This window comes from Phenylobacterium sp. LjRoot219, assembly GCF_964252995.1.
In the GTDB taxonomy this organism is placed as follows: Bacteria; Pseudomonadota; Alphaproteobacteria; order Caulobacterales; family Caulobacteraceae; genus Phenylobacterium.
The window spans coordinates 1,136,032-1,361,034 of record NZ_CAXUQI020000002.1 but is presented as its reverse complement, the minus strand read 5'-3'; the positions used below and the strand labels follow the sequence as shown (position 1 = coordinate 1,361,034).

At 67.8% G+C, this 225,003-nt stretch carries 206 protein-coding genes and 6 pseudogenes (2 of these 212 cut by a window edge); 112 read left to right on the top strand and 100 right to left on the bottom strand.

What is annotated here, in order from left to right:
• Window positions 1-805: the 3' portion of an alkyl sulfatase dimerization domain-containing protein gene (locus ACSQ14_RS24345; protein ID WP_436017398.1), read on the top strand. It extends 455 nt beyond the left edge of the window; only the last 805 of its 1,260 coding nucleotides appear in the window; its start codon lies off the left edge, out of view; the stop codon is at window positions 803-805.
• A 7-nt stretch (window positions 806-812) separates the two neighbouring features.
• On the opposite strand, the gene ACSQ14_RS24340 is transcribed toward ACSQ14_RS24345, so the two are convergent.
• Entirely contained in the window at window positions 813-1,745 is a 933-nt protein-coding gene (locus ACSQ14_RS24340; RefSeq protein ID WP_436017396.1) for a helix-turn-helix domain-containing protein, read from the bottom strand.
• A gap of 100 nt (window positions 1,746-1,845) precedes the next feature.
• On the opposite strand from ACSQ14_RS24340, the gene ACSQ14_RS24335 reads away from it, so the two are divergent.
• Together ACSQ14_RS24335 and ACSQ14_RS24330 are read left to right on the top strand one after the other, a co-directional pair.
• The gene (locus ACSQ14_RS24335; protein ID WP_436017394.1) at window positions 1,846-4,761 is read left to right on the top strand and encodes a TonB-dependent receptor domain-containing protein; all 2,916 of its coding nucleotides are present in this window, start codon (window positions 1,846-1,848) and stop codon (window positions 4,759-4,761) included.
• An 80-nt stretch (window positions 4,762-4,841) separates the two neighbouring features.
• Window positions 4,842-6,956 carry a PKD domain-containing protein gene (locus tag ACSQ14_RS24330; protein WP_436017392.1) on the top strand — a complete coding sequence of 705 codons (2,115 nt, stop codon included), beginning with the start codon at window positions 4,842-4,844 and terminating at the stop codon, window positions 6,954-6,956.
• Window positions 6,957-6,987: 31 nt separating this feature from the next.
• Here ACSQ14_RS24330 and ACSQ14_RS24325 read toward each other — a convergent pair whose 3' ends face one another.
• Window positions 6,988-7,938, bottom strand: a complete 951-nt coding sequence (locus tag ACSQ14_RS24325) for a LysR family transcriptional regulator (RefSeq protein ID WP_436017390.1) — start codon at window positions 7,936-7,938, stop codon at window positions 6,988-6,990.
• Between the two features lie 102 nt (window positions 7,939-8,040).
• On the opposite strand from ACSQ14_RS24325, the gene ACSQ14_RS24320 reads away from it, so the two are divergent.
• From ACSQ14_RS24320 to ACSQ14_RS24300, 5 genes are read left to right on the top strand one after another with little or no spacing between them, the layout of a single operon-like run.
• Entirely contained in the window at window positions 8,041-10,167 is a 2,127-nt protein-coding gene (locus tag ACSQ14_RS24320; RefSeq protein WP_436017388.1) for an FAD-dependent oxidoreductase, read from the top strand.
• A 14-nt stretch (window positions 10,168-10,181) separates the two neighbouring features.
• Complete coding sequence (locus tag ACSQ14_RS24315; RefSeq protein ID WP_436017386.1) at window positions 10,182-10,994, top strand: SDR family NAD(P)-dependent oxidoreductase; 813 nt, start codon at window positions 10,182-10,184, stop codon at window positions 10,992-10,994.
• A gap of 4 nt (window positions 10,995-10,998) precedes the next feature.
• Entirely contained in the window at window positions 10,999-11,919 is a 921-nt protein-coding gene (locus tag ACSQ14_RS24310; protein ID WP_436017384.1) for a TIGR03619 family F420-dependent LLM class oxidoreductase, read from the top strand.
• 13 nt (window positions 11,920-11,932) lie between these two features.
• On the top strand, window positions 11,933-12,697 hold the full coding sequence (locus ACSQ14_RS24305) for an SDR family NAD(P)-dependent oxidoreductase (protein ID WP_436017382.1): 765 nt from the start codon (window positions 11,933-11,935) through the stop codon (window positions 12,695-12,697).
• 33 nt (window positions 12,698-12,730) lie between these two features.
• Window positions 12,731-13,183: a nuclear transport factor 2 family protein gene (locus ACSQ14_RS24300; RefSeq protein ID WP_436017380.1), complete on the top strand. Its 453-nt coding sequence runs from the start codon at window positions 12,731-12,733 to the stop codon at window positions 13,181-13,183.
• Between the two features lie 68 nt (window positions 13,184-13,251).
• Here ACSQ14_RS24300 and ACSQ14_RS24295 read toward each other — a convergent pair whose 3' ends face one another.
• The 3 genes from ACSQ14_RS24295 to ACSQ14_RS24285 form a co-directional block, all read right to left on the bottom strand.
• The gene (locus tag ACSQ14_RS24295) at window positions 13,252-14,853 is read right to left on the bottom strand and encodes a hypothetical protein (RefSeq protein WP_436017378.1); all 1,602 of its coding nucleotides are present in this window, start codon (window positions 14,851-14,853) and stop codon (window positions 13,252-13,254) included.
• A gap of 408 nt (window positions 14,854-15,261) precedes the next feature.
• Complete coding sequence (locus ACSQ14_RS24290) at window positions 15,262-15,807, bottom strand: hypothetical protein (RefSeq protein WP_436017376.1); 546 nt, start codon at window positions 15,805-15,807, stop codon at window positions 15,262-15,264.
• Between the two features lie 160 nt (window positions 15,808-15,967).
• Window positions 15,968-16,738, bottom strand: coding sequence for a phytanoyl-CoA dioxygenase family protein (locus tag ACSQ14_RS24285; RefSeq protein ID WP_436017374.1), 771 nt, complete (start codon window positions 16,736-16,738; stop codon window positions 15,968-15,970).
• Between the two features lie 947 nt (window positions 16,739-17,685).
• Here ACSQ14_RS24285 and ACSQ14_RS24280 point away from each other — a divergent pair.
• The 4 genes from ACSQ14_RS24280 to ACSQ14_RS24265 all read left to right on the top strand — a co-directional run bounded on the left by ACSQ14_RS24280 (window position 17,686) and on the right by ACSQ14_RS24265 (window position 19,279).
• The gene (locus ACSQ14_RS24280) at window positions 17,686-17,862 is read left to right on the top strand and encodes a hypothetical protein (protein WP_436017372.1); all 177 of its coding nucleotides are present in this window, start codon (window positions 17,686-17,688) and stop codon (window positions 17,860-17,862) included.
• Window positions 17,863-18,469: 607 nt separating this feature from the next.
• Window positions 18,470-18,733 (top strand): hypothetical protein, encoded by a 264-nt coding sequence (locus ACSQ14_RS24275; protein WP_436017370.1) that lies wholly within the window; start codon window positions 18,470-18,472, stop codon window positions 18,731-18,733.
• A gap of 104 nt (window positions 18,734-18,837) precedes the next feature.
• Window positions 18,838-18,987 (top strand): hypothetical protein, encoded by a 150-nt coding sequence (locus ACSQ14_RS24270; RefSeq protein WP_436017368.1) that lies wholly within the window; start codon window positions 18,838-18,840, stop codon window positions 18,985-18,987.
• Between the two features lie 73 nt (window positions 18,988-19,060).
• Window positions 19,061-19,279: a DUF4113 domain-containing protein gene (locus tag ACSQ14_RS24265; protein ID WP_436017366.1), complete on the top strand. Its 219-nt coding sequence runs from the start codon at window positions 19,061-19,063 to the stop codon at window positions 19,277-19,279.
• Window positions 19,280-19,473: 194 nt separating this feature from the next.
• Here the strand turns inward: ACSQ14_RS24265 and ACSQ14_RS24260 are convergent, their stop codons facing one another.
• A complete protein-coding gene (locus ACSQ14_RS24260; protein ID WP_436017365.1) occupies window positions 19,474-19,740 on the bottom strand; it encodes a trehalase-like domain-containing protein in 267 nt (88 codons plus the stop codon).
• A 176-nt stretch (window positions 19,741-19,916) separates the two neighbouring features.
• On the opposite strand from ACSQ14_RS24260, the gene tkt reads away from it, so the two are divergent.
• From tkt to ACSQ14_RS24240, 4 genes and pseudogenes are all read left to right on the top strand, one after another.
• Window positions 19,917-22,046, top strand: a complete 2,130-nt coding sequence (gene tkt, locus ACSQ14_RS24255; protein WP_436017363.1) for a transketolase — start codon at window positions 19,917-19,919, stop codon at window positions 22,044-22,046.
• Entirely contained in the window at window positions 22,043-23,191 is a 1,149-nt protein-coding gene (gene tal / locus ACSQ14_RS24250; protein ID WP_436017361.1) for a transaldolase, read from the top strand. Before tkt ends, tal begins: the two co-directional genes overlap by 4 nt.
• 10 nt (window positions 23,192-23,201) lie before the next feature.
• Window positions 23,202-23,378, top strand: a pseudogene (locus ACSQ14_RS24245) (NAD(P)-binding domain-containing protein); the annotation flags it as partial.
• Between the two features lie 103 nt (window positions 23,379-23,481).
• Window positions 23,482-24,162 carry an NADP-dependent phosphogluconate dehydrogenase gene (locus ACSQ14_RS24240; RefSeq protein ID WP_436017614.1) on the top strand — a complete coding sequence of 227 codons (681 nt, stop codon included), beginning with the start codon at window positions 23,482-23,484 and terminating at the stop codon, window positions 24,160-24,162.
• Between the two features lie 241 nt (window positions 24,163-24,403).
• Here the strand turns inward: ACSQ14_RS24240 and ACSQ14_RS24235 are convergent, their stop codons facing one another.
• From ACSQ14_RS24235 to ACSQ14_RS24225, 3 genes are all read right to left on the bottom strand, one after another.
• Entirely contained in the window at window positions 24,404-24,682 is a 279-nt protein-coding gene (locus ACSQ14_RS24235; RefSeq protein ID WP_436017359.1) for a hypothetical protein, read from the bottom strand.
• Between the two features lie 386 nt (window positions 24,683-25,068).
• The gene (locus ACSQ14_RS24230) at window positions 25,069-25,464 is read right to left on the bottom strand and encodes a type II toxin-antitoxin system VapC family toxin (protein WP_436017357.1); all 396 of its coding nucleotides are present in this window, start codon (window positions 25,462-25,464) and stop codon (window positions 25,069-25,071) included.
• Window positions 25,461-25,706: a type II toxin-antitoxin system Phd/YefM family antitoxin gene (locus tag ACSQ14_RS24225; RefSeq protein WP_436017355.1), complete on the bottom strand. Its 246-nt coding sequence runs from the start codon at window positions 25,704-25,706 to the stop codon at window positions 25,461-25,463. The genes ACSQ14_RS24230 and ACSQ14_RS24225 overlap by 4 nt, the downstream gene beginning before the upstream one ends.
• A 103-nt stretch (window positions 25,707-25,809) precedes the next feature.
• Here ACSQ14_RS24225 and vapB point away from each other — a divergent pair, with 103 nt between their 5' ends.
• Window positions 25,810-26,136 (top strand): type II toxin-antitoxin system VapB family antitoxin, encoded by a 327-nt coding sequence (gene vapB / locus ACSQ14_RS24220; protein WP_436017353.1) that lies wholly within the window; start codon window positions 25,810-25,812, stop codon window positions 26,134-26,136.
• A gap of 875 nt (window positions 26,137-27,011) precedes the next feature.
• A complete protein-coding gene (locus tag ACSQ14_RS24215; protein ID WP_436017351.1) occupies window positions 27,012-27,269 on the top strand; it encodes a hypothetical protein in 258 nt (85 codons plus the stop codon).
• Window positions 27,270-27,391: 122 nt separating this feature from the next.
• Here the strand turns inward: ACSQ14_RS24215 and ACSQ14_RS24210 are convergent, their stop codons facing one another.
• Window positions 27,392-27,853, bottom strand: coding sequence for a YbhB/YbcL family Raf kinase inhibitor-like protein (locus tag ACSQ14_RS24210; RefSeq protein WP_436017349.1), 462 nt, complete (start codon window positions 27,851-27,853; stop codon window positions 27,392-27,394).
• Between the two features lie 141 nt (window positions 27,854-27,994).
• Between ACSQ14_RS24210 and ACSQ14_RS24205 the strand changes: the two genes are divergently transcribed.
• On the top strand, window positions 27,995-28,933 hold the full coding sequence (locus tag ACSQ14_RS24205; protein WP_436017347.1) for a complex I NDUFA9 subunit family protein: 939 nt from the start codon (window positions 27,995-27,997) through the stop codon (window positions 28,931-28,933).
• A gap of 359 nt (window positions 28,934-29,292) precedes the next feature.
• On the opposite strand, the gene ACSQ14_RS24200 is transcribed toward ACSQ14_RS24205, so the two are convergent.
• Complete coding sequence (locus ACSQ14_RS24200; protein WP_436017345.1) at window positions 29,293-29,484, bottom strand: hypothetical protein; 192 nt, start codon at window positions 29,482-29,484, stop codon at window positions 29,293-29,295.
• Window positions 29,485-30,621: 1,137 nt separating this feature from the next.
• Between ACSQ14_RS24200 and ACSQ14_RS24195 the strand changes: the two genes are divergently transcribed.
• Window positions 30,622-30,885 carry a hypothetical protein gene (locus ACSQ14_RS24195; RefSeq protein WP_436017343.1) on the top strand — a complete coding sequence of 88 codons (264 nt, stop codon included), beginning with the start codon at window positions 30,622-30,624 and terminating at the stop codon, window positions 30,883-30,885.
• 174 nt (window positions 30,886-31,059) lie between these two features.
• The gene (locus tag ACSQ14_RS24190; RefSeq protein WP_436017341.1) at window positions 31,060-31,182 is read left to right on the top strand and encodes a hypothetical protein; all 123 of its coding nucleotides are present in this window, start codon (window positions 31,060-31,062) and stop codon (window positions 31,180-31,182) included.
• A gap of 277 nt (window positions 31,183-31,459) precedes the next feature.
• On the opposite strand, the gene ACSQ14_RS24185 is transcribed toward ACSQ14_RS24190, so the two are convergent.
• Window positions 31,460-32,005, bottom strand: coding sequence for a CinA family protein (locus ACSQ14_RS24185; RefSeq protein WP_436017339.1), 546 nt, complete (start codon window positions 32,003-32,005; stop codon window positions 31,460-31,462).
• Between the two features lie 823 nt (window positions 32,006-32,828).
• Window positions 32,829-33,824 carry an SDR family oxidoreductase gene (locus ACSQ14_RS24180; RefSeq protein ID WP_436017337.1) on the bottom strand — a complete coding sequence of 332 codons (996 nt, stop codon included), beginning with the start codon at window positions 33,822-33,824 and terminating at the stop codon, window positions 32,829-32,831.
• A gap of 615 nt (window positions 33,825-34,439) precedes the next feature.
• Between ACSQ14_RS24180 and ACSQ14_RS24175 the strand changes: the two genes are divergently transcribed.
• On the top strand, window positions 34,440-34,946 hold the full coding sequence (locus ACSQ14_RS24175) for a response regulator (RefSeq protein ID WP_436017335.1): 507 nt from the start codon (window positions 34,440-34,442) through the stop codon (window positions 34,944-34,946).
• A gap of 123 nt (window positions 34,947-35,069) precedes the next feature.
• Here the strand turns inward: ACSQ14_RS24175 and ACSQ14_RS24170 are convergent, their stop codons facing one another.
• The 4 genes and pseudogenes from ACSQ14_RS24170 to ACSQ14_RS24155 form a co-directional block, all read right to left on the bottom strand.
• Window positions 35,070-36,455 (bottom strand): PAS domain S-box protein, encoded by a 1,386-nt coding sequence (locus ACSQ14_RS24170; RefSeq protein WP_436017333.1) that lies wholly within the window; start codon window positions 36,453-36,455, stop codon window positions 35,070-35,072.
• A 531-nt stretch (window positions 36,456-36,986) separates the two neighbouring features.
• A complete protein-coding gene (locus ACSQ14_RS24165) occupies window positions 36,987-38,021 on the bottom strand; it encodes a PAS domain-containing protein (protein ID WP_436017331.1) in 1,035 nt (344 codons plus the stop codon).
• Window positions 38,022-38,169: 148 nt separating this feature from the next.
• Window positions 38,170-38,508: a TRCF domain-containing protein gene (locus tag ACSQ14_RS24160; RefSeq protein ID WP_436017329.1), complete on the bottom strand. Its 339-nt coding sequence runs from the start codon at window positions 38,506-38,508 to the stop codon at window positions 38,170-38,172.
• Window positions 38,509-38,854: 346 nt separating this feature from the next.
• Window positions 38,855-39,259 (bottom strand): annotated as a pseudogene (locus ACSQ14_RS24155) (helicase-related protein); the annotation flags it as partial.
• Between the two features lie 313 nt (window positions 39,260-39,572).
• On the opposite strand from ACSQ14_RS24155, the gene ACSQ14_RS24150 reads away from it, so the two are divergent.
• Entirely contained in the window at window positions 39,573-40,445 is an 873-nt protein-coding gene (locus ACSQ14_RS24150; RefSeq protein WP_436017327.1) for a hypothetical protein, read from the top strand.
• 58 nt (window positions 40,446-40,503) lie between these two features.
• On the opposite strand, the gene ACSQ14_RS24145 is transcribed toward ACSQ14_RS24150, so the two are convergent.
• Window positions 40,504-40,833 carry a response regulator transcription factor gene (locus ACSQ14_RS24145; protein WP_436017325.1) on the bottom strand — a complete coding sequence of 110 codons (330 nt, stop codon included), beginning with the start codon at window positions 40,831-40,833 and terminating at the stop codon, window positions 40,504-40,506.
• A 32-nt stretch (window positions 40,834-40,865) separates the two neighbouring features.
• Window positions 40,866-41,102: pseudogene (locus ACSQ14_RS24140) on the bottom strand (response regulator); the annotation flags it as partial.
• Between the two features lie 481 nt (window positions 41,103-41,583).
• On the opposite strand from ACSQ14_RS24140, the gene ACSQ14_RS24135 reads away from it, so the two are divergent.
• From ACSQ14_RS24135 to ACSQ14_RS24120, 4 genes are all read left to right on the top strand, one after another.
• Window positions 41,584-42,132 carry a thermonuclease family protein gene (locus ACSQ14_RS24135; protein ID WP_436017323.1) on the top strand — a complete coding sequence of 183 codons (549 nt, stop codon included), beginning with the start codon at window positions 41,584-41,586 and terminating at the stop codon, window positions 42,130-42,132.
• 284 nt (window positions 42,133-42,416) lie between these two features.
• Window positions 42,417-43,112: a response regulator transcription factor CtrA gene (ctrA, locus tag ACSQ14_RS24130; protein ID WP_436017321.1), complete on the top strand. Its 696-nt coding sequence runs from the start codon at window positions 42,417-42,419 to the stop codon at window positions 43,110-43,112.
• Window positions 43,113-44,491: 1,379 nt separating this feature from the next.
• Window positions 44,492-44,905, top strand: coding sequence for a phasin family protein (locus ACSQ14_RS24125; RefSeq protein WP_436017319.1), 414 nt, complete (start codon window positions 44,492-44,494; stop codon window positions 44,903-44,905).
• A 96-nt stretch (window positions 44,906-45,001) separates the two neighbouring features.
• Entirely contained in the window at window positions 45,002-45,181 is a 180-nt protein-coding gene (locus tag ACSQ14_RS24120) for a hypothetical protein (RefSeq protein WP_436017317.1), read from the top strand.
• A 149-nt stretch (window positions 45,182-45,330) separates the two neighbouring features.
• On the opposite strand, the gene ACSQ14_RS24115 is transcribed toward ACSQ14_RS24120, so the two are convergent.
• Window positions 45,331-46,056, bottom strand: coding sequence for a beta-ketoacyl-ACP reductase (locus tag ACSQ14_RS24115; RefSeq protein WP_436017315.1), 726 nt, complete (start codon window positions 46,054-46,056; stop codon window positions 45,331-45,333).
• 43 nt (window positions 46,057-46,099) lie between these two features.
• A complete protein-coding gene (locus ACSQ14_RS24110; RefSeq protein ID WP_436017313.1) occupies window positions 46,100-47,275 on the bottom strand; it encodes an acetyl-CoA C-acetyltransferase in 1,176 nt (391 codons plus the stop codon).
• A 344-nt stretch (window positions 47,276-47,619) separates the two neighbouring features.
• On the opposite strand from ACSQ14_RS24110, the gene ACSQ14_RS24105 reads away from it, so the two are divergent.
• The 15 genes from ACSQ14_RS24105 (at window position 47,620) to ACSQ14_RS24035 (ending at window position 61,528) form a co-directional block, all read left to right on the top strand.
• A complete protein-coding gene (locus tag ACSQ14_RS24105) occupies window positions 47,620-48,369 on the top strand; it encodes a helix-turn-helix transcriptional regulator (protein ID WP_436017311.1) in 750 nt (249 codons plus the stop codon).
• Between the two features lie 204 nt (window positions 48,370-48,573).
• The gene (locus ACSQ14_RS24100) at window positions 48,574-49,200 is read left to right on the top strand and encodes a lytic transglycosylase domain-containing protein (protein ID WP_436017612.1); all 627 of its coding nucleotides are present in this window, start codon (window positions 48,574-48,576) and stop codon (window positions 49,198-49,200) included.
• A gap of 14 nt (window positions 49,201-49,214) precedes the next feature.
• Window positions 49,215-49,538 carry a TrbC/VirB2 family protein gene (locus ACSQ14_RS24095; RefSeq protein ID WP_436017309.1) on the top strand — a complete coding sequence of 108 codons (324 nt, stop codon included), beginning with the start codon at window positions 49,215-49,217 and terminating at the stop codon, window positions 49,536-49,538.
• Window positions 49,539-49,565: 27 nt separating this feature from the next.
• Entirely contained in the window at window positions 49,566-49,898 is a 333-nt protein-coding gene (locus ACSQ14_RS24090; RefSeq protein ID WP_436017307.1) for a type IV secretion system protein VirB3, read from the top strand.
• Window positions 49,891-52,284, top strand: coding sequence for a VirB4 family type IV secretion/conjugal transfer ATPase (locus ACSQ14_RS24085; protein WP_436017305.1), 2,394 nt, complete (start codon window positions 49,891-49,893; stop codon window positions 52,282-52,284). The genes ACSQ14_RS24090 and ACSQ14_RS24085 overlap by 8 nt, the downstream gene beginning before the upstream one ends.
• Complete coding sequence (locus ACSQ14_RS24080) at window positions 52,281-53,000, top strand: type IV secretion system protein (protein WP_436017303.1); 720 nt, start codon at window positions 52,281-52,283, stop codon at window positions 52,998-53,000. The genes ACSQ14_RS24085 and ACSQ14_RS24080 overlap by 4 nt, the downstream gene beginning before the upstream one ends.
• Window positions 52,997-53,230, top strand: a complete 234-nt coding sequence (locus ACSQ14_RS24075; RefSeq protein ID WP_436017301.1) for an EexN family lipoprotein — start codon at window positions 52,997-52,999, stop codon at window positions 53,228-53,230. Before ACSQ14_RS24080 ends, ACSQ14_RS24075 begins: the two co-directional genes overlap by 4 nt.
• Window positions 53,231-53,239: 9 nt before the next feature.
• Complete coding sequence (locus ACSQ14_RS24070) at window positions 53,240-54,175, top strand: type IV secretion system protein (protein ID WP_436017299.1); 936 nt, start codon at window positions 53,240-53,242, stop codon at window positions 54,173-54,175.
• 243 nt (window positions 54,176-54,418) lie between these two features.
• Window positions 54,419-55,099 carry a virB8 family protein gene (locus tag ACSQ14_RS24065; RefSeq protein WP_436017297.1) on the top strand — a complete coding sequence of 227 codons (681 nt, stop codon included), beginning with the start codon at window positions 54,419-54,421 and terminating at the stop codon, window positions 55,097-55,099.
• Window positions 55,100-55,104: 5 nt separating this feature from the next.
• Window positions 55,105-55,941, top strand: coding sequence for a P-type conjugative transfer protein VirB9 (gene virB9 / locus ACSQ14_RS24060; RefSeq protein WP_436017610.1), 837 nt, complete (start codon window positions 55,105-55,107; stop codon window positions 55,939-55,941).
• A 10-nt stretch (window positions 55,942-55,951) separates the two neighbouring features.
• Window positions 55,952-57,097: a type IV secretion system protein VirB10 gene (virB10, locus tag ACSQ14_RS24055; RefSeq protein ID WP_436017295.1), complete on the top strand. Its 1,146-nt coding sequence runs from the start codon at window positions 55,952-55,954 to the stop codon at window positions 57,095-57,097.
• A gap of 4 nt (window positions 57,098-57,101) precedes the next feature.
• Window positions 57,102-58,100 (top strand): P-type DNA transfer ATPase VirB11, encoded by a 999-nt coding sequence (virB11, locus tag ACSQ14_RS24050; RefSeq protein WP_436017293.1) that lies wholly within the window; start codon window positions 57,102-57,104, stop codon window positions 58,098-58,100.
• Window positions 58,066-60,060: a type IV secretory system conjugative DNA transfer family protein gene (locus ACSQ14_RS24045; protein ID WP_436017291.1), complete on the top strand. Its 1,995-nt coding sequence runs from the start codon at window positions 58,066-58,068 to the stop codon at window positions 60,058-60,060. The genes virB11 and ACSQ14_RS24045 overlap by 35 nt, the downstream gene beginning before the upstream one ends.
• A gap of 20 nt (window positions 60,061-60,080) precedes the next feature.
• Window positions 60,081-61,280 carry an LPD7 domain-containing protein gene (locus tag ACSQ14_RS24040; protein ID WP_436017289.1) on the top strand — a complete coding sequence of 400 codons (1,200 nt, stop codon included), beginning with the start codon at window positions 60,081-60,083 and terminating at the stop codon, window positions 61,278-61,280.
• Between the two features lie 11 nt (window positions 61,281-61,291).
• Window positions 61,292-61,528 carry a hypothetical protein gene (locus tag ACSQ14_RS24035; protein WP_436017287.1) on the top strand — a complete coding sequence of 79 codons (237 nt, stop codon included), beginning with the start codon at window positions 61,292-61,294 and terminating at the stop codon, window positions 61,526-61,528.
• A 217-nt stretch (window positions 61,529-61,745) separates the two neighbouring features.
• Here the strand turns inward: ACSQ14_RS24035 and ACSQ14_RS24030 are convergent, their stop codons facing one another.
• Window positions 61,746-62,168, bottom strand: coding sequence for a MucR family transcriptional regulator (locus ACSQ14_RS24030; protein ID WP_436017285.1), 423 nt, complete (start codon window positions 62,166-62,168; stop codon window positions 61,746-61,748).
• A 261-nt stretch (window positions 62,169-62,429) separates the two neighbouring features.
• On the opposite strand from ACSQ14_RS24030, the gene ACSQ14_RS24025 reads away from it, so the two are divergent.
• Both ACSQ14_RS24025 and ACSQ14_RS24020 read left to right on the top strand, forming a co-directional pair.
• Window positions 62,430-62,645 carry a hypothetical protein gene (locus ACSQ14_RS24025; RefSeq protein WP_436017283.1) on the top strand — a complete coding sequence of 72 codons (216 nt, stop codon included), beginning with the start codon at window positions 62,430-62,432 and terminating at the stop codon, window positions 62,643-62,645.
• Between the two features lie 184 nt (window positions 62,646-62,829).
• A complete protein-coding gene (locus ACSQ14_RS24020; RefSeq protein ID WP_436017281.1) occupies window positions 62,830-63,087 on the top strand; it encodes a hypothetical protein in 258 nt (85 codons plus the stop codon).
• Here the strand turns inward: ACSQ14_RS24020 and dinB are convergent.
• From dinB to ACSQ14_RS24000, 4 genes are all read right to left on the bottom strand, one after another.
• Window positions 63,084-64,175, bottom strand: a complete 1,092-nt coding sequence (dinB, locus tag ACSQ14_RS24015; protein WP_436017279.1) for a DNA polymerase IV — start codon at window positions 64,173-64,175, stop codon at window positions 63,084-63,086. The two genes, ACSQ14_RS24020 and dinB, sit on opposite strands and share 4 nt — an antisense overlap.
• Window positions 64,176-64,334: 159 nt before the next feature.
• Window positions 64,335-65,966 carry a recombinase family protein gene (locus ACSQ14_RS24010; protein WP_436017277.1) on the bottom strand — a complete coding sequence of 544 codons (1,632 nt, stop codon included), beginning with the start codon at window positions 65,964-65,966 and terminating at the stop codon, window positions 64,335-64,337.
• Window positions 65,967-66,098: 132 nt separating this feature from the next.
• On the bottom strand, window positions 66,099-66,998 hold the full coding sequence (locus tag ACSQ14_RS24005; RefSeq protein WP_436017275.1) for a 3'-5' exonuclease: 900 nt from the start codon (window positions 66,996-66,998) through the stop codon (window positions 66,099-66,101).
• Window positions 66,999-67,258: 260 nt separating this feature from the next.
• Window positions 67,259-68,272, bottom strand: a complete 1,014-nt coding sequence (locus ACSQ14_RS24000; RefSeq protein WP_436017273.1) for a tetratricopeptide repeat protein — start codon at window positions 68,270-68,272, stop codon at window positions 67,259-67,261.
• A gap of 155 nt (window positions 68,273-68,427) precedes the next feature.
• On the opposite strand from ACSQ14_RS24000, the gene ACSQ14_RS23995 reads away from it, so the two are divergent.
• The 4 genes from ACSQ14_RS23995 to ACSQ14_RS23980 all read left to right on the top strand — a co-directional run bounded on the left by ACSQ14_RS23995 (window position 68,428) and on the right by ACSQ14_RS23980 (window position 71,576).
• Window positions 68,428-68,688 (top strand): DUF1778 domain-containing protein, encoded by a 261-nt coding sequence (locus ACSQ14_RS23995; protein WP_436017271.1) that lies wholly within the window; start codon window positions 68,428-68,430, stop codon window positions 68,686-68,688.
• Window positions 68,688-69,200, top strand: coding sequence for a GNAT family N-acetyltransferase (locus tag ACSQ14_RS23990; protein WP_436017269.1), 513 nt, complete (start codon window positions 68,688-68,690; stop codon window positions 69,198-69,200). The genes ACSQ14_RS23995 and ACSQ14_RS23990 overlap by 1 nt, the downstream gene beginning before the upstream one ends.
• A gap of 170 nt (window positions 69,201-69,370) precedes the next feature.
• Window positions 69,371-69,670: a hypothetical protein gene (locus ACSQ14_RS23985; protein WP_436017266.1), complete on the top strand. Its 300-nt coding sequence runs from the start codon at window positions 69,371-69,373 to the stop codon at window positions 69,668-69,670.
• 16 nt (window positions 69,671-69,686) lie between these two features.
• The gene (locus ACSQ14_RS23980; RefSeq protein ID WP_436017264.1) at window positions 69,687-71,576 is read left to right on the top strand and encodes an HWE histidine kinase domain-containing protein; all 1,890 of its coding nucleotides are present in this window, start codon (window positions 69,687-69,689) and stop codon (window positions 71,574-71,576) included.
• A gap of 312 nt (window positions 71,577-71,888) precedes the next feature.
• Here the strand turns inward: ACSQ14_RS23980 and ACSQ14_RS23975 are convergent, their stop codons facing one another.
• From ACSQ14_RS23975 to ACSQ14_RS23960, 4 genes are all read right to left on the bottom strand, one after another.
• Window positions 71,889-72,314, bottom strand: a complete 426-nt coding sequence (locus ACSQ14_RS23975; protein WP_436017262.1) for a CBS domain-containing protein — start codon at window positions 72,312-72,314, stop codon at window positions 71,889-71,891.
• A 645-nt stretch (window positions 72,315-72,959) separates the two neighbouring features.
• The gene (locus tag ACSQ14_RS23970) at window positions 72,960-73,349 is read right to left on the bottom strand and encodes a hypothetical protein (RefSeq protein WP_436017260.1); all 390 of its coding nucleotides are present in this window, start codon (window positions 73,347-73,349) and stop codon (window positions 72,960-72,962) included.
• A gap of 219 nt (window positions 73,350-73,568) precedes the next feature.
• Window positions 73,569-74,324, bottom strand: a complete 756-nt coding sequence (locus tag ACSQ14_RS23965) for a hypothetical protein (RefSeq protein ID WP_436017258.1) — start codon at window positions 74,322-74,324, stop codon at window positions 73,569-73,571.
• Between the two features lie 23 nt (window positions 74,325-74,347).
• A complete protein-coding gene (locus ACSQ14_RS23960; RefSeq protein WP_436017256.1) occupies window positions 74,348-74,779 on the bottom strand; it encodes a hypothetical protein in 432 nt (143 codons plus the stop codon).
• Between the two features lie 247 nt (window positions 74,780-75,026).
• On the opposite strand from ACSQ14_RS23960, the gene ACSQ14_RS23955 reads away from it, so the two are divergent.
• The 6 genes from ACSQ14_RS23955 to ACSQ14_RS23930 all read left to right on the top strand — a co-directional run bounded on the left by ACSQ14_RS23955 (window position 75,027) and on the right by ACSQ14_RS23930 (window position 80,323).
• Window positions 75,027-75,653, top strand: a complete 627-nt coding sequence (locus tag ACSQ14_RS23955) for a hypothetical protein (RefSeq protein ID WP_436017254.1) — start codon at window positions 75,027-75,029, stop codon at window positions 75,651-75,653.
• 3 nt (window positions 75,654-75,656) lie between these two features.
• The gene (locus tag ACSQ14_RS23950) at window positions 75,657-76,046 is read left to right on the top strand and encodes a phage holin family protein (RefSeq protein WP_436017252.1); all 390 of its coding nucleotides are present in this window, start codon (window positions 75,657-75,659) and stop codon (window positions 76,044-76,046) included.
• Window positions 76,043-76,882: a DUF3618 domain-containing protein gene (locus ACSQ14_RS23945; protein ID WP_436017250.1), complete on the top strand. Its 840-nt coding sequence runs from the start codon at window positions 76,043-76,045 to the stop codon at window positions 76,880-76,882. The genes ACSQ14_RS23950 and ACSQ14_RS23945 overlap by 4 nt, the downstream gene beginning before the upstream one ends.
• A gap of 143 nt (window positions 76,883-77,025) precedes the next feature.
• Window positions 77,026-77,622 (top strand): hemerythrin domain-containing protein, encoded by a 597-nt coding sequence (locus ACSQ14_RS23940; protein ID WP_436017248.1) that lies wholly within the window; start codon window positions 77,026-77,028, stop codon window positions 77,620-77,622.
• A gap of 10 nt (window positions 77,623-77,632) precedes the next feature.
• On the top strand, window positions 77,633-78,391 hold the full coding sequence (locus ACSQ14_RS23935; RefSeq protein WP_436017246.1) for a DUF2243 domain-containing protein: 759 nt from the start codon (window positions 77,633-77,635) through the stop codon (window positions 78,389-78,391).
• A 204-nt stretch (window positions 78,392-78,595) separates the two neighbouring features.
• On the top strand, window positions 78,596-80,323 hold the full coding sequence (locus tag ACSQ14_RS23930) for an SDR family oxidoreductase (protein WP_436017245.1): 1,728 nt from the start codon (window positions 78,596-78,598) through the stop codon (window positions 80,321-80,323).
• A 627-nt stretch (window positions 80,324-80,950) separates the two neighbouring features.
• Here the strand turns inward: ACSQ14_RS23930 and ACSQ14_RS23925 are convergent.
• Complete coding sequence (locus tag ACSQ14_RS23925; protein WP_436017243.1) at window positions 80,951-81,646, bottom strand: phasin family protein; 696 nt, start codon at window positions 81,644-81,646, stop codon at window positions 80,951-80,953.
• A 175-nt stretch (window positions 81,647-81,821) separates the two neighbouring features.
• Window positions 81,822-82,712 carry an alpha/beta fold hydrolase gene (locus ACSQ14_RS23920; RefSeq protein ID WP_436017241.1) on the bottom strand — a complete coding sequence of 297 codons (891 nt, stop codon included), beginning with the start codon at window positions 82,710-82,712 and terminating at the stop codon, window positions 81,822-81,824.
• A 352-nt stretch (window positions 82,713-83,064) separates the two neighbouring features.
• Between ACSQ14_RS23920 and ACSQ14_RS23915 the strand changes: the two genes are divergently transcribed.
• Window positions 83,065-83,940, top strand: a complete 876-nt coding sequence (locus ACSQ14_RS23915; RefSeq protein WP_436017239.1) for a Ku protein — start codon at window positions 83,065-83,067, stop codon at window positions 83,938-83,940.
• A 114-nt stretch (window positions 83,941-84,054) separates the two neighbouring features.
• Here ACSQ14_RS23915 and ACSQ14_RS23910 read toward each other — a convergent pair whose 3' ends face one another.
• Window positions 84,055-84,684, bottom strand: coding sequence for an Hsp20/alpha crystallin family protein (locus ACSQ14_RS23910; protein WP_436017608.1), 630 nt, complete (start codon window positions 84,682-84,684; stop codon window positions 84,055-84,057).
• Window positions 84,685-85,152: 468 nt separating this feature from the next.
• Here ACSQ14_RS23910 and ACSQ14_RS23905 point away from each other — a divergent pair, with 468 nt between their 5' ends.
• Together ACSQ14_RS23905 and ACSQ14_RS23900 are read left to right on the top strand one after the other, a co-directional pair.
• Entirely contained in the window at window positions 85,153-85,560 is a 408-nt protein-coding gene (locus ACSQ14_RS23905; protein ID WP_436017237.1) for a hypothetical protein, read from the top strand.
• 109 nt (window positions 85,561-85,669) lie between these two features.
• Window positions 85,670-86,821 (top strand): sensor histidine kinase, encoded by a 1,152-nt coding sequence (locus ACSQ14_RS23900; protein WP_436017235.1) that lies wholly within the window; start codon window positions 85,670-85,672, stop codon window positions 86,819-86,821.
• Window positions 86,822-86,867: 46 nt separating this feature from the next.
• On the opposite strand, the gene ACSQ14_RS23895 is transcribed toward ACSQ14_RS23900, so the two are convergent.
• Window positions 86,868-87,407, bottom strand: a complete 540-nt coding sequence (locus ACSQ14_RS23895) for a DUF1003 domain-containing protein (protein ID WP_436017233.1) — start codon at window positions 87,405-87,407, stop codon at window positions 86,868-86,870.
• Window positions 87,408-87,551: 144 nt separating this feature from the next.
• A complete protein-coding gene (locus ACSQ14_RS23890) occupies window positions 87,552-88,196 on the bottom strand; it encodes a 3'-5' exonuclease (protein ID WP_436017231.1) in 645 nt (214 codons plus the stop codon).
• Window positions 88,197-88,369: 173 nt separating this feature from the next.
• On the opposite strand from ACSQ14_RS23890, the gene ACSQ14_RS23885 reads away from it, so the two are divergent.
• A complete protein-coding gene (locus ACSQ14_RS23885) occupies window positions 88,370-88,522 on the top strand; it encodes a hypothetical protein (RefSeq protein WP_436017229.1) in 153 nt (50 codons plus the stop codon).
• 350 nt (window positions 88,523-88,872) lie between these two features.
• Complete coding sequence (locus tag ACSQ14_RS23880) at window positions 88,873-90,249, top strand: sensor histidine kinase (RefSeq protein WP_436017227.1); 1,377 nt, start codon at window positions 88,873-88,875, stop codon at window positions 90,247-90,249.
• Window positions 90,250-90,651: 402 nt separating this feature from the next.
• On the opposite strand, the gene ACSQ14_RS23875 is transcribed toward ACSQ14_RS23880, so the two are convergent.
• Genes ACSQ14_RS23875 through ACSQ14_RS23865 form a run of 3 tightly spaced genes read right to left on the bottom strand, consistent with a single transcriptional unit; the run spans window position 90,652 to window position 92,368 of the window.
• Complete coding sequence (locus tag ACSQ14_RS23875) at window positions 90,652-91,287, bottom strand: DUF1190 domain-containing protein (RefSeq protein WP_436017225.1); 636 nt, start codon at window positions 91,285-91,287, stop codon at window positions 90,652-90,654.
• 8 nt (window positions 91,288-91,295) lie between these two features.
• Window positions 91,296-91,709 (bottom strand): DUF350 domain-containing protein, encoded by a 414-nt coding sequence (locus tag ACSQ14_RS23870; RefSeq protein ID WP_436017223.1) that lies wholly within the window; start codon window positions 91,707-91,709, stop codon window positions 91,296-91,298.
• A gap of 14 nt (window positions 91,710-91,723) precedes the next feature.
• Window positions 91,724-92,368: a DUF2491 family protein gene (locus ACSQ14_RS23865; RefSeq protein WP_436017221.1), complete on the bottom strand. Its 645-nt coding sequence runs from the start codon at window positions 92,366-92,368 to the stop codon at window positions 91,724-91,726.
• A gap of 136 nt (window positions 92,369-92,504) precedes the next feature.
• Between ACSQ14_RS23865 and ACSQ14_RS23860 the strand changes: the two genes are divergently transcribed.
• The 4 genes from ACSQ14_RS23860 to ACSQ14_RS23845 all read left to right on the top strand — a co-directional run bounded on the left by ACSQ14_RS23860 (window position 92,505) and on the right by ACSQ14_RS23845 (window position 96,593).
• Window positions 92,505-93,173: a YjfI family protein gene (locus tag ACSQ14_RS23860; RefSeq protein ID WP_436017606.1), complete on the top strand. Its 669-nt coding sequence runs from the start codon at window positions 92,505-92,507 to the stop codon at window positions 93,171-93,173.
• Window positions 93,174-93,186: 13 nt separating this feature from the next.
• Window positions 93,187-93,954, top strand: a complete 768-nt coding sequence (locus ACSQ14_RS23855) for a PspA/IM30 family protein (RefSeq protein WP_436017219.1) — start codon at window positions 93,187-93,189, stop codon at window positions 93,952-93,954.
• On the top strand, window positions 93,954-95,114 hold the full coding sequence (locus tag ACSQ14_RS23850; protein ID WP_436017217.1) for a glutathionylspermidine synthase family protein: 1,161 nt from the start codon (window positions 93,954-93,956) through the stop codon (window positions 95,112-95,114). Before ACSQ14_RS23855 ends, ACSQ14_RS23850 begins: the two co-directional genes overlap by 1 nt.
• A gap of 246 nt (window positions 95,115-95,360) precedes the next feature.
• Complete coding sequence (locus ACSQ14_RS23845) at window positions 95,361-96,593, top strand: amidohydrolase family protein (protein WP_436017215.1); 1,233 nt, start codon at window positions 95,361-95,363, stop codon at window positions 96,591-96,593.
• Between the two features lie 847 nt (window positions 96,594-97,440).
• Here ACSQ14_RS23845 and ACSQ14_RS23840 read toward each other — a convergent pair.
• The 6 genes from ACSQ14_RS23840 to ACSQ14_RS23815 form a co-directional block, all read right to left on the bottom strand.
• Complete coding sequence (locus tag ACSQ14_RS23840; protein WP_436017213.1) at window positions 97,441-98,196, bottom strand: Crp/Fnr family transcriptional regulator; 756 nt, start codon at window positions 98,194-98,196, stop codon at window positions 97,441-97,443.
• A 244-nt stretch (window positions 98,197-98,440) separates the two neighbouring features.
• Window positions 98,441-100,138: a hypothetical protein gene (locus ACSQ14_RS23835; RefSeq protein ID WP_436017211.1), complete on the bottom strand. Its 1,698-nt coding sequence runs from the start codon at window positions 100,136-100,138 to the stop codon at window positions 98,441-98,443.
• 1 nt (window position 100,139) lies between these two features.
• Complete coding sequence (locus ACSQ14_RS23830; RefSeq protein ID WP_436017209.1) at window positions 100,140-100,658, bottom strand: protein-tyrosine phosphatase family protein; 519 nt, start codon at window positions 100,656-100,658, stop codon at window positions 100,140-100,142.
• A 3-nt stretch (window positions 100,659-100,661) separates the two neighbouring features.
• Window positions 100,662-101,573, bottom strand: a complete 912-nt coding sequence (locus ACSQ14_RS23825) for a beta-xylosidase (RefSeq protein ID WP_436017207.1) — start codon at window positions 101,571-101,573, stop codon at window positions 100,662-100,664.
• Between the two features lie 20 nt (window positions 101,574-101,593).
• Window positions 101,594-102,364 carry a TIGR04290 family methyltransferase gene (locus ACSQ14_RS23820; protein ID WP_436017205.1) on the bottom strand — a complete coding sequence of 257 codons (771 nt, stop codon included), beginning with the start codon at window positions 102,362-102,364 and terminating at the stop codon, window positions 101,594-101,596.
• A complete protein-coding gene (locus ACSQ14_RS23815) occupies window positions 102,361-103,464 on the bottom strand; it encodes an inositol-3-phosphate synthase (protein WP_436017203.1) in 1,104 nt (367 codons plus the stop codon). The genes ACSQ14_RS23820 and ACSQ14_RS23815 overlap by 4 nt, the downstream gene beginning before the upstream one ends.
• Window positions 103,465-103,837: 373 nt before the next feature.
• On the opposite strand from ACSQ14_RS23815, the gene ACSQ14_RS23810 reads away from it, so the two are divergent.
• Genes ACSQ14_RS23810 through ACSQ14_RS23770 form a run of 9 tightly spaced genes read left to right on the top strand, consistent with a single transcriptional unit; the run spans window position 103,838 to window position 113,354 of the window.
• The gene (locus tag ACSQ14_RS23810; RefSeq protein WP_436017201.1) at window positions 103,838-104,950 is read left to right on the top strand and encodes an NAD-dependent epimerase/dehydratase family protein; all 1,113 of its coding nucleotides are present in this window, start codon (window positions 103,838-103,840) and stop codon (window positions 104,948-104,950) included.
• On the top strand, window positions 104,947-105,981 hold the full coding sequence (locus ACSQ14_RS23805) for an SDR family NAD(P)-dependent oxidoreductase (RefSeq protein ID WP_436017199.1): 1,035 nt from the start codon (window positions 104,947-104,949) through the stop codon (window positions 105,979-105,981). The genes ACSQ14_RS23810 and ACSQ14_RS23805 overlap by 4 nt, the downstream gene beginning before the upstream one ends.
• Window positions 105,981-107,075: a glycosyltransferase family 4 protein gene (locus ACSQ14_RS23800; RefSeq protein WP_436017197.1), complete on the top strand. Its 1,095-nt coding sequence runs from the start codon at window positions 105,981-105,983 to the stop codon at window positions 107,073-107,075. Before ACSQ14_RS23805 ends, ACSQ14_RS23800 begins: the two co-directional genes overlap by 1 nt.
• The gene (locus ACSQ14_RS23795; RefSeq protein ID WP_436017195.1) at window positions 107,072-108,181 is read left to right on the top strand and encodes a CgeB family protein; all 1,110 of its coding nucleotides are present in this window, start codon (window positions 107,072-107,074) and stop codon (window positions 108,179-108,181) included. Before ACSQ14_RS23800 ends, ACSQ14_RS23795 begins: the two co-directional genes overlap by 4 nt.
• Window positions 108,178-109,272, top strand: coding sequence for a CgeB family protein (locus tag ACSQ14_RS23790; protein WP_436017193.1), 1,095 nt, complete (start codon window positions 108,178-108,180; stop codon window positions 109,270-109,272). The genes ACSQ14_RS23795 and ACSQ14_RS23790 overlap by 4 nt, the downstream gene beginning before the upstream one ends.
• The gene (locus tag ACSQ14_RS23785) at window positions 109,269-110,378 is read left to right on the top strand and encodes a CgeB family protein (protein ID WP_436017191.1); all 1,110 of its coding nucleotides are present in this window, start codon (window positions 109,269-109,271) and stop codon (window positions 110,376-110,378) included. Before ACSQ14_RS23790 ends, ACSQ14_RS23785 begins: the two co-directional genes overlap by 4 nt.
• Window positions 110,375-111,382 carry a UDP-glucuronic acid decarboxylase family protein gene (locus ACSQ14_RS23780; protein WP_436017189.1) on the top strand — a complete coding sequence of 336 codons (1,008 nt, stop codon included), beginning with the start codon at window positions 110,375-110,377 and terminating at the stop codon, window positions 111,380-111,382. Before ACSQ14_RS23785 ends, ACSQ14_RS23780 begins: the two co-directional genes overlap by 4 nt.
• Complete coding sequence (locus ACSQ14_RS23775) at window positions 111,382-112,338, top strand: MDR/zinc-dependent alcohol dehydrogenase-like family protein (protein ID WP_436017187.1); 957 nt, start codon at window positions 111,382-111,384, stop codon at window positions 112,336-112,338. Before ACSQ14_RS23780 ends, ACSQ14_RS23775 begins: the two co-directional genes overlap by 1 nt.
• Window positions 112,335-113,354: a Gfo/Idh/MocA family protein gene (locus ACSQ14_RS23770; protein WP_436017185.1), complete on the top strand. Its 1,020-nt coding sequence runs from the start codon at window positions 112,335-112,337 to the stop codon at window positions 113,352-113,354. The genes ACSQ14_RS23775 and ACSQ14_RS23770 overlap by 4 nt, the downstream gene beginning before the upstream one ends.
• Here the strand turns inward: ACSQ14_RS23770 and ACSQ14_RS23765 are convergent.
• Window positions 113,342-113,695, bottom strand: coding sequence for an iron chaperone (locus tag ACSQ14_RS23765; protein ID WP_436017183.1), 354 nt, complete (start codon window positions 113,693-113,695; stop codon window positions 113,342-113,344). The two genes, ACSQ14_RS23770 and ACSQ14_RS23765, sit on opposite strands and share 13 nt — an antisense overlap.
• A gap of 170 nt (window positions 113,696-113,865) precedes the next feature.
• Here ACSQ14_RS23765 and ACSQ14_RS23760 point away from each other — a divergent pair, with 170 nt between their 5' ends.
• Together ACSQ14_RS23760 and ACSQ14_RS23755 are read left to right on the top strand one after the other, a co-directional pair.
• On the top strand, window positions 113,866-114,948 hold the full coding sequence (locus ACSQ14_RS23760; RefSeq protein ID WP_436017181.1) for a polysaccharide pyruvyl transferase family protein: 1,083 nt from the start codon (window positions 113,866-113,868) through the stop codon (window positions 114,946-114,948).
• Between the two features lie 76 nt (window positions 114,949-115,024).
• Complete coding sequence (locus tag ACSQ14_RS23755) at window positions 115,025-116,305, top strand: Coenzyme F420 hydrogenase/dehydrogenase, beta subunit C-terminal domain (protein WP_436017179.1); 1,281 nt, start codon at window positions 115,025-115,027, stop codon at window positions 116,303-116,305.
• A gap of 13 nt (window positions 116,306-116,318) precedes the next feature.
• Here the strand turns inward: ACSQ14_RS23755 and ACSQ14_RS23750 are convergent, their stop codons facing one another.
• From ACSQ14_RS23750 to ACSQ14_RS23740, 3 genes are all read right to left on the bottom strand, one after another.
• On the bottom strand, window positions 116,319-117,494 hold the full coding sequence (locus ACSQ14_RS23750; RefSeq protein ID WP_436017177.1) for a zinc-dependent alcohol dehydrogenase: 1,176 nt from the start codon (window positions 117,492-117,494) through the stop codon (window positions 116,319-116,321).
• A gap of 15 nt (window positions 117,495-117,509) precedes the next feature.
• Window positions 117,510-118,076 (bottom strand): hypothetical protein, encoded by a 567-nt coding sequence (locus ACSQ14_RS23745; protein ID WP_436017175.1) that lies wholly within the window; start codon window positions 118,074-118,076, stop codon window positions 117,510-117,512.
• A 688-nt stretch (window positions 118,077-118,764) separates the two neighbouring features.
• Window positions 118,765-119,808, bottom strand: a complete 1,044-nt coding sequence (locus ACSQ14_RS23740; RefSeq protein ID WP_436017173.1) for an alpha/beta hydrolase family protein — start codon at window positions 119,806-119,808, stop codon at window positions 118,765-118,767.
• A gap of 410 nt (window positions 119,809-120,218) precedes the next feature.
• Between ACSQ14_RS23740 and ACSQ14_RS23735 the strand changes: the two are divergent.
• Window positions 120,219-120,731: pseudogene (locus tag ACSQ14_RS23735) on the top strand (glycosyltransferase); the annotation flags it as partial.
• Between the two features lie 252 nt (window positions 120,732-120,983).
• On the opposite strand, the gene ACSQ14_RS23730 reads toward ACSQ14_RS23735, so the two are convergent.
• Window positions 120,984-121,313, bottom strand: coding sequence for a winged helix-turn-helix transcriptional regulator (locus ACSQ14_RS23730; protein WP_436017171.1), 330 nt, complete (start codon window positions 121,311-121,313; stop codon window positions 120,984-120,986).
• Window positions 121,314-121,431: 118 nt separating this feature from the next.
• On the opposite strand from ACSQ14_RS23730, the gene ACSQ14_RS23725 reads away from it, so the two are divergent.
• The 4 genes from ACSQ14_RS23725 (at window position 121,432) to ACSQ14_RS23710 (ending at window position 124,644) form a co-directional block, all read left to right on the top strand.
• Window positions 121,432-122,541, top strand: coding sequence for an oxidoreductase (locus ACSQ14_RS23725; RefSeq protein ID WP_436017169.1), 1,110 nt, complete (start codon window positions 121,432-121,434; stop codon window positions 122,539-122,541).
• Window positions 122,542-122,615: 74 nt separating this feature from the next.
• Window positions 122,616-123,431 (top strand): uroporphyrinogen-III synthase, encoded by an 816-nt coding sequence (locus ACSQ14_RS23720; protein WP_436017167.1) that lies wholly within the window; start codon window positions 122,616-122,618, stop codon window positions 123,429-123,431.
• A gap of 231 nt (window positions 123,432-123,662) precedes the next feature.
• Window positions 123,663-124,289: a glutathione S-transferase family protein gene (locus tag ACSQ14_RS23715; RefSeq protein ID WP_436017165.1), complete on the top strand. Its 627-nt coding sequence runs from the start codon at window positions 123,663-123,665 to the stop codon at window positions 124,287-124,289.
• Between the two features lie 166 nt (window positions 124,290-124,455).
• The gene (locus ACSQ14_RS23710; RefSeq protein ID WP_436017163.1) at window positions 124,456-124,644 is read left to right on the top strand and encodes a DUF3606 domain-containing protein; all 189 of its coding nucleotides are present in this window, start codon (window positions 124,456-124,458) and stop codon (window positions 124,642-124,644) included.
• Window positions 124,645-124,721: 77 nt separating this feature from the next.
• Here ACSQ14_RS23710 and ACSQ14_RS23705 read toward each other — a convergent pair whose 3' ends face one another.
• From ACSQ14_RS23705 to ACSQ14_RS23695, 3 genes and pseudogenes are all read right to left on the bottom strand, one after another.
• Window positions 124,722-126,419 (bottom strand): FAD-binding protein, encoded by a 1,698-nt coding sequence (locus tag ACSQ14_RS23705; RefSeq protein WP_436017161.1) that lies wholly within the window; start codon window positions 126,417-126,419, stop codon window positions 124,722-124,724.
• A 315-nt stretch (window positions 126,420-126,734) separates the two neighbouring features.
• Window positions 126,735-126,986: a type II toxin-antitoxin system prevent-host-death family antitoxin gene (locus ACSQ14_RS23700; RefSeq protein ID WP_436017159.1), complete on the bottom strand. Its 252-nt coding sequence runs from the start codon at window positions 126,984-126,986 to the stop codon at window positions 126,735-126,737.
• A 263-nt stretch (window positions 126,987-127,249) separates the two neighbouring features.
• Window positions 127,250-127,372, bottom strand: a pseudogene (locus ACSQ14_RS23695) (integrase); the annotation flags it as partial.
• A gap of 317 nt (window positions 127,373-127,689) precedes the next feature.
• Here ACSQ14_RS23695 and ACSQ14_RS23690 point away from each other — a divergent pair.
• A complete protein-coding gene (locus tag ACSQ14_RS23690) occupies window positions 127,690-127,950 on the top strand; it encodes a DUF1778 domain-containing protein (protein WP_436017157.1) in 261 nt (86 codons plus the stop codon).
• Window positions 127,951-128,463, top strand: a complete 513-nt coding sequence (locus ACSQ14_RS23685; RefSeq protein ID WP_436017155.1) for a GNAT family N-acetyltransferase — start codon at window positions 127,951-127,953, stop codon at window positions 128,461-128,463. It begins immediately after the preceding gene.
• A gap of 50 nt (window positions 128,464-128,513) precedes the next feature.
• On the opposite strand, the gene ACSQ14_RS23680 is transcribed toward ACSQ14_RS23685, so the two are convergent.
• The 3 genes and pseudogenes from ACSQ14_RS23680 to ACSQ14_RS23670 form a co-directional block, all read right to left on the bottom strand.
• The gene (locus ACSQ14_RS23680) at window positions 128,514-129,083 is read right to left on the bottom strand and encodes a tyrosine-type recombinase/integrase (RefSeq protein WP_436017153.1); all 570 of its coding nucleotides are present in this window, start codon (window positions 129,081-129,083) and stop codon (window positions 128,514-128,516) included.
• A gap of 65 nt (window positions 129,084-129,148) precedes the next feature.
• Window positions 129,149-129,775, bottom strand: coding sequence for a tyrosine-type recombinase/integrase (locus ACSQ14_RS23675; RefSeq protein ID WP_436017151.1), 627 nt, complete (start codon window positions 129,773-129,775; stop codon window positions 129,149-129,151).
• Window positions 129,776-129,979: 204 nt separating this feature from the next.
• Window positions 129,980-130,290, bottom strand: a pseudogene (locus ACSQ14_RS23670) (transposase); the annotation flags it as partial.
• A gap of 506 nt (window positions 130,291-130,796) precedes the next feature.
• Here ACSQ14_RS23670 and ACSQ14_RS23665 point away from each other — a divergent pair.
• Together ACSQ14_RS23665 and ACSQ14_RS23660 are read left to right on the top strand one after the other, a co-directional pair.
• Complete coding sequence (locus ACSQ14_RS23665; RefSeq protein WP_436017149.1) at window positions 130,797-131,183, top strand: hypothetical protein; 387 nt, start codon at window positions 130,797-130,799, stop codon at window positions 131,181-131,183.
• 89 nt (window positions 131,184-131,272) lie between these two features.
• Window positions 131,273-131,998: an enoyl-CoA hydratase/isomerase family protein gene (locus ACSQ14_RS23660; RefSeq protein ID WP_436017147.1), complete on the top strand. Its 726-nt coding sequence runs from the start codon at window positions 131,273-131,275 to the stop codon at window positions 131,996-131,998.
• Window positions 131,999-132,053: 55 nt separating this feature from the next.
• Here ACSQ14_RS23660 and ACSQ14_RS23655 read toward each other — a convergent pair whose 3' ends face one another.
• Window positions 132,054-133,541: an ABC transporter substrate-binding protein gene (locus ACSQ14_RS23655; protein ID WP_436017145.1), complete on the bottom strand. Its 1,488-nt coding sequence runs from the start codon at window positions 133,539-133,541 to the stop codon at window positions 132,054-132,056.
• Between the two features lie 841 nt (window positions 133,542-134,382).
• Here ACSQ14_RS23655 and ACSQ14_RS23650 point away from each other — a divergent pair.
• Entirely contained in the window at window positions 134,383-135,606 is a 1,224-nt protein-coding gene (locus tag ACSQ14_RS23650; RefSeq protein WP_436017143.1) for a ferritin-like domain-containing protein, read from the top strand.
• A 615-nt stretch (window positions 135,607-136,221) separates the two neighbouring features.
• Here the strand turns inward: ACSQ14_RS23650 and ACSQ14_RS23645 are convergent.
• From ACSQ14_RS23645 to ACSQ14_RS23600, 10 genes are all read right to left on the bottom strand, one after another.
• Entirely contained in the window at window positions 136,222-136,830 is a 609-nt protein-coding gene (locus ACSQ14_RS23645) for a nitroreductase family protein (RefSeq protein WP_436017141.1), read from the bottom strand.
• Window positions 136,820-138,211, bottom strand: coding sequence for an FAD/NAD(P)-binding protein (locus ACSQ14_RS23640; protein ID WP_436017139.1), 1,392 nt, complete (start codon window positions 138,209-138,211; stop codon window positions 136,820-136,822). The genes ACSQ14_RS23645 and ACSQ14_RS23640 overlap by 11 nt, the downstream gene beginning before the upstream one ends.
• Window positions 138,208-139,068 (bottom strand): ABC transporter ATP-binding protein, encoded by an 861-nt coding sequence (locus ACSQ14_RS23635; RefSeq protein ID WP_436017137.1) that lies wholly within the window; start codon window positions 139,066-139,068, stop codon window positions 138,208-138,210. The genes ACSQ14_RS23640 and ACSQ14_RS23635 overlap by 4 nt, the downstream gene beginning before the upstream one ends.
• Entirely contained in the window at window positions 139,065-139,892 is an 828-nt protein-coding gene (locus ACSQ14_RS23630; RefSeq protein WP_436017135.1) for an ABC transporter permease, read from the bottom strand. The genes ACSQ14_RS23635 and ACSQ14_RS23630 overlap by 4 nt, the downstream gene beginning before the upstream one ends.
• On the bottom strand, window positions 139,889-140,644 hold the full coding sequence (locus tag ACSQ14_RS23625; protein WP_436017133.1) for an ABC transporter permease: 756 nt from the start codon (window positions 140,642-140,644) through the stop codon (window positions 139,889-139,891). Before ACSQ14_RS23625 ends, ACSQ14_RS23630 begins: the two co-directional genes overlap by 4 nt.
• Window positions 140,637-141,827: an MFS transporter gene (locus ACSQ14_RS23620; protein WP_436017131.1), complete on the bottom strand. Its 1,191-nt coding sequence runs from the start codon at window positions 141,825-141,827 to the stop codon at window positions 140,637-140,639. The genes ACSQ14_RS23625 and ACSQ14_RS23620 overlap by 8 nt, the downstream gene beginning before the upstream one ends.
• Complete coding sequence (locus tag ACSQ14_RS23615) at window positions 141,824-142,909, bottom strand: ABC transporter substrate-binding protein (RefSeq protein ID WP_436017129.1); 1,086 nt, start codon at window positions 142,907-142,909, stop codon at window positions 141,824-141,826. Before ACSQ14_RS23615 ends, ACSQ14_RS23620 begins: the two co-directional genes overlap by 4 nt.
• A 142-nt stretch (window positions 142,910-143,051) precedes the next feature.
• The gene (locus tag ACSQ14_RS23610; protein WP_436017127.1) at window positions 143,052-143,717 is read right to left on the bottom strand and encodes a class II aldolase/adducin family protein; all 666 of its coding nucleotides are present in this window, start codon (window positions 143,715-143,717) and stop codon (window positions 143,052-143,054) included.
• Entirely contained in the window at window positions 143,714-144,784 is a 1,071-nt protein-coding gene (locus ACSQ14_RS23605; RefSeq protein WP_436017125.1) for an ABC transporter substrate-binding protein, read from the bottom strand. Before ACSQ14_RS23605 ends, ACSQ14_RS23610 begins: the two co-directional genes overlap by 4 nt.
• A gap of 10 nt (window positions 144,785-144,794) precedes the next feature.
• Window positions 144,795-145,988, bottom strand: a complete 1,194-nt coding sequence (locus ACSQ14_RS23600; protein WP_436017123.1) for an LLM class flavin-dependent oxidoreductase — start codon at window positions 145,986-145,988, stop codon at window positions 144,795-144,797.
• Between the two features lie 194 nt (window positions 145,989-146,182).
• Between ACSQ14_RS23600 and ACSQ14_RS23595 the strand changes: the two genes are divergently transcribed.
• The 3 genes from ACSQ14_RS23595 (at window position 146,183) to ACSQ14_RS23585 (ending at window position 149,470) form a co-directional block, all read left to right on the top strand.
• Complete coding sequence (locus ACSQ14_RS23595) at window positions 146,183-146,611, top strand: MarR family winged helix-turn-helix transcriptional regulator (protein WP_436017121.1); 429 nt, start codon at window positions 146,183-146,185, stop codon at window positions 146,609-146,611.
• 429 nt (window positions 146,612-147,040) lie between these two features.
• A complete protein-coding gene (locus ACSQ14_RS23590; protein ID WP_436017119.1) occupies window positions 147,041-148,495 on the top strand; it encodes a sigma-54-dependent transcriptional regulator in 1,455 nt (484 codons plus the stop codon).
• 108 nt (window positions 148,496-148,603) lie between these two features.
• Window positions 148,604-149,470: a dienelactone hydrolase family protein gene (locus tag ACSQ14_RS23585; protein ID WP_436017117.1), complete on the top strand. Its 867-nt coding sequence runs from the start codon at window positions 148,604-148,606 to the stop codon at window positions 149,468-149,470.
• An 87-nt stretch (window positions 149,471-149,557) separates the two neighbouring features.
• Here ACSQ14_RS23585 and ACSQ14_RS23580 read toward each other — a convergent pair whose 3' ends face one another.
• Window positions 149,558-150,658, bottom strand: coding sequence for an ABC transporter substrate-binding protein (locus tag ACSQ14_RS23580; protein ID WP_436017115.1), 1,101 nt, complete (start codon window positions 150,656-150,658; stop codon window positions 149,558-149,560).
• A 320-nt stretch (window positions 150,659-150,978) separates the two neighbouring features.
• Complete coding sequence (locus ACSQ14_RS23575; protein WP_436017113.1) at window positions 150,979-151,923, bottom strand: LysR substrate-binding domain-containing protein; 945 nt, start codon at window positions 151,921-151,923, stop codon at window positions 150,979-150,981.
• 558 nt (window positions 151,924-152,481) lie between these two features.
• Between ACSQ14_RS23575 and ACSQ14_RS23570 the strand changes: the two genes are divergently transcribed.
• The 6 genes from ACSQ14_RS23570 to ACSQ14_RS23545 are packed head-to-tail and all read left to right on the top strand — an operon-like array spanning window position 152,482 to window position 160,222.
• A complete protein-coding gene (locus ACSQ14_RS23570; protein ID WP_436017111.1) occupies window positions 152,482-153,834 on the top strand; it encodes an LLM class flavin-dependent oxidoreductase in 1,353 nt (450 codons plus the stop codon).
• 44 nt (window positions 153,835-153,878) lie between these two features.
• Window positions 153,879-154,541, top strand: a complete 663-nt coding sequence (locus ACSQ14_RS23565) for a class II aldolase/adducin family protein (protein WP_436017109.1) — start codon at window positions 153,879-153,881, stop codon at window positions 154,539-154,541.
• A 30-nt stretch (window positions 154,542-154,571) separates the two neighbouring features.
• Window positions 154,572-155,633: a microcin C ABC transporter permease YejB gene (locus ACSQ14_RS23560; protein WP_436017107.1), complete on the top strand. Its 1,062-nt coding sequence runs from the start codon at window positions 154,572-154,574 to the stop codon at window positions 155,631-155,633.
• A gap of 1 nt (window position 155,634) precedes the next feature.
• The gene (locus ACSQ14_RS23555) at window positions 155,635-156,789 is read left to right on the top strand and encodes an ABC transporter permease (protein WP_436017105.1); all 1,155 of its coding nucleotides are present in this window, start codon (window positions 155,635-155,637) and stop codon (window positions 156,787-156,789) included.
• Window positions 156,790-156,800: 11 nt separating this feature from the next.
• Window positions 156,801-158,417, top strand: coding sequence for an ABC transporter ATP-binding protein (locus tag ACSQ14_RS23550; protein WP_436017103.1), 1,617 nt, complete (start codon window positions 156,801-156,803; stop codon window positions 158,415-158,417).
• Entirely contained in the window at window positions 158,414-160,222 is a 1,809-nt protein-coding gene (locus ACSQ14_RS23545) for an extracellular solute-binding protein (protein WP_436017101.1), read from the top strand. The genes ACSQ14_RS23550 and ACSQ14_RS23545 overlap by 4 nt, the downstream gene beginning before the upstream one ends.
• Window positions 160,223-160,465: 243 nt before the next feature.
• Here ACSQ14_RS23545 and ACSQ14_RS23540 read toward each other — a convergent pair whose 3' ends face one another.
• The 7 genes from ACSQ14_RS23540 to ACSQ14_RS23510 form a co-directional block, all read right to left on the bottom strand.
• Window positions 160,466-161,512 carry an ABC transporter substrate-binding protein gene (locus tag ACSQ14_RS23540; RefSeq protein ID WP_436017099.1) on the bottom strand — a complete coding sequence of 349 codons (1,047 nt, stop codon included), beginning with the start codon at window positions 161,510-161,512 and terminating at the stop codon, window positions 160,466-160,468.
• Window positions 161,513-161,533: 21 nt separating this feature from the next.
• Entirely contained in the window at window positions 161,534-162,598 is a 1,065-nt protein-coding gene (locus ACSQ14_RS23535; protein WP_436017097.1) for an ABC transporter substrate-binding protein, read from the bottom strand.
• Window positions 162,599-162,632: 34 nt separating this feature from the next.
• Window positions 162,633-165,062, bottom strand: a complete 2,430-nt coding sequence (locus ACSQ14_RS23530; protein ID WP_436017095.1) for a TonB-dependent receptor — start codon at window positions 165,060-165,062, stop codon at window positions 162,633-162,635.
• A 261-nt stretch (window positions 165,063-165,323) separates the two neighbouring features.
• Window positions 165,324-167,138: an ABC transporter ATP-binding protein gene (locus tag ACSQ14_RS23525; RefSeq protein ID WP_436017093.1), complete on the bottom strand. Its 1,815-nt coding sequence runs from the start codon at window positions 167,136-167,138 to the stop codon at window positions 165,324-165,326.
• Window positions 167,135-168,997: an ABC transporter ATP-binding protein gene (locus tag ACSQ14_RS23520; protein ID WP_436017091.1), complete on the bottom strand. Its 1,863-nt coding sequence runs from the start codon at window positions 168,995-168,997 to the stop codon at window positions 167,135-167,137. Before ACSQ14_RS23520 ends, ACSQ14_RS23525 begins: the two co-directional genes overlap by 4 nt.
• 254 nt (window positions 168,998-169,251) lie before the next feature.
• Window positions 169,252-170,130, bottom strand: a complete 879-nt coding sequence (locus ACSQ14_RS23515; RefSeq protein ID WP_436017089.1) for a hypothetical protein — start codon at window positions 170,128-170,130, stop codon at window positions 169,252-169,254.
• Window positions 170,131-170,222: 92 nt separating this feature from the next.
• Window positions 170,223-171,662, bottom strand: a complete 1,440-nt coding sequence (locus tag ACSQ14_RS23510; RefSeq protein ID WP_436017087.1) for an SEC-C metal-binding domain-containing protein — start codon at window positions 171,660-171,662, stop codon at window positions 170,223-170,225.
• 103 nt (window positions 171,663-171,765) lie between these two features.
• On the opposite strand from ACSQ14_RS23510, the gene ACSQ14_RS23505 reads away from it, so the two are divergent.
• From ACSQ14_RS23505 to ACSQ14_RS23490, 4 genes are all read left to right on the top strand, one after another.
• The gene (locus ACSQ14_RS23505; protein WP_436017085.1) at window positions 171,766-174,717 is read left to right on the top strand and encodes a TrlF family AAA-like ATPase; all 2,952 of its coding nucleotides are present in this window, start codon (window positions 171,766-171,768) and stop codon (window positions 174,715-174,717) included.
• 4 nt (window positions 174,718-174,721) lie between these two features.
• A complete protein-coding gene (locus ACSQ14_RS23500) occupies window positions 174,722-175,327 on the top strand; it encodes a hypothetical protein (RefSeq protein ID WP_436017083.1) in 606 nt (201 codons plus the stop codon).
• Between the two features lie 769 nt (window positions 175,328-176,096).
• A complete protein-coding gene (locus tag ACSQ14_RS23495) occupies window positions 176,097-177,329 on the top strand; it encodes a calcium-binding protein (RefSeq protein WP_436017081.1) in 1,233 nt (410 codons plus the stop codon).
• A gap of 483 nt (window positions 177,330-177,812) precedes the next feature.
• A complete protein-coding gene (locus ACSQ14_RS23490; RefSeq protein ID WP_436017079.1) occupies window positions 177,813-178,205 on the top strand; it encodes an IS30 family transposase in 393 nt (130 codons plus the stop codon).
• Here the strand turns inward: ACSQ14_RS23490 and ACSQ14_RS23485 are convergent.
• Window positions 178,194-178,682: a hypothetical protein gene (locus ACSQ14_RS23485; RefSeq protein ID WP_436017077.1), complete on the bottom strand. Its 489-nt coding sequence runs from the start codon at window positions 178,680-178,682 to the stop codon at window positions 178,194-178,196. The genes ACSQ14_RS23490 and ACSQ14_RS23485 overlap by 12 nt on opposite strands.
• A 375-nt stretch (window positions 178,683-179,057) precedes the next feature.
• Here ACSQ14_RS23485 and ACSQ14_RS23480 point away from each other — a divergent pair, with 375 nt between their 5' ends.
• Together ACSQ14_RS23480 and ACSQ14_RS23475 are read left to right on the top strand one after the other, a co-directional pair.
• Window positions 179,058-179,300 carry a hypothetical protein gene (locus tag ACSQ14_RS23480; RefSeq protein WP_436017075.1) on the top strand — a complete coding sequence of 81 codons (243 nt, stop codon included), beginning with the start codon at window positions 179,058-179,060 and terminating at the stop codon, window positions 179,298-179,300.
• A 65-nt stretch (window positions 179,301-179,365) separates the two neighbouring features.
• Window positions 179,366-179,707, top strand: a complete 342-nt coding sequence (locus ACSQ14_RS23475; RefSeq protein ID WP_436017073.1) for a TetR/AcrR family transcriptional regulator — start codon at window positions 179,366-179,368, stop codon at window positions 179,705-179,707.
• A 259-nt stretch (window positions 179,708-179,966) separates the two neighbouring features.
• Here the strand turns inward: ACSQ14_RS23475 and ACSQ14_RS23470 are convergent, their stop codons facing one another.
• Both ACSQ14_RS23470 and ACSQ14_RS23465 read right to left on the bottom strand, forming a co-directional pair.
• Window positions 179,967-180,686, bottom strand: coding sequence for an AraC family transcriptional regulator (locus tag ACSQ14_RS23470; RefSeq protein WP_436017071.1), 720 nt, complete (start codon window positions 180,684-180,686; stop codon window positions 179,967-179,969).
• A gap of 27 nt (window positions 180,687-180,713) precedes the next feature.
• Entirely contained in the window at window positions 180,714-181,130 is a 417-nt protein-coding gene (locus tag ACSQ14_RS23465) for a VOC family protein (RefSeq protein ID WP_436017069.1), read from the bottom strand.
• A gap of 480 nt (window positions 181,131-181,610) precedes the next feature.
• Here ACSQ14_RS23465 and ACSQ14_RS23460 point away from each other — a divergent pair, with 480 nt between their 5' ends.
• The 6 genes from ACSQ14_RS23460 to ACSQ14_RS23435 all read left to right on the top strand — a co-directional run bounded on the left by ACSQ14_RS23460 (window position 181,611) and on the right by ACSQ14_RS23435 (window position 189,599).
• Window positions 181,611-183,875 carry a GumC family protein gene (locus tag ACSQ14_RS23460; RefSeq protein ID WP_436017067.1) on the top strand — a complete coding sequence of 755 codons (2,265 nt, stop codon included), beginning with the start codon at window positions 181,611-181,613 and terminating at the stop codon, window positions 183,873-183,875.
• Between the two features lie 352 nt (window positions 183,876-184,227).
• Entirely contained in the window at window positions 184,228-184,926 is a 699-nt protein-coding gene (locus ACSQ14_RS23455) for a sugar transferase (protein ID WP_436017065.1), read from the top strand.
• A gap of 11 nt (window positions 184,927-184,937) precedes the next feature.
• Complete coding sequence (locus ACSQ14_RS23450; RefSeq protein WP_436017063.1) at window positions 184,938-186,182, top strand: glycosyltransferase; 1,245 nt, start codon at window positions 184,938-184,940, stop codon at window positions 186,180-186,182.
• Between the two features lie 62 nt (window positions 186,183-186,244).
• Window positions 186,245-187,597 (top strand): lipopolysaccharide biosynthesis protein, encoded by a 1,353-nt coding sequence (locus ACSQ14_RS23445; protein ID WP_436017061.1) that lies wholly within the window; start codon window positions 186,245-186,247, stop codon window positions 187,595-187,597.
• Window positions 187,594-188,229 carry an acyltransferase gene (locus ACSQ14_RS23440; protein WP_436017059.1) on the top strand — a complete coding sequence of 212 codons (636 nt, stop codon included), beginning with the start codon at window positions 187,594-187,596 and terminating at the stop codon, window positions 188,227-188,229. Before ACSQ14_RS23445 ends, ACSQ14_RS23440 begins: the two co-directional genes overlap by 4 nt.
• Before the next feature lie 5 nt (window positions 188,230-188,234).
• Window positions 188,235-189,599: an O-antigen polymerase gene (locus ACSQ14_RS23435; protein WP_436017057.1), complete on the top strand. Its 1,365-nt coding sequence runs from the start codon at window positions 188,235-188,237 to the stop codon at window positions 189,597-189,599.
• Window positions 189,600-189,621: 22 nt separating this feature from the next.
• Here ACSQ14_RS23435 and ACSQ14_RS23430 read toward each other — a convergent pair whose 3' ends face one another.
• Window positions 189,622-191,340, bottom strand: a complete 1,719-nt coding sequence (locus ACSQ14_RS23430; RefSeq protein ID WP_436017055.1) for a right-handed parallel beta-helix repeat-containing protein — start codon at window positions 191,338-191,340, stop codon at window positions 189,622-189,624.
• Between the two features lie 573 nt (window positions 191,341-191,913).
• Here ACSQ14_RS23430 and ACSQ14_RS23425 point away from each other — a divergent pair.
• Window positions 191,914-193,629 (top strand): hypothetical protein, encoded by a 1,716-nt coding sequence (locus ACSQ14_RS23425; protein ID WP_436017053.1) that lies wholly within the window; start codon window positions 191,914-191,916, stop codon window positions 193,627-193,629.
• 31 nt (window positions 193,630-193,660) lie between these two features.
• Here ACSQ14_RS23425 and ACSQ14_RS23420 read toward each other — a convergent pair whose 3' ends face one another.
• A complete protein-coding gene (locus ACSQ14_RS23420) occupies window positions 193,661-194,971 on the bottom strand; it encodes a UDP-glucose dehydrogenase family protein (RefSeq protein WP_436017051.1) in 1,311 nt (436 codons plus the stop codon).
• A 239-nt stretch (window positions 194,972-195,210) separates the two neighbouring features.
• Here ACSQ14_RS23420 and ACSQ14_RS23415 point away from each other — a divergent pair, with 239 nt between their 5' ends.
• Window positions 195,211-196,224 (top strand): NAD-dependent epimerase, encoded by a 1,014-nt coding sequence (locus ACSQ14_RS23415; RefSeq protein ID WP_436017049.1) that lies wholly within the window; start codon window positions 195,211-195,213, stop codon window positions 196,222-196,224.
• Window positions 196,225-196,241: 17 nt separating this feature from the next.
• Here ACSQ14_RS23415 and ACSQ14_RS23410 read toward each other — a convergent pair whose 3' ends face one another.
• The 6 genes from ACSQ14_RS23410 to ACSQ14_RS23385 are packed head-to-tail and all read right to left on the bottom strand — an operon-like array spanning window position 196,242 to window position 202,407.
• Window positions 196,242-196,994, bottom strand: coding sequence for an SDR family NAD(P)-dependent oxidoreductase (locus ACSQ14_RS23410; protein ID WP_436017047.1), 753 nt, complete (start codon window positions 196,992-196,994; stop codon window positions 196,242-196,244).
• Entirely contained in the window at window positions 196,994-198,133 is a 1,140-nt protein-coding gene (locus ACSQ14_RS23405) for a fumarylacetoacetate hydrolase family protein (RefSeq protein WP_436017045.1), read from the bottom strand. The genes ACSQ14_RS23410 and ACSQ14_RS23405 overlap by 1 nt, the downstream gene beginning before the upstream one ends.
• Before the next feature lie 55 nt (window positions 198,134-198,188).
• A complete protein-coding gene (locus ACSQ14_RS23400; RefSeq protein WP_436017043.1) occupies window positions 198,189-199,310 on the bottom strand; it encodes a ThuA domain-containing protein in 1,122 nt (373 codons plus the stop codon).
• Window positions 199,311-199,326: 16 nt separating this feature from the next.
• Window positions 199,327-200,025, bottom strand: coding sequence for a TetR/AcrR family transcriptional regulator (locus tag ACSQ14_RS23395; protein WP_436017041.1), 699 nt, complete (start codon window positions 200,023-200,025; stop codon window positions 199,327-199,329).
• Window positions 200,026-200,038: 13 nt separating this feature from the next.
• Window positions 200,039-201,724 (bottom strand): GMC oxidoreductase, encoded by a 1,686-nt coding sequence (locus tag ACSQ14_RS23390; protein ID WP_436017039.1) that lies wholly within the window; start codon window positions 201,722-201,724, stop codon window positions 200,039-200,041.
• Window positions 201,725-201,732: 8 nt separating this feature from the next.
• Window positions 201,733-202,407 (bottom strand): gluconate 2-dehydrogenase subunit 3 family protein, encoded by a 675-nt coding sequence (locus ACSQ14_RS23385; protein ID WP_436017037.1) that lies wholly within the window; start codon window positions 202,405-202,407, stop codon window positions 201,733-201,735.
• A 235-nt stretch (window positions 202,408-202,642) separates the two neighbouring features.
• On the opposite strand from ACSQ14_RS23385, the gene ACSQ14_RS23380 reads away from it, so the two are divergent.
• Complete coding sequence (locus tag ACSQ14_RS23380; protein ID WP_436017035.1) at window positions 202,643-203,545, top strand: sugar phosphate isomerase/epimerase family protein; 903 nt, start codon at window positions 202,643-202,645, stop codon at window positions 203,543-203,545.
• Between the two features lie 6 nt (window positions 203,546-203,551).
• Here the strand turns inward: ACSQ14_RS23380 and ACSQ14_RS23375 are convergent, their stop codons facing one another.
• The 13 genes from ACSQ14_RS23375 to ACSQ14_RS23315 form a co-directional block, all read right to left on the bottom strand.
• The gene (locus tag ACSQ14_RS23375; RefSeq protein WP_436017033.1) at window positions 203,552-204,409 is read right to left on the bottom strand and encodes a sugar phosphate isomerase/epimerase family protein; all 858 of its coding nucleotides are present in this window, start codon (window positions 204,407-204,409) and stop codon (window positions 203,552-203,554) included.
• A 4-nt stretch (window positions 204,410-204,413) separates the two neighbouring features.
• Window positions 204,414-205,700, bottom strand: a complete 1,287-nt coding sequence (locus ACSQ14_RS23370; protein ID WP_436017031.1) for an MFS transporter — start codon at window positions 205,698-205,700, stop codon at window positions 204,414-204,416.
• 26 nt (window positions 205,701-205,726) lie between these two features.
• Window positions 205,727-206,779 (bottom strand): sugar phosphate isomerase/epimerase family protein, encoded by a 1,053-nt coding sequence (locus ACSQ14_RS23365; RefSeq protein ID WP_436017029.1) that lies wholly within the window; start codon window positions 206,777-206,779, stop codon window positions 205,727-205,729.
• A gap of 17 nt (window positions 206,780-206,796) precedes the next feature.
• Window positions 206,797-207,948 (bottom strand): Gfo/Idh/MocA family protein, encoded by a 1,152-nt coding sequence (locus ACSQ14_RS23360; RefSeq protein WP_436017027.1) that lies wholly within the window; start codon window positions 207,946-207,948, stop codon window positions 206,797-206,799.
• A gap of 59 nt (window positions 207,949-208,007) precedes the next feature.
• Window positions 208,008-208,388 (bottom strand): c-type cytochrome, encoded by a 381-nt coding sequence (locus ACSQ14_RS23355; RefSeq protein ID WP_436017025.1) that lies wholly within the window; start codon window positions 208,386-208,388, stop codon window positions 208,008-208,010.
• Between the two features lie 141 nt (window positions 208,389-208,529).
• Window positions 208,530-209,285, bottom strand: a complete 756-nt coding sequence (locus tag ACSQ14_RS23350; RefSeq protein WP_436017023.1) for a 3-keto-disaccharide hydrolase — start codon at window positions 209,283-209,285, stop codon at window positions 208,530-208,532.
• Between the two features lie 125 nt (window positions 209,286-209,410).
• A complete protein-coding gene (locus tag ACSQ14_RS23345) occupies window positions 209,411-210,160 on the bottom strand; it encodes an alpha/beta fold hydrolase (protein WP_436017021.1) in 750 nt (249 codons plus the stop codon).
• A gap of 10 nt (window positions 210,161-210,170) precedes the next feature.
• Window positions 210,171-211,667, bottom strand: coding sequence for an acyl-CoA reductase (locus ACSQ14_RS23340; RefSeq protein ID WP_436017019.1), 1,497 nt, complete (start codon window positions 211,665-211,667; stop codon window positions 210,171-210,173).
• A complete protein-coding gene (locus ACSQ14_RS23335; RefSeq protein WP_436017017.1) occupies window positions 211,667-213,055 on the bottom strand; it encodes a hypothetical protein in 1,389 nt (462 codons plus the stop codon). Before ACSQ14_RS23335 ends, ACSQ14_RS23340 begins: the two co-directional genes overlap by 1 nt.
• Window positions 213,056-213,167: 112 nt before the next feature.
• Complete coding sequence (locus ACSQ14_RS23330; RefSeq protein WP_436017015.1) at window positions 213,168-213,935, bottom strand: SDR family NAD(P)-dependent oxidoreductase; 768 nt, start codon at window positions 213,933-213,935, stop codon at window positions 213,168-213,170.
• A 102-nt stretch (window positions 213,936-214,037) separates the two neighbouring features.
• On the bottom strand, window positions 214,038-214,823 hold the full coding sequence (locus tag ACSQ14_RS23325) for a DeoR/GlpR family DNA-binding transcription regulator (RefSeq protein ID WP_436017013.1): 786 nt from the start codon (window positions 214,821-214,823) through the stop codon (window positions 214,038-214,040).
• A gap of 106 nt (window positions 214,824-214,929) precedes the next feature.
• A complete protein-coding gene (gene lldD, locus ACSQ14_RS23320; RefSeq protein ID WP_436017011.1) occupies window positions 214,930-216,075 on the bottom strand; it encodes an FMN-dependent L-lactate dehydrogenase LldD in 1,146 nt (381 codons plus the stop codon).
• Window positions 216,072-217,490, bottom strand: a complete 1,419-nt coding sequence (locus tag ACSQ14_RS23315; protein WP_436017009.1) for an FGGY-family carbohydrate kinase — start codon at window positions 217,488-217,490, stop codon at window positions 216,072-216,074. The genes lldD and ACSQ14_RS23315 overlap by 4 nt, the downstream gene beginning before the upstream one ends.
• Before the next feature lie 100 nt (window positions 217,491-217,590).
• Between ACSQ14_RS23315 and ACSQ14_RS23310 the strand changes: the two genes are divergently transcribed.
• The 3 genes from ACSQ14_RS23310 to ACSQ14_RS23300 all read left to right on the top strand — a co-directional run bounded on the left by ACSQ14_RS23310 (window position 217,591) and on the right by ACSQ14_RS23300 (window position 222,428).
• Entirely contained in the window at window positions 217,591-219,702 is a 2,112-nt protein-coding gene (locus ACSQ14_RS23310; RefSeq protein WP_436017007.1) for a bifunctional rhamnulose-1-phosphate aldolase/short-chain dehydrogenase, read from the top strand.
• Window positions 219,703-219,744: 42 nt separating this feature from the next.
• Window positions 219,745-221,040 (top strand): L-rhamnose catabolism isomerase, encoded by a 1,296-nt coding sequence (gene rhaI / locus ACSQ14_RS23305; protein ID WP_436017005.1) that lies wholly within the window; start codon window positions 219,745-219,747, stop codon window positions 221,038-221,040.
• Window positions 221,041-221,165: 125 nt separating this feature from the next.
• Window positions 221,166-222,428 carry a sugar MFS transporter gene (locus ACSQ14_RS23300; protein ID WP_436017003.1) on the top strand — a complete coding sequence of 421 codons (1,263 nt, stop codon included), beginning with the start codon at window positions 221,166-221,168 and terminating at the stop codon, window positions 222,426-222,428.
• Here the strand turns inward: ACSQ14_RS23300 and ACSQ14_RS23295 are convergent.
• Entirely contained in the window at window positions 222,425-223,612 is a 1,188-nt protein-coding gene (locus tag ACSQ14_RS23295; protein ID WP_436017001.1) for an NAD(P)/FAD-dependent oxidoreductase, read from the bottom strand. The genes ACSQ14_RS23300 and ACSQ14_RS23295 overlap by 4 nt on opposite strands.
• 175 nt (window positions 223,613-223,787) lie before the next feature.
• Between ACSQ14_RS23295 and ACSQ14_RS23290 the strand changes: the two genes are divergently transcribed.
• Window positions 223,788-225,003, top strand: partial view of a molybdopterin-containing oxidoreductase family protein gene (locus ACSQ14_RS23290; RefSeq protein WP_436016999.1) — the 5' portion only. Its footprint extends 980 nt past the window's final position; the window shows 1,216 of its 2,196 coding nt (coding positions 1-1,216); the start codon lies at window positions 223,788-223,790; its stop codon lies off the right edge, out of view.

Sequence of the window (225,003 nt, the reverse complement as noted above, 5' to 3'; positions counted from 1 at the left end):
GCTGATCGGCGACGAGGGCTACGCCTTCGAACTCGGCGGCCGGCGCTTCGAGATCATCCACACGCCGGGCGGCGAGACCCGTTCGGCGGTGATCGTCTGGCTGCCGGACGAGAAGATCGCCGTCGTCGGCAATCTGTTCGGCCCGCTGTTCGGCAACCAGCCGAACCTCAACACCCTGCGCGGCGACAAGCCCCGCTGGGCGCTGCAGTTCATCGACTCGATCAAGACGCTGCGCGCGCTGCAGCCCGAGCAGATCCTCACCGGCCACGAGGACATCCGCGGGGCCGAGCACATCCATCGCGAGACCACCCGGATCATCGACTCGGTGCAGTGGGTGCACGCCCGCTCCGTCGAGGGGATGAACGCCGGCAAGGACCTGCGCACCTTGATGGCCGAGGTCGTCCCGCCGCCGGAGCTCACGCTCACCGAGGAGTACGGCAAGGTCGCCTGGAACGTGCGGGCGATCTGGCACGAGTACACCGGCTGGCACGACCCGGCGCGCGGCCTAACCGATCTCTATGGCGTGGCGGCGTCCAGCGTCGCGCCGGCGATCGCCGAGCTGGCCGGCGGCGCGGACAGGCTGGCCGCGCGGGCCCGCGGCTTCGTCGCCGAGGGCAAGCCGCTGGAGGCGCTGCACCTGCTGGACATCGCGCTGGCCGCCGAGCCGGGCTCCAAGCTCAGCCGCGAGGTGAAGCGCGCGGCGCTGGAGTTGCTCAACCAGCAGACCGGCGGCGCGAACCTCTGGGAGCGGATGTCGATCGCCGCGGAGATCCGCGAGCTGGACCAGGCGACCGCTCGCGACTGAACGCTGGTTAGGCGGGCGGGGTCCGGCTCTCGACGGCGCGCAGGATCCGTTGACGGAAGTCCCGCGGCGTCACCCCGGCCGCCCGGCGGAAGGCGTAGGTGAACGTGGATTGCGAGGCGAAGCCCAGGGAAGTCGCGATGGACTTGATGCTCTCGTCGGTCGCTAGCCGCCTTTTCGCGGTCTCGATGCGGTTCTGGGCCAGGTAATCCCCGATCGAACAGCCGCGGCTGGTCCGAAATCCGCGGGTTAGTTGGCGGACCGAGATGTCACAGAGGCTCGCCAGCTCCGCGAGCGTGGGCAGTTCCCCTGGTTCGGCCAGCCGCTTGTCGATCACCCGCAATCGCCACGCGGCGAGCCCGCCTTGATCCATCGGTTCGGCGACCGCGATCAGATAGCGGGCGATCTCGATCGAGAGCTCCAGCACGAGGGCTTCGCTCAATGTCGCGCTCGCCACGCCCGGGTGCCGCATCTCCTGGAACAGTCTGAGCATCAGCCCGCGGACGATCGAGCTCGAGATGTCGAGGCAGGCTTCCAGTCGCCGATCCGTCCACTCGAAGTCTTCCGGAAGCCAGCGGTGGACGGCGTCGGCTTGCAAGGCGCAGAGCACGGAGATGTGGCGTCCGCCCCCATGCTTCAGATGCAGGTTGAAGCGCGGCGGCAGCGCGATGATGGAGCCCATGCTGCCGAACCGGTGCGGCCCCCAGCGATCGACAAAGCGGGCGCGGGCGTCCGGGCGGCGCGGCGTCAGGCACAGGTCCACCCAGTAGACGTCCTTGCGGGCGAACATGTGCTCGTTGGGCGTCGCGTGGTTGAGCCGCGCGATGACCACCTGAGCGGACGGCAGTTGCAGCTCCGCCTCGATCTTCAGCGGCAGCGGCGACGCTTCGCCGTCTATCGCGGTCATGGGCGACGCGCCTCGTTTAAAGCCCTGCCGATTCACCGCGAAGCCCCTCGTTGTGGTGCTGCCATGCTCCTAACGAACACAGGAGAGCATAGCAGGCCTTTCGTTTCGCGGGCCATTTTGTGTTTCACCAGCCAAGATGCCACCCCTGGCTTCGGCGGCTAAAGCTGGTCACCTTGTCAAACCAATCCCCTGGCGTAGCCACGTTATCAGCGAAAACAAGCGCGCACCTGCCGAACCAAACGGGGCGCGACGACCAGGGGGAAACGAAGTGCTGGAGATGCATGCCTTCGGGCTGCGCGGCTGGACCCGCGCACTGTGCTGTGGAGCCGCTGTCGCGGCCCTTCTGACCGGGCCCGCGCTGGCTCAGACCGCGCCATCCTCGACGTCGCGAGACACCGCCGACGAGGCGGATGGAGCGATCGTCGGCGAAGTGGTGGTGACCGGCACCCTGGTGCGGGGCATCGCTCCTCCCGGCACCGCAGTCATCGGGGTCACGAGCGAGGCGATTCAGGAGACCGGCGCGACCACGACGGCGCAACTCCTTGAGACCATTCCGCAGTTCGGCTCGTTCAACACCCTGAATTTCCCGGTCGGCGCCGGCAATACGGTGACCACGAACCGTCCGAACCTGCGCAGCCTGCCGGGCTTCAACAACTCCGGCGGATCGACCACGCTCGTTCTGATGGACGGACGACGCATCGTCGGCGCGGGCGTCACCTCGACCAGCCCCGACCCGGATGTGATCCCGCCTGGAGTGATGGATCGCGTGGAGATCGTGCCGGACGGCGGCTCGGCGGTCTACGGCTCGGACGCCGTCGCCGGCGTCCTCAACTTCCAGACCCTCAAGCAGTTCGACGGGCTCAAGATGGGCGCCCGCTACGGCGTCGCGGACGACTACCACCAGACCGACGTAAACGTCACTGCTGGCCGCTCCTGGGCCGGTGGCGGCAGTTACCTGTCATACAATTATGCCGAGCACGGGAGGATCCTCGGCCGCGATCGCGATTTCATCCGCGAATTTCCGATTCAGACCATCAGCGGCCTGCCGCTGACCACGATCCAGTGCAGCCCGGGCAATGTCGTGCAGGGCGGCCGGATCTTCGCCTTGCCGTTCACGACGGCGAGCGCCGTGGCCGGCACCGCCAACCAATGCGACTCGAGCGATGCCGCGACGCTGTACCCGAAGGAGAACCGGCACTCGGTCCTGGGCGGCGTGAGGCAGGAGTTCAGCGACGCCGTCGATGCGGAGCTGAAGGGCTTCTACACGCGGCGCGAAATCGAGCTGAACCTCGGCCCGTACCGGTACACGCAATCGGTGGCCAGCGCCGCCTCGAGCCCGTTCTTCGCCACGCACAATGTCGGCGCCAACCAGAACGTCTCGGGCGCGTTCGGGGCCGACGACGCGCAGCGGCAGAACATCGACCTGGAGACCTGGGGCCTGCTCCCAACTTTCACCGTCGATCTCGGCCGCACCTGGCAGATGCGCCTGCTGGGCAGCTACAGCGAAAGCACGACGACGTCGCGCGCCGATGGCTTCAATGCGACCGCGTTGGGCCGCGCCACGACGGCGGGCCTGTTCAATCCGTACGATCCGGGTTTGAGCGATCCGGCGACGCTCGCCGCCATCACCAACTACGAGGTGTACGGCCGCACGGAGCAGCGCCTCGCCGACGCCAAGGTGGTGTTCGACGGCGATCTGTTCACCCTGCCCGGCGGAGCGGTCAAGCTGGCCGTCGGCGGCGAGGTCTACGACGAGCGGTTTATCACCCGAAAGGGCGAAGCCGTGCCGGGCTTTGAGCGGACCGGCTACGCCGGGCTTTCGATCGGCGGAACCGCGATCGTGCCGGCGATTGCGCCCACGGCTGAAGCGCGCCTGAACCGCACGGTGAAGGCGGTCTTCGGTGAAGTCGTCACGCCGATCTTCGGCGCCGACAACGCTCTCCCGGGCATCCGGGAACTGACGCTGTCGCTCGCCGGCCGCTACGACGACTACAGCGACTTCGGCGACACCTTCAATCCCAAGGTCGGCCTCACCTATCGGCCGCTCGACTGGGTCAAGCTCCGCGCCTCCTGGGGCAAGTCCTTCGTCGCGCCGAGCCTGGCGGATGCGCCCCAGGCCGAGCTTACGCAGATCCTTGTCGTGCCTGCGGCCGCCTTCGCGCCGCCGCCTGCCCTCGTCCAGAACGGGACCTATCCGGCGATCGCGCCCGGGCAGTTCGCCCTCGGCATTCGCGGCAACTCGCCGGATATCGAACCACAGAAAGCCGAGACGATCTCTTTTGGCATCGAAGTCGAGCCGCCGGTTGTCCCGGGGCTGACGGTCGACCTCGGCTACTACAACATCGACTTCAAGGGGGTGATCGGCCTGCCGCCGATCGGCGGGCCGGCGACGGCCACCCTCTACCGGGACTACCCCTTCGCGATCACGCCCGCGCCCACCGCGCAGCAAGTCAACGAGGTGGTCGCCTCGTCGAGCGTGCCGGTGTCGCTCTGCGCGCCGATCCCGAGCTGCGTGTACGCCATCCTCGACATCCGCAAGCGCAACCTGGGCGACTTCAAGCTGGACGGCCTGGACCTGAACGCCAGCTACCGGCGCGACACGGGGTTTGGGGCGCTGACCTTCGCCGTGAACGGAACCTACGAACTCAACCGGGAGCAAAGCGCGGCGCCCGGGCTGCCGTTCTCGGACCTGCTCGCGGCGAACGTCAGCCGGTTCCGGGTCCGGACCAGCGTCACGGCGGAGACCGGCGACCTGCTGGCGCAGGTCAGCTGGAACCACACCGCCGGGTTCGATCTGGATCCGTCGGCGGGGATCGTGACCCCGCTGCAGACGAAGGTCGGCGACTACAACGTCTTCAACCTCTTCATCCGCTATGACGTGAAGGGGCAAGGCATGCTCAGCGACCTCGCCCTCACCCTGAACGTCGACAACGTGTTCGACCAGGATCCGCCGGTGTTCCGCGGCGTGACGTCCGGGTCCGGGAACCGCGGCTTCACCAACGGAAACACCCTCGGACGCCTCGTCCAGGTGGGCGTCGAGAAGAGCTTCTAGAGACGCGCTGTCGCGAAGAGCGGCGCCTCCAGGGGAGGCGCCGCCATCACTGCGAAATCCTAGGCCTCAGGGGTCAGTTCATGCTCACGCGGCGCAAGTCGTTGTTCCTGTTCGGCGTTTCGGCGCTGGCGTTCGCCGGACCGGAAGCCGCTTTGGCGCAAGCCGCCAAGGCTCTGGCGCCCACCGGCGGCGTCGATCCCGTCTTCAACGAGCCCTACGTCGACGTCGACGAGTGGCGTAGCGAGCCCGTACGGCACCGCTATGTGCACGGCGGCTTCAAGGGCACCGACGCGCGGTTCGTCTTCCATTTCCCGGAAAAGGCGCAGTACCAGGGCCGCTTCTTCCACTACGTCTCGCCGGTGCCGGTGCCCGAGACCGAAGTGCTGCATGGCTTTGTCGGCAGCATCGTGCCGTTCTGCATCGACAGCGGAGCCTACGCGGTCGGCACCAACCAGGGCGGCGCAGGCGCGACGGCGCGGCCCGGCGAGCCGATCGATCCGACCATCGCCGCCTATCGGGTCAGCGCGGCGGCCGCCAACTACTCGCGCCGGTTGGCCGCGGAGATTTACGGCCCGCACCGGTCGTACGGCTACGTCTACGGCGGCAGCGGCGGGGCGTTCCGCACCATCGGCGGCTTCGAAAACACCGACGCCTGGGACGGCGCCGTGCCGTTCGTGATGGGCACGCCGATGCACATCCCCAACGTCTTCACGGTGCGCGCGTACGCGACCCGGATCCTGAGGAACAAGATCGACCAGATCGTCGATGCGCTCGAACCTGGCGGGAGCGGCGACATGTACGCCGGTCTCGACGCCGAAGAGCGCGCGGCTCTGCTGGAGGCCACCCGCATGGGCCTGCCGCCGCGGGCCTGGTGGTTCGAGCAGCAGGGCTACATGGGCCTGGGCGCGTTCACCCACCTGTTCAGGTCCGTGAAGCGCGCGGACCCGTCGTATTTCACGGACTTCTGGACCGTGCCCGGATACCTGGGCGCCGATCCGCCCCCGTCGCTTGCGCGCGATCGGGTCCAGCACACGACTAAGGTCGCGCGCGTCGTCATGTCGGACCAGGCGGCCGCCGCCGGGCTGCCGGTCACCGAGTACGGCCCGCAGGTCGACGCCGACACCGCCTGGCGGAGCCTGGAGCGTCAGATGGGCGGGGTCGTCCCCGTTGCGCTCGAACTGCAAGAGCCGCCGGCCGGCGGCGACCTTCGGCTCGCGGCCATCACCATCAAGAGCGGCGCGGCCGCGGGCAAGGAACTGCAGCTGAACGGCATGCACGGGCGCTTCGCCAAGCTGGGCGTCTCGCCGCTGTCGGGCGCGCCTTCGGCCGCCGGATCGCTCAAGCCCGGCGACGAGGTGCTGATCGACAACTCCGATTTCCTGGCGGCGCAGACCTTCCACCGTCATCAGGTCCCGGACCCCGACTACCATGCGTGGGATCAGTTCCGTCGGCCGGACGGGACGCCGATCTACCCCCAGCGCCCGCGCCTGATCGCGCCGAGCTTCAACAAGTCGGCCGCCGGCGTACTGCCCTCGGCGAAGTTCAAGGGCAAGATGATCGTCGTCGAGTGCCTGATCGACTTCGACGCCTTCCCCTGGGCCGCCGACTGGTACCGGCAGAAGGTGCGCGAGAACCTGGGGCCGAACTACGAAGATCAGTTCCGCGTCTGGTTCGTCGATCACGCTGTTCACGGCGATCCGCCCGTCAGCAGCACTCATGCGGTGGCCTACACGCCGGTACTGCAGCAGGCGCTGCGCGATGTCAGCGCCTGGGTCGAGAAGGGCGTCCCAGCGCCGGCGACGACCAGCTACAAGCTGGTCGACAGCCAGATCGTCGTTCCGCCGACGGCGGCGGAACGCAAGGGCGTCCAGCCGGTCCTCGCGTTGAAGGCCAACGGCGGCGTACGCGCCGAGGTTCGCGCCGGCGAGCCCATCACCTTCGAGGCCGTGGTCGAAGCGCCCCCGCGCACGGGCAAGATCGTGTCGGCGGAATGGGATTTCGAAGGCGCCGCCACCTTCCCGTTGAAGGCTCAGGTGAACCCCGCCGAACGGGTGACGCTGAAGACCACCTACGTCTTCGCCAAACCGGGAACCTATTTCCCGACGCTGCGCGTGACCTCTCAGCGCCAGGGCGACGCCGCAACCCCGTTCGCGCGGATCCCCAGCCTGCAGCGGGTCCGGGTGGTCGTGAGTTGATGCAGATCCGCCAAGCGCCTTCGTCCGCCGGTCACGATGGCTTGCGCTGAACGGGCTCATCGGCCGCTAGGCTGTTGTCGTAGGAAGCGTCCCGCGCGCCCTGCTGCAACTTTCTGATCTGCTGGCGAAAGGCCTGCTTGAGCTCGAGCGCAGCCGGCGAGTGCGCTCGGCGGTCCAACGAGTACATCATCACCGAAAAGGTCCGGGCTGGCATCCCGGGCGGCCATGCCAGCTGGCGAAGGCCGCCGGCCGCCAGCTCCGCCGCGACCGTGTAGGCCGAGGTCGCCCAGATGGCGTCCGTGGCCTGGGTGATGGCGGAGAGGGAGGCGAAGTCCTCGAAGACATGGACGTCGCCGCCGAAAATCTTCCGCAGCTCGGACAGGACCGTGGTGCTGCCGAGGGTCGGGGCCAGCAGGGGAAAGCCGGCCGTCTCAACGTTCCCGGCCAGCAGCGGATGGCCGGCGCGCACGATCAGGCTGATCGGGAATTCGCCGAGGGCTTCGATCCGCACCGGCAGCACATGGGGCATTTGCCATTCGGCGCTGACAAAGAACTCGATGTCGCGCGCCACGAGCTGATGCCAGAGCGCCTCGGTTTCGCGGACCATCACGTCGTGGACAAAGTCGGGCGCCGACCGGAGCCTTTGCGGGATCACCGCCGTCAGCAGGGTCGTCGCGATGATCGGCGTGATCCCGAAGCTGATCCGGCCTTCCGCCCGGCCCGAGGTCCGCAGCACCTGAAGCTCGAAGTCCTTGGCGGTCGCCAGCAGCGCCTCAGCCTTCTCAACGACCCTGCGGCCCTCCTCCGTTAGCGTCACGCCCGCCGGGTCCCGGTCGAACAGACGCAAGTTCATCTCCTTCTCGAGCGACTGGATCGCCCGGGTCAGCGCCGACTGCGAGATCCCGAGCTCCTCCGCCGCCCGCGAATAGCTGAGCCGCATGGCGAGGGTGACGAGATAGCGAAGGCGGCGAAGTTCGATCATGCGCTCAGGTCATAGCTTTCGCACTCCTCATTCATTGGACGCTTTCCCGCGTTCCTGCCACCCCTTTCGAGGCGCTGGAAACCTGCGACGGGAACGCTCCGAATGGCTCACTACCCGCACCTTCTATCCCCGGGACGCATCGGGACGCTCGAACTGAAGAACCGTCTGTTCCAGACGGCGATGGGCACCAACCTCGCCCACCACGACGGCACGATCAGCGAGGAAAGCATCGCCTTCTACGCCGCGCGAGCGGCCGGCGGCGCGGCGCTGGTGACCATGGGCGCCGTCGGCGTCGCCTATCCGCGCGGGCAGGTGCAGGCCGGTCAGGTCGGCATCTCCGACGACCGATTCCTGCCGGGCCTCAAGCGCATGACCGATGCGATCCACCGCAACGGCGGCCGCATCTCCGCCCAACTGCACCACGGCGGAACCTCCGCGGTCTGCGACATGGCCGCGGGCCGGCCGATCCCCGTGCCCTCCATGCCGCAGCCGCAGGCGAGCAGCGGCAAGAGCGTGAAGGACTCGATGTTCCCGGAGGAGAAGGCGCTTTCGCCCCTGCCGCATAGCTTCCCGCCGATCGTGTTCAAGGAAATGGACGACGGCGACATCGCCGACCTGATCGAGAACTTCGCCGACGCCGCGACGCGAGCAGTCGAAGCGGGCTTCGACGCCATCGAGCTGCACGCCGCGCACACCTACCTGCTGCACTCCTTCATCTCGCCGGCGGAGAACCGCCGGACCGACAAGTACGGCGGCTCAGCCGAGAACCGCGCGCGGCTGATGAAGGAGGTGATCGAGGCGATCCGCGCGCGGGTCGGGCGCGCCTTCCCGGTGCTCTGCAAGCTGAACGCGGCCGAGTTCTTCATCGACGGCGGGATCACGCTCGACGACGTGCGCATCACCGCGCGGATCGCCGAGGCCGCCGGGGCGGACGCGATCACGGTCAGCGCCCAGCACAATTACGGCGTCCCGCGCGCGCTCTTCAGCTCTTACCTGCCGCAGGAGCCCGGCAAGCTGATCCCGCTCGCCGCCGCGGTTAGAGAGGCTGTCTCGATCCCCGTCGTCACCGTCGGCCGCATCGACCCGGACGTCGCCGACCGCGCGATCGCCGAGGGCAAGTTCGACTTCATGGCGATGGGCCGCAAGCAGATCGCCGACGACCAGTTCACCAACCATCTGGCGAAGGGCGGCGCCAAGGCCGTGCGGCCCTGCATCTACTGCTACGCCTGCCTCAGCCAGGCGATGCTGCATCTGCCGCTGCGCTGCGCGGTCAACGCCGACGTCGGCTACGAGAAGGACATGCTCGCCCCGGCGGAGATCTCGCGTCGGGTGGTCGTCGTCGGCGGCGGCCCAGGCGGGATGGAGGCCGCGCGTCGGCTGACCCTGCGTGGCCATCGGGTGACCCTGCTGGAGGCCGCAGGCCAGCTGGGCGGCACGGCGCGGGTCGCCGCCATCGCCTACGCGCCGAACGGCGATTTTGTCGACTGGCTGAAAGCCCAGCTGGCCGAGCTCGGCGTCGACGTTCGCCTGAACATGCGCGCCACGCTCGAGGCGATCCGCGCCCTGGAGCCCGAAGCCGTCGTCGTCGCCACCGGCGCGATCCGCCGCGCCCCGCCGATCGAGGGCAAGGACCTGCCGCATGTCCACGATGGCGCCTCGCTGCGCGCCCTGCTGCTCGGCGAAGACGACAACGGCGAGGCCTCCAAGGCGCCGCTGAGCCAACGCCTGGCGATGGGGGCTGCGCGCACGCTGGGCCTGACCAACAGCCCGGACCTCGTCCGCAAGGCGAGCAAGCTGTGGATGCCGGTCGGCGACCGGGTCGTCATCATCGGCGGCGACCTGGTCGGCCTCGAACTCGCCGAATTCCTGCACGAGCGCGGCCGCCACGTGACGGTGGTGGACGAACCCAAGCAGTTCGGGCGCGGCCTGTCGCCGGCGCGGCGCTCGGTGATGCTCGACGAGCTGCCGATGGCCGGCGTGGTGCTGCATTCGGGCGCCAGCGCCATTCGCATCGGCGAGACGGCGGTCAGCTTCACGAGCGCCGACGGCGTGGCCTGCGAGGCGCCCGCCGACACGGTGATCATCGCCAAGGGCGCAGAGGCGAACACCGGGCTCTACGACGAACTCGTCGCCGCCGGCCTGGACGCGCACATGGTCGGGGACTGCGCCGACGTCGGCTACATCATCGGCGCCGTGCGCACCGCCGCCGACGTCGCCGCGAAGATCTGAAAACGGAGATGGAAATGACGGGGAAGGAACTGCCGAAGGGAGTCGCGGTCGTCACGGGCGCGGCAGGCGGCATGGGCTCGGCGACGGCGCAGCAGCTGCTCGCAGCCGGCTGGCGCCAGCTGCTGCTTTGCGACCTCGACGCCGGTCGGCTGGAGGCCGTGGCCGCGCCGCTGCGGGACGGCGGCGCGGAAGCGCAGATCCTGGCCGGCGACGTCGCCAATCCGGCCTTCCCGGCCCGGCTCCTCGAGGCGCTGGCCGGCCGCGCCCTTGGCGCCCTGGTCCACACCGCCGGCATCTCGCCGAACATGGGATCGGCCGAGCGCATCCTGGCGGTGAACCTCGACGCCACGGTGCGGCTGGTCGAGGCCGTCCGCCCGCGCATGGCCAAGGGAGCGGCCGCCGTGCTGTTCGCCTCGAACTCCGCCTATTTCCCGATGCCGACCGAGGCGGCCCAGGCGTTCACCCAGCCGCTGCCGCCGGAAGGCTCGGCGGCGCTGCTGCATCTCGCGCCGTCCCCGGAACTGGCCTACCCGCTCTCGAAGCTGGGCGTCCGCGCGCTGGTCAAGCGCGAAGCGAAGTCGTTCGGCGAGCGCGGCGCGCGGCTGGTCTCGATGTCGCCCGGCGCGATCGACACGCCCATGACGCGCGGCGAACTTCCCAACAGCGAGGTGGCGCGCCGCATGGTGGAGACCTCGGCGAGCGGCAGGATGGGCCGGGCCGAGGAGCTGGCGGCCGTCGCCGTGTTTCTCTGTTCGCCCGGGGCGAGCTTCGTCACGGCGGTCGACTGGCTAGTCGACGGCGGCCACACGGCGGCGATGGGGTTCTGAGCGCATGCAACTCGCATTCTCCATGCCGCACATGACGCGCCTGAAAGCGACCTGCCAACCGTGGGAAGCCGCCGTCACCGGCGCCGACCAGACGCGCCTGGCGAAGTGGGCCGAGAAGCTCGGCTACGCCATGATCAGCGTGCCCGAGCATCATGTGATCCCGAAGGACCACGTGGAGCTTTCGGGGCCGCACTACTTCAGCGCCTACCCGGCGATGGCCTACCTCGCCGGCGCGACGGAGGCGATCCGCGTCAACTCCTGCATCGCCATCCTGCCGCTGCAGCACCCGATCGTCACCGCCAAGGCGCTCGCGACGATGGACTGGCTGTCGAGCGGCCGGGTCACCATCACCTTTGCCGTCGGCTGGCTGGAAAGCGAGTTCGACGCGCTGGGCGTCCCGTTCCACGAACGCGGGGCGATGAGCGAGGAATACATCCAGGCGATACTGGCGCTCTGGACGCAGGAGGCGCCGGCGTTCGAGGGCAAGTACGTCTCGTTCCGCGATGTCGTTTTCGAGCCCAAGCCCTTTCAGAAGCCGCATCTGCCGGTTTGGTTCGGCGGCGACGCCGATGCGGTGCTGAAGCGGATCGCCCGCTACGCGTCCGGATGGTGGCCGTTCCTGACCAAGCCGGAACAGATCCCGGACAGAATCGACTTCATCAGGTCGCAGCCGGACTACAACGGCGACCTGACGGACATCTTCTACGGCTTCGCCACGACCCGCGTCGGCGAAGGCCACGTGGTTCAGGACGATCCCAAGGCCCGGCCCGGCATGACCAAGCAGGAGATCATCGACCGGCTCGGCTGGTTCAAAGAGCTCGGCGTGACCATGAGCGCGGTGCCGATCCCGATGGTCCAAAGCATCGAGGACTACTTCGACTACACCCAGTGGGTGGCCGAAGAGATCATGCCGGCGGTGGCCTGAAGGAGCCGTCGGAATGAACATCTCGCCCTTCTCGCTTTCCGGCAAGCTCGCGCTCGTCACCGGCGGCGCCAGCGGCATCGGGGCCGGTATCGCCGAGATGCTGGCCGAAGCCGGCGCGCTGGTCGTGATCGCCGACATCGATGCGGACGGCGCACGCGCCCGCGCCGACGCCCTCGCGGTGGCCGGCCTGGCCGCCGACGCCATCCGCATGGACCTGTCCGAGGAAGGTTCGGTCGTCGCCGCCTGCCGCGAGGTCGTGGCGCGGCACGGCGCACCCTGGGCGCTGGTCAACAACGCCGGCGTCCAGGATCGCCAGTACCTGCTGGAGGAGACCGCCAACGCCTGGGACCGCGTCCAGGCGGTGAACGCGCGCGGCGCCTTCCTCGTCACCCGCGAGATCGGCCGCGCCATGGCGGCCGCCGGCGCGGGTGGGCGGATCGTCAACATCGCCTCGGGCGTCCTGGCCGGCATGCTGGCCACGGGAACCGCCGCCTACGTCGCTTCGAAAGGCGCGCTCGCCGCCTTCTCCAGCATCACCGCGCTCGAGCTGGTGGAGCACGGCATCACCGTCAACACCGTGCTGCCAGGCGCCGTGCCGACCCCCGGGACGATCGGCGCCAAGGGCCCGCCGACCGCGGGGCCGGGCACGCGGCGGGCGCCGCTCGGCATGTGCGAGCCGCGCGACATCGGCGCGGCGGTGCTGTTTCTCGCCAGCCCCGCCGCCCGCTTCGTCACCAATCAGACGCTCGCGGTCGACGCGGGCTTCTCGCTGAGCTGAGCGCATCGCCACCAGGAACAGGAGCCCCACCCCATGGTCAGCAGCGAAGTCGAGATCGCCAACCTGGTTTACCGCTACGCCGAGTGCATCGACGGCGGTGACTTCGAGGCGGCGGCGGACCTCTTCGCGCACGCCCGTATCAAGACCGCGATCGGCGAGCTTGGCTCTGCCGAGGTGCTGACGATGTGGCGGGACAGCATCATCGTCTACGAGGACGGGACGCCGCGCACCAAGCACGTGATCACCAACCCGATCATCGAGGTGGATGAGACTGCCGGCCGCGGCGCTTGCCGGACCTACTACACGGTCATGCAGCAGGTCGGCGACGGGGCGCTCCAGCCGGTGATCTGCGGCCGGTATCATGACCGCTTCGAGCGCGTCGACGGTCACTGGCGGTTCGCCTACCGGGACTACAGCCTGCACGACCTGCCCGGCGACATGAGCCGCCACTCCCGGAACCGAGCGCCGCGCGCGGAGAGCCGCTGATCGCCGCTAGCGGCCCAAAATGACTCACGCCGAAGTTGCGTGCTCATGTCCTGCGTCTCGCAGCTGGATCACCGGCACGCCGGATTGCCGGCCTCAGGAACGGCCAGGTAGGTGATCGTCGCGGGCGCAAGGTCGAGGGCGCCCGCAGGGGTGCGGACCGCGTTTAAGGCAGGAAGCTCGTCGCTCGCCGTGAGCTCCAGGCCGCCGTCGTTGAGTTTCACCGACCGGCCCTCCAGAACATCCGCCGACAGCGTGTAGCGCTCCGCGGGCGACGCCAGCTTCAATTTGGCTGGGTCGGTCCGGCTGAGGTTGATCGCGATGAGCGCCACGCCGCCCGGACGCTCGCGCAGGCAATGGGCGTAGACGCGCGTTCCCGGCTGCTGCGCGCCGGCGTCCAGCACCACCTCGCCCATCAGGCGCCGCCACAGGAGCGCCGCCCAGTAGCTGGGTCGCGGACGCCAGGTCACATCGTCGATGAGGGCGTAGTCGCTGGCCGCCAGGGTGTTGTGGAACACGACGTCGACGCCGCCTTTGGCGAACCGGCCCAGCTGGTCGACATAGCGGAGGGTGTCGAGGAAGGTCGCCGACCAGGGATCGCCGCCGCAGGCGGTCTGGGCGGTCTCGGTGATCCAGATCGGGGCGCCCGGCGCGGCCCGATCACGCACGCCCGCATAGAAGCGCTGGGCCTGGTCGGCCCGGCCGAGCCACTCCTCCGAGAGGGCTTCAGCCGGGGAGGTCGTCACGTCCCTGCCGTCCCGGCTCAACGCCTTGCACCTTTGTGAGACGGCTCCGTAGAAATGCCAGGAGAAGACGTCGAACTTCGGTCGCGGCTCCCCGCTGAGCAGGTAGGCGGTGCTGGCCTCCTTCGGCGGGACGGCGGGGAACAGCTTGAAGCCGGCCTCTCCGGTCGAGCTCGGCCCCACGAGCTTGGTGCTCGGGCTTTCCGCCGCGAGCAGCTCGCGCAGCACCACATGGTCGCGGGCGTACTTGGCTGGCCCATAGGCGGGCCGCGCGACGTTCGGTTCGTTGGCGAGCTCGACGGCGTCGATCTGCCAGCCCAGCGCGCGCGTGTAGGCGAACAGCCGCCGTGCGCCCTCGGGATTCCAGGTCCCGTCGCCCGCGCGAGCTCCGGGGCTGACCGCGAAGGAGGTGAGAATCTTCGCGTCGACGGCCTTGCTGAAGTCGACGACGCCGGCCCACTGCGACCGGGTCAGCACCGCCTGGTAGCCCGCCGGCGCCTTGGCGAGCGGCGGGCCGTCGTCGTCCTGGAAGTAGACGCTGTTGGCCCAACTGCCGCTCACCCGCATGTACGCCGGCCCCAGCGCCTTGGCGAGCATGCGCAGCCGCTTGTTGTCCTGCAGGTCCAGCGGTTCGCGCCGCTGGTAAGCCCCGGTCGCGAACTCGGTGCCGTGTGGTCCCGCCACCGGCTTGGGAGGCGGCTCGCCGGGCTTCGGATACGGCGCCCAGAAATTGCCGCCGGTCACCTCGACGCTCTCGACATTGTAGGACTGGAACCGCTCGTCGACGCGGCTGATGGCTGGGAGGCGGGCTGGCGCGACAGTGACGACGGTACCGCCTGGCGCTGCCGCAGCCAGCGAGGGCACAGCAAGAAGCGCGCAGACCACCTGGCTCAGCACGACCGGTCGGCCGGCTTTCGCGACTTTCGACATCTCTGTACCTCCCCTCGCGCGGCCGTGCCTCCTTGAGGTCGAGCTCGCGTCCATTGCGCAGCCATTCGACCACGCAACACGCGCCCAGAGTCATGCGCCTGGGACTTGAGCGGTTCGGCGAGCTCAGCCGATCTTTTCAACATCTGCGCTCTCAGCAGGGGTTCAAAGCCGCGGATATACGTACGGCAGGCCATTTTGTCGGTCGCCAGCCGCCGGCGCCTTCGACCTCGCGACCGATCGACCCTGCTGCCTACACTGTGCCACGAGATTGTCCCGCAGAGCGCCAGGAGCGGACCTTCGTTGGTTTCCTGAAACTGGAACTGCGCGCCACGTTCGAGGGCAACGTAACTGGCCAGTTTAGCGGGGCGCGACGCTTCGGCGCGCTTCGCACGACGGCGTTCTTCGCTCTCAAGCGAGAGTTGGTGTTTCGAGGGGCTCGAGCAACACCTCGAAACCGACGAGGTCACGGCTGGCGATCTCGCAACGGGGCTCGGCCACCGCGTCGCCGAACACGTCGATCTCGGTGCCGACTTGGACGCCAGCTCGGGCCCGCGCCCGATCGATCACGATCTCAGGGTCGCGCGCGGCGAATTCGGCCGTAAGCACGCCAGGACCGAAGCCAGACAGCAGCTCCGCGAGATGCGCACTCGACGAGAGCGGTTGGCAGTACTCGAGCTCGAGTCCGCCAAGTCCGATGCGGAAGGCTTTCGCAAGCTTACCCCGGCGGATGGCGTACGGATTGCTGCGGCTGGCGGGGGCGATCAGCCTGACGAGGTTCTCGTGTACGGCTTCGAGGTCATTCACGACGAGCCTCAGCCGCAGCAGCTTCAGATTGCCATCCCCTGTCTTTTCGGCCGCGGGTGGACGAACCGTCTGCTCAGCGAAGCGCCGGAAATTGGACTCCATGAACTCGAGGTCGCCGACGGCGGTGGCGGTCGTCGACTGCGGCCTCACGCCCTATCTGAGCACGCATTAGCTGCTCGGCTCAAAGTCGCCGGGGCCAGCACGTGGCGCTTTGCACCAGCAACGGCTCGACCTCGCGCGATCCGTGACAGCGTTTGCCGCGGCGCATCCTCAACCCTGCCGCTCGGCATGGGGCCACCGGGCACTGAGCTCAGTCGTAGCGTCGTCCGACAGCCTGCTCAGGGTAGTAGTCGGCGGCGTTTTTCTGAGATGGTCCGTGGGTCATCCGCAAAATCTCCCGCTGGCGCGGCGACATCTGCTCCCACCGCTCCACCGATACATACTGAGCCGGATCCAGTTGGAACCGCATCCATGGGCCCACCCGATAGTGGCCAAAGACGGCGCGGCGGCGCTGCTCGCTTCTGTTTGCGCCGCCCCCATGCCAGCACTGACCGTTGAAGATCAAGACGCTGCCGGAGGGGCCGGTGGGCTCCACAATGTATGGCACGATGCGGTCTTCGGGCGGTGCGGGCTCCGGCGCCCGATGCGAGCCGGGAACCAGCCGGGTCGCGCCGTTCTCAAGCGTGAAACCGTCGATCATCCAGGCGATCTGCAGCATTACCGGCGGGCCGATGATCCGTCGGTGCACGGTCGGGATGTCGCTGTGTAGTCCCTGCGCGGGATCGCCTGGGCGGACGATTCGGGAGTTCATGCTGCCCAGCACGATGTCACGCCCGAGCACGGCCTCGATCACCGGCATGACGGTCGGATGATCGATGAGCGGCAGGAAATCCTGCGCGATCGCTGGAACGCAGGGCACGAGGCGGGCATTGGCGCCGTCGTAGACGTATTCCGTCCCGATCGCCTGGTCCGCCGCATCGAGCAACTCACCCAACCGCGCGGCCGCCGTGGTTTCTAGCACCGATGGAAGCACCGTGAAGCCGAACACCTCCAGTTCGAAGATGGCTTGCTCTGAGTTCACTGGCTCCTCCCGCGGCGATTTGCTGTTGACAACTGGCCGCCTCATCGCGGGCGCGCCTGGAGAACTATGGGATCTTCTGCTAGACGACCTCAAAGAACAACGGCATTCCGCCGAAGCTGCGTCGCTGTCTTACCGGCGCAGGCCAGCGGCCAGACCATGGGCCGCCTCTCGTGGCCGGCCAGCCTCCCACCGGGTGAGACCATGCCGCCCGCAAGCGAGGCAGCCGCCAGAATTTCGCAGATAATAGATTGGGCGTGAAACGTCCCTCCCCGACCTTGATTTGGGGTTCGCAAGGCACCGGCCTAGCCGTCGCTTAATCACGCCATGAAAGTGATCACTCCGCCCTTCCGCGGCGCTTCGGCTAGGGCCCCGGCGCAGCTAAGCTGCGGCTATGGATTTCATCGACGTCCTCGGCGCCTCTGGAGCCGCCTATCGCTTCCGCCGCTGGCCCGGCGCGGGCCGGCACTCGCCGATCGCCGGCAACTTCGTGCTCGTCATTGAGCGCGGCCGACGTAGCGGCTGGAGGTGGGGGAGGTTGCATACGACAACGCCGCCTGGATGCTGTCGGAGACCGCCGGCCGTACCCAACGTCCTCGCTATGCCGCCCTGCGGGCCCTAGCGCGCCGGGCCACATACAGGTTTGCTCCGCCGGAAGTTCGTGCGGTCCCCGTCGCGGTGGCGCACGATCTCCCGTCGAGTTCAGCTTGTGGGACCGGAAGAGCCGCTGTCGCGGCTGGGCTGCAGCGGGTACGTGGAGTTCCAGGCGAGAGCGCTGGGGATGAACTGGCACGAGCCGTTGCGACCGGAGTGGCCGGAGTAGGGACACACAGCCGCGCCGTACGGCTCACGTTGGGCTCAAAGGGGTTGAACGAGGGGGGCGCTGGCATAGTTAGGACCCTATGAAAAAGGCTTCCGAGTACCGCTTGCACGCAAAAGAGTGCCTCCAGTTGGCGGCCAAGATGGATGCGGCTGAACAGCGCGAGCAACTCATCCAGATGGCCAGCTACTGGGAAAAGATGGCGCAGGACCGCGCCTTGCTGATCAGCAAGCACCCCGAGCTGGCCATCGAAGGTGAGCCTGATGAGGAGAAGACCGCACGCCGTGGCGCGGAGTTCAGCCAGTAGCGCACGGCCTAACGCAGATGTCGGATAGTCGACGGTCCGCGCCCGATAGGCAAGTTCTGCAGCTTAGGTGCGCTTCAGGCGCTCCGCGTTCACACCCGCACCCAGGAAGTCGACCTCCGCTGAAGATGGACATGTGCGCGCTGACCAAGGCGAGGCTCAGGTCTCCACGTCGAAGATCGGCACGACCAAGCCGCTCTCGACGTTGAACTGCGTCGGCACGCGGCTATCTCCACCGAGACATGTGCTCTCACAAGCTGGTGGCCTTGAGCGGGCGATCCTCGCTGCTCCCCTACCAGAAGCGTGACCGATGCGTGCTGGGCGCATAAGAGGGCGCGGCCGAAGGTTGCCTCTCCGCGTGTGCGCCGGGCCATCCTGCGTCTCGTGCGCGCCTTGGCCGCGAAGGACGATCACAAGTCCAGCGGAGAACCCGGTCTCACCGACGAGAGGTGAACTCTCGCCCCTCTTGGTTGGGTCGTTGTCGGCATCTCTGCCAACAACTGCAACCCATGTCCATTTGGGGGGAACGCGCTCGGCAACTCCAGGTTTCGACAACTTGACGCCACAATCTGGACTCCATTACCCTTCCTGGAGGGACGGGGAGCGCACGATGACGCGGCAAGTTGGTTCGGCCCAGAAGCGGGCGTTGGTCGAACTCGCTGAGACCACTGACGGCATCGGAGAGGTCCCCTTCAAGCAAGCGCCGGGGCTCATGAACAAGGGGCTGGTGACGCGCCTTGGACGAGCGAACAGCAAACCCACGGCCCCTTACGTCTGCCAGCTCACCGAGGCGGGACGCGAGTTCGTGAGAGAACTGGGCGATAGGGCCGGGACGGGGGAAGTCCGCGCGTTCCTGCTCGCTCAGGCCGCCTGACGGATGTGCGGCGGAATGAGCTTCGGGAGGTCGCCGCCTGACCTGTGCCCTCTACAGTCCAACCTGCCGTGAGAGGCGGGCGCTCGACCCAGTCCGGGCGGTCGGTGAAGCGTCTGGTCTCCGACAATGGCCGGCTCGGTCTGATGATCGAGAACCCCGCCATGCCCGCCTTTGCGGTCGCGCCGATCGCCGACGTCGCGATCTGGGGCGTGGTGCGCTGGACCCTTCGGCGACATCCAGGCGCCAGCCGATGACGCGCGTGATCGCGCTGTCGGACGGCAACTGCTTCTACTGCTCCTGCGAACGCGTCTTCGAGCCGGCCCTGGAGTGCCGATCGACGAGGTGCAGATGAGCGCGTTCGTGGGCCGGAGCCTGGAGGGGTCCGAGCAGCTCATGAGCGCGGTCGACCAGCTGAATCGGAAATTTGGCCGGGGTTCGGTGTTCGTGGCCTCCGCTGGTGGGGCCAAGGCCGCAGCGCAGAAGTCGGCGTGGCGCTCGCCCCGATATCTTTCGCGCGTGGACGAGCTGCCGACCGCCCGAGCATAGCTGTGACGGATTGTAAGCAGAGGTTTCCTTCGAGCCGGAGTCGCTGATCTATTCATTCTGGGGAGCCGCTGAGTTCCTGAAACCCCGTCCTTCGGGGCGGCGGCGCGACGGCGGAATTGATAGCCACGCACGATTGGCCTCAACGCCGCTCGGACCACTGGCGGGTTGGCCGCCGAGCCTGAAAACCGCCACGGCTATCGCGCTGCGCTCGCCGCTTCCGATGGTGCTGCTCTGGGGCGAGGCCGGCGTGAACATCTACAACGACAGCTATGCGCAGCCACCGGCTCGTCGGCTGGCGCTATTCGCCAACGTCCGTGGGAGCGATCGCCCAGCAACGCGGCAAAGCAGGCGCCGCTGTCGAACCTCGGCCAGCACAGCCAGTCGATGGAGCCGTCGAGACTTACCAGCGCCGCGGTTTCGCAGTCGCCGATCAGACCATAGTCATCGATGCGAGCCGCCATGGGACTCCCTGGTCGCGCCGCCCGAACCCTCGCCGACGTATAGGGTCGAGCTTCCGCGCCGCGCGTACGGAACTGCCATCCCCGCCATTCGTTGCCCCGACGCCTCTCGACCGCGGCGCCGAACGCCGCCGGCTGCGGCCGATACTCCATCGCAGCGACCACCGGCGGGTGAGATCATGGACCTGAAGGCCACCAGCGGGGCTCGCGCCCCAGACCAGGCGTCGTCCGCGCCCGGTTTCGCCGAGATCGATCAGACAGCCATCAACACCATTCGCACCCTGACCATTGACGCGGTGGAGAAGGCCGCGTCCGGCCACGCGGGCTCGCCGATGGGCCAGGCGCCCGTGGCCTACACCCTGTGGACCCGGTTCCTGCGCTACGCGCCGGCCGCGCCGCACTGGCCGAACCGGGACCGCTTCGTGCTCTCCGCCGGCCATGGCTCGATGCTGCTGTACGCCCTCCTGCACCTGGCCGGCGTCGCCCGCCTCGACGCCGCGGGCCGACCGACCGGGCAGCCGGCGGTCAGCCTCGACGACATCAAGGCCTTCCGGCAGCTGGACAGCGTCTGCCCGGGCCATCCGGAGTACGGCCACACCACGGGCGTGGAGACGACCACCGGTCCGCTGGGCCAGGGCGCGGCCAACAGCGTCGGCATGGCGATGGGCGAATGCTGGCTGGCTGCGCGGTTCAACCGGTCGGGCCACACGATCTTCGATTACAGCGTCTATGCGATCTGCAGCGACGGGGACCTGATGGAGGGTATCTCGGGCGAGGCGGCGTCGCTCGCCGGGCACCTGAAGCTGTCCAACCTCTGCTGGATCTACGACGACAACAACGTCAGCATCGAGGGCGGCACGGAACTGGCGTTCAGCGAGGACGTGGGCACGCGATTCCACGGCTACGGCTGGGCCGTCGAGATGGTCGACGACGCCAATGATTGCGCCGCCTTCACCCGCGCCGTCTCGGCCTTCAAGTCGCGGCACGATCGCCCGACCCTGATCCGGATGAAGAGCGTCATCGGCTACGGCTCGCCGCACAGGCAGGGCACCGCCAAGATCCACTCCGATCCGCTGGGCGCGGAGGAGGTGAAGCTCACCAAGCAGGCCTACGGCTGGCCCGAGGAGCCGCCGTTCCTGGTGCCGGACGGCGTGCGCGAGCGGGTCGCCGCCACGCTCGGCGCCCGCGGTGAGCAGGCCTACGCCGACTGGCAAGCGGCGCTCGACGGCTACCGTCAGGCCTTCCCTGAGCTTGCCGCCGAACTCGACGGGCTGCTCGCCGGCAGGGCCCCCGACGGCTGGGACCGCGACCTGCCGACCTTCCCCGCCGATGCGAAAGGGATCGCCACGCGCGAGGCGTCGGGCAAGGCGCTGAACGCGATCGCGCCCCGCTTGCCCTGGCTGATCGGCGGCTCGGCGGACCTGTCGCCGTCGACCAAGACGCACCTGGACTTCGACGGCGCGGGCGAGTTCGAAGCGCCGAACTACGGCGGCCGCAACCTACACTTTGGCGTGCGCGAGCACGTAATGGGGGCGATCGCCAACGGCCTCGCCCTCTCCGGCCTGCGCCCGTACACGGGCACTTTCCTGATCTTCTCCGACTACATGCGCCCGCCGACCCGGCTGGCGGCGCTGATGAAGCAGCCGGTGGTGTTCGTGTTCAGCCACGACTCGATCGCGCTCGGCCAGGACGGCCCGACCCACCAGCCGATCGAACAGCTGGCCGCTCTGCGCGCCATCCCGGACATGATCGTGCTGCGTCCCGCCGACGCGAACGAGACGGCCGAGGCCTGGCGCACGATCCTGGCCCAGACCGACCGCCCCGCCTGCCTGGTGCTGTCGCGCCAGGCGGTCCCGACGCTGGACCGAACCGCCTATGCGCCGGCCGCGGGCCTCGCCCGCGGCGCCTACGTGCTGGCGGACAGCGCGAACGGCGTGCCGCAGGTGATCTTGATGGCCTCCGGCGCGGAGGTCGGGCTGTGCGTCGCGGCCCGCGAGACGCTGGAGGGCGAGGGGCTGCGCGTCCGCGTCGTCTCCATGCCGTCCTGGGACCTGTTCGAAGCGCAGCCGCCGGCCTATCGCGACGGGGTGCTGCCCCGCGCGGTGACCGCCCGGGTGGCGGTCGAGGCCGCCTCGCCGCTCGGCTGGGACCGCTACGTCGGACCCGACGGCGAGGCGCTGGCCATGCACGCCTTCGGCGCCTCCGCGCCCGGCGGCGACCTGATGCGCCGCTTCGGCTTCACCGCTGACAAGGTCTCCGAGGCCGCCCGGCGGCAGGTCGGCGCCGCGCGATTCCGGACAGACCTATGACCAATCCACTGCTGCAGCTGGCGCAGGCCGGCCAATCGATCTGGCTCGACTACCTCGATCGCGAAATCCTCGAGAGCGGCGAGCTCGACCGGCTGATCACCGAGGACGGGCTGAGGGGCGTCACCTCCAATCCGACGATCTTTAACAAGGCGATCACCGGCGGCGACGCCTACGACGCGCGCATCAAGGCGCTGCTGGCGAAGGGCGACGCTCAACCCGACGCGCTCTACGAGCAACTCGCGGTCGCCGACATCCAGGCGGCCGCCGACCACTTTCGACCCGCCTATGACCGGCTCGGCGGCGCCGACGGCTTCGCCAGCCTGGAGGTCAGCCCCAAGCTCGCCGACAACAGCGAAGGCACCATCGCCGAGGCCCGGCAGCTGTGGGGCGCGGTGAACCGGCCGAACCTGATGATCAAGGTCCCGGGCACGAAGGCGGGAACACCGGCCATCCGCCAGCTGGTCAGCGAGGGGATCAACGTCAACGTCACCCTGCTGTTCGGCCTCCAGGCCTACCTCGACGTCGCCGAGGTGCACATGGCGGGGCTGGAGGCCTATCAGGCGTCCGGCGGCGACGTCGCCAAGGTGCACGGCGTGGCGAGCTTCTTCGTCAGCCGCATCGACACGGCGATCGACAAGGCCATCGATGCGCGGGTCCAGGCGGGCGACGCGGAGGCGGCGGCGCTGAAGGCGCTGCGCGGCAAGGTGGCCATCGCCAACGCCAAGGTGGCCTACCAGCACTACCTCGACCTGGTGCGCGAGGACCGCTGGAAGGCGCTCGCCGCGAATGGGGCCGCGCCGCAACGGCTGCTGTGGGCCTCCACCGGCACGAAGGACCCGACCTATTTCGACGTGCTCTACGTCGACACCCTGATCGGACCGGACACGATCAACACCATGCCGCCTGCGACGATCGACGCCTTCCGCGATCACGGGACGGTGGCGCCGACGCTGCAGGCGGATCTCGACGGTGCGCGCCGGGTGCTGGCCGAGACCCAGCGCCTGGGCCTCGATCTCGACGGTGTCACCGATCAGCTGGTGGTCGACGGGGTGAAGCTGTTCGCCAAGTCACTCGACGAGTTGCTGACCGCGCTCGCCGCCAAGCGCCTGCAGTTGAAGGGCGAGACGCCCACCGCCCGCGCATAGGAGCGCCGCCATGCAAATCTGCGTCATCGGGCTGGGCCGAATGGGCGGCAACATCGCCCGCCGGCTCATGGAGGACGGCCACGAGTGCGTCGTCTACGACCGCGCCCCAGAAGCAGTCGCCGAGGTCGCCACGGTGGGCGCGACGCCTGCGACCAGCCTCGAAGCGGCGGTCGAGGCGCTTCAGCCGCCGCGCGTCTGCTGGGTGATGCTGCCGGCCGGGGCCCCGACGGAAGAGACCGTACAGGCGCTGGGCGAGCCGACGGCGGCACAACAGCTACTATCGCCACGACATCCGCCGCGCGAAGCAGCTCGCTGCCAAGGGCGTCGATTTCGTGGACGTCGGGACGTCAGGCGGCATCTGGGGCTTGAGCCGCGGCTACTGCCTCATGGTGGGCGGCCAGCGCGGGGCCTTCGAGCGCGTCGAGCCGATCCTGAAGAGCCTGGCCCCGGGCGCAGGCACGGTCCCCGGGATCAGGCGACCGGAAGGCTGTGACCCCACCGCCGAGCTCGGCTACATCCACGCAGGCCCGGTGGGCGCCGGCCACTTCGTAAAGATGGTCCACAACGGAATCGAGTACGGAATGATGCAGGCTTACGCCGAAGGCTTCGACATCCTGCGCAACAAGAACAAGGACACCCTGCCGGAGGCGGAGCGTTACGACTTCAACCTGCCGGACATCGCCGAGGTCTGGCGGCGCGGCAGCGTGATCTCCTCCTGGCTGCTCGACCTGACCGCCCAGGCGTTGGCCGGCGACCCGCTCCTGGAGCAGTTCACCGGCTCGGTGGCCGACAGCGGCGAAGGCCGCTGGACGATCGAGGCGGCGATCGAGGAAGCCGTGCCGGTCGACGTGCTGGCGTCGGCCCTGTTCGCCCGCTTCCGCAGCCGTCAGGACCACACCTTCGCCGAAAAGCTGCTGTCGGCGATGCGCCACGGCTTCGGCGGCCACGTCGAGGGCATGGCCAAGGCTTGAGAACCTTAAGCCGCCGGCTCCGCCTTGGAGGTGTGCAGCGCCTCGTAGGTCAGCAGGTCGGTGGGCAACGCAAAGCCCCCGGCTGTGTTGACCGGGGGCTCGGGCGTTTGTTCACCAGGCAAGGTGTTGCGCCCTGACGAGGCGGCGGAGGGGTCAAAGTGCCGCCGGCTCATCAACCAGCGAAACACCGCCCGGGTTCCTCCCGCAAATTCAAAGGGCTAGTCCTCTGGGATCCAGCGGATCACGCCGTCGCTCCAGTCCCAGACACCCAGGAATTCGACTTCTTCGCCGGCGCCGCGCGCCAACGCCGCCGTGGGATGATCAGCGAGACGAAGGCGCCGGTGTCAGCGATCGCGGTCCGGTCGTCGGGGACGTCGCTCAGCGTCGTGGCCTCGCTGCTGTCCGCCCGGGTGTAGACCGGCATCAGGCGAAACCGCTCCGGCCGCACTGCCGCCAGCAGCTCACCGGCATCCTGTGCGGGATCCAGCCAGCGCGACCACTCCTTCGGCTCGAGGATCACCGGCGGATCTACGACGATGAAAACAGCGGGCTTGCTTTCAATTCGCCGGAGAGCTGGTTCGTCGACGACGTCACCGTCACCCGCTTCCCTGCCTACTCCCGGACACGGTCCGTATGGTCGCTGTACGACGCCGTCAGCGCGATCACTGTTTCGAGACCTTCCTGACACGGAACTGGCCCGGCCTCTGGTTCAGGTCACCTTTGGCGTCGTCGTCATTTCGGCCCCGCTTGGAGGGGAATGTGCGCTTCTCAAATGCGACCCACGCGCCTGAAGATGGCGAGGGCGGTATGCAAGGGCCGAACACCCCGACTCATCGCGCAACCTTCTGGCCTCGCCGCTGGGCGACAGGTCGCCGGACCGCGCGCCGATGAAGGCGCGTCAGTTCCCTATACGATCTTCAGCGGGGCGGCGCCTTCGTAGAGCCGGAACTTGTGGTCGGTCGAGACCAGGGTCACGCCCTCGCTCGCGGCCTGGGCGATCATGATCCGATCGAACGGGTCCTTGTGGTCCTCAAAGACCGGCAGTTGGAGCACGGCTGCGCCATGCAGAGCCGTGATCGCCAACTCGACGTAGTCGTTGTCGATCAGGCTCCGCCGTAGGGTGCGAGGATCGGCGGTGAAGTTTGGCCTGCCGCGACCGCTCTTGATCGCAACCTCCCAGATCACCGCCGCGCTGAACATCAGCTCGTTGTCGGCGTTCTCAATCAGCTTCTCCGCTTCAGCCGGCAGTGGGTCGCCTCTCGCGGCCCAGAGCACAAGCTGAGTGTCGAGCAGGAGCTTCATTCGTCCCCTTCGAACAGCTTCACGATCTCATCCTGATCGAGCTCGTTGAAGTCGTCGGGAAGCTCGAACTGGCCCTTCATGAAGCCGATCCTGCGCTTGGGCTTCTCGGCCTGGTCGAGCGGAACGACCTTCACCATAGGCTTGCCGTCTTTGGCGATGACGAAAGACTCCCCGCTGGCGACGGTCTTGTTGACCAGCTTCGAGAGGTTGGTTTTCGCCTCGTGGATGTTGACGGTTTCCATTTGCCCGGCTCCTTAGCCAACCAACTTAGTCCACCCCCTGATGTGGTTCAAGGACGGGCTAGTGCGTACCCCGAGGCGCCAGCTGGTTGCCTCCTAATCTCCAATGCCAGAGATCCGAGGCGGTCGCGCACGCCTGCGCCATCAGCGAGGCCGGGATTTTTCGGGTACGGCTGGATCGCGTATACACAGGCGGGATATTCGCGAGCCTCCAAATGACCCAAGCGTCTTTCAATCCACCCGCTCACAAGCGGTGCGCCTTCCGAAGGAGGTCGCGTTTCCGGAAGGGGTGCGAGCGGTCGAGATCATCCGCGAGGGCAAGCGTCGGGTGATCGTTCCAGCTGATGCGGTGTGGGACGACTTCTTCGACGCACCGGGGATCGAGCTCCCGGATCGGGAGCAGCCGCGAGCTCAGAACCGCGATGAGTTTTGATGCTGCGCTATCAACCTGTGCATTCGCCTGCTCAGGACCGCCCACACGCCGTGCGCGAGCGATTTAACGTCGAAGCGGACGACCTCTGCACCTCCACCACGAACTCCTACATGGCGGGGCGAAGTCCGCGCGGCCAGCGCACAACCGCACCGAGGTGGAGCGCGGTTCGCAGCGCGGCTTGAGGTTCGGGCCGGCTATGACGTGCTGATCGCCGGACACGCTCGTAGCCGCGGCCTGTTCGTGGGTGACCGGTAATCTCGCTGATCGGCGTCGCTCTCGGATCGGCGGCGCGGCCACATGAGAAATTTCCGCTAAGTAGCTGAACAAGTTCGCGGGACCGTCGGGCCGTCAGCGCGCTTTGATGGCAAGCCTGAAGCCGTGTTGCGGCAGCCCTCGGCGAGCCGTGACTGCCCTTCCGCGTTGCTGGCCCTCTTTGCGCTCGTTTGGCTCGGCCACGTGGCTCTTCGCATAGCTCCGGCAGCCGCCATCGCCGGCGCTCGGCGATTGGTTGGTATGGGCATCGCTGCGAAGCGGACTGGAGAGAGCCGGGGGCTCTGGCGTGGGGCCAGCGGCGTGGGGGCTCGTTTCGCCGTCGCCCCTAGATAACGCCGTTATCCAATGAATAGTCCAATCCGACGCGTCGACGACAGTGTGAGCAAGCCTCCTGCCATACCGGCGTCAGACGACCAACCGGACAGATCTGAACAGTGAGGTCTAGTCGCCCGCCAATGCGCCGAGCGATCACCGCGATGGCGGAGATAGCCCACTTCTTGGGAACAGGCCCGTTCTCCTCGGGTCGGCGCGCCGCACATTGCGGCCGGATCACGCCGTCCGTCAGACGGTGGTGGAGGGGAACCCGTCGGCGGAGAGGGCGATTGACCGGCATGCGCAGGCGTCAATCACTCATTCTCATCCTGTCCTTTGTCGGTCTGGCAGCCGTCGGGGCCTACGTCACCTGGGCCGTTCACGCCGCCGCGAAGGTGGGTCTCGGTTGGGCCGGCCTGCGGTCTGCTTGGCCCTACCTGCTCGCGGGCGCCCTAACCGTCGAGGTGGTCATCGGCGCTTTCGTGTGGTTGGCATTCTTCTCCGAGCGCCGGGGCTACGACGATCGCGCGGGCTCGGACGAACGTTAGCAGTCAATCGCCGATCTCCTGGCGGCGCGGCCGCACAGCGCCTGGATGTCCTCGCCGATAAAGCGCGTTGGCGTACGAAACGGACGGCCATCATGCGCAAGCGCGCGCACGGAGGGACCGGCTCAGCTTCGTTCGAAGAGCCCCACCATCTCCGTCTCGTCGATCATGTGTAGACGCGCCGCTCGCCAGACCTCCGCGGCGGTGGCGTCATTAGCCACCTCAAGGTTCTCGACGCCGAGAGCCGCCAGCCGGAAGTGATAATGATGCACGCCATGGCCGCGCGGCGGCTGCGGTCCGTCATAGCGCGGCTTGCCGAAGTCGTTCACTGCCTGATGCACGCCCGGGCCCTGGGCGCCGAAGCCCTCGCGGATCTCCGTCTGGCTGGCGTCGATCCCATGAACGGCCCAGTGGTGGAAGACGCCCCCGGGCGCGTCGGGATCTTCGATCACCAGCACGAAGCTCTTCGCCTCGGCGGGCGCATCGGTCCAGTGCAGCGGCGGCGAGACGTTCTGGTCATCGCGCGCGTACTTCTCAGGTATCGCGCTGCCGTCCTCGAACGCCGGACTGTGTAGGGCGAAGGTCATGACCGTCTCCTAAGACCATCGCGCACCAACCTGTCCCGCGGCGCCGGGTTCCCGCCCCTGCGGCCCAAGCAACGCGCTCGGCTCAGCGGGGTTGATCCCACGGATGCGCCGGCCGCGGGCGGCCATCTCACAGGAGGCGTCATGGACCTTCCGATCGTCACGGTGTTCGGCGGCACGGGGTTCCTGGGCCGCCGCGTCGTGCGTCGCCTGAGCGAGCATGCATTCGTTGTCCGGGTGGCGACGCGGCGGCCGGCGCGCGGGCGGGAGCTGTTCGGCCTTGACGATCCGCACATCGAATCCGTGGCCGCCGACGTCCAAGACGATCAATCCGTCGCCGCGGCGGTGGCCGGCGCCTATGCCGCGGTGAACGCCGTTAGCCTTTACGTCGAGCGCGGCGGGACGAGCTTCCAGGGGATCCATGTGGCTGGCGCAAGGCGCGTGGCGGTCCAGGCACGGCTCGCCCAGGTTCGGCGCCTTGCGCATGTCTCAGGCATCGGCTCCAACCCGGCGTCCCCTTCGCTCTATGTTCGTAGGCGCGGCGAAGGCGAGTTGGCGGTTCGGAATGCGTTTCCCGCTGCGCTGATCATTCGCCCGGCGGTGATGTTCGGCCCGGATGACGCGTTTCTCTCGATCATCCTCAGGACGCTGAAGGTTCTTCCCATCTATCCGATGTTCGGCCTCGGCGAGACGCGCCTTCAGCCGGCCGATGTGGAAGATGTCGCCGAGGCGATCGTCAGAGCGTTGCAGCGCGAGGAATTGCGAGCCGTGACGTTCGATTGCGGCGGCCCCAGCGTCTATTCCTATAAGGAGCTGCTCACAACAATCGCCGCCGAGGCAGGTCGCAGGACCTTGCTCGTCCCGCTTCCGTTCGCGGCCTGGCGCACTTTGGCCTGGCTCTGCGAGCGACTCCCGAACCCGCCGATCACGACGAACCAGGTGGACTTGATGCGGTTCGACAATGTCGCATCCGGGCATGCTCCGGGATTTGCGGAACTCGGGATCACGCCGCATCCTCTGGAAGGCGTGTTGCCGGGGATGATCGCCCGGCGGGCGATGGAGCATCCAGCCGGAGCCATCTAGTGAGCGGGTTCAGCGCGGGTGAGGCCCTGTCGACGCGCTCATCCTGCGGCTCACCTCCCGCCGACATGAGGAGCCGCGCCGAGTGCTCCATGCCGGGCCTCAACAGCTAACGGCAGCGTCGTCGCCGACAGCGCGCCCGATCCCCGGCGCCAAGCTCGCTCGGTCTATTCTGCCCGCGGGTGAAGACTGGTTGCCCCTGCATCAACAGATAGAGGCCCTTCAGAGCCTGACGGCATTTCCATCCGCCCCTCGCGGAAATCGGACCCGGACGCCAGAGGCCGATCGAACAGTGTGCGCGGCGCCGAAGCGCCTGAGACCAGCGGCCTACGAAACGGACGCCTGTCGCATTGAGGCTCGCCTCAGTGAATCATGAGAACCGAAAGGCTCGGATTGTAGGCCTGCAGCTCCGGAAAAATCTCTCGCCACTCGCCCAGGACGAGGTCTAGCGCGAGTTCGAGGGCCACTTCGGGCGTTACTCGGAGCATCTCACTCATTTGCTTCAGCTGTTCAGCTCGCGCCGGGTCAAGCATGATCTTGAGGACCTGAGACATCACGGCCTCCTTTTGCTTCAGCCGAAGCTTGATCGGAATTGTGGCCTGGGCGAGGCGAGCGACGGACGGGCCGCAGCCGCCTCCCTAAGACGAGTTCCAGTTGTAGGAGGTGGCCGAGTACGACCGGCGAAGCCAGCAGATGAGAGGCTTGTTGGTCGGAAAGGGCGCCCCCGACCTGTCCAGGGGAGCGGGAGGAAAGGCCGGGGGAGACCAGGTGCGGCCTCAGCAAGCACGACGTTGGCAACGAACAAGCCTGGCCGTTGTTCTTTATCGGCCGCGGCAGTCCCTCCGCGGCAATTGGAGATTCAGCACCGCAGCGATGAACCGAACCTGACCTAGTGCAAAGCTGCTACGCGAAGAGGCTGGGACGAAGCCCGGCAGAAGTGACACATCCCTCCCCGCCCGAAGGCGGAAGTTCCGAGCGGCCTGGCCCCGCCGGCCGCCTCTGCCACTCCTCGCGAGCTCAGCGCGGCATAGCCAGAACGCGCTCCACAGCGTCGCACTCGCAACGCGGCTGGCCAAGTTGTGCGGACTCATTCTTCGCTTTCATGCCGCCAGCCTGACCGGGGGACTGGTTCGTCATCGGCTATCAGTCGGCGGGGCCGTGGTGGACGGCGCGCTTGTCGGCGCCGAGGTGGTGCCAGGGGCCGGCGCGCTGGCCTGGGCCGCAGCCTGGTCTGCGCTCTGTTGCAGCGTCTGGTCGCTGACCGCAGCCTCCGGCAGCTGGGTCTGGACTTCGGCCTCGGCGACTGGTGTCCTGGATTCTGCTTCTCTCGTCCTTTCGCCACAGCCCATGAGCGTAGCCGCCAGGACAACGCCGGCGGCGAACAGCATGCATCGCCTCATATGGCTTCTCCTTCTTGCCGGCAGGCGAACGCGAGTGCGCCTCGGCGGTTGCCGCCCAAGTTCAGGGCGGACCAGGGGCCGCTCTCGCTCTCGGTCGCTCTGCTGCTGGAGCAGCACGCGCATGGCCGGGATCTTGCCAAGTCCTTCCGAGCAGACGCGGTTCCGCCGCGAGCTGGCGCCCGTCGCCCCAGCCGCAGGGCAAGGTCGACGGCGCCGTGACTTCATTACTGAATTCGATCGGAGCTTTCCGGAGAGGGACGCGTTCCTCCGGAACTGAGCCCTGGAGATCAAATGCGCGCATTCACCCTTGCCCTTGTCCTCATCGCCGCCGTTTCGCTCGCCGCCTGCAGTGGGCCAGCTGAGGACGCCGCTCACCGGCAAGCGGACGCGGTCGATGCGGCAGGCGAACGCCAGGCTGTCGCACTCGAACGGCAAGCCGCCGCCACCAGCAACGAGGCCGAGGAGACAGCGCTCAATCGCAAGGCTGATGCGGTAGAGAACGCCGCCGACGGCCAGTCCGACGCCATGCATAGGCAAGTGGACAAGGACCACTAGCTTCACGGCCGTTCGAAGGAGCCGTTGCCGCCAGCAACGTCTGATCAGCCTCGCTGATCTCAGATGGTAGGAGTCGTCCGGGCCCAGGCTATCACCCTGCCATCTGCAGCAGCCGAGTCTCCACTCCCAACACCTCGGCAGCGGTTGCAGGTCGTAACCGCCGATCGGTTGACCTTGGCGCTCGAGCTGCGCGCGGAGGTCCGCCGCATGATCGGCGGCGGCCTGGTCGAAGGCCAAAACCTCCAGCCGCGCGGCGAACCGCTCCACCTCTCTGCGGTTGTGCGCTGGCCGCGCTGACTTCGCCGCGCCGTGCAGAAGTTGGTGAGCACGATGGTGGTGATGCATAAACCGTCCGCTTCGGCGTTGAACCGCTCGCGCACGGCTTGTGGCCGATTCCTGAGCACGCGAATGCACAGGTTCCCGAACGCTCCGGCGTTCGCAGAACAAGCGGCCCGCGCGTCCGCCATTCGAACTTCGGCTAAGGATCGGGAGTGCTCATTGGGGCCGCTCCAGAAACCTAACGTTCCGCTGGGCGGCCGCGAGACGACCCCGAATCTAAGCGGCATGGGCGCAACTAGTCGCGAAGCACGCTAAGCGCCAACTCGAGCGCGGCGCCTAGGCAACCTCGGCAGATTGGGGCGCGGCCAATGTCGCCAAATTGGGCTAACCGCGTCCAGGTCGGCTCGCCGCGTCGCACGCAACCAAACCACACCATGCCAGCCGCGTCCCGCAGTTCTGGGCCCTGCTCAAGCCAACCCGTGGTCGATAACGCGATGTCCGCGCCGGATCGTGCGAGCGCGGCTTCCGCCATTAATAGCGCGGCGGTCTCGGAAACCGGGCCGTCGGCGCGCAGCGACTCCAGCGGCAGGCCCAACAGGTCGTGCTTGGCCGCATCGGTGTCCACGATAAATCCACGTTCGAAAACTTCGCTTTGGTCGCCTGCATCCGAGAGCAGCGACGCCAACAAACCGCCGGTGCAACTCTCCGCGGTTGCGATCCGCAGGCTCGACCGGCCCGCAAGCGTCAGCACCCGGCCGGCCAACACCGCAATTCGCGTGGACGCGATGGGGGGCGGCCATTCTGGCGCTTCGCCCCGCTCTGGCGCTTTGCCAATGTACATCGCCTCAGCTCGCTACTCGGCGCAGCAGCTCATCCCGCGGCGCAGTCAAGCGGCAATGGGGGAAGGCCCGCAACTTCAGGATTTCGATCGTCGCCTCCTCTGCGGTCCAGGTGTGGACCTCCTTGCACGCTGTGCAGCGAAATGACCGCGTCGCGGTCATCGTTGCGAGGCTGTCAAAAGTAACGTCGCGACCAGGATACGGTTGCGAAATCACCCAGTATCCGTAGCACTGAGGAGCAGTGATAAGAGCATATAAACTTGGCGTTATGTTGTCATCCGGCATGGGTTCCTGTGGCGACCTTCGGCGTAGCTTTGCCATAATGCTCCACTCGTGTGCATGTGCGATAATGCACGGAGAGGTATATGGCCGAAAAGTACTCCTAACCTTCGTTCTGGTTGTATCCAGTCCCTTCCTGTCAATGGCGGAAATCGACAACTTGAGAGAGCGTGGATAGGTGGCCGATGAAAGCGATCTCTAAGACGGCATGAGCTGGGTCACGCCTGGCACCGCTAATCGCGTGAAAGTGTTTGTACTTAAGGTGCGCGCGCTTGCCACAGGACAGGTAACGAGCGAGAGATTGAGGTGACCTTGCCGGGCCGTGGCGAACCACGGGTTCGGAGCTTCAGCTTCTGGCGGGTGTCAGACCCCTGCCCGGATCCATCCGCCTGAATGATCCGCCACAAACGGGTCGCGCGATCTGCGGACACGCGTCGCGCTGTGCATTTCGTCCCCGTCGAAGTCCGCCGGTCACAGCGCAGACCGAGGCGGTGACGCCCAGAGAGACAGTCGAGCCGACCTGGACGCGCTAGATTGTGATCGCGCTTAGTAGCCGCCAACGATCGGCAGGATCTCGCCGGTGATGTAGCTGGAGGTCTGGGGCGAGGCGAGAAACACGAAGGCGGGCGCGATTTCCTCCGGCTGGGCGGGACGTCCCATCGGCGTGTGGCCGCCGAACTGCCGAAGCTTCTCGCCCTTCTTGTCCGCGGGATTCAACGGCGTCCAAACGGGCCCCGGCGCGACGGCGTTCACTCGGATGCCCCTCTTCAACACCGACCCCGCCAGCGACCGGGTGAAGGCGTGGATGCCCCCTTTGGTCATCGAATAATCGAGCAGCGACTTCTGACCATCGATGCCCGTCACCGAGCCGGTGTTGATGATCGCCGAGCCGGGTCGCATGTGCGGGACCGCTGCCTTTGACATATTGAAAAGGCCATAGAGGTTTGTCTTCAACGTTCTGTCGAAATGGTCCTCGCTAAGGTCTTCGATCGCTTCGACATGCTGCTGGAAGGCGGCGTTGTTGACGAGGATATCCAGGCGGCCGAGCTCCTCGAGGGTCTTCTCGACAGCGGCTCTGGCGTAGGCAGGATCCGCCGTGTCGCCGGGCAGCAGGATTGCCCGGCGCCCTTCCGCCTCCACCGCGCGCAGCGTGGCGAGCGCATCCTCTTCCTCTTCTAGATAGCCGATCGCGACGTCAGCGCCCTCGCGCGCGAACAGCACCGCCACGGCCCGGCCGATCCCCGAATCCGCGCCGGTGATCAGCGCGGCCTTTCCGTCCAGCTTGCCTGAGCCCTGGTAGTAGGGCGCGTCCCACATCGGCTGCAACTCGAGCTCGGCTTCGACACCCGGCTTCGTGAGATGCTGATCTGGCAGCGGCGGGAAGGGATATTCCCGGGCGCCTGTTTGCGGCGGCTTTTCACTCTCCCCATCCCTTGACGCAAAGGACCCCTGCCCCTTGGCTTCGGCGTGGGCTTGGATTTCTCGCTCGTCCCGAGCCACTTGCTTTGCGTCGTGCGCGAAACCGCGTTCTTCCGAGGGCATCGGTAATTCTCCTCGCCAGGCTTGCGAAGCGCCGCGTGGGTCTGAGGGTTCCCGGTCGATCTCCTCCCTGCGCGCGGTCAATTGTGAAGCGATCCGGGACGCGCTGGCGCGTTGCCTGTCGCGAATTCCTTGGGGACGCGAGAGATGGATTGAGCAAGGTTCTTCGCGACTGCTCGGCTCTCGTTAGACTCCGAGGCGCGGATGAGCGCGACCACCAGAAACGCCAAAGCCCCCGGGGCGTGTCCGGGGGCCCGGGCGTTTGTTCACCAGGCAAGGTGTTGCGCCCTGAAGCGGCGGCTCGGAGGGGTCAGGTGAGCCGCCTCCATCATAAACCGGCGAGCCGACCTGTAAATTCAAGGCGTTATCAATCTATTTTGGCGGCCATTTATGCACCTGCGCAGCCGTTCGGACACGGTTTCTGGGTCTGGGTTGCGCCCTCGCGGCGCGAACTTGGCTCTTGATATTCTTCGAGACTTGGCAATCAGGCTCAATGCTCGCTCTGTCGGCTGGTCGACACACGCAGATGCAAAGCATCGCCTTCGGAACGCACCCGAATGGGCGACCCTTTCCTTTCTGCGGCGAAGCTGATGACGGGGTTGGGGACTTGAAGCAGCCATGATCGACGCGCCCCACGTCGTCGTCTTGGAGGTCGGTCTTCCACTTCTCAACGGCATCGCCGTCACGCGGCAGCTCAGGAGGCAGCGCCCGCAGACAAGCGTGCTCATGTTCACCGCACACGATGACGACGAAAGCATCAACGCCGGGCTGGCGGCAGGAGCGCGCGGCTTTGTTCTCAAGTCTGACGCCGCCGACGTTTTGGAACCCGCGATCTCAGCGCTGGGGGCGGGCCGCACCTACTTTTCAGCTTGCGTGACCGAACTTCTGTTAGCGCCCTGGAGCGCCCGCGCGCCTGCTCCCCTAGAACAATGGGAACTCCAGGTGGCGCAGCTGATGGCCGAGGCCTGCTCAAGCAAGCAGATCGCGCGGGCCAGCCGGCCGGTCGAGGTCCGGCCAAGCAGGATCGCGGCAGAGCCCTACCGCACCACTCGCCTGGATGGACGCGAGGCATTCTCGCCTACATCAGCAAATCGTCCGAGGGCCCCATGCGCGTCTGCACGATGATCCATAACCTGCTGATCGGCGGACGCCGATGCCTTGCGGGAGCGGACGTTCAGTGCATAGGCGTTCACCAGGTCGCTCTTGGCGGTCCTGCGGCTTGGGGCGAACGCCAGTTCACGCTCCGGCCTACGTCCCCAAACGTTCGCGAGCGACAGACAGATGAATTGCCAGACCCTCGGGTTTCCAATCCTGCGCGATTGACCCGCCGAGCTGGCCTTGGACGGCGGACCGCGCGAGCAGGCTGCCGAACCCCTCGCCATCGTCCCGGCGGTCGATGCGGGGACCGCCGCGCTCCTCCCAGCTCATGTGGAACGCCTGGTCGTCATTCGAGCAGAGGATGCTCAGATGGCCCTCGGGCACCGATAGGGCGCCATACTTGGCCGCGTTGGTCGCGAACTCATGCAACAGCAAGGCAAAGCTCGTCACGACTCCGCCAGACAGTGTGATGTCCGGGCCCGCGATGATGAGCCTGCCACCGACCTGGTCGGCGTCGCTGCCGTAGGGCGAGACAATAGTCCTGATCAGCGCGTGAAGCGTTGTCGGTTGCTCGGAACGGACCTCGGGGCCGGCCGGCTTCGTCAGGGTAAGCGCATGAGCCCGCGCGAGCGCGCCGAGACGTTCGCGAACATCCCTCGCCAGTTGCTCCGCCGAGGTGGCCGACCTGGCGCTCAGGCTGACAACGCCGCTGGCGAGCGTGAACAAGTTTTTGATCCGGTGATCCATCTCCTGCAGGAGAAGGTTCTGCCGTTCCTGCGCCCGCAGCCGCTCCGTGATGTCGCGAGCGATCTTGGAGGCGCCGACGATTTCCCCCGCCTGGTTCCTCACCGGCGACACGGTGATGGAAATTTCAATGAAGCTTCCGTCCTTGCGCTGCCGGACCGTCTCGTAATGGTCGATCCGCTCACCCGCCCGGATGCGCGCAAGGATCGTGGGCTCCTCGTTCTGCCGTTCCTCCGGAATGAGCATGGTCATCGGCTGGCCAATGGCTTCGGCCGCCGTGTAGCCAAAGAGGCGCTCCGCGCCCTCGTTCCAGCTCCTGATGACGCCGTCGAGGTCCTTGCTGATGATAGCGTCGTCGGAAGAGGCCACGATCGCAGCCATCCTTTGCGTAAGCTCCTCGGCGCGTTTGCGGTCGGTGATGTCGACCAGCATGTTCACGGCCCCGATGAGGGCGCCGGAGCTCGCGAATAGCGGCGTCGGATACGGGATGAACGGCACCCGCACGCCATCCGGGCGCTCGGCAACGGCTTCGACGCCGCGAATGGGTCGCTTTTGCTTGATGGCGAGCGCCATTGGGCAATCGCCATGCGGCAGCGGATCGCCGTTCGGCCAGAAGAGCTTCCACGAGCCGCACCACTCGCTCTTGCCGAGTTCGGGACGCACGCCCCACAGCTCGGCCGCAGCCTCGTTGTAATAAATGATCCGGCCGGCCGCATCGGTGGTGTAGATGGCGGCCGGAAGCTCATCCAGAATTGTCCGGAAATAATCGTCTGCGCCCCGCGGCTCGCCCAACGTGCGCCGCGCTGCTGAGGTTATGACTGATCCGGAGGGGGCGCCCCGAAGGTAATCAGACATGACGCGTCACGGATGGTGGAACGGCACCTTGCTGCAGCATGGAGCCATAATAGCTCAACTACCACCATTCAGAGCTCAACTTATTCAATTCCAAGGCCGCCTGCCCCCACAGAAGCGGAGTTGGCCCTTTAATGGTTTCCCCAATTTCGCATCAGCCGATGCCTCTTCCCTGGCTCAATAGGCGGGCGGTTCGCGCATTTTCAGCCGAGACTCACAGCACCCTGATGCCGCACCCGCCCTGTGGCGCCAGCGCCATTTGGGGCGCCGGCGCGTTCTCGGAAGAAGGGCGATGTCGCGCACCTCGACGCCTGTCGCCGCCAGTCCCATGGCGAGGCGCTCGTAGCAGCGCTTCCACACGTGGAGGATGTCTGAAGGGACCCTGGCTGGCGGCGCCGCTTACCCGACACGCTCGGTCGCGCCGTCCGGGTTCAGCTTGGGCACATAAGACTGAAGCCGCAACGCGATTGGCTAGGAAGAACGCCTCGGAACGGACATCGAGAAACTTAGCCCTTCCGGCGACCAGTCCCACTCTGCCCGGCCCCTGAGCTGCTTCTCGACCATGCCCTTGATGATCGTGGATCCAAACCCGGCCCGACGCTCAAGAGCCGGCGCAGGACCGTCCCGTTCGATCCAAAGGAGCTTCACATCATGATGGAGGGCTGCGTCCTCCCAACAGACTTGAACCCTTCCCTGCGGCCGCGACAGGGCTCCATGGACCGCCGCGTTCACGGCGAGTTCGTGCAACACAAGCGCCAGGGGTTGAACGATCCGAGCTTCGACACTGACGTCCGGGCCCACAACTTCCACTCGGCCAGCCGCATAAGGCACGATCTGCTGTTGGATGATCGCCGCGAGCGAGATCGCTTCCCAATGCTGTTCAGCGAGCAGGTGATGGGCCCGCGCCAGGGCCCGAACCCGGTCCTGTACGGATGCGGCATAGAGCGCAGGATCGTCAGAACGCGACAGGCGGACAATCCCGTTGACGATCGCCAAGACGTTGAGCGCGCGATGATCCACTTCCCGCAGAAGGCGATGCTCCGACGCCTCCAGGCTCTGCACTCTGCGAAGCTCCGTTACGTCTACTTGGGAGGCGAAGAAGTATAGAAGCTGTCCCTCGTCGTCGTGGATAGGGCTGATGTGTAGCTGGTTCCAAAAGGCAGAACCATCTTTCCGATAATTGAGGATCTCGACGCTCGCCTCGTGCGCGGCTTGAACAGCCGAGCGGATTTCGGCGACCGCAGCGGGCGAAGTGCCTGGACCTTGCAGAAATCGGCAATTTCGACCGATCACCTCTTCGGCGGAATAACCGCTAAGACGAATAAACGCGGCGTTGGCTAAGACAATAGGATTATCGTGGTGCCGAGCATCTGCAATTAGCATCGGCATGCGGGTGCGTTCGACTGCAATCGCCGCCAGAGCGCTCCGATCCTTTAGCGCTTGTGCCGCCACAGCGGCGGGTTCATCTCCATGAAGTATCGGCGAAAGCTTTTGTTTTCCAGACAATTCATCGCCCTACGGTAGCTTGGCCCGCGTTCAACGCGGGCGGCAGAGCGAGGTTCAAGGGAATAGAGGCGCCTTGTCCGAATTTCGTGCGATGTGGCGCACGGTCCATTCCACCGGGGGACGGGACCGGAGCGGGTGCCCACCTTGCTCAGGCGCTCAGGGCTTCCAGGAGCGCCCGGACCTCATCGATCCGGGCGCTGACATCCTCAGCCGGAGTTCGTAGCACCAGTCGTCCGCCTGAAACTTCAAGCCCGTCAGGAAGTGTCGCCGGCGCATCGGCGATCGGCGTGAGCGCAATTCCCTTGGGCCCGGCGTCCACCCGCGCCACGCCGGCCGCGCGCGCCAACGCCTGAAGCCGCACGAGGGCGAGCAGCCCGGCGCACTCTTCCGGCGGCGGTCCGAAGCGGTCTTCCAATTCCTCTGCGAAGCGCTCCGCCTCTTCGAACTCGGTAATCCGCGCCAAGCGCGCGTAGAGGTTGATACGCATCGTCGCGTCGGGGACGTAGCTTTCCGGGGACGGCGCCGGTCAGCCCGACCGCGATTTCGGGCTTCAGGTCGGGTTCACCGCCCTCGCCCTTCGCCTCGAGCACCGCCCGGGTCAGCAGCTTCTGATAAAGCGCGGTCCCGATCAGCTTCACATGTCCGGCCTGCTCGTCGCCGATCAGGTCGCCGGCGCCGCGCAACTCCAGGTCCCGGGCGCTGATCGCCAAGCCCGAGCCTAGGCGGTCGAACGCTTCGAGGGTCGAGAGCCGCGCGCGGGTGGCTTCCGGCAGATCCTGGTCGCGGTCGTGCAGCAGATAGGCGACTCCCTGCGTGCGCCCGCGACCGACCCGACCTCGCAGCCGATGAAGCTGCGCCAGACCGAAGAGGTCGGCGCGCCAGACGAGCATGGTGTTCGCGCGAGGTACGTCGAGGCCGCTCTCGATGATGTTGGTGGCCAGCAGCACGTCGCCATTGCCCGAGGCGAACCCCACCATCACCTCGTCGACTTCCTCCGATGGCAGTTCGCCGTGCGAGACGAGGGTGGCGAGCTCAGGCGCGAGCCGGGAGAGCTCCGCCTGGATGGATTCGATCTCCTCGATGCGCGGAACCACGACGAAGCTCTGGCCCCCGCGGCGCCGCTCGCGCAGTAAGGCGGTGCGAACAGTCGCTGCATCCCAAGGCGCCACGAAGGTGCGGATCGGCCGCCGCCGGGCCGGCGGCGTGGCGATCACGCTCACGTCCTCCACCCCGACCATCGCCAGTTGCAGGGTCCGCGGGAAGCGGCAGCGCGCCCCAACGGCTCCGTCGTCGCCTCGGGGTGAGTGGCTGGCGAAAGCGTCAGCTCCTGGGAGAAGCGGCCTTTGCATCGCCTACCGGCGCGCTGCGCGTCGCGCGAATGTCGGGGCGGAACCATTGTGGCCAAACCCCGTTGAGCGGTCGCTCACGCGAAGAAATCGCGGGTTCGGCGCGGGAGAAGGCGCATGAACAGTATCATCTATCTTGTGGGTCTCATCGTCATCGTTCTCTTCATACTGTCCTTCTTTGGCCTACGTTGAGCGGGCGCCCACAATGTCTCTGAACGAGCTCTCGCGAGAAAGCGATGCGAGCGCGGCCGGACTTTCCTACGTGCAGTGGGGAGGCATATTCGCTGGCGGGTTGATCGCCGCGGCCGTTTCGCTTGTGCTTTTGTCATTCGGATCGGCAATCGGCCTGGCCGTGACGCCTCTGACGCCTTCATGGCGAACCCCTACGGTGCTTCTGGGAGGATTGTCCGGCATCTGGATGTTGGTGATCGCCGTCGGCTCTATGTCCGCCGGCGGCTATGTCGCTGGCCGTATGCGTTCAACATGGCATGTCACCCATACTGACGAAGTCGAGTTCCGCGACGGCGCGCACGGGCTCATCGCATGGGCGGTCGCGGTTACGTTCGGAGCAATTCTTAGCGGCGTCGCCGCTACGGCGTTGCTCGCAGGTGCTGCTACCGGCGCGGCCGGAGACAGAGACCTGCCCCCCGGAGCGCCTGTTCCAATGGCGTATGAAGTGGATCGGCTTTTCCGATCCAACCAAGGTCCTGTCGTAGCGCCTCTCGAGGTGCGGGAGGAGGCCGGTCGATTGCTGGTGGCCGCGACGAGAGAGCCCAATTTCAGCGCCAATGATCGCGCCCAACTGATTGGACTAGTTGTAGCCACCGCCCGCGTGCCGCCGGAGGCAGCGCAGGCGCGGGTCAATCAGTCAATCACGTCCATACGGGACAAAATCGCCGCGGCTCGCCGCGCTGCTGTTATCCTGGCCTTCGTGACAGCTGCATCCTTGATGGCGGGCGCGGCGGCGGCTTGGCAGGCGGCCTGCATTGGCGGTCGTCATCGCGATAGCGCCGCTCCACCTTCGTTGACCTGGAGGGTAGCCAGGGCCAAGCACGCCGCGGACGTCGCGAAAAGCTGAATGAGTTTAGGAGCCGACGAGGCTCCGCGAATCATCAGGCCTAACGCTGAGACGCGGATCAGTCATCGCCCTGGATCAGCCTGTGCTTGAACGCGAACCGCACCAGTTCGGCGGCTGAGTGGCAATTGGCCTTCTGCATCACCGAGCACCGGTGGCTCTCCACCGTTTTCAGGCTGACGCATATCCGACGGGCGATCTCTTTGTTCGAACACCCGTCGGCCACCATTTGCGCAACCTGAAGTTCTCGGGGCGTGAACCGGCTAACACCCAGGCGGCTCGTCGCCTGAGCAAGCAGCATTTCGGATATGGAGGGCGAAAAGTAGGTGCGATTGCCGCCGACCGCGAGCACCGCCTCTTTGAGTTCCTGCGCGCCTTCGCTCTTAAGCACATAGCCCCGGACACCTGCGGCGAGGCCGCGACGGTGTCCTCGTCCTCACACAGGGAGTACAGAAGCACCTTCACGCCAGCGCGCGCCTCGCGCAGACGCCGCGCTACGCCCAATCCGCTTAGGCGAGGCATGGAAATGTCGAGGACGGCGACGTCAGGCGTTTCCGTCATCGCTAGTGCGAGGGCTGCTTCCCCGTCGCCCGCTTCACCGCAGACCTGCAACCCCATACCTTCGAGAAGACCTCGTGTCGCCATCCGCACGATGGAATGATCGTCGGCGACTGGGACGCGAACATGTCAATCCACTCCCCGAAGTTGGGGCGAGTTTGACTGAGCTGGCGCCGTAACGACTTAACCCTAGATTGGCAAATGATGGACAAGATTCCAAAGTAACGGCGGTAGCTCAACAATCGATCCTGGGGAGCCCGATGCGGTTCTCGTGCCTCGTGACCGAGGCGGACGGCTCGACGCCCACCCTGCCGGCGCGCCGCGCGGCGGATCAAGCTGAACAGCAAGGCATTCACGCTTGAGGTCCCCCGGTAAGGGCGTGTTAGCTCCACTTTGCGAGCTTCTGCGAAACAGTAGTCCCGGGGTGAGAGTGCCGCGTCCAATTTCACTAGTCGCCAGCTTGGCCATTCTCACTGTGTCGGCCGTCTAGTCTGTGCGCGCGCTCCTCACCGGCGCGGCGTTCGCGCTCTTTCCGCTTGTCGCCATGGCTGACCCTTGCACGGCCATTCCTGACCAGGGCCCCATGCCGGCCTATCTTCATCCCGACGCGACCTTTTCGGGGCCTGTGGTCCATGTGATCGACGGCGACGGCCTCTGCGTCGCCGTCGGGCCGGGACACAGCAACTGGGTGGAGGTGCGCCTGGCGGATTTCTTTGCGCCGGAGTCTAGCGACGTCGGCGGCCCAGCCGCCAAGGCGGCTCTGGAGCGCGTCGCGCTGGGCAAAAAAGTGTCCTGCCTCGCCGACAGGCGGACATATGACCGGATCGCCGCCCGGTGTTCGATTGATGGCCGGCCCGTTGGTGAGAGCCTCAGAAGGGCGGGTATCGCTGAGGGCGGCCGGGGGCTTGAGGTGTCCGAAGCGCCGTTCAAGCCGGTGGGACGCTCAACGACGAACGCGTGGCCAGCGCCGGCCCAGCCGTCAGCGAGGCGCGCCGGCGGCGCTAAGTTCTATTCCTGCCGCGACGCGCGGGCGGCTGGAGCCGCGCCGATGCACCGAGGGGAACCCGGCTACAACCCGAACCTCGACGGCGACGCCGACGGGATCGCGTGCGAGCCATACCGAGGTCGGTGACCGAGTCGGCTGACTTGGGGCCTTTCCGCTTCCGGGAGGCGATCTGGCCAGCGCTAACGACCCTTAGCGTAGTGTGACGGCACAATTCTGGAGCCTGCGATTGAGCGGTGTCGAACCGGCCTTATGCCTGCCGAGCGCGCTCGGACGTCGCCCTAGCCAAAAATCAAGCCGTGGTCATTTGTCGGGGCCGGATGTTCATTAACCAGTGCGAAAGCAACTTCAGCCAACGCTAAGCGGTCAACCTCTGCCGAAATCCGGGCGAGGCCCACGGATTAGGAAGGCTGATGCGCGTACTCTTGATCGAGGACGACAGCGCGACGGCGCAGAGCATCGAACTGATGCTTAAGTCCGAGGGTTTTAACGTCTACACCACGGATCTGGGTGAAGAAGGCGTCGATCTGGGCAAGATCTACGACTACGACCTGATCCTGCTGGATCTGAACCTTCCTGACATGAGCGGCATGGACGTGCTGCGCACGCTGCGCGTCAGTAAGATCAATACGCCGATCGTGATCCTGTCGGGCACGGCCGAGATCGAGACGAAGGTGAAGACTTTCTCCGGCGGCGCCGACGACTACATGACCAAGCCGTTCCACAAGGACGAGCTGGTCGCCCGCATCCACGCCGTGGTTCGCCGCTCGAAGGGCCACGCGCAATCGGTTATCCGCACCGGGGACATCGTCGTCAACCTGGACGCCAAGACCGTCGAGGTGAACGGCATCCGCGTGCATCTGACCGGCAAGGAATACCAGATGCTCGAGCTGCTCTCCCTGCGGAAGGGCACCACGCTGACCAAGGAGATGTTCCTCAACCATCTCTACGGCGGCATCGACGAGCCCGAGCTGAAGATCATCGACGTCTTCATCTGCAAGCTGCGCAAGAAGCTGGCGACCGCCGCCGACGGCATGCACCACATCGAAACCGTCTGGGGCCGCGGCTATGTGCTGCGCGACCCGCACGCGGCCGAAGTCGCGGCCTGAGCCGCGGCGCTTCAGCTTCAGCTGGACCTCGTGATCGAGGACGACATCGTCCTGTCGGCGCGGAGACCGTCCGGTTCTGCGTCCCGATCTCTGAGCCGTCAGGCGTGACCCCGGCCTAACAGCCCGCCGAGGTCGATGAGAACCGGTAGCTCAGAAACGGCGCCCGGCGTGTGCTCCTCAGACGAGCGGCTTGTCACCGGACTGTGCTCGCCACGTGTACGCCAGACATCTTGGGAGGATGTCCGCATCCGGCGGTCAATCGAGGGGGAGGTTCGGTGCGGCCGTCGATCGTGGCGCGGTGTGGGTTTACGGGTTTCAGCACGCCCGACGGGAAACAGCCGACCCTACGCGCGGCCTATGGAGGTGGCGCCAAGTGGTACCTCAGCAAGAGACGCGCCCCAGCCCCGCGCCTCGGCTCATTCAGAACTAAGTCCCCCTTTTTGAGCATGCCGCGCATGACGCTGCAGCAGGTGGGCATCCTGTGGTTGGGACCGGGATAACCGCCCACGAGTCGATGGAGCTGCCCGCTTGAAACGTCGACGAATGACTCGCCTCGCTCACGGGCGGCTTGCAGGAGAGCCTCCAGAGCGGCTCTGAACTCTCCGCCACTTAGCATAGTGGCTCCGGGCGGCTCCACCGCGGCTAACCGGGCTTCAAAGTCGGGAGCGCTCGGCGCGCGAAGGTCTCCAACTTCGGGCTTGATCTCACTTCGCGCCCCGCGCTTCGGCGCTGCGAGCCCATAGAGGCCAATGCCGAGGAGTCCTAAGCCTACAGCACCCAGTATGAAGCGCATGATTTCCGCGTCCGTTTGCCGTCTGAGCTAGCCCTCACAAAGTGAACTCGGAATGCCCGAGTTCCGTGTTTTGGCGGAGCCGCCAAACGGCTTCACGGCCTAGCACCAGCACATTGGCGCGGCCCCAAGCCAGACCGAGCCCGCCCTTCGTCGGCAGGCCACGGAGCCATCACACAGTCGGCTGCGCGTCCACAGAACATCGGTCTGTCTTGCATTGGACAGACCTCACGCCAAAGCTCGTTATTCATTGTGCGGCGCAACATGCGAGACTCACAATGGCCGAGGCCGCGCTAGCCGCCACCCCGCTCGATGCATCAGGTGAGGTTCGCATCGAGCGCGCGCGCGCGAGGCCGGCGTCACGCACGCGACGCGACGTAGCATCCGTCATCGCGACGGAGGCGCTGATCAGCAGCCAAGCAGGCGAGCCAGCCCGCCTTGGACCCGCTCGCTTCAGCTTTGGCCGAGCCTGCTGGACACGGCGCCGCGCTCCATCGCCGAACCGGCCACCTTCGCTACGTCGAGGACGCCCCGGGCTCGTACGTCCTGGTGCGCGCCTGACCTCAGGGTTCCGTTTGCAACTCCCTAGATGAAGGAAGATTCCTTGACCGCAAAACAGACCGCCGCCGCCTGGGCGGAGCCGCTGACGGCGCTCGCCGCCGGAATGAATCACGCCATGTCGTCGCTGGGTGGAGGCGACGCAGCACAGATGAAGGGCCTGGAGGCGATCTCCGCCTCATTCACGGCCGCGCTCTCCAGCGCAGAGACGACCCGCGCTCATCTGGCCTCGGCCAGCGCTCGCGCCATCCAGGGCCAGATCGCTGCGACAACCGCTTTCGCCAGCGTGAAGACGCCTCAAGAGGCCTTCGAACTTCAGGCGCAGTTCGCGCGTAAGGCCCTGGACGCCTACACCGCGGACGTGACCGCGCTGGGCGGGCTGATGATCGCGGCCTTCGAGGCAAGCCTCAAACCGCTGACAGAGCGCGCCGACAAACCCGCGTAGGCCGACACCCCCGGGCAACGCGAATGGCGGAGGTTGCGACAACCTCCGCCTCACGCGGCTGAATCTTCCTGGCTAGACGGTTCTCAGGAGCAAGCGATGCTCAACCACGACGAACTCATTCATCAGGCCGAGGCCGCCGAACGGCTCGCGGACCTCGTCAGCTATCGCGCGGACAAGGATCGCCTGCTCGATCAGGCGGCCACGCTGCGCCGACGCGCGGCTATTCTACGCCCGCCGCGAACCTTCCTGAGCGATGACGAGCTGGGCGACACGTGAGCGCTGGAGGCGCAGCTACTAGCCTGCAGAGCGCGACCGGTGCGCCTGTCCAACGACCAGTGCTGACGTACTAGAGATCGCGGAGCGATCGGCCCCGATCGCCCCGGTTATGCGGCCCGACCGGGTCTGAACCGGTCGGGCCTGCACGATCAAGCGGCCAGGTACTGACCTCCGTTAAGGCTCAACGTGGCCCCAGTCACATAGCCCGCGCGTTCGCCCGCAAGATAAGAGACAACGTCGGCGATCTCATCGCCACGCCCGAGCCGACCAACGGGGATCTGGTCGATGATGCTCTGCAGCACGTTTTCCGGGACAGCCTGAACCATTTCGGTGTCGATGTAGCCGGGAGCGATGGCGTTCACCGTCACGCCCTTCTTGGCGTTTTCCAGCGCCAGGGCCTTGGTGAAGCCGATCATGCCGGCCTTCGCGGCGGAATAGTTGGTCTGGCCGATCTGGCCCTTCTGGCCGTTGATCGACGAGATGTTGACGATCCGACCCCAGCCGCGCTCGCGCATGCCTTCGATCACCTCGCGCGTCATGTTGTAGACGCTGTCCATGTTCACCCGGATCACCTCGCCCCATTGCTCCGGGGTCATCTTGTGGAACACCCCGTCGCGGGTGATCCCGGCGTTGTTGACCAGCACGTCGATGGGACCTAGCTGCGCCTCGACCTGCTCGACCGCGCGTTTGCAGTCGTCGAAGACGCCAACATTGCCCTTCACCACCATCACCCCGAGCGTATTGGCGCACGCGTCGGCGGCCTTCTCGTTCCCGGAGTAGCCGGCGGCCACCTTGAAGCCGTCGGCCTTCAGCCGCTCGGTAATGGCCAAGCCGATGCCGCGAGTTCCACCTGTGACGAAAGCCACTCTCACCATCAAATCTTCTCCGTTAAAACTGGCGCCTGAAAGCAGCGCAGCGTCAGATCCGCTCGACGCAAAGTGCGACGCCCATGCCGCCGCCGACGCACAGGGTCGCGAGCCCCTTGTCCGCGGCCGACCGCCTCATCTCGTGCAGCAGGGTGGTCAGGATCCGCGCGCCCGAGGCGCCGATCGGGTGGCCGATGGCGATGGCGCCGCCGTTGACGTTCACCTTCGCCGGGTCGAGCCCAAGCTCGCGCACGACGCAGAGCGCCTGGGCGGCGAAGGCTTCATTGGACTCGATCAGGTCGATGTCGGCGACCGACCAACCGGCCCGCTCCAGCGCCTTGCGGCTGGCCGGGATCGGCCCGGTGCCCATGACCTCCGGGTCGACGCCGGCGTGCGCCCAGGAGGCGATGCGGGCGATCGGCTTCAATCCCCGCGCGTCGGCGTCCCTGGCGCTCATCAGCACGAGGGCCGCCGCGCCGTCGTTGAGGCCCGAGGCGTTGCCGGCGGTGACCGAGCCATCCGTGGTGAAGGCCGGCTTCAGACCGGCGATGCTCGCCAGCGTCACCCCATGGCGGATGTACTCGTCCTGGTCGACCACCACGTCGCCCTTGCGGGTCTTGATGACCACCGGCGCGATCTCGTCGGCGAACCGGCCGGCCTTCTGGGCGGTCTCGGCGCGGTTCTGCGAGCTGACGGCGAAGCCGTCCTGGTCCTCGCGGGTGATCTGCCAGCGGGCGGCGATGTTCTCGGCGGTCTGGCCCATGTGATAGCCGTGGAAGGCGTCCCACAGACCGTCCTTGATCATGGTGTCGACCATGCCGAAGTCGCCCATCTTGACGCCGTTGCGCAGCTGGGCGGCGTGCGGCGACTGGCTCATGCTCTCCTGACCGCCGGCGACGACGATCTTCGACGAGCCGTCCTGGATCTGCTGGGCGCCCAGCGCCACGGCGCGCAGGCCCGAGCCGCAGAGCTGGTTCAGCGACCAGCCCGGCGAGGTGATCGGCACGCCGGCCTTCACCGCCGCCTGGCGGGCCGGACCCTGGCCGGCGCCGGCCTGCAGCACCTGGCCCAGGATCACCTCCTCGACCTCGGCGGCGGAGATGCCGGCCCGCTCCACCGCCGCCTTGATCGCCACCGCGCCGAGCTCGTGCGCAGGGAGGCTGGAAAGGGCTCCGTTGAAGGATCCGACCGGAGTTCGGGCAGCGGATACGATGACGACGTCGGTCATGTGGCAGCTCCTGCAGCGCAGGACGCCTTCAGCAGCTCCCGCATGCGACAAGAAACCGCAGATCACACCGGTGTGTCTGTCCATCGGAAGACAGTGTCGACTTCGCACGCCCAGCCGGCGAGCGGCGCGAGGCGCCTGATCTTGTCAGTGCGAGCGATGAACTGGGGTTGTCGTAGGCCTGATGGCCCCCGCGCATTCCTAGCGTCGCCACGAACCACAACCCAGACGGGCATTTTTCTTGCAACCCGCTCGCAAATCGGCATCCATGAGCACGGGCTGGATCGTTAGCCGGGCTGTCAGGGGAGCAGACGCCGGCGCATGCGGAGCATGGAGCGTGCGACGTGATGTTCAACCGCGAGCTGGCGAATGGGGCCTTCGAGGCCGCCATCGAAGCGCAGAAAGCTCAGACATTAGAGCACCTGAACTCAGCCTTGGCCCCGGCCATCGAGCGGCTCGGCTTTCGGCACTTCGTCGCCGTCGATGTCCTCGGCGGCGGCGAGCAACGCCGCGTCAGAATCCTGCACGGCGAAGCGCACCGCGCCTGGGAGCAGCACTACAACGTATGCGACTACGCCAAGTGTGACGCCGCCATCGCGGAGATCGCCGCCAGCACCGAGCCGTTTTTCCGGTCAGAGCTCGCAAAGCGACGCGGCGGCCTGACGCGCCTGGACGCGCAGATCGCCGAGGAAGCGCGCTCCTTCGGCGTGCGCGACAGCCTGTTCGTGCCGCAGCACCATATCGACGGGGCCCTCAGCTCCGTCGTCTTCACGACGACGGAAGAGCTCGATCGCACGCCGTGCCTGCGCACCGCCGCGCACCTTCTCGCCGTTCACTACGGACTGCAGACCCGGCGATTACTGCGGAGCCACCCGCGGCGGACGTCCGGCCGCGGCGCCCCTGCGCTGTCACGCCGGCAACTCGAGTGTCTCAAGTGGGTGCGCGCCGGCAAGACTTCCGCGGAGATCGGCAAGATCCTCAACCTCTCTGCACGAACCGTGGACGCCTATCTCGCGGCCGCCTGCGAAAGGCTCGGCGTGCGAACCCGGGCGCAAGCAATGTCCCGGGCTCAAGCGGAAGGGGTCCTCCCCGCCTGATACTGTAGATCTACAGTATGGACCACCTGAGCGCGAACGTGTGAATCTGCCCTCGGCATCAACTTCAAAGACGTTTCCGCGTCAATGATCAGTCCTCAGAAACTCACGCACCAACAACCCCGCGCGGCGAGATCCTCTCGCGCAGGAAGTTGTTGGTTTCATCCACGCGTCGAGGGCTGACGCATGTCGCTGACATTGGCGGCGATGCTCGTTCTTGCGCAGGACTGCGCGCCCGCGGTCGCACCGGAAACCCTGCTGTCGGTCGCCAAGGTTGAAAGCCGGTTCGATCCCCTGGCGATCGGCGTCAACGGCCGCTCGCCCCGCTCCATTCGCCCGTCGAGCAAGTCAGACACCGTACGGCAAGCGGCTGACCTCATCGCCTCGGGCGCCAGCGTCGACCTCGGCCTGGCCCAGATCAACAGCCGGAACCTGGAGTGGCTGGGGCTTACGCTGGAAGACGCGTTCGATCCGTGTCGCAACCTCGAAGCGGCGTCCAAGGTGCTTGTCGCCAACTACAAGACGGCGGCTGCAGACCAACCGCCGCAGGCGGCGCTCCGGCGCGCCCTGTCGATGTACAACACGGGCAGCAAGACCCGCGGCTTCCATAATGGCTATGTCGGCAAGGTCGCCAAGGCGGCCGACTATGTCGTTCCGGCCCTGCAGGCTTCAGGAACCTCGCCGAACTCGGCCGGACACGAGCTGATGGACGCCACCGCCCACGCCCCGGAAACGCCGTCGTGGGACGTCTTTGGCCACCGGCGGGCCAGCCCCGCGATGGTCTTCTCATCACCCGCCAGGGCGAGTTCGGCCCCCGGACATCAACGCCCATAATCCAGGAGATCGTCATGACCAGTAATGCGCTCCTGCGCACCAGCGGAACCCTCGCCCTCGCCGCCATCTTCTCGGCGGCCCTATGCCACCCGGCCTTCGCCCAGTCGGTAGGCGGCGTCGGCGGCAACATCGAAGGGTTCCTGCAAAACGTGGTCGACCTGCTGACCGGCAACGTCGCCCGACTGCTCGCGGTGATCGCCGTGGTGCTGGTCGGGATCGCCTGGATGTTCGGCCAGATGGATCTGCGCCGGGCCGGCGTCGTGATCATCGGCATCATCCTGATCTTCGGGGCCGTGCAGATCGTCAGCATGATCACCGGCGGCGGCGGCAGCGTCTGATCGCGCGGGACGGGGAGGATGCTCGCCATGGACGATCGGCTCGTCGAAGACACGCTGTTCCTGGCCTGCACGCGGCCGGCGACGGTCGCCGGCGTGCCGATCGAGGCGATGGCCGTGAATATCATCCTCACCGGGATCGTCTTCCTGGCCGCCGGCGACCTCCTCTACCTGTTGATCGCCCCGGTCCTGCACCTGGTCTTCTGCGCGATCTGCAAGAACGACCACAACGCCTTCCGGCTGCTTTTCGCCTTTGTGGAGACCAAGGGACGCGCACGGAACGTCCGACTCTGGGGCGGCAGCTCGTGCACGCCCCTTCCGCTGCGCCGCCGCTTCAACCTCAAGGACGTCGCCCTTGCTTAGGTCGCTCGACGCTCCGGGACGAGGCGCTCGGACGGCGATCCGCCGCGAGCCCGACGTGCGCCCCTACCTGCCCTACGCGCGCCACGTCACCGATCGGGTCGTCGCCCTCGACACCGGGGCCCTGATGCTGAGCTTCCGCCTCGAGGGCGCCAGCTTCGAGACGGCGGACATCCAGGATCTCAACGACTGGCACGCCAAGCTCAACGGCGCCTGGCGCAACATCGCCTCCGACCATCTCGCCATCTGGCACCACATTGTCCGGCGCGAAGACGATCGCTATCCGACCGGGACCTTCCGCTCCCACTTCGCGCGCGACCTGGACGCGGCCTATCGCGCACGGGTGACGGCGCAGCGCCTGTACGTGAACGAGCTCTTCGTCACCCTGGTGCTCCACCCCGGTTGCGATGCGTCGGATCGGGCCGCGGCCCTCGTCGCGCGGATGCGAAGGAGCCCGGCAGGGCACGCGGATGTGGATCCAGAAGCGATCCGCGCCCTAGACGACGCCGGCCGCGATCTGGAGCAGCATCTCTCCCGATACGGTCCGCGGCCGCTGTCGCTCTATGAGCGCGACGGCCTCATCTTCTCCGAGCCCATGGAGATGCTGCGGCTCATCCTCACCGGCCGGCCCGAGCGCACCCCGCTCGTACGAGGACACCTCGGCGCGGCGCTCTACAACGCAAGGATCATCTTCGGCCGCGAGGCTCTCGAGATCCGTGACGCCGGCGACGAGCGGTTCGCCGGCGTGCTGGGGGTGAAGGAATACCCGGCGACCACGCGCCCGGGCATGTGGGACGACCTGCTCAGGGCCCGGTTCAGCTTCGTCGCCTCGCAGTCCTTCACCTTCCTCTCCAAGGCGTCCGCCCGGGCGATCATGGAGCGCAAACAGAACCAGATGCTGAGCGCCCGCGATCGCGCCGCCTCGCAGATCGACGGGCTCAGCGCTGCCCTCGACGATCTGGTCAGCAACCGGTTCGTCATGGGGGACCACCAGGCCTCGCTCCTCGTCTTCGGCGCCGATCCGCGGGAATTGGCAGACAACCTGTCGAAGGCGCGCGCCACGCTGGCGGATTCAGGCCTGGTCGCCGCCCGGGAGGATCTGGCGCTCGAGGCGGCGTTCTGGGCGCAGTTCCCGGGCAACTTCGCGCGGCGGGCACGGCCTGCAGCCATCAACTCGCGCAACTTCGCGGCACTGGCCCCCTTCCACACCTACCCCTCGGGTCGGCCGAGCGGAAACTTCTGGGGCGAGGCGGTCGCCCTGCTTCGAACATCGGCCGGCTCGCCCTTCTACTTCAACTTCCATGTCGGCGACCTCGGCCACACCTTCATCTGCGGGCCGTCGGGTTCAGGCAAGACAGTCGTCCAGAACTTCATGCTCGCGCAGCTGGAGAAGTTCGGGGCGCAGCAGGTCTTCATCGACAAGGATCGCGGGGCCGAGATCTTCGTGCGCGCCTGCGGCGGAACCTACCTGGTCCTGCGCAATGGCGAGTCCACCGGCTGCGCGCCGCTGAAGTCGCTCGAGCTCACCCCCGCCAGCAAGGTCTTCCTGGCTCAGCTGGTGAAGAAGATGGTCACGCCACCCGGAGGGGTTCTCTCGGTCCAGGAGGAGCGCCTGATCGAAGAGGGCCTGGAAGCCCTTGAGCCGATGCCCCTGGCGCAGCGCTCGTTCTCCGCGCTCCGGGCGCTTCTGGGGCAGCGGGATGCCGGCGGCGTCGGCGCGCGCCTTGAGAAGTGGTGTCGCGGCGGCCCGCTCGGCTGGGCGCTGGACAACGATATCGACGCCCTGAGCCTCGACGCCCGCTTCGTCGGGTTCGACATGACCCAGTTTCTGGACAACCCGGAGATCCGCACGCCGCTGGTGATGTACCTGTTCCATCGCCTGCAGGGGCTGGTCGACGGCCGCCGGCTGGTGGTCGACATCGACGAGTTCTGGAAGGCCCTTGGGGACGAGGCTTTCCGCGGCCTTGCCCAGGACGGCCTCAAGACCTACCGCAAGCAGAACGCCTTCATGGTGTTCGGCACCCAGAGCCCGGCCGACGTCCTGAGGTCCGACATCTCCCACACGATCGTGGAGATGTGCGCGACGAAGATCTTCCTGCCCAATCCCAATGACGCGGCGCGCGAATACGTCGAGGGGTTCGGCCTCACGCGCGAAGAGTTCCGGCTCATCCGGGAGGAGCTCTCGCCGGAGAGCCGACGCTTCCTGGTCAAGCAGGGCCAGAACTCCGTCGTCGTCGAGCTCAATCTCGATGGGCTCGACGACCAGCTCGCCGTGCTCTCCGGCCGCACTGAGACCGTCGAACTTCTGGATCGCCTTCGCGCCCGACACGGCGACGACCCCGCCGCCTGGATGCCCGCCTTCCTCGAAGAACGTCCGAGGCTCCCATGAAAGCCCGCCCCATCGTCCTCGCTGCAACGTTGGCCCTGCTCACCGATGCGGCCCCCGCGCACGCCCAGCTCGCCGTCTACGACGCGAGCTCCTACGCAAAGCTCCTCCAACAGGCCGAAACCGCACTCGGGCAGCTGGATCAACTCAAGAGGCAAGTCCAGCAGGGCCAGCGGCTGACCGACAGCCTCAACACCAATTCGAACGTCAACGCGATCGCCGCTCAGCTGAGCACGCCGCAACTGCGGCAGTTCCTCCCCGACATCACCAGGTTCATGGCTGCGGATCAGAGCCGCGACTTCGGCGGCCTTGGCGCCATGGGCGACCGTGCCCGCCAGATCCGCGCCGCGGAGCGGATCTACACCCCAGCCCACTCGCCAACCGACGGCTACGCCACCGAGGCGCTCGAGCGATCAGGCGACCGTATCGCCCGCGACATGGCGCTTGGCGAGAGCGTCAGCGCCGTCGGAGCTCAGCGGCTCCAGGGTCTCGAAGAGCTTCGCCAGTCCCTGGACACCGCCACGGACGCGCGCGCGGTGTTCGACATCCAGGCCCGCATCGCGGCGGAAAACGCCCTCATCCAGAACGACCAGATGCGCCTGCAGGGCATGGCCATGGTGCAGCAGGCGCAGGAGCGGGCGCAAGCTCAGCGGGACCGAGAAGAAGTCATGCGCGCAAGCCAAGAACGGCTTCAGCTTTACAGGCAGGGATTTCAATGAAGGGCACCCATACCGCAGCGCTTACAGCGAGCTTTGCGTTGCTTGCCTCGTGCAGTCCTGAGCCTCGCTCAGCATCCTACTTCGAGGCGCATCCCGGCGAGATCGCCAAGATTGTTTCTGCCTGCAGATCCGGGCTCCACGGTGGCGAAGAGTGTACGAACGCGCAAACGGCAGATGCAAAATTGCGGAGCGACGCACGCCTCGCCCTTTACAAGAGCGGATTCGAGTAGGAAGACGACGTGTCCTTCAAGATATTCGAGCCGGCATACACTTTCATTGACGATAGACTTGAAGTGTTTTTGCACGACCGTGCTTCCGACATTCTGAGCCAAGTTGAAGGCCCACTCAGAGTTGCGGTCGTACTCTACGTCGTCCTTTATGGCATTGCGATCATCCGCGGAGCAATTGCCGAGCCAATGATCGACTTCGCCATCCGCGGGATGAAGCTCGCAATCCTTTTTGCACTTGCGACAACCGTTGCCTACTCGAACTTCGTCACGGAACCGCTCTTCCGGGTCCTTCCTGAGACTTTGGCTCGGGCGATAAGCGGAAGCGACGTTCCGAATATCGGCGCCGCTTTTGACCAGTTCTTCAGTCGTGCAGCGTATCTCGGCGAAAAGGTCGGCCAACAAGCGACACCCGTAAATATCGCTCCCGTGATCGAGCAAGCCGCCGTCGTTCTAATCGGAGCAGTCGCGGCGGCCCTTGGCTTTGGTATAGTCACTGTCGCCAAGGTAGCACTTGCCCTTCTCGTTGCACTCGGACCGATCTTTGTCGGCTGCGCCCTATTCGAGACGACCCGCCGGTTTTTCTTCGGATGGCTGTCGCAGTGCGTAAACTACCTAGTCCTTTTCGCACTCATTATTACGCTTTTCCAATTGGTTCTGGCCCTCGTGACGAGTCAATGGGCCACAATCGATGGGCAAGACGCCATGGCTGGCGGGCTCTTGTTCATTGCCCTGTGCGTGCTCGGAGGCATCTTCTTCCTGCAAGTTCCTTCACTCGCGGCCGGCATTGCCGGCGGTGCCTCGACCGGCGTAGCTGACTTTTTCGCCGCAGCCAGTTTTGCTACTCGGCAATCGCGAGCAGCAAACGCTCAAGGGCCATCAGCCGGCGCTAGCCGTCCAGACTCCCAACGCGGGGGAACGATCAGGACTGCGAGAACGTCGGCATGATTTCGGGAAAGCGTTCACTCGCGCTCATGCTGCCTTTTGCACTCGCAGCATGCGCCAGCACAGATTTCGGGAAGCCCCGGACTTGCGACGGTCGGCACCGCCGACCGGTGAACATCCACGGCTCCGTGCTCGGCGAAATCCCACGCAGGGCGACCGCGCCTGAACCCCCGCCTGCGTCGAAACCCCTAAACCTTTCCGCCGCCCCGGCCGGCGGGATGTCGCCAACCAGTTGCTGAGGCTCCGATGTCGGGTGTGACCGCCGCTGACCTGAAGGCTTACTTCCAGGAGGCCAGGAGCTGGGACGCAGATCGGCTCGCCGCCGCCGAACGCTCCAAGCGGTTGGCCTGGGCGGTCGCGGCTGGAGCATGCGTCCTGGCCTGCGCAGCTGTCTGCGCGGTCGTCGCACTCGCACCTCTGAAGGCGGTCGAGCCGTTCGTCGTGCGCGTGGACCAGACGACCGGCGCCGTTGATGTAATGACCGGCCTCAAGGGGCAGGCCGACCTCACCTATGACGAGGCGGTCAGCAAGTACTTCCTGAGCCAATACGTGCGCGCTCGGGAGGGTTATCTCCCCGCCGCCGCCAAGGGGTACTTCCAGCAGGTCTCGATCATGTCGACGCCTGACGAGCAGCTACGCTGGGCGGACGTCTTCCGCCCCTCCAATCCCCGCAGCCCGCCTGCGCTCTACGGCCAGCAGGCCGTCGCCGACGTCGAGATCCGCGCGATCTCCTTCCTCAATTCCAACGTCGCAAGCGTCCGCTTCCGCAGGACGGTCCGCCGCGCCGATCAGCTCGCCAACAGTGACTGGGTCGCCACCATCAGCTTCTCGTACAGCAAGGCGCCGATGCTGGAGTCGGACCGACTGAAGAACCCGCTCGGGTTCCAGGTCGCGACCTATCGCGCGGATCCGGAGGTGTCGCCGTGAGGCTGATGCTGGCCGCTTCTCTTGCAGTGTCTCTCATGCTCACAGGCGCAGGCGCCGCGGTCGCCGTTGAAGCGCCGAAGGCAGGCCAGGCCGATCCGCGCATGCGGTGGATCGACTACAACCCGTCCCAGGTCTACCGCGTGCAAGGCGCCTTTCGGACGGCCACCCAGATCCTGTTCGGCCCCGACGAGACCATCCTGCACGTCGCCCTTGGCGACAGCGTCTCCTGGGAGGTCGCCGCCGAGAAGAACATCCTTTTCATCAAGCCCAAGGAACGCCAGGCGGCCACCAACCTCATCGTCACGACGACGAGCGGAGACCAGCTCCGCAACTACATGTTCGAGCTCGTCACGGCGGCTTCCAGCAGGCGCGGTGGCGCCTACTACCAGATCCGCTTCCGCTATCCGCAGGACGAGCGCGACCGCGCAACGTCGGCGCTCACCGCCGCCCAGGCGGCGGTCCAGCAACGGATCGCCGCGCTGAAGCTCGAGCATGGCGTCGTCGTCGGCGCCCGCAACTTCAACTACACGGTCCAGGGCGCGAGCGAGCTGCAGCCTTCGGAAGTCTCCGACAACGGCCGCTTCACCGTCCTGCGGTTTCCCGCCAACCAGGCGATGCCTACGATCTTTGCGGTGACCGCCGACGGAACCGAAAGACTCGTCCCCTTCGACGTCCGGGGAGAATTCGTCGTCATCCACTCCGTCGAGCGGACGCTGAGGCTCAGGCGCGGTCGCCGGGTGCTCTGCATCTACAACGACGCCCACCAGCCCTACGGTGTGAACCTCGGCACCGGCACGTCCTCCCCTGAGATCGATCGCACCCTCAAGGGCGCACCGTGGTGAGGAACCCGTCATGAACGACCGCGCAGACGGCTTCGCCCCGGAAGACCCTATCCGCCGGGTTCCGCATCTCGAGGGCGAACGCGCGATCTCGCCTGTCGCAGGCCGGTTCGGCGGCAAAGGAGGCAAGGCGGTGACCATGGCGGCGCTGGTCGCAGGCTGCGCCGTCTTCATCGCCGCCACCTGGTCAGACGGCGATAAGGCCAAGGACGATCCGGATCCCGCGCCCGCACGCCAGGTCGTGCCCTACGAGGGACCGGAGCCGCCGCCGATCCCCACCCTCGCCAACGCGGCCAACGACCCGAACGCGCCTTCGCTCACCGCGACGGGCGCCGCCGGCGCTGACGGCCCGCCAGCCCAGACACTCGCCGGCGCTCCGACGCAGGCAGAAACCCCTGAAGCTCAGCGAGCGGCGGCGCTGTCCGAAGCTGCGCGACGAGCGCCGCTGATCGCCTACTCCGTGGCCGCCTCATCGACGCACGCCTCAGGAACGGAGATGGCCGAGCCGGCGCGACCGCGCAGCAGCTCGCCAGGCGGGGCGACTGAACTCGACCGGCTGCGCCGCAGCTCATCCATCGGTGAGGCCCGGGCGGCCCATCTGCCTGACCGCAATTTCCTCATCGTCGCAGGCGCCAACATTCCCTGCGTCTTGCAGACGGCGATGGACACCTCCACGCCGGGCTACGTCACCTGCGTCATCCCCAAGGACATCTACAGCGACAATGGCGCTGTCGTGCTCATGGAAAAGGGCACCCGCGTGCTCGGCGAATACCAGGCCGGCATGCGCCAGGGTCAAAAGCGCCTCTTCGTGCTCTGGGTGCGGGCGGTGACGCCGACGGGCGTCGCGATCAATGTCGGCTCGCCGGCGAGCGACAGCCTCGGCCGCGCGGGCATCGACGGAGAGGTGAACAGCCACTTCTGGGGGCGGTTCGGCGGCGCCCTGATGCTGACGATCGTCGACGGCGGGATCGCCGCGGCGACGTCGGATCAGAACCAATACCCGGGTGTCGTCCGCCTCCCCTCGGACGCCGCCGGCATTGCGCTCGAGAACTCGATCAACATCCCGCCGACGCTGCGAAAGGCGCAGGGAACGGAGGTCTCGATCTTCGTGGCCCAGGACCTGAACTTCGCCAGCGTCTACGAGCTGCAGGCGCGGTGAGGTCATGGAAGACACCGCGGTCCTCGAGCACTACCTCGCGCCGTTTCGGCCGCACCTCGCGCCGCCGGACGTCACCGAACTGGTCATCAACCGGCCGGGCGAGGTCGGCGTCGAGCGCGCGGGAGGCTGGCGCTGGTCCGGGGAACCCACCCTCGACGAGAGGTGGCTCAGGACGTTCGCGCGAGCCGCCGCGGCGTTCACGACCCAGGACGTATCCGGCGAGGCGCCGATCTGCTCGACCGTACTGCCCGGAGGGGAGCGGTGTCAGATCGTCCTGCCGCCGGCGGCGCACGCGACTTCAATCACCCTGCGCAAGCCGTCCGCAGCGCCCCTCACGCTCGACGATTTCGAGCGCAGCGGACTGTTCGAAGCCGTGTGCCTGTCCAGCTCGGATCTCTCCGGCGTCGAGGAAGAATTGCTCGCGCTGCGGGACGCCGGCGACTGGAAGACATTCCTGCGGCGCGCGGTCGAAACCCGTCAGAACGTCCTCATCAGCGGCCCCACGGGATCCGGCAAAACCACCCTGGCCAAGAGCCTCGTTCAGCTCATCCCTGAAGACGAGCGGCTGCTGACGATCGAGGACACCCGCGAGCTGGAAGTGCCGCATCGCAACGTGGTCCACCTGCTCTATTCGAAGGATGGCCAGGGTCTCGCCCGGGTGGGACCCAAGCAGCTGCTGGAAAGCGCGCTGCGCATGCGACCGGACCGCATCCTCCTGCAGGAGCTCCGGGACGGGACCGCCTTCTTCTATCTCCGCAACGTCAACTCCGGACATCCCGGGTCCATCACCACGATCCACGCCGACAGCGCCGCGCTCGCGTTCGAGCAGCTCACCCTGCTCGTCCGGGAATCCGAAGGCGGTCGGGACCTGCCGCGCGACGACATCCGTCAGCTGCTGCACCTGCTCGTCGACGTGGTGGTGCAGATGAAGAAGGACGGCGGCCGCTTCCGCATGACCGAGGTCTACTATGACCCCCTTCGCAAGCGCCGCGCCCGGCCTTAGGGCGGTCTATGCGGCGACGGCCGCCCTGGCGCTCGCCGCGCTCGGCGCTGTGCTCACGGCTGCGGTTGCGTTGGCCGGTCTGCACCAGCTGCAAGCCGACCTCGACTTCGCCGCCGTGCCCCGCTGGTTCTGGTATTTTCGCGGCGATCCGGAAGTCCGCCGCTGGCTGCAGATCGGCGCGCTCGCCTCCGGCGGCCTGATCGCGGCGCTCACCCTCGGCGCCGTGCTCGGCGTTCGCCGGCCGCTCCATGGGGCGGCCCGCTTCGCCAACGAGAGCGAACTCTCCCGCGCCGGGCTGCGCGATCGGCAGGGGCTGCTGCTCGGACGCAAAGGCGGCGCCTACCTGAGCTTCGGCGGCTCCGAGCACGTGATGCTCTATGCGCCGACCCGCTCCGGGAAGGGCGTCGGCGTGGTGATCCCGAACCTGCTGAACTGGCCAGACTCCGTCGTCGTCCTCGACATCAAGCGCGAGAACTTCCTGGTGACCGCAGGCTTCCGGGCCGCGCACGGCCAGACCGTGCATCTCTTCGACCCCTTGGCGCCGGACGGGCGCACCGCGCGCTACAATCCCCTCGCCTACATCCCGCGCGAGGACCGCACCGCCACCCTGGACGAGCTCCAGAAGATCGCCGGCATGCTGTTTCCGGCGACCGACAAGGCCGATCCGTTCTGGGCGGAAGCCGCCCGCACCGGCTTCGTCGGCGTCGGCGCCTTTGTCGCCGAAACACCGGCCCTGCCCTTCACCCTGGGCGAGATCTTCCGCCAACTCACCGAAGGCTCGCCGAAGCTGCGGTTCCCGGAGGCCGTCACCGCCCGGGCGCGGGCCGGTGATCCGCTCTCGGCGGGTTGCGTCAGCGCGCTCACCGACTTCTGCAGCGCCTCGGAAAACACCTTCGCCTCGATCAAGCAGACCATCACCGCGAGGATGGGCCTGTGGCTCAATCCGCGGGTGGACGCCGCCACTTCCGCGTCGGACTTCGACCTGCGCCGCCTGAGAGGACAACCAACCTCGATCTACCTATGCGCCTCCCCGGACAACGTCACCCGCCTGGCCCCCCTCTACAGTCTCTTCTTCCAGCAGCTCGTGGACCTGAACTGCCGGGAGCTGCCCGCACCGGGCGAGGTTCGCCAGGTGCTGCTGTTGCTGGACGAGTTCGCCAGGCTCGGGCACGCCGGCGTCATCGCGCACGGCTTCAGCTTCGTCGCCGGCTACGGCCTGCGCATCCTCGCCGTCATCCAGAGCCCGTCTCAGCTGCGCGCCGAGTACGGCGCGGAGCTCGCCGACGAAATCATGAGCAACTGCGGCGCCGAGATGACCTTCACGCCCAAGCAGTTGAAGGTCGCCCAGGAGCTCAGCGAGCGGCTCGGCTACTACACCTATGCGTCACGCTCGAAGAGCCGCCCGACGGCGCTGGCGAGCGGCCGGCGCACGACCACGGAGTCCGACCAAAGGCGGGCGTTGATGCTGCCGCAGGAGCTGCTGCAGATGCCGGTCGACGAGCTGCTCGTCCTGCGGGCCGGCGCGCCGCCCGTGCGCGGCCGCAAGATCGTCTACTACCGGAGCCGCGGCTTCCGGCGCAGGCTCATGCCGCCGCCGGAGATCTCCGGCGGCACGCCTCCGGCTGCGCAGGCCCTTGGGAACGAGGCGCAGCCGACGTTGGCGGGACTTGCCGCGAACGTCGCCGCCATCCGGACAGCGGTCGACGAGATCCACACCGTGGTCATCCAACGGCCCATGAGCGAAAGCGAGGCCGCCGGCGAGACCAGCCTCTCGCTGCAGGACATCTCGCTCGCCTTCGACGACGTCGACATGGACGAGCTGCCCGCGGCCGGCGCGTCCGAGGACGAGGTCCGCCAATGGGTGTCGGCCTACCTCGACAGCGCCACGCTTGAAGAGATCCTCGGCGCGGACCCGCCCGAAGGCGACGGCGCGCGTCGCCCCGAACATGAGTTGCCCTGACGGCCTGGAGGAGACTTACGATGGCTGAAGACCGTGCGGATCTCGCGACGCAGGCTGTGCCGGACCTAGCCGCTGGCCGGTCTCCGCAGACCATTGAGCCGCATCCAGCGCGCGAGGCCCCACGGAAGTCGCGATCAGAGCCAGAGAGGAAGGAACTGCAGGAGGGCGATGCGGCCCGGAGCCTCTCCACCGCCCGTGGCGATCTGCCGGAAGCGTTGAAACGCCGCTACTTCAGCGAGGACGGCCGCACCGTCACCGCCTTCTTCTCGGGGCCGGGCGCCAAAACCCCTGCCTTCCGCGACCATGGGGCCAGGCTCTCGACGCACGACGTCGACCCCAACACCATCCGGGACATGGTCGCCATCGCCGCCCATCGCGGCTGGCGAACCCTGCAGGTCCGCGGCGACGACGACTTCCGGCGGGAAGTCTGGATGGAGGCGCGCGCGGCAGGCCTGCAGGTGCGAGGCTACCGGCCGCGTCAGCGCGATGAGCAGGAGCTCGAGGTCCGCCTCGGCGGCGCAAACCAGCGGACGATCTCGCCGGCTGAAGGGCGCGACAAACCGCCGGAAGCAACACGTCGCCCCGTCCAAAGCCCACCGGACGCAGCGCGGGCCGACTTCGACGCAGGCGTACGTGGCGTGCTGCTCGAAGCCGGCGAAGCGCCCTACCGCCGGCGACCGGGACAGCCGCTCACCCCATTCGTCCGGCTCGACCGGGGCGCCGACGGCGCCCTGGACGTCTGGGGCGTGGGACTGCCCGACGCCCTGGCCCGTTCCGGCGCACGCCCGGGCGACCAGGTCCTGGTCCGCCGCGACGGCGTGGACCGGGTTCAGAAGACCATCGAGGTCAAGGACTCGCGTACCGGCGAAACAACGCGCCAGAGGCGCGAGACGCCTCGGAACCGCTGGACGATCCTGGCGGAGCGCTTCAGGGAGGCCTCTCCCGCCGAGGCGGCCCGGGACCCCGAGCTCAAGGCCGCTCTGAGCCAGCTGGCGGTCGCACGCACCGTGATCGAGGCGTCACTCCGCGACCCCGAGCGCCAGGCGCGGGTCTATTCGGACGCGAAGGCGCAGGTGTCGGCGAAGCTGGCCGAAGGCCGCCGGTTCCGCGAAGCTCGCGTCCAGGAGACGACCGCCGAGCGGCCGGCGCCGGCACTGCGCCGCACGGACCGTAACGCGGCCGAGGTGGAGCCCGGACCGGAACGCACCCGCCGACGATAGGCGTGTGCCCCATGCGCCTGCGCTTTGGTCCCTATGCGGGAAGCAGCACTGAAGTCCTGCTGCTGCGGGCGCCCGACTACGCAGCCTGGACGATGTCCCACAATCCGAACGGCAGGCTGGCTAGAGCGTTCGCGGCTCTGGCGGCGGCCTTCGATGCAAGGGCGATCCGCGCGCCGTGCACATGCGGCGCGCCGGCCGCTGAGGCGCGGGCTTATCGCAATTCGACAGAGCTGATCCTGCTCTGGTAGCGTGCGCCGCACAGCTACCGCCCGACGCCGTTCTCGACGATCTCACGGGTTTCACAGCCGCGCTCGAGCACGTGCGCCGGACCTGCCAGCGAAGCGTGCGGCGCCAGCAGCGAACCATCATCCGGAGACTCGCCATGGCGAAGGGCATGCCCAGGCGGTTCACCGAGGCCGCGGCGGCCGCCTTCCTGGTCGCAGTCCGTTCAGACGATCCGCGTACCTACTCGGAAGAGCGCTCCGCCCCACCCCGCCCCCGGGTCCTTGACCCGAGCCCGGACGCCTTGGCGAACTCGCTTCGCCGAGCGGAATAGGCCGGCGCGACCATGGGATAGTCGCTCGGGAGGCCCCACTTCGCCCGGTACGCCTCCGGCGTCATCCCCAGAGTCCCGAGATGGCGTTTGAGCATCCGGTACTGCCGCCCGTCTTCGAACGAGACCAGGTAGTCGTCGCCGATCGACTTTCGGATCTGGGCTGCGCTGGCGCGGGCCGCCGTCGGAGTTTCGTCAGGGGCGGAAGCCGAGCCGCTGAGAGCGCCGTGCACGGAGCGGATCAGGTCCGGGAGGGCCGATATCTCGACCCTGTTGCGCTCCACAAAGGCCGCGACAATCTCGCTGGTCAGCTCTGCAATTTGCTTATCGGGCATGTGTCTCACCTCGCATGCCCTCCCCGGTTCACCATTGGCCAAAATCCGGCGTCTTCAGCAAGTCCGCAGTTAACTCCCGCGTCTGCTCCACGCCTTCCAGTCAACGAGTCCCCCCGTTTTGCGTTCAGTACTGAAACACCTTTTGGCCGCGGCAGACCTGTTCCTAATTGCGACGCCGGCGCTGGCGGACCTCTGCGACGCCGCTCCGCAACATGGCCCGCTTGCAGCCTACCTCCGCGCGAGCAAGCCTTCTCCGGCCCTGTGACCTATGTGGCCGTCGGCGACGGACCCGAGCCGCGTGCGGCGAAGGCGACGCTCGAGCGGCTGGTTGAGGGCCGCCAGGTGAGCTGCCGCGCCACAGGCCCGACCTACGACCGGGTCGCCGCCGAGTGCACGCTGCGGGGCTGGTCGCTCGGTCAGCTGCTGCGCGCAACGGCGCACCTCAGGGTGCGCCGCGGCTGGGCCAACCCGCCATAGGGGCGTTAACTCTGCCTTGAAGTCGTCACGACGGCGACCTCTCACAACCACAGTGCACGCCCACCGTGCCGGCGTCGGCTGAGTGGCCCTCGACCTACAGCGCCGATCCAGCACGGCCAGCCGGTCTCGGTGACGGCCAAGCTCCGATCAGCCGCAAAGCTGAAACTCAAACGGGACTGGGACCTTGCGCGAAACGGCTGACACCATCGATGAGGCGCGCACATGGCTCGAGAAGCCGATGGACGCCGATGATTTTCGGCGGCTCCTCATGGCCATCAAAGCTGCGCTCGAAGAGCACGATGGTCCGCTCTGCTCCGGGGATCTGGCCAGCCTGGTCGCCGCCGAGCGTGAGCACACCGCCGACGCCGGTGTCCGCGAAGACGGGCGCGAACGAGCGCGGTCGCATCGCCTGGACTGCGAGTCGTCGGCTGGGAAGATCTAGAGCGCGTTCGCCTCAGGCAGCAGTGAGGGGGCAAGGTGCGTCGGGTCTCCGCCGCCGGAGAAATTCGACAGCGTGACGCCGACCAGCCGGACGCCCCTGACCGGCGGAAACACCGAGCGGACGAGGCCGAGGCTCACGTCATGAAGCTTCGCCCGGCTGTCGATTGCCCGCGAGAAGGATTGGCTGCGGGTCGATTGCTGGAAGTCCGACCACTTGATCTTCACTGTGACCGTGCGCCCGCGCTGCCTGGTCTTCTCGCACCAGCCCCAGACATCGTCGGCCATGGCGATCACGCCCGCCTCGATCCGCGTGGGATCTGTCGAGTCATGGTCGAAGGTGGTCTCCGAGCCTGAAGACTTGCGCTCGCGGTTGGGATTCACTGGCCGATCGTCCTGTCCCCTGGCGACGGCGTAATACCAGCCGCCGACCTTGCCGAAGCTGGCGTGCAGCTGCGCGAGCGACCAAGCCTTGAGGTCGGCGCCTGTGTGGATCCCCAGGCCATGCATCTTGGCCGCCGTGGCCGGTCCCACGCCGTGGAACTTCGCCACCGGCAGGGCCGCCACGAAGGCCTCACCCTCGTCCGGCATGATGGCGAACTGCCCGTTCGGCTTGCGCTGACCGGACGCGAGCTTGGCGAGGAACTTGTTATAGGAGACGCCGGCCGAGGCCGTCAGGCCGGTCTCATCGAGGATGCACGCGCGGATCGCCTTGGCGGTGATCCAGGCCGTTGGCAGCCCCGCCCTGTTCGCGGTGACATCGAGGTAGGCCTCGTCCAGCGCCAGGGGTTCGATCAGGTCGGTGAACTCGGCGAAGACGGCGTGCACCTGCTGGGAGACCGCGCGGTAAACCTCGAAGCGCGGCGGCACAAAGACCAGCTCGGGGCACAGGCGCAGCGCCCGGGTCGACGGCAGCGCCGAGCGCACCCCGAACTGCCGCGCCTCGTAGCTGGCGGCCGCCACCACGCCCCGTTGCGCCCCGTGGCCGACCGCCACCGGCCTGCCCCGTAGCTCCGGATTGTCGCGCTGTTCGACCGACGCGTAGAACGCGTCCATGTCGACGTGAATGATCTTGCGGATCGACTGCGTCATCTCGGTTGGCCCTCGCGCCGCTGGTTCAGACTTCGGGCGTCAAAACAGGCGGCGGCCATGCTGCGGGCGACTCAGGAAACTGGAGCCCGCACAATCTCAGTTTCTCGTTTTGTTCGCAAATGAACCAAGCTGCAGCGAATGCCGGCTGCCTCAGCTTGGTCAGCCCCTGGAAAGCTCGAGCGCCTCGTGGGGACGCACCTTTACCGTTCCTCGCCGCCGCACGGATGCATGCAAGAGCGCCAGCCTGTCCGAGGGCAGGCCCGCGTGTTCGAGCGCGCCGCACAGCGAACCAAAGCGCCGCAGGTAGATCTGGTGTCCGATGAGGTGCGGATCGGCATCGATCGTCCGGAGGCACACGTAACCATCGCGCTCCCACAGCCGGCGCAGCCCCGCGAGAAGATCCGCGTCGGTCAGCCCAAGCTCAACCTCCGCCATGCGGCGCGTCTGAGCGCGGCGATTGGCGGCGCTGAGCAATTCGGACTGGGTGTGAGGCAGGCCCGCTAGCTCATAAGCGCGTCTTAGAGAGCCGAACCGCGCCGCGTAATTCTTGAACGACGGCAAGCTCGCATCCGCTTCAATCACTTTGGACGTAAGATACCCATGTCGGTCATGAGCCGCCCTCAGTAATGCAAGTAAATTGCGATCTAGCTTTTCAGAATCTTCTTCGGCATCGAGATACGAGCTCCAGTCGGGAAAATATCCGATCTTCACGTACGCATTGTTGATGCTCCCGAAGCTTCGCGTGATCGCCTGGACGCCCGGAAGAAAGACGCAGGCGTTGATCAGTCGGTAAGTCAGGCAGCCATGCTCCCGCAGGAGGCGGCGTAGCCCCGCCAGCAGCACCATTTGCTCCGGCAATTCCTTGACGTGCGCGAGCCGCCTGATGGTCGCGCGTCGGAACAGGCTCGGCGGCACGATCGCCGGCCCCACCCTGACACGGATCCAGGTTTCCGGCGGCGTCACCTTCCGCGGCGCCTTCAGATATCTGCGGGTCTTCGCGAAGACATAGTTGCCGATAACCCGCTCGTTCTTGAGCACGCTTCTGACGCGATAGGCCGTCCAGGACGCTCCCTCGGCCGCCGGCGCGCCGTCCGCGTTCAGTTCACGGGCGATCGTCGCCATGCCGCGCTCGCCGATCACATATCGCAGGAAAATCCGTCGGATGACCGCTTGCTCCTCCCGCGGCCCCGGAATGAGGGTGACGTAGTCGCTGGGAAGCGGCTTTCGATATCCTGGCTCCAGGGGCGCTCGGGGGTTACCGGACGCGTCCACGACAACGCGACGAAAGCCATAGGGGACGCCGCCGCCCTGGTGATGCCCCATCGCAGCGTGGCGCCGCCGCGCGGAGCTGACCTTGCTCGACAGTTCGCGGCTGTACTCGGCCGCCATCAGCCGCTTGAGCTGCTTCACGATGGAAGCGGTCGCGCTACCGTCGTTGTCAAAGGCCTCTGCACAATATACGACGGCGACGCCGGCCTCGCGGCACAGGAACTCGTAGTGGGCGGATTGATCTAGATCTTGGAAGCGTCCCCAACGGCTGACGTCCAGAACAAGGACTGCGCTAAAGTCGCGCTGCAAACTGATGGCGTCGGCCAGGAGGGACTGCAGCCCCTTGCGCTCCTTGAGCGTAAGCCCGCTCCGGCCAGGATCGAGGTAGGTCCGACAGATCTCGTAGCCCTTGGCCTCAGCGTAGTCGGCTATGACCGAGGCCTGGTTTCCCAACGAGTACCGCTGGTGCTCCGTGGACATGCGGAGGTACTGGACCGCTCGGACCCTGGGCTCTTCGGACATCCGCTAACCTCCGGTCGCGGAAGTGCGCCTACAGGTGACCTCTGGTCCCTAACCTGTGCGCGACGGCGTGCCTTAAAGCAGGCCCCAACCAACGAACGGCGGTTCCGCCCTCACCCAAGGGTGGATCGCGCTTTAGCAGCGTTCGGAGAAACGGTCGTGCGCATCGAGCCTGCGCACGAGCAAGTCGATCTCGCCTCGGTAGATCTCGGCCCTCAGGAAGGCGAGCTCCGCCTCCCGCTCCGCTTCATCCACATCGACATACCAGGCGCGCGGGCCGCCGCCGCCGCCGTCGTTCCAGCGATAACCTCGGGTTTTCAGCGCGTCCTTGAGGTCAAAGGGCGAATTCTCGGCCCAGATGCGCCAGCTGGGCTTCCGGGCCTGGTCAAGAAGGTTTCGAAGCGCAGGATGCCCGCTTCGCGGCAACGTCCGGGCTAGCAACTCTACACCCGCCAAACAGTCTTGGACCGCGCGATGCTTGTCGTAGAAGAACCCCGCGCCGGCGGCCAAGTAGGCCAGCTTCACCCCCTCAAACCCCTCCTCCGCCCAGTTCACCTGGCTCATCGAGCAGGCCCAGGGTTTGGTGGTGAACACATCACAGAAGCGCTCCAGAACGCGGCGGTCGAAGGCCGCGTTGTGCGCGACCACGAGCGCGGCGGGCGCCGCGAACGCCGCCACCTCCGCCGGGTCGATGTGCTTGCCGGCGACCATCTCGTCCGTGAGACCAGTGATGGCAGTCACTTCCGGCGGAATCGGCTGTGAGGGCTGACGCAGCTGATTAAAGGGCTCCCCGACTTCGAAGACCCGCCCGTCCAAGCCGTAGGTGAAAGGCACCATGGCCAGCTCGATGATCTCGCACCGCGCCGTGTCCAGGCCGGTCGTCTCGACATCGACGAATAAGCCTCTGCGCAGCCGGACATCTTGCGGCGCTTCCGCCCGCGGCCTCGGCTCTAGCCTGCGTAAGACACGATAGAGACCGCTCGCCTCGAGCGACGCGGCAAGGCCTTCAAGGTGATTTCGATCTAGGTCGGCCAATTCCGAGCTCTCGTGCTGCGTCACATCTTCATGTCGCAGATTCTGACGGAGGCCGGCATCCCTTGCGGTTAGCGCCGAACCACCTGCGAGTCCCGGGCCGCTTCAACGTCCGGAGATAACTGCATGGATCTTGATGCCTCGGAGGTCACCGCCTTCGCCGCAGCGATTGCGCTGGTTGTCACCTCAGTCGGCAAAGCCATCGCAATGGTGGTCTGGGCCTTCCGGCACAGGTAGCCCACCTGGGCGGGGCCTGCGGGCAGTCAGGCGTAAAGACGTGGGATCGGCGATCTGGCGGCGAGCGCGGCTTTCATCTGACTTGTCGCGCCGGCCCAGTCGCCGGGACACGGCTGGCGGAACAGCCGGGCCGAAGGGTACCAGGGGCTGTCCTCGCGATCACGCAGCCAGCGCCAGTCGCTGTCGACCGCCGGCAGCAGGATCCAGGTCGGAGCGCCCAGCGAGGCGGCGAGGTGCGCCACCGCCGTATCGATGGTGATCACCAGATCGAGGCCGGCGATGATCTCGGCGGTGTCGAGGAAATCGCGGGCGCCGGTGGCTTCCGGGCGAAGATCGCGGCCCAGCGTCAGGAGTTCGGCCTGCACCGCTTCAGGCGGCGTGCGCTGTGCGTGCTTGGCGAAGTTTGGATTGCCCGACGCCATGACGCCGACGCCGGCCCCGCCGCGCCATTGGATCGGCAAGGGCGCCGGTGGCGGCAGTGTCTCCAGCGTGACGCCAAGGCGCAGCGGCACGGTCATCGCGTAGGTCCAGAAATCGAAGTCGTCACGGCTGAGCCGGGTGTGCCCCTCCAGCAAGCGCGCGAGCTCGCGGCTGCAGATCAACCGCACTTCGGCCCCACGGGCCTGGAGAGGCTGGATGAAGCGCGCGAACATGATCTGGTCGCCGAAGCCCTGTTCACCGAGCACTGCGAGCCGCTTGCCGGCCAGATCTTCACCGGTCCACTCAGGCCAATCCGAATTCAGCACAGTCAGGTTCAGCCGCTTGAGCCTGCGCCGGCGCTCGTGCAGCGGCCAGGCCTCGGCGTAGCGGCCCTCGCGCAGCAGGGTTAGCGAAAGGCTAGCGGCGCTCTCGTCGCGTCCGGGGGCGGCGTCGAGCGCCTCGCGATAAAAAGAGATCGCCTGGTCGTAGTCGCCCCGCTGCTCGTGCAGGACTGCGAGGTTGTGCTTCGCGACGCCGATCGTCTGCTGATACAGGCTCGTCGCCGCGGCGAGATCGCCACGCTGATGGGCCTCGATTCCGCGCTGCAGGACGTTGCTCATGGGGCCTGCCTAGCACGCCACGCTCAAACCTAAGAAATTCAGCCCGCGGGCTGCGCGATCGCCTCTCCTAGCTCCCCAGGGCGATCCCCGTGCCGGAACGGTGCGTATTGCAAAGTGCGCTACAAGCGCCCACCTTAAGACCCGGAGGAAGTCCGATGGCCACACCGCTTTCCATGCGTCTGCCGGAACAGGACCTGGCGATCATCGACCGCGCAGCTGATCTGCGCGGCCGCTCGCGGACCGACTTCGTACGGGAGGCCGCGGTAAGAGCCGCTGAGGAGGTTCTGCTGGAGCAGTCGGTCGTGCGGCTGGACCCCGCCGACTTCGAAGCGTTTAAGGCCGCCCTCGATGCGCCGCCTGGCGCCGTGCCCGAGATGGTGGAGCTGCTGAAGCGCCGGGCGCCCTGGGAACAATAGTGGCGATCTCCGTACCGGAGGTCCTCACCGCCGAACACGACCTTACAAGCTTCAACTGCGGCAAGCCCGCGCTGAACGCATGGCTCAAGACCCGCGCCCTGGCCAACCAGAGGAACGGCTTCACCGTGGTGGTCGTCATTCACGACGCGCACAGGGTCGTGGGCTACTACGGGCTCTCGCCGACCGCCGTTGAATCCGCGGTCCTGCCGAGAAGGATCCGAACCGGACAGCCACCCAACCCCATCCCCTGCCTTCTACTAGGGCAGCTCGCGATGGACCTCGCCTATGCCGGCCGTGGTGTCGGTACGGCTCTCGTCGGCCATGCGCTGGAGCGGGCGGTGCTCGGCGCGCGTCTAACCGGCGGTCGCGCCCTTCTGGTACGGGCGATCGATGAGGACGCGATTGGATTCTGGAGGCGCCGCGGCTTCCTGTCCTCGCCCGCCGATCCGTATCTGCTGCTTCGCTCCCTCCCTGATATCGAGGCCTCGCTAAGGGCTGCGGGACGCCTGTAGCTTCCCGGAGGCGACCCGACCAGCGCTCGCGACCCATCTAGGACGTTGCCGCGCAGCGACTCTTATGCGTCCGCAATAACGGGCCAAGCTCCATCGACAGGGTTCCACCCGAGTGCGCGGCTTCGCGGAAGGGCTACAAGGACACCTCCTCCGGACAGAGGGTCATCGTCATGGGAACGCTGAAGATACTGGGCGCGCTCGCCGTCGTCACCGCCAGCTCCGCCTTTGCGACCATCTCCTACCCGAAGACCGCCCAGGCGCAGACCCCGGGCATGGATCGGCGAGACGACCGCCAAGACACACGCCAGACGTCCAGGGACGTGAAGCAGGCGTGCAAGGCGGGCGACGAAAACAGTCGCCCCGAGTGCCGGCAGGGCAAGCGCGATACGAAGCAGGCAGGCCGGCAGGGGGAGACCCCACCCGCGAACCCAGCGAACCCAGCTAAGCCGGCGACTGGCGCGCAGCCCTGAGGCCATTCGCGCCGCGATGGCTGAGCTTGAAGATCTCGCCAATTCGACGGCGTTCCTGCGCGGCGGTGGCAGGATGGCCAAGCTCGTCGCGAATTTCGACTGGACCACGACGTCGCTTGGTCCGCTGACCACCTGGTCGCCAAGTCTAAAGAATGCGGTTTCGCTTATCCTCGCCTCGCACATGCCTACGGCGGTCCTCTGGGGCGAGGAGGGCGTCACCATCTACAACGAGGCCTATGCAACCCTGATCGGCAGACGGCACCCGCGGGTGCTCGGGCAGAAGATGTGCGACGCGTGGCCGGACTACGCTCCACGCGCAGTACAGATGATGAAGTCCGTTCTGGCGGGCGAGACCCTCACGTTCCGCGACATCGAGCTAACGGTCTACCGCTCGAACCAGGCGGCGGAACAGATTTGGATGAGCAGCCAATGTTCGCCGGTGCGCGACGAAGCCGGCCAGCCAGCGGGCGCGCTTATTGTGTGCGTGGAGAATACGGAGCGGGTTCTCGCCGAGCGCAGGGCCGCCATAGAGCTGAACCGCCTACGCACCATCTTCGAGCAGGCTCCGGGCTTCATCTCGATGTTGAGCGGACCGGACCACGTGTATGAGTTCGTGAACGAAGCCCACAAGCGCCTTTTCGGTGATCGCGACGTGGTAGGCAAACCGATCCGTGAGGTGTTCCCGGATCTACCCGACCAAAGTTACGTCCAAATGCTCGACCGGATCTACGCGACGGGCGAACGCTTTGTTGCGCGCGCGTTCCCGGTCCTTCTGCCGAGCCGGGACCGCGGAGTCCTTGAGGAACACATCCTGGACTACGTCTTCGAACCGATCACCGATAAGGAGGGGCACGTTGTCGGCGTCTTCGCCGAGGGCTTCGACGTCACCGAGCCGGCGCGCGCGCAGGCGGCGGCCGAGGAAAGCGAGTGTCGGCTAAGCGCGGCTGTCGCTATCGCTCGCCTCGGGGCCTTCGAATGGGACCTGGACATGAACCGGGCGACGCTCGACGACAGGGCGCGGGAGATCTTTGGGTTCAGCCCAGATGAGGGCGACCTCGAGGTGAACGACGTCGTTCGGCGGATCGACCCCGACGACTATCGCCGCCTCGCGGCGGAAAGCAACGCCGCGCAAGCCGAGGGCCGAACGCGCCACGAATTCGAGTTCCGCATCCGCCTACCGGGCGGCTCAACGCGGAATATCGCCACTGTGAGCGACACCCTGACGGGGCCAGATGGTCGGCCGACACGGGTGATGGGCGTGTTCAACGACGTGACCGAGCAAAAGCGCGCGGAGGCCCACCAGCGGCTCCTGATCAACGAGCTCAATCACCGGGTGAAGAACACGCTCGCGACGGTGCAATCTATCGCCGCCCAGACCTTGCGCTCCGCGCCCGATCTGAAGTGCGCGAAGGACGCTTTCGAAGCTCGTCTTGTAGCGCTCGCGTCCGCCCACGACCTCCTGACCGCGCAAAGTTGGCACGGCGCCCCACTTTCCGATGTGGTCGCCAGGGCAATGACTGCGTTTGAGGCGACGCCTCATGCGATCAGCCTGTCTGGTCCGCCCATCTGGCTCTCAGCCCCGCGCGCCTTAGCGCTGAGTTTCGCGCTGCACGAACTCGCCACCAACGCAGCGAAATATGGCGCCCTGTCGGCTGTGGGAGGGCGGGTGACTATTCGCTGGAGCTCCATCGCCGGTGAGCTGAACTTGCGTTGGATCGAGCGAGGCGGCCCGCCGGTGACAACGCCCACTCACACCGGCTTCGGCACGCGCCTGCTTCAGCGCGGCCTGGCCCACGAACTGCACGGGGAGGTCACACTCACGTTCGCACCGGAGGGGGTCCACTGCCAAATCCGGTGCCCACTTGAAGACGAACATCGCGCGCCTGCGGCGGTTGAGGCCAAATGAGGTGCGGGCGCAGGTCGGAGATCCACCCCTTGCGGCAATTCCGAACGTCCCCTGATCCGCGATAGCCACTGGAGGGGGCACCCCACCGGTCGGAGGGTGAGCCACTGGGCGCCTTCCCGATCCCCGGCGAGTTATCCGCATCGCCGACCTGGCGCCTGAAGAGGCCGAGGAGTTCATCAGAATGCTCCAAGAGAGCATTCTGATGAGGATGGCGTGGAGGAAGTGCGCTCGGCTTCGCCAGACGGCCCCGAATCCTAGGCGCTGCCGCCCGAACCGAGAAGTTGGCTTCGCGACTGCTTAGCGGCGCGCCCCTTAGTGCGCCGCCGGCGTGTTCTCGGAGATTTCGCACAGCGTTTTGCCGACGGCCTTGGCGCCGTAGTCGATGGCGACGTCACCAAGGGACAGTATGCCCGCAAGCTTTCCACTTTCGCTCAGCACGACCAAGCGGCGAATCTGCTTCGAGCTCATCTTGCCGGTGGCGTCGGCGACGTTGTCGTCCTCGCGGCAAGTTTCTACGCCCTCGGTCATCACCTCGGAAACCGGGGTTTCAAGGCCCTTCCCCTCGGCGACCACGCGCAGGACGATGTCACGGTCAGTGACCAGACCAACTACCTTGCCGTCGTCGACGATCGGCACGGCGCCGCTCTCGACCTCGGCCATGGTGCGGGCGACGTCCTTGATGGTGGTGCGCGGCGTCGCCGTCGTCACCTGGGCGGTCATCACTTCGCTGACCTGCATGGTAGAGGCTCCATTCCTGACTTTATCGGCGGTGAAGAACCCCCAAACGGCGGAGCCGTTCCCGAATCCTCCGCCCTCGAGGTAGTCCTTGCCGACATCGCGCGTCGGGAGATCAATTCGCGTCAGGGGCCGACCGAGCTGCGCCAGAACCGGAACTCGGAACACCTCCCGAAAGTGGAACTTCGCGGCGCCGACCCGTCTTGAGGCCGGCTGCAGCAGCTGCTTCGCTGTTGCGGCAGGCGAACGCCAGGCGGACGCACTCGAACGGCAAGCCGCCGCCACGAGCCACGAGGCCGAGGAGACAGCGCACAATCGCAAGGCTGACGCGGTAGAGAACGCCTCCGACGGCCAGTCCGACGCCATGCATAGGCAAGTGGACAAGGACCACTAGCTTCACGGCCGTTCGAAGGATCCGTGCCGCCGGCAACGTCTGAGCAGCAGTAGCCGAGGTTCGGCCGGCTCCAGGAACGCGTAGCGGAGTCACCGCTGTACCCCGAACCGTCGTGGCCACATTCTCGGAACCAGGAAGGTCAGCGCTCCGGCAGACTGCCGGCTTGGATGAGGAGATCGGGTGGCGGATCGCAGGCCCGGGCGGCCAAGGTCGTCACCCCGGGGCGAACGGGCGCCCGCCCGCGAACCCTCCGGCTATTCACTCACCACCGTCACGACCGCCTGCGCTACTTTCAGCCGCGCAGATGCGGCGACCAAGAGGTCAACAGCGGCCTGAAGGGCGACGCGGGCGTCCTCCATCATCAGCGCGAGCTGTTCGTCGCTGTTATCACCCCTGGCCTTCGCGCGGCGCGCGAGCCCGACCATTTCCGCCTTGCTCATGCCGACGAGCGCTGCCGCCGTCGCCGCGGCGGTCGCATATTGTTCTAGAGCCTGCGCGAAGCTCGCCGCCGTGACCGCGGCCACCTCCGTCGCCGGTTCGAAGTCGATGGCGGCGATCTGCTCAAGGGGCACGGCCTCGGGGTGGCGCCTTCGCCAAGCGGCAGTTTGCGTCATGGTGATCACGGGGGCGTGGCCTTTGCGCATGGGCTCCTCTCCAGCTCCAGCGCTGACCACAACGCCCAACCGGTGGCGTAGGGTTCCCGCAATGCTTCGTGAGGCGATGTTGCGTTGGCCGTCCCCCTGGCTGCGGCCGACAAAGGCGATTTACGACGCGGTGATCCCCGCGGGGCCGATGAACTGGGGACTGAGAGGAGGTCCACCCCCGTCGCTGAAGCGGCGGGAGTGGACTGTTCTCTGACGGGCCTAGGGATGGGACCTAGGAGAGGTCGCGCCGCCGCTCGTCGGCCGGTCCGGCCGATTGTCGTCGTCGTCAATGTATCCGGAGCCTTCATCGGTCGCGAAAGAGCGGCTCTCGCCGTATCGCCGGCGCTCGGCCGCGATCTGGTCGAGACTGTAGGGCTGGGCGTCCGGATCGAAACGCGACCAACCTTCCGTCCGGTAGGCTGCCCCCCGGACCCGCGCGTCGACGCCGCGTTGCTGATCCAGGAGAGCCTCGATCCGACTGGTTTCACGGTCGTCGGCCTTCACACTCACTAAGGTCCCGCCCCGCCGGACACCTTCCGAGTAGACGTGCGCTTCCTCGTCGGAATGGCCGGCTTCCTTGAGAGCGCCAAGCAGCCCGCCCGCAGCGCCCCCGGCCGCCGCGCCGGCAGCTGCGCCAAGCGCCGTCGAGGCGAGCCAGCCCGCGGCGACGACAGGGCCCAGGCCGGGGATCGCCAGCATCCCTAGGCCGGCCAGCAGGCCAGCTGCTCCGCCGAGGAGTCCGCCCGTCGTGGCCCCCTTCGCCGCGCCTTCAGCGGTGTCGTTCTCCCCGTCCCGGTTGCGGTCGCCGAGCGGTCCCTTCGTGGAGGCCGCGTGGCGGTGGCCTTTGTGCCAGTTGTCCGTGTTGTTGGAGACCAGGCTGATGCGTTCATGATCCACACCCGCGCGCTCAAGGTCATCCACCGCGCGCAATGCTTCGGTGTGGCTGTCGAACAGCCGAGTAATCGTTCGCGTCATGGTAATTATATCCTTATCCTACGTTATTTCGCCGAGACTGCACCCTTGTAATCGACGGAAACCTGCACCGACTTTCCGTTCTTCTTGGCGGCGCCCGTCCAGAACCCGTCGGGGGTCTTGGTCAGGGCGGAGACATCCGTGTAACCGGCGTTCTCGATGTGCCCTTTGGCCTGCCCCTCGGTGAACGAAGTGGAACCGGGCGTCTGGGCCGCTTCGGTCTTGTTCGTCTCCGTATTGACGGGGTCGTTCTGGGCCGAGCTGGGCGGGGACACGGCTCCTCCCGCATCGGCCATACCGCCCGCGGCGCTGGCCGTGGCGTTGGCGCCGGCGGCTCCAGCGTCGCTTATGGAAGCTTCCGCGTTGGACGCAGTTTCCGAGGCTGGCTTGGAGCAGGCTCCAAGGGCCCCTACCGCCATCACCATGCTTGCAAGCAAGGCCGCATTGTTCGTTCGCATGATCAGGTTCTCCCGCCCAAAGACCGCAAAAAGCGCCCAGCAGCTCCTTCCGTTCCACACGTGACGCTTAAACAGCCGCCGGCGCCGCTTCCGGCTCCTACGGGCTCGCTGCGGGGATGAGACCCCGGGTCTCTGAAAGCGATAAAACCTCGGAACTTCCGGAGCTTAATGCCGATTATCCGCGCGCCGGCGCTGCAGGCGAATGCAAGCCCTGTGGACGGAACCGGTGGCACGGAGGAGATCTGCCATGAGCAATATGGAGGCCAGTGAAGCGCCGGGAGGCCCCCGGTCGACAAAGGAGATGGCGGCCACCGCCGCTGAGACCGTGAAGCACGAGGCGGCGACTTTTGCCGGCGAGGCTCGGGAAAAGGTCGTCGATAAGCTTGAGCAGCAGAAGCAGTCTGCAACGCAGACGCTCGGTGAATTCGCCAATGCGATCCGAAAGGCGGGCGACGAGCTCGACTCGACTGACCCGTCGATGGCCACGCGACTGGTGCGGCAAGCCGCCGATGGGCTCGAGGGCCTCGCCCGCTCGGTGTCCGACAAGCGGCCCGAAGAGCTCTTGGACGCGGTGCGCGACTTCGGCAGGCGCAACCCCACAGCTTTCATCGCGGGCTCTGTTCTGGCGGGCATCGCCATAGGCCGGTTCCTGAAGAGTTCGAGCTCATCGACCGAAAGCAGCATTGAGCCTATGGCGAGCAGCATCCAGGCGCGTGCGCCGGCGACCTTCTCGGCCGCTGACAGCACCTTGGGGCCCGACGTCTATGATCCGATGCTCGATCCAGGGGAGTTCGCCGATCCCACGACCGCGGCCGCAGGGGAAGCCCCTTCCGACACCTTCGGGGACCGCGGCCGTCCAGGTTCGGGAGGCTGAGCCGTGTCTGAAACCGACAGCCGATCAATCCCTGAAATCATATCTGCGATGACCGGGGATCTCGCGACCCTCGTGCGCAAGGAGTCCGAGCTCGTTCGCACGGAGGTGTCCGAAAAGATCTCCGAGGCGGCGCGGGCGGGCGTGTCGATGAGCATCGGCGCGGCCCTGCTGCTCGGCGGCTTCCTCTGCCTGATGGCGGCGCTCGTGCTCGCGCTCAGCCACGTCATGGATCCCGCCTGGGCCGCGCTCCTGGTCGGCGTCGTCGCCGGCCTCGTCGGCTACACCCTGCTGCGAGGCGCCGCCAAGAAGGTGCAGCCCTCAGCGCTCGCGCCTGACCGCGCCGCCCGCCAGATCCGGAAAGACGCCCAACTCATGAAGGAGCAGGTCCGATGAGAACCTCAGCTGAGGTCGAAGCGGAAGTCGAAGCCTCGCGCGACGACCTCGACCGCAATGTGGAAGCCCTGAAGCAGAAGATGACCCCAGGCCAGCTGTTCGACGAAGCCGCACGGATGATGGGCGGGACAGGCCAGCAGGTGGGCGCAAGGTTCGCCGAGCAGGCCAAGGCCAATCCAATGCCCCTCGCCGTCATGGGCCTTGGGCTTGCCTGGCTGATGATGAGCAACAACCGCGCCGCCGCAGGGCATGCCTCAGGGTACATCGGCGAGCCGCGCAGCTTCAGCGCGACGCCCTTCGAAGAGGCGAGCTCGCACGGGAGCGCCGGTGTCGGTGCGGAGTTGCGGGACAAGGCGCACGTGGCGGGTGAGAAGGCTCACGACATGATCGCCGGGGTGCAGGACCGCGTCGCCGGCGCGCGGTCTGCAGCCGCCCACGCGGGCGAGGGTTTGAGCTCTATGGCCGCCTCCACCCGCGATAAGGCGAGCCAGGCGGGCCGCGAGGCGCAACGCACCTTCCTTGATGCCTTGGAGAGCGAGCCGCTGCTGATCGCCGGCCTCGGCCTGGTGGTCGGGGCCGCCATCGGGGCTGCGTTGCCGGCTACCCGCACCGAAAGCCAGATGATGGGCGAGACGCGTGACCGCATGCTGGAGCGGGGCAAGGAACTCGCCCAGGCCGGCATGGAGAAGGCCGGCGTGGCGGCTCAGGCCACCTATGGCGCCGTGAAGGCTGAACTTTCCAGCGACGATGGGCGCCCCCTCGAGGAGCGGCTTGGAGACGCGGCCCGCTCCGGCGTCGAGGCGGGCCAGGAGCAACTGCAAGGGCCGCCCCACTGACGGCGGCGACGGCGATCCGGAGGTGTTCGACCTCGGACTGGACACCTCCGGGTCATCTCCGGAACCAGGGAGTCTCTCGGTGCACCCGCGCAGGCCGCCCGCGGATCGTTTGGCGGCGCAAACCCTCTTGGAGATCTCAAAAAATGTCGATCATTGATAAGGCCTTGGCCGCAGTCACCCCACCTGAAAGCGAGGAGAAGCGCGCGGAGGCCACGCGCAAGGCCCGGGCCGCAGCAGGTTCAGGCGACTGGCTCGCTCACGCGCTGGACCATCACGACCAGATCCGCATGGCCTTCGAGGCATGCCGCTCCGCCACCGGCGCCGGCGCCCGCACTCAGGCTATGAAGCAGCTGGCGCTGGTGCTCAACGGTCATTCGCTGGCCGAGGAGGTCGTACTCTACCCCGCCATGGCGAAGGCGGGCGAGAAGGCGCACGCCGGTCTAGCCTATTCCGAACAGACGACCGCGAAGATGCAGATGGCGGAGCTCGAACGCATCGACCCAGCGACCAAGGAATGGCTCGACAAGCTCGAGCACATCCGCGGCGCCGTGCTGCATCACGTCTATGAGGAGGAAGGGACCTGGTTCCTCGAGCTTAAGAACAAATACGACGACCAGGCCTTCCTGACGGTCCGCTTCCTTGAAGAGTTCGAGCGGTATGTCGGCGAGGCGAGTCGTTCTGCATCGGCCGAGCGGCGGTCGTTCGCGCGCGACGATGGCATGGATCAGCCGCCCGCCTAGGGATGTCGCCATGTGGAGGTCGGGCTGGATCCGCGGCGGCGTGGTGCTGGGCTTCGCCTTCGGCGGCTTCTTTGACGGCATACTGCTGCACCAGATCCTGCAGTGGCACCACCTGCTGAGCCTGGTAAGCGGTGCGGGCGACCTCCGGCGACAGGTGCTGTGGGACGGTTACTTCCATGCGCTGATGTATCTTGTCGCGTTCGTCGGACTGGCCGGCTTGTGGCGCGCCTATTCCGGTGGCGAGCAAACCAGGCTGAGCCGACCCGCCGGCGCCGCGGCCATCGGCTTCGGCTCCTGGCATGTGGTCGACGCCGTGCTGTCCCACTGGATCCTTGGGATCCACCGCATCCGGATCGACAGCGAGCGTCCGCTGCTCTGGGATCTGCTCTGGCTCGGCCTCTTCGGGCTGCTCCCATTGTTACTTGGCGCCGCGCTCCTTCGGCGACCTACGGCCGTGCGCACAGGCGCGAGCCCGCGCCTGGGTATTTGGGCCGCCACCTTGCTCGCCCTGGGCGCAGGCGCCTGGACACTCACGCCGCCGAAGGATCAGCGCTTCACCACCGTCCTGTTCAGAGCCGACGTCCAGCCAGCCGGCATGGTCTCCGCCCTCGCCGCCACCGACGCCCGCCTCGTCTGGCTGGACCCCGCGCAAGGCGTCGCGGTCGTCGTGGCGCCGCGAGAGCGGCGCTGGATCTTCTTCCGTTACGGCGCGGTGTTGGTGAGCGGATTGGGCGGCGGGGCGGGGTGTCTCGTCTGGACCCGCGCCTAGCAGTCGCAACCATACGGCGGTGTACGACGTCCATAGGCGGCGACCGGAGATTGGATAGGCCGCGTCCCGCGCCGCTCGCCCGAGCACCAAAGGGCCCGGGCTTCACAGATCTTCTATGCACCTGGAGACGCACTCGGCCTGGAGCCGAGTGAACGCCTTCCCATCCGCCGCGTTCGTGCGCCGAGCCGAGGAGCGACGCCGGCCATGGCCCTGGAAATCAGCACGCCACCCCTGAACACGCCGAAGCCTGTGGCGGACGATGTGTGGATCGTCGACGCGCCAGCGATCCATCGGGCCGGACTGACGCTGCCCCTTCGCATGACGGTCATCCGGCTCGCGGGCGGCGAACTTCTGCTGCACTCGCCCACGGCCTTTGACGCCGGTCTCGCCGCAGCGCTCGACGAGCTCGGACGCGTGCGCCACCTGATCGCGCCCAGCTTCGGCCACTGGATGTTTCTGCAAGCGTGGCGCCAGGCCTATCCCGAAGCGATCGTCTGGGCCGCGCCGGGCCTCAAGCGGCGGCGCCAAGTGCGCGCGTCCGGCGTGACCATCGACCAGGAGCTCAGCGACACGCCACCTGAGGCTTGGGCTGGGCAGATCGAACAGGTGGTCGTCCGCGCCGGGCCGTTCGCCGAAGTCGAGTTCTTCCACCGGGCGAGCCGAACGCTGGTGCTGACGGACCTGATCGTCGATGTCGAGCCCGAGCGCTTGCCGGCCCGCCAGCGTGGGCGGGCGCGCCTTCTCGGCGTGGCGGCCTCCCGGGGCAAGGCTCCGATCTACCTTCGTCTGTTGTTGCACGCCAATCGTCCGCAGCTCCTCGCGCCGGTGGCGCGCCTCCTCGCCTTCGACCCCGAGCGCGTGATTTTCGCCCACGGACGTTGGTTCGAGGCGGACGGTGGCGCGAGGCTCCGGGAGGCTTTGGATTGGTTGCTGTCGCGAGCCGAAAGCGGCGAGTTCGCTGGCCGCACCGTGGTGGTCACCGGCGCCTCCAGCGGCATTGGCCGGGCCGCAGCGCTGGCGTTCGCCCGCCGAGGCGCCAACCTCGTGCTGGCCGCGCGTCGCGCCGACCTGCTTCAGGACCTCGCCGCGGAATGCCGGGCGCTAGGCGCCGACGCCCTGGCCGTCCCGACGGACGTCACCGATTGCGCGGCCGTTGAGCAGCTGGCGCAGGCGTCCGAGGCTAGGTTCAGTCGCATCGACATCTGGATCAACAACGCCGGCGTCGGCGTGTTCGGCCGCTTCCACGAGACCGACGTCGCGCTGCATCGGCGCACGATCGAAGTAAATCTACTGGGGGCGATGCACGGCGCCGCGGCCGTCACGCCGCGGTTCGTCCGGCAAGGCTTCGGCACTCTGATCAACAACATCTCGATCGGGGCCTGGTCGCCAACGCCTTTCGCCGCCGCCTACACGGCCAGCAAGTTCGGACTCCGCGGCTTCACTGCGAGCCTGCGGCAGGAACTTTCGGATCATCGCCGCATCCATGTCTGCGGCGTCTTCCCGGCGATGATTGACACCCCGGGCTTTGCCCACGGCGCCAACACCTCCGGCCGCTCGCTCGATCCAGGGCCCTTGCTTTATCGACCGGAGGACGTCGCCGAGACCTTCGTCAGCGTCGCCCGCAGGCCCCGCGCCGAGACGCCGGTGGGTTGGCCGGCGGCCGCCGGCAAGATCGCGTACGCAGTCGCCCCGCAGCTGACCGAGCGCGGGATCAACGCCGCAATCCGCGCCAGCCTATCGCAGGCGAAACCCGCCCCGCCGACGAGCGGCGCCGTGCTGATCCCGTCTGCAGCAGGCCGCGCCGCGAGCGGCGGATGGCTGCAGTCCAAGCGGCTGCCCTCAGGCCGCGTGCTTAGCGCCGCAGTGGCCGGCGGCCTGGGCGTCGTGGCCATCGGCCTGACGGTGATTAAGCTCGCGCAACGGCGCCGCTAGGATATCACCGGCTGGCGGGGAGAACGGCTCCGGCGCCTCGAAACCCGCGCGACTCGGCGCCCCCAGAAGCGCCGCCTGCCCAACCTGGCGAGCCGGGCGCTTGTCGGCTCCAACCCCCCGGAGTTGCGAAATGTGAGGCTCCCAGTCAGAAGCCGTGTTGTTACTAACCTGACCTCGGTGGGCTCAATGGCCAACCTGTGGTGCAATATCCGATTGCGTCAGGATCCGCTTAGCAACTGTCGGATTAGCCGCTGGCATCGAGGTCGGATCACACCGAGGGGCGGAAGGCCGTGCAGCCAGGCTCCGAAAGCCTTTATTTCCTCACGCTGCCGCGGTGACCAGTCCTCCACCCGAGCCAAGGCGGCGTAAACGGACCGGGCTTGCCGCCGGGGATCGGGCGCACTGTCGAAGGTGCGCAGCAATCTCTTGGCGTCAGCCAATCCCTCAGCCGCAAGTCATCCCTCCAGAGCAGAACACCTCCCGCCCATGGGTGATCGGCTTCGCCGGCTGGCGATGCAACACCTTCCTGTCGTCCTCAGCCCCAAGATCAAATTCGCACCGCCGCCGCGAAGCAAAGAGAGTGCGGCCATGCGCGTGAAGGTGCTCGCCGGCCGCGCACGGTCGATCTCATGCGCGAGGCTGAACGGGCGGCTGCTGAAACACCAGCGCCGCCTCATGAATGGCGTCGGTCTGCGCGCGCGCGATGACCTCAGCGCTTTCGACCGCCAGCTGCAGGTTGTCGCGGAACAGGCTGGACTCCAGCGTGATCAGGTCCTGAACCGACCGGCACCTGGCCAGACCGGCCATCGCCTCCAAGTTGGTTCGTACGGTCTGCTGCGTCAGGCTCAGCCACGCCCGAGAGGCCTCCTGCGCGCCCTTGGCGAGCGCGGTGCAGGCCTGGGAAACCTCCTGGATGTTCCTCGCCGACTGCTCGGCCAGGTCCGGATTCGGCTTTGCCTCGGCGAAGACACCCTTCACCTTTCGGGTCAGGCCTTCGATGCTGCGCATCCCGGCCTCAAGTCCAACCTGGGTGGCCTGTTGAGCAGCTTCGACCTGGTCGCGCAGGATCTCGGTGTTCGCCTCCACCGCCGCGCGGCTGGCCGCGACCGTCTTGTCGGCCAGGGTCTCAGCCGCACTTATGGTTCCGGTCGCTCGCTCGGCGACAGCGCCGGCCGCCGCCTCCGTTGCGTGGTCACTCTCGAGCACCTGCTGGGCGACCGTGTCGGCTGACGTGCTTGCGAAGAGCGCAGCTTTGGCGTGGACAGCGTCGTGCCCGTCGTTCGAACCGGGCGTGTTCTCTGGAATTCGGGGATCGTCCGCCATGTGAACAAGGCTCCTTACTGAACGCGTGGGCGTGTCGATGGCCTGGTCGGGTGGGCGCAGCGGGCAGCCCGGGCGTCAACGAGCCCCCGGAATCTCCGTTCCCCAAATTCTCAATTGTTAGCCTGTGGGGGCGAGCCCGCACGCGGCTCCGGTTGCAGGGCAGCGGCGCGCCAGCTCACGTCCGGTCTCTCTCCCTTCGGGCTTGCTGCAGCACGTGCGGCCAAATGCACGCGTGGGCCCATGGCGCGACGAGGGGCCCGAGATGCTGGATGCCGCAGGCCGCATCGCCTTCATAGGTGACGGTGCTGGTCGGGGCGTGCCGCGCCACGCGCAGCCCTTCGGAAATGGAGGCGGGGGGCACGACGGCGCTGGCCGCGTTGAGGATGGCCACGACCGGAGTTCGCAGCTCGCTAAGCGCCGCCGTCCGGTGGCCGATCCGCAACGAGCCCTCCCGAAAGCGATCTTCCCTGTAAAGCTGGTTCGCGAGCGAGAGAAAGAGCCGTTTCGGGAGCGGGAATTCGTCAAGCGTCCAGCGATGAACCTGGGCGTGGAGCCTCCGGAGCCGCGGGTCCCAGCTGCTCGCGAGAAAATCCAGGCAAGGGCGCCAGAGAAACTCGTCAGGCAAGGCCGCCGCCGTAACGGCGCTGATAAAGCTGCCGGCCACGGGGTCCCCGACCGCGGCCAGCCAATCAGGGTCTAGTGATCGAAGGATTTGCGCCAGGCGATCGCCGGTCTCCGATCCGAAGACGAGCGGCGCATCGATGAGCCACAATTCCAGGATCTGCTCTGGATGCAGTGTGGCGAAGATCGCAGCCAACGTCCCGCCGAGCGAGTGCCCGGCGAGCGTGATCGGTCCGCCATCCATTGCGGACGCCGCTTCCTGCACGGCCGCCAGGGGAAGGCTGTCGGCGAAATCGTCCAACCCCAGATCCTCGCCGGGTCGGGGATCGAGCCATTCGAGGAGGAACACCCGAAAGCCCCGCTCCAGGCAGCGTCGGACAACGCTGACCTCAGGCGCCATGTCCCAGATGTAGCAACGCTTGAAGGGGGCGGGGATAATCAGCACGCCAGGAGGTCGCTGCGAAGTCCTGGCCGCTTCGGAGGCATACTCACGAAGTCGCATCCGGGTCGACTTGCGATGATCCTGTAGGGCGTCTCCTCGGGGCCAAGCCCGATGAGATCCAGCAGAAAGCCGCGTTGCCGCCGGGCCTGGTCAAAGATCAATGACATAGGCCGCGGTCTTGCGCCCAGAAAGACCTCAGCGGGTTGATCAAACCACAGGGCCTCTGCGAGTTCGTGGCGGCGACTGTCGCCATACGGGACGGAGCTTTTTGCCAGCCGCGCTTGTGAACAACCGAGCGCGCCTACATCGAGCTTCCCGCGCGGCAAAACGCTCGCGCCCTGCCTTGGTGCCAAGAATGGTCAGCCGCCCGGCCTGGCAAGGCCACCTCAAGCTCTCGCTCGTTACCTGTCCTGTCGCGCTCCATGCCGGCGTTTCCGCCGGCGACGACGTCCGCCTCAACATGATCAACCCCGCGACCGGGAACCGCATCCGGATGCAGACCGTCGACCCTGACACAGGGCCGGTCGAGCGGAGTGCGCTGGTCAAAGGCTACGCGATCGACAAGGGACTCTACGTCACCCTGACGGACGACGAGCTCCGGAGCATCAAGCCGGAGAGCGCTGGAACCATCGTCATCGAACGGTTCGTGCCCGCGGCCGACATCAACCGCCTCTTCTGGGACACGCCCTATTATCTCGCCCCCGACGGCGACCTCGCCTTGGAGGCCTTCTCGGTCATTCGTGAGGCGATGCGCGGCGCCGGCCAGGTCGCCCTTGGCCGGGTGGTCATCTCCAGCCGCGAACGCCTGATCGCCCTCGAGCCGCAGGGCAACGGGATCGTCGCCCATACGCTCCGCACCCGCGATGAAGTGAGGTCCGCCGCGGAGGTGTTCGATCGCATCCCTGACGCGAAGGTGGACCCGGCGATGCTGACGATCGCGCGCCAGATCATCGAGCAGCATGCGGGTCCGTTTGACCCAGCCGAGTTCGTGGACGCCTACACCCAGGCTCTGCGCGAGCTCATCGAGTCAAAGCGTCAAACCCAGGCCCCGGCCCGCTCCGCTGTCGGCGTCAGTGAAGGCCAAGTCCTCGACCTCATGGCCGCGCTGAAGGCGAGCCTCGACCCGAAGCCTCGGCGAGCAAAGGTGCAGCGAGCGGCCGTCGCGACAAGCCGCGCTCCAAAAATCAGCCCGAGATCGCAACGAAAAAGCGCCACCCGGGGGGCCGGATGATCCGCGATCCCGCCCACCGACCGACCCCGCGCCTGGGTGGTTTCTGGACGACCGAGGCGTCCCCGTGGGCGGTGCGGCTATTCTGGTTCAGCGTCGTCTTCGCCGCGCTTGCGCTCACCTTGTGGCTTGCGACGTTCTTCGCCGGAAACCCCAACGCGCCGATGCCAAGCGGTACGACAACCGTCCAAGGCAACGGGGCCCCTGCAGCGCCACAGCCTCAAGACGTCCCGGCGCCCGGATTCTAGGACGACAAGCGGCAGGGCGCGAGCAAAGCGCGGGCCCCCCGGGGGAAAAGCCCGGGGGGTGGTCATCGCTAATGGGCGGTGGGCTGGTCGTCGACACCCGACTGGCCGCGGTCAGGCGTCGGTTCGTCCTGGACCGCGCCTTCCGTCCCGCCGCCGGCGATCTGCTGTGGCGTGGAGCGCCCGCGCCGATCGGGATTTTGCGGGTGCGTTGCTGCTGTTCACTCTTGGGCAGCGTCAGGGTGAGCACGCCGTTGTGGAACTCGGCCCTGACGTCCTCCGACTTTACGGAATACGGGATCTGAACAGATCGCTGGAACGAGCCGTAGGCGCGCTCAACGTAGTGGTAGCGCTCCTCTTCGCCGCCATGCTCCTGTTCGAACTTCTTCTCTCCGCGGATCGTCAGCATATCGCCGTCCAAGGTGAGCTCGACGTGCTTTTCGTCGACGCCGGGCAGTTCGGCGCTGATCCGCAGCTCCCCGTCGGTCTCGGAAACATTCATCCGGGCCTCAAGGATACCGCCGGGCTGCTGCTGCGCGGATCCCGTCGCTCCGCCGAGGCCCCGGAAGGCGTCATCAAACAGGCGGTTCATCTCTCGCTGAAGCGAGAAGAATGGATCTCGTCCATACGAGCCGCCAAACGGTGAAAGCGCATTGCGAACCATCGTTTGCCTCCTCGTGTATGCGCGCCCGGGATGGCGAACGGCGAGGGCTGGCCGCTGCCGAACCCGGTTCCGCGATGAGAAATATCCATTACGCCTTACGGTTCCAGAACGGGCTCCGCCTCCCGAGGCACGACGCCAGCCGCAGCCCGTTGGGCCCCCTGCCCGGCTTTGAAGCCCGGTGACGCAGGCTGGTCATCGGCGGGCAAACCGCTTGAAAAGCGTGCTGTCCTGTCCTCATGGGCTTCTGACGCCTCAGCTGTGCACGGGCAGCCAGACTTACGTTGGCTCCTCGGCACGCCGGAGCCTGTGCGCCTGGCCGATGTTCAAGACGCGCTGACGCGCCTGGCCGAATGGCCGGAGCAAGGAGCGGCCGATCGCGCGCATCCCGAGGCGCCGACGGCGACGCCGCCCCCCTACATTTCAGCACTCGAACGCATGGGACCGAAGTTCATGCGGCGGATCGCCGTACAGCCCTGTCATGGCTGGAGAGTCACCATCGACGGCATCGCCAATGACATGATCTTTCGTAGCGGCCGGGAAGCCGAACGCGCGGCGCGCAAATTGGCCGATCGCCTCGCCCGTGCTGGCGTGCCAAGCGAAATCGAACTGCGCCTCAGAGACGGGACCTTGGCGGCGAAGTTTCTGAGTCAGGCTACGGCGCAGCGCGGCGCCAACGACAACGTCGGCGCAGCGGCCCTGGCGGAAGCGCCCTAGGGCGCGTTGCAAGGCGGCGGGCGCCGATTTTGGTCTCCGGCGCTGATGCGACCTTGCGACCGTTTTCGCACGTTGTCCGTGTCACCGATCGCGTGAGGTCCGGAGCACAATGGCCGCAGTATCATCAAACCGGCAGACTCTTCTGGAACAGCAGCGCGCGCTGGCCGGCTTCGGCGCCCTCGCCCTCAGGTCCGACGATCTCGATGAGATCCTCACGGAAGCTTGCCGTCTCGTCAGCAACACGCTGGGCACGGCCCTGGCGAAAGTCATGGAGCTGCAACCCGACGGCCGCACCCTGCTGGTGCGTGCCGGGGTCGGCTGGCGGCCCGGCGTCGTTGGTCGCGCCAGAGTCCGAGCCGACAGCACTTCGGAAGGTTTCGCCCTCGACACCAACGAGCCGGTCATTTCGGCCGACATCAATACTGAGACGCGCTTCGCCTATCCGGCCTTCCTGAAGGACAACGGCGTCAAGGCGATGGTGAACGCCATCATCATTGGGGCCGAGGGCAAGCCGCCCTACGGCATCCTGGAGGTGGACAGCCGCGAACCGCGGCGGTTCACGCGAGACGACATCGCGTTCCTTGAGACCTACGCGAACCTGCTCGCCGCGGCCGTCGACCGTTTCCAGACAATGCAGGAGCTCAGGGAGCTCGTCGTTGAAAAGGAGCGGCTACTGCGGGAGCTGCAACACCGGGTGAAGAACAATCTGCAGATGATCACCGCGCTCGTGAGCACCCAGCGCCGCCGCACCGCATCAGCCGAAGCCAAGGCCGAACTCGAAGCCATCGCCGATCGGATCGAGACGCTGCGGCTTGTGCACGACAAACTCTACGCCGCCGGTGAGCTGCAAAGGGTGGATCTGGCCCCCTACCTCGCCGAACTGAGCGGCGCTCTGCTGAAATCCCATTCCGACGCGGCGATCAACATCAACCTGCGGACTGAACTTCAGGGGGTGTGCGTCACGCCCGAGACGGCGGTGGCGCTGGGGATGATCGTCAATGAGTTCGTGACCAACAGCATGAAGTACGCCTTCGAGGCCGGGCGCGGGACGGTCGGGATCAAGCTGGTTGCCGGCGAGGATCGCGCGCCGATCCTGACGCTTTGGGACGACGGCAAGGGTTTCGCGGAGACGCCGAATGGTGGGACCGGCATGCGCCTGATCAATGGCCTGCTTGGGCAGCTCGGCGCGACGGCGCACTGGGAAGGGCATGAAGGCGCGCGCCTCACCATCCAGGTGCCGCGCACGGCCGTGCTCAGTTGAGGGCCCGCTTCCGCCGCTGGGGCTTCGCCTTGGTCGACGCGCCCGCTCACTCCTTCTCAAGCGTGTCCAGCACCGCCTCGGGCGCGATGTCCCGCTCAAGCTCTTCGAGCTCGGGACCGCGGCTCTCCACCACGCCGAGCTTTTCGGCGATCGCTGAGGCGAGGGAGATGAGTCGCGTAACCTCATGCTCGGCGAGCAGATTGATCTGGAGATCGAGGTCGGCCCGACGATCGGCGGCCTTCGCCGCGCGGTTCTGGCTGATGAGCACGAACGTGGACAGAAAGATCGCCTCCACCGAGGCGGCCGTCGCCAGGATCACGAACGTGGGGTCGAACCGCGGTGCGCCGGGAATCCAGCCGAGGTTCACAGTGATCCAGACGATCACCACGGCCAGGTGGACGTAAACGAACGTCATGCTGCCGGTGAAGGCCGTCACGGCCTGCGCCAGCTTTTCCTGCAGGCTCGCGGACTGCTCCTCCTGACGGTGCCGCTCGCGCAGGGCGTGGATGTTGCGGGCGAGCGCCGAATTCAGGCCCTCCGGCTGCGGCGGCGGAACCGTCGGGGTCTCAGGAAGCTGCTCATCCAAGGGAGCACCTCGCACGTGCCGAAAACCCAGAACGCGCTCGAGGCCGTGCGGCTCAACGCCAGCTGACGTTACATGGACCCGGACTGCCCCGCCGCCCCGGCCGAACGCTCTGGCCGGCGCTCGCGCCATAGCGTGGGGCGCGCCTCAGCAGCATTCGGAGAAACGATCGTGCGCGTCGATCCTGCGCACGAGCAAGTCGATCTCGTCTCGGTAGATCTCAGCCTTGGAGAAGGCGAGTTCCGCCTCCCGCTCCGCTTCATCCACGTCGACATACCAGGCGCGCGGCCCGCCGCCGCCGTCGCCGTTCCAACGATAGCCTCGGGTCTTCAGCGTGTCCTTGAGGTCAAAAGGCGAGTTCTCGGCCCAGATGCGCCAGCTGGGCTTTCGCGCCTGCGCGAGAAGGCCCGCTAACGCGCGACGCCCGCTCCGCGGGAGCACGCGCGCAAGGAGCTTCACGCCCGCCAAGCAGTCGTGTACCGCCCGATGCTTGTCGTAGAAGAACCCGGCGCCGGCGCCGGCGGCCAGATAGGCCAGCTTCACCCCTTCGAATCCCTCCTCCGCCCAGTTCACCTGGCTCATCGAACAGGCCCAGGGCTTGGTGGTGAACACCTCGCAGAAGCGCTCGAGAACGCGGCGGTCGAAGGCCGCGTTGTGCGCAACCACGAGTGCGGCGGGGGCCGCGAACGCCGCGACATCCGCCGGATCGATGTGCTTGCCGGCGACCATCTCGTCCGTGAGGCCGGTAATGGCGGTCACCTCCGGCGGAATGGGGTGCGAGGGGTGCCGCAACTGATTAAAGGGCTCCCCGACGCCGAAGACCTGACCATGGCCAGCTCAATGATCTCGCAGCGGGCCGGATCCAGGCCCGTCGTCTCCACATCGACGAACAAGCCTTGGCGCAGCTTCACCTCTGGAGGGGCGTCCGCCTGAGGCCGAGGCTCCAGCTTGCGGAGGACACGGTAGTGGCCGCTGCTTTCCAGCGACGCCGCGAGAGCCTCAAGCGCCTGCGTTCCGTGTCGTCCACGTCGAGCCTCGTGCTGCACCACGTCTGGTCGCAGATTCAAAGCGACGACGACCAGGCCCTGTGGACCCGGCTGAGGCTCCGCGCCAAGTGAGAGTGGATCTCGGCTGAGCTGCGGCGAGACCCTTGCGCTCCGCGCCGAACCAGATGCGTGTCCCCGGCCGCTTCAACGTCCGGAGGTAACTGCATGGATCTTGATGCTTCTCAGATCGCCGCCTTCGCCGCGGCGATTGCGCTCGTCATCACCGCCATCGGAAAAGCTGTTGCAATGGTGATCCGGGCCCTCGGCCAAAGGGCGCTAGCAACGCGCATGTTGAAGCCGACGATCAGGTCGCTCTCGTCTACGAAGCGGCGGACATCCGAACTGGCGGCGGGCCAGCTGATACGGCCTCGGACCTTGCTGGTGCGAGGCCGTTTTCGTGGGCCCCGTGGATCTGGTCGCCATTGGAAAAACGCAACGGGAGATTTCGCGACGCGTTGGCGATCAAAGGACGACACCATGGTGGCGATTCAATGGGACGGTTGGGGGCGGATCGTGCGCGTCAGATTGTCGAGGGGCTTACCGACGGCTTCCTCGGTCTCGATGCTGATTGGCGGATCACCGACTGCAACAATGTCATAGCGGGTTTCCTCAACCGTAGGCGCGAGGACCTGCCGGGACAGAAGCTGTGCGACGTGTTCGCCGCTGGGATGGACAGTCCGTTGGGCGCGTTGGTCCGGCGGGTGGCGGAGACCCAGGCTGCGGCGCAGGCCGAAGTTTCCTACCCGCAGCACGGCAAGGAGCGGCTACTCCACCTCCAGGTCTTTCCCCTGGACGGCGGGATAGGCGCTGTGTGGCGCGACATCACCGAGATCCGCGCCGCTGAGATGCAGTTGGCCGAGAGTGAGGCCAAGTACCGAGAGTTGGCGGATGGCACCCCGGCGGCGGCCTGGTTGACCCGACCCGATGGGGAGCTGGAGTTCATCAATCCAGCTATGGCCGAGGTACTCGGAAGATCGCGCGAGGCGCTGCTCGCCGACGGCTGGCTGAAGGCCATCGACCCGAATGACAGGCCGTCCCTGCTCAAGGCTAGGGCGGAGGCATGGGCGAGCCACAGCGCCTTCAACTACGAAGGGCGGTTCCGCCACGCGGACGGCGCCTCGCGAATATTAGAGCTCTACGGACGGCCGCGTTTCGACAATTCCGGAGCGTTTCGCGGCTATGTCGGCATGGCCACCGACGTGACCGATAGGCGTGAAGCCGAGCGGCGACAGAAGCTTCTTGTCGACGAGCTGAACCATCGGGTGAAGAACGCTCTCACGACAGTGCAATCGATGATCCGCCAGACCTTGCGCAAGGGTGGCGGGGCGAAGGAGATGGAGCACCTGCTGACTGATCGGCTACAGGCGCTCGCAGCGGCGCACGACGTGTTAAGTCGCGAGAGTTGGGATGGCGCGGACCTCGCTGACATCGCCATTGCGTCCGTTAAGCCGCTCGCCGAAGCCGGACAAATGACGATCGAGGGCCCGGGGGTGCGGGTCGCGCCCAACGTCGCCATTGCCCTATCAATGGCGCTGCATGAGTTGGCGACCAACGCGCGCAATTACGGGGCTCTGTCGACGCCCACGGGTCAGGTCAAGTTGAGCTGGACAAAGGCCGGCAGGACCGTCGCCTTGGCATGGCGCGAGAGTAAGGGGCCCGCGGTGACGGCGCCCGATCAGGAAGGCTTCGGCTCGCGGCTACTTGGCCGGGGGCTGGCTGGCGAACTCGGACAAGCGGCGGAGCTGATCTATGCGCCAGATGGGCTAGTCTGCAGGATACGTGCGCCAGTGGTGGGATGACGGCGCAAGCCTCATCGAGGTTGCGGCGGCGCCGCCAATCCTGCCGCCGCATAGCTCCGCTATCCGGCTCAGCGCTCGCCTTGTTTACTTGCAGCCGCCTGGTCTCGGGCGCCCAGCCAACTTCCGTTTTCGACCCGATTGTGTTGAAAAAGTCGGTCAGCAGAAATTCGACCCGCAATTTCGGCAATTATCTTGCCCTGGCGCGATCTGCGGGAGTCGATCACACCCCCTAGGTCTAGCTTGAAGCATGACCATGCCCCGCCAAGATCGCGCGGCCGACTTTTTCAACACAATCGACCCCGATGCGGAAGTTCGAGCGCGCCGATCTGGGCGCGCTGCACCAGTCGCCGGCCGGGGCCGATCGGGGCTTGCGCCAATCTCATCCAGACAGCTTTCCGGAAGTCACCCGCCCATTCCGAAACCGCGGCCGCCTCCGAAGCCGCCCCGGGACACGACGGCCGTTCGCGTCTGCACCTTCGGCGGCGCCTGACGAATGGTGTCGGGCGGCTCGATGCCCTGGCGGGCGATGACAGTGCGGCCCGTGCGATAGTCGCGACCGAGCGAGCCGCCCCAGCCGCTGGAGTACCCGCCGCCATACCGTTCCCCTTCTCGGTAGAGCCCAGTGCCGCGGTAGTACGGCCGACCAAAGTTGTCCATCATCTGGCCGATTACGAAGCCGGCGAGCAGTGGCGTGAAGAAATTGGCCCCGCCGCTGCTGCGCGGCACGCAATTGCCTGCGCCGTAGAGGTCCTCGCAGGTTGACTGCTCTGCATAGCGCGGGGCGCTCACGGCGTTGTCCTTCTGCGCCGCAGCCCAGGCCGCATCGCACTCAGCGTCCGGCACTTTGTCCGATCGCTTGCAATCGTCCACATTGGCGTAGCCGAAGGCTTCGACCTTCTCCCCCTGTGCGATGGAGGACTGATCCCACTGGGTCGAAGATCCGATATCGTCGCCGCAGGCGACCAAGGTGAAGCTGGCGGCGCCCGCCAGCATCGTGGTCAGCTTCAGCGAACCCGACCTTTTCCGCTTCTGGCTCATGATTTGCCTCAGGCGCTCATGCAGGCGGCGTTGAGAAGGCCCACGGCGATCGAGATCCCCGCCAGATAAACCGCTACCGACACCTCCCCGTTCTCAATCCTCGCCTTCACGTCTGGCAGTGCGATCACGCGCACCAGAAGGAAGGTGACGATCTGAATGACACCCGCTAGCGCGGCCCAGGCGGCGAACTCGGGCAGGCTGACGGTGTGGCTGAGCGCCGAAGCCAACGGCAGCACGTAGCCGATCAGCGCGCCCGCAAGGGTGATGGCGGCCGCGGTGTTGCCCTGGCGGATAAGGGCGCGCTCGCGGTAGGGCGTGACGAATTGGTAGAGAACCTTAAAGGCCAGGGTGAACATCCCCGCCACGACGAAGGCGAGGAGGAAGGCGACCGCCCCGGTCTGGAATCCCGTCAAGTCGAACATCAGCGCTTCGCCCCCTAGGCGTTGAACTCGCCCACCGACAGCGGCAGGCCGATCATGATCTCATGCGTCCGCTCTCCCCGCTCGGGCTCGAGCGTGATCGCCAGCAGGAGCTCCCGTCCCTCGTCGGGCAACTCGCGGTGGAAGAGCATGCTGCTCTGGTAGAGCCGAGCATAGGGAGCCTTGGCCTCCCGGTCGTCGAAGACATCCTCCCAGAAGGTCACGGGCGCCTGGTCGGGTGACTCCTCGCCGAACCAGAAGCGCCGGTAGACCGGAAGGTCCGCGGGCTTGAAAGTGGGCGCGCGCAGCCGGTCGGCCCAGGCGCCTTGCTCGTGGCCGCCCCCCGTGTATTCGCTCGACCAGGGCGCAAACAGGGTGAAGTCGTTGGCGAGCTGCCCCTCGCGGTCGTCGCTGACCGCCTGAAACATGATGTGGTCGTCCGTATAGAAGCGGTGGACGAAGGCCCCGTCGTCCAGCGCGACCACGCCCTGCGCGGTGATGGAGAGCGTGTCCCGATCCAGCTGGAAATTCGTAGCGGCCCCGAACCGTCGCCAGCACAGCGGATCCAATACGACGGTGCGACCGATCGTGACGTTGCGCACGACGGGCAAGCTGGAACCGGCCGGGGACTTGCCGCCCTTTCCGAAGAACTTGCCGAACATCGCGCCGCGGCTCCTTGGCTCCCTGCCCTGCCCTGCCATGGCGAAGGCAGTACCCGCTTCGCGCTCGATCAGGCCCCGGGTCGAGAGCTGCATCCAGGCGCTTGTCAGGTGTTCATGTTATGCGTACATGGTATGCATGCCCGCACGGCCCCGCAAGTCTGAAGCCGCCGAGCGCACCCGCGCCTGGCGAGAGGCGCGCAAGCAGTCGGGCTGGGTCAAGATCGAGGTCTGGGCCCCGGCCGCCTGCAAGGCCGACATCCAGGCCGCCGTCCGGTCCATCGTTATGGAGTCCGCACGCGGTCCCGCGTTGTTGAACAACCCCCATCCCGCACAGGGTCCCAAAGCCATGGATTCCGTTATCGACACCGCTTGGACGATCCCGAGCCTGCGCGACGCGCTGGCTGGAAGCTCGCTGGTGCGCCAGGACGAACTGACCGTGCAGATCGTCGAAGGCGCCGAACCGGTGCTGCTGGTCACCATGCAAGAGTACGGTGATCTGCCGATCTACGTCAGCATCGGCCCGCTGCAGATGGTTCTGTCCGTCATCCTTTGGCCTTGTGACGAACAGAAGGACCGCGGCGCCTTCAACGAATTCCTGCTGAAGGCCCAGAAGATCGTGCCGCTGTCCAACTTCTCGATCACGACGGTCGACAGTCGCGACTATTACGAACTCATGGGCGAGATCAGCGGCAAGACGACGCTTCAGACGATCGTCATCGAATTGCGGACCCTGGCGGAAAACGCCATCGCCGCCGCCGGCGACCTGCGCGAGTCCTTCGAGAAGACCAGCGGCAAGGCCGCCTGAGGAGACCTCACCCATGTCGATCTGGAACAAGTTCTCTGCCCTCTTCCGCGGCGCGGCCCACGAAGGCGCGCAGAACGTCGTCGACGCCAATGCGCTGCGCATCCTCGACCAGGAGATCCGCGACGCCGACACCGCCCAGGGCCGGGCGCGCGACGAGCTGGCCAAGCTGGCCGCGCGCCGCCGCATGCTGGAGACCGAAACGGCGCAGCTGACCGATCAGGCGCGCAAATACGAGGCCTCAGCCCGCGCGGCTCTGGCCAAGGGCGACAACGACCTCGCCCGCGAAGTCGCGCAGCGGATCGCCGACCTCGAGCGCGACTCTGGCCAAAAGGGCGGCCAGGTGACTGAGCTGCGCGCGTCCGAGGACAAGCTGCGCCAGGTGATCGCCCAGACGGACACCAAGATCGAGGCGCTCAGGCGCGAGATCGAAGTCGTGAAGGTCAACGAGAGCGTCCAGCGCGCTCAGTCGGCGGTCATCGCCCGCTCGGGCGCGACCGGCAGCAGCCTCGGCTCCGCCGCCGATAGCCTGAAGCGGATCAAGGAGCGCCAGACCGTGCGCGAGGAGCAGTTCCGCGTCCACTCCGAGGCGGAGGACCGGCGCACGGGGGCCGACCTCGACGCCAAGCTGCAGGCGGCCGGCATCCTGCCAGGACACGTCGGGGCCGACGACATCCTGGCGCGGCTGCAGGCGCCGGCCCAGCCCCCGCCCATGCAGATCGAGGCGCCCCGCCTGCAGATCGAGGAGAAGGCGCCGAGCCGTGAGGACGGTTCGGACCGCTGATGCGCCGCATTCCCCTGACGCCTCGGCCCGACTGGAAACAGAAGGCCGAGGCCGTCGGCTTCACCTGGCACCACGCTGATGGTCGCCTCTACTGGGACGAGCGCGCCTGCTACGCCTTTAGCCTCGCCCAGGTCGAAGACCACCTCGAGACGGCCACGGCCGATCTGCACCGGCTCTGCCTGGAGCTGGTCGCCGAGGTCGTCGAGAGCGACCAGCTGATGGCCCGGCTGGCTATTCCGGAGGCCTCCCGCGACCTGGTCGCGGCGTCCTGGCGCGCCCGGGAGCCCAGCCTCTACGGCCGCTTCGACTTCTTCTACGACGGGGCCGGTCCCCCGAAGCTCTACGAGTACAACGCAGACACGCCGACCAGCATCTACGAGGCTGCGGTGTTTCAGTGGCTGTGGCTGGAGGACATGATCGCCTGCGGCGCGCTGCCCCCCGACACCGATCAGTTCAACAGCCTCTATGACCGGCTCATGGAGCGCTTCCGGACGATCTTTCCTGCCGGCGGCTTCGTCCACTTCGCCAGCGACGCCGAGTTCGTCGAGGACCGGCAGACGGTCCGGTTTCTGGAGGACGTCGCCGCCCAGGCCGGCGTCGAACCCAAGTTCGTGCCCGTGCATGAGATCGGCCTCGACGCCGACGGCCGCTTTGTCGACCAGGACAACTACATCATCGGCGCGCTCTTCAAGCTGCACCCCTGGGAGGAGTTGTTCCGGGAGACCTACGGACCGCACATCCCGGGAAGCCGCGCCCTGTTCATCGAGCCGGCCTGGAAGGCGGTGCTCTCGAACAAGGGCCTGCTGCCGCTGCTCTGGGAGCGGCACAAGGGCCATCCGAACCTGCTGGAAGCGTGGTTCGACGACGATCCCCGCAGCGCGCAACTCGGTAGTTCTTTCGTCCGCAAGCCGCTGTTCAGCCGCGAAGGCGCAAACGTCGAACTCTATAGCCGTGGACGGCGCGCCCCTGTGCTTGATCAGGGCTACGGCGCCGAAGGCTGGATCCGGCAAGCGCTCCGCCCTCCGCCCAAGTTCGGCGCGAACTACCCTGTGGTTGGATCCTGGATGATTGGCGACGAGCCGGCAGGCCTGGGCGTGCGCGAGGACCGCAGCCGCGTCACGCGGGACCGCTCGCGCTTCGTGCCGCACATCATCGCGTGAACGGCTCCGAAAAGCTCGGCTGTCGCGCAAGAGCGCGCTGACCGACCTTTCGACACCCTCCCCGCAGCCGGCGATGGCGCGCCTCGGCGTCGGCCTCAAGCGCCACGCCGAAAACTGAACGTTCGGCCGGCACGGCTGCGCAGGCGTGCCGCCACGTCGGCGTCCAACTCTGCGGTTGCGGAATTTCGCGGCCGAGCGCCAATCTTTCTCAGCCGGGCGGAGACCCGGCGAAAAGGGAGGCGCGGCATGGGCCCAGCCGAGGCGGCAGAACGGTTGCTGATCGTTTCGTCAGACGGACATGTCGGCGCTCCGGTGGCGCACTACCGCGGGTACGTGGATCCGAAGCACCGGTGTGATTTCGAAGACTGGCTCGCGCAGTACGTTCCGTTGTGGGCTGCGACCCAGGCTAAAGATCCCGGGCTGCCGGAGACGCTTTCGGAAGACTACAAGCGCGCGTGGATGCAGCAGGCCAAGGTCGCCGAAGGCGCTGAGGGAACCTGGAATCCGACCCGCCGCCTGGCGTCGCTCGACGCCGAGGGCGTCGCCCTTGACGTGCTTTTCCCAGATGACCAGTCCGCCAACTCGCCGCCTTTCCTCTGGTTCGCTCGCGAGTACAACCGCCGCTGGGACCAGGAATATTCGCCAGAACTAAAGCTCGCGGGCGCGCGCGCCTATAATCGCTGGCTGGTCGATTTCTGTTCGACCGCGCCCGAGCGGTTGCTCGGACTGGCGCTGATCGGAAGCCTCGCGGACGTCGACCGCGCCGTCGAGGAGGTCCGCTGGGCCAAGGCGAACGGGATCACCGGCGGCGTGCTCCTGCCGCTGGTCTACTACAACAACGTCGAGCCGTTCTGGAACGACCGTCGCTACGATCCGCTCTGGGCGGCTTGCGCCGAGCTCGAGATGCCGATCCACACCCACACCGGCTCGGGCTGCCCCTACTATGGCGACCAGCCGGAGGCGCCGATCCTCTTTGCGCTGGAGTGCACCTACTGGCCGCACCGGCCGCTGTGGTTCCTGATCGTAGGCGGCGTCCTGGAACGTCATCCCGGGCTGAAGCTGGTCCTCACAGAGCAGGGCTCGATGTGGGTTCGCGAGGCCCTCTTCATGATGGACCACCAGGTCAGCGACCCGAAATACGCCTTCGGCGCGCGCGGTCATCTGCCCCTGAAACCTAGCGAATATTTCGAGCGGCAGTGCTGGCTGGGCTCCAGTCTGGTGAGCCGGCCCGAGATCGAGGCGCGCCATGTGATCGGGGTCAAGAAGATGATGTGGGGCTGGGACTATCCGCACATCGAGTCTCGCGATTGGCTGACCCCGCGTGAGAACCTGCGCAAGGTATTGCAGGGCGTGCCCGAGCCCGAGGTCCGCGCGATCCTCGCCGGCAACGCCCTGGAGGCCTACGGTCTGGACCTCGGCAAGCTCGAGCCGATCGCGGCGCGCATCGGACCGCGGGTGGAGGAGATCGTCGCGGCGTGAGCGACAGGCGCATCCGCCTACAGCCTCCATTGCGCGACCCCAGCGCCGTGTTGCGGGTTCGCGCTGGAACGTCCCGCGATGGAACAGTGATCGTTCGAGGGAGGATTACTGGCTAGGCGCGGGCTGTGCGGGTGCAGTGGTGAAGATGTGGCGAACACGACCTCCGGGCCGAACAACCAATCTGACCGGCCCCTAAGCGCAACGCGGCGCACGAGCGGCCCCGTCCACGATCGCATGATGATCGCGGCTCAAGTCGCCCGCCATCAGCTGGACAGAGCCGCCGGAGCGGTCTCGGTGAGCGCGCGTGGTGCCCGCCGCCAGCTTGCGAAGGAGCCAACCGCGAGCATTACGCTGGCCGTTACGGTGGGCGCCATCCTGGTGCTCGCGCTCAGTCCTCTGCTGCGACGACGGGCTATGCAGGCGCTGCGCGCCACCGTCTCGTCAGAGCTGCGTCGAAGGAAACGCCCGCCCTGACGTTCGTCGCTCCGCTTCGCAGATCGCAGGCCAGCGTAACGGCGCCTGCCGCGAGTGCTGTACCTCGCGGCTCGCTGGCTCGGCGTGCGGCTAGGCCCAGGGGCGCAGCGTCAGTCAGCCAGGGCGTTAGACCGGCCGCGCTGCGGGATGGTCTAAAGATAGATGGTGTCTCCACCAACCTTCACCGTCTGCTCCGGCCGCCAATCGCCCATGTCGAAGTCGTGGCTGACGACCCGCGCACTCGCCGCCTTCGTCCTGGACCAGCAGCCGGTGTGGTCTCCACGTGGTCTCGGACGACCTGGTCCTCAACCGCCCCGACAGCTTCTCCGACGGCGCACGAGGCCAGCAAGCCAGCCGATCGGCCGCAACCGCGCTAGGCGCGTACCTGAGATGGCGACTGGAACGGCGGGGCCGCCGGGTAGGTCCCCAGCTCATAACACGAGCTCAAGGCCAGTGCGGCGAGCTGCCGAAACACGACCTGCCGCGACTGCGCCTCGATAAGCCCTTCGCGCCGCAGCTGCTGGATCACGCGGTTGGCATGAACGGTGCTTAATCCCAGGTGCTCCGCCAGCTGAACCTGCGTCAGCGGGAGGCGCATGGCGGCGCCTCGGGTCAGCCCGGCGAAGGCCGAGCGCTCGTACAACTCCAGCAGCAGGTTCCCAGTGCGCTCGAGCGCCGACAGGCTGCCGAGCCGGACGAGGTGCCGCAGATCGCTCGCCTGCCGGAGGGCCTCCATCGTCCGCCACGCCGCCAACAGCGTGGGATCGGCGTGTCGCTCGCGCACCATCGCCGCGATCTTGCTCAGGTCAGCCACCGTGACGTCGGTCAACGCCACTGCCTGCGTCCGCGATTCCGACGGTGGTCCGACGACGCCGCAGACCTCGCCCGCCAGCGCCAGCCGCAGCAACTGTTTGCGACCGTCCGGGAGCGTATGTTGTTCCGCGGCCCAGCCGGCCACCACCAGCAGCCGCCGCAGTGGCGTCCCCGGTGCGTTCATGTAGTCCCCGGACAGATAGTCCTCGGTGGGACCGCTCAGCATCTCCAGCTCCGCTTCCGCCTCGGAAGCGAGCCGGTGGTGGCGGTCGAGCGCCTGGATCAGGCAGAAGGTCGCATTGAGAACCCGTCGCATGAACTTGCCCTCGCTTACGGACTTAAGCCCTGAGACAGTCGCGGATTGCTTGCTCCGTGGCCGCGCTTTGCCTTTTCGACAGCATGCCGGAGTTTGTGAATGCGAGTTTGTGAACTCCTCTTTTCCTCCGCCGTCGGATCGAGCCGTGGCCTGAAGCCGCCATGTCGCACCATCGCGGACCGCTCAACAATTCGCGGCGGGCGCTCGTTCCAGCCCGCCTTCGGCCATGATGGCAAGTAAGCGCCTAGCCATCCCCCTCGGCCGCCCAGCGGCTCAGGGTCGCCGCGTAGAGGTTGCGCCGGCGCGCGGCCCGGCCGCGATCTGCACCCTGCGCGGCCTGCTCCGCCATCGTCCAAAGGCCGGCCTGAAAAGCGCAGTAGAGGCCGCGGAACGCGTCGATCCGCACGGGGTCCGGACCGCCCAGTACGCGCCCCTCGAGTTCGCGCGCCTCGGCCGCGTCGAGTTCAAACTCGACCGCCGCGCCTGCGAGATCCCAACCGATATCCTGGCAGCCGATCAGGTCATGGGCGCAGCAGTGGTCCAAGGCGTCGGTCTTTAGCAGCCCGCCGTCAGCGACCTGCAGCCACTCCCATCGATGTAGCCGGCCGTCGATAGGCGCCGGGGCTTCGACCAGATCCATCGCTTCCAGCCGGCGCACGACGCGATCGGCGAGCTTCGGACCGCCGATCTCGCCGGCGTTCACCCGCGCCATCTCCCGCAGCTCGTCGCCGCGGGCGCCGGCCGTTTCCGCCGGCAGCGCGCGCCAGCGAAAGCGCAGGTAGTCGCCCAGCCGCCGCAGCGTGGCGGCGCGGTCCGGCGGCGGACCGAGCAGTGGACGGCCGTCGATCCACCGTTCGAGGAGAAAGCCGTGCCTTAGCGCCAGCGGCTCGGCCCCGAACCCGACGGCGTGGAGCGCCTGCGCCCGTTCGATCTTGGCCAACCCCTCGCGACCCAGGCCGGCGAAGCGGGCGACATAGGTCCCGCTCCTGCCGGTCAGTCGAAACTTCCGGCGCTCGCTGGCGGCCCAGGTCGGCGGGCGCTGGCCGGGGGCCAGCGCCGCGCGCCAACCGCCGTGCGACAGGTCGTCAATCTGCTCGGCCCCGCCCGTGAGGTCGTCGAACCAGCTGGCGAGCGCAGTCGGCGCAGCGATGTCGTCGAGCACCTTCACGATACGTCGGACAGTGCGCCACCGCTCGCGATGCCGCGGTTGCGCCGCCGGTCCAGGCGGGCCGGCGTGACTGGGGAAGTAGACGATGCGGTCCCCCGCGACGCCGAGACCCGTCAGCAGATCGCCGACCGCGCCAAAGGAGCTGCCCGACAGGCCCGGTCCCTCGTCGACCACGGCGAACAGGCCGCGATGGGCCGCCAGCCGTCGCCCCAGCCGCTCGGACACCGCGACGCGACGCTCCATTGGCGGGCCATGTGGGCGCAGGGTGACCACCCCGGCCGCAGAGCTCGCCGCCGCCACGGCGGCGGCCAGGCTCAGGCCGATGCTGCGCAGACCGATGACCAGCAGCGGCGTCCCTCTCAGCTCGCAGGCCGCCGCCATGAAGGCTTCCGGATAGACGGCGTAATAGGCGTAGCCCTCCGCCGTCTTGCATCGGACCGGATCGGGCGGGGCCAGGGCGGCGAGCGCCGTGAGCTCGGCCCACGCGGGGCGACCGGGCGTCGCAAAGCCGCTCGACCAGGAGGTCTGCACCTGCCGCGCAATCGCGACGACCAGATCCAGCGCCGCAGCCTGGAGGGGCGAGTCGTCGTCGCGACCTGCGCGAACGAACGCTGCGTCCGCGAGCCCCTGGGCGAGCTCGCCGGCCTCGATCAGCGCCCGAACCAGCCGGTCATGCCGTGCGGGCCCGGCAGGTCCGGAGCGAAGTAGCGACGCCAGGACGGCGAACTGCTCCAATGGGGTGACGAAGCGCCAACGGTCGCCGAAGACCAACATCTCACGCCGGCCCCTGGCGCCGGTAAGCGATCATGCCGAACTCGTGGAAGCTTGGCGGAGCACGTTCGGTGCGCCGCGCGATCCACCTCGCCCAGGCCTGGTACTGCGCCTCGCTGGGGGAGACGAGCTGGCGCGCGTCCTTGGCGATCGTCAGCGCGTCCAGCGGTGCGTGGCCCCGGGCGATCAGGATGCAGAGGGCGACCAGCGCCGAGCGGCCGACCCCGTGCTGACAATGCACCAGCAGTCGCAGGCCCTCCGCCATGGCGGCCTCGGCGAAGGCGACGGCCTGGTCGAGCCGCGGCTGGCTGACGCCGCACATGTCGTCGGTCGGCAGGTGCAGAAAGCGCAGACCGCATCGCTCCAGGACTAGGGCGTCGTCGCAGGTCTCGGAGCGCACGTCGATGATCGCGCCGACCCCATGCTGGCCAACCAGACAGGCGGCCTGCTCGATGGGGAAGGCCCCGCCGACGGCCAGGTCCGGCTGGATCCAGGTGAAGCTCGGCGTCCACGGCTGCAACACGGGTCACTCCGCGGCGACGGTCACCCTGGCGGGCGCGAAGCGACGCACCATTTCGGCGCAAAACACCGCGAACTCCTCCGCCACCAGCGGCGGGCTGGTGTGGTGCGGCTCGATTCCGCGGTGCGCGGGCGTGAAGCAGAAGGTGACCGTCACCTCGAAGTCGGCCAGCGCGGCCATCTGCCGGTCGAACCAGGCAAGCGCGTTCGGGCGGAAGCTGTCGGCCCAGGAGAGCCCGGTGCGCAGGTGCTTGACCCCCAGCCGCTTCATCCAGGCGACCCCCTCCTCCAGCCGGTGGTCCTCGAAGTGGAACCATTGGCAGAGGCCCATCTGCTGAGCGTAGTCGCCGTAGACGGCGAGCCCCGGTTTCGGCGCGCCGTCCTCGCGCAACAGACCCATGTGAAAATGCCGGTAGTAGGACGACCCCTCCGCCTCCTTGTGCCGGGTCGTCGCCTCCCAGGTCTTTGGCAGGTCATAGAGGCTGTACCAGTGCAGGCGCGGCGCCTGGCCGATCAGCAGGTCAGCAGTCTTCTTGACGCCCCAGGCCTGCACCTCCTCCGAGCCGAACGACGAGACGCCGACCTCGGTGACCCACACCGGCTTGTCGGTGACCGCGCGGACTTCGGCGATCTTCGCCGGCCATTCGTCGATCGCCCAGAGATTCCAGTCGAGGGGGAAGCCATGCACCGCGACCACGTCGACATGCTCCATCACACCGCGCTGCGCCAGCCGACGCACGAACGCCGGATCGATCGGCGACATCCCGCCGAGCACCCGCGGCAGCCCCGGACATTCGGCGGCGATCGCCTGCCCGGCCAGCCGGGTCATCCGCGCGAACAGGTCCCATTCGGGATCGAGGGTCGGGTCCCAGTGGGACTTGTTGTTCGGCTCGTTCCAGATCTTGACCGCTTCGATCACGCCGCCTCGCCTCCGCTCGTTTAAGCGCTGCGTCGAGGTCGGGCCGGATAGACCGCCCCCGCCGCCTTGGGCCGTTCGCCGCGCCGGCAGATGAAGACCTCTTCCTCGGGATGCTCGAGGATGTCGAAGCCGGCGCTGCGCAGCATCGCCGCCGAACACGCGACGTTCGGGGCCCACCAGTTGGTCCAGTCGCCGGCGTACTCGTGCTCGATGAAGTGCAGCTTGGGGTAGCCGGGGTCTTCGAAGTGGTCCTGCTCGAAGAAGTCGTAGTCGGCGCGCACCGGCGCGATGCTGCTGGTCCCGCGCTGCATCGACTGGAAGATCAGCAGATCCTTGGCGACATGGTCGTGGATCAGGTCCAGCGCCAGCAGCGGATGGCGCAGGTGGTAGAGCACGCCCATGAACAGGACGATGTCGAAGCGCTCGCCCAGTTCCGCCACGTCGTAGACCGACATCAGCCGAAACTCGATGTCCTGCCCGGTGACCTCCGCGGCGAAGCGCGCCTGCTGCAGGTAACGCTCGTCGACGTCGAGCCCGAGCACCCGCTCGGCGCCGCGACGCCTCATCTCGATCGAGTAGAAGCCGCCGTTGCAGCCGACGTCGAGCACCGTCTGGCCATGCAGGTCGGCCGGTATGGCGTGCTCGAACCGCCGCCACTTCACATTCGGATAGTCGTTGAGGAAGTGGTTCGGCGCGGTCGGCACCCCGTCGAGGTCGATGTTGTGGAACCACTCGCCGAGCGCCGCAGCGCGCTCGCGGATTTCAGCCCGGGAGAGCGCCCCGCTGCTCATGACGCGAGTTGGACCCGGCTCGGGTCATCGCCCCAGATGAACTGCAGGGTGCGCTGGCGCGCCTCGGCGTCGGTGTACTGCTCCGGTGGGGACTTCATGAAATAGCTGGAGGGCCCGAGCAGCGGCCCGGCGAGCCGGCGGTCGAGACCCAGCTTGGCGCAGCGCACCGCGTCGATCACCACCCCGGCGGAGTTGGGGCTGTCCCAGACTTCCAGCTTCAGTTCGATGTTCAGCGGCGCGCCGCCGAAGGTGGTGCCCTCCAGACGGATGTGCGCCCACTTCCGGTCGGTGAGCCAGGGGACGTAGTCGCTGGGGCCGACGTGGATCTCGTCGGCGGCCGGCGGGCGGGCGTACTGGCTGGTGACCGCCTGGGTCTTGGAGATCTTCTTCGACGCCAGCCGGTCGCGTTCGAGCATGTTCTTGAAATCGGCGTTGCCGCCGAAGTTCAGTTGATAGGCCCGATCGATCCGCACGCCCCGCTCACGGAACAGGTTGGTGAGCACCCGGTGCACGATGGTGGCGCCGACCTGGCTCTTGATGTCGTCGCCAATGATCGGCAGCCCGCGGCGCTGGAAGCGCTTGGCCCACACCGGGTTGGAGGCGATGAACGCCGGGATGCAGTTGACGAAGGCGCAGCCCGCCTCCAGCGCCTGTTGGGCGTAGTACTCGGTGGCCCGTTGCGAGCCGACCGGGAGATAGGACACGACAATCTCGGTGCCGGAGGCGCGCAGCGCCTCGGCGACGTCGACCGCCGGCGTCGCCGCTTCCTCGATATCGGCGGCCATGTACTGGCCGACGCCGTCCAGGGTCGGTCCGCGCTGCACCTTCACCGCGCCAGGAAGGGGCCGGGCGAACACCAGGGTGTTGTTGGGCGGCGCCAGAATCGCTTCGGCGAGATCGCGGCCGACCTTGCCGGCGTGAATGTCGAACGCCGAGGTGATCTCGATGTCGCCGACGTGGTAACCGCCGAGCTCCAGGTTCATCAGCCCGGGCGGCGGCTCGTTGCTCGACGCCTCACGATAATAGGCCAGGCCCTGGACAAAGGAGGAGGCGCAGTTCCCCACGCCGACGATCCCCACACGTAGCTTGTTGCGGCTCATTTCGCCTCTGCGCGGCTGTGCGGACACCGAAGCTGGCCCGCAGGTAAGTACCTCGCTCAAAGATTTTTCGGCCGCGGCTTGTTCCAGCCTCTACTTTATTGAGTTCGCTACAAAGGCGGCGAGGAAACATTTGTTAGCGATCGAGACCCAGATTGAGGTCAATAGGCGTCGGATTGCCGACACTGTAACCTTGCCAATACCGTCCCCCACTGCACCCAAGACCCCATCGGCAAGCTTTGGCATCGGAACTTACATGATGATGAAGGGTTAGCCGCCGCAGAAACAGGGGCCGGAACCCCGTTGCGCGCGCTGGAACCTTCAGCAGTCGCCACACGGCCCCGCACGCCATCTTCGTCGGCGGAGGCCCGAACGAATGAGCAAACGCGTCCTCGTCACAGGCGGCGCCGGCTTCATCGGCCGCCACCTGATCCAGGCGCTGCTCGCCCGAGGCGACCGCGTCCGGGTGCTGGACAGCCTGATTGAGCAGGTCCACCCGAGCCGGACGCGGCCCGGAGAGCTGCACGCAGACGTCGAGCTGATCGCCGGCGACATCCGCGATGCGGCGGCCGTGGGCAAGGCGCTCGCCGGCGTCGACCAGGTGGTCCACCTGGCGGCGGAGGTCGGTGTCGGCCAAAGCATGTACGCCGTCGAGCGCTACACCTCGGTCAACGAGCTCGGCACGGCGGTGCTGTTCCAGCAGCTGATCGACCGGCCGGTCGAGCAGGTCGTCGTCGCTTCCTCCATGTCGATCTACGGCGAGGGCCTCTATCGCACCCAGGAAGGCCGGCTGGTCGAAGACGTGGTCCGCGCCGGCCGCAATCCGGACGGCGGCTGGGACCCCCTCGACCACCTGGGCCGCCCACTGCATCCTGTGCGCACGCCGGAGACCAAGGCCAGCGCGCTCAAGTCGGTCTATGCGATCGGCAAGTTCGTCCAGGAGCGCATGACCCTGACCCTCACCCGCCAGTACGGGATGAAGGGCGCCGCGCTGCGGCTGTGGAACGCCTACGGTCCTGGCCAGGCGCTGTCCAACCCCTACACCGGCGTGCTGGCGATCTTCGCCGCCCGGATCGCCAACGGCCAGTCGCCGATGGTCTTCGAGGACGGCCAGCAGCGCCGCGACTTCGTGCATGTCCGCGACGTGGCGCGCGCCTTCCTGCTGGCGCTCGACCGGCCGGAAGCGGACGGCGAGGTGTTCAACATCGGCTCCGGCGAGGACCGCACCGTCGAGGAGGTGGCGCTGCTCCAGGCCTCGGCCATGGGGCGGCCGGACCTAGCGCCGGAGCTCACCGGCAAGGCCCGCGCCGGCGACATCCGCCACTGCATTCCCGACCTGCGCAAGGCGCGCGAGATGCTGGGCTATGAGGCCCGGGAGGCCTTCGGCGAAGGCCTGGCGGAGCTCGCCGAATGGGTCGCGCGGCAGGAGGCGCACGACCACGTCGCCCAAGCCAGCCGGGAGCTCGAGATGCGGGGGCTGGTGGCATGAAGGCCCTGGTCACCGGCGGCGCAGGCTTTATCGGCTGCAACCTGGCCGACCGGCTGGCGGCGGGCGGCGCCCAGGTGCTGGTGTTCGACGCCCTCGCCCGTCCGGGCGTGGAGCGCAATCTTGCCTGGCTGCAGAACCGTCACGGCGCGGCGATCACGCCACGGATCGCGGATATCCGCGACGCCGAGGCCGTCGCCGAGGCCGTGCGCGAGGCCGACGCGGTCTTCCACCTCGCCGCCCAGGTGGCCGTGACCACCAGCCTGGTCGCACCGCGCGAGGATTTCGAGGTCAATGTGCGTGGCGCGCTCAACGTGCTGGAGGCCGCGCGGCTCTGCCGCACGCCAGTGATCTTCGCCAGCACCAACAAGGTCTACGGCGACCTCGCCGACGTGCCGCTCGAGCTCGTCGGCGAAGCCTACCGTCCGTGCGATCCGGTGCTGCGCGCCCACGGCGTCGATGAGCGCCGGCCGCTCGACTTCCACACCCCCTATGGCTGCTCGAAGGGAGCGGCCGACCAGTACGTGCTGGATTATGCGCGCAGCTTCGGCCTGCCGAGCTGCGTCCTGCGGATGAGCTGCATCTACGGCCCGCGTCAGCTCGGCACCGAGGACCAAGGCTGGGTCGCGCACTTCCTCATCCAGGCGCTGCAGGGCCGACCGATCCGCATCTACGGCGACGGCCGGCAGGTGCGCGACATCCTGCAGGTCGACGACGCGGTCGGCGCCTACCTCGCGGCGCTGGCGCGGATCGACGCGGTCAGCGGCCGCGTCTTCAATCTCGGCGGCGGCCCGGCGAACGCGGTCAGCCTGCTGCAACTGATCGACCGGATCGCCCACCACACCGGCCGCAAGCCGCAGGTCGAGTTCGACGCCTGGCGGGCCGGCGACCAGCGCTACTATGTCACCGACGTCTCCGCGGCGCGGCGGACGCTCGGACTGCCACGGCCGACGCCGTGGCGCGAGGGCGTGGCCGGACTCGCCCGTTGGCTCGCCGGCGAGCCGGCCCAGCGCCAGCTGGCGGAGATTCTGTGATGGCGCTGCGGCTGATGATGACGGCCGACGCCGTCGGCGGAGTCTGGACCTACGCCCTCGACCTGGCCCGCGGCGTGGCCGCCGCCGGCGGCGCGACCACGCTCGTGGTCCTGGGCCCGGCGCCCGTCGCCGATCAGCTTCGCGAGGCCCGCGCGATCGCGGGCTTGCGCCTGATCGACACCGGCCTGGCGCTCGACTGGACCGCCGAGGGGCCGGCCGAACTCGATGCGTCCGTCCACATGGTGCGCGAGCTCGCCCGGGACCTGCGTCCCGACCTCGTGCATCTCAACAGCCCGGCGCTCGCACCCGAGGAGGGTCTGCCGGCGCCGGTGCTGGGCGCCTGCCATTCCTGCCTCGCCACCTGGTGGACGGCGGTGAAGGACGGACCGTCGCCAAGCGACTTCGCCTGGCGCACCGGGGCGCTGCGGCGGGGCATGGGGAGCTGCGACGCGCTGGTCGCGCCGAGCCGCAGCTTCGCCGCGGCGACCGCCCAGACCCATGGGGTGGCCGAGCCCTTCGTCGTCCACAACGGCCGCCGACCGTCGGCGTCCGGCCGCCGGGAGCGCGAGCCGTGCGTCTTCACCTCCGGCCGGCTCTGGGACGAAGGCAAGAACCTGGCGATCCTCGACGCGGCCGCGGCGCTCGCCGGCGCGCCGCTCTACGCCGCCGGGCCATTGGAGGGTCCGGGCGGCGAACGGGTCCAGCCGGCTCACGCCCGAGCCCTGGGCAGGCTCGGCGCCGAGGATATTTCGCATTGGCTGGGCCACGCCCCGATCTACGCCAGCAGCGCTTTGTACGAGCCGTTCGGACTGGGCGTGCTGGAGGCCGCGCAGGCCGGTTGCGCCCTGGTGCTGTCCGACATTCCGACCTTCCATGAGCTGTGGGACGACGCCGCAGTCTTCGCCGACCCACGCCGGCCCGACTCCTTCGCCGGCGCATTGGCCGGGCTGCTCGCCGACGCCACAGAGCGGCGGCGGCTTGGCGAGGCCGCCCGCAGCCGCGCCAAGCGCTTCACCGTCGAGGCGATGACCGCCGGCCTGCTCGACCTCTACCGGCGCCTCGGGGCCGCGCCCCCTCGGGAGGCGGCGGCATGAGGATCGTCTACTTCACCCATTCGCTGACGTCCTGCTGGAACCACGGCAACGCCCATTTCGTCCGCGGCCTGCTGCGCGACCTGGTTCGCCGCGGCCACGAGGTGCAGGCCTGTGAGCCGCGCGGCGGCTGGTCGCTGGCCAACCTGCTCGCCGACCACGGCGAAGCCGGCCTCTCGCCGTATCGCGCCGCCTATCCAGAGCTGTCGTCCGAGAGCTATGGCCTCGACTTCGACCTGGCGCAGGCGCTGGACGGCGCCGACCTGGTCATCGTCCACGAGTGGAGCGAACCGGCCCTTGTCGCGCGGATCGGCCGGCTTCGCGCGAACGGCGGCGGCTTCCGGCTGCTGTTTCACGACACCCACCATCGTGCGGTCAGCGATCCGCAGGCGATCGGCGCCTTCGACCTGTCGGCTTACGACGGCGTGCTGGCCTTCGGCGAGGCGCTGGCCGAGGTCTACCGCAGCTGGGGTTGGGGCCGTCGCGTCTTCGTCTGGCACGAAGCCGCCGACACCACCCTCTTCCAGCCGCCCACGGTCGAAAGCGCGCGCCGGGGTCTGGTCTGGATCGGCAACTGGGGCGACGGCGAACGGACCGCCGAGCTGGAGAGCTTTCTGCTCGCGCCCGCCCGCGCCGCGCGCCTGCCGCTGGAGATCCATGGGGTGCGCTATCCGCGCCAGGCGCTGGCCCTGCTCGCCCGCTACGGCGCGCACTACCACGGCTGGCTGCCCAACGCCCTCGCGGCGCAGGTCTTCGCGCGCCATCTCGCGACCGTGCACGTGCCGCGCCGCTACTATGTCGCGGCGCTGCCGGGGATCCCCACCATTCGGGTGTTCGAGGCGCTGGCCTGCGGAATCCCGCTCGTGTCGGCTCCCTGGAGCGACGCCGAGCGGCTGTTTCGACCCGGCGTCGACTTCCTGTTCGCCCATGACGGCGCGGCCATGACCCGCGCGCTGCGCCTGGTCCGCGACGACGCCGACCTGCGCTCCTCCCTGGTCCGCTCCGGCCTGGAGACCATCCGCGCCCGGCACACCTGCGCGCACCGGGCCGCCGAGCTGCTGGCGATCGCCGCCGACCTGCAAACCCCTGCGCTCGAGGCCGCCCGATGAGGATCGCCTTCTACGGCTCCAGCCTTCTGTCCGCCTACTGGAACGGCGCGGCGACCTACTACCGCGGCCTGCTGCGCGAACTTGCCGCGCGGGGCTACCAGACGACCTTCTACGAGCCCGACGCCTTCGACCGACAGAGCCACCGCGACATCGATCCGCCGGACTGGGCCAGGGTCATGGTCTATCCGGCGACCGAGACCGCCGCGCGCGCCGTGATCGCCCGGGCGGCCGAGGCCGACGTGGTCGTCAAGGCGAGCGGCGTCGGCGTGTTCGACGACCTGCTGCTGGAGGGCGTCATGGCCGCCGCCCGGCCGCAGGCGGTGAAGATCTTCTGGGACGTCGACGCCGCCGCCACCCTGACGGAGCTGCGCCACGGCCCCGAACTGCCGCTTCGCCGGATGCTGCCGGGTCTCGACCTGGTGCTGACCTACGGCGGCGGGCCGCCGGTGATCGCCGGCTACCAGACGCTTGGCGCACGCGCCTGTCGCCCGATCTACAACGCGCTGGATCCCGAAACCCACCACCCCGTCGCCGCTGAGGCCGGCTTCGCCGGCGACCTCAACTTCCTCGCCAACCGGTTGCCGGACCGCGAGACGCGAATGGAGCGGTTCTTCCTCGAGCCCGCCGCGCGCCTGCCTGAGCGCCGCTTTCTGCTCGGCGGCGCCGGCTGGGACGACAAGCCCATGCCGTCCAATGTCCGCCGGCTCGGCCACGTCGGCACCGCCGACCACAACGCCGTCAACTGCTCGGCGCTGGCGGTCCTGAACGTCGCCCGGGACTCCATGGCCGACGTCGGCTTCTCGCCGGCGACCCGGGTGTTCGAGGCGGCAGGCGCCGGCGCCTGCCTGATCACCGACGCCTGGGAGGGCGTGGAGCTGTTCCTGCGCCCCGGCGACGAGGTGCTCGTCGCCCGCGACGGACAGGAAGTGGCCGAGCAGCTGGCGGCCCTGACGCCACCCCGCGCCCGCGCGATCGGCGAGGCCGCCCGCCGCCGCGTCCTGAGTGAGCACACCTACGCCCGGCGCGGCGACGAGGTCGACGCCCTGCTGCGCCGGGAAGTCGCCGCCAAACGCGAAAGGAGCCTGGCGTGAAGCTCGTGGTCCTGGGGCTCAGCCTTTCGTCCGCCTGGGGCAACGGCCACGCCACCACCTATCGCGCGTTGCTGCGCGCCTTCGCCGCCCGCGGCCACGAGGTGCTGTTCCTCGAGCGCGACGCCCCCTGGTATGCAGCCCACCGCGACCTTCCGCAGCCGGACTTCTGCCAGCTGGCGTTCTACGGCGACATCGGCCTGCTCACGGGTTGGCGCCGTGAGGTCGCCGCGGCCGATGCGGTGATCGTCGGATCGTTCACGCGGGAGGGCGTGGCGGTGAGCCGCTGGGTGCAGCGGATCGCCGGCGGCGTCACCGCCTTCTACGACATCGACACGCCGGTGACTCTGGCCAAGCTGGCCGCCGGCGACGACGAGTACGTCTCGCCGGAAGTGATCCCCGGGTTCAAGCTCTATCTTTCCTTCACCGGCGGGCCGGCGTTGCGCACGCTCGAGCAGGAGTACGGCGCGCGCCGCGCGCGGGCGCTCTACTGCTCGGTCGACGCCGAGGCCTACCGGCCGCTCGCCAGCGCGCCATGCTGGGACCTCAGCTATCTCGGCACCTACAGCCCCGACCGGCAGCCGGCTCTGGAGCGGCTGCTGATCGAGCCGGCCCGCAAGGCTCCCGACCTGCGCTTTTGCGTGGCCGGGGCGCAGTATCCGGCCGACATCGACTGGCCGGCGAACGTCCAACGGCTCGAGCATGTCCGCCCCGCGGACCATCCGGCCTTCTACGCCGCCAGCCGCTTCACCCTGAACGTCACGCGGGCCGACATGATCGCCGTCGGCTGGAGTCCCAGCGTCCGGCTGTTCGAGGCGGCCGCCTGCGGCACGCCGATCATTTCCGACGCCTGGGACGGCCTGGACGCCCTGTTCGCGCCGGGGCGCGAGATCCTGCTGGCCGCCGGTCCCGAGGCGGTGCTGGCCGCCCTACGGACCACTGCGGAGCAGGACCGGCAGGCGCTCGGCGCGGCCGGCCGCGAGCGCATCCTGGCGGCGCACACCGCCAGGCATCGGGCGGGGGAGTTGGAGGCGCTGCTGCGCCAGGCCGAGTCCGACGCCGCCGACCTAGCCGAAACCAACGACACGCGTTTGAGGGCTTCTCTATGAGCAGACCACAGCAGCGCTTTCTTGTGGCGGGCGGGGCGGGCTTCCTGGGATCGCACCTGTGCGAGCGGCTGATCGAGACAGGCGCGCGGGTCGTCTGCCTCGACAACTTTCTTACCGGCGACCCCGCCAACCTTCGCAACGTCCAGGGCGAGAAGGCCTTCGAGCTGGTCGAGGCGGACATCGTCAACCCGCTCCCCGCGAGCATCGCACGGGCTCGGCTGGACGGCGTCTTCAACCTGGCCTGCGCCGCCTCGCCGCTCGCCTACCAGGCCGACCCCGAGCACACCTTGATGACCAGCGTCGTCGGCACCCAGCGGCTGCTGCGGCTGGCCGAGGACTCCGGCGCGCGGCTGCTGCTGTCCTCCACCAGTGAAGTCTATGGCGACCCGGACGCCCATCCGCAGACCGAGACCTATTGGGGCAACGTCAACTGCACCGGCCCGCGCGCCTGCTACGACGAAGGCAAGCGGGCCGCCGAGACCCTCTGTTTCGACTACGACCGCGGCGGCCGGGTGGCGGTGCGCGTCGCGCGGATCTTCAACACCTACGGCCCGCGGTTGTCGGCCAGCGACGGGCGGGTCGTCTCGAACGTGGTCAGCCAGGCGCTGAACGGCGCCGACATCACCGTGTTCGGCGACGGCTCGCAGACCCGCTCGTTCTGCTACGTCGCCGACCTGATCGAGGGCCTGATGCAGCTGATGGCCTATGACGGTCCGCAGCCGGGGCCGGTCAACATCGGCAACCCGATCGAACGGAAGATCCTGGAGCTGGTCGAGCTGGTGCTGACCTTGACCGGCTCGTCGTCGCAGCTCGCGTTCCATCCGCTGCCGCAGGACGATCCGCGGCGGCGGCGTCCGGACATCTCCAAGGCCGAACAGCTGCTCGGCTGGAGCCCGCGCACCTCGCTGGAGCAGGGGCTCCATGCCACCATCGCCTGGTTCGAGGGACTGGATCCGGCGGCCGTCCCGACGGCGATCCCCTCCGCCGCCGCCCGGGTGGCCTAATGGCCCGCGCCGCGGTCATTACCGGGCCCGGGAGCGTGCGCCTTGAAAGCCGTCCGGCGCCGGCGCCCGGCCCTGGCCAGGTCCGGGTGCGGCTGGAAGGCTGCGGAGTCTGCTCCTCCAACCTGACGCCTTGGGCAGGTCCTGAGTGGATGCGGTTCCCGACCGCGCCGGGCGGACTGGGCCATGAAGGCTGGGGCGTGATCGATGCGCTGGGGCCCGACGTCGAAGGCTTGCGGATCGGCGATCGGGTCGCCACGCTCTCGCAGCACAGCTACGCCGAATTCGACCTCGCCACTGTCGGCGCGGTCGTGCGCCTGCCGCCGGAACTCGACGGCCGTCCGTTCCCCGGCGAGCCCCTCGGCTGCGCCATGAACATCTTTCGCCGATCGCAGATCGAGGCCGGCCAGACCGTCGCGGTCGTCGGCGTCGGATTCCTCGGCGCGCTCCTAACCCGGCTGGCGACCGACGCCGGCGCGCGGGTGATTGCGATTTCCCGCCGGCCGTTCGCCCTCGATATAGCGCGCGAGATGGGCGCGGCGGAGGTGGTTCCGATGCGGGACCATCACGCGATCGTCGACCGCGTGCGGGAGCTGACGGACGACCGGTTCTGCCAGCGGGTGATCGAGGCGGTCGGCAAGCAATGGCCGCTCGATCTCGCCGCCGAACTCACAGCCGAGGGCGGCCAGCTGGTGATCGCCGGCTACCACCAGGACGGCCCGCGGCAGGTCAACATGCAGCTGTGGAACTGGCGCGGCTTGGACGTCGTGAACGCCCACGAACGTGACCCCAGGGTCTGCTTGCAGGGCGTGCGCGAGGCGGTGAAGGCGGTTGCGTCCGGGCGGCTCGATCCCAGCCGCCTTTACACCCACGTCTATCCGCTCGCCCGGCTCGGCGAGGCGCTGGACGCCACGCGCGACCGGCCGGACGGCTTCCTTAAGGCGCTGGTGATCCCATGAGCGCGACCCTGACGGCGCCCGCCGGCGGCGCCGTGACCCGCCGGCCGCGCATCGGCTTTCTGGGAACCGGCTGGATCGGCCGCCATCGCATGCAGGCGATGCTGGCTACCGGCGCGATCGAGCCGGCGGCCGTCGCCGATCCGGCGCCCGAAGCCGCCGCAGCCGCCAGCGCGCTGGCGCCGGGAGCCGAGGTCGTCGGCGGGCTTTCCGAGCTGCTGGCGCGCGACCTCGACGGCCTGGTGATCGCCACGCCCAGCGGCCTTCACGCCGAGCAGTCGATCGCGGCGCTCGAGCAGGGCGTCGCGGTGTTCTGCCAGAAGCCGCTCGGCCGTCGCGCGACTGAGGCCGCCGCCGTGGTCGAGGCCGCTCGCGCCGCCGACCGGCTGCTGGCGGTTGATCTCTCCTACCGCTTCACCGCGGGCATGCAACAGATCCGCGAGCAGGTGCGCGGCGGCGCGCTCGGCCGGGTGTTCGCTGCCGATCTGGTGTTCCACAACGCCTACGGTCCGGACAAGGCGTGGTTCTACGAGCCGGCCCTGGCTGGCGGCGGTTGCGTCATGGATCTCGGCGTCCACCTCGTCGATCTGGCCCTGTGGGTGCTCGACTTTCCGGCGGTCGAGCGGGTCGAGAGCACGCTGCTGGCCGCGGGCGCCGCCCTCGCCGCCGGTCAGGTCGAGGATTATGCGGTCGCCACCCTGCACCTGGCGACCGGCCAAGTGGTGCGGCTGGCCTGCTCCTGGCGGCTGCAGGCCGGGTGCGATGCGGATATCTCCGCCGCCTTCTGGGGCGACGCGGGCGGCGCGGCCCTGCGCAATATCGGCGGCTCGTTCTACGACTTCGAGGCGGACGCCTTCGCCGGCGTCCAGCGCCGCCCGCTGTCGCGTCCGCCCGACGACTGGGGCGGCCGGGCTGCGGCGCGCTGGGCGAAGGACCTGGCCAGCGGGCGGCGTTTTGACCCACGCTGCGCCGAGCTGATCCAAGTGTCCGAGGTGCTCGACCGCATCTACGGCCGCTGATGCGCGTCCTGCAGCAGCACTTCGAGCAGGCGCGCATCGATACGTTCGAGCCGTCGGAACCGCAGGCAGCTCTTGCCGCGGATCATCCCGGCGATCGCTTCGGTGTTCTCATCGAGCACCCGAGGGTCCATGAAGTAGAGCGAGACGAACTGCTTCTGCTCGGCGAAGCCGAAGCGGATCTTCTCCTGACGCATGTAGACCGGCATGCCCCAGTGCATCCGCTCCTCGTGATCCGCCAGCACGCGTCGGGCGACTTCGCGCACCAGTTGCAGGTAGGCGCGGCGTTCCGGAGCCGCCTGGGCGAGGTACGCGTCGACGGTCGGAGCTTTCGACTGAACCATGTGGGAGCTGTCCGCACACCTGCCCGAAGAAACGCCGCCGCCGCGCCGAAGGTCCGCGCTGACGAGCGCTTGATCGGCCGCCGCCGCCGCCTCGTGCGAGCAAGGGAACCGAGGGGCCGCAGCGCGATTGCTGAAGTCTTGCGGAAGGCTTGTTTCGACAGCGGTTCAGCATGACGAATCCCCCGAAAGTCGGCGTCCTCACCTTCCATCGTTGCATCAACTACGGGTCCTACTGGCAGGCGCGGCGCCTGGTCGAGGGCTTGCGCCGGCGCGGCCTGGACGCGGTGCTGATGGATCATCAGTCCAGGCGGGTGGACCGGGCCGAGTGGAAATGCGCGCTGAGCCCGGCGCTGCCGACGCGCTCCCCACGCGCCGACCGGCCCGCCTACGCCGCGAAGGCGCGCAAGTTCTTCCACCGCTTCGCCGAGCTGCCGCTCTCGACGTCGTTCCGCCTGGAGGAGCCGTCGGAGACGGAGGCGTTCGACATCGTCGTCGTCGGCAGCGACGAGGTCTGGAATCTGCGCCATCCCTGGTACGCCGGCGCCAGCGTCTTCTTCGGCGACGGCCTGAAGGCCGGCCGGGTCATTTCCTACGCCGCGAGTTTCGGCGCCCACGACGCGACGGACCGCCTCGACGCCGTCTGGGCGGACAAGCTCAGGCGGTTCTCGGCCATCGCGGTGCGCGACGAGAACTCGCGGCGGCTGGTGCAGGACGCGCTGCAGATCGACCCGCCGCTGGTGCTTGACCCTTGCCTGCAGTTCGTCGACGCCGATCCGGCGTCACGTTCGGCCGCCGACGACCGGGCGGTGATCTATGGCCACAGCTTCGACGGCTGGTTCGCCGAGGCGGTGCGTCACGCCGCCGACCGTCACGGCTTACGGCTGCTCAGCATCGGCTATCGCAACGACTGGGCCGACGAGCAGTGGCTCGACGCCGGTCCCGACGAGTTCGCCCAGGCCATGGCCAACGCCCGGGCCGTGGTCACCAACTTCTTCCACGGCTGCGTCTTCGCCCTGATCAACGGCAAGCCGCTTATGACCACGCCCAGCGCCTACCGGCGCAACAAGGTGATCGCGCTCGTCGAGAACCTCGGCGCCGGCGAGCATCTGGTCGACGAAGTGACGCCGCCGGTCCGCTACGCCGAACTGCTGGCCCACCCGCCCAAGCCGGCGATCGGCGCCCGGCTCACAGCCCTTCGCCGGTCGTCTGAGGTCTATCTCGACCATGCACTCGCCCAGCCCTCTGCGACTTAGCCCTCGCGACGTGGTCCGCGCCGGCCTGTGCATCGGCTGCGGCGCCTGCATCGAGGGCTCCAACGGGGAGGGCCAAATGCGGCTCGACGCTTACGGCCAGCTGCGGCCTAGCGGACCGCGCGGCTGGTACGCCCGGCGCACCGAGGCCTTCGCCCGCACTTGTCCGTTCTCCGCGGCGGCGCTGAACGAGGACCTGCTCGCAGCTGCGCTCTTCCCCGCTGCGCCCCGACGCGATGCACGGATCGGTCGACACATCGCCGCCTATGTCGGCTGGGCTGCAGCCGGCGACTTCCGCGCCGCCGGCAGCTCGGGCGGGCTCGTCTCCTGGGCCGCCGCGGCGCTGCTGCAGGAGGGCCTGGTCGATGCGGTTGCCCACGTCGGCGGGACCGACGACGGCGCGGACAAGCTGTTCCGCTATCAGATCTCGCGGTCCGTCGACGAGGTCCGCCGCGCGGCGAAGTCGCGCTACTACCCGGTCGAGTTGTCCGGGGTGCTGCAGGAGATCCGCGCCGTTCCCGGCCGCTATGCGGTGATCGGCGTGCCCTGCTTCATCAAGGCGGTGCGGCTGGCCTGCGCCGAGGACCCGCTGCTGCGCGGCCGCGTCGCCTTCACCCTCGGCCTGTTCTGCGGGCACATGAAGAGCGCACGGATGGCTGAGAGCCACGCTTGGCAAATGGGCCTGCGCGCCGCCGACATCGCCAGCATCGACTTCCGCGCCAAGGATCCGGCGCGTCCCGCCAATTGGTACACCACCCGCATCGGCCTCAGGGACGGCGGCGAGCGACGACGCGACTGGTGGCATATGGCCGATGGCGATTGGGGCGCCGGCTTCTTCCAGGCGTCGGCCTGCGATGCTTGCGATGATGTGGTGGCGGAGACCGCCGACGTGTCGTTCGGCGACGCCTGGGTGGAGCCCTACGCCTCGGACGGCCGCGGGACCAATGTCGTCGTCGTCCGCTCACCGCAGATCGCCGAACTGCTGGAGCGCGCCGCAGCCGCGGCCGCGCTGGCGCTTTCACCCGTCGACGCCGAGTTCGTCGTCAGGACCCAGGCCGCGGGGTTCCGCCAGCGGCGCGAGGGACTTGCCCTGCGGCTCGCCCATTGGCGCGCGGCACCGCGCAAGCGGGTTGCGCCCGCCGCGCGCGGCGTGCCGCCAAGGCGCCAGGCGATCTACGGCCTGCGCTGCGCCATCGCGCGCTGGAGCCACCGGGTGTTCTGGCTCGCGCGCCGACTGCGCTGCCCCTGGCTCTACCTCAGCTGGGCGAGGGCGGCGCTCAGGACCTATCAGGCGTTGACCTATTCCCGCGGCCGGCTCGGCGCCGCCATAGACCGGCTAGCTAAGCCGGGCCAGGCCTAGGTCTGCAGTGCCGCTAGGGCTTCAGCAGCACCTTGATGCAGCCGTCCCGCTTGTCGCGGAACGTCCTGTACATCTCCGGCCCGCGGCCGAGCGGCTCGACGTGGGTGAGCGGCAGCTTCGAGTCGATCTGCCCCTCGTCGATCCGGCGCAGCAGGTCGTCGGTCCAACGCTTCACGTGGGTCTGACCGGTCTTGATGGTCAGGCCCTTGTTCATCATCGCCCCGACCGGGAAGGTGTTGACGGCGCCCCCATAGACGCCCGGGATCGAAACCGTGCCGGCCGACTTGCAGGCCAGGATCGCCTCGCGCAGGGCGACCGGCCGCTCCGTCTCCAGCTTGAGGGCCGTCTGCACGCGTTCCACGAGCTCCAGCACCGCGTTCGGCCCGTGGGCCTCGATGCCAACAGCGTCGATGCACTTCTCCGGTCCATGGCCGTGGGTCATGTCCTTCAGCGCCGCCAGCACATTGGCCTGGCTGCGGTCGAGGGTCTCGGCGCCGACGCGGCGGGCCTTGGCCAGCCGTTCCGGCACGTCGTCAATGGCGATTACCCGCTTAGCGCCCAGCACCCTGGCCGCATGGATTGCGAACAGCCCGACCGGGCCGCAGCCCCAGACCGCGACCGTGTCGTCGGGGCCGATGTCGGCCTGCGCCGCCGCCTGCCAGCCGGTCGGCAGGATGTCGGAGAGGAAGATGTAGCGCTCGTCTTCGCCTGCCTGCGGGATCTTGACCACGGTCGTCGCCGCAAACGGCACGCGCAGATACTCGGCCTGGCCGCCGGCGTAGGCGCCGGTCAGCGCCGAATAGCCGAACAGCCCGGCGGTGCTGTCGCCGAACATCGCCTTCGCCAGTTCGGCGTTGCGGTTGGTGCGCTGGCAGACCGAGTAGTTGCCCTTCAGGCACTGTTCGCACTCGCCGCAGATCATCTGGAATGGCACGACCACACGGTCGCCGACATTGAGGCCCTTGGCCTTGGCTTCCGTCCCGACCTCGACCACCTCGCCCATCGGCTCATGGCCCATGACGTCGCCCAGGCACATGGTCGGCACGAAGCCGTTCATCAGGTGCAGGTCCGACCCGCAGATGCAGGTCGAGGTGATGCGGACGATGGCGTCCTTCGGATCTTCGATGATCGGATCCGGGACCTCCTCGCAACGGATGTCCTTCTTGCCCTGCCAGCACAGCGCCTTCATCGATCGCGCTCCCACCTAGGCTGCATTGCGTTGCACCGCGCTCATCCGCGCGGCGGCGATGACGTCGAGCGCGGTGACGGCCAACACCAGGCCGAGCGCCACTCGCACGGTCCCGCGCTTCGGGTTGGTCCGGCTGTCGAGCGCCTTCAGCGCCAGTAGGTCGAAGGCGTCGCCGGCGACGCGCGCCCAGAGCACGCCGCTTTTGGTCGGATCGCCAGCCAGCGAATAGCCGCTCCACAGCTCGCGGGCGCCGAAGACCGCCTGCACCACCGGCGCCGGCGCCTGCAGCCCGAGCGTGCGCTTCACGTGGTGGGGAAAGAACATGCCCCAGACGCCCAGGCCAATGGCCGCCAGGCCGATGTTCATCGACAAAGTCGGGCTTACCGCCGGTGTCGCCCGCACCCGGTCGGTGAGAACGTGGAACGTCTTGCCGCCCATCGGCACGGTGAACCTGGGCGCGCGGACGAACCTCTGCCACGCGTCGTCCGCGACGCCGCGGACTTGCGAGAACGACTCGCGCATGTTCGCGGCCACGCCGCGTCGATAATCCGGTTTGGCTCTCGAGGGTTCGGCCAGGCTCATGTCCAAAGCTCCGTGCTTCCCAGTGGGTGCCGAAGCCAGCAAGCAGCCGTTAGGTTCCGCGTCTTTTCGTTTGTGAATTCAAAGCGCCGTCTGGAGGGTCGGATGACCGACGCTCACCGCGCGAGCCGCCTTTCGCCTCCCTGGAGGCTCTACTTGCCTCGCGCACGCTCCGCGCGCGCCGAACTTCGCCGGGGCCGTCTCCTTATCGTGGGCATGAGACGCGCGGGGGCGGCCAAGCTTCGCAAGCCGATGCCGAGGGCACTTGCGAGAGGCGCTTGGCCGGACGCGATCACGGTGCCGCCGCACGCTAGTCCCGCGCCTTCCCTGAGAGTCCCGCCTCCCTGGCGGCCTGCTCGGCGGCCTCCCTGAGGCGCGTTGCAGACTCTATGGCCGCAGCGGGGGTAAGCGAGGCCCTCAACCCATCCGGCCCTGAGATGACCACCTCTCCCTCCACGACGGTGACGCTGAATGGCTGGTCATATGCCTCTTGCATGCTGACGTTCCTGCGCGCGGTGCGGACCTAATGCAGCAAGATCAGCCGCCGTTCCCGTCTTAACCAAGCCTCTGCGGCGCGCAGTTTCGTAGGCGCACCAGGTCCGCAGCTCACCCGCCGCGGATCGGCCGATCGCGCCGAGATGGGAGATTTAGGCCGCCGGTCGAACAAGCACGAACGACCGAAGCAGAACCTCTACTGACGCGCAGCCGACGCGGCGGCCCACGAGCGATACGCTGGAACCCCGCCGCCCATGTGCTGAGCAAACCAGTCGATCAGGCGTTCGGGATGCAGCCCGAAGTGGTTGTAGGCGTAGAAGCGCTGGTTGGACTCCTCGATCCAGAGCAGCTCCTTCGTCTCCGCGCCCAGGGCGTCAAAGATCGCCTGGCCATCGCGCTCAGCGTGAATGAGGAAGTCGCGGCGAAGCTGCGCCATCAGGGTCGGCGCCTGCACATGAGCGGCGTAGGGCAGCGGCGTCTCCTCATCGAGCCGGAAGCCCGTGAGTTGGCGCAACCGTTCGTCCAGCCTCGTGACCGCCTTTTCCGGGTCCAGGTGAACCATCTCGGCGCCCTTCTCGATGAAGGTCCTGCCGGAAACCACGTTGAGCAGAACCAGGGCCCGGACGTGGCCGAACTCCTCCGGCCACTTAGCCATCGCGATGATGGTCGCGTTGCCGCCCATGCATCGGCTGTAGAGACCCGTCGTCATCGCGGCCAGATCGTGCCGCCTCATGGCGTAGCGGATCGAACCGACGACATCGCGACACTCGAGAAGTCCGAGGGCGCTGATGTTCTTGTTGCCATCGCCGCTGAGGCCGCAGTTCCTCAGGTCATAGGTCAGGATGTTGTAGCCGGCGTCATGCAGATGGCGGAGCTCCGGCAGGAAGTTGACCTCGAAGCCGCCGAACATGGTGTTCCAAGGCGGCAGATGACCTGGGAAACCGTAGCGATTGCAGGTCATCGGATGGTTGACGATCAGCAGCTTGTCCGAATCCGCCGGGATCAACCACGCTTCCAGGGGAACCCCGTCGGCCGACGGGAAGAACACGTCGTCGTACGCCAGGCCGAGGTCGCTAGGCCGCTTCAGCACCGGCGTTCGGGCGCCATGGGCAAACAGTTCGGCATACTGCTCGACCAGCGAGGCGAGCTTGTGGGTGGTCGAGCCCGCCGCCTGCTCGTCACCCAACCTATCGCTCAGCTTTGCATCGAGCTGGCCCAGGTTCTTCTCGACGACCGGCATCGAAGCTCTCCCTGAAAGGGTGGCGAGCGGCCCCACGCACGGAGGGCCAAAAGAGCCCGTCCGCGCCAACGGCCAGAAGCAGCCAGTTTGACTGCGATGTCAAAAAACCAAAGCCGAGACAAGGTTGCGAACCTCGCCATATCCCTGCGTCGCGCCGGACGGAGCTCACGTCCGAAGAGGCGGCTCGGAGGGGGCGAGGGATCGAACCGCCAGCCGGCTTCCCGCATTCGGCGAGGCTAATCCTCACCGATCCAGCCCGGGTCATGGTTCGGCCAAAGGCCGCATTCGGAGCCGCCGCGAACGTCGTGGAACGCCACCGCCCGGCGCGCGTATCCGCAGCTGGATCAAGGAGAAGAGACTCCAGTGACAACCGAAGTCCTCAGCCGCCCACGCGGCGAGCGGCCCGAGTCATGAAGGTCGCGCAGATCGCCCCGCTCTTCGAAGCCGTGCCCCCACGGCTTTACGGCGGCACCGAGCGCGTCGTGGCTGCGCTCTGCGACGCGCTGACGGCGCTGGGCCACGAGGTGACACTGTTCGCCAGCGCCGAGGCGCGGACCCGGGCCCGGCTGGTGCCGGTGCGCGATCAGGCGATCCGGCTCGATCCATCGCCGTTGAAGTCCGACCTCGCCGCCCACCTCGCGGAACTCGCGGAGGTACGCAGCCGCGCCGAGGCGTTCGACGTGATCCACTTTCACACGGACATGATCCACTTCCCGTTCTTCGAGACCATCGCGGAGCGGACCTTGACGACGCTGCACGGGCGTCTCGACATCAAGGACCTGGCGGCCATCTATGCCCGCTGGCGACGGTTCCCCCTGATCTCCATCAGCAACGCCCAACGCGCGCCCCTGCCCGCCGCGAACTGGGCGGGAACAGTATATCAGAACCACCCTCCCCGGCCTTTCCGAAGGTCCGCGCCGTCGACCGCTCGGGCACGCGGGTGACGTCCGAGTGCGCCACGTGGCGCACGACTAGCTGGCGTTAACCTCATTCACCTCCAGCTGCGCCCAGAACTTGGAGCGTGTCCCGAAACAGGAACTTCGTGGCGGCGACTGGCCCGCTCAAAACGACCCTAGCCGGAGATCCCAATGCCGGCCAGAATCGAGCAGCCGCAAAAGCGCGGGTTCAAGCTGGGGTACGAGACGGCAGTCTGACGCGGTCCGGCATTCGGACGCTCAGCTCCGGCCACCGACCGATTTCGCGGCCGCTGGTCTTTGGGCGGCCCATTCGAGAAGTGCGTCGAGAGCGGGACACATGGCCTTGCCCCAGTTCGTCAGGCTGTACTCCACCTTGGGCGGAACCTGGGGGTAGACGATGCGCTCTACGATGCCGTCGCGTTCCAGGTCCCTCAGTTGCTGAATCAGCATCTTCTGCGAGACGCCGGGGATCGCCCGCTCCAACTCCGAAAACCGCAGCACCTCGCGGTCGAAGAGATGGAAGATGATGACCATCTTCCAGCGCCCCTCCAGCATCCGGAAAGCCGCCTCAACACCGGTGGCGGCCATGTCGGGCGTCACGCCCTCTAACTTACCTGTAGGTGAGTACCCTACGTTTTTGTCGGTTCTTGCCATGTCAGGAGTATAGATCCACCTCGATGGCTTTCGCCACCCTGAGGGCCCAGCCATGACCGTCAAACTTCCCGAGCCCATCGCGAGCTACTTCGAGGCGTCCAACCGCGACGATCCCGAGGCTGTCGCTGCTTGCTTCGCCGAAGACGCTTCGGTCCGTGACGAGCAGCGGGATCATCACGGCCGCGAGGCCGTGCGCGCCTGGGCTTCAAAGGCGCGCCGGCAGTACCGGTTCCACGCCGAGCCCCGGAGCTTCGAGCCTTCCCCCGACGGCGGCACGGTGACGGCCCACGTGACCGGGGATTTCCCGGGCGGCCGCGCGGACCTCCGCTACCGGTTCCGGCTGGAGGCCGGCCAGGTGAGTGAGCTGGAGATCGCTCCACGGCCGCCGCAAGCGGAGTTCACCGGGCGTCGTGTACTCGTGACGGGCGGCACGCAAGGAATCGGCGCAGCGATCGCGCAGCGGCTGAGCGGCGCGGGTGCGACGGTCTTCCTGACCGCCCGCACCAGGCCGGACGGGCTCGAGCGGCCAGAGCTCTTTCATGCGGCGGACCTAACCGGCAGAGATGGGGTCATGGGCCTGGCCGAAGCCGTTCTAGCAAAGCTCGGCGGGGTCGACGTGGTGATCCACAACTTCGGCGGCTCGTCCGCACCAGGCGGCGGCTTCGCTGCGCTCAGCGAGGCCCATTGGGCGGAGGCGCTGAACATAAACCTGCTATCCGCCGTGCGCCTCGACCGGGCGCTGCTCCCCGCCATGATCGACCAGGGCTATGGCGTGGTGGTCCACGTCACGTCCATTCAGCGGAAACTGCCGCTCTACGAGTCCACCCTCGCGTACGCCGCCGCCAAGGCGGCGCTCAGCACCTACAGCAAGGCGCTCTCCAACGAACTCGGGCCCATGGGCGTCCGCGTCCTGAGCGTCGCGCCCGGCTTCACCGAGACCAGCTCCGCCACGCGGATGATCGAACGCCTGGCCCTCGCCGAGGGCAGCAACGTGGAAGCCGCACGCCAGGGACTGATGCGCGCCCTCGGCGGGATTCCGATCGGCAGGCCGAACTCCCCCGAGGAGGTCGCAGACTTCATCGCCTTTCTCGCCAGCGACCGCGCCGCCACGCTCCACGGAGCCGAGTTCGTCATTGACGGAGGCACGGTCCCGACGCTCTGAGCCGCGCCATAACGGGAACTGGACATTCGCTTTCAGGCGGCGGAGGTGATGCCGTTCGTGCTACGGAGAGCAGCGTGAGCCAATCACCTCTGCAACACACCCGCATCGCCGTTCCTGAGAGCCGCGAGCTGGACCTCTTCACTTCCATGCTGGAGAAGCTTGGCGCGCGCGTGGTGCGCTGTCCGCTCGTCGCGGTCCGGGACGTCGAGGATACGGGGGAGCTGCACGCCTGGATTGGCCGGCTATGCCAGGGCCAGCACGACAGCATCGTCTTTTATACCGGCGAAGGCGTCACCCGCATCTGGGCCGCGGTCGATCAGCTCGGCATGACGGCCCCCGCGTTCGAAGCTCTGAAGAAGGCGCGCAAGATCGCGAGAGGCCCGAAACCCATCGCCGCTCTTCGAAAGCTGGGCCTCGGCGTCGACCTGGTTGCGGAGAATCCCACGACCGCAGGCGTGCTGGCGCTTCTGTCCAGCCTCTCCCTTCAAGGAAGGCGGATCGGCGTACAGCTCTACCCGAATGCTGACGAAGCGGTGCTTCGGACCACGCTGGAACGGAGCGGCGCCACCCTCGATCCCGTCCTCCCCTACCAATATGTCTCGGACGAAGCCGACGAGCGGGTCGCCTTCGTGATCGAAGAGATGGCGGCCGGACGCGTCGATCTGATCGCCTTTACGTCGAGTCCTCAGGTGCGCCGTCTGACCGAGGTGGCGCAGCGACTAGGCGTGACGAAAGAGCTCGCCCAAGCGTTCGACAAGACCAAGATCGCAGCGGTCGGACCCTTGGCCGCGGACGCCGTCACCCAGGCCGGCGGGCGAACCGCGATCCAACCCCCAAATAACTTCCATCTGAAACCACTGGTCGCCGAGATCGTGCGAGCCCTGTCGTGACCCGGGCGGAGTTAGCTCGGCGCCAATAGCGGACACCGGCCCGCCCGCGGGAAGCAGACGTTCACCGACGACTTAGGACGGCGACGCGACAGGCTTGGCCTCCAAGCCGGCCGACAAGATTCGCCGATCCACCTCGCCTCGGCGCCAGCAACCCACGGAGCCGTCCACCAGATGTCGGATGTTCCGGGGGCCGTGCGTCTTACATCCAGGATCGGATGGAGGACCAGGACGATGATCACGGTATGGGGCGGGCAGACGTCGAGGTCGCTGCGGGTCGTTTGGCTGCTGGAGGAGATGGGTCTGCCTTACCGCCTGCGACAGGTGGACATGATCTCCGCGGAGAAGGATCCCGCTTGGCTCGCCGTCAATCCGGGCGACTTCCTTCCTGCGATCCAGGACGGCGACATCACCATGGTCGAGTCCGTGGCGATCCTGGAGTACCTGATGGGCCGCTACGGTCCCACGCCGCTGCAGCCGACGCCCGACGATCCGGCCTTCCCCGCCTACCAGCAGTTCCTCCACATGGGCGAAGCCGGCCTGGCGACCTTGATCATGGTCCCGCTAGTGAGCGGCTTCCTTACGCCCGAGGCGGAGCGGGACAACTGGGGCGCCCGCTGGGCGCGCGGGTGCGTCGAGCGTCGGCTGTTGCTCGTGCGGCGGCAGCTCGCCCGCGCGCCTTACATGGGTGGCGACCAGTTTACCGCCGCCGACATCTCGGTCAGCTTCGCGCTGAGGCTGGGCGCGAACCACGCCGGCTTCGAACTCGGAGACGCCGAACAGGCCTATCTCGCCCGCACCACAGCACGCGACGCGTACAAGCGTGCCTTCGACCGCTCGCACGAGGCGCTCTCGGCCTAGACAGCGTGTTCCCGTCTCCCTGGTCATGACCGTCCCGGCGCCAGGAGCGGAACCTGGATCGCTTCCCGGAACAGGAACTTCCCTGCCCGCCCGAACGGCCAGACCATGCGTTCGCCTAGTGGCGGAACCTTCATCGCAACCTTCCCTCCCTCCAAGGGAGAACGAGATGACTGACAACAAGCAGCACGTCGGCGAGCCCGACCGCAGCCGGGTGTCCAGTTCGGAAGATCACGAGCTCCGCCACTTCGCCAAGAAGCACCACATCAGCCTGCTGGAGGCTCGCGACCTGATCGCCAAGCACGGCAACAATCGCAAGGCGCTAGCCGCCGCAGCGGAGCGGCTGAGGTGCCACTAGCCACCGCAGCGCTTGGCACGGATTCGCGGCCGTGCCGGGCCGCTTCCCGCCCTCCCGGCACTACCGAACTTGGTGGATCAGGCTGGGAAACCCTGGCGGGCCCGCTCCAGAAGTTGGCTGGGCTTCCCTGCGGCGTGCCTGCCGGCGAGATAGCCGTGCGTCATGCCGCGCGCGTTCGACATGCCGCTTTGCATCAAGGCGCCGTTGTCGAGCCGGGCCATGGAGTTGCCCGCGACGTATAGCCCCGCGATGGGCGCGCCGTCCCAACCCATCACCCGGCAGTGCGCATCGCCCATGAGACCGGTCGAGGCGATCGCTGAGGAGGCCAGGCGCTTGAGTTCAACGGCATAGAACGGCGCCTTGACCAAAGGCCCGAGGTTCGGGTTGGGCGTGTGATAGCGATCTCCGCACATCCAGGCTCCCCAGGGCGAGGTTCCGCGCCCGAACTCCGGGTCCTCGCCGCGGTCGCTGAGGCGGTTGAAGGCCTCGATCGTGGCCTGGAGGCCCGGCGCATGGACGCCGATCTCGCTGGCCAGTTCGGCGATACTGTTCGCCTGCGCGCCCACGCCCTCAGGCAAGGGCTGTCCCGGCATGATCGAGGCCAGTGGATATTTTTCCCGCGCCTGGCTGTCCAGGATCAGCCAGCAGGGGAAGTTGGGGTGCGTCTGGGTCGCCCCGTCGATAGCGTCGACCGCGTAGAAGATGGAGCGATAGAACGCCTCGTTGGCGAAACGCTTCCCTGCGCGATTGACGATGATCGAGTGCGGCAGACCCATGTAAGCCATGGTGTTGCGCCACAGTGGCGCGACGCCCTCGAGTTCCTCGCCGGGGATGTGGAAACCCAGCATGGTCACGTCGGGCACGCGGGCGATCCGCGCACCGAACGGCCCAGCCAATCGGAAATGGGATCCGTCGATCTCGGGCATCACGACGGACTCGACGTCGAGCTGCTGTCCCAAGGTCTTGGCGAAGTCCGGATTTCGCTCGTAGCTGCTGACGGCCAGCACGACGCCGCGATTGGCCTTCACGAACAGGTTCTGGCCGTCGCGCGTGGCCCGCACCCCCAGCACGCGCTCGCCGTCGCTGATCAGCTCCTCGACCGTCACCCCAGTGTGCATCGGGATCTCGCGGTCCAGCGCGCCTTTGACGAAATAAGCGATCAGCCCCGGCCCAAGGCAGCGCTCGTCCTTGACGAGGCGGTCGCCCATCCTCGTGAAGTCCCAGCGGGCGATGTGCGCCGCCCCGCCGTTCTCGAAGATGTCCTCGTGCGTGAGGCCGTAGAGCACGTGCGGCGAGACCCGGGTCCGGGTCCGCCAATCACCCAACTGCTCGGCCGCGAAGGGCTCCACCTCCAACAGGCGGCCTTCGGCGACGCCGTCATTCGAGTAGCCGTAGTAGTAGTCCGGACAGTTGCGGATCACGCGCATCTGCAGGCCGATATGCTGCTCGAAATAGTCCAGCACCACAGGCGCGTGCACGGCTTGGTTCAAAACCGCCGTGTCGTCGGCGTAGCCCATCGACAGCTGGTTCACATAACGCACGCCGCTCTCGACAGAGTCCTCGATCCCCAACGCACGAGCATGCCGGTTGCCTGGAACCCAGACCTCGCCGAGGGAGTAGGCGGTGACGCCGCCTACCTGCTCGGCCCGCTCCAAGACCAGGGATGTCGCACCATGGTCATGGCTGGTGATCGCCGCTGCCAGGCCGCCGATCCCTGAGCCCACCGCGACCACGTCGGCCTCGAGATCCCAGCGCGCCGGAAGGTTCCGGATCATGCTTAGCTCCCTTGCTGCGCGCATCTGCTGGCGCGCCTGCAAGGCTTATTCAGCGGCCGAACGGCGTCGGAGTCTAATGCCGTTTCGTCGCCCGGCTTCAGGCCCGAGGCGCGCCAGGAGCCGAACTCGGATCGCTTCCAGGAAGCCGAACTTCGCGCCGTTGACGATCGCTCCGAACGACCCAAATCAGCCCATTTCGTCAGAGCTACTACCAAGGCGCAGGGACGATCCTTGGCGCCATCTTCGGAGCGTCGCTCGTCAGCTTCACGCGCCCGCGATAAGGATGGAGGACAACGTCGCAAGCTTCAGCATGGCCTAGCGATCCTCGGGAAGAATGCTCCCTTCCAGGGCCGCCAACAGTTCGGTCTTGTCGTCCGGCGACAGATTGCCGACGTCGAGCACGCGACGCGGGTCCTGGGTCCGGCTCCTGAGCGCCTCGAACGCTTCGTAGGTCATCATGACGAACCTCGGCTTGTTGCGTTCGGTGATCGTGATCGGCGCGCGCGCAGCAGCGTGGCGGACGTCGGTTGAATTCCGAGCGAGATCGCTGAATTTGAACTCTTGCACGGTGCACATCCTTCGATGTGAGGGAGATACATTATCTGGCAAAAGCGCGAATGCTGAAGTGGCGCAATTTGCGTCAACTGGCGAGCGGGTGGCGCAACAAGGGCGTGTAGAGACCGACTAATTGGGTCTGAGCCGGCGTCCCGTTCCCATGGACGGCGAACCGGCCGCGGCACAGGAGCGGAAGCTACACGGCCACCCAGAATGAGAACTTCGCCGCGGCCGTCCCGGCCGCTCGCCTAGGTGAAGCTGTGATCACCAGCCGCTCACAAATCGACCTGTTCAGCCAACGCGAGGACGTCGTCCACTTCGATGCCGAGATAGCGGACCGTGCTCTCAATTTTCGTGTGGCCGAGGAGCAGCTGGCACGCTCGCAAAGATCCCTCACGCGCTTTTCCTGTTTGAGCTGGTGTCGGATCGCCCAGACGTGCTTCGGCTTAAGCCGCGGCTTCGGACCAACCATGTGCCCGCAATTCCAGGCACGGAGCGGGTCGCGGAAAAGATCAAGTTAGGCGGCCATGGCTCACCTGTCCGGAGGTCCCCGGGATGCTCGGCGAACCGAGGCGCATCGGCTGCCGTCAAAGCGGCGCGCCAGGGGCCGAACTCCGGGCCACGCCAGAAACGCGACGCTCGGATCTCGCCGCGCGAGGTTAATGTATTGCAGTTTGCGCTACACGCGGCTATCTTCTGATCCGGAGGTAAAGTGATGGCAACGCCGCTTTCCATGCGCCTGCCTGAGCAGGATTTGGCGATCATCGACCGAGCGGCTGGGCTACGCGGCCGCACGCGGACCGATTTTGTCCGCGAAGCCGCAGTTAGGGCCGCGGAAGAGGTGCTGCTCGAGCAGTCAGTCGTTCGGCTCGATCCTGCCGACTTCGAGGCTTTCAAAGCCGCGCTCGATGCGCCACCCGCGGCCGTGCCGGAGATCGTGGAGTTGCTGAAACGCCGAGCGCCTTGGGAACAGTAGTTGCCGACCTCCGCGCCTGAGGTCCTCACCGAGGAGCATGACCTCGCCAGCTTCGACTGCGGCAAGCCGGCGCTGAACGCGTGGCTCAAGACCCGCGCCCTTGGCAACCAACGGAATGGTTTCACCGTGGTTGTGGTGGTTCACGACAAAGGTCGGGTCGTCGGCTACTACGGCCTCTCTCCGACCGCCATCGAACCCGCTGTCCTGCCGAGAAAAATTCGCACCGGGCAACCGCCAAATCCGATCCCATGCCTGCTCCTTGGTCAGCTCGCCATGGATCTGGCCTACGCCGGTCGCGGAGTCGGCACAGCGCTTCTTGGCCATGCTCTCGAGCGAGCGGTGCTCGGCGCACGTCTCACCGGCGGCCGCGCCCTGTTGGTCAGGGCGATCGATGAGGATGCAATTGGCTTCTGGAGCCGCCGCGGCTTCGTCTCCTCGCCAGCCGATCCGTATCTGCTGTTCCGGTCCCTTCCCGATATCGCAGCATCGCTGAGGGCCGCAGGTCGGCTTTGAACCGACTTCACGCCATCCGGGCCGCGGCACAAGGCCGCCGTAGGCGAGCTTCAGAGGTCAAGCTGGGCTGAAAGCGCGATCGCGTCATCGATCTCGACGCCGAGATATCGGACCGTGCTCTCGATCTTCTTGTGGCCGAGAAGGAGCTGACAGGCCCGAAGATTGCCGGTTTGCCTGTAGATCAGCGCGACCTTCGTTCGTCGGAGACTGTGCGTTCCGTAGGCCTTTGGATCGAGCTCGATCGCGCTTAGCCACTCGCAGAGCAGCTTGCGGTACTGCCCAGTCGAGATGTGATCACCCGGCCGCCGCGAATTCGGAAAGAGCCAATCGTCCGACCGCTGCCCGCGCTCAGCGAGCCAGGCGGTCAGCGCGCCTCGCGTCGACTCGGTGATCTCGAAAGGGACAGGTTGACCGGTCTTGTGCTGTACGACGGCGGCACGGTCGCGCGGCGATCCGCCCGGGGCGACGTCGCTGACCTTCAGCTTCACCAGATCACACCCGCGGAGCTTAGCATCAATTGCACAGTTGAAGAGCGCCAGATCGCGGGCCCGCCGCATCGCCTTGAGATGATAGCGAATGCCCCAGACGTGCATCGGCTTTAGCGGCGGCTTGGCGCCCATGCACCGCCCGACGTTCCATCGGGGGGGCAGAACGCGGAGAAATTCGAGTTGAGCCATTGCCCACCTCACAGATCCGCTTGGATTGCGAGCGCGAGGGCGTCGTCAACATCGATCCCGAGATAACGCACCGTGCTCTCGATTTTCCGGTGCCCGAGAAGTAGCTGACAGGCTCGCAGGTTGCCGGTCTGCTTGTACAGCAGCGCGACCTTCGTTCGCCGCAGGCTGTGTGTGCCAAACGCCTTCGGCTCGAGGCCAATGGCGCTAACCCACTGATCGACCAGTCGGCTGTACTGGCGCGTGGTGATGTGATCCCCGCGGCGGCTGCGGCTCGGAAAGAGCCAGTCGTCCCCGCGCCTTCCGCGCTTGGCGATCCAGGCCACAAGCGCATCCCGCGTTGGTTCGGTGATCTCAAAGGGAACAGGGCGACCAGTCTTTTGCTGGATCACGACTGCGCGGTCGCGGAAAGAGCCGCCAGGCATGACGTCGCTGACCCGGAGCCTTACCAGATCGCTGGCACGCAGCTTCGCGTCGATCGCGCAGTTGAAGAGCGCCAGGTCGCGCACCCGCCGCTCTGTCTTCAGGTGATGCCGAATGGCCCAGATGTGCTTCGGCTTAAACGGCGGCTTGGCGCCGACAATCCGCCCCATGTTCCAGGGCGACGGCGGGACGCGGAAAAGGTCGAGTTGAGCCATGGCCCACCTCCAGGTGAAGCCCAGCCCTCGCCCATTTTACCACGACAGAAACGTCCCCAGGGCGGGGCGCCAGATGCGGAACTTCGAGCGCGCCCCGGAACAGGAACTTCGCGGCGCCGAGCGTACCGCTTCAAATCGACCGATGCCGTTGAAAAAGGCGGCTGATCTTTCGGCCGCCGGGTAGCGACGAACCTCGCCCGGAGCTCAGGCTGGGCAGGCCTGAGCCCGGGCCGGGATCCGTTTGGCGAGTTTCCGCAGGTTCTGGGCCGTGGCGGCGAGGAGGAACTCGTCTCGGGCGCCGCAGGGGCGGCGCAGGCGCAGCCGGTCGAGCCCGACGATGCGCTTGAGGTGGGCGAAGTCTCGACCTTCTTCCGCTCGCGCCGGGAGGTGACGCAGGCGTCGGTGTTGGCGATGTCGCGCGCCATGTCGCGCGCGCCCTCGTGGATGGAGCGGGTCACCTTGCGGGCCGGCCGGCCGGGGCAGCAGATCGGCTTCAGGGTGCAGGGCTCGCAGTCGTGGAGGGCGACCCGGCGAACCGGAGCGCCGGGACCTCCGACGCTCCGTCGGGGTCCAGGTCCGCGAGCAGCGCCCAGGCAAAGCGTCGGGCCTCGCTGGCGGGGACGTCTCCAGCCCCTGATGCGCCAGCTTCGTCATGCCGTGAGGGTGCGCCGTTCGAGGTGGCGGCCAGTGGGGCGAATCGCCTCAGAGCGCGGGGCGCATTTCTCAATTCGCGAGAATCGTCCTGGCTCTCCACCCAACCAACCCTCGACGCCTCAGCCGCACGCCATTCGGTCTTACCGCCTCGGGGGGAACCCGAGCTCGAGGGGCCCGGCTCGCCCCGAGCCGATGCTGAACCGGCTGACCCAGGAAGACATCTACAGCCACGATGTGCGCTAACCCGCTGCCGTCGCGGGGCATACGCTTCGGAAGCGAAATATTTTTAGGTGCGAAGCAACGGAACGTGGGAAGCGGTCCGTTGAAGCCAGCGAGTCAACAAGAACCCGTCGGAGGATTCCTCGAAGTGAAGCTGCGATCGCTCACAGTCCGCGTCTGCCTTATCGCCACCAGCGCTGTCGCGGCGTTCTTCACCCACAGCGCGGTCGCCGCGCCGCGCGCGCCGGCAGCGGCGTCGACCGGCCGTTACGAGATCTACACCCTGCCCCTCGCTGACGGCTTCGTGCCCCGCAGCGCGATGTATACGCCGTCCGGCAGGGTCCTCGTCTCGTCCACGCAGGAAGGGGAGCAAGACCAGCGGCAGGTCACGCTTGTGGTCATGGACGACGACGGCCGGAACGCGCGCACCATCTTCTCGCAAGCGGTGCCGCCGCGTCCGAAGGACAAACGCCGGGCAAGGGCGCGGGCGACACCCTCTGCTCTGGCCGAGATCGCCGACGCTGACCAGGGTTGAGGCGGACCGTGCGCCTTCGGCAGGGCTCCGCTTGCAAGCACCGTGCTGACCGGCGCTAAGCTCTCTCAGGTCAGGGAGGACTCGACGAAATGGCTCTAGTGCGCACCGCAGCGAGCGAAGGCGTCCGCACCCTGACGCTGGATCATGCGCCGTCGAACGCCGTCGACCACAGCCTGATGGTCGACTTCATTCAACTTGCGCCTACGGCGAACCACGATTGGGGCTCCAAGGTCGTGGTGCTGGAGAGTGCGATAGAGGGCGTATTCTCGATGGGAGCCGATCCTGACGCCAAGCCGGCGCCCCAGGAGCCATACGACAGCTTCGGGGTGCCCAATAGCGAGGACGCGCTCACCCGCATGTTCCTGCGCACGCTCTGGGACTTCAAATGGCCGATCATCGCGAAGGTGCAGGGCGCCGCCGTGGGGGAAGGCCTGCTGCTCGCATGCCTCTGCGATGTAGTTGTCGCCGGCGAGAGCGCCGCGCTCGGCCTGACCGGCGCAAACCACGGCGTCATCGCCGGCGCCTCGATCCTGCGCCGCTGTCTCAGCGAGCAAGCCATGCGCTACCTGATCCTATCTGGCCGGCTGGTTGAGGCGCGCGACGTCAAGGCGCTGGGTTGTGGGATGATCATCGTCCCCGACGCGGAGGTGGACGGCGTGACCGCCGGGATCGCGCGCGACATCGCCGCCAAGGACCCGCACCTGCTCCGGCACCTGAAAGCTTCGCTGACGGAAGGTGAACCCGGCGATCCACTGGGCGGCTACGCGGCCGAGCAGCGCTACACAGCGCTCGTCAGCGCCAAGACCCGGCCGTAATTCGGCCTGGGCGCCGTCGACTGAAAGGCGCCTCACGGCCGGCTGCATTCGGCGGCTACGGCTTCGCGAGCCGGACTTCCTCGATCATCGGCCGCAGGCTGTAGGACAGCGGCCATGCGCTGACCGCCTGGCGATCCACCGCATGAAAGGCTTCCTTATGCGACAGCCACACCAACGGCAGGTCCGCCAACGCCTGGCAAAGCACCTCCTGGTGGGCGACAACGGTCGCCCGCTCGTCGGCCGCCGAGCCGAGCCGCTCCAGCGCCGCTGCGACGGCGGGGTTTCGCCAGCGCATGATGTTCTGTGGGCTCCCCACGGCAAACACCGGCGGTAGGTCCAGCGCCGGGTCGGCCCACCCGAGCGCGAAAATCGAGCCCTGGAACGCCCCAGCGCTCCAACGACGCATCAGCTCCGGAACCGGGCTGGCGGCGACCTCGACTTCCACGCCCCGCAGCCGCTGCTGCAGGATCCGTTTCACCGCTTCGGCTTCGCGGACATGGCCCTCGTTGGCGAACGTCTCCAGGGTAAACCCGAGGGAGCCGCCGTGGTTCGCCGCATACGCGTCGACCATCGCCTGCGCCTGCGCGACGTCGCGCCGCGGCAGACGGATGGCTGGATCGTGAAACGGGGAGCCTACCCGGTCGAGGCTGGTCATCACCATCTGCTGGTCGAACCCCGCCTCCTTTACGAAGGTGGCGGAGTCCACCGCGAGCGCGATGGCTCGACGCACGCGGCTATCGTCGAACGGCGCTCGCTCCAAATTCAGCGCAAGCGCCACCCCGCCGCCGGCCTGCGGCGTTCCAAGGAGCGCGAAGCGGTCCGGCTCGGCGCGATATCTTTCGAGATGCGGCCCCATCGGCTCAAGACTGACCTGGGCGCGTCCGCTCGCCAGCAGCGCGAACTTGGCGGCCGCCTCAGAAATGCCAGTCAGCACCACCACCTCATCCAGGTGCGGCTTGCCGGGCTGCCAGTAGTCTGGATTGCGCACGAAGCGCATGCGCTCCCCGCGCGTCCACTCGACGAGCCTGAACGGGCCGGCTCCGACCGGCGCAGTTGCGAACCCAGCGCCCACCGCTTGGATCATCGCTGGCGAGCCGACGGACGAAAGGTTGCGAGCTACGCGCCGGTCGAACCTGGCCGCAGGCGCCTTCAGCCGGATCCAGAGTCTGAGCGCATCGAGAACGCGCATCTCGGCGATTAACCCGGCCGTGGCCGCCACGGCGGCGCGATTCGCCGGATCGCCCAACCTGGCCCAGTTGAAACGAACCGCCTCGGCATCGAGCGCGGTCCCGTCGGAGAAACGCACACCAGCGCGCAGCGTCAGGGTCCAGGTCAGACCGTCGTCCGCTGTCACGAGGCCAGTTGCGATCTTCGGCTGTGGGCGCCCCGCTGCGTCCGTATGGAAGAGCGCGTCGTAGACGGCGCTCACCGCGACCGCCTCCGCCCAGTTCTGGACTCCCTGCAGCTGCAGGGGGTCTAGCCCAGCTGGATCTGCCGCCAGCACCACCGTGAGCACGCTGTCATTGCGCAACTTTGCGGGCATGCGTCCTCCCCTGCCGTCGCGACCTGTCCCGCTTCAGCCTAGCACGCGCCGCACGCCCGTCACGGCCGCTTGTCTTTCGCCGCCGGGGCCCACGGACGCAACGGGCGCCGCCTGAGGCTGCTATGTGGACGCATGGAGACCACCCTGTCGAACCACGCCAGCGCCGGGAGTTCGGAACTCAGCTGCTGCCCGGATCTTCGGCAGCATCGGCGGAAACCCGAAATGAACCACCCGGCGGGCCTGACCTGTAGGATCGAGCTCGCCCTGCTGTGAGCACCGCCCTCCGCTGAGGCGCGCCACTAGGCTGCGTCAGCCCTCCGGAGGAACGTCAGGTCGGCGGCAGGAGCGGAAGTTCGAAGCGTCCCAAGGACCTTCGCAACAAACGACGGAACGACGACATCAGGAACCGAGCATCCAGCGCAGAGCTTTGGTAAACATGCGAGTGCGCGTCTGGATACACGGCGCCGACGGCCCGTCCCGCGATTTCGAGTTAGTCGAGGCTCCCCGCGTCGGCGAGCGCATCAGCATCGCCCGCGGAACTCAGACCGAAGATGGGGTTGTCGCAGCAGTGACTTGGCACCTGCAAGCGATCGAGGCGGCTGGGTCGGAACTATCCTTTGAGGCCGAGCCAGTAGGAACGGTCAGCGTCGTTCATGTACTCTGCCACCCCGAGGCTGAGGTGATCCGAGGCGCGTTCGGGACCGCTGAAGTTGACGAGACGAGTAGCGGATCGGCGATCAACTGAAGCGCGTACCATGATGCGCCTCTCAGCCGGACCTCGCTGTCGGCGGATCGAACGGCCACGGGCGCTCGTTGCACGTGTCGGTATGACGGATCCCTCATGATCGAGACGCGCGAGCACCTGATCCACGTCCTAACGGAGGCCGCGCAGATCGAGCACAATCTGCTCTGCTCCTATCTCTACGCAGCTTTCAGCCTGAAGCGCGAAGGCGAGCCAGGCCTAACCCGAGTGCAGGAGGAGGCCGTCGAGCGCTGGCGGAAGACCATCGTCAAGGTGGCGCTAGAGGAGATGGCCCACCTCGCCACGGTCAACAATCTGCTGGTCGCGGTCGGCGGCGCCCCGCACTTCGATCGCGCCAACCTGCCGCTGGCGCCCGGATATCATCCGGCCGGAGTCATCGTGCGGCTCACCCCGTTCACGCGTGAGACGCTCGACCACTTCATCTTTCTGGAGCGGGCCGATCACCAGCCTCTCCAGGACGCACCCGGCTTCGAGCCTGTGGACGTGGAGCGCAAAGCTAGGCGCGGGGGCCTCACGCCATCGGCGGCCGACTACCTCACCGTCGGCGCCCTCTATGACTCCATCGTCGAAGGCTTCACGACCCTCGTCGCGCGTCATGGCGAGGCTAGGGTCATCGATCAGAGCGGACTTCGTCAACTGGATGCCGAGACCGCCCGGCTGCCCAACGTCGCGCGCCTCACCAATCTTGCTTCGGTCCTGGGCGCCATCGCTTGGATCAAGGAGGAAGGTGAAGGCTCCGCCGGATCAGCGGCCGGCCCGGAAAGCCACTTCGACCGGTTCTGCGCCATCAAGGCTGAGTGGGAGGAGCTCGCGGCAGAAGAACCCGCCTTCGAGCCAGCCTGGCCTGCGGCGCATGACCCGGTGATGCGCAAGCCGCTTGAAGGCCGCGCGCGCGTCTGGGTCACCGAGGAGCCAGCCGCCAGCCTGCTGGACCTGGGCAATGCGCTTTACGGCTTCATGCTGCAGTTGCTGAGCCAGACCTACGCCTGCGACGACCGCTCAGATCAGGTGCGGCTGATGAATACTTCTGTCGAGCTGATGGAGGGCTGCGCGGCGGCGGCCACGGCGCTGGCCCGGCTGCCCGCCAATCTAGATCGCTCGGGGATCAACGCCGGGCTTACCTTCGCCGTCCCTCGCAACCTTGGCTTCCGGCCAGTCGGCGTCGCGCGCCGGGAGATCTTCCTGGAGCGCGCGCGTGAACTCAGCGATGGCGCGGAAAGGCTGTTTCCCGTTCTTGGCCCAGTGGTCAGCGAGAAACTTCAACGCCGGCTATCCACCGCGATCGAGCTGCTCGGCGGATAGCACGTAGGCTGTGCGCGGAGTGTAGGACTCCACGCACAGCCTACGGCCCCGCGGCGGAGATGGCTCGTACACGACTGCGATCGGTTCTTTGTCGAAGCTCTACTTGCTCTAACAGCGCAAGCGCGTCGTCCATCTCGTGGTCTCGACTGCGCCAGGAGCGAATGTTGCCACACGGCCCGACAGCGGACACTCCCTGAATTTTGGCCCGCTCGCGTCCCGGGCGGGCAGTACTGCTACCTCAACTTAGGCGGCCGCAGCCTTTGCATTGGCGCTGTGGTCTGCGGAATCGAGCACCGCACGGGCAAGGTCGTACGTCCAGGCCGACATGTGCCGCGATTGCGCCACGGAGCCATCGCCGACAAGCGTCACCGGACGTCGGAGCCCACGTAAACCGGCGGATTCGTTGGGAATTCTCAGAACCAAGCGGCAGCCACGTGCGCAGAACGCAAAATGGCCCCCTTGCGGGGGCCATGTCACTGATTTCCAGAAGGAAACTTGGGTGCGGGGACCGCAGCCATCGCTGTGATCAAACGCTTCCGCCCGTGACGTTGAGGGCCTGATCTCCTTAAGCCACCAGCACGGCATGAACTGCCGTTGGTCGAGCTTCATCGGCCGTCAGCGGAAGCGGCCGCGGTGGACCGTCTCAGCAAGCGGCCGTCGGTTGCTCGGCGTTTCGCGCGCTTGCAGCTCCGCGGGCAGCAGCGTCTTGTCCCCGCCCCGGCCGATCGCCACCGCCGCCTCCAGCTTGAAGTGATCCGGGACCTGCAGCTCGCCGCGCGCCCGCTGATGATCAAACCCCGCGATCGCATGGGCGTGGAAGCCGAGCGCCGTCGCCTGCAGCGCCATGAGCGCCCAGGCGGCCCCGGCGTCGAAGCTGTGGGTGCGTGACGGCTGCGGCGGCGCTTCACCCCTGGCCGGCTTCTCGCTGTCGGAGCAGATGAAGACCAGCGCGCCGGCGTTCCGCGCCCAGGCTGCGTTGTTCGGCTTGAGCAGGCCGACGAAGCGTTCCCATTCAGCCTCGCCGCGGATGGCGTAGATGAACCGCCACGGCTGAGCGTTCGACGCCGACGGCGCCCACCGGGCCGCTTCGAGGATCGCGGCGAGAGCCGGCTCGCCAACCGCCGCACCGTCGAAGGCGCGCGGCGACCAGCGCTCCAGGAACAACGGCTCGATCGCGTGGTCCGAGCGCCGGGCGCCGACTGCTGCAGAAATTTCAGACGTCATGTTCTAGCTCCAGAGATGACGCAGGCCCGGCCTGCGAAACAGCGGCACGCGCGCCCGCCTTCAGATCGCGGATCACCGTCGACGCCAGCCGTGCGGTCTGATTGCGGAGATCCGGCACCGCGATGGCTTCCCAGGCTGTTCCGCGACACAGCGGCCCGACCGCATAGAGGCCGCCGGCCACCTGCCCGGCCGGATCGAGCAGCCGCTGCCGGTCGTCCGTGGCGAGGCCGAGTCCCAAGGCGTCACCGGAAATCAGGCCCTGGGCCTCGAGGCTGGGAAGCAGTCCCGACGGGTCCTGGGCGAGCTCCCCCGAGATCCCGGTGCAATCGACCACAGCGGCGACCTGCAGCCGCTCCGATCGCGCGACGCCGCGCGGCCGGATGAGCGCTTCAAAGCCGCCCGGCGCGGCTTGAAGCGTCTCGATGCGACCCGCACGAACCCCGAGGCGGCCGGTGTCCTGCAACTCCGCGATGCGCGCGCCCGCCGCCGGCGCCATGCGGTGACGATGGGCGTCCCACCAGGGCCGCAGATGGCGCAGGAAGCGGCGTCTCTCCGCATCCGGCCAGGATTTCCAAAGCTCCGCGGTCTGCGGGCGGATGCTGTCCACCGCAGCGCGCCAACCGACCGCTTCCGCATGCCTTCGCAGCAGCCGGAGCACGGCCGTCGGGCGGGCCGGCAGCCCGGCCGGAGCCAGGCTGGCCGGGGCGCTCGCGTGCGGTCTCGGCAAGAGGCCGCGTCGCGAGAGCGCCGTGAACCTGCGCCGCCCCGCCTCCAGGCTGAGCGCCACGTCGATCATGGTCAGCCCCGTGCCGATCAGCAGCAGGCGCCCTTCCGGCAGGCTGCGCAGATCCACGCGCCAGGGATCGGCTACATAGTTCGGGGACCTGGCGGCCTCCCTTGAAACGCCACGCAGCGTGGCTGGCGGCAGGGAGCCCATCGCCAGGACCACGGCGCCGGCCTCGATCGACCGCCCGAGCGCAAGGTCCACCGCAAAGCCGCGGCGGACGCGACGGACGCGGACGGCTTCGTCCTGTTCGAGCAGAAGCCGACCAGACTGGGCCGCAAGCGTCCGGCGCAGGAGATCCTGCAGATAGTCGCCATAGCGTCCGCGTCCGGCGAACCATTCGCCCGCGCCGGGACCGCCTCCCAGCCAGTCGACGAAATGCGCCGGCTGGTCCGGGAAGGCGCTCATGTTCGCCGCCCGGACATTCAGAAGATGCCCAGGATCACGCGTCGCGTAGGCCCGACCCCGGCCGAACTGCGGCGCCCGCTCTATTAGCCGCACCGCGACGTCGCGGTCGGCGCGCAGCAGATGGATGGCGGTGAGAAGCCCGCTGAACCCGCCGCCGACGATCACGACGGGCGCCGCCGTCACCGTCATGAACCGGCCCCGGCCTGTCTCAGGTCCAGCCGACGCCGGGTGAGGTCGATCGGGCTTGCGGCGGTGGCCGGCGCAGCCGTCAACCCGGAGAGGATCTGCTCCCGCAGCCGGGCGAAGACCGGCGACGCCCGGTCGCGCGCGGCCTCGCCGACGCTGATGATCTCCGCGACCCGTCCTGGGCGCGGCTGGAGGACGACCACCCGGTCACTGAGGAACAGGGCTTCTTCAACGTCGTGGGTGACCAGGACCACGGTCGCATTGGTGCGCTGGCGAAGCGCCAGCAGCTCCTCCTGCAGCTTCAGGCGGGTGAGCGCATCGAGCGCGCCGAACGGCTCGTCCAACAGCAGCACCTTGGGCTCGTTCACCAGCGCCCGGGCGATCGCCGCGCGCTGGGCCATGCCGCCGGAGAGCTGATGCGGATAGGCCCGCTCGAAGCCGGTCAGCCCGACCAGCGCGAGGTTCTCGGCGACGAGCTTGCGCTTGGCCCCGCGGTTCAACCGCCGCTTGACCAGGGCCACAGCGACGTTCTGCTCGACTGTCATCCACGGGAACAGCCGGTGGTCCTGGAAGACGATGCCGCGGTCGAGGCTGGGCGACAGGATGCGGGCGTCGTCCAGGCGGATCTCGCCGGCGTAGTCGTTGTCCAGGCCAGCGATGAGCCGCAGCAGCGTGGACTTGCCACAGCCGCTGGCACCGACGACGGCGACGAACTCGCCCGGGGCCACACTGAGGTTCACCGCGCGCAGCACCTCTAGGTCGCCGTCGGCGAGGCGGTGGGTCTTGCTCACCCCGGAAAGCGAGAGCGCGCCGCCGCGCGCCGCCGTTCCGCTGGCGGCAGGGGACGGGATCCGGCTCATCGGGGCTCTTCCTTGAGGTCGCGCCACCGCAAAGCCGGCGCGATGAGGTGGTTCGACAGGGTGGTGATGGCGCAGGCGATGAGGCCGACGAACACGACGCCGAGCAGCACGGTGTCCATGCGCCCCTCGATCTGGCCGTGCTCGATCATCGAGCCGATCCCGGGGCCGGCGCCGAACAGGATTTCGACGCCTATGCAGGCGATCCAGGTGAAGCCCATGGCCTGCTGCAGGCCGGTGAGCAGCATCGGCAGGGCGGACGGCAGCCGCACGCGCCAGAACAGGTCCCAGGGCCCGAAGCCCAGCACCCGTCCGGCCTCGACATAGTCGCCCTTCGTCCCCTTCAGGCCCTCGTAGCTGTTGAGCAGCAGGGGAAACATCGCCGCCTTGGCGGCGATCAGCAGCTTGGGCGTCTCGCCATAACCGAACCAGAGGCCGAGCAGCGGGATCCAGCCGAGAGTCGGCACCTGCCGCAGCGCGTGCAGCACTGGCCCCAGCACCCGGTCGAGCGGCCGCGACAGCGCCATCGCCGCGCCGAGGGCGACGCCCACCCCGCCGCCGACCGCCAGGCCGAACGCCACCCGCCCGAGACTGACGCCGATGTTGCGCGGCAGATCGCCCGAGCGAACGGCGTCGACCAGGGCCTCTGCGAGGTCGGATAGGCTGACGAAGATCATGCCGTGGCCGACGTTGCGACGCGCCAGCAGGTCCCAGACGAGGAACAGCAACAGCGGCAGGACCAGGGTCTTCAACCCGCCGAGCCGCGGGAGACGGAAGGAGGGGTACGAGCCGGTCATCGCCGGTCCGCCCTGCGCGGGCAGGCTCATGCGGGCGCTCCTCGAACCAGGCTCAGCTCCAGCTGCCTGAAGGCGCGGTCGAGCGCGAAGCCGATCGCGCCGATCAGCACGACGCCCAGCAGCACCACCTCCAGCTGAAAGGTCTGGCGGCCCATCTCCATCATCTGGCCAATGCCGCTGTCGGCGACGAGCAACTCGGCCGCGACCAGCGCCACCCAGGCGCGGCTGAGGCTGAGCCGCAGGCCGGTGAGCACCGGCGGCAGGGTCGCAGGCCCGACCACCCGCCAGAGCTTGTCGAGGGCTGAGAACCGGTAGATCTCAGCCACGTCGTAGTAGCGCCGCGGCACGCCCTGCACCCCGGTGTAGGTGGCCAGCGCGGTCGGATAGAAGGCCGCCTTGGCGACCACCACGATCTTGAAGGTCTCCTCGACGCCGAACACCAGCACCAGCATCGGGATGAAGGCGACGGTCGGCACCTGGCGGATCGCGTGGAACAGTCCGGCGGTGTAGCTCTCAAAGCTCTTGGACAGGGCCATGGCCGTGCCGAAGGCGAGGCCCAGGCCAGCGCCGACGACATAGCCGACCGCAAGCCGGCTCAGGCTGAGCCCGACGTTGCGCAGCAGCTCGCCGCTTTGCAGGCCGTCCCGCGCGGCTTCGACGACGCGCGCCGGCGAGGCCAGAACCTGGGGCGGAAACACCTGCGCGGCCGTGACCGCCCACCACAGGGCGAGCAGGCCCAGCACGCCGGTGAAGGGAACGCTCGCCGACAGCAGCCTACGCATCGACGAGGTTCCAGCGGTTATGCAGAGCGATCGCCGCAGCGGTGGCCAGGAGCACCGCCACCCACAGCACATAGACGGACTGCAGCGGCGCGACCCTGGACAGCAGGCCGCCGCTCATCGAGCCGATCACCCCGCCGGACATGCCGGCGACGTTGTAGAGGCCGGAAATCTTGCTCTTGTTCGCCGAAGAGAGGCTGAGCTGGGTCATGTTCTGGAAGTGCAGCGAGCTCGACGCGAGGCTCAGCAGCACGGCGCCGATCGCCAGCAGCGCATAGCTCTGCCCGAGCCCGAGGCAGAGCAGCGCCGCCGAGCCGACGCCCAGCGACCAGAGGTAGGCCCCGTGCCGGCTCATCTTCACGTAAAGCCGGCTGCCGACGAACAGCGAAGCCGCGGTCGTGCAGCCCTGGAACGCCAGCAGCGACACCGCCGCCGGCCGCGGCAGGCCGAGCTGCTGAATGGCGATGATCAGAATGAAGGTGGTGAACAGCGAGGTGGTGGCGCTGGAGACGTGCTCGGTGACGCAGCTTTCGAAGATGCTGCGCTTGCCGAGCAGTTGGCGGACCTCACGCAGGAAGCCGACCTTCGGCGCGCCGTCCTGCGGCTCCCGCGTCTCCGGGAAGAAGGTCAGGCTCGCCACGCCCATCAGCCCGAACATCACGCCCGAGGCGAGAAAGGCGGCGCCGTAGCCGAACTGGCCGGTCACCCAGGCGGCGAGCGCCGGGCCCGCCAGCGAGATGCCCAGCGTCTGGGAGCCACGATACCAGCCGGCCTTGCTCTGCCCGATCCGCGGCAGCTCGCGCAGGAAGGAGGTGTTCATCGAATTGATGCGGAACGGGATGCAGACGCCGATCAGTCCCCGCGCGAGCGCCAGCAGGCCCCAGGTACCGGCGAACGGCATGGCGGCGTAGACCAGCATCGGGCCCAGGCTCGCCGTGAAGTAGCTCGTCCGCACGCCCAGGCGCGAGACCAAGAAGCCGGCGGGAATGGCCACGGCCATCATCACCCCCTGCTCGATCGCCATGATGGTTCCGATCTGCAGCGGCGAGGCGCCCAGGTGGATGGCGAACAGCTGGGTGGAGATCCGGCCGAGCGCGATCGAGGCCCCGCTGACCACGGCCAGCAGCATGAAGCGATAGATGAAGCCCGAGCCGCTCGGCTGGGCTGCGAACGCCTGGGTCGTCATGGACGGACCGTCGCGCTCGCCAGCTGCGGCGAGGCCGGCCACCAGCCGTCGGCGCCCGCCAGCTTGACCGCCGGCGCGACCAGGTCGGTGTTGGTGAAGCGCGCCAGCTCGGGCCGGGCCTTGATGAGCCCGGTCTCGGCGGCGTAGTCGATAACCCACTGGTAGTGGCTGTCGATGCCGTCGGTCGTGAACGGCGAGAAGCGCTGCTTCCAGGGGCCTGCGCCCTCCCAGTCGACGCGGATCGCCGCTTCCGACGTCTCGCGGCTCGAGGCGGCGATGAAGGCGTCGCGGTGCTCGTCGCGCGACGCCCACTGGGCGGCGCGGGCGTAGGCCGCGACGACCAGCCCGGCCGCCTGGGGATTGTCCTTGATGAAGTCGTCGCGGCCGAACAGCTCGGTCCGCTGAGCCCAGGCGCGCGGCGCCGCCTTCGTCGACCACAGGACCCGGCCCGCGCCTTGCGACTGCAGGCGGTAGGCGTCGGCGATCGGTCCGACGAAGGCGTCCACCTTCCCGCCCGCCAGCGCCGCGGCGCCTGCGGAAGGATTGACGTTGTAGATCTTGAAATCGGCGAGCTTCAGGCCGGCGTCGGCGGCGTAGCGCGCGAACACCGCCTCCCACGGCCGGCCACGGTGCAGGGCGATCCGCTTGCCCTTCAGGTCGGCCAGGGACTTGGCCGGCGAGCCCGACGCGACCAGCAGATAGGTGTTGGTGCCGGCGTTCGATGGCCACACCAACCGCAAGGGCGCGCCCGCGCTCGCGCCGATCACCGCCGGCAGGTCGCCGTACCAGGCGAACTCGACGGTCTTGTTGACGAAGCCCTCGTTGATCATCGGCCCGCCGATGGCGTGGGGCATGTCCTGGAACTGCAGGTCGTAGCCCTGCTTGGCGAGCTCGGCCTTCAGCCAGCCCTGCTCGGCCACCACGCCGGTCAGGCCGCCGGGGAGGTATTTGCCGTTCACCTCGGTTCCGCCGGCGATGATCCGGACCGGCTTGAGCGCGCCCTGGCCGGCGCTCTGTCCGGAACAGGCGCCCAGTGCCAGGCTGACGGCGAAGGCGGCGACGGCGAAGCGACGCGTGATCATCGCGGGAAGGTTCCTCGGAACGTCTGGGGAATGGTGACAAGCGCGCGCCGGGACCGGCGCAGGCGCGCCGGCCCCGGGCGAGGCGGATCTCGGACGATTGGACGCCCGGCGCAGTGGGAGCGCCGCGCCGGGCGTCCGGCCGTCAGCCGGCCTTCGAGGCGACGAACGCCTCGACCGCGCCGTTCGGCAGGGGTTGAGCGCCGCCGATCCGTTCCGACAGCAGCTGGATCTCGGCGGCTTCGTCGAGGCTGTGGATCAGCGCGCCGAGCGCGGCGATCCCCTCCCGGCCCCAGGCGAACAGGCCGCGGTTCTTCAGCAGCGCGGCCGGCGCCTTGGGGTGTTTGCGGATCGCCTCGATCACCGGCTCGGGCGAGTAGCGCGGCGCCCATTCCGCCAGCGGGATCTCCTCGGTCCCGGCCCGCTTGGCCACCGACCAGTAGCGGATCGGGAACGGCTTGTGGGCGATGGCGAAGGCCGTCAGGTGCGGCGAGTGGGTGTGCAGGGCGGCGTTGAGGTCCGGCCGCTCCAGGAAGATTGCGCGATAGACGCCGATCACTTCGCGCAGCCTGCGGTCGTCGGGGCCGCCGATCTGCTGGCCGTCGAAGTCGACCACGATGGCCGCCTTCAGCGAGCCGATGACGAAGCGGCGCTCGTCGAGCCGCACCGCCGCATTGAAGGCGCCGGACCCGCGGGTGGAGAGGCTGCCCTTCTCCTTCAGGCTTCGGCCGGCGGCCTGGATATCGGCGGCGGCCTGGAGCACATCGGGCGCCTGCGCGCCCAAGGCGGAAAGGTTGCTGACGTCGTTCATGCGGGCAGGCCTTGCAGGGCTTCGGAACGAACGGACGGCGCGATGCGGGAGAGCTCGCGCAGGGGCCCGGCGTCGATCCAGTCGTCGACCTCGAAATGGTCGGGGACGAAGCCGCCGTCGGCGAGATAGGTGACGAACTTGCCGAGCCCGCCGATCGAGGCCGGATCGAGGTCGGCGGCCAGGTTCAGGTGGACCTTGTCGCCGTAGGCGCGGCGGATCCAGCCCTCCGACCAGCCGGTCTCGGCGCTGATGAAGCCCACCGTCTCGGCGGGGTGCTCGGCGGCCCAGCGGCCGGCCTCGACGACGCGGTGCAGGAAGCGCTCGACGATATCGGGCCGCTCGCGCACCAGTTCGCCGCTGACCGTCAGCGGTCGGGGCGTGCAGTTGCTGATGCGGACGAACGGGTCCGGATGGAAGCCGAGGTCGGCGACCACGTGCGCGCCCAGCAGGTAGGCGAGCTCGGCCCCGCGCACGTCCTTGACGTAGACCGCGTCGACCTCGCCACGCGCCAGCGCATAGGCCTCGTTGGTGTAGGTGTGCCGCTGGCGGCCGCCGCCGCCGCCGCCGGTGCGCAAGGCCCCCTCGTCGCCGTAGCGGGCGTCCTCCAGGTCGACCAGCTCGACGTCGCCGACCGTCAGGCCCTCGGTTGCCAGCGTGACGTCAAAGGCGCGCAGCGCCGAGGCGCGATTGTGGTCGATGGTGATGTGGTGCTTGGGCAGGCCGAGCCGGCGGCCCTTCAGGTCCTTGACGGTGCGGATGCCCGACGACGGCAGGGCGATGATCGCCTGGTATTCGTCGGTCCAGGTGATGGCGATGACCCGGGTGTCCTGGCCGCGCGAGCGGGCCCAGATCGCCGGCACGCTGCCGCCCTGGCGGAACGAGTTGGCGAGGTTGTGGTCGAAGTGCGAGCTCTGCTCTTCCGGGCGGCTGGATTCCCGCAGCGACCGGACATTGAAGCCGTCGTTGCGGAACTCGTCCTCGAACCAGCCGAGCTGGGCGGCGATGCTGAACGGCGTCGGCACCGAACAGCGGGTGTACCAGAGCGTATCGACAGCGTAGTCGGACATGGGATCCTCCTCAGGCGGCCCGGTGGGTTTCGTTCTGCAGCCCGCTGATCGACCGGCCGAGCAGCGGCAGGATCTCTTCCCCGACGCTGTAGGCCTCCTCGAGGTGCGGGTTGCTGGCGAGGATGAAGCTGGACGCGCCCGCGTGGACGTACTCGGCCAGCCGGTCGGCGATCTGCTGGTAGGAGCCGATCAGGCCGCAGCTCGGCCCGCCACGCAGGATCGACATGCCGGCCCACAGGTTGGGGGCGACGATCAGGTCGTCGAAGCTGTCGGTGCGGCCCTTGTGCAGCGCCCACTGGCGCTGAGCGCCGGTCGACTCCGTGGTCGACTCCCTTTTGGTGTCGCGACCCAGCTCGTTGAACAGCGACTTGGAGGCCTCGGTGGCCGTGGCGAACAGCCGGCGGGCTTCGTCCCAGGCTTCCTTCTCGGTCTCGCGGGCGATGATGTCGACGCGGACGCCGAACCGGACCTTGTCGAGACGGCCGGCCTTGGCCGCGGCGGCGCGAACCTTGTCGAACTGCTCGACGTTGCCGGCCACCGGCTCGGCCCAAACCAGATAGACGTCCGCATGATCGGCGGCGACGTCGATCGCCGGCTGCGAGGAGCCGGCGAAATAGATCCCCGGCAGCGGCGCGTGGTTGAGCGGCGCCTTGAAGCCGCCGTCCTCGATTTCGTACAGCTCGCCCCGGTAGTCGAGCGGCGCGTCCTTCCAGTACTTCTTGAAGACGTCGAGGAATTCACCGGTGCGGGCGTACCGGTTGTCGTGATCGAGGAAGTCCCCCAGCGCGCGCTGCGCCTTCGACGACCCACCGGTGATGATGTTGATGTCGAGCCGGCCGTCGGAGATCCGCTGGAAGGTCGCGGCGGCCTGGGCGGCGAAATGCGGCTCGGTGAAGCCGGCCTGGTGGGCCACCAGGAAGCGCAAGTTGCGGGTCTCGCGGATCAGGGCCGCGGCGACAATCCAGGACTGCTCGCTGATGCCGCTGGTCGGCACCAGCGCGCCGTCGAAGCCGTTGATCTCGGCCGCCCGCGCCACCTGGCCGAGGTAGTCGACGTAGTTGAAGCCGTCGGGTCGACCGTTGCGGACGCCGGGCGCCTTGCGCAGCTCCGGCGTCAGTTTGTTCCACTCGCCGCGAGTGTGCTTATCGTGCGCCTTGCGGCCGTCACCGTGAGTCGGCAGCCGCCAGAACAGTTCGACCGACATGGAACGCTCCCAACCGTCAACGGCCGCTTGGGCCGCGGGAGAGGATTCAATTCCTAGTCGATGGATAGGAATGTAGAAATCTTGCCGTCGCCATTAGGTCGGCTGCAAGGGATTGGCGTTTTTTGCGTTTTATCAACGCATTAGATGGAGCCAAAAAAGATAGATCCTCTATCTACTTTTTTTGGAGGGGAGCGATGGCCGACGAACTTGTGGAGAAGCTGGAGCGCGTGGTGTTTCGGCTGTATCGCGGGATGCGCCGGCGGCCGGAGTTGGTTGACCTGTCACCGCAGGATCCGGTGCTGCTGAAACGGATCGCCGCGCAACCCGGCGTCGGCGTCGGCGAACTCGCCGAGATGGAGCGGCTGCGCACCCCGACCATCACCAGCCACGTCAAGCGGCTCGAGGCGGCCGGCATGCTTCGCCGGTCGCCGCACCCGACCGATCGGCGCCGCTCCGGCCTGCACATCACGGCCAAGGGCAAACGGGCCATCGAACGCTCGACCGCGGTTCGTCACAAGGACCTTGCGGCGCGCCTCTCGCGTCTGACGGCGGAAGAGCGGGCGACCGTGGAACGCGCGGCCGACGCGCTGATGAAGATCAGCGAAGAGCGCGACGTCGTCTAACCCGCCGAGCTTCAGCTGCCAGGACTTGCGGTAGACTTTCGGATGGTCGCGGCGAGCGAGTTGCAAGTGGCCGGCTGGGGCCGCAGGACGCCGACCAGCTGACATGGTTCGCGGCCATGCAACACCAGGGCGACTGCGCCGAACAGATCCGGCGCCAGCACCCGCAGGTCGGCGGGCGTCAACTCTCTCGAGGCGTCCAAGGACATGACCGACCTCTCCTGACCGCGGTTGGAAGAGGCTACGCCAATTCCTATCATAATGATAGACATTGAGTCGGCGACTCCGGCTGGCCGCCGATCAGGAGCGCATCAAAGCTGGGGCGAGCCGCAGAAAAAGTGACTTCGCGCCAACTCAACCGTGGGTCGTTATTTGATTGAGCTGGCAGGTCGCCGCCTCCCCTCTCTGACCTCCGCCGAAAGAGACTGACTCATGCTGAAGCGACGGCGCGTACTGATCGCTGACGAAAGCCCCGCCATCCGGCTGCAGCTGTCCGAGCTCGTCAGGGCGCTGGACCACGAGGTGCGATCCACGGCCAGCCCGGCGACGGTGCTGCGCTGGCTGGCGCAGGAGGCCGCCGATCTGGTGATCCTGGAAGCCGGCGGCGAGAGCGCCGAGCGGGTGCGCGAAATCCGGCAGGCCTACCCGGAATTGCCGATCCTGCTGACCAGCGCGCGTCCCAACCTCGGCACGGCGGTGGAAGCGGCCGGGCTCGGCGCGCTGGAGTTGCTGGCAAAGCCCATTCAGACCGCCGCCCTGCAGCGGGCGGTGACGCGGGCGCTGATGCGACCGCAGGATCCGGACACCGCCAGCGCCCAGGCGCGGGCGGTCCGGGATGAACAGCAGCCGCTGATCGGCTCGGGCGCGGTGATGCAACACATCTTCCGCACCCTGGCCGGCCTCGCGGAGCCGAACCTGCCGGTGCTGATCTGGGGCGAGTCGGGCGTCGGCAAAGCCCGCGTGGCGCGCGCTCTGCACGATCTGGGGCCCCGTCGCGAGGCCCCGTTCGTGAGGGTGTCGGTGGGCGGCTTCGCCGCCGAGCCGCTCGCGCAGGAGCTGGCGGGAGACGTCCGCAGCGCCGGGCGGATCGCGCAGGCGCGGGAAGGAAGCTTGATGCTCGAGGGCGTCGACGACCTCTCGTTCGAGGCCCAGTCGCGCCTGCTTCACGTCCTGAAGGACCAGCTGTTTCGGACGGATGTGAGGACGCGGCCGCGGCTGATCTGCTCCGCCCGTCAGGACCTGCGCCTCGCCTTGGAACAGGGGCGGTTCCGCGAGGACCTGTTCTTCCGGCTCTCGACCGCGACCGTGCGGCTTCCGGCCCTGCGCGAGCGACCTGAGGACATTCCGGACCTCGCCCGCGTGCTCCTGGTGCGCGCGCAACGCAGTGGCCTGCCCGCCAAGCAGATCGATGCACAGGCTCTCGCGCGACTGCAGCGGCATCCCTGGCCGGGGAACATCCGTGAGCTCGACAACCTGCTGCGCCGCGCGTGCGCCTTCTATCCCGAGGCGCTCGTCACCGAGGCGATCGTCGAGCGCGAGCTGGAGCCGGTCGACAACGCCCCGGGCCGGCTCGCGCCAGCCGCTGCCCCCGATACGCCGGGGTCCTCGCTCACGCCCGCGGCCGCGCTTGGCGGCCTCTATCAGGGAATGATGGCGGCGGTGGAGAAGCCGCTGCTCCAGGCTGCGCTGACCGCGTCCGAGGGCGACGTGGGCAGGGCCGCTGCCCTGCCGGGGATCAGCGTGCGCGCATTCAACCGCAAGCTCGCCAGCTACGCCGCCCTGCCGGCCGCCGACGCCGCCAACGACGTCGATGACCGGGAGGAAAGCGGCGCCCTCCTCGCCTCGGGACGGCCTTCGGTGCGCGAACGGGAGGCTGGGCACCCCTAGCTGCGCGATCGGCGGTTCGGCCTTGGCGAAGCTCGTCGAGACGACCGCGCCTCCCTAATTCCTGCATAGAGTAGAGCTTGATGGGCTCGCCGACGAAAGGAACACGCCATGTGCGATGCGGATCGTGAGGACCTGGGCCTGGTCGCCGAGGCCGAACTGACCCGGCGGCGTTTCGGTGCGCTGACCGGGGCGGGAGCGGCGGCAAGCCTCGCCATGGCCGCGCAGGCCGCCCCTGGCGGGGTGGTTGAGCGAGACGTCGAGGTCCGCACGCCCGACGGAGCCGTCGACGCCGTCGTCTTCCATCCCGCCGGCCGCAGTTCCTGGCCCGGGGTGCTCCTATGGCCCGACGTCGGCGGCCTCAGGCCGGCCAAGCGCGAGATGGGCCGCAGGCTGGCGGGCGACGGCTTCGTGGTGCTGGTGGTGAACCCCTATTACCGCGCCTTTCGCGCGCCGGAGCTGACGGCGATCGCCGCCGGCCCCGAGCAGCAGGCGAAGCGGCAAGCCGGGCGCGCGACCTTGACCGAAGAGGCCGTGGCGCGGGACGCCGAGGCCTATATCGCCTGGCTTGACGCGCTGCCGCAGACCTCCAGGGCGAAGGTCGGCGTGCAAGGCTACTGCATGGGCGGGGCGCTCAGCGTGCGCACCGCGGCCGCCGTGCCCGACCGCGTCGGCGCCGTCGCCTCCTTCCATGGCGGCAACGGCTTGGTGTCGGACGCGACGACCAGCCCGCATCACCTGATCGCCGGCACGCAGGCTCGCTACCTGTTCGCCACGGCCAGGAACGACGACGCGACGAAGCCGGAGGTGAAGACCGCCCTGGAAGCGGCGCTTCAGCAGGCGAACCGCCCGGGCGAGGTCGAGGTCTACGCCGCCGACCACGGCTGGTGCGTGCCCGACAGCGCCAAGTACGATCGCCCGGAGGCCGAGCGCGCCTGGACCGCCCTGCTCAGCCTCTATCGAGCGTCCCTGACCTGAACACGAGGCTCGGCGCCGACCCTCAGGTTTGGGAACGGGCCCGGACGCGCCGCACGGCGCATCCGAGCCCGTAGCGCCGGATGCGCTCTACCGCCCTGCGTTCAGCAACTTGTAGGCGGCCTCCAGCGGACGTTCGTCGATCCATTCGTCCAGCGAGAAATCGTTGTCGCTGAAGCCGTAGATCCAGGTGAACCGCTTCTGCTGTTCGAACAGCGCCAGCCGCTCGGCGTCCAGGGTCGGGTGCAGGCTGCGCAGGGCCTCGTCGGAATAGGCCTCGCCCACCGCCGCGGCGGTGCCGCGGGTTTCGGCCTCCAGCACCGCACGGACGCCGCCGAGGTTGTCGCGCGCCCAGTCGGCCGCGCGCAGCGTCTGGTAGAGGAAGCGGACGAGCAGATCGAAATGGTTCTCGATCAGGCTCTCGTGGACGGTGATCGGCCGCGGCGTGCCGTTGTTCACCCGGAAGCGCCGGTCGGGAAGCCTGTCGAGGTTGATGCCGACGACGAGTCCAAGCTGATGGGCGGCGTCCACCGCCGCGGCGCCCTTGACATAGAGGGCGTCCACGTCGCCGTCGGCGAGCGCGTGCAGCGACCACAGGCCCGCCAGCGAGCTGGCGGTGACCTCGCCGCCCGGAGGGTTCCGACGACGGGCTTCGACCTCGACGAAGGTGACGTCGTCAAGGTTCAGTCCAGCGTAGCTGAGCGCGCCCTTGTAGCCGTGCAGCGACATGCCGCGGGCGATGCTGCTGCCGCGCTGATGGCTGGGGATCGGGTGGTCGATCCAGGTCGGCAAGCCGAGCTTGCGGCCCTTGAGGTCCTTCGGCTCCAGAATGCCGCTATCCGGCCGCACCAGGATGGCCTGGTGCTCGTCGATCCAGGTCAGGCCGACCAGGCGGGTCGGCGCCCCTTGGGCGCGGGCGCCGATCGCCAGCAGGTTGCCGCCCTCGCGGATCAGCGACGGCAGTTGATGATCGTAGTGGTGCCGGCGCAGCTCCGAGCCGGCGCGCTCCTGCAGGGTGTCGAGGGGGAGATTGTCACGGGCGAACTCCTCGGTCAGCCAGTCGAGCTTGTAGGCGAGGCCGGTGGCCGTCGGCACTGGACAGCGGGTGAACCAGAGCCGGTCGAGCGACGTTGCGGCCGCGTGCGGCGTCTCGGCGCGGGCGCCGAGATTCGGATGAGTGAGGGTCGTCAAGGCTGGGTTCCTCCTGGCCGGTCTCGACGCCGCAGCCCGGCGTCTCCAGAACAGTGATAGTTGGCGCCTCGACCCTTCTGTCCAGAAAGGATGCCCAAGCACTCAAATACGGCATGTGAAGGTTGGTTTTGGAAAACCCAGCAAACACAAAGATGTAATTGACTCTGGAATTCTTTGAGTAAGGTCCGCTTACACTTCAATTGAGCGCGGCTGCTCGCGTCAGCGCCTCAAACCGCTTAGCGCGGGATCTGCCGCAAGATCTTCGCCCTCGGAGAGACGGCGGAGACCTTGCTGGTCGCTTCAGCTTGGCGAGCGCCGGCTCAGATGCCGGCGCCGTCGGCGATGTCGCCCAGGGCCTCGGCCTTGATCCAGGCGATGAAGGCACGCACCGGCGGCAGCAGGGTTCGGCCGCGCGGCCAGACCAGCCAGTAGACGAACTTCACCGGGGTCACATCCAGCAGCAGAGGCGTCAGGCGCCCGGCCCGAACGTCCTGGTCGGCCAGGGTTCGCTTCACCAGGGCGACGCCTTTGCCGGCGATCGCCTCCTCGATCACCAGACTGGCGTCGCTGTAGCGCGGTCCGTCCAACGTGCGCAGATCGTCCACGCCGCGCGTGCGGAACCAGCTGCGCCACGATGGGCAGCTGGGATCGCCTTCCGACGAGGTGTCGTGCAGCAGCCGCGCCTGCAGCAGGTCCGCCGCCCCTCTGACCGCCAGCTCGGCGGCGAGGTCCGGGGCCGCCATCGGCGTCACCGCCTCGGCGAGGATCTGTTCGGCGACCAAGCCGTCGTAGCCGCCCGGACCGTAACGGATCGCCAGGTCGATGTCGGCCGTCGAGAAGTCGGCGAGCTTCATGTCCGAGGAGACCCAGACCTCGATCTGGGGGTTTTGCGCCCGGAAGCGGTCGAGCCGCGGCAACAGCCACTTGGAAGCGAAGGCGGGAGTCGTCGAGATGGAGATCACCCGGCCCTTCCGGTCAGCGCCCTTCAGCAGCTGGGCGCCTTCGACGATCCGATCGAAGCCTTCGCGCAGGCTGGGCATGGCCGCCTCGGCGGCGTCGGTCGGGATGATCTGCCGCCCAGATCGGCGAAACAGCGGCATGCCGACCCAGGTCTCGACCGCGCGCACGTGCTGGGTGATGGCGCTGGGCGTCACGCCCAACTCCTCGGCGGCGCGGGTCAGGCTTCTAAGGCGGATGCTGGCCTCCAGCGCCCGCAGGGACTGGACCGCGGGTATCCTGTCGCTGGTCGCCAATGACTGGCTCATGCGTCGCCTCGACCGTCGAGACGGCGGCGGAGAAGGTGGCGCATGTACAGCACAGTTCGCACTCCCGCGCCCAACGCCCGCGGGGGCCCTGGCGGGCCGCGGCCTACTGCTTCGAGGCGACACGGTGGGCGACCGTCGCCTGTCGAGCAAACCTTATTTCCTAGTCATTTTATAGGAATATAGAAAAGCTGCCGGCCGGATTAGCTGAACTTCACACGGCGCCATTTTCTCTCATATTTTCACCGATATACCGCCAGCCACTTTAGATAGATCGTCTATCTATCCGTCAGGAGACGCGTCAGGCTCGCCGGCGGGCGGCGTCGACGGGCCGAAAACGTCAACGCCGGCCCGACAATGCAGCGGAGCTCAATTCTAGATTAAGGCCCGCTGCCTCCTTCGACGGTCCGCGATCCCCTACAGTCATTCGCAGTAACCGGTCGGCCCTCCCCGCAATGACCGGCCAGAACTGCGTCAAGGACGAAGAAACGCGCAGGATTCCGTCAAAAGCGGGGTCCGGTTTTGCGCTCGCGGCCAGACGCCCGTTGAACGAGGAACGACATGGCCAAGCGCAAGCGCCAGCTCTCCCTTTCGGTGTTCGTGCAGCTCTATGGCACCCACGCCCACGCCTGGCGCCAGCCCGAGGTCGCCGCCGGCGGGCCGCCGAGTCTCGCCGAATGGGCCAGGATCGTGCAGCAGCTCGAGCGCGGCAAATTCGACTTCGCCTTCTTCGCCGACTTCGTCGGCAACGGCGGCGACGAGGTGGGCGACGGACGGCGACCGCGCGGCGGCGGGTTCGAGCCGCTCACCCTGACCGCCGCGCTGGCCACGCTCACCCAGCACATCGGCCTGGTCGCCACGGTCAACACCAACTTCAACGACCCCTACAACCTGGCGCGCCGCTTCGCCTCGCTGGACCACATCTCCGGCGGCCGGATCGGCTGGAACATCGTCTCGTCGCTGGCTGACGGCGCGACGAAGAGCTTCGGCGTCGCCGATCCCCTGGACCATGGCGGCCGCTATGAGCGCGCCGGCGAGTTCGTCGAGGTCGCCAACAAGCTCTGGGATTCCTGGGAAGACGACGCCTTCGACCATCCGAACAAGGAGACCGGCGTCTTCTACGATCCGGCCTCCGGCCATCCGGTGCGCCATCACGGCAAGCACTTCAACGTCGACACCCTGCTGGACGTCGCCCGGCCGATCCAGGGCCGGCCGGTCTTCTTCCAGGCCGGCAACTCCGACACCGGGCGCGAGTTCGCCGCCCAGCACGCCGAGGTCATCTACGCCGCCGCCCAGACGATCGAGGAGGCCAAGTCCTTCTACGCCGACGTCAAAGGCCGGCTGGCCAAGTACGGCCGCGAGCCCGACGACCTAAAGGTCACGCCCGGCCTGTTCTTCCACATCGGCGAGACGCGCCAGGAGGCGCAGGAGAAGTACGAATCCTTCCGCGATGCGGTGGACCTCAGCGGCCGGCGCCAGATCATGGGCGTCGACGTCACCAACTATCCGCTCGACGGGCCGCTGCCGGAGAACCTGCCGATCCCGGCCAACGGCCGCGGCCGCTTCCAGCAGATGGTGGCGCTGGCCCGGCGCGAAAACCTGTCGATCCGCGAGCTGATCCTGCGGTTCTCGACCGTGCAGGGCCATCGCACCCTCGTCGGCACTGCGAAGGACATCGCCGACGAGATCGAGGCCTGGTTCGTGGGCGAGGCCGCCGACGGCTTCAATCTCAAGCCCTCGCTGCACCCCGGTTCGCTGGACGACTTCATCGACGGGGTTGTCCCGGAACTGCAGCGCCGCGGCATCTTCCGGACCGAATACGAAGGCGTGACGCTGCGCGACCACCTGGGTCTGCGCCGGCCGCCAAACCAGAACCTCATCGAGCCTTCGGCGCGCGTCGCGGCCGCTGGCTGATCCCCCCGCTCCTCCCCGAAACCTTCATCCCAAGGAGTCCGCCCATGGCCGACCTCCCCGCCGAGCTCGTCGCCTACATCGACGAGGTCAAGAACGACGCCATCCACGCCTACAACTTCCTGGAGGAGACCGACACGCTCTCCGCCAGCCGCACCTTCGGCGTCGCCCACCGCGCCCCGGAGCATGACGCGCTGATCTCGGTCCGCTTCCCGCAGCCGTGGGTGAAGAACCGCGAGCCGAAGGTCACCATCTCCAGGTTCTCGGAGCAGCCGGACCACATCCTCAACGAGGCGCGGCTCGAGGCCGACACCCTCGTCCATGTGCACACGCCCTACCTCTCGGCCTGGTCGCTGGCGCACAAGCCGTTCCCGATCCTCTATGTCGCCGCCCAGCGCCACCTGCTGGCGCGCGAGATCCCCAACCACCTGGAGCGCACCCGCTCGGTGCTCGAGGTGGTGCGCGAGCGGCTCGACAAGCATCCCGAGCTCGCCCCGCCGCCGGCCCTGCTGGAATCCAACGGCGGCGTGAACTTCTGGGGCAAGGGCGTGCTGCGCACCGCCCAGCTGATCCTGTTCGTCGAAGAAGCCGCCCGCTTCCAGGCGATCGCCGAGCAGATCGGCGGGGCCCAGGTCTACACCCCCGGCGCGCTCGACCTGCAGTGGAAGCGCACCGGTTTGCTCGAGAAGTCGCGCGCCTACGTCGGCTGACGCCCGCAGACAGGAAGGGATCGCCGGCGGATGTGGGCGTATCTGATCAAGCGCGTCGCGATGATGGCGCCGACCCTGCTCGGCGTCCTCACCCTGACGTTCGCCGTGACCCAATTCGTCCCCGGCGGGCCGATCGAGCACGCCCTGATCCAGATCGACGGCGCCGACGCCCGCGCCGGGGCGGAAGGCGGCGCAGCCGAGGGCGGCTTCACCTACAGCGGCCGCAAGGGCCTGGACGAGAAGCAGCTCGAGGACCTGAACGCGCTCTACGGCTTCGATAAGCCGCCGCTCGAGCGCTACCTGACGATGATCGGGAACTTCCTGCGCTTCGATCTGGGCCACAGCTACTTCCGCGACCAGAGCGTGATGAGCCTGATCCAGGACAAGCTCGGCGTCTCGGTGGCGCTGGGCGCCTGGACCTTCCTGCTCACCTATCTGGTCTCCGTCCCGCTCGGCGTGGCCAAGGCGGTGCGCGCCGGCTCGCGGTTCGACTTCGTCAGCACCGTGCTGGTGCTGGTCGGCTACGCCGTGCCGGGCTTCGTGCTGGGCGTGCTGCTGATCGTGCTGTTCGGCGGCGGGTCCTTCTGGGACATCTTCCCGCTGCGCGGCCTGGTGTCGGAGAACTTCGACCAGCTGTCCTGGCCGCAGAAGATCCTCGACTACCTCTGGCACGCCGCCCTGCCGGTGACGGCGGCCACCGTCAGCCACTTCGCCATGAAGACGCTGATGACCAAGAACACCTTCCTCGACGAGCTCAGCCGCCAGTACGTGCTGACCGCGCGGGCCAAGGGGCTTTCCGACAACCAGGTGCTCTGGAAGCACGTACTGCGCAACGCGCTGCTGCCGATGATCACGGCCTTCCCGATCACCTTCATCTCGGCCTTCTTCACCGGCAGCCTGCTGATCGAGAGCCTGTTCTCGCTCGATGGCCTGGGCCTGCTCTCCTACGAGAGCATCACCAGCCGCGACTTCCCGGTCGTGCTCGGCGCGCTCTACCTGTTCACGCTGATCGGCCTGGTCGTGAAGCTCGTCGCGGACATCGCCTACGTGCTCGTCGATCCGCGCATCAAATACTCCGCTTTGAAGGTCTGACATGGCGATCATCGACCGTCCGAGCGCGCGTCCGGCGCGCACCTTCAAGGTCCCCCGCGTCAACTTTGTCCCCGGCCGCCCCGGCGTTCCCGAGGTCGTCGAGGCCCCGCCGAAGTCCGGCGCCGCGGCGCGCCGCGCCACTTGGTGGGCGGCCTTCCGCGCCCACAAGCTCGGCTACTACAGCCTGTTGCTCTTCCTGGCGCTCTACGGCCTGAGCCTCGGGGCCGAGCTGCTGTCGAACGACAAGCCGCTGCTCATCCTCTACGAGGGCAAATTCTACTTCCCACTGTTCCGCGAGTATCTGGAGACGGCCTTCGGCGGCCTGCCGATCCGCACCGACTATCTCGACCCGTTCCTGCGGGAGCAGTTCGCCACGCCGGGGAACTTCGCCCTCTATCCGCTGAACCCCTATTCCTACGACACGCTGGCCTATTACGCCCGCGGCGTGCACCACCCGGGCGCGCCCACCGCCGACAACCTGCTGGGCACCGACACGGTCGGCTACGACATCCTGGCGCTGCTGATCTACGGCTTCCGCATCTCGATCACCTTCGCCCTGGCGCTGACCGCCGCCGGCACGGTGCTGGGCATCCTGATCGGCGCGGTCCAGGGCTATTTCGCCGGCAAGGTCGACCTCTTCACCCAGCGGCTGATCGAGATCTGGGGCGCCATGCCCGAGCTCTACCTGCTGATCATCTTCGCCTCGCTGTTCAAGCAGAGCTTCATCCTGCTGTTCCTGCTGATGACCCTGTTCGGCTGGGTCAGCGTCTCGGACTACGTCCGCGCCGAGTTCCTGCGGAACCGGCAGCAGGAGTACGTCTCCGCCGGGCGGGCGCTGGGCCTGTCGAGCTGGCAGATCATGTGGCGCCACATCCTGCCCAACAGCCTGACCCCGGTCGTGACCTTCCTGCCCTTCCGCATGAGCGCGGCGATCATGGCGCTGGCCAGTCTCGACTTCCTGAACCTCGGGGTGGCCGGCGCGCCCAGCCTCGGCAAGCTGCTGCGCCAGGGCAAGGAGAACCTCGACGCCTGGTGGATCTCGGCCGCCGCCTTCTCGGCGCTGGTGATCACCATGCTGCTGCTGACCTTCATCGGCGAGGCGCTGCGCGCCAGCCTCGACCGGCGCTCGGCCGGCCGGGCCAGGGCTTCGCTGTGAGCCCGGCCCGCATGTCCGCACCGCTGCTCAGCCTGGAAGACGTCTCGATCAAGCTTGGCGACAAGCTGGTGGTCGATCGCCTGAACCTGCAGGTCGGCGCCGGCGAGCGCGTGGCGCTGGTCGGCGAGTCCGGGTCGGGCAAGACGGTATCCGCCCTGTCGATCCTGCGGCTGCTGCCGCACGCCGAGGTCACCGGCCGCATCCTGTTCCGCGGCGAGGACCTTCTGGCGAAGAGCGAGGCGGAGATCCGCGCCATCCGCGGCGCCGACATCGCCATGATCTTCCAGGAGCCGATGTCGGCGCTCAATCCGGTCTACACGATCGGTTCGCAGATCGCCGAGGCCCTGGTGGTGCACGAGGGCCTGAGCCGCGCCGCCGCACGCGAACGGGCGGTGCAGCTCCTGGCGGCCACCCGCATCCGCGAGCCGGAACGGCGCATCGACAGCTATCCGCATCAGCTGTCGGGCGGGCAGCGGCAGCGCGCGGTGATCGCCATGGCGCTCGCCTGCCGGCCGAAGCTGCTGATCGCCGACGAACCGACCACGGCGCTCGATCTGACGATCCGCGCGCGGATCCTGCGCCTGCTGCTCGACCTCGCCGCGGATTCCGCCACCGACGCGACCGACGGCATGGGCATCCTCTTGATCACCCACGACCTGCCGCTGGTGCGCAAGTTCGCGCAGCGCGTCGCGGTCATGGAGCGCGGCCGGCTGGTCGAGGCCGCGGAGACCACGCGCCTGTTCGAGGCGCCGCAGCACCCCTACTCGATCAAGCTGCTCGCCAGCACGCCCAGGCGCAACGTCGAGCCGATCGCCAGGTCGGCGCCGATCGTGCTGGCGACGGACAAGCTGCGCGTCGAGTACCCCAAGGCCGCGCCCGGCTGGCGTGGCGTGCTCGGCCTGCAGGCGCCGTTCGTCGCGGTCGAGGGTGCGGACCTGACCCTGCGCGCCGGCGAGACGGTTGGCATCGTCGGCGAGTCCGGCTCGGGCAAGTCGACGCTGGCGCAGGCGATCCTGAACCTCACTCCCGCCCGCTCGGGCGAGATCCGCTTCGAGGGGAAATCGCTGAAGGGGCTCAGCAAGCGGAACACGCGCGTGCTGCGCTCGCGGCTGCAGGTGGTGTTCCAGGACCCGTTCGGCTCGCTCTCGCCGCAGCGGACAATCGAGCAGATCGTCGGCGAGGGGCTGGACATCCATCAGCCCGCCCTGCCGGAGGAGGCGCGCCGCGCACGCATCGTCCAGGTGCTGGCCGACGTCGGCCTGCCGGAGACGGCGCTGGATTTCTATCCGCACCAGTTCTCCGGCGGCCAGCGCCAGCGGATCGCCATCGCCCGCGCCCTGGCCCTCTCGCCGCAGGTGGTGATCCTCGACGAGCCGACCTCGGCGCTCGACCTGTCGATCCAGCGCCAGGTGCTCGAACTGCTCGCCGACATCCAGAAGAAGTACGGGCTGAGCTACGTGCTCATCAGCCATGACCTAGCGGTGATCAACGCCATGTCGCACCGGCTCTACGTCATGCACGAGGGCCGGATCGTCGAGTCCGGCGAAACGGTCTCGGTGATCACCAAGCCCGCCCATGAATACACCCGAAGCCTGATCCAGGCCTCCGACACGGTCGTTCTCCAATGAAGCGTAGCCTGGCGCTCGGCGCCGCCCTGTCCCTGCTCGTCGCGACCAACGCGATGGGCGCCCACGCCATCGCCCAGTTCGGCCAGCCCAAGTATCCGGCGGGCTTCGCCCACTTCGGCTACGTCAATCCGAACGCGCCGAAGACCGGCGAGATCAACCTCTCGACGGTCACCCAGTATTCCAGCTTCGACACCTACAATCCCTTCGCCGTGAAGGGGAAGGCCGCGCCCGGCGTCCAGGACCTGATCTTCGAGACGCTGACGGTGAACAGCCTCGACGAGGTCAACACCCAGTACGGCCTGCTGGCCGAGGACATCGCGATCGCGCCCGACGAGCGGTCGGTCACCTTCCGCCTGCATCGCCGCGCGCGCTTCTCCAACGGCGAACCGGTGACCGCGGCGGACGTCGTCCACTCCTTCGCCACCCTGACCGGCAAGGGCGCCAGTCCCCGGTTCCGCGCCTATTTCTCGGAACTGAACCGGCCGGTGGCGGTCGACGCGCGCACGGTGCGCTTCGCGTTCAAGCGCCCGGGTCGCGACCTCTCCTTCGTCGCCGGCAGCCTGCCGGTCTTCTCCCGCAATTGGGGGCTGAAGGCGGACGGATCGCGCGTCCCGTTCGGCGAGCTGCGCTTGACCCCGCCGATCGGCAGCGGACCCTATCTGATCGAGCGCGCGTCCAGCGGGCTCAGCATCACCTTCCGCCGCAACCCGAACTACTGGGGCCGCGACGTGCCCGTGCGCCGCGGCAGCTTCAACTTCCAGCGCATCACCTACAAGCTCTACAAGGACGCCGACACCCAGGTGGCGGCGATGCGCTCCGGCGACTTCGACTTCTTCGCCGAAACGCGCATGCGCTACTGGTGCTGCCAGTTCATCGGCAAGCGCTTCGACAGCGGCGAGCTGATCAAGGAGAAGGTCTTCAACGCCTCGCTGTCGCCGATGAACGGCTACGTGTTCAACCTGCGGCGCGAGCGCTTCAAGGACAAGCGCGTGCGCCAAGCCCTGGCCTTGGCCTACGACTGGGAGTGGCTGAACGAGAAGATCTTCGACAACGAGTTCGAGCGTCAGCAGAGCTACTTCGACAACTCCGCCCTCGCCGCCGCCGGCCGTCCGCAGGGCCTGGAGCTGGCGCTGCTGACGCCGCATCGGACGCGGCTCGATCCGGCGGTGTTCGGCCCGGTCACCGCGCCGCCGGTCAGCACCGGCCCGGGCGGTCTGCGCGGCAACTTCACCAAGGCCGTCGCCCTGCTGGCCGAGGCCGGCTGGACCAACCGCGACGGGGTGCTGCGCAACGCCAAGGGCGAGCCCTTCGTCATCGAGGTGCCGGGCGCCGGCGGGGTGCTGCTCGACGCCTACTACAACAATCTGCGCAAGCTGGGCTTCGTGCTGAAGCGGCGCGTCGCCGACCCGGCCGCCGACCGCGCCCGCCTGCGCGAGTACGACTTCGACTTCACCTCGTTCGCGCTGCGCAAGGCGCGCGACCCCGCGCCGGAGCTCTACCGCAACTTCCACGGCCCCGAGGGCCGCAAGCCCGGGGCCGACAACCTCGCCGGCGTCGACTCCCCCGTGGTCGATGCGCTGATCCTCAAGGTCCAGCAGGCCCGCACCCAGGCCGAGCTCGAGGCCGCGACCCGCGCGCTGGATCGGGTGATGCTGTCGGAATACTATGTACTCCCCTGGCGCTACCTGAAGAACCACTACATCATCCGAAACCGCAAGCTGAGGCGGCCGGCTGTGACGCCGCTCTATTTCGGCCCCTACGAGTGGGTGCTGGCCGCCTGGTGGGCCGAGACGCCGGCCCGCTAGAGCGCCACCGGCAGCGCCAGAACGCCCCCTCCGTCTCCCGCCTGCGGCGGGATCCCCCCCCCCGCTCCTCGGTGGAGGATCTGCGCGCATAGATGCTCCACCGCTTGCGGGGGAGCTGTCAGCGCAGCTGACTGAGGGGGCGTTCGGCCCGTGCAACCACGCTTCGTGCCAGAAAAAAAGGGGCGAAGCTTGCGCTTCGCCCTGAGGTTTCCTCCTGCGGCTCGGGTTACACCGCCAAGAGCCTCACGCCGCGAAGCGGCGTTCCCGGCGGACCAGGGCGCGGGCCTCCTCGAGCGGGCCCTCCTCGATCCAGTCGCGGGTGTTGAAGTCCTCGGCCAGGAAGCCCCAGTCGCGGAGGAAGTTCTTCTGCGCGTCGAGGCCGTCGACGTAATCACGGGTGAGCGCCGGGACCAGGCTGGTGGCCAGGTGCGGGAAGGTCTCGCGGGCGAGCTCCTCGCTGACGCCGCCGTCCTCGGCGGCGATGGTGCGGACCGCCTCGACCGGGTTGGCCTCGGCCCAGGCGCCGGCCCGCAGCAGCACCGCCAGATAGCGGACCACCAGGTCCGGATGGGCCTTCAAGAAGTCGCGGTGGGCGGTCACCGGACGCGGCGTGCCGTTGTTCACCCGCACCAGCGGATCGGCCTCGTCGGTCAGCTTGACCAGCTGGCGCAGGCGCTCGCCATACTGCCGCGCGAGCGTCACGCCGGACGCCTGGCGCAGGAACACCGCGTCGACCTCGCCGCGCTCGAGCGCGTCGAGCTGGGCGGCGCCGTTCGGACGACCGGTGCGGCCGCCGCCGCCCGGCGCGCCCTCGCGGGCGATGGTCACATCGACGAACTCCACGTCGTTGCGGGCCAGGCCGGCCAGCCCGAGCGCGCTGGCGAAGCCGTGCAGGGCTGCGCCGCGCTGGAAGTCGATGCTGATCCCCTCGTACAGCGGAACCGCCAGGCGCTTGCCCTTCAGGTCGGACAGGTCGCGCAGCGCGCTGTCGGACCGCACCACCACGGAGGCGAACTCGTCGACCCAGGTGATGCCCAGGACGACGGTATCGGCGCCCTTGGCGCGGGCCCAGATCGGCGGGATGTTGCCGCCTTCGCGGAACATGGCTTTGACGCTGTGGTCGAAGTGCGACTCCCGAATGTCGGGATTGTCGCGCAGCGAGGTCAGCCGGGTGCCCGCGCGGTTGAACTCCTCCGCGAACCAGCCCTTCTGAATCGCCACGGTCGAGGCCGTGGCCCCGCCGCAGCGGGTGTAAACGATCTCCACCGGGTCGTTCGATTGTCCGCTCATCACGGTGCTCCTTTTGCGGGGTTAGGCGGCTTGTTGAAGGTCGAGCTGGCGGTAGGCCGCCTCGAGCGGACGTCGGTCGATCCACGCGTCGAGCGAGAAGTCGCGGTCGCTGAAGCCGTGCAGCCACAGGAACGTCTTCTGCTGCGCGAACAGGGCGACGCGCTCGTACGACAGGTCGGGATGCAGGCTGAGGTGGAAGCCGTCGCGATAGGCGTCCTCCACCGCCGCGGCGCTGCCGCGGGTCTCGGCGCCCAGCACCTCGCACACGCCCTCGAGATTGCCCTTCGCCCATTCGGCGGCGCGCAGGGTCTCGGCGAGGAACTTCACCAGCAGGTCGAAGTGGTTGTCGATCAGGCTCTGATGGACGGTGATCGGCCGCGGCGTGCCGTTGTTCACGCGGAAGCGCTTCTCCGGCAGCTTGTCGAGGTCGATGCCGACCACCACGCCATGCCGGCGCGCCGCGTCCACCGCCGCCGCGCCCTTGACGTAGACGGCGTCGACCTTGCCGTCGGCCAAGTCCTGCAGCGCCCAGCCGGTGCGGTTGTCCGCATTGCGGTCGCCACGGCGGGAGGCCACCTCGACCAGCGCGACGTCGTCGAAGGACAGCCCGACCGAGGCCAGGGCCCCCTTGTAGCCGTGCAGCGACATGCCGCGCGCGATGCTGCTGCCGCGCAGGTGCTCGGGGATCGGATGGTCGGTGTAAGTCGGCAGCGCGAGGCGCCGGCCCTTCAGGTCGGCCGGCGTGCGGATGTCCGAGTCCGGCCGCACCAGGATCGACTGGCGCTCGTCGATCCAGGTCAGGCCGACCAGGCGGGTCGGCGCGCCCTGAGCCCGGGCGCCCAGCGCCAACATGTTGCCGCCTTCGCGGATCAGCGACGCAAGGTCGTGGTCGTAGTGGTGCCGCCGCAGGTCGTCGCGGCCGGACTCCTGCAGGGTCTGGACCTTGACGCTGTCGGCTTCGAAGGCCCGGTCCAGCCAGCCCAGCTTGTAGGCGAGGCCGGTGGCCGTCGGCACCGGGCAACGGGTGAACCAGATGGTATCCAGCGCCGGCGTGTTCGCCGGGCTCGGGGCAAGCTTAGTCACCATGAGCCATCCTCTTTCTGAACTGGGGTGAGTGGGATCAGAAGCTGGCGAGCAGCGAGACGAGCACGCTCCTCGGCCGGCCATACATCTGGTTGCTGGCGCCGTTGCTGACGGGCAGCGAGTGGTTCTTGTATTTCTGGTCGGTGATGTTCAGCACCGAGACCTGCGCGGAGAAGTGCTTGTCTTCGTCGAAGTTGTAACGGACGCGGCCGTTGAAGACGGCGAAGCTCTTCTGCGCCAGCACCGGATCGAAGGCGGTGATCTGCGAGGCGACCGTCGGATAGAAGAAGAACTTCGAGCTGTACCGCCCGTCGACGCCGAAATCGAACGAGGCGCCGTTGGAAAGCGGCAGGTTGTAGTCGACGGACAGGTTCGCCGTGTAGTGCGGCGAGCGCGGAGCCTGGGCGCCAAGGATCGTCGCGGTGTTGCCGGTGTCCTCGGTGTACTCGGTGTCGAGGTAGCCCAGGCTGCCGAACAGCGAGAGCCCGGTGATCGGCGCTGCGTTGAAGCGCAGCTCCAGGCCCTTGATCTCCGCCGCGCCGGCGTTGCGGAACAGCACCGTCGCGACCGACGGGTTGGCGGGGTCGAGCACGGTCGGGACGTTCACGACCAGGTTGGTGTAGTCGTAGTAGAAGCCCGCCAGGTCGGCCGACAGCTTCCCGTCGAACCACACCGTCTTCAAGCCGAGTTCGTAGGCGTCGATCTTCTCGGGATTGAGGGCGAAGAGCTGGTTGGCGCGGGTCGTCGTGCCGGGGATCACCACATAGCCGGTGTTGGTGTAGCCGCCCGGCAGCACGCCGTGGGCGTAGCGGAAGTAGGCCCTGACGCCTTCGGTGATCTTGTATTCCGGCGTGATGTCATAGGTCCACGCGCTGGTCTTCTGGGAGTCGCTGTCGGTATAGGTCAGGTCCCGACGCTGATAGAGCCAGAACCCGTTCGTCGGCAGGTCGGGGATGAAGCTGGCCTGCGTGCCGGCGGTGTTGGCCGCGCCGTAGATCCAGTCGATCGAGGTCTTCTCGTGCGACCAGCGCACGCCGCCGCTGACGTTGAAGCGGTCGGTGAAGGTGTAGCCGGCGCTGCCGAAGACGGCGTAGTTGTCGGTCGACTGATTGTAGTTGGTGTCGGTGAACTGCGGGCCGGTCCCCCAGGCGTTGGCCGTGCCGGTCGAGGCGCCGCGGACGTAATAGGCCTGAATGTTGCGGGTGCTCAGCCGCCCCGAGAAGCCGTAGAGCCCGGCCAGCCAGGTGAAGCGGCCGTTGTCCGGCGAAGTCAGGCGGAACTCCTGGCTGATCTGCCGCGACTTCGACAGGGCGGAGCTGAGCTGGAAGGGCCGGCCGTTGTTGTAGAACGGGCTGTCGGTGGGGATCGAGTTGGCGCCATCCCGGCCGGTCAGCGCGTTCTCCTCATAGGCGGAGATCGAGGTCAGGGTCGCCCAGCCGAGGTTCCAGTTGACCTTGACGTTCGAGCCGGCGGCGTCGAGCTCCTCCGGCTCCTGGTAGACCGTCGAGGTCTCGCCCCAGCCGGTGAGCGGCAGGCCGGTCGGATAGATCGACAGGAAGGCGCGCTGGGTGGCGGTAGCCGCGGTCAGCGGCGACACCGAGCTCGCCGCGAAGCTCGCCCCGAAGTTCTGGTTGGTGTTGTTGCGGGTGTGGACGTTGAACAGCACGTCCAGGTCCGCCGAAGGCTTGTAAAGCAGCTGGGCGCGGGTCGCGACTTCCTCGCCGCCGCCGTGCTTGCCGCCGGTGATCAGGTTCTTCTGCCAGCCGTCGAAGTCCCGGTAGTAGAACGCCACCCGCCCGGCGACGTCGCCGATGAGTTCGCCGGTGAACGCGCCCTGGACCGACTTCTCGCTGTCGCTGCCGTAGCTCAGCTGCGCGTAGCCGCCCCTGTCGAAGCTGGGCGCCTTGGAGACGAAGTTGATCGCCCCGCCGTTGGAGTTCTTGCCCCACAGGGTGCCCTGCGGGCCGTTGAGGATTTCCACCCGCTCGATATCGAACAGCGGAAAGCCCTGGCTGTTGATGTTGGCGATGTAGACGTCGTCGTAATAGATGCCGACCGGGTTGACGGTGTTGTTGCCGGTGTTGTTCGTCCCGATGCCGCGGATGAACCAACGCGCGCGGCTGGGGCCATGCGGCTGGGCGGCGTGCGCGTTGGGCACGAACTGGACGATGTCGTTGGTGGTGTTGATCTGCGCCGACTCGAGCACCCGCTCGCCGCCGACGACCGAAAGCGCCAGCGGCACCTCGGAGGCCTGCTCGCCGCGCCGCCGCGCATAGACGGTGATGCTGTCGGCCTCGGCCAGTTCGTTCACGTCGGTCACGTCAGCGGTCACGTCGGCCGTCGCGGCCACAGCGATCGCCTTGCCCTGCTGGTCCTCAGCGGCCAGGGCGGGCAGCGGCGCGAGCACGAGGGCGAAGGCGCTGGCGGTTTGCGACAGGGCGAGCAGATGCGCCTTCAAGCGGTTCATTGCGTAACATCCCCCAAAGGAAATACAGCGACCGTCACCCTTGGCGGCGGTACGGGGGATTTCTTATCGTCACGCTTTCCAGCTAGTCAGCTGCATCGAGTTTGTAGTTTTCCTACAACGTGAATCTTTCAGTCGGGGATCCGGCTCGAATGATTTATCCGCGATCGACTTCAGGACGTCGAAGATAAAGCGCCACTCAACTGTATCTGTAGAATTGCTACACATACGCCTACCCCCAGGAAGGGGCGCAGCCGGCCCTCCTCAGCCGCCGAGCTCGTCGAACGACGAGTAGTTGTGCCGGTGCAGGGTCGCATACAGGCCGCCGGCGGCGAGCAGCTCGGCGGGCGAGCCCTGCTCCAGGATCTCGCCGTCCTTCAGGACGATCACGCGATCGGCGTCGCGCACGGTGGCTAGCCTGTGGGCGATCAGCAAACAGGTACGCCCGGCCATGACGGTCCGCAGCGCCTCCTGGATGCGCGCCTCGACAAAGCTGTCGATGCTGGCTGTCGCCTCGTCGAGGATCAGGATCTGCGGATCGGCGACCAAAGCCCGGGCGAAGCTGATCAGCTGGCGCTCGCCAACCGAGAGGTTCTGCCCCCGCTGCTCCAGTGCGGTGTCATAGCCGTGCGGCAGGCGAACGATGAAGTCGTGCGCGCGCACCGCCATGGCGGCCCGGACCACGTCCTCGCGGCTGGCCCAGGCGCTGGCGTAGCGGATGTTGTCCAGCACCGTACCGGTGAACAGGAAGGGCTCCTGCAGCACCATGCCGATGTTGCGCTCCAGGCATTGGCGGCTGAGATCCCGCACGTCGTGGCCGCCGACCCGGACCTCGCCCTCCCACACGTCGTAGAACCGGCGGGTCAGCGCCGCGAGGCTGCTCTTGCCCGATCCGGTCGGGCCGACCAGAGCCACGACCTGCTCCGGCTCGATGCGGATGTCGAGGTTGCGCAGCACCGGCGCGCCTGGCCGATAGCCGAAGGTCACGTTGCGCAGCTCGACAGAGGGCGTAAGCCGCGCCGGCGCCAGGGCGCCCGGCCGGTCCTGCACGTCGAGCGGGACGTCGATCACCTCGAAGATGCGGTGCGCCGCCGTCGTGGCCCGCTGCAGCATGGTGTACTGCTGCGAGATCGTCCGGATCGGGTCGAAGAACCGTTGGACGTAGAAGATGAAGGCGACCAGCACGCCCAGGTCGATCCGGCCGTGCAGGACCAGCGCCCCGCCCCCCAGCACCACGGCCGCCATCGCCGCACCCGTCAGCACGTCGACCACCGGGACCATGGTCTGCGCCGACCAGGAGGCGGCTCGCTGCGCGCGGAAGTTCTCCAGCACCCGGACGGTGAACTCCTGCAGGTTGAGGCGCTCGCGCCGCAGGGACTGCACCACCCGCACGCCGGCGATGTTCTCCGCCAGCACGCCGTTGACGATGGACGAGGTTTCGCGCGCCCGGGTGAAGGCCGCCTGCGCCTTCGGCAGCCACAGCGCGCGCACCACGATCAGCACGGGGACCAGCAGCAGCGTCGCCAGCGCCAGCCGCCACTCCATGGCGAACAGCACGACGGTGATGCCGAGCAGCAGCGCGAGGTCGCCGACCGCGCTGATCGAGGTCTCGAAGAAGTCCTGCAGCGCGTTCACGTCGCCCTGCAACCGCGACATCAGCCGGCCCACGTGGCTGCGGTCCATGAAGGACAGCGAGACCTTCTGCAGGTGCTCGAACATCGCCCGGCGCATGTCGAAGATGACCCGCTGGGCCAGCCGCGCGGCGGTCATGTCGTTCAGGTAGCTGGCGGCCGCATTCAAGCCGATCAGCCCGACCAGGCCGGTGATGATCCACGGCAGCGGCAGGCTGCCGTCCTTGCCGGTGATATGGTCGACCGCCAGGCGAATCGCGTAGGGAATGCTCACCTGGGTGGCGACGAAGGCCAGCACGGCGGCCATGGCGCCGGCGAAGGCCAGCTTGTAGGGCGCGACGAAGCCCGCCACCCGCCGCAGCGCGCCGGAGTTGACCTCGACGAACAACTCCTGGTGCGGGCGGCGCGCGGCGACGTGATCCTCGTCGGGGGCGGCGGCGCGGCTCATGCCGACACCCGGTCGGCGGCCCGCTGCGGCTTCGGCTCGGCCGCGGCGGTCTGCATGGCGTAGAGCTCGGCGTAGTAGCCGCCGGCGGCGACCAGACCGGCGTGGTCCCCGCGCTCGACGACCCTGCCCGCCTGCAGGACGATGATCTCGTCGGCGTGCATCAGCGACGACAGCCGATGCGAGATGATGAGCGTCGCATGCGAACTCGTCGCCTCGGCCAGCGCGCGGCGCAGGCCGTGCTCGGTGGCCGCGTCGACCGCCGAGGTCGCGTCGTCGAAGATCAGCACGCGGGCCTCGGCCATCAGGCCGCGGGCGATCGACACCCGCTGGCGCTGACCGCCCGAGAGGCTCGCCCCGCGCTCGCCGACCTGGGCCTCGTAGCCGGCCGCCAGGCTCTCGGCATGATCGTGGATATGGGCGATGCGCGCGGCGTCCCGCACCCGGGTGCGACCCGCCTCGGGCGTGGCGTAGGCGATGTTGCGCTCGAGGCTGTCGTCGAACAGGAAGGCGTCCTGGGAGACCAGGTTCACCGTCCGCCGCAAGGCGGCGAGTTGCAGCTCGCGAACGTCGACGCCGTCCAGGGTGATGCGGCCGCCGGCCACGTCGTAGAAGCGCGGGACCAGCTGGGCGATGGTGCTCTTGCCGCAGCCGGACGGCCCGACCACGCCCAGGGTGTGGCCCGGCTCGAGCGTGAAGGACACCTCCCGCAGCACCGGCGTATCGGCCGCGCCCGGATAGGCGAAGCTGACGTTCTCGAAGCGCAGCACGCCGCGCGGCTGCTCCAGCGCCACCGCGGCGGGGGCGTCGCGGATCGTCGGCTCGACGTCGAGGATCTCGAACACGCGCCGGCCGGAGGAGATCGCCCGCGCGCCTGAGTTCATCACCATGCCGATCTGCCGCACCGGCAACTGCAGGATGGTCATGAAGGCCAGGCACTCGGCCAACTGGCCGATGCTGATCGCGCCGACCGAGATCCGGTGCGCGCCGACGCCAAGCACCAGGGCCAGCGCCAGGTAGTAGGCGGAGCTGATCGTCGCCATCGAGCTCGAGCGCAGCCGGAAGCGGGCGTTGGACAGCGCCAGCGCGGCCTGGGCGGCGGCGTCGAACTTGCCCATTTCATACGGTTCCGCGCCGAAGGCGCGCACAACCCGCACGCCCTGCAGGTTCTCCTCCATCACCCGGGTGACGACCGCCTGCTGCGCCTGCAGTTTCGTCCAGGCGAGCCGTAGCAGCAGCCCCATCCGCGCGGCGCGCCAGCCGGCGAAGGGAATGAAGCTGAGCGTCGCCAGCGCCATCACCGGGTCCTGGGCCACCAGGCCGACGCCGCCGATGGCGACCAGCAGGGTCAGCGCGATGATCCGCTGCATCCCCACCTCGATGAAGCCGCGCACGCCTTCCAGGTCGAGCATGCCGCGGGTGATCAGGTCGCCCGAGTGAACGCGGTCGTGAAAGTCGAAGCCGAGCTGCTGGAGCTTGTCGAAGTAGGCGAGCCGCAGGTCGCGGGCGACCTGCTGGCCGAGCGTCTCGCTGTGGAAGCCGGCGACCATCTGCATCAGGCCGCGCGCGGTCGACGCGGCCAGCAGCACCAGCGCGGTGACGCCTAGCGCGCCGAGCGCGAGCCGCGGCTCCATCGCCGCCTGCTTGAGCAGGACCTGGGACTGGTCCACGGCGCGGCCCAGAAGTCGCGGGATCGCCAGGTTGAAAATGGTGGCGATCAGGCCGGCCGCCGTCGCCAGCGCGAACCGCCCGGGATAGCGCAAGGCCAGGCGGACCACCCGGGCCAAGGTCTTCGCCGCGGTGTCCCGATCGATGCCCAGGCGCTCGGCGATACCTTCCCGCTCCGGCCCCGAACGCAGCACGCGCGATCCCCCTCTCGGCCGCCCCGCGGCAATTCCTACTAGAATGGTATGTATATGGTCGACGCCTCGTATCGCAGATCGCCGCGAACGTCGAGGCCGCGCCTGATGCATTCGGACGCGGCCGCGTTGCTTCAGCGTCAGTCGACGCCGCGTGGCTTGCAGACCCGCTCGAGCGCCAGTAGCGGAAGTTGGACCGCGGCCAGAAAACGGACCTTCGCGCCCTCCCCTAGGCTAGGCACCCTCGCACGTACCCCTTACATCTGCGCATAGAGTTCTCGCTCCTGCGCAGCGTGGAGGTCCTCAAGGGAGACTTCGGCGGTCTTCGTGTCGATCGCGTACATCGGCATCTGCCACGAGCCGTAGATCACTCTCGCGTCCTGCTCTTCTGCGTCCGTGCTGACGAGTTTGGCCTCGATCAAGGCGTTGAGAGTTTCCTTGATGAGTTCATCGGAGCGCATCGCATGCTCCGGTCCCGTGAAGGACTGCGCTGCCCAGATCCTGTGAATGATCGCGAGGCCCTGGGCTTTGAATGCGCCGACCTTGGCAAGGGAACGCGCGACACGGATTGCAGCCGGGCTAAAATCCCAGGGGCTGTTGTATCCAATGGTGCTCTCGGGATCGTTCCAGATGAAGCTGCCGTCCTGCTGCCGGGTCAGGTCGGCGTAGAGGCGCGACTCACGTCGGTAGATGTTCGAGTTCGGCAGGATGTACTCGCCCGCGAACCCTTCGAGGTAATGGGACCGCCGCTCACAATCGACATACTCGCACAGTTCGTTGACGTCGGTGGGGCGCCAGTGGCAGGCGTCGGCGTAGATCAGCCGGCTGCCGTGGTCGTAGAACTTCCACAGCGTTCGCTGCGCAAACTCAGAGAGACCGAGCGGGCAGCGCACATAGTCGAGGAGGATCAGTATTTTCGCGCCTTCCTCAGAGGCGTGGCCCGAAAGTATCTCCCGCGCGCGGCCACTGTCTTTCATCGCGCGCGAGGATGCGTCGAGCCCGTCTGCGCTCTTGAGTAGCAGCGGCAGTCCCTGGGCAATAACTTCCCAACGCTGCTTCGGCTGCATGTTCGCAAGGCTACGCAGCTGGCGCATGCCGATGTCGGCAGATTTCGACGGCGCGATAATCGGTTCCACTGTCCCCTCCCGCTGACCGGGTCTTGATGGCCGTGTAATGTTGCGGACGCTTCCGCGTCGCGCCAGAAGCGAAAGTCCTTGATCTACTCAGGCTAATGGGCGTCTTCGTCTCGCGCCTTGCGCTCCGCCCGTTCGACGGCGTCGTCGATCATGTTGTTAAAATTGATCCCGAGCCCGTTGAAATTCGGCTGCAGCTGGACATAGCGGGACAAGGCCGACAGGGCCCGCAGGAGGCTGCCGACCTTCGGCGGCTCCCGCTTCTCCTCGAGGGCCGCGAGCGCATCTTGCACCGTGACGATGTGCTGAAGTCGCTGTGTCTGGAAATAGGAATGGGGCGTGACTGCGGCGCGCAAGAGACGGTCGGCTTGGCGCAGGGCGCCGGCGTCCTTCGCATCGAGCGCGATGTAGAAGAAGACGAAGGCGTGGTCGGCCACTTCGGGCGGATCGAGGCCGTCGGTCGAGACCGCTCTGATCAAGGCGAGGGCTTCGTTCACCGAGCCCGCACGGAGCAGGCTCTCGGCCTCGTAAACCTGGACGATGGCGGACGGCTCCTCCGCGAATGACCGGCGATAGGCGTTCATCGCTTGCTTGAAGTCCCCCGCGTAGCGGTGGGCGTCGCCGATCGACCGCAAGAGGTCGGCGCGCCCCTTCGCGGTCCACGCTCCCTCCACTAGAAGCCGCGTGAGGCGGTCGACCAGTTCCTTGAACAGCTCGACGTCCCGGTCGATGACCGCCAGGGTTTCGAGCGAGCGGCAGAACCAGGACTCCGCCACGGGCGATAAGGGCTTCTCGGCTTCGAGGGCGCGGCCGGCCACGACGGCGGCCACCATCGCCTCCCGTCCGCCCTTCTCGTCGTCCATCAGGAGCAGATCGAAGGCCGCGGCGCCGCCGTACTGGATCTTGTCTGACCTGCTGCGGGTGACGTCGACGATGCGATGGTAGAGCGCCTGGCGCTCGGTGAACCCCAGGTCCGATCCGTTGAGATCGACGTGGATCTGCAGCAGGTCCACGTCCTCCTCGGCCGGCGTGATCGGCCCGGCTTCGCCCAGGTCCCTTTTCGCGGCGAGCCGGTCGCCGGTCATGAGCGAGGCGAACGCCTTGTGGTAGACGATCTTCCGGCGCCAGCGCTCGTCGTCGATCGCATTGCGAAGCCGGCCCAGCACGGCCGGCGCCTGGTTCAAGCGATCTAGCCGCACGACGCATTGCACCAGGTTCCGGACGTGTTCGGAAAGCGCCGCCACATCGACGGCGACCATTTTCGGCGGCGGACGCCCCGGAATGTTCATCGCCGGAACGGTGTGGCGGCGATGCCAGATGACGTATTGGGCGACATCCGCCCGAACGAAGAGCAGAGCGGCTTCCCAATCACCCGCCTCGGCCGCCTCGCGCCAAGCCTTGTCGATCCTCTCGAAGCCCGGCAGCCGCCTCCGACAGCAGGCCTGGAAGGTCTTTCCGGACCCGCAGGGGCAAGGGTCGCTCCACTTGGGCTGATAGGCACCGGCGGGCTGTCGGAGCTGCGCGCGCGCCTTCATCGATTTCTTTCGGTGTGCAGCATTGGTCGGGACGCGCGCCAGGGACGCTTCATGGTTGTCAAAGCATAGCTTATGTTGGGCCAGGTGATGGGAGCGAAAGTCTTTGAACTCAGGCTCGATCTGGCGACGGTGGGATCCACACGTCCACTTCCCCGGCACGGTCCTAAACGACCAGTTCGGTGGCGCGGACCCGTGGGAGGCCAATCTCGCCGCCCTTGAAGCCCGCAGGCCGGTGATCGAAGCCATCGGGGTCACCGACTACTACAGCCTCGACACCTACGAGCGGTTGCGCCGGTCGAAGGATGCCGGTCGGCTGCCGAACTGCGGCGTCATTTTCCCGAACATCGAGATGCGGCTCGCCTACGGCACGGTCAAAGGCCAATGGGTCAACGTCCACTTGCTCGTGAGCCCGGAACGGGACGATCACATCGCCGAAGCCCGCCGCTTTCTGGCGCGCCTAACCTTCGAGGCGCATGAGGACACGTTCACCTGCACAGCTGAGGACCTGATCCGGCTGGGGCGCGCTTCAGGCGCGACCGGCGACGAGCGCGGCGCGCTGGAACTCGGCTCGCAGCAATTCAAGGTGTCCTTCGATCAGCTGCGTGAGCTGCATCGGAAAACTGCCTGGGCCCGCGAAAACACCATAATCGTCGTCGCTGGGGGCGACGATGGCGCTGGCGGGTTGCGGGACGGGTCGGACGTCACCACCCGTCAAGAGGTGCTGAGGCTCGCCCACGGCGTCTTCGCCTCGAGCCCTGCTCAACGCGAGTTCTGGCTGGGCCAGCGAGCCGCCGGGGCGGACGAACTCTGGGAAAAGTATGGCGGCCCCAAGCCGTGCCTGCACGGCAGCGATGGCCACGACCTGAAGCGTAGCGGCGCGCCGGACGATGACCGCTTCAGCTGGGTCAAGGGCGATCCCACGTTCGACGCCCTGCGCCAAGCCTGCATCGACCCGGCGAGCCGAGCCTATGTCGGGCCGACCCCGCCCGTCTCCGCCCTGCCGTCGCAGGTCATCAAGAGCGTGACCATCAGCGGCGCCGATTGGGCGGCGACGCCCAGGCTCGACCTCAATCCCGGCCTGGTGGCGATCATCGGCGCGCGCGGCTCGGGCAAGACGGCCTTGGCCGATATCATCGCCGCCGGATGCGATGCGCTTCCCGATACGCCAAATACCCAGTCGTTCCTGCACCGCGCTCGGGAGTTCCTCGGCGAGACCTCGGTCACGTTGGCCTGGGGCGAAGGCGATCCGGTCGAGCGTGGGCTGCTCGATGCCGGCGACTGGTACGACCGCTCGCCACGCGCCCGCTACCTGTCACAGCAGTTCGTGGACGAGCTCTGCTCCTCCACCGGGATGACCGACGCGCTGCTGAAGGAGATCGAGCGGGTCGTGTTCGACTCCCACAGCGTGTCCGACCGCGACGGCGCGGTGAACTTCGACGACCTGTTGGAGTTACGGGCCACCCGCCATCGCCAGGCGCGAACGCGTGAGGAAGGTGCGTTGGCGACAGTTTCCGAACGCATCGGTGCCGAGCTGGAAAAGGTCAAACTCGTCGAGGGCTACAAAAGCCAGATTGCCGAGAAGACCCGTGTCATCGCGCAGTGCAAGACCGATCGGGACAAGCTGGTGTCCAAAGGCAGCGAGGCGCGTGTCGAGCGCCTCCAGGCCCTGACCGAGGCGGCGGAGAAGGTCCGCAGCAATGTCCGGGTCTTCAATCTGCGGGCTCAGCAGCTCCTCACCCTTCAGGACGAGGTGAACGACGTCCGCACCAACTGGGCTCCCGAGGACCTGCGCAAAACCTCCGAGACCCACACCGCCGCCGGCATCCGGGGCGAGGACTGGCAGCCCTTTAAGATGGACTATAAGGGCGACGTCGATCAGATCCTGGTCGATCGCCTGAAGAAGGCGCAGGAATCCGGAGTGTCGTGGAAGGGAAAGCCGCCGGCGCTTAAGCCGGACCTGGAGACCCCCTACCTGGCCGACGACGCCGAGTTGGAGCGACAGCCGCTGGCCATCCTTGAGGCCGAGATCAACCGGCTGCAGCAGCTGGTCAATGTCGTTAAGGCGACCGCGGCGCGCTTCGCCGCCCTGTCGAAGCGCATCGTGGACGAGTCCGAGCTGTTGGCCCGACTCCAAGAGAAGTTGACGGATGCCGAGGGGGCCAAGGAGCGCGCCGACGCACTGCAGGCGGATCGCGAGGCGATCTATCGGCGCGTGTTCGAGGCGATCGCCGCCGAGGAAGGGGTGCTCAACGACCTCTACGCGCCGATCAAGGCGCGGCTCGCCGGCGCGAGCGGCACGCTCAGCAAGCTCGCCTTCTCCGTCACCCGATACGCCGACGTACCGGCCTGGGCCCAGCGCGGCGAGGACGAGCTTGTCGATCTGCGGCGTCAGGGTCCTTTCAAGGGCAGGGGCACGCTGCAGCAGATCGCTGAGCAAGATTTGAAGCCGGCCTGGGAGTCGGGAGACCCGGGGGCGGTGTCGGTGGCGATGACGGCGTTCCGGCGCGCCTATTCCGCCGACCTAGTCGAACACGCCCGCGTCTCGAAGTCAGACCAGGCCGAATACCGGGCCTGGCTGAAGCGCTTTGCCCAGTGGCTCTACAGCACCGACCACATCTCGATCCGCTACAGTGTCGATTACGACGCAGTCGACATCCGCAAGCTCTCGCCGGGGACGCGCGGCATCGTGCTCCTGCTCCTCTATCTGGCGCTGGACGACGCCGACGATCGGCCGCTGATCATCGATCAGCCCGAGGAGAACCTCGACCCCAAGTCGATCTTCGACGAGCTGGTCGCCCTGTTCCTCAAGGCGAAGGCCAAGCGCCAGGTGATAATGGTCACCCACAACGCCAACTTGGTGATCAACACCGACGCCGATCAGATCATCGTCGCGACGGTCGGGACCCACGCCGCCGGCGAACTGCCGCCGATGACCTACACGTCGGGCGGGCTGGAAGACTCGGGAATCAGGAAATCGGTGTGCGACATTCTCGAGGGCGGCGAGCGCGCCTTCAAGGAGCGCGCCCGGCGCCTGCGCGTGCGCTTGCAGCGCTAGGCCCATGGAGAACCCCTACCACAAGGCCGAGATCAAGCCGCACTACCTCGATCGCGAGACGTGCCGCGTCAAATGCTTCGACGTCTTCAACATCTTGTCGGCCAGCGTGGCCCTGGCGGGCGAGTTCGAGATGGCCGAGCCCGACGAGCCGGTCGAGCCGTCATCGATGTTCCGCCTGCACCACGAATTGGCGGAGCCGCGGCTGTCCCAGCTTCTGCTAGACATCGCCGTCTTCGTCAGGACGTTCGACGATGTGATGAGCGCTGTGGCGCCGGACACCTACTCGGCGTTCGCCGCCCAGACGAGTGGCGAGAACTTCGTCGGCGTCCTAAACGACGGCGACCTGAACCTGCGCGAAGCCTGCAACAAGATCATCCATGCCACGGACTTTCGGCCGGTCTACGACCATGTCAATCGCGAGGTCGCCGGCGCCGAGCCGCAACGGGTCTGGCACCTGGACGGCCAGATCGAGCTTGAAGGCACGCTGGGCAAGAAGCCCTGGCGGGCCGCGCTCTACGTGGAGAACTTCCTCGAGACGGTCCTGGACCGCATCGCGTTCGAGCCGCCTGCATCAGAGGCGGCGCCTGGAAATGTGGACGGCCCCGGCTAGGTGCCGGGGCCGTCAATGGTTGCGATCACCGAGATCGTGGCGCCCGTGAGGAAGCTCCGCACAGGCTTCGGAGTGTTACGACGGATTTTTTGGATCAGGGCTTTGGCTTTCATGGGGATGCTCCTCAGGGTTTTCAGACCGAAGTCGAAGGTTGCGTGGAGCACGCCATGAACGGCGGCATGCGTAGTCCAGATAGTCCAGTCGGTGATCGGCCCTCCGGTGAGGAATGGTTGCCCAACACTCCAGGGCGTGAGGCACACTATAGCCGAAATCGGTCTTCGCCTCCAGGCTTGGTGGGTGGGCTACTAGCGTAGCCGATCTTGCCGACTCGACGGGTGCCGCGAACCAGACCTTCCGAACGGAAGAAAAGAGTCGGTCCTGGGCGAGGCCTGGCCAAGCTGGCCTGGTGCCCTGCAAGCGGACGTTCCGAAGTTCGGCTAAGAGTCAGCGCGCCCAGGACGCGGGGCCGCTGCGCGCGCCAACAGCGGAACTTGGATCGCGTCCCGGAACCGGAACTTCGCGGCGTCGACCGGACTGCTCCGATCGACCCGAACTGAACCAACAGTGCTTCCGCTACGCGGCGGCCGAGCTCCAGGGTTTTGCTGGATGGTCACGGCACGATCTATGTGCCCAGTTCCGCTGCTGCGGGAGAACCGCTGAGTTGAAGTCGTCACCGCGAAATGACGCGGGCTTCCTGACCATCAATATTCGCCGACGGGAAAACAGGACTGACTGTGGAACCTTGAGGCAGCGTCAGAAGGAAACTACGATGGCTGAGATCTATGGCGACACCAACGGTAGTCTGGCGGACAACGCCGTCGCTGCTGCACAGGTTCTCTTTGGACCGGCGCTAGAGAGCAATACCATCTACGGCGACGCCAATGAGCTGCTCGAGTCTGCGCGCGGCGGGAACGACACGATCGGCGCCGGCGCCGGCAGCCAGAACACCATCTACGGCGACGCCTTCCGGATGACCGCCGACGCCCGGGGCGGCGACGACCTGATCGCCGGCGCGCAAGACGGCGCCAACTCGATCTATGGCGACGCCAATCTCCTTCTCGACAACGCAAGCGGCGGCGCCGACACCATCACCGGCGGCGCCGGCGGCACGAACCGGCTCTTCGGCGACGCCAGCGTGCTCTCGGGCGTGGCCGGCGACGACTCCCTCAGCGGGGGCGCGAACGCCGTCTCGAACCTGATCGTCGGCGACGGCGAAACGGCCCGCGCAAACGGCGGTCACGACACCATCGTCGGCGGCAGCACTTCCGGCACGAACCTCCTGGTCGGAGATTTCGTCGAATCCCTCTCCGCATCCCTAGGCGGAAACGACGTCATCACCGCGGGTTCGGCGACGTCCAACAGGCTCATCGGCGACGCCAGCGTCATGTTCGCCGGACACGGCGGCGCCGACACCTTGACGGGCACCGCGAGCGGGACGGAGGTGTTCATCGGTGACGCCGAAGACATGTTCGCTGCCGCAACCGGCGGCGACGATCTGCTGATCGGCGGCCTTGCGACGCAGACAAGCCAGCTCCTCGGCGACGCAACAAATCTGTTCGGAGGCGGCGGCAATGACACGCTGACCGCTGGCTCGGGCCCAGACAACCGGCTCTATGGCGACGCCTTGGTCATGCTCGACGCGGCCCGGGGCGGCGACGACCGTCTCGTCAGCGGCCCGGGCGCCGACCACATGTGGGGCGATGCGGGGACCATGTCCGCGACCAGCACTGGCGGATACGACGTCTTCGCCTTCGGCCCGAACAACGGCGAAGACGTCATCGAAGATTTCCGCCAGGGCGAGGATCTGATCGACCTCAGCGCCCTGACAGGTCGGGCGCTGCACCATCGGCCGCTGGTGACGAACTTCAACCGGCTCGACATCAGCGTGGAGGACGCCGACAGCGACGGAAACCTCGACAGCGTAATCAAGATCACGGACACCGACACCATCACGGTCATGGGGGTGTCTTCACTGTCTAAGGGCGACTTTATCTTCCACTAGGCTCGGCGGGGGCTCGCTACATGGCTGATTTGGCCGCGCGCCCCGCGCAGCGCGCATATCTCCACCCTAGCCGACTGGCGCGCTTTCCACCCCTTCCGGAACTTGCGGATCGGGATCGACACTCAGCCCATGCCCCGCTCGTTCGATCTATTTGGTCACGACGTCGGCGCGAGCGCCTTCGGCTGACGGGAAGAAGGGGTCCGGCCAGTCGGGGGGAACAACGCGGAACTCCGACTTTGCCCGAGATGTCGCGATACATGGTGACAAGCAGTCGACGGTCGGGCCACGTCGCCGGCGACGCAAGCGCTACGCCCGCAAGCCGCGCGGCCTGGTACATCCCGCTCGAGAACACCCTCGCCGCGCGCCCGGACGAGACTGCCGCGCGCAGCTCGTTCGGCCACTGGGAAGGCGACCTGGTGATGTTCCGTAGGGCGCACGGCCAACGGAACGTCCTCTCGCTCGTCGAGCGGCACACGGTTCGCAGTGCTGAGGGTGCAACCGAGCCGGCATTCCAAGCCGATCATGAACAGCCTAGGCGAGGAGCTTGGCAGGCTGCCCGCCGACGCCCGGCGAACCGCTACCTTCGACCGGGGCACGGAGTTCGCCGCCTACCCCGCTTTGAAGACGAGCCTCGGGATGGACGCCTACTTCTGCGCGCCGCAGGCGCCGTGGCAGAAGGGCACGGTGGAGAACACAAACGGGCGGCTGCGACGGTTCCTGCCGCTGGATCGCGCCCACCCGCCGACCGGTTCCCTGCCCTCGTTGCACTTCGCCTGGAACCCACACGACGGCCGATTTTCGGACGGCGCGGACCCCGCCTTGTCGACATCCGGCTGTCGGGAATCCGCAGCATCCAGAACTCGGCTAAGGCCCTGACAACACGCCTTCGCTGAAGCTCACCTTGACGTTCGCTCTGAACGAGCCTGCCATTCTGTCGAAGGCGAACCTGCGGATGGCCGCAGCCACAAGCCTGGGCTTGATGCCGGAAACACCGCGAGCCCCGTAGAAGGCGACTGTGTGCGGCCCGATGCCGAAGATCGTCTCGGCTTCCTCGAGCGTGAGCTCGAACGCCTCGCCGGCAAGGGCCAAGGTGCTCTGGGTGAAGCCGCTGCCATCCAGTCGGACGATGTCCGCGCCGCCTGGCTTGCGCCAACGCAGACCGATGGCTGCAGGCAGCGCCGAGACGCCGTGGCCAAGAGCGCACATCGCAAAGGAGCCCTCGCTGCGCTCCCGTCGCCACGCGCAGTGGTCGTAGTCGCAGTCGCTGACCGTCTCCAAATAATTCGCCAGCGCCAGCATGCGCTGAACGCCCTGATCGCCGCCCCCGTCCAAGGGACCAATATCGTACGCCATTCTGAACTTCCTGGTCCGTCAGGTTCACATCTGAACCACGAACACGTCAGCTGGGACCCGGTGGCGAACTCGCTCAAATGTGACTTGGCCGCAAAGCGGGCGACGCCTCGCTTGAGCGCCGGCCGAGCCGCCGCTGCAATTAGTGCGGCAGGCCCCACACCGCCGCCACAGGCAGGGCGAGCGCCGCCCAGGCGGCCGCTGCGGCGATGATAGCCGCTGCGCGGCGGCGGTCTCGCCGATCCAGCGCCGCACGGAAAGCGAATGGCGGCGGGAGCCATCCGGCCAGCGCTAGCGCTGCAGTGGCTCCCGCCTGAAGGCTTCCCTAGCGCGACCCAAAGGCGGCGCACGTCACCCCGAACTCACGTGGGGCGCGCGGTGGCCGGCTCCGAGGCTCCCGGCTGGAACGACTACGACCGGGCTCTGATGCGCGCGACGGAGGAGTTGAAGGCGGACGCAATGATCAGCGACGCCACGTGGGCGACGCTCGCCGAACGGCTGAACGACAAGCAGTTGTTCGAGCTCACGGTGCTGGTCGGCCAGTTCACCGTCGTGGCCCATTTCCAGAACGCGCTGCGCCTGCGACTGCCGAACGGCAACCAGGGTCTCGAAGCGCGCTGAGGCCAGCCCTTCGGCCCTTCGTCAGCACGCTAGCACCGACCAACTATCCAGTTGGCGGGACGCAGATGGCGCGACAGGCTCGGACACGCACTCGCGAGGACCAGGAAGCCCGACGGGGGCAGATCCTCGACGAGGCGATCCGCATCGTTGGGGAGCGCGGCTTCTTCGGCTTCACCGTGCAGGATCTGGCGCAACGCTGCGGCGTCTCGAACGCCGGCCTGCTCTATCACTTCAGCACCAAGGACGAACTGCTGCACTGCATGCTGCAGGAGTTCGAGGCGCGGGAGACCGCTGCCATGGAGCCGCTTGCGGCCCTGGCGTCTCGCGAGCTCGGCCGCACCAAGGCCGGCGCGACGGCTCTGAGACGCGCCGCGTCGTCACCGCAGCGTAGCCGTCCTCACGCATGAGGGCCTCGGCGGCATCCAGGATGGCAGCGCGAGTCCTGGCGCTATCCTCCGCCTTGCGTCCCATCGCCGCCACGGCGGCCTCCTCTCATCAACGCGCGGCGCTAGGTGTATTTCGGCGCAGTCGGGGGTGTCCAGCTGAGGCAGCCATTGGGGGTAGCCTTACGCGTCCGCGGATTCCGTCCTGAGATCATCGGGCGGTGCGCGAAGAGCTCTGCCTGGGTGGATTCCCTGCCCAACTGCAGTCCGCGAAGATCCTCGTTCAGCCCGCGCGAGCGCGAAACGCCGCCGGGGTGCACCCGAAGGCTCGGCCGAACGCGGCTATGAAGGCGCTGGTCGAGGCATAGCCAGCATCCAGGCCGGCCTCGGTTACAGAACAGCTTGGGCTCAGCAAACTGGCCGCGTGGGTCAGGCGGGCTCGCTGTCGCCATTCAGCGAAGCCAAGCCCGGTTTCTTCGAGGAAGATTCGCTGCAAGGTGCGCGAGCTCGCCCCGGAAAGGCGGGCAAGCTCAGGCAGGCTGATCGCCAGGGAAGGCTCGGTCATCAATCGCTCTGCGGCGCATCGACCACGGCGGTCTCGCGGCAAGACCAGTCTCGTCGGCAAACGCTCGGCGCCGCCCAGGCTGATTAGGAACAGATCCAGGAGCGCCTGGTGCTCTCGGTTCTCCGCCTCCAGAAAACCAAGCTCGACAATCCGCAGAATGAGCTCCCGCAGAAGCGGCGACACCTCGACGCCGACGCACTTGCCGAGGAGCGTCCAGGCGCAGCCTGGCGCGATGTAGACCGAGCGCATCGCGAACTCACCACGTGCGAAGATCTCATGCGACACGGCCGCTGGAACCCAGACCGCCCGAGCGGGCGGCACGATCCAGACGGCCGCATCGGCCTCCACGCGCATGACGCCGCGCGCGGCGTAGATCAACTGCCCCCACTGGTGACTGTGCCGCGCGACGTGATGACCGCCGTAATAGGTCGCGGCCAAGCTACGCGCCAATACGCCCATCGACGCTCAAGCCGGCCTGGATACGCCTTGTGGCCAGGCATATTCGCGGTCGTACTTCATCGCGCCGATGCGGTTGCCCTCGGTGTCCTCGAAATAGATGAGGTTTCCGACACCTTCGATCCGGAATTCTGGCATGACGACCCTGCCGCCATGGGCGTCGACGGCCTGGACCACAGGCGTCAGGTCCTCAACCCCGAAGGTCGGTTGAACGCCGGAAGAGCCGCTCCCGGTGAGCGGCGCGTGCCGCTCCTGGAGCGCTCCCAGCACGCCCGGGTCGGCGGGGTTCCCGGTGAGGATTTGGTAGAAGCCAGGCGGTCCCCACGGGCGGATGACCCAGCCGAAGACCTGTTCGTAGAAGGCCTTGGCCCGTTCCACGTCGTTACATTCAATGGCGAAATGCCGGAGATTGTTCGCCCAGGTCATCGGTCGCCTCCCAGCTTTTGGGGTCAAACCTAAGTCGGAAACACACTGGCGCGCCAACGCAAAACTGCCAAATAATGTCGCAGATACGCCAACCGAGCCACGGGGTGATGGCCGCGAGCCACCACCCTAGTCGCCCTTGAGCGGCCGGCGCGGCGCGCCAGTCGCGCACAAGCTCGACCTCCAGAGACCCGCCGCCTGCCCGCTGCGCGGGCAGCTCGCCCGCCCCCGCGACCAAACCGCGGCCGCCTTCCAGCGGCGCCCTGCCACTTCAGGCGGCGGTCGGCGGCCGCCTCAGAAAAACCCAAAATACGGTGAGGCTTCGGCCGAACACCAAGGGGGAGCGCGGCGATAGCGTGGAGGCGTACTACTGACACAAAGCGCCGCTACCTCGGAATGTGAGGATCGCTTCGAACTTGAAGGCTGGTAACCGACAGTCACAGATTCGCACGTCTCGTATGATTGCAAGTATAGGAACGTCCCATGAACGCGCACACGCCTTCGCCTGTACTTGATCCAAAAAGCCATGGCCGCCAAGGAACGCCCCTCAGTCAGTGGAGCTCGGCGCTTTCCTGGCATCTGGATTTGCGGCGGCTGTGGAATGTCTTCCGCCGACGGCTGGGCCTGTTCGCCGCGGTGGCCGCCGTGGTGCTGCTGGCGGCGATCCTCGTCACCGTGCTGGCGACGCCGAAATATACGGCGACCGCCAACGTCATGCTCGACCCGCGCCGGGAGAAGGTGACCAACTCCGAGGCGGTGCTGTCCGGGGCGCTGTCCGGCCTGCCGACCGACACGGCTGTCGTCGACACCGAGGTCGAGGTCCTGAAGTCGCGCCAACTGGCGGCCCAGGTGGTCAAGGCGCTGAACCTCGAGGCCGACCCGGAATTCAGTCCGCGCACGGCGAAGCCAAGCGGCGTCAAGGGGCTGATCGCCAGCGTCACCGGCATGTTCGGCGCGCCTGACCAGTCGCGGCTCGGCTCGCTCGCGCAGCAGACGGAGCACGAGGCGGTCGTCGACAACGTGCTGGCCGGCCTGTCGGTCAAGCGCGCCGGCCTGACCTACGTCATCAACGTCAGCTACGAGTCGGAAAGCCCGCAGAAGGCCGCGCAGATCGGCAACAAGTTCGCCGAGCTCTACCTGCTCGGGCAGATGACGGCGAAGGTCGATGCGACCCGCCAGGCGACCACCTGGCTGAACGAACGGCTGGAGCAGATGCGCGGCCAGGTGCTGGCCGACGAAGCCGCCGTCCAGCAGTACAAGATCGCCAACAACCTGCTGAGCGCCTCGGGCACCAACCTGACCGAAGCGGAAATCTCCAACTACAACCAGACGCTCGCCCAGGCGCAGGCGCAGGTCGCCGAGGACGCGGCCCGCCTGAGCACCGCCCGCGGCCAGCTGGCGCGCGGCTCGACCGGCGAGGACGTGGGCGAGGCCCTGGACTCTCGCGTCATTCAACAGCTTCGCGAGCAGCGCACCCAGGTCAGCTCCACCGTGGCCGACCTGCAGGGCCGCTACGGCGAGCGCCACCCGGAGATGCTGAAGGCCAAGCGCCAGCTGTCGGACATCGACGCCCAGATCCAGGCCGAGATCCAGCGGGTGATCTCCAACCTGGAAGCCAAGGTGCAGGTGTCGCGTCAACGCGCCGGCGCAGTCGCCGGCAGCCTCGGCGGCGCCAAGGGCATGCTGGCCGCCAACAACCGCGCCATGGTCCGGCTGAACGAGCTGCAGCGTACGGCGGACGCCTCGCGCACGCTCTATGAGAGCTATCTGAACCGCTACAAGGAGACGAGCAGCCAGCAGGGCATCGAACAGTCCGACGCCCGCATGGTCTCCGCGGCGAAGATCCCCAGCCAGCCGAGCTCGCCGAAGGTCCCGGTGAACCTGACGCTCGGCCTGCTGCTCGCGCTGGGCGCCGGCATCGGCGTGATCGTCCTGGCCGAAATGCTGGACTCCGGGCTCGCCACTGCCGACGACGTCGAGCGCCGCCTGGACGCCACCTACCTCGGTGCGATCCCGTTGCTGGCCTCGGTCGCCGGGAAGTCCAAAGCCGCGCCGATCGACTATGTCGTGGGCAAGCCGCTTTCCAGCTTCTCCGAGGCGTTCCGCAACCTCCGAACCTCGATCCTCTACTCTCGGCTTGGCGAGCCGGTGAAGATCGTCGCGGTCACCTCCTCGCTGCCGGGAGAAGGCAAGACCACCACCTCGATCTGCCTCGGCCGCGCCGCGGCGCTGCAGGGCCAGAAGGTGCTGGTGGTCGACTGCGATTTGCGACGCCGCGCCCTCAATCGCCTGTTGCGCAACGAACCGGCGGTCGGCCTGCTCGAAGTGCTCAACGGCGAGGCCACCCTGGAGCAGGCGATCGCCGCCGACACCGAGACCGGCGCGCACTTCCTGCCGCTGTCGACGATCGGGGTGACGCCGAAGGACGTGTTCGGCACGGCGGCGATGGATCGCCTGCTCGGGGAGCTGCGCCGTCGCTATGACCTGGTGGTGCTCGACACCGCCCCGGTGCTGGCGGTCGCCGACACCCGGGTGCTGGCGCCGAAAGCCGACGTGGTGATCGTGCTCGCCCGCTGGCGGAAAACCCCGCAGCACGCCGTGGAGTCCGCCTTCCGCTTTCTGTCCGGCGGCGGCGCCCACATCGGCGGCGTTGCGCTCACCCGCGTCGACATGCGGCAGCAGGCCAAGTACGGCTACGGCGATCCCGGCTACTACTACGCCGAATGCAAGAAGTATTACGTGAGCTGAGGCGCCACGAAATCACGCCGGCCGCTCGCGCCTGACCGAGCGGCCGGATGCATTCCGACGTCTGATTACTGGGCCCGTCCGGTCTCACAGCTCAAGAGTCGGGCGACTGATCCAGATTAGAGCACCGACTGCGCGGCGAGCGGACAGCCGCGGTCTTCACCGGACGGATACCACGGTGAAGCCTAACAACGGTCTTAATCTGTGTTTACCTAGCACTACCGTGACGTGCATCCTCTGGGGCTCGTGCAAGGCACACCGCGGTCGCCTGAAAAGCAGGCGATCAAAGAAGTGTTGCTAAACGCTGCGATGATCCGGCTGGCACGCGCTAGAACTGAACAACGGGAGTGCGGACATGTACATTTCCGGTACAAAAGAGGTCGAGTTTGCGGCCATTCCGCGAGGGGTTAGTGCGGGCCGAGATATCCAAACTACCCGCAGACCTGCGCCCATAGCCTGTCGAATTTTCGACATTATCTTCGCTATGTCTGGGTTGATCTTCGTCGCTCCGCTGATGATCGTCGTTGCGATCGCGATCAAGATCCAGGATGGCGGCCCGATTTTTTTCGGACACTCGCGCATAGGTTACGAGGGCAGGAGCTTCCGCTGCTGGAAATTCCGTTCAATGGTGGTCGACGCCGAGGCGCGCCTGAGCGCGCTCCTGGCCCGCGATCCCGAGGCGCGGCGCGAATGGGAAGCCGATCAGAAGCTTCGTCGTGATCCGCGCGTGACCTTGCTCGGCCGCTTCCTGCGGGTCTCCTCGGTCGACGAGATTCCGCAGCTCTTCAATGTATTGCGGGGCGAGATGAGCTTGGTGGGCCCGCGCCCGATCGTGACCGGGGAAGTCGCCCGCTACGGTCGACGCTTCGCGCAGTACTGCTCGGTGCGGCCCGGGATCACCGGCCTCTGGCAGATCAGCGGACGCAACGACGTGAGCTATCGACGGCGGGTCGCCATCGACACGGTGTTTGCGAACACCCTGTGCCTCTCCCTCTACCTGAAAATCCTCTTCGCCACCGTCCCGGCGGTGATGAAGCGCGATGGCTCTTACTAGGGTTCAACACAGTGAATCAGCACATCAAAGCCTTTCCGGTGCGGCCGGAAGACCGGGCCGATCGTCGCCCGCCCATGGTCATCGTTCACGTGCTGACCCGCTTTCTGAAGACCGGTGGGTCGGAGCAGAACACCATCATCAACTGTCGCGCCCAGGCCGCCGAAGGCCACCGCGTGATCATCATTCACGGCTCTGATTTTCACGAGGAGACTCGCCGCGCGGCGTCGGAGGTCGCGGAAGTGATCTGCGTCGACGCGCTGGTGCATCCGGTCGACGCGATCCGCGACGCGCGCGCCCTGGTGCAGATGACGACCCTGTTCCGTCGGCTGCGCCCCGACGTCGTGCATACCCACCAGAGCAAGGCCGGCGTTCTGGGACGAATGGCGGCCAAGCTGGCGGACGTGCCGGCGATCATTCACAGCGTGCACATCCTGCCGTTCGTCAACGTCGGCTGGAAGGCCGAGGCCGCGTACAAGGCGGTGGAGCGGTTCTGCGCGCTGTTCACCGACGCCTTCATCAGCGTCAGCCCGTCGTGCCGAGACGCCTATCTTGACCTCGGCATCGGTCGCCCGGATCAGCACTTTGTCGCGCTCAGCGCGATGAACGTCGATCGCTTTAAGATGGCGCATCCCCCGGAGGACTGGCGTGAGCTGCTGCGCCTTGAGCCCGGCCAGGCCAAGCCGCCGACCGTCGTCATGGTCGCCGCCTTCGAGGCCCGCAAGCGACAGCTCGAGCTGATCCGCGCCCTGCCGAAAACCTTCGCCGGCCTGCCGGCTTGGCGGATGCTGTTCGTCGGCGACGGCGAGCTGCGCGCCGAGGCGGAGGCGCTGGTGGCCGAGCTCGGGCTCGGCCGCAGCGTCTGCTTCTCCGGCTATCGCACCGATCCCGAGAGCCTGATTGCGCTCGCGGACGTCTGCATGCTGACGTCCGTGCGCGAGGGCCTGCCGCGCGTGCTGATCCAGTACGCCGCCGCGGGCAAGCCGGCGGTGGTCAGCGAGCTGCCTGGCCTGTCGGACGTCGTCCTGCCGGACGTGAGCGCGATCATCACCCCGCCCGACAACCCCGTCGCCGCCGCCCAGGCCGCGGCGCGGCTGCTGAGCAATCCGGCGGATTGCGCCCGTCTGGCCAAGGGGGCGCGCACCGTGCACGTCGACGCCTGGTCGCCGGAGTCGATGATGCACCAGATCCGCCGCGCCTATGAGAGCGTCATGCCCCGTCTGCGCGCTCCGGCGCTCCTGTCCAGCGTCAATCCCTGAGCAGAGCCATTGCGAGGGCGTACCCAGCTATGAGCAAGCGTCAGCTCCGCGCGGTTTCCAGAATGGACCGGCTCCGCGGCCAGATCGGCCGCTACCAGGGCTTCGCGATCAGCGCGGGCTTCCGCGGGCTGGGGGCGATTTCGACCCTGGTGGTGTACCGCGTGGGCGCCACTTTCTACTCGCCGTCAGAGCTCGCGCCGCTCTATTTCAGCATCACCCTGTCGGCGATCCTCACGCCGCTGCTGATGCTCGGTCTGAACACCTATTCGGTGAAGCGGCTGCCGGCCTTCGACGACGAGCGGGAGGCCGCCGGCTTCATGGAGTCGGTGTTCGGCCGTTACCTGAAGGTCGCCGTCCTCGCAGCCGTCGTCGTCGCGGGCGGCCTGGCGATCGGCGCGCTCTTCAAGCCGGAGCTGATGCAGTTCGCGATCCTCGCGCCGGCGCTGCTGCTGTTCCTGCCCGCCTCGTCGTTGATCGGAAGCTTCTTCCAAGGCCGATCGAGGTACAACACCGCCATCTTCATGCTCAACATCTGCAACAGCGCCGTCCTGGCGGGGCTGCTGCTGGCCTCCGGACTCGCGCCGCAGCCCCACCGCTTCGCCGGCCTGCTGCCGATCGCGATGATCTTCTCCTCGGCCATCACGATCACGATCTGCGTCTCGCTGGCGGTGCGCACGTTCAAGCTGGCGCCGTTGCGCGCCTTGAGGCGCTCGGCCGCCGCGCGGCTGGACGCCGCCCATCGCGGCGAGGTGTTCCGCTTCTGGGCGGTCCTCGTCCTGATGAATCTGAGCCTCTGGACGCCGCTGGTCGTGCTCTATCTCGTCGGGCCGCGCGAGCAATATACCTATGCGTCCGTCGCCGAACGGCTCGGCAACGCCATCAACTTCTTCCTGATCATCTCCAACTTCTTCCTGGCCCCGATCGTCGCGCGACACTTCCCGCGCGGGGAGATCTCGGAAATGAGCAGCCGGCTGTCGCAGATCACGCGCCTGACCGCGTTGTGCGCAGCGCCGGTGGCCTTGGTGGTGATCTTCCTGCCTGGGCTGGTGCTTTCGCTGTTCGGCAAACACTACGAAAGCGGCGCGGTATTCCTGTCGATCATGGGAATTGCGCAGTTCTATGCCGTCGTGATGGGCTCGAAGAACATTATCCTGAACATGAGCGGTCACGAACGCGACCTGCTCTGGACCATCGGCATCGCCTTCGGCGTCGAACTCCTCACCATGGCCGTGCTGGGCCCCACGCTGGGGGCGGTCGGCTTCATCATCGCCTACGCCGTAAACCTGGGCTGCCAGAACACCCTCGCGGGCCTGGCGGTGAAGCGGCGGATCGGCATTCCCTTCTGGCACATCATGCCGGACCGCAAGCCGGCGGGCTCCCCGACCGCCGTCGCGCCGGCGAGGACGGGCACATGAACCAGATCGCACCCTCCCCTATGAGCACAGAAGTCGAGGCCGCACCGCGCTATGGCGAGATGGGCGGCAAGGGCCGCGGCATCTTCGAGAAGTACGCAGGCGTCATCAACGCCATCCGCTCGGCGTCGCGCCTGCTGCCGCGGCGCTTCTACGCCTCGACCTACTTCGTCTTCGACGCCGCTCCCGGCAATCTCGGGATGTTCTTCCGCTACCTCTACGCCTGTCGCCTGGCGAAGCGTTGCGGGATGAACGTCACGATCGGCAAGCGGGTCACGGTGAAGGACTGGGGCGGCCTTTCGATCGGCGACAACGTCGCCGTCCATACCGGGGTCTACATCGATGCGACCGGCGGCGTGTCGATCGGCGACAACAGCTCGATCGGCCACTACGCCTCGATCCTGTCCTTCGACCACACCTGGGACGATCCGACCACGCCGATGAAATACAACCGGCTCCGGTTCGAGCCGGTCGAGATCGGCGCCGACGTCCTGGTGTTCGCCGCGGCACGTGTGCTGGCCGGCGCTCGGATCCAGAGCCGGTCCCTGATCGGCGCGAACGCCATCGTCCGGCCGGGCGTCTACACCAGCGGACTCTATGCGGGGGTCCCGGCAAAGCTGATCAAGGCGTTCTAGATCCGATGGTCACGTCCGTGCACCTGCTTGCGATCGTCTGCCAACTGCTGTTGCTGGGAGCGCTCTGCTGGACGCAGTCTCGATCCACCTCTGTTCTGATGTACCGGTACTTCACCCCGGCGGGGTTCATCACCTTCTGGTACATGATGTACTTCCTCATCGAGCAGCTCGCCTACATGAGCAACGGCTACACCATGCTCGGCATGGAGACCCTGACGCCTGACCAGTCGATCGCCGTCTACGAGCGCACCCAGCTGCTGCTGATCGCGATGCTGGCCTCCATGGCGGCGGGATCGGCGCTGGTGCCGCTGCCGCGGCGCACCCTCGAGCCGGAAGAATTCACCCAGACCCTCGGAAAGGGCGTCGGGCCGTGGACGGCCTTGGTCGTGCTGGCGTTCTTCGCGCTGGGCATCGCCGCGACCATCTATCTGGGCCGCCAGTTCACCCACCTGACAAGCGTCGGCCAGTTCCGCTCGGGGCTGGTGAAGTCGGCCGACGGGCTGATGGCCACCATCGTGCAGTTCCTCGGAAACTTCGCCTTCTCGGTGCTGCTCTACTGGCTGGTCCGGGCGCGCCGCTACCTGCTCGTCGCCGGCCTGGTCGGGGCGTTTTTCGTCGCCATCCTCTACACCGGCGCGCGCGGGCGGTTCCTGTGGCCCACCCTGATCGGCATGGCCTTGGTGTTCGCGGCCAGCAACAGGCTGCCGACCGCACGCCTGGTGATCGCCGGCGTCCTCGGCGTGTTCGCGCTGTCGATCATGGACCCTCTGCGGAAGTCCCTGGTCGATCCGACCGCGACCTTCACCATCACCTCGGCCGGCGACTTCGTGTCGGATCTGCTGAGCAAACGCAATTTCGATGGGTTCGCGAACTTCGGCCTGATCTCCGGCACCGGTTTCATCGAGCCCCACCTCAGCCGGCTGATCGCCGGCGCGAGGGATCCGTTCATGATGACCTTCTTCCCGGTGATCTATCGATCCGGGGTGGCGTTCGGCTCCACCCTGCCGGGCTATTTCTATGTCGCGGCCGGGGTTCCGGGCGTCATCATCCTCGGCGCCTTCTACGGAGCCACCCTGCAGCTGATCAACCTGCTGATGCGCTCGCTGCGATCGGTCTGGCTGCTGTTCGCCTACATGTACGCCATGATGTGGTACTGCGCGGTGGGCGCCGACTTCGTCGAGTCCCGCAACAAGATGCTGGCGGCGATGGCTCCCGGCCTCATTCTCTGGGGGCTCTCGCTCTTGGGACCGCTCTACCAAGCGCAGCGCCAGCCGCGCTGGTCGCGTCTCCGCAAGGAATCCTTGCGCCACCCGCATCCGCCCGCGGCCTACCCGGCCACCGATCGGACGACGGCCAGCTCCGGGAACTAGCGTCGCTTCGCCGAAGCGTGTCTCAGTCGATGCGTTCGCCGGATCGGCTCGTACAGCGATTGTCGCGGAGGCTCAGGTTGCGGACCCCTTCGGCGTAAATGCAGCCCTGCGCGACATTGGTGATCCGGTTGCCGCGGATCGCGACGTCGGCGCCCACCGGAGCCGACGTCAGATAGGTCCCGTTCTGCACGTAAACGCTGATCGCGGCGTGCGGGACGGATCGATTGCGATCGCCGCCGGTGTCGCGGACCTGGTTGTTCAGCACGGCGATGTTGAACGGGCCCGCGCCTTCCTTCCACGGCTTGAGGCTGGTGAGGAGGCGGACGGCGTTGAAGCGCAGGCCGCTCATGACGTTGTCCTCGATCACGCCGTTGGGCGTTTGCGCCAGGATCCCGTGGCACTGGCACGGCCCGATGCGGTTGCCGGAGATGACGTAGCGCCGCCCCAGCAGATCCAGGTTGCGCGCGTAGGCGAGGGCCAGCGGCGGAGCCGGCCGGTCGAGCTTGACGCGGGCATGCTGCGGGCTCGGCAGGAACTCCCGCACGCGAGCCTGGGACAGGTAGCCGCCGGACAGGTCGAAAAAGGCCAGGGTGTCGCCGACGGCGATCACGTCGGTGCGGTGCGACAGGATGATCTCGTCGGACCCGGGGGGCGCGCTTTCGACCCGATGCACCACGGTCGACAGGTTGATGGCGTCGTCGCCCTGATCGCGGATCACGCTGTCCCGCAGGATCAGGTCTCCGCCGAAGGAGGTCACGTGCACGCCGTCGTACTCGACACTGAGCGGCGGCCCGTTCGGCCGGGCGCGGATCTCCACGTTCACCAGCGCCAGCCCCCGCCCCATCCGCTCGATGTCGAAGCCGGCCCCGGTCGAGCCGTGAATGACGACGCGGTCGAAGATGAGGTCGCTCGTGGCGTGCCGATGGTTGGCGTCGCGAACCTGGACCGCGGCGCCCTGGTAGTGGTGGTACTTCAGCAGCACCGGCGCGCCCGGCGGCAACTTGTCGAAGGCGGCGCCCGCCGAAAGCTCGCCGCCGGCGTTCTGCAGCTCGACACCCTTGCGCCCGAAAAAGAACCGACGGTCGACCTCCTGGGTCCTGACGATCACCTGGTGAAGCTTGGCTCCCGGGACCGCGCCCGGGTCGAGCCGGATGACCTTCTCACCGTTCTTCTCCACCACCACGCCGGACCCGGAAGTCGGCGTGTCGTAGTCGATCGTCACGCCGCTGAGCCGCAACCGCTGGCAGTTGCTGATCACCAGCCCGTTGCCGGCCGACGCGACCAGCAGCGTCGCCCCCGCCCCTTCGATCGTGAAGTCCTGCAAGTCGCGCAGCACCAGGGCGGCGTCGGCGTCCACGACACGGGTGCGCGAGGCCAGGCGGTAGACCCCCGGGGCGAGCACCAGCCGGTGAGCGCCGGAGCTTCGGGCCTTCTGCAAAGCCTCCGCCAAGATCGCGTCGGCGTCGGCGCCTTGCGCCGGTGGCTTGACGAAGACGGTTCCAGCGGCCGCGGGCGGTCGCGGCGCGAGCACGACGACGCGGATCGGCCGGCCGTTGGCGCCGGTGCGCTGCTCGACGAGATCGCCTGGCGCCGGCTTGACCGGGCTGATCGCATCGCGCTGAGCGATCGTGCGCCAGTCGTCAAACGTGGCCCCGTCAGCGACGCTGGTCGCCACGCTGGCGGCAGGCGTCAGGACGATGGCGAGGACTGCAATCCTCGGCAGGACGACCGTCAGCTTCAAGTGACCTCCATCCCCACGCCGTCGCAGGACTTCGACCGCTTCCGCGCGGATCGACGCCTCTCCGGACGACGTTCCGCAGCGCGGAAGACGTCACATCATTGAACGGCAATGTGGAGCTTTCGCGGCAGGCCTGCGCTGGCGGAGGCGCGCGACCGCAGGTCGCGAAGTCAGTCGACCCGGATCGGAAGCAACTTTTTCCGGAGGGCGCGGTCTCCCGCGCCAGCTTTCCGGCCGCCGGGCGCCAAACGTAGCAAACCGCGGGCGCTCCAGAGCAGGAGCGTCAGTACGCACCGGACCAGCAGGTTCGTCGCGCGCGAGGTCGAGCGTCGGGAGATGATGAGATGCCGGGACCCGATGGGATAGGCGATCGGGACGGGGCGTTCGGCCTCGGTCACAAGAATCTTTCGTCTATTCTCGTTAGAGTTGACTACGAATTAGGCGCTCGGGCGCCGTCAAATGCAAGGCCGCACATCTTTGCCGACCGGCGGCGAGATCCGCCCCTTGCGAACCACAACGACGGGTTGTAATCTGTTTAACTTGGGGTTGCGTATCCTCAGGTGCAGGTAGCCGCGCATGCGACGAGCCGTCGTCAACCCTCTGATCATCATTGTCCTTGGACTTGGATCGCAGGTCGCGGCGGCGCCGGTCGCCACTGCGCAAAGCCCCTCCTTTGCGACGTGGCGCACCCTCGCGGAGAGCCAGCCGACCAGCCCGGCGAAATCCGTGGCGGGCGACTATGTCGAGCGGCGAACCATGCCGAACGGCGCCAGCGTGGTCGCCGTGGTGAAACTGCCTACGGTGACGGGACCGGTCGTAACCGTGAGCCCTCCCGGCGCCGGTGTGGACGCGACTCCTGTCCTGGCGCAGGCGATGGCGAACGCAGCGTCGATCGGCGCCCACAAGCTCACCCTGTTGCCGGGCGTCTATCGGTTTCTGCCGCGCGCCAGCGGCGGGGACGGCATGCTCCTGGTGCGGAACCTGAGCGACTTCACCATCGAAGGCGCCGGCGCCACCCTGCTGTTTGCGGGGGCCGGCAGCGGCATCGCGGTCTCGAACGTGCAACGCCTTCGCCTGACCGGCATGACGATCGACTATGACGTCCCCACCTCCGGGAGCGGCGTGGTGGCGGAGGCGGGCGGCTACAAGACGATCAAATTGGACAGCGGCCAATTGCAGGACACGACGATCCACCAGATCACCGTCCAGTCTGCCGTCGACACCCGCTTGTTCTTCGGCAAGAGCGGCCTGCCCGTAACGATCATCGACAACGTGATGAGCGCGGGAACAAATTTCGACAGCCTGCCTGTCGGCGAGCGGGTGATCGTCAAATACGACTACTACGCAGGCGCGGCGATCATGATCAAAGACGCCGCCAACACGCACACCTCGAACGACATCGTCATTGACCGGGTCACGATCCGTAGCGCGACCGGCGTTGGGATCGACGCCGAACGCATGGGGCGCGGCCTCGCGATCGTGAACGTCACCATACAGGCGCGCCCCGGCGGCCCGCCGCTCAGCGCCGAATACGACGCCGTGCATCTGACGTCGTTCGCCGGCGACCTGATCATGCGAAACAACGTCATTCGCGATCAGGGCGACGACGCGATCAACATCTCGAGCGTGATCTACAAGGTCTCAGGCCCGCAGATCGGCGCCATGAGCGTCAACCTGACCCATCGCGCGGACGTCCTTGCGGCCGGCGATTCCCTGGCTTTCTTCGACAGTTCCGGGTCCTACGTCTTCTCCGCCAAGGCGCTCTCGCTCGCTGGCGGCGGGGACGCTGCGAGCGTCCAACTGGATAAGGCGCTGCCGCAGAGCGACATCGCCTACGCGCGCAACCTCAACCTTCTGGGGTCGCGGGTCATGGTCCGCAACAACACCATCGGCCCCTGTGGTTGCCACGGCATCCTCGTCCAGGTTCCGAACGCAGTCGTCGAACGCAATAGCTTCAAGTCTCTGCAGTTCAGCCCCGTGCGCGTCCTGACCAGCTTGGATCCCTGGTTGGAAGGGGTCGGCCCCTTCAACACCCTGATCCAGGACAACACCGTGAACAAATCAGGCGGCGAGTCGAGCCTGTCGGTGCCTCAGGCCGCCATCAGCGTCTACATGCAGCGCGGCACTGTGATGACCGACGTGACGCCTGGCGCCGACGTGTCGATCCTGCGCAACGTCCTCCAGGACGTCGCCCAGGACTGCATCTACGCCGACGGAGTCCAGAACCTGACCGTTCAGGGCAACAGCTGCCAGAGCGATAGGGGCGCAACCATCCCCTATCCCGGCAACTGAACGCACCACTCCGCGACCGAGGCGATCCGCGTCAGCTCCGCCCGACGCTGACGTACCTGAAGCCGTCGCGGCGGACTTCCTCCGGCTTGTAGATGTTGCGCAGGTCGACCAGCACTGGCGACTTCATCAGTCCCCTCACCCGCTCGAGATCCAGCGCCCGGAACTGATCCCACTCGGTGATAATCACCAGCGCGTCGGCCCCTTCGGCCGCCGCGTAGGGATCGTCCTTGAACTCCACCCGCGGCAGCATCTGCTTGGCCTCGTGGCCCTCGGGGTCGAAGGCCTGCACCCGCGCGCCAGCCGCCTGCAGCGCCGGGATGATGTCGAGGCTGGGGGCGTCACGCATGTCGTCGGTGTTCGGCTTGAAGGTCAGGCCGAGCACGCCGATGGTCTTGCCGGCCAGGTCCTGGCCCTCGACCGCGGCCGTGACCTTGCTGGCCATCGCCTTCTTGCGCTTGTCGTTGACCGCCACCGTGGTCTCGATCAGCTGCATCGGGGCCTGATAGTCCCGCGCGGTCTTGACCAGCGCCAGGGTGTCCTTCGGGAAGCAGGAGCCGCCGTAGCCCGGGCCGGCGTTGAGGAACTTGCCGCCGATCCGCTTGTCGAGGCCGATCCCGCGGGCGACCTGCTGCACGTCGGCGCCGACCGCTTCGCACAGGTCGGCGATCTCGTTGATGAAGGTGATCTTCATCGCCAGGAAGGCGTTGGCCGCGTACTTGATCAGCTCCGAGGTGCGCCGGCCGGTGAACTGGATCGGCGTCTCGTTGAGATAGAGCGGGCGGTAGAGCTCGCGCATCACCGCCTGGGCGCGCTCGTCGCTGGTGCCGACCACCACCCGGTCGGGGCGCTTGAAGTCCTCGATCGCCGCGCCCTCGCGCAGGAATTCCGGGTTCGACACGACCGCGACGTCGGCGCCCGCGTCAGCCCGTACGCGCTGCATGATCGCTTCGATCTCGTCGCCGGTGCCGACCGGCACCGTCGACTTGGTGACCACGACGGTGAAGCCCTCGATCAGGCCGGCGATCTCTTCGGCCGCGGCGTAGACGTAGGAGAGGTCCGCGTGGCCGTCGCCGCGGCGCGACGGCGTGCCGACGGCGATGAACACCGCGTCGGCCTTCTTCACCGCCTCGGCGGCCTCGGTGGTGAAGAACAGCCGGCCGGCCTTCACGTTGTCGGCGACCAGCTTGTCGAGGCCGGGCTCATAGATCGGAATGCCGCCGGCCTGCAGCCGCTCGATCTTGCCGGCGTCCTTGTCGATGCAGGTCACGACGTGACCGAAGTCGGCGAAACAGGCGCCGCTCACCAGACCCACATAACCGGTGCCGATCATCGCAACGTGCATGGCAATTCCCCAATCGAGTTAGTTCAGCCTGATGGAGCCACGGCGGACCGCCAAGAGTTGGCCCGATCGTAACAGCGTAAAGTTGCGGTTCTGCCGCATCTGCGAACACCTTCGGCTTACGTCGCCGTCGGCGTCCGTGACGGCGACGTCACTCGCAGGATCCGACCGTCGAAGTCGAAAATTCGACACCGAAGCCGCCTTACCCTAGCGCTTCAACAACTCACAGTTGGGGCGTTTCCATGACCATCCTCGTCACTGGCTCGGCCGGTTTCATCGGCTTTCACCTGAGCCGGCGGCTGCTCGAGCGCGGCGACGAGGTCGTCGGCCTCGACTCCATGAACGCCTACTACGACCCGAGCCTGAAGGCCTCGCGCCTCGCGCTGCTCGAGGCCTATCCCCATTATCGCCACGCCAAGCTTGACCTCGCCGACCGCGACGGCGTCGCCGCCCTGTTCGCCGAGCACCGGCCCGAGACGGTGGTCAACCTGGCCGCTCAGGCGGGCGTCCGCTACAGCCTCGAGAGCCCGGCCACCTATGTGGACTCGAACGTGGTCGGTTTCCTGAGCATCCTGGAGGGGTGCCGCGCCGTGCAGACCGGCAACCTCCTCTACGCCTCCACGAGCTCGGTCTACGGCGCGAACGGCAAGTTGCCGTTCAGCGTGCATGACGGCGCCAATCACCCGATCACCCTCTACGCCGCGACCAAGCTAGCCAACGAGGTCATGGCGCACTCCTACGCGCACCTGTTCGGCATTCCCTCGACCGGCTTCCGCTTCTTCACCGTCTACGGTCCGTGGGGGCGACCGGACATGGCCCTCTTCAAGTTCACCGACGCCATCCTCAAGGGGCGCCCGATCGACGTCTACGGCCAGGGCAGGATGCAGCGCGACTTCACCTATGTGGACGACATCGTTCAGGGCCTGGTGGCCGCCGTCGACCGGCCGGCGACGATCAATCCGCAATGGAATCCGCAGACCCCGGATCCGGCGACCAGCGGCGTCGCGCCGTGGCGTGTCCTGAACCTCGGCAACAGCCAGCGGGTGGAGCTGATGCGCTACATCGAAGTTCTGGAGGAGAAGCTCGGGCGCAAGGCCGAACTGAACCTGATGCCGATGCAGCCCGGCGACGTCCAACGCACGGAGGCCGACGTCGAAGAAACCCGGCGCGCGCTTGGCTATGCCCCGACAACCTCGATCGAGACGGGGGTCGCGAACTTCGTGGACTGGTATCTCGACTACTACGGCGCGCGCTAGCGGGCCGCGCTCGCCGCTCAGCGCCAGCCCGCGTCGATCCAGTAGCCGTGGCCGGTGCAGAAGCGCGCGTCGTCGGAGGCCAGGAACAGCGTCAGCGCCGCGACGTCGGCCGGCTCGATCCGGCCGTCCAGGCATTGGGCCGCGACGATCTCCGCCTCGCCTTCGGGCGTGTACCACTTCTGCTGCCGGGGCGTGCGGACGTTGCCCGGCAGGATGCAGGTGACCCGGATCCCGTCGCGGCCGAGCTCGCGGGCGAGCCCCCGGGTCATCCCCTCAATGCCGGCCTTGGCGGTCTCGTAGACCACCAGGCCGCGCAGGCCGAGGTGCCAGGAGATCGAGCCGAAGTTGATGATCGCGCCGCCGCCGACCGCCTTCATCCGCGGCGCCGCGGCCTTGGCGCAGAACAGCATGTGCTTGAGGTTCACCGCGATGCGGTCGTCGAAATAGGCCGGCGTCACCTCGTCGAGCGTGTGCCGGTCGTCGTTGCCGGCGTTGTTGACCAGCACGTCGACGTGGCCGATGCGGGCAAAGGCCTCTGCGATCGCCTCGACGTCCTTCAGGTCGCACAGGTGGAACACCGGCTTCGGCCCCGTCCCCTCCAGGCGCCGGATCAGCGCGTGCGAGTCCGCTTCGGCGATGTCCAGGAAGTGCACGTCCGCGCCCTGGCGGACGAAGGCCTCGACCAGGCCGGCGCCGATCCCCGAGCCGCCGCCGGTGACGACGACGCGCTTGCCCTTGAGGCTGGGATAGATCGCTGAAGCAGAACGCATCAGCCGCGCTCCCCGAGCAGGCCGCGGCCGGCGAGGTTGCGCATCAGGGCGGCGACCCCGAACGTCCACGGCGCCGCGGCCTTGGAGGTGGTCACTTCATTCTGCAGCATGCCGAGCCGGGGGCTCGTAATCCGCACCACGTCGCCCGGCTTGTGGGTGAAGCCGCGGCCCGGCTCGTCGCGGTCCTGGGTCGGCGCGAACAGGGTGCCGAGGAACAGGGCGAACCCATCCGGGTACTGATGCTCGCTGAGCGTCTGGCGCACCAGCTCCAGGGGATCGCGGCTGATCTGGTCCATCGAACTGCGGCCTTCGAGGCGGTAGTTGTCGGCCCCCTCGATCAGCAGGTCGACCTGCGCCTGCCGCACGTCGTCGAGGCCGAAGCCGTCGTCGAAGATCCGGATGAACGGACCGATCGCGCAGGAGGCGTTGTTGTCCTTGGCCTTGCTGAGCAGCAGGGCGCTGCGGCCTTCGAAGTCGCGCAGATTGACGTCGTTGCCGAGCGTCGCGCCGAGCACCCGGCCTACGGAATCGCAGACCAGCACCACTTCCGGCTCCGGATTGTTCCAGCCGGAGTCCGAGCGCACGCCGATCTGGGCGCCGTGGCCGACGGCGGCGAGCACCGGGGCCTTGGTGAAAATCTCCGCGTCCGGGCCGATCGCCACTTCCAGGTACTGCGACCACAGCCCGTCGGCGATCAGCGCCGCCTTCAGCCGCGCCGCGGCCTCAGAACCCGGCTGCACGGCGCGCAGGTCGGCGCCGACCCGCGCGCTCAGGTCCGCGCGGATGCTCTCGGCTTTGGCGGCGTCGCCCCGCGCCCGCTCCTCGATGACCCGCTCGACGGCCGACACCGCAAAGGTCACCCCGGCGGCCTTGATCACCTGCAGATCGACCGGGGCGAGCAGCGGCGCGGCGGCGAAGTCGAAGTCCTCCAGGTCGCCCAGGTCGCGCCCGCCAGCCGGCGGGCCGCGCCAATCCTGGAACAATTCGGCGACCGTCGGCGCCAGGGCGGTGACGTCGCGCAGCCGCCCGTCCTGGCAGACCACGACGATCGGCCCCTCCGGCGCGGCGAGGCGTCCCACGAAGGTCCCCGTACGCCAGTCCCGGGGCAGGTGATCGCCGAGAGATACCGAGCCGAGCATCCGACGCTTCCTCCAATCGATAGCCGATGTGCGACGGCGCCGAAGCGCCGCCCGTTTAGCGCCGCGCGCTCTTGGTGGCGCTCGGGCAGGCCTTGCGGTCCAAAGCCGTCCAGTCGAGCGCGCTGTCCAGCAGCGCGAGGTGCTGAGCGTCGCTGTAGGTTTCGGGCCGGTGGCCGATGGCCGAGTAGAACACCCGGCCCTTGCCGATGCAGTTGGTCCAGGCGATCGGGTGGTCGCCCATCCGCAGGTCCTGGCCGTGACCGTCCGGCTTGTAGCTGGACTCGTCGAGCGTCAGGAGGACGTGCGCGCCGGCGGCTCGCGGATTGGTGCGGAAGGAATACCACTCGTCGTTCATCACCCACTGCGGCGGCAGCTTGGCGGTGATCGGATGGCTGCGGTCCGCGACCACGACGCGGGCGTCCTGGAACTGCGGGGCCATCGGGTGTCCCTTGAACCGCGCGCCGATCAGGTCGTCCACGTACCAGTCCCAGAAGGTGGAGAAATCGCCCGCCGAGCCGTGCACGGCGAGGAAGCCGCCGCCGTTCTCGAGATAGTCCTTCAGCGCCTTGCGCTGCGCCAGGGTCAGCACGTCGCCGCTGACGTTGTTCCAGATCACCGCATCGAACTGGCGCAGCGTCTCCGGACGTATGGCCCCGCCCTTATCAGTCGCGACGAGGGTCCAGCCCTTCTGCGCCGCGAGCTTTTCGAACGCCGCGCGCGCCGCATCGACCGAGGGGCCGTCGCGGAACCCGTTGATCTTGTCGAACAGCAGCACGGCCGGCTTGCCCTTCGGGACCTGGAAGCTGACCGGCTCGTTGTCGTAGCGGGCGCAGCGGGCGACGCGATCGGCGTCAGTGACCGGCAGGGCGCGCAACTCGGCGTCGATGGCCGGCAGCGCGTCAGGCTTCAGACCGGTGAACCTGCTGGCCTCCTTGAGGGTCAGGATCGCCGCGAAGGTCGGCGGCTCGGTGCCGGCGAAGCGGGCCGGCAGCTTCTCGAAACGGCCCGGCGCGGCCTTGGCCAGCACCGCCTTGGCTGACGGACTGAGCAGCAGGTCGACGAGCGGCGAGTCGATCGAGAACGGCGCGTCTCGTAGCGGACAGTCGGTGACCGTCGCCGCCGCGGCCGGTCCGGCCAGCACGGCCATCGCCGCCGCCGCAATTGCAATCGCTCTCATGAGATTTCCGCTTCGATTAGGGGGAATTTGGTTCGGCGTGGGTCCGCTCGCGGATCCACGCCATGACGACGGCGACGACGCCGTCGGTGAAGGTCGCGGCGCGCTCTTCGTCCAGCGTTTGCAGCGCGGATTGGGTGCGGAGCCAGCCGCCGATCGCGTGCAGCACGAGGTTGGCGACGAAGTCCCAGTCGATGTCCCGCTGCGCGGGCGACGCGACCTCGGCCATGTTGTCCGCGAGCAGCCGCAGGTATCCGACCGCTCCCTCCTCATTCCATAGCCGGGGGAGTTCGGGGAAGGTCGCGGCGTTGGCCTCCACGAGTCGCAGCAGCCGCGTGTATTCTGGGTTTTGCGTCGTCCGCAGCAGCGTGAGCGCATGGTGCCGCAAACGACCCTCCAGGTCGTTCGGCAGAAGGTGGTTGAAGGCCGAAGCCCGCTCCCCCAGGCGCTCGCGCTGACTCTTGAGGAGCGACAGGAACAAGGCTTCCTTGCTCGGATAGCGCGTGTAGAGCGTGCCCTTCGAGACCTGCGCGGCGGCGGCGATGGCGTCCATGCTCCCAGCCTCGAACCCCGAGGCCAGGAACACGTCCAGGGCGGCCAGACGGATGACCTCGTCGATCGCCGCCGCGCGCTCGGCCGTCGGCCGGCCGCGCGGCCCCGGCTTCGCTTTGGCCGCCGCCGACGTCGCGACGCCGGCGGGGCCCCTGGTTCTGGCCATTGACCGCCCTCGTTCAGATCTTGCCCGCGCGCAGGAACTCCGCGGCGTGGTGCGCCGCTCGCGCACTCAGCGCCATATAGGTCAGGGAGGGATTCTGGCAGCCGCTCGACGCCATCGCCGAGCCGTCGGTGATGAACAGGTTCGGCACGTCGTGCGCCTGGTTATATCGGTTGAGCACCGACTTCGTGGGATCCTTGCCCATGCACGCGGTGCCCATCTCGTGGATGCCCAGCCCAGGCGTGCCCGGCGTGGCGGACGTATGCATCACGACGCCGCCGGCGGCCTGGATCATCGCCTTGCCGTCCTCGATAATCTGGCCGGCCATCTTCTTTTCGTTCTCGCCGATCGCGCACTCGATATGGACGATCGGAACGCCCCACTTGTCGGTCCGGGTGGGATGCAGAGTCACGCGGTTCTCCGGATTCGGCAGCATCTCGCCGAAACCCGAGATGTGGGCGAACCAGGGGCCGAGCTTGCGCGTGCGGGTCTTCAGGTCGGCGCCGATCCCCGGCATGCCGAGGGCGGCGTTGCGCCAGCCCATGCGCGACACCGCGCCCTGGAAGCCGTAGCCGCGCAGGAAGTCGCCGGGTTCGCTGACGTTGCGGTAGCGCGGGATGTAAAGCCCGGTCGGCCGCCGGCCGTGGTAGTAGGTGTTCGGCCCCTTGGGCATCATGCCCATCACCGACAGGGCGTAGAGGTGGTCCATCAGGTTGCGCCCGACCATCCCGGAGGAGTTGGCGAGCCCGTTGGGATTGGCTTCGGACTTGGAGTTCAGCAGGATCTGCGTCGTGCCGATCGCCGAGGCGCAGCCGAAGATGACCTTGCCCTCGTAGGTGCGGCCTTCCTTGGTGTTGGCGTCGATCACCCGCACGCCCGTCGCCTTCTTGGTCTTCGGATCGTAGATGATGCTGTGAACGATCGCGTCGGTGACGATCGTCAGGTTGCCGGTCCGCTCGGCCGCCGGCAGCGAGGAACTGAGGCTCGAGTGGTAGGCGCCGTAGGTGCAGCCACGCTCGCAGAACGAGCGGTTCTGGCAGCTGCTCCGGCCGAGCTCCTCATGATGCGGCTGGGCCTCGGAGAGGTTCGCGACCCGCCCGGGGATCACGCGGCGTCCCGGGAAGGCGTTTTCGACCGCCTGCTTGAACTGCAGTTCGCCGTCGTTGAGCCCGAACGCCGGCAGGAAATCGCCGTCCGGCAGTTGCGCCATGCCCTCCTTCGAGCCGGCGACGCCGATGAAGCGTTCGACGTGGTCATACCAGGGCGCGATGTCCGCGTAGCGGATCGGCCAGTCGGAGCCGTGGCCGTCCTTGGCGTTGGCCTCGAAATCCATCTCGCTCAGGCGATAGGATTGACGGCCCCACATGATCGAGCGGCCGCCCAGGTGGTAGCCGCGGATCCAGGCGAACGGCTTGTCCTCGGGGAAGCTGTACGGGTGTTCGCTGTCCTTCACCCAATACTGCTGTGTCGCCGCGGTGAAGGCGTAGCACTGGCCCTGGATCGCGTAGTCCTGCGCCAGCGTCTCCTCCGGCATCATGTTGGCGTTCGGCAGGTCCCATGGCTGCATCCAGTCGGTGTAGGAGGCGCCGTGCTCAAGCTTGCGGCCGCGCTCAAGGACAAGCGTCTTCAGCCCCCGCTCGCAAAGTTCCTTCGCGGCGATGCCGCCGCTCATTCCAGAGCCGATAACGATCGCGTCAAACATGGTCGGCCTTACATGAAAGCGGCGCCGCCGGCGGCGCGCGTCTCGGGAGTGACGGGAAGCGAGGGGCGCCATGGGCCCGGGGCGTGCTCGTAGACGAGCTCCTGGGTCAGGGCCGGCTCGGAGAAGTAGTAAAGGACGACGATCAGCTCTTTCAGCTTGGCGTAGCCTGGGTCCGCGACCCGCGGACCGTAACGCGCTGTGAGGCTCTGCGGCGGCGACTGCTTGAGCTTTCCGGTCTTCGGATCGGCGACCGTCGGCGCCTTGGCCATCGGGTCGGCGGCGGCCTCCGGGCGGGGCGGCCGCAACGCCGCGGCGTCATGCGCCGAGAGGAACTCGTGCCGCTCGGCCGGCGTCAGCGCGGTGAACGGTTTGCCCTTGGCCTGCCGTGCGCCGGCGTCGATGGCGTCCAGGGCGGCGATCAGTTCGGCGCGGCGCGCGGGCGCCGCCCAGTTGCGCAGCAGCGCGTCCACCTGCGCCGGCACCTCGACGTCGAGCGCGCCGGCCGTCTCGGTCTTCGGCACGATGGTGTCGGCGACCGCCGTCAGCAGCGAATACCGCGCCGGATCGAGAAGACGCGCGCTGGGCTTGGCGGCCGCCGCCAAGGCCTCGGCGGGCACGACGGTCGCGCCGGCGAGCAACAGAATCCTCTGCAACAGCGCGCGCCGGTCCATACTCAGGCTCACAGGCATTTCCCCTCCCTGATGTCCTCTCTGGGCTCGAACGAGCCGCGACGGGACGCCTAAAAGCACTATGTCGTTCGATTAAGCTTGTCGAGATCTGAGCCGGCAGTTTATTCAAAAAACAAACCAAATGTCGCAGGCTGGGCCTGCGCCGCTTCAAAGGGGGATAAGGGCGATGCCGCAGGAGTTCAGCCGCCGTTCGTTGCTGGCCACGATGGCCGCAGGAGGAGCCTTCGCCATGGTTCAGGGACCAAGCGCCACCGCGGCCAGCCAGCCGTTCTTCAAACGCGTCGGCGTGCCCGTGGGCTTGCAGACCTACACCCTCGGCGACGAGCCCAGCCGCGACCTCGAGGCGACCTTCGACCGGATCGCCGCCATCGGCTATCGCGACCTCGAGCTTCCGAACCTCTATGGCCGCAAGCCCGCGGAGGTTCGCCAGGCCGCGGACCGGGCCGGCCTGAAGATCAGCAGCCTGCATCTCCCGGCCGCGCGCGGGCCGGGCGCGGGTCTGATGATGACCAGCCCGCCGTCCGAAATCGCCGACAGCCTCGGTGCGCTCGGCGCGCGCCGGGCGGTCATGCCGATCATGCTGTTCCCGGAGAACTTCAGGCCCCAGGCGGGCGAGACCTTCCAGGCCGCGATCGGCCGCTCGGTCGCCGCGGCGGGCGAAGACCTCTGGAAGCGCACCGCGGCGATGTTGAACGAGCGCGGCGGCGCCCTCAAGCCGCTCGGCGTGCAGGTCGGCTACCACAACCACAACGTCGAGTTCGCGCCGATCGGCGACACCAACGGCTGGGAGATCCTCGTCAAGGAGACCGACCCGGCCCTCGTCAGCTTCGAGGTCGACACCGGCTGGGTGGCGACGGCGGGCCTGGATCCGGTCGCCTTCCTCAAGCAGCACAGCGGCCGGGTCGCTCAGTTGCACGTCAAGGACGTCGCCGCGACGAACACCGTCAACTACGCGCTGTCGATGCAGCCGGCGGAAGTCGGCTCGGGCAAGCTGGACTGGGCTCGCATCCTGCCCGCCGCTTACGCCTCCGGCGTCCGCCACTTCTACGTCGAGCAGGAACCGCCGTTCGCCATCCCGCGGATGGAGTCGATCACCCGCTCCTACGGCTATCTCTCAAAGCTCAAGGCCTGACGCAGGTCAGGCCTGGCCCCAGCTCTCGCGGATGTAGCTCAGGCCTTCGATGTAGACCTCCTCGGGACTGGCGAAGAAGTCGCGCCACACGCGGGTCGCCGCGGCCAGTTCCGGGACGCCGCGGCTGAAGGCCTCGATGGTCAGCCAGCCGCCGTACCCCAGCCCCTTGAGCGCCGAGATCGTCTCGCGGATCTTCGCGTGGCCGCGCCCTGGCGTGCCCCGGTCGTTCTCGGAGATGTGCACGTGGGTCAGCGCCCCGGACGCGTGCAGGGCGCGGAGCGCGGCCACCGGATCCCGCTCTTCGATGTTGGCGTGGAAGGTGTCGTAGAGAATGCCGAAGCCGGGCTGGTCCACCCGCGCGGCGTAGGCGATCGCCTGCTCGCAGGTGTTCAGCAGATGCGCCTCGAAGCGGTTCAGCGGCTCCAGCGCCCCGGTCAGCCCGGCTTGGCGGGCGAGCGGCGCGATCGTCCGGTGCACTTCGGCGCAATGCTCCAGCTCGACCTCGCTGGGCTTCTCGCCGGTGAACACGCCCAAAGGCTGAAACCACGGCCCGGCCAGGACCGTGCCCCCCAGCGCGGCGGAGCAGTCGATGACCCGCCGCAGATGGTCGACGGCGGCTTGCCGGTTCGCGGCGTCCGGCGAAATCGGACTGTGGCCCGCGTCCGGGATGATGGCGACGACCGTACGCTCCAGCCCGAGGTCGTCCAGCACGCCGCTCAGCCAGCGGTAGTGCGCCGGGTCCGAGACGTCGAACACCGGGACCTCGACGCCGTCATAGCCGGCCGCCTTCAGCGCCTTGAGGACCGCGACGTGCTCCTGCGTCACGTGGCCGGTCCACAAGAGCATGTTGATGCCGATCTTCATGGCCTCAGACCTTCCGCTTGCGCTCGGCGAGCCAGACCGCGCCGAAGATGAAGAACAGGACGACCGGCACCAGGGCGATGACCTGGAACGACTGCTTGGCGGCGTAGGCCAGCACCTGCTGCAGTTCCGGTCCCGCCTGCAGCGCCGCGAAGGCGGCGTCGCCGCCGGCCTTCTCCAGCTTGGCCGTGTCGTAGATCTTGCCGATCTGCGGCAGCACGAAATAGATCGCCATCGCGCCGGCGAAGCCGACGATGCCGATGCTCCAGGGCCCGCCGCGCGGATAGCGGCGGGCGACCGCGGCCAGCATCGTCGGCCACATGAAGCAGACGCCGAACGCCCAGAGCGTCGCTGCGGCGATCGCCGCGAGCGGCGAGGCGGCGAAGCTCAGCAGATAGAGCCCGATCGCCGCCGGGACGGTGCACAGGCACAGCAGCCCCATGTCGGAGACGCGGTGCTCCAGGGCGCCGGCGAAGTGGCGCATGACGAACATGATCGCCGAGACGTAGATCAGCACGACGATGCCGGGCATGCCGACGGTCTGCGTCAGCGCCACGTCCACCCACGATCCCGGGGCGAGCTCGGCCGAGGCGGTGAGGAACATGATCGCCGGGAAGATCCAGAAGCTCGGCCGCTTGAACGGCTCGGCCAGCATCTCCGTGAACGGGACGCCCAGGACGGTGCTTTCGGTCTTCGGGAACCGCTGGGTCAGCGCCCAGAGCCCGAACAGCGCGCCAGGAATCGGGATCAGCGCGATCAGCGCCTGCCAACCTAGGTTCAGCTGCTGGAAGAACAGCAGACTGGCGAGGCCGCCGAGCACGATGCCGGCCGGCCACCAGGCGTGAAGGATGTTCAGCTCCTTCGTCTTCTGGTCCGGATACAGGGCGGCGGTGACCGGATTGATCGAGGCTTCGGTCGCGCCCCAGGCGAAGCCGGAGATCACCATGCCGACGGTGAGCATGCCGTAGACCGCGTCGATGCCGCCCATCTGCGGCGACAGCAGGATCAGCGCCGGTCCGACGATGTAGCAGGCCGAGGCGAACAGGATGACGCGCTTGGCGCCGAACACATCGAGCAGCGGCGAGATGACCAGCAGGCTGAGCGCAAAGCCGAGGAACGAGTTGCCCAGGGCGGCGGCGATCATCTCGCCCGAATGCTGCGGTACCGCCGGGTCGAGCAGCGCCGCCTTGATCGCGCCTGAAGCCCCCGTGCGGATCGAGAAGGACAGCGCGGCGGTGAACAGCGCGAGCACGCAGATCCAGAAGATCGCCTTGCGATTGTAGTGCGGCTCCATTGTCCCCCCTTGTCGATTATCGTTGTTCAGGCGTCGCCGAGGCCGAGCACGTCGTCGATCAGCGCCTTGTCGGCGCCGGTGCCGGCAAAGTCGTCGAAGGCGCGCTCGGCCCGGCGGATCATGTGGCGGGCGATGAACGGCGCGCCTTCCGCGGCGCCCTGCTCCGGATGCTTGAGACAGCATTCCCACTCGAGCACCGCCCAGCCGTCGTAGCCGTACTGGGTCAGCTTGGAGAAGATCGCGCCGAAATCGATCTGGCCGTCGCCCAGCGACCGGAAGCGCCCCGGCCGATCGACCCAGTTCGAATAGGATCCGTAGACGCCGGCGCGGCCGTTCGGGCGGAACTCGGCGTCCTTGACGTGAAACGCCTTGATGCGCGCGTGGTAGATGTCGATGAACGCCAGATAGTCGAGCTGCTGCAGCACGAAGTGCGACGGGTCGTAGAGGATGTTGGCGCGCGGGTGGCCGCCGACCGCCTCCAGGAAGCGCTCGAACGTCACGCCGTCGTGCAGGTCCTCGCCCGGATGCAGCTCGTAGCAGGCGTTGACGCCGTTCTCGTCGAAGACGTCGAGGATCGGCTTCCAGCGCCGGCCGAGCTCGGCGAAGCCTTCCTCGACCAGGCCGGCGGGGCGCTGCGGCCAGGGATAGACCATGTGCCACATCAAGGCGCCGGAGAAGGTGGCGTGGCTGGTCACCCCGAACCGGCGGCTGGCGCGGGCGGCCAGCTTCAGCTGCTCCACCGCCCATGCCTGCCGCGCGGTGGGATTGCCGTGCAGCTGCGGCGGCGCGAAGCCGTCGAACTGCCGGTCATAGGCGGGATGCGAGGCGACCAGCTGGCCCTGCAGGTGGGTCGACAGCTCGGTGACCTCGACGCCGTTGGCGGCGCAGACGCCCTTGATCTCGTCGACGTAGTCCTGGCTGTCCGCCGCCTTGGCGAGGTCGATGAGCCTCGCGTCCCAGGTCGGGATCTGCACGCCTTTGTAGCCGAAGCCGGCGGCCCATTTGGTGATCGCGTCCAGCGAGTTGAACGGCGCCTCGTCGCCGGCGAACTGCGCGAGGAAGATGGCGGGACCCTTCATGTCGGTGCTCGCTTCGCTCAGGAGATGGAGGAGAGGTCGACCCAGGCCGCGCCGCGGCTGCTGGAGTCGAGGCAGGCGCGGATGAACTTCATGCCGGCGAGCGCGTCGTCCATGGTCGCGTAACCGGGCTCGTCGCCTTCCGCGGCGACGCCGCGGAGCGTGCGGCCGAAGGCGGCGTAGATGTTGGCGAAGGCTTCCAGATAGCCTTCCGGATGGCCGCCCGGCGTGCGCTGGATGCCCAGGATGTCGCCGGGGAGATAGGCGCGGTTGGCGCCGGCGTTCCAGACCTCGGTCGGCCGGTCGCGCCGTCCCACCGTCAAGGTGTTCGGCTCCTCCTGCCGCCAGTGCAGGCCGGCCTCGTCGCAATAGACCGAGATGGCCAGATCGTTGGCGTCGCCGACGCAGACCTGGCTGGCCGTCAGGGTGCCGCGCCCGCCGCCGGCCAGCCGGAACAGCGCCGCGCCGTCGTCGTCGATCCTGCGGCCTGGCAAGGCGGTCAGCTCCGCGCAGATCGCGGCGATGCGCTGGCCGGTGATGAATTCGACCAGGTTCGCCGCATGGGTGCCGATGTCGCCGAAGGCCCCGGCGTCGCCGGACCGCGCCGGATCGACCCGCCATTCAGCCTGCTTGTTGCCGGCGATGTCGGAGGCGCGCGACAGCCAGTCCTGGGTGTACTTGACCATCACCCGGCGCACCGCGCCGAACTCGCCGCTCGCGACCATCCGGCGGGCCTGCTTGACCAGCGGATAGCCGGTGTAGGTGTGGGTGACGGCGATCCGCCGGCCGGTGCGCGCGGCGGCCTCGGCGATGGCCTTCGCGTTCGCCAGGGAATCCGCCAACGGCTTGTCGATGATGACGTCGAAGCCCGCCTCCAGCGCGGCGATCGCCGGCGCGGCATGCGCGTGGTTCGGCGTGACGATCGCGACCGCCTCGATCCGTTCAGCCTCGGGCAGGGCCCGCTCGCGCTCGAGCAGCTCCTGCCAGGACCCGTAGCTGCGGTCGGCCGGGAGGCCGATGTCGGCGGCCGACGCCTTGGCCTTCTCCGGCGTCGAGGAGAGCGCGCCGGCGACCAGCCGCCAGTTGCCGGCGATCGCCGCGGCGGTGCGGTGGACGCCGCCGATGAAGGCGCCCTGCCCGCCGCCGATCATCCCGTACCGGATGGGATCCATGCTGCTGTCCTTCAGTAGGCTCACGAGGGGCGGCCGCGGCTGCGCCGTTGCGCCGGAGATCAGCGGGCCGCGCTGAGATAGTCGATGACCGCGGCGCGCTGCGCCGGGTCCGGCAGCGAGATGACCATCCGCGTCCCGGGGACCATCTTCGTCGGTCCGCTCAGGAACTTGTCGAGGTTCGGCTTGCTCCAGATCACGCCGGAGGCCTTCAGCGCCGGCGAGTACTTGAACTCGGTGGACGCCGCCTTCCGGCCGACGACTCCGGTCAGACTGGGCCCGAGGGTGGAGGGGCGCGCCTGGCCGACCGCGTGGCAGGACTGGCACCGCTGACGGAAGATGGTCGCGCCGTCGGGGGCCGTCGGAGCGGCAACCGCCGCATCAAGGCCAGCGAAAGACATGACGACGCCGACGACGGCGGCAAGCACCCGAGTGAAGCTCACTCCACACTCCAAGCTGACGTTCCCTCTCTCGCGCCGCCGATTTCTCAATTCCGAACCTTAAGCGCGATAATCGCACGATAGAGTCTATTTAGGTCGGGTTCTACCGAATTCGTTCGCCGTCGGGGTCGCGTGCGGCCGCCATCAGGGCGTCTCGCGAACCCAGATATTGCGGAAGCTGATCGGTGGGCTCGGGTCTCGGTGCGCCTGCAGCTTGATCGGCGCGCTCGCGTACGGGCGATACCTCGGCGTGCCGATGAACACCGTCTCGCCCTTGAGGACCGCGTCGTTCTGGATGAGCACGCCGTTGAAGAATGCGGTGACCCGCGCCGGCGATATCAGGTCGCCGTCGGCGGCGAACACCGGCGCGGTCCAGACGATGTCGTAGCTCTGCCACTCACCCGGCGGACGGGCCGGGTTCGCCAGCGGCGGATGCTGCTTGTAGACCGCCCCGGCCTGGCCGTCGGCGTAGGTCCGGTTGCGATAGGAATCGAGGATCTGCAGCTCATAGCCGGCGTCGCCGGGACCGGTCGACGCCAGGAACACGCCCGAATTCCCGCGCGCCTGGCCGGAGCCCGTCACGTTAGCGGGCACCCGCCATTCGAGATGCAGCTGATAGTTCCGAAACCGCCGCCGGGTCTCGATGTTGCCCGCCGCCTTGTTCACCGTCGCCACGCCGTCGGCGACGGTCCAGTCGGCCAGGCCGCCGCCGCGGCTGGCGACCCACTGGTCGAGGTTGCGGCCATCGAACAGCACGATGGCGTCGGAGGGCGGCGCCCCGGCCGCGGCGGCCGGCGTCACGACCGGCGGCGGAGCAGACGCGCCCGCGCTTCCCGCCCCCTGCATCAGCACCGCCGCCGAAGCGGCGCCGACCGCCAGGGTGGCGACGGCGGCGGCCACGGCGCCTCTGCGGCCAGAGAGCAGATGCCTGAACCGAGCCACTTTCGCCCTCCGATCATCTCGAGGCCCTCCGCAGGCCAAGGTTCGCCCGCTCCGGCCTCAACGCACGCAGGACCCGGTCCGGCTCAGACGAGCCGCAGCAGCATCTCCGCGGACGCCTCCGGCTCGGTGATCATCAGGTCGTGGCCGGTGTCGATTTCCCAGACCCGGTCGCCGGAGAAATAGCGATCGATCGTCCCCGGCTCGCGCACGCGCAGGGTGGAGGTGCAGTTGACGATCGTTCTCGGCAGCGCATCGACAGCGGCGGCGTTGCGGAGCCGAAGCGGCTCCTCGAAGGTGCGCAAAGGCTGGGGCGTCAGCCGCGGCTCCATCCACGCCCACGCCGCCGGATCGCTGACGCCATAGAGGGCCTGGGTGATCGCCCCCGGCCACAGCACCAGCGGGACGCCGTCGACGACGCGCGTGTCGGCGTGCGCGAACTTCCGCAGGCCGGGCGAGGTGTCGGCGAGACTTTCACCGTCGCGGGGAATGGCCGCGTCGAAATAGACCATCTGGGCGATCCGTTCGAGCGCGCGGTCGGCGACGCCGGTGATGACCAGGCCGCCGTAGCTGTGCCCGACGAGAATGACGTCCGTCAGATCCTCGTAGACCAGGAGATTGACCACATCGGCGATGTGGGTCTCCAGCCCGACCTCAGGGGTGAGCAGGTGCGCGCGCTCACCAAGACCGGTCAGCGTCGGCGTGTGCACATCACAACCCGCCGCCCGCAGCCGCCCGGCCACGCGTGACCAGCACCAGCCGCCATGTCCACCTCCGTGGACCAGGACGAACGTCGCCCTGGCGGCTGGACTCGCTGTCCCTGCCTCCTCGGTCACAACACGCCGCCTACTCCGCGGCCACGTCGATCGAGGCGATGTCGCGCGCGGCGTACGTCGCCGGCGGCCGATGGTCGATCACCCAGCGGACGTTGCGGCGCATCGGCTCGATGCCGTCGTGCGGCATGCCCGGCGGCAGCTTGTGCATGTCGCCGAAGATCTGCATCGCATCGCCGCCGGCCAGCGGCACCATCCGCTGCACGCCGGACAGCGAGAAGGCGTCGAGCAGCCGGTCGCGCGCGGCTTCCGGATAGACGCCGACCGTCTGGGTGGTGTCGTCGCACCACTTCACCACGTCGAGCAGGTTCGGCATCGGCACCAGGTTGACGACCCGGTTGTTGAGCTTGTCGAAGAAATCCACCCGGTCGGAGAACTTCGAGACGACGAAGCCGCCGGTCACCGTGTCGCCCTCGACGTGGTAGAAGTCGTCGTCCAGCGCGACGGCCTCCATCTCCGCCTCGAGCTCCTTGTTCGGCGCCGCGGCCGGGGTCGAGATCGCCTCGGGCAGCGTCGGATAGGCGGCGACGATCTTGCGGCCGAGCTCGATCACCCGCTCCAGCGACGCCTCGTCCGTCTCGCTCTCGACGTAGACGATCCGCGTGTTGGCGCAGGCGGTCTGGTTGTAGAAGCCGGAGATCACCGCGAGGCCGGAGGCCGCCTCCTGCATCGCCGCGTCGCTCTCCAGCGTCTCCTTGCCGATCAACGACATCGAGTACTTCGGATTGAGCGCGGTCAGGTCGATCCCCGGCGAGAGGAACTTCTGGATGTGCTTGACCGAGCTCATCCCGCCCCAGGCGGTGATCTTGTCGATCCGCGAGGTGCGGACGATCTGGCCTTCCATGAACTCGTCGCCGCCCTTCCAGTAGGCGACGGCGATGTGCCGGGTCACCGGATGGCTGGCGTCCAGCTCGATCATGGTCCGGGCGATGGCGTTGGCGGTCAGCGGATCGTTGGACGGCGACTTGATTAGGCAGTCCGACTTGGTCAGCGCCGCCCGCACGATGGTCAGCGCCGCCACCACCGGCACGTTGCCGGCGGTGATGTGCAGCTGCCGGGTGCCGACCGCGCGGACCCGGACGTTCTGGTAGGGCGCCTTCGCCGGCGCCCAACCGTCGAGGTAGTCGATGCCGATGGTCGCATCGACCAGCTCGGTCAGGCTTTTGCGGTCGAACATGTGCGGCAGGCCGTCATAGACCCCGCGCAGGATCGGCTCGGCCAGGCCGCCGGCCTGCAGCGCCAGCGCGAAGGACTGCTGCAGATAGGCGTTGTCTTCCAGCTGCAGGCGCTCGCCGACCGCCGCCAGGAAGTCGATGATCTCCGCCATCCTGGTGTTGTTGAGATCGGCCAGCAGCGCCGTGTTGCCCAGCACCAGATCATGGATGTGCTTGTGCGGATCGGGCGAGCGGAAGGTCGCCCCGCCGCGGCCCTTGAACTCTACCACGTCGTCGCCCTCGGGCAGGATCAGGCGGCCGCGCGAGACGATGGGGATGTCGATAACGTCGTGCATCAGGCTTCTCCCTGCACGAATTCCATGAACTCGTTGTAGGCCGCTTGCGAGCCGGCGCAGGTGATCTTGTCGTCGCCGCCCTCGCTCTCGGCGAAGCGGCGGATGGTCTTTTCGGCCCGAGGACCTTTCCAGCCGCAGTCGCAGTCATCCTCCCAGTGCATGGTGACCTCGTCGCCGGAGACGAAGCCGCCCCAGTAGGAGGTCGGGATCGGGTCGACGAGCACCAGCCGGCCCTTCTGCACGCCTTCGCGCGGCAGCGCCTTGCCCTCGGCGTCCATCAACAGCGGCACGGTGTAGGGCGGGAAGTGGAAGTAACCGCATTTGCACAGTGGCGCGTTGCCGATGCACTCGGAGAAGCCGTACTGGTTGCCGAGCGTCTCGACGCCGAAGAAGTACTTCACCTGGTCTTCCCAGTCGGCGGGCGCGTCCTTGTAGCCCTTCATGCCGCCGCCGCCCTGCAGGATCGAGCCCGGCGCGAACTCGCAGCGCATGCCCTTGTCGAGGCCCGCCCTGGCCACCCGATAGAGGTCGGCGAAGGTGCCGCCGACCTTCACCCGCTGGCCGCGGAACTGGTCGATCAGCTTGCCGAACCAGACCTCCATGTCCTGGTCGCGGCGCCGGCCCTGCTCGAGCATGGTCCGGCGCTGGTCGAGCAACGCCGGATCCAGCCCCAGGCTGGCCACCTCGCCCTTGTCCTCGGCCGTCTGCAGGCGGCCGGACAGCGCCATCAGGTCGGCCGGAATGTGGGTGTCGTAGAGGGTGTGGTAGTGCTCCGGCCCGCCGGCCATCTCGACGTTGAACAGGCTCATCATCTTGAGCATCGTCTGATAGCCGCCGCGGTAGCCGGGGAAGAAGGTCTCCAACTTGGTGGTGTGCGGATCGACGCCGCTGGAGGCGCGGTTGACGCTGAAGAAGTGCGCCCGCCAGGCGCCGAACTCGTCGTAGGAGCGCGGCACGAAGCTGAGCTTGCCGGTGGTGCCGCTCGAGTAGGTCACCAGCATGCCGAAGGCTTCCAGCCGGGCGAGCCACTGCTCGATGGTCGTCAGGCCGGTGAGGTCGACCTTGCTCAGGTCGTGCGCCGTCAGCTTCCCCAGCCAGCTGGTGAGCTTGGCGAAGTCGCGGTTCTCGATGATCTGGATCGGATAGTTCTTCAGCACCCGATGGTCGAAGCAGACCGGGAGCACGTCCTCTAATCTGTCGATGCGTTCGACGCCCTGGCGGTCGGCGAGCTTCTTCAGCGCCGGGATGCGGTCGCGCAGGCGGGCGAAGTTGATGCGCACCGCCTCGAGCTGCAGCTTCTCGCGCTCCTCGCGCGGGATCGCGTAGAGGTCCTCGAAGCGGCGGTAGGTCCAGGCGCCGGGATTGTCCGGCAGCAACGAAATCGCCATGGCGCTCTCCTAATTCGGACCGAGCGGTACGCCCCGCGGCGCTGCCGGAGAACGTGCGAATCCGGACTTGGAGCGATAGGCAAAGCCAATAGCGGCCGACCTGATGGTCGCCTCAGAAGAGCGTCACGCCGGTCAGTTCGGCGAGTTTGGCCACGAGTTGCTCGTGGAAGGCCGGCGCCGTCACGTCGGGCGCGGGCGTCTCCTGCCGGCCATGATGCCAGTATCCGCCGCTGACCATCGCGGCGGGCTCGCCGCTCACCGCCAGCCAGGCCTGGGTCCGCTGTCCCGTCTCGATGTCGACCGGGGCCCTGGGGCCGCCCATCCTGGTGCGCACCCAGCCGGGATCGACCGCGTTGCTGAGTACCTCCGGCCAGCGGCGGGCGACGGCGACGGCGAGCGCGGCGACATAGAGCTTACTGTCGGCATAGGCCTGCCCCGCATCCCACGGCCGTTCGAGCCAGTCGACGTCGCGGAGCGAGCCCTCCCCGCCGCGATGCAGCCCGCTGCTGAGGTAAATCAGCCGTCCGGGCCGCTCCATCAGCGCTGTCAGCAGAAAGGGCGCGAGGATGTTGACCGCCAAGGTCGTCGCGTGGCCCTCGGGCGTGGCGCCGCGGCTCGGCTGAAGGTAGGTGCCAGCGTTATGGATCACCCCGTCCATCCGCCCGAGCCCGTTCAGCTGGTCGGCGATCCCGCGGGTCTCCGTCGCGCTGCTGAGATCACCGATCACGACACCGCCCGACTGCGCGCCCAGGTCCGCGATCGCCGAGGCGCGCGCCTGCGAGCGGGCGTGCAGAATAACCTCGTGGCCCTCCTCCATCAGGGTCCGCGCCGCCGCCAGGCCCAGCCCGTCCGTACTGCCGGTGATGAAGACGCGCGCCATGACGTTCCTTTCGGCTCTTGAAGGCCGCCGGTCGCACGGCCCTCACCCAGAACGCTTGAACGCGCGGCGGCGCACTCCCGCCTTGCGCCGCAGCCTATCCGGTCAGGCGATGATCAGCTTGACGTCGGCGGCCGCCAGCATCTCGCGTCCGGCGTCGGAGATGCCGGGGTCGGTGACGACGACGTCGATCTCGTCAAGGTCGCAGACCAGATGGCCGGACGGGCCGCTGAATTTCGAACTGTCGACCAGGACGATGATCTCGTCGGCCCGTTCGATCAGCCGGCGCTCGGCGGCGACCAGCACCACGTCGGCCTGCATGATGCCCTGTGGCCCGATCGCGGCGGCGCCCATGAACAGCCGCGGCGCGTGGAAGCGGGGCATGCTGTCCTCGCCGGCCGCCGACAGGATGATGTTCTGCTCCCGGAACACCGTGCCGGAGGGCACCAGGATGCGGGTGCCGGTCTGGGGCAACAGGGCGCTGACGATGTGCAGCGAGTTGGTCAGCACCTGAAGATTGAGGCCGGCGAGGTGCGGGCACATCTGCAGGGTCGTCGAGCCGCCGTCGATCATCACGGCCTCGCCGTGCCGGCACAGCTCGGCCGCGGCCCGGCCGATGGCGGCCTTCTCATGCGGGTGTCGGCTGATGTTCTCGTGGAAGGGAACGCCGCTCAGGTGGCCCTGGGCCGGCCCGCCGGACCGCTCGTCCTCGCCCGGCATCCGTGCGCCGCCGCGGACACGCTGCAGCCGCCCTTCCTGTTCGAGCCGGTCGAGGTCGCGGCGGATGGTGGCCGGCGACGCGTCGAGCCGGGCGTCGAGCTCCTGAAACGAGACGAACCCGCGGCTTTGCATCATCTCGAAGATCAGCCGCTCGCGCTCGTTCGCGTGCATGGAAGCTCCTTAGGCCAAGGCGATGCAAACACTGCCCGAAGCTTTCGCATACAACCAGAAGCGATCATCGGCCAAGCTGAAGCTGCGGCGTTCCGATCAGCTCGCGTCAGCCGGCGACCAGGGCGTCGCGGTCGATCTCGGCGATGCGCCGCGCCCCAGTCAGGGCCATGGCGACCCGCATCTCGGCCTCGACCAGCTTCAGCATGTGGGTCACCCCGGCCTGGCCGCCGCCGGCCAGCGCATAGGCCCAGGCGCGCCCGAGCAACACGCCCTTGGCCCCCAGCGCCAGCATCCGCACCACGTCGAGCCCGGAGCGCACGCCGCCGTCCGCCAGCACGGTGATCTGCTCGCCGACCGCGTCGGCGATCGGCGGCAGCGCCCGGGTGGTCGAGGGAACGCCGTCGAGCTGGCGTCCGCCATGGTTGGAGACCATCAGGCCGTCGGCCCCGAGCTTCACCGCCGCCCGGGCGTCCTCGACGTCGAGCACGCCTTTCAGGATCAGCGGGCCGGTCCACTCGTCGCGCAGGAATTCCAGGTCCCTCCAGCTGATCGACGGGTCGAAGTTGTCGCGCATCCAGGCGAAGAAGTCGTCGAGCCCGGACTTGGCGCCCAGAACCGGGGCGACGTTGCCCAGGCTATGCGGACGTCCGTGCAGGCCAACGTCCCAGGCCCAGCCGGGCCGGATCGCCGCCTGCCCGAACCGCCGCAGCGCGCCGCCTAGCCCCGGCGCGCCGGCCAGGCCCGAACGGACGTCGCGGTAGCGCGAGCCCGGCACCGGCATGTCGACGGTGAACACCAGCGCCGAGCAGCCGAGGTCGCGGGCCTGGGCCAGCAGCTCGCGCATGAAGCCGCGGTCGCGGATCATGTAGAGCTGAAACCAGAACGGCTGGGTCGTCCCGCGCGCCACCTCGTCCAGCGGACAGGCGGAGACGGTCGAGAGACAGAACGGAATCCCCGCCGCCTCGGCGGCGCGGGCGGCCTGCACCTCGCCGCGGCGGGCGTTCATCCCGGCCAGGCCGATCGGGGCCAGCGCCACCGGCAGGGCCTGTTTGTGGCCGAACAGCTCCGTGGAGAGATCCAGGCTGGAGACGTCGCGCAGCACCCGCTGGCGCAGCGCGATCCGCTCCAGGTCGGCGACGTTTCGCCGGAGCGTGACCTCCGCGTAGGAGCCGCCGTCGATGTATTCGAACAGGAAGCGCGGCAGGCGCCGGCGCGCCAGTTCGCGGTAGTCGAGCGCCGAAGCCGCCTTCATCGCGCCGGCTCCGCGGCGTCGACATCGCGCCGCCACTGGTCGCGATAGGCCTTGAGGGAGAGGTCCAGCGGCTGGACCCGGACCAGCGCGCTGGCCGGCCGCAACGCCGGGTTCAGCAGCCGCAGCGCGCCGTAGGAGACGTCGTTCTCGACCGGCGACAGATAGATCCGGTCGGCGGGCCGAAGGCTCGCCAGGGCGCGGACGAACACCTCGGCCTGGGCGAAGCGCCCTTCGATCAGGATCCGCAGCCGGGCGCCGATCAGCGCCAGCGCGGCGTCGGTCATCAGCGCCGCATAGAGCGCGATCGCCGCGCGCCGCGCCGTCGGATCGGCCGGCTCGGCGATCCAGCCGCCGCGCTGGTCGGGGAATGGGCCGACGCCGGGCGCGAAGGTCGGCAGCACCCGCGCGCCGCTCCGCACGACCTCGCCGACCGCGGCGACCAGGGCCCGCTGGTCGGTGGCCGCGTCGATCCGCCCGGCGTCGCCGGTCAGCAGCTCGATCTCGCGCCCGCCCATAAACCGCGCGCTGGGAACCGGCGCGCCGAAGGCGTCGATGTTGACCAAGCAGTCGCGGCCTTCCGGGAGCCCGGCAAGGTTCGCCTCGCCCGCGTCGGCCGGCGTGCGCATGGCGACGAACCAGGTCCCGGTCGACAGCACCGTCGCTTCGTTGCCGGCGATCTCGGGGAAGCCGCGCGCCGCCAGCAGGGCGGCGTTGGAGTCGTGCAGGCCGCAGTAGATCTTCACGGCGGCCGGCAAGCCCGTGCGGGCCGCCCACGCCGGGCTGATCACCCCCAAGACGTCGCCGGCGCGGGCCAGCGGCGCGAGGCGCTCGGCCCAGCCGCGGCGGCGGGCCAGCTGCGACGGCGCGCCCGCGCTCGGCCGCCAGAGGTCGCTGTGGCAGCCCAGGCTGGTCAGCTCGCTGGCCGCCACGCCGGACAGCCGCCAGGCCCAGTACTGCGGCCAGGGCAGGATCTGCGCACCGTCCGCCAGCAGGCCGGGCTGCAGCCGCTCCAGATAGTGCAGCTGCGCGCCGAGGTTCAGGCCGAGCGGCAGGGCCGGCGAGCCAGTCTCGGCGAAGGCGTCGCGCTCGGCGTCGTAGGCCGCGCGGTCGGCCTCGGGGATCGCCTCTTCGTAGTCCAGCGGCGGCGCGGCCAGCTCCCCGGCGCGGACGACGGCCGCAGCGGCGCCGTGCGCCACCGGCACGATCGCGCCGACCCGGCCCCGGGTCGCGAAGTCGCTGAGAGTGGCGGCGATCCAGGCCTCGATCGCGACGGCGTCGAGCGCGGCATAGCCGCCGGCCTGGACCTTCTGGTTGGCGCGGTCGGCGCGTGCGACGCGCTCGCCCGCCGGCGTCCAGAGGCTCAACTTCGCCAGCGTCTTGCCGACATCGAGCACCGCAATCAGGTCGTCCGCCACGTCGCCTCCCGGCCGAATTTGATCATTGATTATCGAAGTTGATTGATTGACGCCAGACCCAGGGCTACAGTCCGCGCATCACCTCGGGAGTGAAAGCGTAATGAACGACGTGTCCGCCACGACCGCGAGCGGCGCCCTGCTGTTCGCCGTGCCGACCAGCCGCTGGTCCGACGCGGAGGCCGCGGCGAAGACGCCCGAGGAACTGCTGCTCTATCGGTCGAACCTGCTGGGTTCGGACCTGACGGTCACCAACTTCGGCGGCGGCAACACCTCGGCCAAGCTCGACGGGATCGACCCGCTGACCGGCGCGACGCTGAAGGTGCTGTGGGTGAAGGGCTCCGGCGGCGACATCGGCTCGATGAAGCTGGACGGGTTTTCGACCCTCTACCTCGACAAATTCCGCGCAACCGAGGCGCTCTACCGCGGCCCCGAGCACGAAGACGCGATGGTCGGCTACCTGCCGCACTGCACCTTCAACCTGAATCCGCGCGCGGCCTCGATCGACACGCCGCTGCACGGGCTGCTGCCGTTCGCCCACGTCGACCACGTGCATCCCGACGCGATCATCGCCCTGGCCGCCTCGGCCGGCGGCGAAGCCGCGACGCAGGCGATCTGGAACGGCCAGATCGGTTGGCTGCCCTGGCGGCGTCCAGGCTTCGAACTCGGCGTGCAGATCCGCGACCACGTGGCCAAGCACCCAGGCCTGCGCGGCGTCATGCTGGCCGGCCACGGGATCATCTGCTGGGCCGACGACGCCAAGGGCGCTTACGAAAACACCATCGCCCTGATCGCCGACGCCGCGCGCTACCTGAACGACAAGCTCGGGGCCAAGCCGGCGTTCGGCGGCCAGGCGGTTCCGCCGCTGTCGCCGGAAGCCCGCGCGCGGGTCGCGTCGCAACTGATGCCGAAGCTGCGCGGCCTGATGACCGGCGCCCGGCCGAAGCTCGGCCACTTCTCCGACGATGCCGAGGCGCTGGAGTTCGTGAACTCGCGCGACTTCCTGCGCCTGGCGGCGATCGGCACCTCCTGCCCCGACCACTTCCTGCGCACCAAGATCGCGCCGCTGACGCTCGATCCGGCGAAGCTGCACGACGAGGCCTATCTGGCCCAGGCGCTGGCCGACTACCGCGACGGCTACGGCGCCTACTACGCCCGCTGCGCCCGGCCGACGGATCCTGCGATGCGCGACGCCAATCCGGTGGTGGTGCTGGTCCCCGGCGTCGGCCGGATCACCTTCGCCGCCGACAAGACGACCGCGCGGCTGGCCGGCGAGTTCTACGGCAACGCCATCAACGTGATGCGCGGGGCCGAGGCGATCGGCGGCTACATCGGCCTGCCGGAGCAGGAAGCCTTCGACATCGAGTACTGGGCGCTGGAAGAGGCCAAGCTGCAGCGCATGCCGAAGCCCAAGCCGATGGTCGGCAAGGTGGCGTTGGTCACCGGCGGGGCCGGCGGCATCGGGGCAGCCACCGCGGCGCGGCTGATGACCGACGGCGCCTGCGTCCTGCTGGTCGACCGCGACGCCGGCGTGCTGGCCGAGGTCGCCGCCGGCTTCCAGAAGCAGTTCGGCCGCGACGTGGTCCGCCAGGCGGTGTGCGACGTCACCGACGAGGCCCAGGTGGTGGCGGCGTTCGAGACCTGCGCCCGCGAGTTCGGCGGCCTCGACGTCTTCGTCGCCAACGCCGGCATCGCGTCCTCGGCGCCGATCGAGGAGACCACGGTCGCGCTGTGGAGCCGGAACTACGACGTGCTGGCGCTGGGCTACTTCCTGACCTCGCGCGAAGCGATCAAGCTGATGAAGCCGCAGAAGGACGGCTCGATCATCTTCATCGGCTCGAAGAACGGCCTGGCGGCGGCGACCAACGCCTCGGCCTACGCCTCGGCCAAGGCCGCCGCCCTGCATCTTGCTCGCTGCCTGGCGCTGGAGTGCGCGCCGATGGGCATTCGGGTGAACAGCGTCAATCCCGACGCGGTGATCCGGGGCTCGCGCATTTGGGACGGCGACTGGCGCAAGGAACGCGCCGGCGCCCACGGCATCGACCCGGGCGCGGAACTGGAAGAGCACTACCGCAAGCGCTCGATGCTGAAGCGCGACGTGCTGCCCGAGGACGTCGCCGAGGCGGTGTGCTTCTTCGCCTCGGAGGCGTCGGCCAAGTCGACCGGCAACATGCTGAACGTCGACGCCGGCAACGCCCAAGCTTTCACCCGCTAGATCAGGATCGAGCGGCGCTTCAGACGCCGCCGGAGGAACGACATGGCAGGCTCCCTTCCGCTCTCGACCGATCAGCTCGAAGCGCACAACGCCGAGCGCCTGGCCGCGCTCGAAGACGACTACGCCAGCCTCGGCCGTCAGCTCGATCGGCGCGGAACCGACATCGCCACGGTGAAGGCCAAGGTCGCCGGCTTCTCGGTCGCGGTGCCGAGTTGGGGGGCCGGCCGCGGCGGCACCCGCTTCGCCAAGTTCCCGCTGGCGGGCGAGCCGACCAACATCCACGAGAAGCTGGAGGACTGCGCGGTCATCAACCAGCTGGCCCGCGTCACGCCGCGGGTTTCACCTCATTTTCCGTGGGACAAGGTCAGCGACTACAAGGCCTTGCGGCAAGAAGCTGAAAGCCTGGGCCTAGGCTTCGACGCGGTGAACTCCAACACCTTCCAGGACCAGCCGGGCCAGGCGCAGAGCTACGCCACCGGCTCGCTGTCCTCCACGGTCGCCGCCACCCGGCAGCAGGCGGTCGAGCACAACATCGAGTGCATCGAGATCGGCCGGCAGCTCGGGGCCCGCGACCTGACGGTCTGGGTCGGCGACGGGACCAACTTCCCCGGCCAACAGGACTTCTCGCGCTCGCTCGACCGCTATCTGGAGGCCGCCGCCCAGGTCTACGCCGCCCTGCCCGACGGCTGGCGGATGCTGCTGGAGCACAAGCTCTACGAGCCGGCCTTCTACTCGACGGTGATCTCCGACTGGGGCTCGTCGATCCTCGCGGCGCAGCAGCTGGGGCCGAAGGCCAAGTGCCTGGTCGACCTCGGCCACCACGCGCCGAACGTCAACATCGAGCAGATCGTCGCCCGCCTGCACCGCTTCGGAAAGCTCGGCGGCTTCCACTTCAACGACAGCAAGTACGGCGACGACGACCTGGATTCCGGCGCGATCAATCCGCACCAGCTGTTCCTGGTGTTCAACGAGCTGATCGAGGCCGAGGCCAACCCGCACGACGGCTTCGACCCGGCCTACATGATCGACCAGTCGCACAACGTCACCGACCCGATCGAGAGCATGCTGTCCTCGGCCGAGGCGATCACGGCGGCCTACGCCAAGGCGCTGCTGGTCGACCGCGAGGCGCTGCACGCGGCCCAGGACGCCAACGACGTAATGATGGCCTTCCAGGCGCTGCGCCGCGCCTACAACGTCGACGTCGCCCCGATCCTGGCCCAAGCCCGGGTCGAGGCCGGCGGCGCCGTCGACGTGCTGGCCGCCTACCGCGACTCCGGCTGGCGCGAGCGCAAGGCGCAGGAACGCGGGACCGTCGGCCTGGGGGCCGGCATCGTCTGAACCAGATGCGCGCGCCGGCTCAACCGTAGCCAGTGGTCGACGCGCGCGGGGCCCGACCTGCCGCCGCTGGGCGGGCCCCACTTCTTCAAAGAACGAAAAACAGAGACCACCAGGAGGAACCCCGCATGGCCATCGAAGTCGACGCCGCCCCGCCCGGGCTGGCCGCGCCGGACCTGCGATCGTTGCGCGGTCCGCTGGCCCTGGCCGTCGCCTGCTTCGTGGTCTGGGGCCTCGCCTACGGCCTGCTCGACGTCCTCAACAAGCACTTCCAGGAGACGCTGCACGTCGGCAAGGCGGAGTCGACCTGGCTGCAGATGGCCTATTTCGGCGCCTACCTGGTGATGAGCCTCCCGGCGGGCCTGCTGCTGCAGGCGCGCGGCTACAAGTTCGGAATCGTCTTCGGCCTGTCGGTGACCGCCGTCGGCGCCTTGCTGTTCATCCCCTCGGCCCAGGCCGCCAGCTTCCCCTACTTCGTCGGGTCGATGTTCGTGCTGGCCGCCGGCCTGTGCTTCCTGGAGACCGCCGCCGACACCTACGTAAACGTGCTCGGTCCGCCGGAGCACGCCTCGCGGCGACTGAACCTGGCGCAGTCGTTCAATGCGCTCGGGGTGTTCTTCGGCCCGTTGATCGGCGGGATGCTGTTCTTTCAGGAAGGCGGCGATCCGGCCCAATCGCAGACCGCGGTGCAGCACACCTATCTGGCGATCGCCATCGCCGTGCTGATCTTCGCCGCCGTCGTCGCCCGTTCGCGCCTGCCGGAGATCGGCGCCGACCATGGGCTCGAGCAGTTCCACGCTGCGCCAGCCGGCGTCAGTCCGGCCCGACCGACCCTGAAGCGCCGCCACTTCGTCTTCGGCGTGGTCACCCAGGCGCTCTACATCGGCGCCCAGGTCGGCATCGGCGCCTTCTTCATCAACCTGGTCACCGAGACCTGGCCCGGCCTGACCTCGCGCGACGGCGCCTTCATGCTGTCGATCGCCACCGCTGCCTACCTGATCGGCCGCTTCGCCACGACCGCCCTGCTGTTGAAGTTCCGCCCGCGGGCGATCCTCACCGCCTACGGGGTGATCAACGTGCTGCTCTGCCTGGTGGTCGCCGCCGGCCTCGCCAAGGTCTCGGCGGTCGCCCTGATCGCCGTCTTCTTCTTCATGTCGACCATGTTCGCGACGATCTTCACCCTCGGCGTCGCCGACCTCGGCGGGGCCACCAAGCGCGGCGCCTCGCTGATGGTGATGGCGATCGGCGGCGGCGTGCTGCTGCCCTATCCGATGGGCCGCATCGCCGAGGCCTACGGCACGCCGGCGGCCTTCCTGCTGCCGGCGGTCTGCTTCGCCGTCGTCGCCGTTTACGGCTGGCGAGGCGCGCAACTCGCCGAGCCAGCCGGCTAAGGGTTGGCCAGCCAGCCCGCCACGCCGTTCGCCGCGGCCAGGCCGGTCGCGAAGCAGGCCTGCAGCAGGTAGCCGCCGGTCGGGGCCTCCCAGTCCAGCATCTCGCCGGCGACGAAGACGCCGGGCCGGGCCGTCAGCATCAGGGTCTCGTCGACCGCCGACCAGCTGACTCCGCCGGCCGAGGAGATGGCGCGCTCCAGGCCGCGGGTTGCGGTCAGCGGCACGGCGACGTGCTTGATCGCGTGCGCCAGGTTCTCCGGCAGGCCGCCTGCGTTGGCTTCGCGGATCAGGTTCACCGCCGCCGGCGGCAGGCCGGTGGCCTTGCGCAGGAAGGTCGAGAGCGACTGGCTGCCGCGGGAGGGCGAGAGCTTGGCCGCGAGCTGGTCCTCGGTAAGGTCCGGGCGAAGGTCCAGCTGCAGCACCGCCCGGCCGTCGCGGGCGATGGCGTCGCGCAAGGCCGCGGACAGCGCATAGACGCCGCCGCCCTCGATCCCGTAGCCGGCGATCATCGCCTCGCCGCGGACGCTCCGCCCCTCGAAGCTCAGCGCCAGCGATTTCAGCGGCGCGCCGGCGAAGCGGGTGCGGAAGGCTTCGCTCCAGTCGACAACGAAGCCGCAGTTGGCCGGACGGAACGGCGCGACCTCGACGCCCTGCGCCGCCAGAACCTCCGCCCAGGCCCCGGTCGAGCCGAGCTTCGGCCAGCTCGCCCCGCCCAGCGCCAGGATCACCGCGTCATGCCGCTGCGCCGGCAGATCGCGGAAGCGCAGCGCGCGCGCCGCGTCCCAGCCAAGCCACTCCGCCCGCGGCTGCAAACGGACGCCCTGGTCGGTCAGCCGCTGCAGCCAGGCCCGTAACAGCGGCGAGGCCTTCAGCGCCTTGGGAAACACCCGGCCGCTGGAGCCGACGAACATCGGCTGCCCGAGTCCTTCGGCCCAGGCGATCAGCGCATCGGAGGGGAAGGCGTCGAGGTAGGGATCAAGCCGGCCGGACGCCGCGCCGTAGCGCGTCTTGAACCGCGCGAACGGCTCGGAATGCGTCAGGTTGAGCCCGCCGCGGCCGGCCATCAGCAGCTTGCGGCCGAAGGTCGGCATCCGCTCGTAGACGGTGACCCGGCAGCCGCGCGCGCTCAGCGTCTCGGCGGCGAATAGCCCCGCGGGCCCGCCCCCGACGACAGCGACGCTCAAGCCTGTCTCACCATTCAATGCGTTGGTCCCTCGGCAGCGGCGCCTCCGCCCCCGCCTACCACGCGGCGGCGCGGGGAAGTAGCCGCACGCACGGGGCGAGCCACTTCGCCTGGCTCTGGCGCTCCGCCCGGAGCTGTGCACATGCTCAGCATGACAGCCGGATTGGAGCCCAAGCATGCAGCAGACCGTGCCGACCATCTGCCGCCTGTGTCCGGCGCATTGCGGCGTGCTGGCGACGGTCGTCGACGGCCGGCTGGCCGAGGTGCGGGGCGATCCCGACAACCCGCTGTTCAAGGGCTACACCTGCCCCAAGGGCCGGGCGTTGCCCGAGCTGCACAACGATCCCGAGCGGCTGCTGCACAGCCAGAAGCGCCAGCCCGACGGCGGCTACGCGGCGGTGCCCGTGTCGCAGGCGATGGACGAGATCGCCGCCAAGCTGCAGGCGCTGATCGCGACGCACGGGCCGCGCTCGGTAGCCATCTACACCGGCACCAACGGCGCGCCCTACCCGGCCAGCGCCGGCTCGGGCTCGGCCTTCCTACGAGCCATCGGCTCGCCAATGTTCTTCACCCCGAACACCATCGACCAGCCGGGCAAGCAGATCGCCGCCGCCGCGCACGGCCACTGGCTGGGCGGCGACCTCGAGTTCGAGAGCGCCGACAGCTGGCTGCTGGTCGGGCTCAATCCGGTGATCTCCAAGTCCACCGGCGTGCCGGCCCGCAACCCGGCGCAGAAGCTCAAGGATGCGGTGCTGCGGGGGATGAAGCTGATCGTCGTCGACCCGCGGCGCACCGAGACCGCCAAGCGCGCGGCGATCCACATCCAGCCGCGTCCCGGCGAGGACCCGACCATCCTGGCCGGCCTGCTCCACGTCATCATCGCCGAAAAGCTCTACGACCAGGCGTTCGTCGCCGAGCACGTGACGGGGCTCGAGGCGCTGGCGGCCCAGGTCGCCGACTTCACGCCGGACTATGTCGCCAGGCGCGCCGAGGTCCCGGCGGCGCAGCTGATCGAGGCGGCGCGGCTGTTCGCGACCTACGGCGAGCGCGGCGGGATGGTCCACCTCGGCACAGGGCCAAGCTTCGCCACCCACGGCAACCTCGCCGAATACCTGGCGCTCTGCCTGACGACGCTGTGCGGCCGCTGGCCGCGCGCAGGCGAAGCTGTGCACCGGCCGAACGCCATGCTGCCAGCCTATACGGCCAAGGCGCAGGCGATGGGGCCCTACCAGGGCTGGGGCTATGGCGAGCGCCTGCGGGTCCGCGGGCTGACCGACGCGGCCTGCGGCCTGCCGACCGCGGCGCTGGCCGACGAGATCCTGCTGGACGGCGAGGGCCAGGTCCGCGCGCTGGTCTGCATCGGCTCCAACCCGATGGCCGCCTGGCCGGACC

What these genes read in the sequence shown, in the direction of transcription:
- ACSQ14_RS24335 (WP_436017394.1), top strand. Translation starts at nt 1,846, where the DNA reads ATGCCACCCCTGGCTTCGGCGGCTAAAGCTGGTCACCTTGTCAAACCA.
- ACSQ14_RS24330 (WP_436017392.1), top strand. Translation starts at nt 4,842, where the DNA reads ATGCTCACGCGGCGCAAGTCGTTGTTCCTGTTCGGCGTTTCGGCGCTG.
- ACSQ14_RS24325 (WP_436017390.1), bottom strand. Translation starts at nt 7,938, where the DNA reads ATGATCGAACTTCGCCGCCTTCGCTATCTCGTCACCCTCGCCATGCGG.
- ACSQ14_RS24320 (WP_436017388.1), top strand. Translation starts at nt 8,041, where the DNA reads ATGGCTCACTACCCGCACCTTCTATCCCCGGGACGCATCGGGACGCTC.
- ACSQ14_RS24315 (WP_436017386.1), top strand. Translation starts at nt 10,182, where the DNA reads ATGACGGGGAAGGAACTGCCGAAGGGAGTCGCGGTCGTCACGGGCGCG.
- ACSQ14_RS24310 (WP_436017384.1), top strand. Translation starts at nt 10,999, where the DNA reads ATGCAACTCGCATTCTCCATGCCGCACATGACGCGCCTGAAAGCGACC.
- ACSQ14_RS24305 (WP_436017382.1), top strand. Translation starts at nt 11,933, where the DNA reads ATGAACATCTCGCCCTTCTCGCTTTCCGGCAAGCTCGCGCTCGTCACC.
- ACSQ14_RS24300 (WP_436017380.1), top strand. Translation starts at nt 12,731, where the DNA reads ATGGTCAGCAGCGAAGTCGAGATCGCCAACCTGGTTTACCGCTACGCC.
- ACSQ14_RS24295 (WP_436017378.1), bottom strand. Translation starts at nt 14,853, where the DNA reads ATGTCGAAAGTCGCGAAAGCCGGCCGACCGGTCGTGCTGAGCCAGGTG.
- ACSQ14_RS24275 (WP_436017370.1), top strand. Translation starts at nt 18,470, where the DNA reads ATGACGCGGCAAGTTGGTTCGGCCCAGAAGCGGGCGTTGGTCGAACTC.
- ACSQ14_RS24260 (WP_436017365.1), bottom strand. Translation starts at nt 19,740, where the DNA reads ATGGCGGCTCGCATCGATGACTATGGTCTGATCGGCGACTGCGAAACC.
- tkt (WP_436017363.1), top strand. Translation starts at nt 19,917, where the DNA reads ATGGACCTGAAGGCCACCAGCGGGGCTCGCGCCCCAGACCAGGCGTCG.
- tal (WP_436017361.1), top strand. Translation starts at nt 22,043, where the DNA reads ATGACCAATCCACTGCTGCAGCTGGCGCAGGCCGGCCAATCGATCTGG.
- ACSQ14_RS24230 (WP_436017357.1), bottom strand. Translation starts at nt 25,464, where the DNA reads ATGAAGCTCCTGCTCGACACTCAGCTTGTGCTCTGGGCCGCGAGAGGC.
- ACSQ14_RS24225 (WP_436017355.1), bottom strand. Translation starts at nt 25,706, where the DNA reads ATGGAAACCGTCAACATCCACGAGGCGAAAACCAACCTCTCGAAGCTG.
- vapB (WP_436017353.1), top strand. Translation starts at nt 25,810, where the DNA reads ATGCCAGAGATCCGAGGCGGTCGCGCACGCCTGCGCCATCAGCGAGGC.
- ACSQ14_RS24210 (WP_436017349.1), bottom strand. Translation starts at nt 27,853, where the DNA reads ATGACCTTCGCCCTACACAGTCCGGCGTTCGAGGACGGCAGCGCGATA.
- ACSQ14_RS24205 (WP_436017347.1), top strand. Translation starts at nt 27,995, where the DNA reads ATGGACCTTCCGATCGTCACGGTGTTCGGCGGCACGGGGTTCCTGGGC.
- ACSQ14_RS24200 (WP_436017345.1), bottom strand. Translation starts at nt 29,484, where the DNA reads ATGTCTCAGGTCCTCAAGATCATGCTTGACCCGGCGCGAGCTGAACAG.
- ACSQ14_RS24195 (WP_436017343.1), top strand. Translation starts at nt 30,622, where the DNA reads ATGCGCGCATTCACCCTTGCCCTTGTCCTCATCGCCGCCGTTTCGCTC.
- ACSQ14_RS24185 (WP_436017339.1), bottom strand. Translation starts at nt 32,005, where the DNA reads ATGTACATTGGCAAAGCGCCAGAGCGGGGCGAAGCGCCAGAATGGCCG.
- ACSQ14_RS24180 (WP_436017337.1), bottom strand. Translation starts at nt 33,824, where the DNA reads ATGCCCTCGGAAGAACGCGGTTTCGCGCACGACGCAAAGCAAGTGGCT.
- ACSQ14_RS24175 (WP_436017335.1), top strand. Translation starts at nt 34,440, where the DNA reads ATGATCGACGCGCCCCACGTCGTCGTCTTGGAGGTCGGTCTTCCACTT.
- ACSQ14_RS24160 (WP_436017329.1), bottom strand. Translation starts at nt 38,508, where the DNA reads ATGCGTATCAACCTCTACGCGCGCTTGGCGCGGATTACCGAGTTCGAA.
- ACSQ14_RS24150 (WP_436017327.1), top strand. Translation starts at nt 39,573, where the DNA reads ATGTCTCTGAACGAGCTCTCGCGAGAAAGCGATGCGAGCGCGGCCGGA.
- ACSQ14_RS24135 (WP_436017323.1), top strand. Translation starts at nt 41,584, where the DNA reads ATGCCGGCCTATCTTCATCCCGACGCGACCTTTTCGGGGCCTGTGGTC.
- ctrA (WP_436017321.1), top strand. Translation starts at nt 42,417, where the DNA reads ATGCGCGTACTCTTGATCGAGGACGACAGCGCGACGGCGCAGAGCATC.
- ACSQ14_RS24125 (WP_436017319.1), top strand. Translation starts at nt 44,492, where the DNA reads ATGAAGGAAGATTCCTTGACCGCAAAACAGACCGCCGCCGCCTGGGCG.
- ACSQ14_RS24120 (WP_436017317.1), top strand. Translation starts at nt 45,002, where the DNA reads ATGCTCAACCACGACGAACTCATTCATCAGGCCGAGGCCGCCGAACGG.
- ACSQ14_RS24115 (WP_436017315.1), bottom strand. Translation starts at nt 46,056, where the DNA reads ATGGTGAGAGTGGCTTTCGTCACAGGTGGAACTCGCGGCATCGGCTTG.
- ACSQ14_RS24110 (WP_436017313.1), bottom strand. Translation starts at nt 47,275, where the DNA reads ATGACCGACGTCGTCATCGTATCCGCTGCCCGAACTCCGGTCGGATCC.
- ACSQ14_RS24105 (WP_436017311.1), top strand. Translation starts at nt 47,620, where the DNA reads ATGTTCAACCGCGAGCTGGCGAATGGGGCCTTCGAGGCCGCCATCGAA.
- ACSQ14_RS24100 (WP_436017612.1), top strand. Translation starts at nt 48,574, where the DNA reads ATGCTCGTTCTTGCGCAGGACTGCGCGCCCGCGGTCGCACCGGAAACC.
- ACSQ14_RS24095 (WP_436017309.1), top strand. Translation starts at nt 49,215, where the DNA reads ATGACCAGTAATGCGCTCCTGCGCACCAGCGGAACCCTCGCCCTCGCC.
- ACSQ14_RS24090 (WP_436017307.1), top strand. Translation starts at nt 49,566, where the DNA reads ATGGACGATCGGCTCGTCGAAGACACGCTGTTCCTGGCCTGCACGCGG.
- ACSQ14_RS24080 (WP_436017303.1), top strand. Translation starts at nt 52,281, where the DNA reads ATGAAAGCCCGCCCCATCGTCCTCGCTGCAACGTTGGCCCTGCTCACC.
- ACSQ14_RS24075 (WP_436017301.1), top strand. Translation starts at nt 52,997, where the DNA reads ATGAAGGGCACCCATACCGCAGCGCTTACAGCGAGCTTTGCGTTGCTT.
- ACSQ14_RS24065 (WP_436017297.1), top strand. Translation starts at nt 54,419, where the DNA reads ATGTCGGGTGTGACCGCCGCTGACCTGAAGGCTTACTTCCAGGAGGCC.
- virB9 (WP_436017610.1), top strand. Translation starts at nt 55,105, where the DNA reads ATGCTGGCCGCTTCTCTTGCAGTGTCTCTCATGCTCACAGGCGCAGGC.
- virB10 (WP_436017295.1), top strand. Translation starts at nt 55,952, where the DNA reads ATGAACGACCGCGCAGACGGCTTCGCCCCGGAAGACCCTATCCGCCGG.
- virB11 (WP_436017293.1), top strand. Translation starts at nt 57,102, where the DNA reads ATGGAAGACACCGCGGTCCTCGAGCACTACCTCGCGCCGTTTCGGCCG.
- ACSQ14_RS24045 (WP_436017291.1), top strand. Translation starts at nt 58,066, where the DNA reads ATGACCCCCTTCGCAAGCGCCGCGCCCGGCCTTAGGGCGGTCTATGCG.
- ACSQ14_RS24040 (WP_436017289.1), top strand. Translation starts at nt 60,081, where the DNA reads ATGGCTGAAGACCGTGCGGATCTCGCGACGCAGGCTGTGCCGGACCTA.
- ACSQ14_RS24035 (WP_436017287.1), top strand. Translation starts at nt 61,292, where the DNA reads ATGCGCCTGCGCTTTGGTCCCTATGCGGGAAGCAGCACTGAAGTCCTG.
- ACSQ14_RS24030 (WP_436017285.1), bottom strand. Translation starts at nt 62,168, where the DNA reads ATGCCCGATAAGCAAATTGCAGAGCTGACCAGCGAGATTGTCGCGGCC.
- dinB (WP_436017279.1), bottom strand. Translation starts at nt 64,175, where the DNA reads ATGACGCAGTCGATCCGCAAGATCATTCACGTCGACATGGACGCGTTC.
- ACSQ14_RS24010 (WP_436017277.1), bottom strand. Translation starts at nt 65,966, where the DNA reads ATGTCCGAAGAGCCCAGGGTCCGAGCGGTCCAGTACCTCCGCATGTCC.
- ACSQ14_RS24000 (WP_436017273.1), bottom strand. Translation starts at nt 68,272, where the DNA reads ATGAGCAACGTCCTGCAGCGCGGAATCGAGGCCCATCAGCGTGGCGAT.
- ACSQ14_RS23995 (WP_436017271.1), top strand. Translation starts at nt 68,428, where the DNA reads ATGGCCACACCGCTTTCCATGCGTCTGCCGGAACAGGACCTGGCGATC.
- ACSQ14_RS23985 (WP_436017266.1), top strand. Translation starts at nt 69,371, where the DNA reads ATGGGAACGCTGAAGATACTGGGCGCGCTCGCCGTCGTCACCGCCAGC.
- ACSQ14_RS23980 (WP_436017264.1), top strand. Translation starts at nt 69,687, where the DNA reads ATGGCTGAGCTTGAAGATCTCGCCAATTCGACGGCGTTCCTGCGCGGC.
- ACSQ14_RS23975 (WP_436017262.1), bottom strand. Translation starts at nt 72,314, where the DNA reads ATGCAGGTCAGCGAAGTGATGACCGCCCAGGTGACGACGGCGACGCCG.
- ACSQ14_RS23970 (WP_436017260.1), bottom strand. Translation starts at nt 73,349, where the DNA reads ATGCGCAAAGGCCACGCCCCCGTGATCACCATGACGCAAACTGCCGCT.
- ACSQ14_RS23965 (WP_436017258.1), bottom strand. Translation starts at nt 74,324, where the DNA reads ATGACGCGAACGATTACTCGGCTGTTCGACAGCCACACCGAAGCATTG.
- ACSQ14_RS23960 (WP_436017256.1), bottom strand. Translation starts at nt 74,779, where the DNA reads ATGCGAACGAACAATGCGGCCTTGCTTGCAAGCATGGTGATGGCGGTA.
- ACSQ14_RS23955 (WP_436017254.1), top strand. Translation starts at nt 75,027, where the DNA reads ATGAGCAATATGGAGGCCAGTGAAGCGCCGGGAGGCCCCCGGTCGACA.
- ACSQ14_RS23945 (WP_436017250.1), top strand. Translation starts at nt 76,043, where the DNA reads ATGAGAACCTCAGCTGAGGTCGAAGCGGAAGTCGAAGCCTCGCGCGAC.
- ACSQ14_RS23940 (WP_436017248.1), top strand. Translation starts at nt 77,026, where the DNA reads ATGTCGATCATTGATAAGGCCTTGGCCGCAGTCACCCCACCTGAAAGC.
- ACSQ14_RS23935 (WP_436017246.1), top strand. Translation starts at nt 77,633, where the DNA reads ATGTGGAGGTCGGGCTGGATCCGCGGCGGCGTGGTGCTGGGCTTCGCC.
- ACSQ14_RS23930 (WP_436017245.1), top strand. Translation starts at nt 78,596, where the DNA reads ATGGCCCTGGAAATCAGCACGCCACCCCTGAACACGCCGAAGCCTGTG.
- ACSQ14_RS23925 (WP_436017243.1), bottom strand. Translation starts at nt 81,646, where the DNA reads ATGGCGGACGATCCCCGAATTCCAGAGAACACGCCCGGTTCGAACGAC.
- ACSQ14_RS23915 (WP_436017239.1), top strand. Translation starts at nt 83,065, where the DNA reads ATGGTCAGCCGCCCGGCCTGGCAAGGCCACCTCAAGCTCTCGCTCGTT.
- ACSQ14_RS23910 (WP_436017608.1), bottom strand. Translation starts at nt 84,684, where the DNA reads ATGAATGTTTCCGAGACCGACGGGGAGCTGCGGATCAGCGCCGAACTG.
- ACSQ14_RS23900 (WP_436017235.1), top strand. Translation starts at nt 85,670, where the DNA reads ATGGCCGCAGTATCATCAAACCGGCAGACTCTTCTGGAACAGCAGCGC.
- ACSQ14_RS23875 (WP_436017225.1), bottom strand. Translation starts at nt 91,287, where the DNA reads ATGAGCCAGAAGCGGAAAAGGTCGGGTTCGCTGAAGCTGACCACGATG.
- ACSQ14_RS23870 (WP_436017223.1), bottom strand. Translation starts at nt 91,709, where the DNA reads ATGTTCGACTTGACGGGATTCCAGACCGGGGCGGTCGCCTTCCTCCTC.
- ACSQ14_RS23865 (WP_436017221.1), bottom strand. Translation starts at nt 92,368, where the DNA reads ATGTTCGGCAAGTTCTTCGGAAAGGGCGGCAAGTCCCCGGCCGGTTCC.
- ACSQ14_RS23860 (WP_436017606.1), top strand. Translation starts at nt 92,505, where the DNA reads ATGCCCGCACGGCCCCGCAAGTCTGAAGCCGCCGAGCGCACCCGCGCC.
- ACSQ14_RS23855 (WP_436017219.1), top strand. Translation starts at nt 93,187, where the DNA reads ATGTCGATCTGGAACAAGTTCTCTGCCCTCTTCCGCGGCGCGGCCCAC.
- ACSQ14_RS23850 (WP_436017217.1), top strand. Translation starts at nt 93,954, where the DNA reads ATGCGCCGCATTCCCCTGACGCCTCGGCCCGACTGGAAACAGAAGGCC.
- ACSQ14_RS23845 (WP_436017215.1), top strand. Translation starts at nt 95,361, where the DNA reads ATGGGCCCAGCCGAGGCGGCAGAACGGTTGCTGATCGTTTCGTCAGAC.
- ACSQ14_RS23840 (WP_436017213.1), bottom strand. Translation starts at nt 98,196, where the DNA reads ATGCGACGGGTTCTCAATGCGACCTTCTGCCTGATCCAGGCGCTCGAC.
- ACSQ14_RS23835 (WP_436017211.1), bottom strand. Translation starts at nt 100,138, where the DNA reads ATGTTGGTCTTCGGCGACCGTTGGCGCTTCGTCACCCCATTGGAGCAG.
- ACSQ14_RS23820 (WP_436017205.1), bottom strand. Translation starts at nt 102,364, where the DNA reads ATGAGCAGCGGGGCGCTCTCCCGGGCTGAAATCCGCGAGCGCGCTGCG.
- ACSQ14_RS23815 (WP_436017203.1), bottom strand. Translation starts at nt 103,464, where the DNA reads ATGAGCCGCAACAAGCTACGTGTGGGGATCGTCGGCGTGGGGAACTGC.
- ACSQ14_RS23810 (WP_436017201.1), top strand. Translation starts at nt 103,838, where the DNA reads ATGAGCAAACGCGTCCTCGTCACAGGCGGCGCCGGCTTCATCGGCCGC.
- ACSQ14_RS23805 (WP_436017199.1), top strand. Translation starts at nt 104,947, where the DNA reads ATGAAGGCCCTGGTCACCGGCGGCGCAGGCTTTATCGGCTGCAACCTG.
- ACSQ14_RS23800 (WP_436017197.1), top strand. Translation starts at nt 105,981, where the DNA reads ATGGCGCTGCGGCTGATGATGACGGCCGACGCCGTCGGCGGAGTCTGG.
- ACSQ14_RS23795 (WP_436017195.1), top strand. Translation starts at nt 107,072, where the DNA reads ATGAGGATCGTCTACTTCACCCATTCGCTGACGTCCTGCTGGAACCAC.
- ACSQ14_RS23790 (WP_436017193.1), top strand. Translation starts at nt 108,178, where the DNA reads ATGAGGATCGCCTTCTACGGCTCCAGCCTTCTGTCCGCCTACTGGAAC.
- ACSQ14_RS23780 (WP_436017189.1), top strand. Translation starts at nt 110,375, where the DNA reads ATGAGCAGACCACAGCAGCGCTTTCTTGTGGCGGGCGGGGCGGGCTTC.
- ACSQ14_RS23775 (WP_436017187.1), top strand. Translation starts at nt 111,382, where the DNA reads ATGGCCCGCGCCGCGGTCATTACCGGGCCCGGGAGCGTGCGCCTTGAA.
- ACSQ14_RS23770 (WP_436017185.1), top strand. Translation starts at nt 112,335, where the DNA reads ATGAGCGCGACCCTGACGGCGCCCGCCGGCGGCGCCGTGACCCGCCGG.
- ACSQ14_RS23765 (WP_436017183.1), bottom strand. Translation starts at nt 113,695, where the DNA reads ATGGTTCAGTCGAAAGCTCCGACCGTCGACGCGTACCTCGCCCAGGCG.
- ACSQ14_RS23760 (WP_436017181.1), top strand. Translation starts at nt 113,866, where the DNA reads ATGACGAATCCCCCGAAAGTCGGCGTCCTCACCTTCCATCGTTGCATC.
- ACSQ14_RS23755 (WP_436017179.1), top strand. Translation starts at nt 115,025, where the DNA reads ATGCGGCTCGACGCTTACGGCCAGCTGCGGCCTAGCGGACCGCGCGGC.
- ACSQ14_RS23750 (WP_436017177.1), bottom strand. Translation starts at nt 117,494, where the DNA reads ATGAAGGCGCTGTGCTGGCAGGGCAAGAAGGACATCCGTTGCGAGGAG.
- ACSQ14_RS23745 (WP_436017175.1), bottom strand. Translation starts at nt 118,076, where the DNA reads ATGAGCCTGGCCGAACCCTCGAGAGCCAAACCGGATTATCGACGCGGC.
- ACSQ14_RS23740 (WP_436017173.1), bottom strand. Translation starts at nt 119,808, where the DNA reads ATGCCGGTCGTCGAGAAGAACCTGGGCCAGCTCGATGCAAAGCTGAGC.
- ACSQ14_RS23730 (WP_436017171.1), bottom strand. Translation starts at nt 121,313, where the DNA reads ATGGCCGCCACCGGTGTTGAGGCGGCTTTCCGGATGCTGGAGGGGCGC.
- ACSQ14_RS23725 (WP_436017169.1), top strand. Translation starts at nt 121,432, where the DNA reads ATGACCGTCAAACTTCCCGAGCCCATCGCGAGCTACTTCGAGGCGTCC.
- ACSQ14_RS23715 (WP_436017165.1), top strand. Translation starts at nt 123,663, where the DNA reads ATGATCACGGTATGGGGCGGGCAGACGTCGAGGTCGCTGCGGGTCGTT.
- ACSQ14_RS23710 (WP_436017163.1), top strand. Translation starts at nt 124,456, where the DNA reads ATGACTGACAACAAGCAGCACGTCGGCGAGCCCGACCGCAGCCGGGTG.
- ACSQ14_RS23705 (WP_436017161.1), bottom strand. Translation starts at nt 126,419, where the DNA reads ATGATCCGGAACCTTCCGGCGCGCTGGGATCTCGAGGCCGACGTGGTC.
- ACSQ14_RS23690 (WP_436017157.1), top strand. Translation starts at nt 127,690, where the DNA reads ATGGCAACGCCGCTTTCCATGCGCCTGCCTGAGCAGGATTTGGCGATC.
- ACSQ14_RS23680 (WP_436017153.1), bottom strand. Translation starts at nt 129,083, where the DNA reads ATGGGCGCCAAGCCGCCGCTAAAGCCGATGCACGTCTGGGGCATTCGC.
- ACSQ14_RS23675 (WP_436017151.1), bottom strand. Translation starts at nt 129,775, where the DNA reads ATGGCTCAACTCGACCTTTTCCGCGTCCCGCCGTCGCCCTGGAACATG.
- ACSQ14_RS23660 (WP_436017147.1), top strand. Translation starts at nt 131,273, where the DNA reads ATGGCTCTAGTGCGCACCGCAGCGAGCGAAGGCGTCCGCACCCTGACG.
- ACSQ14_RS23655 (WP_436017145.1), bottom strand. Translation starts at nt 133,541, where the DNA reads ATGCCCGCAAAGTTGCGCAATGACAGCGTGCTCACGGTGGTGCTGGCG.
- ACSQ14_RS23650 (WP_436017143.1), top strand. Translation starts at nt 134,383, where the DNA reads ATGATCGAGACGCGCGAGCACCTGATCCACGTCCTAACGGAGGCCGCG.
- ACSQ14_RS23645 (WP_436017141.1), bottom strand. Translation starts at nt 136,830, where the DNA reads ATGACGTCTGAAATTTCTGCAGCAGTCGGCGCCCGGCGCTCGGACCAC.
- ACSQ14_RS23640 (WP_436017139.1), bottom strand. Translation starts at nt 138,211, where the DNA reads ATGACGGTGACGGCGGCGCCCGTCGTGATCGTCGGCGGCGGGTTCAGC.
- ACSQ14_RS23635 (WP_436017137.1), bottom strand. Translation starts at nt 139,068, where the DNA reads ATGAGCCGGATCCCGTCCCCTGCCGCCAGCGGAACGGCGGCGCGCGGC.
- ACSQ14_RS23630 (WP_436017135.1), bottom strand. Translation starts at nt 139,892, where the DNA reads ATGAGCCTGCCCGCGCAGGGCGGACCGGCGATGACCGGCTCGTACCCC.
- ACSQ14_RS23625 (WP_436017133.1), bottom strand. Translation starts at nt 140,644, where the DNA reads ATGCGTAGGCTGCTGTCGGCGAGCGTTCCCTTCACCGGCGTGCTGGGC.
- ACSQ14_RS23620 (WP_436017131.1), bottom strand. Translation starts at nt 141,827, where the DNA reads ATGACGACCCAGGCGTTCGCAGCCCAGCCGAGCGGCTCGGGCTTCATC.
- ACSQ14_RS23615 (WP_436017129.1), bottom strand. Translation starts at nt 142,909, where the DNA reads ATGATCACGCGTCGCTTCGCCGTCGCCGCCTTCGCCGTCAGCCTGGCA.
- ACSQ14_RS23610 (WP_436017127.1), bottom strand. Translation starts at nt 143,717, where the DNA reads ATGAACGACGTCAGCAACCTTTCCGCCTTGGGCGCGCAGGCGCCCGAT.
- ACSQ14_RS23605 (WP_436017125.1), bottom strand. Translation starts at nt 144,784, where the DNA reads ATGTCCGACTACGCTGTCGATACGCTCTGGTACACCCGCTGTTCGGTG.
- ACSQ14_RS23600 (WP_436017123.1), bottom strand. Translation starts at nt 145,988, where the DNA reads ATGTCGGTCGAACTGTTCTGGCGGCTGCCGACTCACGGTGACGGCCGC.
- ACSQ14_RS23595 (WP_436017121.1), top strand. Translation starts at nt 146,183, where the DNA reads ATGGCCGACGAACTTGTGGAGAAGCTGGAGCGCGTGGTGTTTCGGCTG.
- ACSQ14_RS23590 (WP_436017119.1), top strand. Translation starts at nt 147,041, where the DNA reads ATGCTGAAGCGACGGCGCGTACTGATCGCTGACGAAAGCCCCGCCATC.
- ACSQ14_RS23585 (WP_436017117.1), top strand. Translation starts at nt 148,604, where the DNA reads ATGTGCGATGCGGATCGTGAGGACCTGGGCCTGGTCGCCGAGGCCGAA.
- ACSQ14_RS23575 (WP_436017113.1), bottom strand. Translation starts at nt 151,923, where the DNA reads ATGAGCCAGTCATTGGCGACCAGCGACAGGATACCCGCGGTCCAGTCC.
- ACSQ14_RS23570 (WP_436017111.1), top strand. Translation starts at nt 152,482, where the DNA reads ATGGCCAAGCGCAAGCGCCAGCTCTCCCTTTCGGTGTTCGTGCAGCTC.
- ACSQ14_RS23565 (WP_436017109.1), top strand. Translation starts at nt 153,879, where the DNA reads ATGGCCGACCTCCCCGCCGAGCTCGTCGCCTACATCGACGAGGTCAAG.
- ACSQ14_RS23560 (WP_436017107.1), top strand. Translation starts at nt 154,572, where the DNA reads ATGTGGGCGTATCTGATCAAGCGCGTCGCGATGATGGCGCCGACCCTG.
- ACSQ14_RS23555 (WP_436017105.1), top strand. Translation starts at nt 155,635, where the DNA reads ATGGCGATCATCGACCGTCCGAGCGCGCGTCCGGCGCGCACCTTCAAG.
- ACSQ14_RS23550 (WP_436017103.1), top strand. Translation starts at nt 156,801, where the DNA reads ATGTCCGCACCGCTGCTCAGCCTGGAAGACGTCTCGATCAAGCTTGGC.
- ACSQ14_RS23545 (WP_436017101.1), top strand. Translation starts at nt 158,414, where the DNA reads ATGAAGCGTAGCCTGGCGCTCGGCGCCGCCCTGTCCCTGCTCGTCGCG.
- ACSQ14_RS23540 (WP_436017099.1), bottom strand. Translation starts at nt 161,512, where the DNA reads ATGAGCGGACAATCGAACGACCCGGTGGAGATCGTTTACACCCGCTGC.
- ACSQ14_RS23535 (WP_436017097.1), bottom strand. Translation starts at nt 162,598, where the DNA reads ATGGTGACTAAGCTTGCCCCGAGCCCGGCGAACACGCCGGCGCTGGAT.
- ACSQ14_RS23530 (WP_436017095.1), bottom strand. Translation starts at nt 165,062, where the DNA reads ATGAACCGCTTGAAGGCGCATCTGCTCGCCCTGTCGCAAACCGCCAGC.
- ACSQ14_RS23525 (WP_436017093.1), bottom strand. Translation starts at nt 167,138, where the DNA reads ATGAGCCGCGCCGCCGCCCCCGACGAGGATCACGTCGCCGCGCGCCGC.
- ACSQ14_RS23510 (WP_436017087.1), bottom strand. Translation starts at nt 171,662, where the DNA reads ATGAAGGCGCGCGCGCAGCTCCGACAGCCCGCCGGTGCCTATCAGCCC.
- ACSQ14_RS23500 (WP_436017083.1), top strand. Translation starts at nt 174,722, where the DNA reads ATGGAGAACCCCTACCACAAGGCCGAGATCAAGCCGCACTACCTCGAT.
- ACSQ14_RS23495 (WP_436017081.1), top strand. Translation starts at nt 176,097, where the DNA reads ATGGCTGAGATCTATGGCGACACCAACGGTAGTCTGGCGGACAACGCC.
- ACSQ14_RS23485 (WP_436017077.1), bottom strand. Translation starts at nt 178,682, where the DNA reads ATGGCGTACGATATTGGTCCCTTGGACGGGGGCGGCGATCAGGGCGTT.
- ACSQ14_RS23475 (WP_436017073.1), top strand. Translation starts at nt 179,366, where the DNA reads ATGGCGCGACAGGCTCGGACACGCACTCGCGAGGACCAGGAAGCCCGA.
- ACSQ14_RS23465 (WP_436017069.1), bottom strand. Translation starts at nt 181,130, where the DNA reads ATGACCTGGGCGAACAATCTCCGGCATTTCGCCATTGAATGTAACGAC.
- ACSQ14_RS23460 (WP_436017067.1), top strand. Translation starts at nt 181,611, where the DNA reads ATGAACGCGCACACGCCTTCGCCTGTACTTGATCCAAAAAGCCATGGC.
- ACSQ14_RS23455 (WP_436017065.1), top strand. Translation starts at nt 184,228, where the DNA reads ATGTACATTTCCGGTACAAAAGAGGTCGAGTTTGCGGCCATTCCGCGA.
- ACSQ14_RS23445 (WP_436017061.1), top strand. Translation starts at nt 186,245, where the DNA reads ATGGACCGGCTCCGCGGCCAGATCGGCCGCTACCAGGGCTTCGCGATC.
- ACSQ14_RS23440 (WP_436017059.1), top strand. Translation starts at nt 187,594, where the DNA reads ATGAACCAGATCGCACCCTCCCCTATGAGCACAGAAGTCGAGGCCGCA.
- ACSQ14_RS23435 (WP_436017057.1), top strand. Translation starts at nt 188,235, where the DNA reads ATGGTCACGTCCGTGCACCTGCTTGCGATCGTCTGCCAACTGCTGTTG.
- ACSQ14_RS23425 (WP_436017053.1), top strand. Translation starts at nt 191,914, where the DNA reads ATGCGACGAGCCGTCGTCAACCCTCTGATCATCATTGTCCTTGGACTT.
- ACSQ14_RS23420 (WP_436017051.1), bottom strand. Translation starts at nt 194,971, where the DNA reads ATGCACGTTGCGATGATCGGCACCGGTTATGTGGGTCTGGTGAGCGGC.
- ACSQ14_RS23415 (WP_436017049.1), top strand. Translation starts at nt 195,211, where the DNA reads ATGACCATCCTCGTCACTGGCTCGGCCGGTTTCATCGGCTTTCACCTG.
- ACSQ14_RS23410 (WP_436017047.1), bottom strand. Translation starts at nt 196,994, where the DNA reads ATGCGTTCTGCTTCAGCGATCTATCCCAGCCTCAAGGGCAAGCGCGTC.
- ACSQ14_RS23405 (WP_436017045.1), bottom strand. Translation starts at nt 198,133, where the DNA reads ATGCTCGGCTCGGTATCTCTCGGCGATCACCTGCCCCGGGACTGGCGT.
- ACSQ14_RS23400 (WP_436017043.1), bottom strand. Translation starts at nt 199,310, where the DNA reads ATGAGAGCGATTGCAATTGCGGCGGCGGCGATGGCCGTGCTGGCCGGA.
- ACSQ14_RS23395 (WP_436017041.1), bottom strand. Translation starts at nt 200,025, where the DNA reads ATGGCCAGAACCAGGGGCCCCGCCGGCGTCGCGACGTCGGCGGCGGCC.
- ACSQ14_RS23390 (WP_436017039.1), bottom strand. Translation starts at nt 201,724, where the DNA reads ATGTTTGACGCGATCGTTATCGGCTCTGGAATGAGCGGCGGCATCGCC.
- ACSQ14_RS23380 (WP_436017035.1), top strand. Translation starts at nt 202,643, where the DNA reads ATGGTTCAGGGACCAAGCGCCACCGCGGCCAGCCAGCCGTTCTTCAAA.
- ACSQ14_RS23375 (WP_436017033.1), bottom strand. Translation starts at nt 204,409, where the DNA reads ATGAAGATCGGCATCAACATGCTCTTGTGGACCGGCCACGTGACGCAG.
- ACSQ14_RS23370 (WP_436017031.1), bottom strand. Translation starts at nt 205,700, where the DNA reads ATGGAGCCGCACTACAATCGCAAGGCGATCTTCTGGATCTGCGTGCTC.
- ACSQ14_RS23365 (WP_436017029.1), bottom strand. Translation starts at nt 206,779, where the DNA reads ATGAAGGGTCCCGCCATCTTCCTCGCGCAGTTCGCCGGCGACGAGGCG.
- ACSQ14_RS23360 (WP_436017027.1), bottom strand. Translation starts at nt 207,948, where the DNA reads ATGGATCCCATCCGGTACGGGATGATCGGCGGCGGGCAGGGCGCCTTC.
- ACSQ14_RS23340 (WP_436017019.1), bottom strand. Translation starts at nt 211,667, where the DNA reads ATGCACGACGTTATCGACATCCCCATCGTCTCGCGCGGCCGCCTGATC.
- ACSQ14_RS23335 (WP_436017017.1), bottom strand. Translation starts at nt 213,055, where the DNA reads ATGGCGATTTCGTTGCTGCCGGACAATCCCGGCGCCTGGACCTACCGC.
- ACSQ14_RS23330 (WP_436017015.1), bottom strand. Translation starts at nt 213,935, where the DNA reads ATGGCGCGCGTCTTCATCACCGGCAGTACGGACGGGCTGGGCCTGGCG.
- ACSQ14_RS23325 (WP_436017013.1), bottom strand. Translation starts at nt 214,823, where the DNA reads ATGCACGCGAACGAGCGCGAGCGGCTGATCTTCGAGATGATGCAAAGC.
- lldD (WP_436017011.1), bottom strand. Translation starts at nt 216,075, where the DNA reads ATGAAGGCGGCTTCGGCGCTCGACTACCGCGAACTGGCGCGCCGGCGC.
- ACSQ14_RS23310 (WP_436017007.1), top strand. Translation starts at nt 217,591, where the DNA reads ATGAACGACGTGTCCGCCACGACCGCGAGCGGCGCCCTGCTGTTCGCC.
- rhaI (WP_436017005.1), top strand. Translation starts at nt 219,745, where the DNA reads ATGGCAGGCTCCCTTCCGCTCTCGACCGATCAGCTCGAAGCGCACAAC.
- ACSQ14_RS23300 (WP_436017003.1), top strand. Translation starts at nt 221,166, where the DNA reads ATGGCCATCGAAGTCGACGCCGCCCCGCCCGGGCTGGCCGCGCCGGAC.